The organism is Natrinema sp. 74 (assembly GCF_046097095.1).
Lineage (GTDB): Archaea > Halobacteriota > Halobacteria > Halobacteriales > Natrialbaceae > Natrinema.
Genome location: NZ_CP175698.1, coordinates 224,506 through 447,283, shown reverse-complemented (window position 1 = coordinate 447,283; position 222,778 = coordinate 224,506). Strand labels below are relative to the sequence as shown.

Sequence of the window (222,778 nt, the reverse complement as noted above, 5' to 3'; positions counted from 1 at the left end):
GCCTCGAGGTAGAGCGTCTCCTTCTCGACTTCCTGGGTCTCGAACTCGGGCTCGGCGTCCTCGTCGGGCTCGACGGGGACTTCTTCCTCGACTTCGTCCGTCTCGATCCAGAGTTCGGGTTCCATCCCGAGGAACATCTCGAACAGGCCGGCGGCCTGCTGCTCGCGGTCGTCGACCTCGTCGAGAACCGTGTACTCGTACTCGACGTCGTCGCCCGCGAGCGGGTGATTGAAGTCGACCCGGGCGCGGCCGCCGATGATCGTGCTGATGTACCCCTGCTGGCCGTCGATCTGGACGTTCGCACCGGGGTAGCGGTCGTCCTCGTCGATCTTCTCGGCGCTGACGGTCTGGACATCGTCGGGGTCGTACTCGCCGAAGGCGTCCGCAGCGGGGACAGTCACCGTACCAGAGTCGCCGGACTCGGAGCCGACGATGGCGTCCTCGACGGCATCGAAGATGTGGCCCTCGCCCAGCACGATCGTTCGTGGCTTGAACTCCTGGCCCTGCTCGTCGACGCCCTCCTCCTCGGCGACCTCGGGGTCGGTCGTGTCGACCAGCTGTTCGTCCTCGACGGTGTAGGCGGTGTACTCGATTTCGACGAAATCGCCTTCCTGCAGCCCCTCGGCTGCTGCGGCGTTGTCGTCCTCGACTTCTTCGTCGACGTCATCGGCCTGCTCCTCGAGCTCGGCCTCCTGATCCTCGGTCATACGTTGTACGTCCCGCCGTCCGCATTTAAGGGCGACGCTTTGCGGCCGGGAGCGACTGATTCTTACGATCGCCGTTCGTTCCTCCGGACATGTACGAGGTCGAAGTGAAGGTTTCCGCCGATCTCAAGGCCGTCTGCGATCGGCTCGCAGCCCTCGAGGCGAGGTCTCTCGGACGCGTCGTGCAGATCGACACCTACTACGACGCGCCCCACCGCGAGTTCCCCGAGACGGACGAGGCGCTGCGGATCCGCGAGGAACGACCCGCCGACGGGGCCGACGAGACGCGGATCACCTACAAGGGGCCGCTCGTCGACGATGAGTCCAAGACCCGCCAAGAGATCGAGACCGCCGTTCGGGACGGCGAGAAATTCGACTCGATCCTCACGAACCTCGGCTTCGAGCCGGCCGCGACGGTTCGCAAGGAGCGCGACCGCTACTCGCTCGAGGGATACACCGTCACGCTCGACGCGGTCGACGATGTTGGCGAATACGTCGAGGTCGAGACCGAAGTCGCAGACGAGGCGGCCCTCGAATCCGCCCGCGACGGCGCGTACGACGTCCTCGAGTCCCTCGGACTCGATCCGGACGATCAGATTCGGACGTCTTATCTCGGACTACTGCTCGCGTCCTGACGATCTCGCGCTGTCGACTGGCTCGCTCGTTCCCGTCTCGGGCGAAGATGACTCCTCCCTGATGTATAACTCACGGCAGTTATGATGTGGCTCCCGAATCATATCCGCAAGTTATAGAACCTCGCTCCGTCTAGGGCCGCCAATGAGCGAGCGGAACATCCGAATCGAGTCCGTCGATCGCCAGGCGGTCGAGGACCAGGACGTCGAAATCGTCGAGCGAAAGGGGATCGGCCACCCCGACTCCATCTGTGACGGGATCGCTGAGAGCGTCGCCGGGGCGCTCGCACGCGAGTATATAGATCGCGTCGGCGAAGTGCTGCACTTCAACACCGACGAGACGCAACTCGTCGCGGGCGAGGCCGCGCCCGCCTTCGGCGGCGGCGAGGTCGTCGACCCCATCTATCTCCTGATCGTCGGTCGCGCGACCAAACACTACGAGGGCCAGACCATCCCCGCCGAAACCATCGCGCTGCGAGCAGCCCGCGAGTACCTCGAGTCCGAGATTCCCCAGCTAACCGTCGGCGAGGACATCGTCGTCGACGTGAAACTCGGCGAGGGCAGCGGCGACCTACAGGAAGTCTTCGGGGAAGACGACGAAGCGTCCGATACGGACGCCCCGGAATCGGCGGGCGGCGACGAGCCGTCCGGCCCGGTCAGCGTCCCGATGGCAAACGACACCAGCTTCGGCGTCGGCCACGCGCCCCTGACCGAGACCGAGGAGATCGTCCTCGAGACCGAACGCCGGCTCAACGGCGAGTACGCCGACGAAAATCCGGCGCTGGGTCCGGACGTCAAGATCATGGGCAAGCGCGAGGGCGACACAATCGACGTCACCGTCGCCGCGGCGATGGTCGACGAGTACATCCCGAACATGGACGGCTACGTCGAGGCCGTCGAATCCGTCCGCGAGTTCGTCGACGGCGTCGCGCGCGATCTCACCGACCGCGAGGTCAACGTGTACGTCAACACGGCCGACGACTACGAGGAGGGATCGATCTATCTGACCGTCACCGGCACCTCCGCCGAGCAAGGCGACGACGGCTCCGTCGGCCGGGGCAACCGCGCTAATGGGCTCATCACGCCCAACCGCTCGATGTCGATGGAAGCGACCAGCGGCAAGAACCCGGTCAATCACATCGGCAAAATCTACAACCTGCTCTCGACGGAGATCGCCGAGGAGGTCGTGGACGAGGTCGACGGCATCCGCGACCTGCGCGTGCGACTCCTCTCCCAGATCGGCCGGCCGATCGACCGACCCCACGTCGCCGACGTGCAGATCGTCACCGACGACGGCGTCGCGGTTTCGGACGTTCGCGCCGACGTAGAGCCGATCGTCGACCGGGAACTCGCCGACGTGACCGAGATCACCCGCAGCGTGATCGAAGGCGACCTCTCGACGTTCTGACTTGTAGCGCTCGATCGACAATCGTTGTTCTTCCGAACGCTAATTATTTCATATATCAAAAATAATAGCGGATGAGCTCGGAAGAGTCAATCGACAGTGGCGATCGCGCTCGAGACGGCGTTGATCCCGCTTCGGTGTTGTTTCAGACGATTCCCGGCGGTTTGGGTCTATTCATCGGATCTAGATCGGTGAACCAGTTCACTCTCGATACGAAACGGATATCCGCCAGCAAGCGACGGAAATAGTAGATCCGGCAGAGGGATTGCGTACCGTCACGTTTCTTGCCGTAGCAGTTCTCGGTCGAAACAGTATTCGAGAGCGATCACTGGTGTCACGTTCATTCGGTAGTTCGAACCGCGTCGTCTACGCCGTCGTCGCGAGCACCTTCTTCGTCGGCTTCGGCGGCGGCGTCGTCTTTCCGATCCTGCCGAATCTCGGCGAGGTGCTGGGCATCTCGGCGTTCATGGTCGGCGTCATCCTCTCGGCGAACCGCTGGACACGGTTGTTCGCGAACGGCCCGGCCGGAGTGCTGGTCGACCGGATCGGGACCCGAACGCCGTTCGTGGCGGGGCTGGCGATCGAGGGGGTTGCGACGGCGGGTTACGTGGTCGCGATCACCTCCTCGGTCCCCGAGTTCTGGTTCGTCCTCGCGCGGGTCTGCTGGGGCGTCGGCAGCGCGCTCGTGTTCGCGACGGCCTACACGATCACCGCCGACGTCAGCGAAGCCGCCTCGAGAGGGACGAGCATGGGAATCGTCAGGGCCGGGATCACGTTCGGCTTCCCCGCCGGCATGGTGCTGGGCGGGATCGTCAGCGAGGTCTACAGCAACGTCGCCGCGTTCGTCCTCGCGGCCGCCTTCGCCGGTCTCGCAAGTATCATCGCGTACTTCATCGTCCCCGAGACGCACGTCGAGAGCCCCGACACGTCGGTCAAGCCGTGGGACCTCGAGACGACCCTCCCTGCGCTGACCGTCGGGCTGGTTAACTTCGGGCTCTACTTCGCGTACTTCGGCGTCCTCTTCTCGACGCTCGTGTTGTACCTCGAGGTCGAATCGATGACGCTCGCGCTCGAGTTTGCGGGGCTGGGCATCGACTACGGCGAGCAGGGAACCTCCGGGCTACTGATGGCCGCCTCGGCGCTGTCGGGCGCGTTCTTTACGATCCTCGGCGGAAAGATCAGCGACGGCGTCGGCGCTCGCGTCCCCGTTTTGCTCGTCTTCCTCGTGACGAGCTGTGCCGGCTTTGCCGTCCTCACGCTCGCACCGTCACTCGCCACGGTCGTCCTCGGCTGCGTCCTGATCGGCGCGGGTCAGGGAGGGGTCGGCGGCCCGCTGACCGCGCTGCTCGCCGATCTCACGCCCGAAGACCGGATGGGGCGGGCGATGGGAACCAACAACGTCTTCGGCGACGTGGGCGGTGCCATCGGCCCACTTATCTCGTTGCCCTTCGCCAACGCGGCCGGGTTCGATACGCTGTACGCGATCAGCGCCGTCATCCCGCTGCTGGCCGGTGGCGTCCTCGTCGCCGGCATCTACACCTACACCGGCAGCCTGAGCCCGACGGTTGACGAGTCGATCGTCTGAACGCGGGGCGTCCCGACGACCGTCGACTCCTCGGGCTGCTCAAGACCGATACCAACCTCGCAACCCCCTTATAGCTCCGACCATCTACCACTTGCCATGCATCCCCCGGGAGCCGACACCGTCCTCGTCCGTCACGGGGACGTCAACACCAAGAGCAACACCGTCAAGCGGTACATGGAGGGGCTCCTCGTCGAGAATCTCGAGGCCATCCTCGCCGATCGGTCGATCCCCGGCGAAGTCGAACGCCGGTGGAACCGGCCGCTGATCCACACGAGCGAGCGCGCCGTCGAGGACGCGACCGCGGCCGCGACCGATACCTTCGGCGTCGTCTCTGCCAGCCCCGCGCTGACGGTCAGCACCGAGAAAGAACGGATCCTCGAGGCGCTTTCCGAGACTTCCCGCGAACACTACGACGGCGGGACGTTCGCGGTCGACGCCCGCCGGGCCGACAAGACCCTGCCCTACGACAGCGAGGACCTGGCCCGCGAGGCCGGAAGCGCGATCTGGGAGGCCGTCGAGGACGAGTTCGAGCCCGAAGTCGATCTCGACAACCCCGACCTCACCTTCGGCGTCGAAGTTCGAGAGGATCTGGCGCTTCTCTACCTCGAGACGGTCTCCGGGCCGGGCGGGCTCCCGCTTGGCTCCCAGGAGCCGGTGATCGCGCTGGTCAGCGGCGGGATCGACTCGCCGGTCGCGGCCTACGAACTGATGAAACGCGGGAGCCCCATCATGCCCGCCTACGTCGATCTCGGCGACTACGGCGGGATCGACCACGAGGCGCGCGCGATGGAGACCGTTCGGCTCCTCTCGAACTACGCCCCCAATTTCGACATGCAGGTCTATCGGATCCCCGGCGGCGAGACGGTCGACCTGCTCGTCCGGGAGATGGAACAGGGCCGAATGCTCTCGCTGCGCCGCTTTTTCTACCGCGCGGCCGAGACGCTGGCCGAGCGCGTCGACGCCAACGGCATCGTCACCGGCGAGGCCGCGGGCCAGAAGTCCAGCCAGACCGTCCGGAACCTCAGTGTCACCAGCTGCGCGGCCCGACTGCCGATCCACCGCCCGCTGCTGACTCGAGACAAACAGGAGATCGTCGCGAAAGCCCGCGAGATCGGCACCTTCACTGACTCGACGATCGACGCCGGCTGTAACCGCGTCACCCCCGACCGCGTCGAAACTAATGCCCGCCTCGAGCCCCTACTAGCCGCCGAGCCCGACGATTTGCTCGAGCGGGCAGAGGAAGCCGCGAGGAACGCGGACCTGGTCGAGCCCTGAGACGGAACGCCGGCTCTTGCTTCTCCGCGCTGCTTGTAGCCAGCTCAGCCAGCCACCGCCGGGTGGGACTTTCGTCGTCTCGAAAACAGACGAGCTATTCACGAACGCCACGCACGGAAGGCGAAACCGACATTACGAGACCGCCCGCACCATATCGTAGTGACCCGCGTCTGTCTCATCGGCGAAGACGAGAGCGATCTCCAATACGAACTGCTCTCCCGGGAGACCGCCCGCGAGGCGCTGGCGACCTACGATCTCGAGCGGCCGTTCGACAACTCGCTCGCGCTCCGGACGGTCAGCGTCGGTGCCGCCGTCTCGCTGCTGAACGACTTGAACTGGTATCTCACCCGGTTCGTCGACGAAGCACTCGTTCAGGAACCCAGCGTCAGCGACGCAGAGTGGCTCTCGCGGTCACTGGCCGAACAGCTCCGAAACGGCGCAGTTGAACCCGCGGAGACGGCCGAATACTGCAAAATTTACGGCCTCGAGCGAGTCGACGCGGGACTCGAGGAGGCCGAAACGGACGAACGGGGGCCGGATGGCGATGGCGAACCCGCCGAGACGGCGGACGACGCCGACTCGAGTGAGGCCAACCGAACGGGGGCGACTGGCCCGACCGATCGGCTCGTCGAACCGCTGTACGTCCGTCGGACCGACGGCGACCTGCCCGAATACGATCTCCGGGACGTCGAGGACACTCTCGTCGTCCGGCTGACCGAAGCCGAGCACGCCCCGTAACGCCGCGGTCAAGAATCGTCCGCCGCACTTTCGTTGCCGCTACTCGCCGATGACCCATCGCCCGCGCTCGCCGACGCGCTCTCGCTTGCGATCCCGATTCCGTGTTCCTGCCCGTCGCTATCGACGATCGACGCGGACACTCGCGTCAGCCGCTCCGAATCGAACGTCGCTCGGACGAGCCGGCCAGCGGTCACGATCTGACCCGTACAGACCTCGTTCGCGCCGCTGGTGTCGCGGACCGCGGCGTCGAGGACGAGCTCGTCGTCGTCCTCGCTCTCGTCGCCGTCGTCGATATCGATCTCATCGAGCACCAGTTCGTAACATGGGTTCGGCGCGCCGGCCTCGAGCGCGACGATGACTGACGTTTCGAAGTCGGTCTCGTCGACGAATCCGGCGAGCGGCTCCGACTGAAGGGATCGCTCACTGAGCCACTCGTTCGCGTCGCCCGCCTCGAGCAACAGCGCCGCGTCGGGCGAGGATGATTGCTCGGAGTGGTGGAACGACTGCGTGTCGTAGCTCGCCAATCCGTCTGGCAGGTCGTCATCGACCGCGTTCTCGTTCAGTGACTGATTACCGTCGGTCTGATTCCCGTCACCGTTACCGCCGTCACCGTTACCGCTGTCACCGTTCGCTGCACTATTGGTATCGTCGGCGAGACAGCCGGCCGAGAGCGCGATCATCGATGCGGTACCACACAGCAGGCTCCGTCTAGAGGAACGTGTCATCGTACTCGAGCGAACGAACGGGTAGGTAAAGGGAATTCGGCTAGGTGAAAGAGCTCTTTTCGCCGGGTTCGTGTTCGACCCGACGGCGGTCAGTCGAACAGGCCAGTCGAGAGGTACCGCTCGCCTCTGTCCCAGAAGACGGTGACCACGAGCGGGCAGTCGTCGGCTCGGCCGCCGTCGGTTTCGGGAGCGGCCGGCTCGCCGGCGTCGTCGAAGGCCGTCGAGACCTCCGGACACTCGAGGCTGGGATCGGCGATCTCGCGGGCAACCCGCTGGGAGACCAGGCTCGTCGCGCCGCTGGATTGGCCGACGAGGACGCCCTCTTCGCGCGCGAGGCGGCGACACTCGTCCTCGGCGTTCTCGAGTTCGACCGTCTCGACGCGGTCGATCAGATCGACGTCGAGGTTATCGCTGACGAAGCCGGGACCCATCCCCTGGAACTCGTCCTGGCCGGACTCGCCGGTCGAGAGGACGGCGTTTTTGGCCGGCTCGACCGCGACGATGTCCATGTCGGGGAACGCCTCGCGGAGGCGGCGACCGGTGCCCGAGAGCGTCCCGCCGGTGCCAACGCCGGCGACGAAGGCGTCGATCTCGCGGTCGCCGACCTGCGCTATAATCTCCTCGCCGGTCGTCTTGTAGTGAGCCTCAGGGTTCGCGGGATTCTCGAACTGGCCGAGCTGGATCGCACCTTTGGCCGCGATCTCGTCGGCGCGATCACGGGCGGCCGACATGTCGCCGTCGACCAACTCGAGGTCGGCCCCGTAGGCGGCCATAACCTGCCGTCGTTCTTTCGATTTGTCTGACGGCATGACGATCGTCAGATCGTAGCCGCGGGCGGCGGCGACGAGCGCGAGGCCGATCCCGGTATTGCCGCTTGTCGGCTCGACGAGCCGGTCGCCGGGTTCGATCCGGCCGTCGCGCTCGGCGGCCCGGATCATCTCGCGAGCGGGCCGGTCCTTGGCCGAACCGCCGGGGTTGAACGATTCGATCTTCGCGGCGACCGTCACGCCCTCCGGCGAATCGACCTGGACGAGCGGCGAGCCGATGGTGTCCAGAATGCTCCCTTTCATTGACCCGGCATACGGATTCAAGACGTAAACCCGTGCTGGACTTAGGCAGTACGTGCCGGCTAGTCCTCTAATCGATCACCGCGGAAACGCTCTCTCGAAGGGCCTCGAACAACCGGAAAGTCCCGCCCGGCGGTGGCCAGTCAGGCGAGTGCGAGCACCGGCGGAGGGCCGCCCCGAGCGAAGCCGCTGCCCGAAACACCGCGGTTAAGCCCGCCGAGACGTAAGGCGTGCGTATGAGTCTCGAGACCATGCGGCCAAACCCCACGTGGGACGCGGCGTCCTACGAGGAGGCGGTCGACACGCTCGCGGCGCACAGCGACGAACTGACCTACAAGATCTGGGGCGGCGACTGGTGCAAGGACTGTCGCGCCCTGCTGCCCGACTTCGGTGCGGCGCTCGAGGCCGCCGAGGTCCCCGACGAGCGCATCGAGGAGTTCGCCCTCGATCAGGACAAGGAAGGCCCCGGCATCGAGGAGTACGACATCGAGTACATCCCGACGATCGTGGTCGAGCGCACACCTGCCGGAGCGGACGAAGGCGAGGAGATCACCCGGTTCGTCGAGGAGGAAGCCGTGCCGCCGGCCGTCTGGCTCGCCGACGAGATCGAGGCGGAACTATCGTAGCTCCCCCTTCTCGACGTTAAAACGGCGCGTCGTCCGACTCTCCGCCACCGTCTTCGCGAGCAACGTTCTCGCCCAGCCACTCGAGCGCCTCGTCGGCGTCGTGGGTCGGCGGCGAACACGTCCGATCGCGACAGACGTACAGCGTCGGCTCGCCGTCCCGGGCTTTGCGGCCCGCCCAGATCGGTGGCGCGTCCTCGAGTGCCAACCGATCGAGCCAGTCCTCGAGGCCGTCCTCGGTCGGCGGCCGCAATGCAAACAGCCGATCGGGGGCGTACCGCGACGCGAACCGGTCGCGCCACGTCTCGGGGAGATTGTCGGCGGCCACCGTCACCTCGAGCGCGCCCGATTCGAGGCGGTCGGCCGCGATGCAGAGCGTGGCGTGCTCGAGGGCGTTGGCCTCGAGTTTGTTCGCGTGGGTCTCGAGGACGGTCGTGGCGATTTCCCCGAACTCCTCGGTTGCGAATTCGTCGAGCGCGAGCAGCGTCTCGACCGCGACGCCGGCCGCGGAGGGCGTCGACTGGTCGCTCAGTTCCTGCGGGCGGGTCACGAGCGATTCGCCGCTCTCGGGGGTGAAGTACAGCGTCCCGCGGTCGGCGTCCCAGAATTCGGCCTCGATGACGCGGGCCAACTCGAGTGCGAACGCGAGGTGGTCGACCTCGCCGGTGGCCTGATAGCAATCGAGCGCTCCGCGCGCGAGAAAGGCGTAGTCCTCGAGGTAGCCGTCGACCTTGACATCCCCGTCTTTATAGCGTCGCGACAGCCGCCGTTCGTCGTCGTCCCAGAGCCGTTCTCGCACGAACCCGAGCGCGTCGACGGCCGTCTCGGCGTAGCCGTCCTCGCCGAGGACCAGCGCCGCCTCGGCGTACGTCGAGATCAGCAGCCCGTTCCAGCCCGCGAGGATCTTCTCGTCGCGGTTCGGTCGGGGACGCTCCTCGCGAGCCTCGAACAGCCGCTGGCGGGCTGAGTCGAGACGTTTCAGAATCTCGCTGCCCTCGAGATCGAACTCGCCGGCGAGTTCCGAAATCTTGACGACGCGGTTTGGTTGGTTTTGCCCCTCGAAGTTGCCCGCCTCGCTGATATCGTAGCGCCGGCAGAAGAGGGCGGCATCCGTCTCGTCCTCTAAGATCTCGTGGACCTCTGCGGGCGTCCAGACGTAGAACGCGCCCTCCTCGCGCTCGCCGGTCTCGGGCGACTCGCTTTGAGCGTCGAGCGTGCTAAAGAAGCCGCCCTCGTCGTGGGTCAGCTCCCGATCGACGAACGCGAGCGTCTCCTCGACCACTTCGGCGTAGCGGCCCTCGCCGGTTAGCTGGTAGCCGGCGAGGAACGCGCGTGGTATCTCGGCGTTGTCGTAGAGCATCTTCTCGAAGTGGGGGACCGTCCAGTCCCGGTCGACGCAGTAGCGGTGGAAGCCGCCGCCGACGTGGTCGTAGAGCCCGCCCGACGCCATCGCACCCAGGGTCTGCTCGAGCACGTCGAGATAGTCTTCCTCGCCGGTTCGGTCGTACGCGCGAGCGAGCACCCGGAGGCGCGAGGGCTGGGGGAACTTCTGGCCGGAGCCGAAGCCGCCGTACTCCCGGTCCGCGCTTCGCACGACCGCGTCAGCTGCCGTCTCGAGCACGTCGCTCGAGGGCGGCGCTCCGCCACCACCGGTTCCTGCGGCGTCGGGCGTCTCCTCGAGCCGATCTTTCGCCGCGTCGGTCCACTGCTGGGCGCGGTGTTCCATCTCCTCGCGGTCTTCCTCGCTCTCCCAGGAGTCGCTGATCCGCTCGAGCAGGTCGCGAAAGCCGGGCTGGCCGCGCTGTCCCTCCGGCGGGAAGTAGGTCCCGATGAAGAAGGGCTTGCCCTCGGGGGTGAGCCACGCCGAGAGCGGCCAGCCGCCCTGCCCCCGGACGAGCTGGCAGACGGTCATGTAGATGCTGTCGACGTCCGGGCGCTCCTCGCGGTCGACCTTGATCGGGACGAAGTTCTCGTTCAAGACTTCGGCGACGGCCTCGTCCTGGAAGCTCTCTTCTTCCATCACGTGACACCAGTGACACGCCGAGTAGCCGATCGAGAGGAAGATCGGCACGTCGCGCTCCTTCGCGGCCTCGAGCGCCGCCTCGTCCCAGGGCTGCCAGTTGACGGGGTTGTCTGCGTGCTGGCGCAGGTAGGGGCTCTCCTCGTCCTCGAGCCGGTTGCGCCGGGTCGGGTCGGTCATAGAATCGAGTACGGTCGAGAGCGGTAAAAGGTCGGCGTGCGACGCTCGAAACCACCTGTCGGCAGTGGTTGGTGCGACCGTCGGTTTCGTGGATCAACCGATCGCAGGCAGTGAGTGGCGCTGAACGAGAATGCTGAGAGGAGTCTACCGGAAGAGAAGGCTTCACGCCGGTCGTCCGGTCATCTGATTGTCCGATCGTCCGGCCGTCTATTATAGTGAGGAGTGCGTCACGGCCGTGCGTACTCCACGAACGCAAACCCGTCGCGCTCGTCTCGAGCCGTCTCCGTCCACGCCTCGCGGTCCCAGTCGGGGAAGGTGGTGTCGCCGTCGGGTTCGTCGTGAACTTCAGTCACGACCAGCCGGTCGACCGCGGGCAGGAACTGCTCGTAGACGGTCGCGCCGCCCGCGACGAAGATTCGATCGACGTCGTCGTGGTTCTCCCGCGCGGCCGTGTTCGCCGCCTCGACTGCTTCCTCGAGCCCGTGGGCCACGACGGCTCCCTCCGGCGTCTCGAGATCCCGACTCGTCAGGACCACCGTCGTTCGCCCGGGGAGCGGTTCGCCCAGCGTCTCGAGAATGCCCTCGTAGGTCACCCGGCCCATGATGACGGGGTGATCCATCGTGGCCTCCTTGAAGTGCTGCAGGTCCGCGGGGATATGCCAGGGCATCTCGCCGTCCGTCCCGATGACGCCGTTGTCGGCGACGGCGACGATGCCGACGAGTTCGCGGTCGGTCTCGAGTTCCGGCGGTGTGGCCGCCGTCGCGTCTCGGTCCTCGTCCGCGCTCATTCGGCCACCGCGAACTCGATGCCGTCGTGGGACTTGTAGTCGCGAAGCTCGACGTCCTCGTAGGAGAGTTCGTCGATCGAAACGTCGGCCACCTCGAGCGTCGGTCGCTCGAGCGGTTCTCGCGAGAGTTGCTCGAGCAGCCCGGGGACGTGATCGAGGCGCTCGTCGCCCTCGGCCTCGGCGGGCGCTTCGGACTCGAGCCACGCCTTGACGTCGAGGTAGTCTGCGCGCTCGTCGGCCTCGGCCAGTCTGGACTGGAGCGCCTCGAGATTGTCGGCGTACCAGTCGCCGCGTGCGCCGCGACCGCAGTAGACGTGGGCATCGACGACGGTGTGGGCGAAGGTGCCGGGCTCGAACCCGGTCTGCTGGGCGATGACCTTCGTCAGGAGCGCGTAAGCCGCGATGTTAAACGGAATCCCGAGTGCGGTGTCGCCCGATCGCTGCGTCAGATGGCAGTTCAGTCGGTCGCCTTGCACGTTGAAGACGAAGCTGTAGTGGCAAGGCGGCAGCGTCGAGACGGCGGCGTTCGCGGGGTGCCAGGCGTTGACCACCAGTCGGCGCGAGTTCGGCGACTCGGAGAGCGTGTCGATTACGTACTGCAGTTGGTCGAACGTCTGTCGTCCGTCGGCCTCTTCAGTGACCCACCGGTGGGCGGCGTCGGGCCAGGACTCCCCCTCGAGTCGCGCGTCGTCGTCGGGAACCGGGAACCGCCGCCAGAACCGGCCGTAGGCCGTATCGAGTCGCCCCTCGTCGTCGGCCCAGGCGTCCCAGATCTTGGTCTCCTCGCGGAGCTGGCGGATGTGTTCCTCGCCGGAGAGATACCAGCAGACTTCGTGGAGCATCGAGTTCCAGCGGTAGCCGTCCATCTCTTTGGTCGTGAGCAGCGGATACCCCTCCCGCAGATCGACCTCGTAGTGTTCGCTGAACGACGAAATCGTGTCGACGCCGGTCCGGTTGGGCTTGTGCGTGCCTTCCGAGAGGACCGTGTCGACGAGCTCGAGGTACTGTCGCATTGATCGGAAGCTTCCGACCGTGCGAAGTTATCGGTATCGGTCCCAGGTCCGCGTTTCGAGACATGGACTCGCCACTGCCCGTCTCTGAGACCGGCCGAACGAACCGGTCGTCGCGCTCTTGCGAACTGTAAAGCCGGGTGCGGGTTTTAGTGGGCGGGGCGCTAGCATTTGAGTCGTGCTCGAGGCGCTCGCCCCTGACGAGCGAGTGAACGCCGCCGTCGGGTGGCTACTGACGGGTGTCGTGGCCCTCGACGGCGTCAAAAACGCGGTGGGGGCCCTGCCGCTCTGGGGCGGCTTCGAACTGATCATCGTGGCCGTCACAGCGGGACCGGCGCTCGTGACGCGTGATTGGACGGCGATGGTTCCCTGGCCGCTGCTGTCAGTCGCCGCGGTCGCCGTGATCGCCGGCGCGGGCGGCGTCTCGTTCGAAACCGTCGCGTATCTGGCCGTCGCGACGCTCGCGCTGGTCATCGTCGTCGAACTCGAGGCGTTTTCGTCGGTCGATCTGAGCCGTCGGTTCGCCGTCTTCTTCGGGGTCTTACTGACGATGGCGCTGCAGGCGCTCTGGACCGTCGTGCAGTTCTACTCGGATCGGTGGCTCGGGACGGAGTATCTGCGAACGCAGACCGAGCTTCAGTGGGACTTCGTCATCGTCACCGCCGTGGGACTGGCGCTGGGCGTGCTCTTCAGGTGGTATTTCAGCCGATTCGAGCTGGCCGGGACCGTCAGTCATCGAACGACGAACGGATCGGGATCAGCATGACGTTCAGTGAGATGATGGAGCTGTCGGAATCTCAGGAGCGAACCGTCGTTCGGGGGTTGCAACTCACGCTCGTCGTCATTTTGGGCTACGGGCTCGTGACGGGCCAGTTCGGTATCTTCGGAACGGCGGGACTGGCGCTCGCGATCACGCTACTGCCGGCGCTGTTGCGCCGGGAGTACGGCTACTCGATGGACGCCGGCCTCGTTCTCTGGATCACCGTCGCCGTGAACCTCCACACCGTCGGGGTGCTCGGTCCGTACCGACAGTATCAGTGGTATGACGAGATCGCCCACACTGTTTCGGCGTCGATCGTCGCGGGACTGGGCTACGCGGCCTTTCGCGCGTTTGAACTTCACTCCGACGAGATGGACGTCCCGTCGACGTTTCGGGCCGCGTTCATCGTCGTCTTCGTCCTCGCGATGGGCGTCTTCTGGGAGGTCCTCGAGTTCGCTCTCGGAGGCGTGGCAGTCACCGTCTACGGAATCGACGACATCGTCACCGATCTGGTGTTCAACGCGGTCGGCGGGTTGATCGTGGCGATCTGGGGGGCCGGTCACGTCGACGGCCTCGTGGAATTCTTTCAGGAACGGCTCCGATCCGGCACCGATGGCTGAGCGGCGGTCACAAACTCCCGTCACGGCCGCGGTCGCCCGTAGCTCCCGGACGGCTGCAAAATCTTGCACCGGGACTATCCACCGACGGAGCGAAATCAGACGCGACCCGAGAAGGGCAACTGATTCAGTATGAGAGATACGGCACGTTCCGAGACGAGACGCCGGTTCGTCCGGGCTGGCGCGACGGCTGCGAGCGCCCTCGCGATCGGACTGCCCGGAACGGGGTCGGCTCAGAACAGGAACACGACGACACGGCAGTCGGAGGGCGATGACAGTAACGGACAGGGCGACACGAGATTCAAAGAGGTGATCGCCACTCGCGAGACGTTTTTCTCCGGCGCGATCTTCAGGATCGTTTCGCCGCCGCTCGAGAACGCCCCCGTGGTGCAGAACCCGGAGGCAGTGCGAAACTACGAGGTCCGCGTTATCGAGTACTTCAACACGAACGAAGAGGGATACATCTTCGTTCCGCCGAACGTACAGGTCCAGCAGGGGAACGTCTACGTCTTCGACGATCTGCTGTCGGACAGGACGGAGCGGGAGGTTCCGTCACCTGGCCTCATCCAGGTGGAGTTCCGGCCGCTCGAACGGTCTGATCTCCCCTTCGAGCTCGACGAGAACGAAGACTTCGAGATTCTGGAGAACGGAGGCGGTGAGGCGGCCGTCCGTCCCGACGACTTCTACTCGAGCGCGCTGTTCGAGATCACCTCGGGGGCACAGGGGTGGGTTCCACAGGACGTCGAGCAGAGCGGCCTGTTCACCGCGTACAACACCGTTCACGCAAGATACCTGGGTACGAACCAGCGGTTCCTCCTCTTCGCGCAAGAGGGCGCACAGACGGACACGGGACGGCTGTACGTGATGCGCGACGAATCCGAAATCTTCGATCCCGCGGGGAATCTCGTGGCCGCCGAGTACAGCCTCGTCGACGAGGAGAGCCTCACCTTCGACGACGACTTCCTCCGCCGCAGCACCGACTGATACGGTCTGCTGTAACTGTTTACCGGTGTGCCCCAGAAGTAGTGCCGCTACTGGCCGGACGACGGACACTCCCCGTTCGTCCGCTGGTATCCGTTTCCGCCTCGGTCTGCGGTGTCGGCCGGTTCGGAGCGGTCGCTCGAGCGAGGGACCGTAGTACCCACGAGCATGCATACTTCCATCCGAGAAAAGAGCAACGCTTACAGGTTCGTGCGTTCCGCTATCGATCATGCGAGAGAACGTGCTGCTGGTCGGGGGCGGCGGCCGCGAACACGCCATCGCCCGCGCGCTTGCGGACAGCGAGGCCGACCTCTACGCCTGTGCCGGCAACAAAAACCCCGGTATCGCCCGCATCGCGACCGGGTTCGAGACGCTCGAGACGACCGATCCAGAGGCCGTCGTCGACTACGCCGAAGACGTCGGCGCGACGATCGCCGTCATCGGCCCCGAAGCGCCGCTGGAGGTCGGGGTCGCCGACGCGCTCGAGGCGGCGGGAATCTACGCCTTCGGGCCGAAAGAGGACGACGCCCGCATCGAGACGGACAAGGCCTTCCAGCGCCAGTTCATGGAGGAACACGACATCCCGGGCTGTCCCGATTTCGAGACCTTCGACGACATGGAGGCCGCCTGCGACTTCATCGACGAGTACGATGGTGACCTCGCGATCAAGCCCGCCGGCCTCACCGGCGGGAAGGGCGTCAAGGTCATCGGCGATCAGGTGACCGCCGAAGAGGGCAAGGAGTACATCCGCGACGCGGACTACGACCAGATCGTCCTCGAGGAGCGGCTCATCGGCGAGGAGTTCACCGTGCAGGCGTTCGTCGCCAACGGCGAGTTCCGGACTGCCCCCGCGGTCCAGGACCACAAGCGCGCCTACGAGGGAGACGAGGGTCCAAACACGGGCGGCATGGGCAGCTACTCCGACGCGACGAACGAACTGCCCTTTATGACCGCCGCGGACTACGACGACGCCGTCTCGATCATCGAGGCCACCGTCGACGCCCTCGAGGACTATCGGGGTATCCTCTACGGCCAGTTCATGCTGACCGAGACCGGCCCCCGCGTCGTCGAGTTCAACGCCCGCTTCGGCGACCCCGAGGCGATGAACACGCTGCCGGTGCTCGAGACGGATTTCCTCGAGATACTCACCGCCGCCCGCGACGGCGAGGCCCCGCCGGAACTCGACTTTGCCTCCCAGGCGACGGTCTGTAAGTACGCCGTTCCCGAGGGGTACCCGACGGACCCCGAGGCCGGCGCGAAGGTGCAGGTCGACGAGGAGAGCGCCGGCGATGCCCTGCTGTACTACGCCAGTGTGGACGAACGCGACGACGGCATCTACACGACCACGTCTCGGTCGTTCGCGCTGGTCGGCGTCGCCGACTCGATCGACGAGGCCGAGGAGATGGCCGAGGACGCGCTCGCCGTTGCCGGCGAGGAGGGGCTGCACGTCCGTCACGACATCGGAAAGGCGGACCTCGTCCAGCGCCGGATCGACCACGTGAACGAACTTCGCGGCGACTGAACGATCCCAGCACTCTCGCGGGCCAGAACGGGCTATTCGAACGGACTGTCTGCCGTTGTAATCCGGCTCACATCGTCGACGGCATCGAATCCATCGTCGAACGAATAGAGATACTCGAGTTCTTGTCGTTGCATCGAGGCCGCGATCACGGCGTCCGTTAGCGATAACGGCTCGTATTTTCGGAACAACGACCGACCGGCATCGATGTCGCGTTTCGGCGTGTGGACGATTTCGAATCCGCTACTTTCGAGAATCGCATCGAGCGTCCGGACGGCGACTTCGTGCGTACTCCGTGCTTGGAGGTAATTGATGACCTCCTCGAGAACGTCGGTCAACACGTATGCAGTCGGGAGAGAACCGCTATCGAATCCCTTCGAAATAGCGGCCGCTCGCTCGTGGTTTTGGTCTCTCGATAGCCGTGCCCCGATGATGACGTTCGCATCGACGACGGCGCGGGCCATCAGTAGTCCCCAGCGACGAGATCGTGATCCTCGGCTGCGTTCGTTTCCTCACCGATGTCGACCGGCTCGAGTTCGGCAAACGCACCGTAGCGTTGCGTAACGACTTCGACCGAAAGCGTTCCGTCTTCGTCGACGCGCCAGCGAATTTTGTCACCAGCTTCGATACCGAGTTCGCGACGGATCGCCGCCGGAACCGTTACGGAATAACTGTCGTTTACCGTCGTTTCGTCCTCGACCCGATGAGACATGCTCAAAGCTAACCGGCCCTGAGTAAAATAATTTGCCTCCAAATTTCTGGCGTGGACCGCGGACACGAGCAACGAGACGAGAGTCAGGTCGAATCCCGAACGTCTTCGACCGCCTCGAGCAACACTTCGACCCCCAGTTCGATCTCCCGTTCGGTCACGTCAAGCGGCGGGAGCAGTCGCAGCGTCTTGTAGCCACAGCCGAGCGTCAGCAGCCCGCGATTGAACGCGCCCTCGAGCACCGCGTCCCGACGCGCCTTCGTATCGAACTCGACGCCGAGCATCAGTCCCCGACCGCGGACGTCGATCACGCCGGGCGCGTCGCCGTCTTCGGCGGCGTCCGCGAGCCGCGTCCGGAGCTGGCGGCCGCGCTCGCGGACGGTCGCAAGCAGGTTCTCCTCGTGGATGACGTCGATCGTAATGACGCCCGACATGGCGGCCATGAGGTCGCCGGCACCCCACGTCGAGGAGAGACGACCGCGCTCAGCGGGAAAGACGTCCGACCGCGAGATCGTCGCGCCGACGCGCAGTCCCTTCCCGCTCGCGATGACGTCCGGCGTGAGGTCGAGGTGGTCGACGGCCCAGAACTCGCCCGTCCGGCCCACGCCCGACTGGATCTCGTCCGCGACGATTCGGAGGCCGTACGCCTCGCGCAGCGCCTCGAGGTCGCGGGCGAACGCGGGGTGGGCGACCCGGTAGCCGCCTTCACCCTGAATCGGCTCGAGGATCAGATAGGCAACCTCGTCTGGGTCGATCACGCCCTGCTCGGGGTGGAGCGCGTCGGCGACGACGTTGCCGCCGGGGCCGTCGGTCAGCCAGCGGGTCTCGTAGGCCTCGTCGGTCGAGGGATAGGAGACGCTGACGACGCCCGGAATCTCGGGGTATCCGCTGCGGTGGACGGCCTTCGAGCGGTTGAGCGAGAGCGCCCCCAGCGTCCGGCCGTGGAAGGCTCCGTCGAAGGTGAACGCGCGGTGGCCGCCCGCGGCGTAGCAGATCTTGATGGCGTTCTCGACGGCCTCCGCCCCGGAGTTCGAGAGGAAGACCTGATCCATGTCGTACTGGTCGGTCACCGCGATCAGCCGATCCATCAGCTGCGTGGGGCCGGGAAACTCGGGGTCGTCCGGCGGGCCGCCGCCGCTGACGTAAAAGTCCTGGCCGGCGATCTTTCCCGGATCGACGGGATCGAACGCGCGGAGCCGCTCGCGGACAGCGGGGTTGTTGTAGCCCAGCGGCGCGGCCGCGACGTGACTCGTGAAATCCAGCAAGACGTTGCCGTCGACGTCGGTACAGAACGGGCCGATCGCCTCGCCACCGGCATCCCAGACGAACTCGTAGACGTACGTACTCGGCGCGGCAAACCGGTGATGGTAGGCGGCCCATTCGCGCGCTCGCTCGCCGGGAAGCTCGTCGACCCGAGGCTCGGCCGTTGCTCGGTCCATACGATGGGTTCGACCGTCTCCGGTAAAGTTACTGACCGCTATACGACGACGACCACCGACGCTACCGCGCCGCCGACGAGCAGAACCGTGCTATAGGCCGCGACCCGGTTGCGGAATCCGGTGTCGCTCGAGGTCGCCGCTAACAGCGCCTTGACGACGATGCTCGAGACCGTCGCGAGCAAAATCGCCAGCGTCGCTTCCGCCGGTCCCAGTTGCCCGCCGCGATAGAGGACGACCGCCGAGGTGGTCGCGCCGGCGCTCGAGACGAAGCCGCTGGCGACCGCCGTCGCGTAGAAACCAAGCGTCCCGAACCAGGTCTCGGCCAGCGACCCGAAGACGAGGACGACGAGGAAGACGGCCCCGAACGCGAGCGCGTTGCGCAACGAGAACGGGCTCTCGAGTTCCATCGGGCCGGACTCGCTCCAGTCGGCGGTGAGCGCGGCGACGGCGAACGCGAGGACGATGACCGCGCCGAGCGGGGCGATCGCCTCGACGAGGATGCCGGAGCCGTTGCCGGCGGTGAAGCCGACCGCGATCGCGAGGTTCCGGGCGGCCATGGCGGCGTTTGCGAGTAGGATCGCGGCGACGGCGTAGGAGGCGGCCTCCGGACGCTGATCGACGTGATCGAGCATCGTCCCGACGACGGCCGTCGAGGAGGCCAGCCCGCCGAAGAAGCCGGTGATCGCGATGCCGCGCCCGCCGTAGGTCGAGACGATCGCGTAGTTGGCGATGCCGATGCCCGCGACGGCGACGACCATCAGCCAGATGACCTGCGGCTCGAGCGGGATCGAAATTCCGGCGAACTCGACGGTTGTCTCGGCTGGCAAGAGCGGGTAGATGACGAATGCGAGGATGGCGAATTCGCTCGTCGACCGCATCTCTTCGTGGGAGAGCCCCCACGCGAACTCGTGGAGTTCGCGCTTCAGGACGAGCAACAGCGACGAGAGGACGGCGACGGTCACCCCCTCGAGAATGAAGCCGACGGTAACCAGAATGCCGACCCCGTAGGCGACGAGCATCGACACGGAGGTCGTCAGCGAGAGCCCGGCGTCGTCCTCGCTCATGAGGCCCTGCACTGCGAGTAACACACCCTGTACGATCACGAGCACACCGCCGAGTACCAGCAGGCTCTCGCCGATCACGGTGTCCGATTCCGTGACCAGAACGGTGAAAACGGAGGCGAGCAGACTGATGAGCGAGAACGTCCGAATGCCGGCTGACTTCTGTGACCACTCGCGCTCGAGGCCGAGAAACATCCCCAGCGCACCCGCAAGCGCCATCCTGACGACCGTTTCCTCGAGCGGCGCATCGGCGACCTGCAACACGACCTCGTTCACCCACGGAGGTTCACTGTGGCCGCATATAAGCGGCCCGCCGGCGGCGACGCTGGCGAGCCGTCACGTATCACCGCGAAGAGCGGGGCGACCGAGAGCGGAACGAAGGGACACCACAGAGACTGTCCGAAGCGGAACGATCACCGAGCCGAGCGACCGTACTACAGGTCGACGTACTGAGACTCCCACTCGCGGCGCGCCTCGAGTTCGCGTCGGCCGCGGCGGGTGAGCGTGTAGAAGTTCGTCCGACGGTCACGTTGTCCTTTCTCGACCAATCCCTTGTCGACGAGGGTGTCGAGGTTCGGATAGAGCCGACCGTGGTGGATCTCCTTTTCGTAGTATTCTTCGAGTTCCTCTTTGATCGCCAGTCCGTGTGGTTCCTCCTCGCCAGCGATGACGTAGAGTAAGTCCCGCTGGAATCCTGTCAGGTCGTACATTGGGAAAGTACCAATCTCACTTACTGTCGAATTTTAATAAGGCTATCGGGTTGTTTCGACCGAAAGAGGGGTATTACCAGTGAAGCTACTCATTTCGCGCGTGCGGGACCCATAACACCGGTGACTGATTATCCGGCGGACCTCACATAATGAGCTGTTCATGTTTACAGTTCAGCTATTTCGTTTCGGGACGATTATATAGCGCGGCCGACTTCACTTCCCGTCTCATTGAGGTCAGCGTGGCAGGCACCGACACTCGCGAGCAGTAATTGTTCGAAACAGGAAAGCAAATCGCGTGGCCAAAAATGCCACGCGATCGCTTGCCGCCCTGAATTGGTCCCCGCTGACGCTTCGGCCCTCCAAGCGAAGCGTCACGTGGAAGATTTCGCCGTGAGAACTTAAATGTAACGACAATGCGACGCCCGCGAGCGTGACGGCCGCGCGCCGATCAGATGTGCTCTTCCTCGAGCACCCAACCGAGCGCGCGCTTGTAGTAGGTGAACATCTCTCTGACGCCCTCGTGGCGCATCTCGTCGCTCTCGAGGTTCTCTTTGAGGAACTCGTACTGCTCGCGGATTTCGTCTTCGTCGCGCATACCCCACACTATCGACCGAGACGGGAAAAAAGTCGTCACGCAGCGACGCGAGTCGGTCGTGAGCGCCTCGAGTCGGTCGTGAGCGTCTCGAGTCGGCATCGGATGCCGACTGTTTCGCTTGGGAATGACTCGGTTTCCGCCGCGAAACGGAGTGCGGATCGGGATTACGATATGGCCTGCAGTTGCCGCCCGTTAATCACCAATTGAACGACCGCCGGGGACCGATGATCGTCATCGGCGCTGTCCGATCGACCAGCCCGCCCACCGCGGCTGCCACACCGTTCGGTGAGGCGCGTTCGCGCCGCGGCGGCCGGTCGGAGACGGCCGGTGCCCGAGTGGGGTCCGGTGGGACTTTTTGCCTCCCGGCCGTAGCCGCCTCCATGAAGATCCGGGGTGAGCGCGAGTGCCGGGAGTGTGGGACGCACTGGTCGTACTACGAGACGGGAAGCGTCGGGTGTCCGGCCTGCGGGAGCCTCCGGAGCGTCGGCGTCGACGAGCGCACCGAACACACCGATCTCCGAGTGGCGTTCGATCTCACCCCCGTCCGGAACGCGATCGACGAGATCGAGACCGACGATCTCGCCGAACGCGCCCGCGACCGCTGTCGCGAATACGTCCGCCGGCGCGGGTTCGTCAACGCCGGCACTCTCCGCGAGCTCGACGACACCTACCTCGCCGCGACCGAACTCCTCCACGTCGCCGACATCGTCGCCCGCGAAATTCGGCTCGAGGACCGCGAGGAGCTCTACTTCCTCGAACTGTTACGCGACGCCGACGGGGGCGACCGCCCGCCCGTCGAGGATGTTCCCCAACCGCTACGAGCGGCCCGGGGACTTGCTTACGCCAACGCGGTCCGCGAGTACCGCCGCGACGTTCGCACCTGGGCCGAGGACCGCGACCTGACCGCCAGCGAACGAAAGACCCTCGAGACGCTCGGCGAACACGTCAAACGCGTTCGGATGCTCGACGGGGACGTGAAGCCGCGGATCGCAGAACGGCTCGTCGAAGCGACGCGAGACCTCGCGAACGGCCTGCGCGGCGACGAATTCGCGCTCTCGCGAGCCCAGGAGCGACTGGACGACCTCGGATAGCGTTTGAGGTCCGTATCGGTTCGCGTCGATCCGTTCTCGCTCGCGCGCTCTCGGCGACCGCGTCCGTCGATTCCTGTCCAACGTTCGCGTGACACAGCCGTCATTGATGAACAAATGTGTCAGCTTCTGTTCTGAGCTGGACAACCGTCCCAAATCTTATCATATATATGCCAGCGGACGGCAATGACCAAACTGAACGGAGTGGCCCCGATTTCGCGTCGTCGGGACGGCCTACGCGGCGGCCGTGAGACCGACGAGGTGATCGCACGGGACCTTCGAATCACCGGGGCCGTCCGCCAATTCGACTATGTCACACGGACCATCGAAAGAACGCACGGAGCCGAGCGACGGTCGTACAGCGAGGGAGCAAACGCCGGATACCGGCCCGAGTCCCTACGTTCCCGCGGGGAGAAGCGTCGCGGAACTCACGATCAAAGCGGTCCTAATTGGGCTCGCGCTCAACGTCGTCATGCTGACCGCGAACATGTACCTCGGCATGCGTTCAGGAATGACGATCAGCGCCTCGATCCCGGCCGCAGTCATCAGCATGGGTGTTTTCTACGGACTGCGCCGGGTTGGTATCGGCGGGACGATCCTCGAGAACAATATCGTCCAGACGATGACCTCCGCCGGCGAAGCGCTGGCGGCCGGCATCATCTTCACGATCGCCGGCGTCACGTTCCTCGGGCAGCCCATCGACATCGCCGGAACCGCCGCGGTCGCGGTGCTTGGCGGCCTGCTCGGCGTCCTCTTTATGATCCCGATGCGCCGCTATCTCATCGTCGACAAACACGAGGAGCTCCCCTATCCGGAAGGCACCGCGTGCGCCGACGTGCTCGAGGCCGGCTCGCGAGGCGACGAGGGCGTGAAACTCATCTCGTTTGGCTTTCTCGTGAGCTTCGTCTACATGTGGCTGGCCAACGGGATGGCCGCGTTCAAGACGACGATCCAGACCGCGTTCTCGGCGGGAGAAACCGATGGATTCGCCATCGGCGGCGATTTCACGCCCGCTCTGATCGGCGTCGGCTACATCATCGGCCCGCGAATCGCCGGCTACGTGTTCGGCGGCGGATTGATCGCCTGGATGATGCTGATTCCGCTGCTCATCACGGGCGGGTTCGTCCCCGAGTCGGCCGCCGACGCGGCGCTGATGGCGCAAGCCGAAGGCGTCTGGGACGCGTACATCCGCTATGTCGGCGCTGGCGCGATGATCGTCGGCGGGTTCTACGCCATCGTCTCGATGCGCGGGACGATCGTCGACGCGCTGAGCACCGCCGGCGCGGAACTCCGTGATTCCGCGACGGCCACGACCGAGTCGCGAAAGCGTACCCAGCGCGACCTCCCGATGAAGGTCGTCGGCGGCGGCGCGGCCCTGGTGACGCTCGCGATCGTCGCCATACCGCAGGTTCAGGTCGGGTTGCTAGGCGGGGTCATCGCCGTTGTCGCTGCGTTCCTCTTCGTCGCCGTCTCGGCGTACCTCGTCGGGGTCGTCGGGAGTTCCTCGAATCCCGTCTCCGGGATGGCCGTGGCGACGATCCTGATCACCGCCCTGGCGATGAAATCGACCGGCGTGACCGATCCCGTCGCCGTGCTCGTGACGGCCTCGGTCGTCGCCATCGCTGCGGCGGTCGCCGGCGACACCTCCCAGGACCTAAAGACCGGCTACCTCCTCGGTGCGACCCCTCGCAAACAGCAACTCGCGCAGGTGATCGGGATCGCCATCTCCGCGCTGTTTGCCGGCTGGGTGTTGTACTTCTTCCACCAGGCGTACGGGATCGGCAGCGAGACCATTCCCGCGCCCCAGGCCGACATGATGGCGCTCATCTCCGAGGGCGTGCTCACGGGCACCGCTCAGTGGGGGATGATCCTCATCGGAGCCGTCTTTGCGTTCGTCCTGATCCTCATGGACATCCCCGTGTTGCCCTTCGCGGTTGGAATCTACCTCCCGATCACGCTCTCGACGCCAATCTTCCTCGGCGGCCTGCTCCGTGGCGGCATCGACAAATACGTCGCACGCAAGGACGACGAGGAAGGCACGCTCGCGGAGCACGTCACCTCTCGAGGGCGGATCGTCGCGGCCGGGCTGATCACCGGTGAGGCGATCATGGGGATCGTCATCGGTGCGCTATACATCACCGGGACCGGCGCGGAGAGCGGCGCACCGTTCCCGCTCGGACTCTCCGGTGGGACGCAGGCGACCCTCGGGGTCGTGGCCGTCGTCGCGCTCGTCGGCCTCTTCGTGGCCAGCGTGCTCTGGAACGCTCCCGACGTGGCCGACCGATGACCTCGCACGGGCCGGCGGCGATCCCGAAGCGGGTCGCCGAGGACTGGCGGGAGACGACCGTCGATGGCGACTCGAGGGTGACGATCGTCTGGACGAAGTCCCCGCGAAACCGGCTCGACGCGTTCCTGTTCGACTGCTTCGGTACGAGCCGAGAGCGCGAACTCACACTCGATCCCGTCGGGACCACCGTCTGGCGACACTGCGACGGCGACCACACCGTCGCCGAGATCGCGTCGGTCGTCGCCGATGCCCACGACGCCGAGCGCGTCGGGCCGGTCGACGAAACGCTCGCTCACTTCCTCATGCAACTCGAGGAGCGCGGACTGCTCCGGTTCGACGAGTAATCCGGCTCGTTCATTAGACGACGTCTCTCCGTCTGTCTCGAGGGAGAACGAGGATGTCATTCGGCACACTACTGCGAGATGCGAACGGACGGACGGCTCAGGGCAGCTCCACGTCGATGTCTGTTTGCAGACTCGCGGCTTTGACCGTGTTGTAGAGCAACATCGCGCGCGTCATGGGACCGACGCCGCCGGGAACGGGTGTGATCGCGCTGGCTTTCGCCTCGGCGCTCTCGTACTCGACGTCGCCGACGAGTTCGTAGCCCTTGTCGTTGTCCGCGTCGACGCGGTTGACGCCCACGTCGATGACGACCGTGTCCTCGGAGAGCATCGAGCCGTCGACGAGTTCGGGGACGCCGACCGCCGCGACGACGATATCGGCGCTGCGGGTCTGTTCGGCGAGGTCCTCGGTCCGTGAGTGACAGACCGTCACCGTCGCGTTGCCGTCGTCGGCTTTCTGAATCAAGAGGTTCGCGAGGGGCTTGCCGACGATGTCCGAGCGACCGACGATCGTCACGTCCTTCCCTTCGGTGTCGATCTCGGCAGACTCGAGCAGCTTCTGCACTCCGTGGGGCGTGCAGGGACGGAAGCGGGCGTCGCCGGCGACGAGGCGGCCGACGTTCTCGGGGTGGAAGCCGTCGACGTCCTTCGCGGGGTCAACCCGGCGGATCACGTCGCGGTAGTCGACGTGGTCCGGGACCGGAGCCTGCACGATGTAGCCGTGGACGTCGTCGTTCTCGTTGAGATCGGCGATGGCGTCGTATAGGTCCTCGGGCGGCGCGTCGCCGTCGACGTCAACGTGGTGACTCTCGATGCCGACTTCCTCGCAGTCGCGCTGTTTCATGTTCACGTAGGTCTGGCTCGCCGGGTCGTCGCCCATGAGAACCGTCGCCAAGCCCGGACGTGCACCCGCGTCGGCGAGCGTCTCGATCGCGTCCGTCAGGTCATCGCGAATCTCGCTCGCGACCGCGTTGCCGTCGATGATCTCGGTCATTACTTGAGTGGGCGGCCGCGAGGCTCATTAATCCCCGGATTCGTGCTCAGAACAGTCGCCACTGGACATGAAATATACACGTCCGTGGATACCTCGCCTCAGGGCCGGTCCTCGAGGTACGACCGAATCGCGTCGTCGACCGGCCCCGGGTCCTCGATCGAACGCTCCATCCCCGGCGCGGCGACGTCCCACTCGGTGGTGTCCTGTGCGTCGGTGACGACCAGCGTGTACTCGTCTTCGAGCCCCTCGTACTCGGTCGTCGCCGCGATGTCGATCAGCGCCCGGGCCTGGAGTTCGTGGACCGCCTGCACAGCCGCAAGCGCCTCCGAGTCGGTCTCGACGCCCTCCGCCTCGAGTTCCGGCCCGAGTCGCTCCGTCCACACATCTTCGGGGAGCATGCAGACGGCTCGTGAGTCGACCGATAGCGGCGGGACACCGGCGACGTGCTCGCCGGTCCCGATGAGATCGGAGCGCTCGACGGCCTCGAGGAGCCCGATGACATTGGTCTCGTCGGCGTCGCGCTCGGCGAGGACGGTCTCGAGCACGGCGGGATCGATCGGGGCGTCCATCGTCTCGGGTCGGGGCGTCGGGTCGCCGCGACCTTCGTGTTCGATGACCTCCTCGGCGACGGGATCGCTATCGCTGCCGACGTCCGGCAGTGACTCGGCGCGGTAGGCCTCCCCATCGTCGAACCGAATCGGGATCAGGCCGATCGTCTCGCCGGACGTGATCGCGTCGAACAGCAACGGTCGATTCGCGTCGTAGCCCTCGAGCGCGATTCCCAGCCCCTGTGGCGGCTCGGCGCGAACCAGCGTGTCGGGGATGGGCGCGACGGTCTCGCCGTTTTCCTCGCGGAGCTCGCGCGGATACGGCGCGTCGGCGGTGGCCGCGTCCTCGATCCCGCTGCACACGAGCATCGGTTGCTCCTCGTGCTGATCGATATCCCAGTCGACGTGGCCGCCGCGAGTCACGTTCAGATACTCGGTCACGGGCGTCACCACGACGGCCAACTCCGAGGCCGCGGTCTCGTCGGTCTCCCGGAGCTCGAGCAACCGGTCGTCGTCGAGAACGGTCCCGGTCGGACGCGTAGACATGGGCGGCGGTACGGCGAGCCCGAGCAAAAGGCGCGTGCCGGCGAGTGACAGGCGACGGTGCAAGCGCTCGGAAAGCGAATCGAGCGCTGAGTCGAAGCGTACGTTCTTCCCGTCCGCGCTCTACGAAACGACCATGGCTTCGAGATCGACGACGCACGATTCGGTTCCCTCCCTCTCGCCGGTCGTCGGTTTCGGTCTCGCCGTGGCGATTACGCTAGCTGCGGTGATCGCTATCGGCTTGCTCGCGGTCGTCGTAGTCGGCTAGGAACAACCTCGTGATACTCGAGGCCGCACGCGACCGTTCCGAACGGCCGCCGACCGCGATGGAGAAAGACGAACGGGTCGGTGATCAGATCCGACGGAACGCGTCGAACCGACCGCCTGCTCCCTTACTCGTACAGCGGGTTCTCGTCGCACAGCGTCGCGACGTCTTCGCGGACCGCCTCGATGACCGCCGCATCGTCGGGGCTGTCGACGACGCGGGCGATCAGATCGCCGACTTCGCGACAGTCGTCCTCGTCGAAGCCGCGGGTGGTCAGCGCCGGTGTACCGGCGCGGATGCCACTGGGGTTAAACGGCGAGCGCGTCTCGCCGGGCACCGTGTTCCCGTTGAGGACGATACCGGCCTCCTCGAGCGCGTCCTCGGCGTCGCCGCCGGTCGTATCGGGGTGGCTCTCCCGGAGGTCGACGAGCACGAGGTGGTTGTCGGTGCCACCGGAGACGAGCGAGAAACCGTTTTCCGACAGGGACTCGCCGAGCGCCCGCGCGTTCGCGACGGTCTGTTCGGCGTAGTCTTCGAACTCGGGCTTGAGGGCCTCCTTGAAGCCGACGGCCTTGCCGGCGACGTTGTGCATGAGTGGGCCGCCCTGCCCGCCGGGGAAGACGGCGGCGTCGATGTCGTCGGCGTACTCCTCGTCGCACATGACGATGCCGCCCCGACCCGAGCGGATGGTCTTGTGGGTCGAGCCGGTGACGAAGTCGGCGACGCCGACCGGCGAGGGGTGGACGCCCGCCGCGACGAGCCCGGTGATGTGGGCGATGTCCGCGAGGTGGAGCGCGTCCACGTCGTCGGCGACGGCCTGAATGCGCTCCCACTCGATCTCGCGCGGGTACGCGGAGTACCCCGAGACGACGATGTCGGGATCGAACTCGGCGGCGTGCTCCGCGAGGGCCTCGTAGTCGAGATAGCCCGTTTCGGGGTCGACCTCGTACTGCTCGACCTCGTAGAGCTGGCCGGTGAAGTTCGCCGGGTGGCCGTGGCTCAGATGGCCGCCGTGGTTGAGATCGAGCGAGAGGATCTTATCACCGGGCTCGAGCATCGCGAAGTAAACGGCTTGGTTGGCCTGGGTGCCCGAGTGGGGCTGGACGTTGACGTGTTCCGCGCCGAACAGCTCCGTCGCGCGGTCGATCGCGAGTTCCTCGACCTCGTCAGCGTACTCACAGCCGCCGTAGTAGCGCTCGCCGGGGTAGCCCTCCGCGTACTTGTTCGTCAGGGCGCTCCCCTGTGCGTCGAGGACGGCCTCGCTGACGTGGTTTTCGCTGGCGATCATCTGCAGCGTCTCCCGCTGGCGGTCTACCTCGCCCTCGAGGGCGTCGGCGACGGCGGGATCGACCTCACGAACCTGGTCGTGGTTCATACTCGAAATGCGGTCTGGCGGCCGCATAAGTGTACCCGTCCTCGGCAAGTCGGGCCACTATCGCCGGCGGTTCGACGCGGCCCGGTGGGGTAACACGATCGGCGATCACTCCCCGATACAACTAACTTGCCGGAGTGACATTCATCTAACCGAATGATTGAGTGGGCGGTAGACGACGACACCCTCCACGTCACCGATGCCGATAACGCTGAGCTGACGGTCACAGGTGACGAATTCGTTGTCGACGGGTCCGGCGTCGACATCCCGCGTCCGGTCGACGATACGATCGTCACGACGGCCACCGAGCTTCGATTTCCACACGCGGTCGTCTACGCGTTCTCGCTCGGACTCGAGGACCAGTACGAACTCGACCCCAACGGCGAGCCCCTTTCGCTGTCGCCCGGAGAGTACGTCGTCGACATCGATACCGAGATCAAGTCGTATCTCCGATTTTCCGGTTCGGCGCGGATCGAAAAGACTGACGGCTACGAGGAAATCGTGGTGTCCTTTCCGAACCGAACGCGCGTCATCCTCGGACTTCGCTGCCGTCACGAATTGCCCGCAGGAACGATCACCGTTCCCGACTCGCCGTCGGCCGTCGCCGACGCCATCACCCACATGGCCGCCTCGCACAAGACGGACAGCCCCGACCGGTCGTATCCGACGCTTCGGGGCCATCCGTCCCTGATCGAACACGGCGACGAACTCGAGATTCCGGACTCCGTTCGCTCTGACACCCCCGGTCACGGGATCGAGCTAGTCGTCCCACCCGACTATGAATCGCTGTTCGTGACCGCACCGCTTGCGTACTATCTACAGGCAACCGTCCGGACGACGGACGAGCGATTCGGACGCCGAGCCGGATCGCGGAGCGATGAGCCCCGGCCCCGCCTCCGGCTCCCGGAACACGCGATCGAGGAGCCCCTCTCGTCGATGCCCGACCTGGAACGCGATGTCGAGCGGCTGCTCCGGAAAACGTTCTTCCTCGACTGTCTGGTCCGCAACGCCGGGCCGTACGGAACGACCCTCTCGGAACTCAGCCTGCTCGAGGCGCTTGGCCTCGACGCCGACGTGCTCTATGAGGCGTCGCCACAGGACCGACTCGCGGCCTACCTCGACGTGCCGTACGCGGCGATCAAACACCGGCTCCCGGACTGGCACCTCTCGTCCTACGTCACGCCGGCCTACGACAGCGTCGAGACGCTCCCGTTCCTGCTCGACCGACTGAGCATGGTCTATACGCCGCGAACGTCCGACCTCGAGGGCAAGGAACTGGTCGAGCGCTCGCTGGAGGACTTCTACCGTCACGGCGACCCTGAACCCGAGCCCGTGACCGGGACCGGGCGCGCTGCGGGCGTCGACCGCGCGACTGGACAGATCGCCTCTGTCGACATCGTCAAACCGGATCTCCAAGGCGGGCGAACGCACGGCTGGCTCGCCGACGGTGTCCCGATCGACGTCTTCAAATCCGCTCCGACAGCCTACCACAACCGCCTCGCGTTCCTCGAGCAGGCGAGCGACTCGACGTCGATCTGTGTCGTTCTCAACGATCCCGAGATGGCCGGCGAGCACGACCACGTTGCCGAGATCTACCGCCAGCGCTCCGAGGAACTGACGTTGGATCTCACCGTCGAGGAGTCGATCGGAACCGCCGAACTCGCCCGCGTGTTCGAGACCGACCACGATTTCGTCCACTACATCGGTCACTGCGAAACCGACGGGCTATGTTGTCCCGACGGAACGCTCGCTGCCTCGAGTCTCGACCGCTGTAACGTCCAGACGTTCTTCCTCAACGCCTGCGGTTCCTTCTACGAAGGGATGAACCTGATCGAGAAAGGCAGTGTCGCGGGCGCGGTCACATTCACGAAGGTCTTGAACGACCACGCGGTCAAGGTCGGGTCGACGTTCGCTAAACTGCTCGTTCATGGCTTCAGCATCGAACGTGCGATGGGCCTCGCGCGCAGACGGATCATGATGGGGAAAGATTACGCCGTCGTCGGCGACGGCACGCACTCGCTGACCCAGGCCGAGAGCCGCCTTCCGACGACCGCGACGCTCGAGGAACTCGACGAGGGCGGAGACGAACGACGGTTCCTGCTGACGCTCGATTGCTTTTCGACGCGCGTAAGCGGCTCGTACTACTTTCCTCACACCGAGCACAACGAGCACGCCTACCTCTGTGGGAACGAATCGAGCTTTACGCTGTCGGAGTCGGAGTTGGCCACGATGCTCAAGGAGACGGAAGCGTCCGTGATCTACGACGGCGACATTTACTGGTCGAAAGAACTCTGGTCGCGATTCGACCGCTAACCGATTTCAGGGTCCGCCGTACGTGCTCACTCGTTTGGCTTGCACCGCGAACCGCCGTGTCGGGCGGTCGAGCGCCACCCCGATCCGTGCGCTGTCGACCAATTCGCGAACGACCCACCGCAGTCGGGTACATCGAACACCCATACGATACTGTAATAACACGTTTCCGTTATATACCTATTGTTAGTATTCATACATGATCTCAGCGAGCGACCGACGCGATGGATCCGCCGCGACTCAATTTCCGATAGGAATATCTTTCAGCGGCGTCGATTTCGTCGGTAAACTAACGAGTTACAGGACAAAAATCACCGGTTCGGCTGGCAGACCAGATGTTCTGCTGTGCAAACGGCCACCAAAATTAAGTATGGCGGCTTCGATTACTTCTGTATACACATGGCTTCGAATTTACTCAATCATCAGATTGACGATATACTCGAGTCCGTGCTCGAGGATGCAAGTGGCGACGTGTACATGGTCAACCCGTCTCGGGATGCCATCGAGGAGTTCGTTTCCGTCGCTACCGCGTTCGACGGCGACCTCCCCTCGGTTCACATGCTCGCCGACGAACGAACTCTCAAAGACGTGATGGACGACTTCATCATCGCCTCGAACGCTGCCGACCTCATCAGCGAGGGCGCACTGGCGCTGCGAACGCTCGCCGAGGCTCCCGAGAACTCGCTTTTGATCACCGAGAACCGCGTCGTCGCCGTCGTCCACGCTGGCGACCGCGTCGGCGGGCTCATCACCGACGACGAGAGCTTCGTCGACGACACCTACGACACCTACGCGGCCCGCTGGGAGGACGCCTCCCAGTTCAACCTCCGGACGCCCCCGATCACGGACGTTCGCGAGACCCTTTCCGAGGAGATCAGCCCCGAAGCCGAGGACGACTTCACCGCAATCCTCGGCTCGCTGGAGACCGCCCGCGGCGACGGCGACGGGCTCGACGAGGTCACCATCTCGCTTTTGGTCGCAGCCAAAAACGAGGCCCTGCTGTACGATATCAGCAAATGGGGCGAGGACGTCGGGATCGCCTCCAAGGCCACGTTCTCCCGAACGAAGACCAAGCTCGAGGATATGGGCCTGATCGACACCGAGAAGGTCCCGATCGACGTCGGCCGCCCGCGCCTGCGTCTCAAGATCGGCGACGAGCGCCTCAGCGAGGCCGACAACGGCCAGCTCGCGACAGTGGCGCAGTCGATTCTCAACTAACAACCTTTTACGCTGCGTTCTGGCGGACTGACGACAGCGTAGCTGTCGCACAGTCCGCTGTCACTCGGTAAAAGGTTGATCAAAAGCATTCCTCCTTCCGTTCTGACTCGCATCGCGAGTCTCCACATCAGTCGTCGGCCCGCTCGCTCCCTGACTCGCGGCCGTCGGCCGCTCGTCTTACCGCGGCGCTACGCGCCGCGCATTCGGTCGCTCGCGGTCAGTGACGGTGGGCCGCCTGCCCTCCCCCGGGTCGTGCGTCCTCACGTTCGTTCGGACGCACTCCCGGCCACGTGATTCTGCACGTACTTCGATCGCGAATTGAGAGTCAATTCCGGAGGACAAGCGGTCGGCAGATACATATCCACCGTGTATGTAGTGTCGTCTCAGTGTAACGATGGAGTCCTGGAAGCTCTATGTCGTCGGCCTCGGACTGGGACTGGTCGGAACTCTCGTGACCGTCGTCAGCCTCGCACTGGCTGGGTTCGTGACCAGCAGCGTTATCGGGCTGGGAGCGGCGTTCACCTTCGCGGTCAGTCTCACCAATGTCTCTAGAACGGATTCGGATCGAGACCATTTGTTGATCTACCGCGTCGGCAACTGGGTCGGTGCCGTCATCGTGATCGCTATCGGTCTCCTGATGTTCACAGTCGGAATCGTGTCGTTCAGGACGTTCGTGTAACGCTCCTCGCGTCATCAGCTGACGCAACGTCGTCACTCTCGTTTGGCACGACTTTCAGTGAAGGCGTGGAACTGACGCTCACTCCATCGAAACGGAATCCCGTATTCGGTCGGTCGCCGCATGGCGCAAACCCCAAGTCGCCGCCGTCCGACGCCTCGAGTATGTACGAGGCCGTCCACGCCCGTCCCGACGGAGAGAGCACGGTCGCCAGACTCGCGAAAACGGCGGCCGACTACGGCTTCGAGGGCGTGGTCGTGCGCAACCGGTCGGACGCTCGCGCGGAGTACGACCCCAACCGAATCCGCAAGGAGTACGGGATCGATGTCGTCGAGGGCGTCGAGATTCGCGCCGACGACCAGCAGCAAGCGAGCGGTGCGGTCGGAAACTTCCGGACCTCGCGGACGATCGTCGGGATACACGGCGGGACGGCGGCGCTGAACCGCTTCGCCGTCGAGCAGGCGAAAGTCGATGTGCTCGCCCACCCGATGGCCGGTGACGGCGACGTAAATCACGTCCTCGCGAAAGCCGCCCTCGAGAACGGCGTTCGCCTCGAGTTCGACCTTTCGAGGGTGCTCCGGACGAGCGGCGGCCGACGAGTCCGACAGATTCAGTCGCTGCGGAAACTGCGAGAGCTCGTCACCCACTACGACGCGCCTTACGTCGTGAGTGCGGCCCCGCCCTCGCACCTCGAGTTGCGGGCACCCCGCGAACTGAAGGCGGTGGGCGAGCAGATCGGCTTTTCGGCGGCGTTCATCGAGGCGGGGCTCGCGGAGTGGGGCCGGCTGGCCGAGCGAAATCGGCACGTACAGTCCGAGTCGTTCATTGAGCCGGGGGTCGAACGGGGCAGATATGAAGAGGAGCCTTGAGGAGCACGCCGCCCGGTTCGACGAGGTAGCCGCCGAATACGACGATTCGATGTCCGACGAGTACCGCGCCTGCGCGAATCTGGTCGTCGAACACGCCGCGCCCGCACCCGACGACACCGAATCGACGGAGTCGACTCGAGCCCGCACTCGCTCCGCTCGCGCGGACGTCGTCCTCGACCTCGGTACCGGAACGGGCGCGATCGCCCTCGCGCTCGCTCCCGACGCGGGCCGCGTCGTCGGCCGCGACATCAGCGAGGGAATGCTCACTGAGGCGGAGCGGAAAGCCGACGAGGCGGGGTTTTCGAACCTCGAGTTCGGCGAGGGAACATTCCGGGAGCCAAACTACGACGGACCGGTCGATATCGTCACCTCGAACTTCGCCATGCACCACCTCTCGGACGCGGAAAAGCGAGCGGCGATCTCGGTCATCGCCGACCTCGAGCCGCGGAAGTTCGTCCTCGGGGACGTCATGTTCTTCGGCGAACCGGACCCCGACGAGCCGTTCTATTCGCCCGACGTCGACGATCCGGCGACCGTCGGGGTGCTCGCGGACGCCTTCACCGACGCGGGGTTCTCGTTGACGGCCGTCGAACGGGTTCACGACCAGGTCGGCGTACTCGTCGCGGAACAGCGGCCAACGAGCGCCGAGTAAAATGAAACACCTCCCGAAACACCTCCGGCCGCGCTGGCGATACCTCGCCATCGAACTCGAGACGTGGCCCGACGAGCGGATCGGCCGGCGGTCGTTCCAGCGCGACCTGTGGTACGCCGGTCAGAACCTGCTCGGCGATCCGGGCAGCGCCGACGCCGACCTGACCGTCATGCGGTTTTCGTTTAGCGACGGTACCGGCGAGGCGATCGTCAGAGCCCGACGCGACGAAACCAGGCCTGCCCGTGCCGCATTGGCCTGTATCGACGAAATCGACGGTGCTCCGGTCGGAATCCGCGTCCGCGGTATCAGTGGTACGATCCGTGCCGCTGAAGAAAACTATTTAGGACGCCGCGGGCAAGATTCCGAAGAGAGAAACGTCGTGTTCGGGAACGAGGAGCGAGTCGCCGTCCTCCGGGACAGCGTAGGGGACGTCCGGCTCGATGAGGCGTTCGCGGGCGCGACAGACCTCGATTACGATTTAGCGTGATACTATGCAGGGACAAGCCCAACAGCAGGCGTACGACCGTGGCATCACGATCTTCTCGCCGGACGGCCGACTCTACCAGGTCGAGTACGCTCGCGAGGCGGTCAAGCGAGGCACGGCCAGTATCGGCGTTCGAACGGCAGACGGCGTGGTGCTTGCCGTCGACAAACGAGTCCCCTCCCCGCTGCTCGAGGACTCGAGCGTCGAGAAGATCCACAAGGCCGACGACCACGTCGGCATCGCCAGCGCGGGCCACGTCGCCGACGCCCGCCAGCTGATCGACTTCGCGCGCCGCCAGACGCAGGTCAATCAGCTTCGCTACGGCGAGCCGATCGGCGTCGAGACGCTGACCAAGGAAGTCACAGACCACATCCAGCAGTACACTCAGGTCGGCGGCGCGCGCCCGTTCGGCGTCGCGTTGATCGTCGGCGGCATCGACAACGGCGAGCCCCGTCTCTTCGAGACCGATCCGTCCGGCACGCCCTACGAGTGGAAGGCGCTGGCCGTCGGTGCCGACCGCGGCGAACTCCAGAACTACCTCGAGGAGAACTACGACGACGAGGCCGACTTAGACGGCGGCATCCAGCTTGCCCTCGACGCGCTCGCGTCGGTCAACGACGGCTCCCTGCTCCCCAGCGAAGTAGGGCTGGCGACGGTCGACGTCGAGACCGAGAGCTTCGAGCAGTTCGACCGCGACCGGATCGAGTCCTACCTCGAGGAGAACGACCTCCTCGACACCGGCGAGGACGAAGACAGCGACGAGTAATCGAGCCGACGCTTCCACCGGTCGCGTTTTCCCGGCCGCCACCGCCTGAGCAACCGGTCCATCCGCCGAGAGACGTGCGAGAGACGCCGCCAGCCTCCGGCGCGCCTGCGCGGACCACACCGCGGTCAGTCGCGTCATCGGCCCGCTCGTCGGGAAACACTCTTTAAATTGGCGAGGGAACCGTGAGATATGATTTCGCTCGACGAGGCGGTGACGGCGCGACTCGAGTCACACGGGGCGCGCTTCGAGGTGCTCGTAGACCCGGACGCGGCACTGGCGATCAAACGCGACGAGTTCGACGGCGATCTGGAGGACGTGATCGCCGCCGAGGACGTCTTCGAGGACGCCTCCAGAGGGGACCGGCCGGCCGAAGACGACCTCGAGACGGTCTTCGACACGACGGAGCCCCTCGAAATCATCCCCGAGGTCATCAAACAGGGGGAGATCCAGATCACGGCCGACCAGCGCCGCGAGATGCAAGAGCAAAAACGCAAACAGCTGATTGACACCATCACGCGCAACGCGGTCAACCCGCAGATGGACAACGCACCCCATCCGCCCGAGCGGATCGAGAACGCATTAGAGGAGGCCGGGTTCACCGTCGATCCGATGGAACCAGTCCAGCAACAGGTCGACGACGCACTGGACGCGCTCCGGCCGGTGATTCCGATCCGATTCGAGGAAGTCACCGTCGCCGTCAACGTCCCGGCCGAGTACGCCGGCAGCGCCCAGGCCCAGATCAGACAGTTCGGCGACTTAGAGCGCGAAGAGTGGCAAAACGACGGCTCGTGGATCGGCGTGCTGACGTTTCCCGCGGGGCTGCAAAACGAGTTCTACGACGTGGTCAACGAACACACTAGCGGCGAGGCCGAGACGGAGATCATCAAAGACAAAGACGACCTGAAAACGCGGTAGCGGACCGCTCGAGCGGCCGACTTAGCCGCGCAGTTATCCGCGTTTGAAGCCGACCAGGAAGCCGCCGGAGAAGCCAGCACCGATCGACAGCGTCGAAAGGACCGACTGCAGCCAGTGGACGTCGACGTTCTGGGCGCGCTGTTGGGTTTGCAAGAGCCCCGCCGACAGCCGGTTCCAGTCGACCGTGATGATGCCCTGTGACTCGAGGTAGCGAAAGACCATCAGTTGGACGCCGACCATGATCGCGACGAGCTTTGCGATCTTCTTCGCGGCGAAACCCATGACCCCGCCGATAGCCGCACCGCCACCGAACTCGAGGCCGAGCCCCGTCGGATCGATATCTATCATTGTCCGTCCCCATTCGAGTCGGTTCCTATGACTGTTGTGGTAAGCCGAGTAGCCCCTCTGGGTCTCGAAACTCGCGGCCTGTCGACCGTCGGCTGACTCGAGTAGCCACCGAACGGATCGAACGACGGCGTCGGGCGCGGGATTCAAGACGGTCGGTCACGTACGATCGACGATGAGTAACGTGCGTCCAACGGAGGTGTCCGACCGGCATCGTTAGCGTGTCCGGGTTCGCGCGGCGGTGTCCGCGATGTCTCTGCGACCGATGCGTGCGAGCGGCGGGTCGCAGGATCGACGAGCGACGGCACTATGACGTGCGCAATCGGCCACGCCCGGGACACACACAGCCACCTGCATGAATACGATCATCGTCAAACGCGTCGATTCGGGGGCGGCAGACACGAGCGAGATTCGTGACCTGGCCCGTGCGGCGGGGTACACCGTCGTCGGTGAGGTTACGCAGTCCAGACGGGCCGATCCGGCCCTCCAGATCGGCGAGGGGAAAGCCGAGGAACTGGCCGCGTTCGTCGGGGAAACCGACGCCACGACCGTCATCTTCGACAACCGGCTCGGCCCCTACCAGACGTACAATCTCGGACAGCTCCTGCCGGAGGGCGTCGAGGTCATCGACCGGTTCACGCTCATTCTCGAGATTTTCGGCCAGCGCGCTCAGACCCGCAAAGCACAGCTCCAGGTCGAACTGGCGGAACTCCGGTACGAACTCCCGCGCGCCGAAGCGAAGACAAGCCTGGCCAAGCGCGAGGAACATCCCGGGTTCATGGGGCTGGGCGAGTACGACGAGAGCCGCGAACGGGACATCAAAGACCAGATCAGCCGGATCAAAGACGAACTCGAGCAGATCGAGCAGACCGAACAGCAGCGCCGGGAGCGCCGTCGCGATTCGGGCTTCGATCTGGTCGCGCTGGCGGGCTATACCAACGCGGGCAAGTCGACGCTGCTGCGCCGGCTCGCCGCCGACCTCGAGGTCGACGAGAACGAGGATCTCCATCCGGATCTGGACACGACGGCCGAGTCCCGGGACAAACTGTTCACGACGCTCGGGACGACGACCCGACGCGCCGCCCTCGAGCCGCGGGACGTGCTGGTGACCGACACCGTCGGCTTCATCAGCGACCTGCCCCACTGGCTGGTCGAGTCGTTCAAGTCGACGCTGGACTCGGTCTACCGGGCCGACCTCGTCTTGCTCGTCGTCGACGTCAGCGAGCCCGTCGACGAGATTCACGAGAAGCTCGTGACCTGTCACGATACCCTCTACGAGCGCAACGAGGCCCCGATCGTGACCGTCCTGAACAAGATCGACAAAGTCGACGACGAGGAACTCGCCGAGAAACGCGAGGCCCTCTCGTCGCTCGCGCCGAACCCGGTCACCGTAAGCGCCGAGGAGGGCCTCAACGTGGATCGGCTGCTCGAGCGCATCGATCTCGAACTCCCCGACTGGGAGCGCGAGCGGTTGATGCTCCCGATGACCGACAACACGATGAGCGTCGTCTCGTGGCTCCACGACAACGCACACGTCGAGAACGTCGACTACGGCGATGAGGATGTCGTCGTCTCCTTCGAAGCGCGTCCAGCGGTGGTCTCGCAGGCTCGTTCGCGTGCGAGCGATCTGCGGACAGCCGCGGCGGAATCGGCGTAACTACGGCCGGAGTCAGACACCGTTTACCCCTCAACGTCGCCGGACTGCCCCCGGCCCGAGATCGGATGATTGGGCGCACGAAGTTTTACGAAGTACCGGTAGAGCGGGAAGGTGAGGTCCTCTGCCAGGCCCCGAACGGTCGTTTCGCCCGCGTAGACGATCACGGGAACGCCGGCGTCCTCTGCGAGGTCGATGACCCGATCCGGTGTGCTCCCGAAGATCCACTGTCGGAGGCGGCGCGTCCGCGACGCGCCGATCACGAGGATACCGCCATTCTCGGCGGCGGTCGTCACGAGTCCCTCGGCGACCGAGTCGGCGGTGACGTTCTGTACCTCGACCGAGTCCGTCGCCGAGATAGCGTTCAGCGCGAGTTCGGGCGTTTCCGCGGTTCCGGCTTCGCCGGTCGGACTGACGTTGATAACGTTGATCGTCGAGCCGTCCGCGGCGAGTTCGTTGACGAACGGAAGCAGTGCTTTGTGGTGGGGACCGCCACCTGCCCCGACGTTGACGGTGGCCGGAACCCCCGGTTCCGTCCTGACGAATCCGTTGGAGAACAGCACGTCGCAGGGCGCGTCGAACTCCACGCGCTGCGTGATATCGGCGCTTTCCTCCGGATACCCCATGAGGATCAGATCGACCTGCTTGTCTCTGGCCGTCTGGACGATGCTGAACCCGACGTCGCGAGAGATCTGCCCCTCGACGGTGTAATCGGCGTCGATGTCGGTTTCCACGAGCGTGTCGCCGATTCGGGACGCGCGCTCCTCGGCGGTGTCGACGACGACCTCGCTCGGCGTCTGGTCGGGTATGTGCGTGACGGTGACGACCCGGACGACTGGATCGCTCGCGTACAGATTCCCGATCATCGCCGCCAGTTGGACGTACGTCGGTGCCCTGCTCGGCCGACGGACGGGGACGAGGAGCTGGAATCGATCCGCGTTCTCGGTCGCCGACGTATCATCGCTGGCTGCCTCGGCCGGCTCAGTGTCGGCGGTGGAGCCGCCACCGCTGACCGTCGATTGGGCGGCCATCTCGTCGGGTGAGTACGGTGAGACGATCCGCTCGAACAACTCTTCGGTCTCCGGAGCACCACCCCAAATAAGGTACGCGCCGATCAATGCGGTGATCAAGAGCGTGCCGACGATGACGCCGATAGTCGGCAGGCTCGTGATAAGTCCTATGTTTGCCGCGATTCCGATGATCGGTAGCAGCGGCACTAACGGGACCTTAAGCGGACGATCGATGTCGGGGAAGCGCCGCCGTGAGACGATCAGCGCGACGTTGACCACCGACAGCGGTGCCAGCAGGTTGAACGTCGCGAAGCCGGTCAGCGCCTCGAGTCCCAGCCCGATACCGGCAATCCCGCCCTCGGCGGGAAAGAGCATAATGAAGGCGACGATGAGAGCGACGATGGTCCCGGTGACGGTCACGACGCTCCAGAACGGCGTGCCGTAGGAGGGGTGAATGCGAGAGAACCGCCGCGGTGCTTGGCCCTGTCTCCCCATCAGCGAACCGATGCTGCTGGCCGCGAGGACGCTCGCGTTCGACGCGCTGATCATGCTGAAGATCGCCCCCGCGACGATCAGCGCCATCCCGATACTGCCGAGGAACGCGTTTGCGACGCTTCCCATCGCGGTCTCCCCCTCCTTCGCGATGACTTCGGCCGGAATCGGCGCGTTGACCATCGCGATAATGACGAACGCGTAGAGGATCGTGACGGCGACGATGCTCGCCGCGATGGCCCGGGGGACCGTCTTCCGCGGCTCGATGATTTCGCCGGCACTGGCCGCGATCGCAGAGAAGCCGAAGAAGGTAATGAACGCGAGCGCGGCGATCGAGATTATGCCGCCGATGTCGGTCGATATCTCCGCCGTGAACGTACCGATCGTCGCCGACGGTGCCTTGTACGCGAACGCGCCGCCGATGAACGCGATGAGGACGGCGACCTTCGCACCGCTGACAACCACCTGGAACGTCCCGCTCTCTTCGGTCCCTTGCGCGTTGAGCGCTCCCAGCAGCACGGCCGCCAGCACGCCGATCGACCCGTGCGGGATCGGCCAGCCGTGGGGGACGACGAACTCGAGGAACCACTCGTCCATCGTCGCGAGATAGAACGCGGTCGTTCCGGTGTACCCTAAAAACAGCGACGCGCCGACGGCATACTCGAGGAGGTCGCGATCGAAGGTTCGCGAACTGAACAGATATCCCCCGCCGTTTTCGGCGTAGATCGAGGCGAACTCAGAGTAGGAGGCCGCCGTGATCCCCGCAATGAGTGCCGCGATGACGAACGCGATCACCGCGCTACTGCCGATGGCGGCCACTGCGGTCCCGGACAGTGAGAAGATTCCAGCCGCGATCATCGTCCCCAGACCCAGCGCGAATGCCACCCAGAAACCGAGCGTACGGGTGTGTTCGACCATACATTGCGTTGGAGAAGGAATTGGGTAAACGTTCAGACGGAACACGCAACCCGCGGTGAATAGCAGAGAGTCTATCGCTGCTAGTGACCGGTCCGTCAGACGGATCGATTCCGATCAGATCGGTCGCTTCCCAACCCAATGTTATAAACGGGTGACTCGAGTCCCGTAGGATATGGAACGTGTTGCGATCATCGGCGCCTCGATGACCCAGTTCGGGCAACGCGAGGGAGCGTGGATACTGGACCTCCTCGCGGAGGCCGGGATCGAGTGTCTCGCGGACGCGGGCGTCGACGCCGACGACGTCGAGCACCTGTACGTCTCGAACATGGCCAGCGGCGAGTTCGAGGGACAGACGGGCGTGCCGAACGCGTTAGCACACGACCTGAACGCGATGCCGGCGTACACCCAGCGCGTCGACCAGACAAGTTCCAGCGGCGGCGCGGGGATCTTCGCCGCGTGGCAGTCGGTGGCAAGCGGGGCCAGCGACATGACGCTGCTCGTCGGCGGCGAGAAGATGACGCACAAAACGACCGGCGAGGCGACCGACGTCATCGCGTCGCTGACCCACCCCGCCGAGTACAAACACGGCGTCACGCTGCCCTCGTTTGCCGGGCTCACCGCGCGCCACTACTTGGAGCGCTTCGACGCGCCCCGCGAAAGTCTCGCGAAGGTTGCGGTCAAGAATCACGCAAACGGCGTCGACAATCCCAACGCCCAGTTCCGGAAAGAAGTCGATCTCGAGACGGTCCTCGAGTCGCCGATAGTGGCGGACCCGTTGCGGCTGTACGATTTCTGTCCGATCACGGATGGCTCGGCGGCGCTCATGCTCTGTCCCGAGTCCGTCGCCGCGGAGTATACGGACGAGTATGTCGTCATTTCGGGCATCGACGGCGCGACCGACACCCACGTCGTCCACGAGCGCGCGGACCCGACCGTGATGGACGGCGTCGTCAAGAGCGGCGAGGGAGCCTACGAGATGAGCGGCCTCGAGCCCGACGATATCGACGTGGCCGAACTCCACGATATGTTCACCATCCTCGAGTTTTTGCAGATGGAAGGGCTGGGCTTTGCCGACCAGGGCGAGGCCTGGCACCTCCTCGAGGAGGGATATACGGAGCGCGACGGCGAGTTGCCGATCAACACCTCCGGCGGGCTCAAATCGAAAGGGCACCCGCTCGGAGCTAGCGGCGTCGCTCAGGGCGTCGAGATCTACGAACAACTCGTCGGCGAGGCTGGCCCCCGACAGGTTGACGCCGATGTCGGGCTGTGCTGTAACGTCGGCGGCTTCGGCAACTGCGTCATCACCACCATCATGGAGGCTGCACAATGAGCATGGACGCGACCCGATACGAGGACGGCACGATCAGTTATCCCGGCCACCCCCGCGGCCCCAACGGCGCAAAACCGGCCGAAACGATCGATCTCAGCGAGTACACCGCCGAAATCGTCACCTGGACGACCAGTACCGCGACCCCGCCCGGCGTCCGCGAACCCAACCACCTCGCGATCGTCGAGTTCGACGTCAAGGGGGAGACGGTTCGCGCGATCGGCCAACTGACCACCGGCGATATCGAAACCGGCGACGAGGTCCAGCCCGTCCACGTCGACGAACTCCGCGATCCCGATGCCGGCATCCGAGACCCCGACAGTCAAGCGTGGGACGGCTACCGGTTCGAGCCGGTTTAGATACTTCCGTCTTCGTCATCACCGTTTTCGACATCGTCAGCCGCGGCTCCGGCGTCCGTATCGCCACGGCCACTGCCATCCCCATCGCCGTCGACACCCTCTCCGTCGGCGCTCGCGCTCGAGTCGTCGTCCTCATCCTCGTCGGCCCCGTACCGATCGCGCAACGTCTCGAGTTCGGCGTCGACGTCGACGGTCGACTCGGAGTCGTCGCTGGCCGAATCGGACGCCGCGTCTGTGCCCTCCTCGGCGTCGCTCAGCGATCCGTCGTCAATGTCGATTCGAACTCCGCTGTCCGGTTCCGTCCGATCGGCATCCGCCGTCCCCGTCTCTGATTCAGCAGCGTCTCTAAGACGCTGATCGACGTCGTCGCGGAGGTCGCGCGCCTGTTCGAGCAGGTCGCGCGCCTGTTCGTCGGCTGGCAGTCCGCCCTCCGAGGCGGCCCGCTGGAGGTCCGCCAACACAGTATCGAGCTGTGAGAGCGTCGTCCGGCGGAGTTCGCTCGCGCGCTCGCTCGTCGCCTCGGCGGCCGCCGTCGTGCGGTCTCGGGCTTCCTGCCCGCCGCGGACGACACGGAGGCTCTGCTGGAACGCCTCGAGCGCGCGGACGCTGGCCTCGAGGGCGGCCAGAGCGGCGGGCAGCGCGACCTCGTCGGTGAACCGAAGCAGCTCTTGCGGCGTGGGCGGTCGAAGCGGCGGCCGCCGGCGCGGGCGCGACTCCTCGAGTTCCGCTCGGAGGTCGTCGATCGTTCGCGTAAGTTCGCGAATCGCATCGACGAGTTCGTCGTCGTGGTCGGCCATACATGGCCTACGGCCGCCGGGATGAAAAGCCGGCCGATCGTGTCACTCACGCGTCTCGAGCGTCAATTCCCGATGCCGCTCAGCCACAATTTTTATTGTAAGACCGGGAGTCCGGCCAAACAGAATGGGAGACGAGCGGCAGGGGTTCGTGCCGGACGATACGGCGTTCGCACGAGCACTCGAGACGCTCAAACGTGACGGCAGCAATATCTTGCTCGTCGGCTCGGTGTCGGCGGACGTTCACGAGGCCGCCTGTCGGCAGCTACTGGGTGCGACGGAACGACACTCCCGATATCGACTGTTCGTGACGGATACGAACGACCGGGCGGCCTGTGGCGCGACCGCGGACGCTACGTCCGAGCGGGTCCGCACCATCAGGTACTCGACTGCCGGAACGGGGTCGGCCGAGCAACCGGAAGCCGACAGCGGCCCGCCGTCGCCCGGAACGCTCGGAATTCGGATCGTCGAAACCATCGACGAACTCGCCGAAACAGCCGGCGGATTCGAGCCGTCGGAGCTTCGCGTCTGTGTCGATTCGCTGCTTCCGCTCCTCGACGACCACGACGCAGAGACCGTCTTTCGCTTACTGCACGTAGCGACGGCGCGCGTCGACAAGGCTCGCGGTATGGGCCACTACCACGTGCCGCTCGAACCAGACCACGACGTGGTCAATCTCCTCGAACCGATGTTCGATGCGATAGTCACGGTTCGGTCTCGTGATGGGGCCGCCGAACAGCGGTGGTACCTCCGCGAGGCGGACACGACATCCGGCTGGCTCGAATTGTAAGTCGCCGAGCGCCGATTTCCTATATGAAAAGAAACACATACGCAGTCATGAGTCTATACGCGCTGTGAGACCTCCTTTCAGAACGCAGTGTGAGACCGTCTACTGACGGTGTGCCTCCAGTAATATCGGTGTTACGGCACAAGGTCTATATATCGAACGACCTATCCGTTCATAGAGTAGCATACATGGTCGAAGCCACTACTGAGCTTCTCGGCGGAGCCGCTGTTACCGTTTTCCTCGCACTCCTCTTCTTTGGCGTCGTGGTCCTCTGGGACGTGGCCCTCGCCCTGCGAAGCGTCGGCGATAAAATCGACAAGCTCGAGGACAACATCGACGACGATCTGACTGATATCGCCCACAGTTTAGACGGCATGTCGAACACCGGCGGCGGCGGGACACAACTGCACCTAAACGGTGGTGGGACGATCAGTTCCGGTCCGAACGCAAGCGGCCCTCAACAGTCCCAGCAATCGCAGCAATCCAGCCAACAGCAGGGACCGGCCGCACAACGGGCCGCGACCGACCCGGCTGCGGCCGGCGGCGTCGGTCCCCAGCCCCAGTCACAGCCTCACCAGCCCGAGCAGGGACCACGGGCGGCGCGTCGGGAGCGAGAGACGGATGACACGACCGACAATACTGACGAAGCACCGGAACCGGACGAGTCGGTTGACGAGACGGATGACGGGAGCCCTGACGAATCGGCTGCCGACGAGGAACCGGCCGACGAACCGGAGGCCGAGCCAGATGGCGATGTCGCCGAAGCCGCCGACCCGTCGCACCCGCGAGCCGACGCCAACCGCGGTCGGTTCATCACGTCGCCAGACCGAACGGCCTGGTACGCTACGCCGCTGGATCGAGCGGCCATCGCGGCGGCGCGACCTGAAATCGCGGGCGAACTCCCCGCCGGCACGGACGACGAGGTCGACGAGTCCGAGGTGATCGCGGCCGGACCGGTCGGCTCGAGCGAAGCGGTCCCAGACGACGAGACCGACGCCGACGCAGCGGTCGACGCGACAGTTGACGAATCGGCCGGCACGGACACAGACGCAGATGCGGCGAGCGCCGACGAGGCGGACGACGGCGATGACGACGGTGACGAGTCGACCGCCGAGGACGGACTCGAGGACGACGGCGATGACGGCGATAATGGTGAGATCCCGACCTCGCCGGACGAGGTCGACGTGCTGTCGTTCGACGAGGGAGCCGACGCCAGCGGGGCCGCGGAGTCAGACGCCGGGAGCGGCGATACCGAGGCCGACGCACCGATCGATGAGGGAGCTGTCGAACCGATGGACGACACCGGGTCCACCGCGGATAGTGGAGCGGGCCAGTCCGACGTTCCCGACCTCACCGACGGATCGACCGAGCCGGCACCGGCCGGCGACGAGCCGACCGCCACGGCGGAGACAGATGCCGACGCGGACGAGTCGGCCGGGGCGACCGGCTCCGAGTCTGAGGACGCGAACGCGTCCGACGCGCCGCCCGCCGACGAACTCGGCGACCTCTCGTTCGACGATCCCGGCGAGTTCGAACCCGAGGACGAAGACGTGACCGTCAAGGAGGCCGTCGACACCATGAACGAGGACGCGCCCGCCCCGGAGCTCTCGAGCCATCGGTTCGACGTGACGGCAGAAGAGATCGACGGCGGCGGTGCAACGTTAACCTTCGAGTTCGACACCGAGACGGTCGATATCACCGGCTCGACGGAGCGATTGCTCACGTATCAGATGCAGAGCTTCGCCGATCGGGAGTCGGCACCGGACGGAGACGTGACGATCGGACGGGACCGAATCGTGATCGAAATTTTCGACTCGGACGGCACCGCCATCCAGCAGTGGGGCGAGGCGGCCGTGGACATCATCGATCGGACGCTGTATCTCTCGGATAACAGTAGCTGAGCCGCCGACACCGCTATCGTATCCAGCTCTCGTTTTCTGCGTTCGAGTCGGCCGCGAACGGGCCCCGATCCACACGTTTTTACTCGCCCCGCGCTCCCTCACTGATAATGCGAATCGAGAACAGCTTCATTCCCGTCCACGGGGTCGGGGAAGCCACCGAACGACGCCTCTGGGAGAACGGCGTCACCCACTGGGACGAGTTCGACGGCAGCGTCGTCGGCTCGACGTTGGCCGGCCGGATCGAGACGTTCATCGACGAGGGCCGGACCCACTTAGAGCGCGGCGACATCTCCGTCTTCACCGAGGCGCTGCCGGCCGCGAGCCGCTGGCGGTGCTACGAGAACGTCAGTGACGAGGCCTGCTTTCTGGACATCGAGACGACCGGCCTCAGCGCCGATCAGAACGACGTGACGACCGTCAGCTGCCACCGCGGCGGCGAGACCGAGACGTTCGTCAAGGACCGCGATCTGACGCGTGACCGCCTCGCACGCGAACTCGAGGAGTCGGCCCTGCTCGTTACGTTCAACGGGCAGCGCTTCGACGTGCCGTTCCTCGAGACCTGTTTCGACCTCGAGATCGACCTCCCGCACGTCGATCTCATGTATCCCTGCAAGAAGCTCGGCCTCGACGGCGGGCTGAAGGCCATCGAGCGGGACCTCGGTATCGATCGCGGGACGCCGGATATCAGCGGCCGCGACGCGGTCCGTCTCTGGCACGAGTACGAGTCCGGCGACGACGCGGCCCTCGAGACGCTCGTGGAGTACAACCGCGCCGACACGGCCAACTTGGAGCCGCTGATGGAGACCGTCACGGATCGACTCCACGAAGATGTCTTCGCGTCCGTGACTGCCGGAGAGTAACTCGTTTTCGACCTCCTCGAGCGCGACCGCGCGGCGATGCCGACGAGCAGGTGTTTACCGTGGCCGCTTCGTACACGTTCGCATGTCCGACTACGACTACGAGACCGCCGTCGACGTTCGGCTCCGCGATATCGACTTCATGGGCCACGTCAACAACGCGACCTACGCGACCTATCTCGAGCAGGCCCGTAACGATTACTTCCGTGACGTGCTCGGCGTCTCGTTGGTCGAGACCGACACCGTCCTCGTGAGCCTCGAACTCGAATACACAATGCCCATCGAGGCCGGCGACGATGTCACCGTCGCGATTCGCGTCGACGAGTTGGGGACCTCGAGTATCCCAATGACCTGCGAGATCCGTGCAAACGGCGAGCAGGCGGCGACGGCACGGACCGTGCAGGTCCTCGCAGATCCCGACGGGGACGGGTCGCAACCGCTTCCGTCGGACTGGCGGACGCGGATCGAGCGACAGGGCACATAGCCGTCGCGGCCGCTACGGCAGCCCGTAGCGTAGAGCGTTTTCTGACCGATCGATCTTACTCTGGGTCGGAGACGGTCACGTCGCCGTCGCTCGTAACGACGACCTGGTAGCCACAGAAGGGGAATTCGACGCGGCCGGTCGGTCGCTTTCGGCCGTTTTCGCGGGGTTCGAAGAGCGAATCGAGAGCTTCGGGATTGATGACCTCATAGAGCGCCTGATACTCCGGGGGTTCGACCTCCAGCGGATCGATGCCTTCCCGTTCGGCGACGGCAGCGATGACCTCGAAACTGATAGACTGACTGGTTGTCGCATCCGAGCGATCGACTGAGAGTAGCATTGGCCGCACTCTTTCTTCGATCCGGTATAAATCCTCTGCCCTCAACCAGCGATTGTCCCTCAATACTGATACCTAATGTACATATTTGACCTACGACGCTATTATTGGGAATTGTTTTTTATAAAATTAAATTTCGTTCTCAAATTTTGGAACGGTTCAAGCGCCGACAGTCGGCGGACAATCAGCGGTTGGAAGTCGGTGGTCGAAACGTGGCCGGAAACGAAACCGTTCACAGCAACCGGTATCTGTTCGGGGAGAGACGCTGAACGGTCTCCGCAGAGACGTACGCGCCATAATCCCTCTCGAGCGGGCGAGCAAAGATCGCGACGTCCTCGCGGACGACCACTCCGCCGCGTGCCGCGACTTCACGCGCGCCCGATTCGAAGAATTGGGCCTCGATGTCGGGCCGGCACCGGGACTGAAATCGAGCAGCGGCGTCGCGACGTCCGTCGGTAGCAGGAGTTCAGCGGCCAACGGGTCCGACACAGACGATCGCGAGGTGTCGTTCGGTGAATCGGGCGGCGTGCGAGCGACGGCGGTTCCTGACGACCGGGGCATTTGAGACGAACATGTTCGTGACGAAGCGTTTGATCGCGCGCCTCGTATCCGTCACGAATCGATGGACCCGAATTACGCCACGACCGCCGACCGTTCTCCGGAGACGATGGCCGACCGAGACGGCAAACCAACCACCGTGACCGTTCGCTGTACCGGCCACGTCCGCGACGCCGTCGGTACCCACGAACTCGAGTTCTCCTTTGAGGGAACTACGCTCCGGGCGTTCCTCGAGGCGTTCTTCGACGAGTACGACCTCGAGGACATGCTCATCGCGGAGACCGAAGCCGACGCGACCCACAGCGGCTGGGCACCGGTGCCCGACGACCTCCCCGGTACCTGGCGCAAAAACCCCGAGGGTGAGCAGACCCGACCGTACGCGCGAGTTTGTATCAACGGCCGGTTCAACGAACACCGCGGCGGGTTCGAGGCGAAGCTGGAAGACGGCGACCGCGTGGCGCTGATCTACCCGTTCATGTTCTGCTGTTGACCGAGTCGTCGATCAGCGTGGGGACGGCAGTCGCGTGACACGCGTCCACGTCGGTAAGGGTGGCCGGCGCGGCCCTTGCATGTGTGGGCCGGAGGGGTATCCAGTCCGGAGCGCTACGGCTGCGTGTGAGCACAGAAACTCGTTCCACGGACGACCCGGTCACGTGCAGAGTTTGCGGGACGGAAAACGAGACCTTCTACACCTACTGTCGACACTGTCTCGGGCACCTGCCGGCGCGCCCGGACGCGTGAGATCGGCAGGCCGTAGACGTTACTCGAGGACGACCAGCGTATCGCCCATGTCGACGCTCTCGCCTTCCTCGACGGCGATCTGCGTGACGGTGCCGCCCTGCGAGGCGACGATGTCGTTTTCCATCTTCATGGCCTCGAGGACGACCAGTACGTCGCCGGCCGCGACCTCGTCGCCTTCTTCGACTTCCACGCCGAGGATCGTCCCCTGCATCTCGGCATCGACGGTCTCGCCCTCGCCTTGAATGTCGGCACCGCCGCCGCTGTCGCCGCCCGCAGGCTCGGGTCGGCTGGCCTGTGCGCCGCCGGCGTCGACATCACCGGTCGGGATCGCTGGCGCGCCGCGTTCCTCGAGTTCGACCTCGAAGCGCTTGCCGTTGACTTCGACCGTGAACTCGCGTTCGACGGACTCCTCGTCGTCTTCACTGCCCCCGTCACCGGTGTCGCCGCCCCATTGCTCCTGAGCCTCCTCGATGCGGGTCTCGTCGAGGTCCTCGTCTAAGTACTTCGTCGTGTGCGTACTCTGGACGAACTCCTCGTCGGTGAGCATCAGTCGGTGGAACGGGATAATCGTCGGAATGCCCTCGATATCGTATTCGCGGAGGGCGCGCAGCGAGCGCTCGATACACTCATCGCGGTCCTCGCCCCAGACCACGAGTTTGGCGATCATCGAGTCGTAGTCGGTGACGAGCTCGTCGCCCTGCCGAAGCGCGTCGTCGAGTCGAACGCCGATTCCGCCCGGCGGGTCGTAGGTCTCGAGCGTTCCCCCGGTCGCGGGCGCGAAGTCGTTGGCCGCGTTCTCGGCGTTGATGCGGAACTCCATCGCGTGGCCGTCGATTTCGACGTCGTCCTGGTCGAAGTCGACTTCCTCGCCGGCGGCCACCTTGATCTGGCGCTTGACGATGTCGAGACCGGTGATCGCCTCGGTCACCGTGTGCTCGACCTGAATCCGCGTATTGACCTCGAGGAAGTAGAAGTTCGCGTCGGGGCCGAGTGGCCCATCGCGGCCGGGCTCTTCCTCAACGAGGAACTCGACGGTGCCGGCGTTGGTGTAGTCGGCGGCCGCGACGCCCCGGCGGGCGGCCTCGCCGATCTTCTCGCGGAGTTCGTCGGTCAGCGCCGCCGAGGGTCCCTCCTCGATGACCTTCTGGTGGCGACGCTGGAGCGAACAGTCACGTTCGCCGAGATGGCGGACGTTGCCGTGCTCGTCTGCGAGAATCTGGACCTCGATGTGACGGGGCTGCTCCAAGTAGCGCTCGAGGTAGACCGAATCGTTGTCGAAGTAGGCCTCGCCCTCGCGCTGGGCGCTCTCGAGTTGGTCTTCGACCTCGCTTTCGTCCCAGACGACCTTCATCCCGCGGCCGCCACCGCCGCCCTCCGCCTTGATGGCGATCGGGTAGCCGTGTTTCTCGCCGAACGCCGTGACCTCCTCGGGGTCGGTGACGGGGTCGGTCGTCCCGGGGACGATCGGCACGTCGGCCTCGTTCATGATCGTTCGGGCTTTGGTCTTCTCGCCGAGCGACTCCATCGCCGAACTGGACGGGCCGATCCACGTGATTCCCTCGACGTCTTCGACCTTACTCGCGAATTCGGCGTTCTCGGCGAGGAAGCCGTAGCCGGGGTGGATCGCGTCGGCGTCGGCCTTCCGCGCGGCCTCGATGACGGCTTCGTGGTCGAGATAGGAGTCGGCCGCGCGCGCCGGTCCGACGTTGTACGCCTCGTCGGCGTAGCGAACGTGTCCCGAGTCCGTGTCGGCCTCGGAATAGATGGCGACGGTTCCGATGTTCAACTCTTCGCACGCCCGCATGACGCGGACGGCGATCTCCCCGCGGTTCGCCACGAGAACCTTCCTGAACATTCCTGTGGGAACCGTCGTGAGGGGCCTACCTTACTTTTTCGCAACGGGTCGGGTGAGGTGATATCTATACGAACTGGCAACCCAGAACCGAGTACGTGGTGTGGTATTCATGGCCAAGGATTATGTAGTGTGACACCCTCAAATACACGATGCTCGGTTCAGTGCCCGGCCCCCTACAACTACGAGCCCTGCTCGAGGATCCCCTCTCGCTCATCGGCGTCGTCGGCTTCCTTCTCGTGGTAATCACCGTCTGGCAAATGGTCGAGATCGTCGATGCCTACAACAAGGCCGCGCTCACCGTGTTTGGCGAGTACCGCAAACTGCTCGAGCCGGGGCTGAACATCGTCCCGCCGTTCGTCTCGCGGATCTATACGTTCGACATGCGGACCCAGACGATCGACGTGCCGTCTCAGGAGGCGATCACGCGGGACAACTCGCCGGTAACCGCCGACGCCGTCGTCTATATCCGAGTGATGAACGCCAGACGTGCCTTCCTCGAGGTCGAAGATTACCAGCGGGCGGTCTCGAATCTCGCACAGACGACGCTGCGCGCCGTCATCGGCGATATGGAACTCGACGATACGCTCAGCCGGCGCGAGATGATCAATGGGCGGATTCGCGAAGAACTCGACGAGCCCACCGACGAGTGGGGTATCCGCGTCGAATCGGTCGAAGTCCGGGAAGTCACTCCCTCGCAGGGCGTCAAAGGCGCGATGGAAGAACAGACTTCAGCCGAGCGCCGTCGTCGCGCGATGATCCTCGAAGCCCAGGGAGAACGCCGCAGCGCCGTCGAGAAAGCAGAAGGTGACAAACAGAGCGAGATCATTCGCGCGCAAGGTGAAAAGCAAAGCCAGATCTTAGAGGCACAGGGTGACGCGATTTCGACCGTGCTGCGTGCGCGCTCCGCGGAATCGATGGGCGAACGCGCGGTCATCGACAGAGGGATGGAGACCCTCGCCGAGATCGGGCAGGGCGACTCGACAACGTTCGTCATGCCCCAGGAACTCACTTCGCTGGTCGGCCGCTACGGCACGCACCTCTCCGGAAGTGACGTCAAAAGCGACGGCGCGGACCTCGAGAGCCGCGAGTTCGACGCGGAAACGCGCGAACTAATCGGACTGGACGACATCGCCGAGATCATCGGCGAAATCGACCGGGAAGCCGACATGGACGTCGAAGCGATGGAACGGGAAGCGAAGGCCATCAAGGAGGGGGAGGACATCGAGCCGTCGTCCGACAAACCCGTCGACTCGTCGGAACCGGCTGACGGTACTAAACTGGCCCACGACTCCGATTCGGAGTAGTGCGAACCGCTGGCCGCCGGCACACGAACATCGGCGACCGGACACAAACGGTGACGAGACGGCTTAGAACCGCTCCGTTCGGCCCGCAGCCGACCACGCGTCGGTCGGTGCCTCGCGCGGGACGCGAACGGTCCGGTGTTGCTGTGCACGCACACGGCCGGCGAACGCCCAGCGCTTGGTATCCCACGTCTCGTCGCCGCCGGCCGCCGCGGCAGCGGCCGCGAGCGCCCGATCGTGGAGGTGTGCACCGATAGCGGCCGCGATGGCCGCCGCTTCCTCGTCGTCGGCGTCATCGGGCAAGTCGAGGGCGACGTCTCCGGGGAGAGCCGCCTCGAGTCCGGTCGACTCGCCGTCGGCGGCCACCTCGTCCATCTCCGGGGACACGGCCGCACCGTCTGTTGCGGGCTGTTGCTGTGAGTTCATGTGATTACAGCGGAATGTTGCCGTGTTTCTTGTCCGGGTTGGACTCGCGCTTGGACTCGAGCATCTCGAGATCCTGGATCAGCCGCGGGCGCGTCTCCGTGGGGATGATCACGTCGTCGAGGAAGCCCTTGTCGGTAGCAGTGTAGGGATTGGCGAACTCCTCGCGGTACTCTTCGATGAGTTCGTCACGGAGCTCATCGGGGTTGTCGGCCTCCTCGAGTTCTTCACGGTAGAGGATGTTGACCGCGCCCTGAGGGCCCATGACGGCGATCTCGGCAGTCGGCCAGGCGTAGTTGACGTCCGCGCCGAGGTTCTTCGAGGCCATGACGCAGTAGGCACCGCCGTAGGCCTTGCGCGTGATGACAGTGAGGAGCGGGACGGTCGCCTCGGCGTAAGCGTACAGCAACTTTGCGCCGTGACGGATGATCCCGCGGTGTTCCTGATCGGTGCCGGGCATGTAGCCGGGGACGTCGACGAACGTGACGATCGGGATGTTAAAGGAGTCACAGAAGCGGACGAACCGCGAGGCTTTCATCGAGGCGTCGACGGTCAGCGTGCCGGCGTTGACGCGGGGCTGGTTGGCGACGAGGCCGACCGAGCGCCCGTCGAGGCGGCCGAAGCCGACGACGATGTTCTGGGCGAAGTTGTCTCCGACCTCGAAAAAGGAGCCCTCGTCGACGACCGAATCGATGACGTCGGTCATGTCGTAGGGCTTTTGCGGGCTTGGCGGGACGATCTCTTTGAGTTGCTCGTCGCGCCGGTCGGGGTCGTCCCACGGCTCGACACGCGGTGGGTCTTCGACGTTGTTCTGGGGCAGATAGGAGAGGAGCCGCTTGATGTCATCTAACGCCTGCTCTTCGCTCTCGCAGGCGAACTGGGCGACGCCGGTCTTGTTGGCGTGGGTCATCGCCCCGCCGAGTTCCTCGTGGGAGACTTCCTCACCGGTAACGGTCTTGGTGACGCCGGGGCCGGTGATGTACATGTGACTGGTGTCTTTGACCATGAAGATGAAGTCCGTGATCGCCGGGGAGTAGACGGCCCCGCCGGCACACGGCCCCATCGTCGCCGAAATTTGGGGGACGACGCCGCTGGCCTCCTGATTCCGGCGGAAGATTTCGGTGTAACCGGCGAGGCTCTTGACGCCCTCTTGGATACGGGCACCGGCCGAGTCGTTGAGCCCGATAACCGGTGCGCCAACTTCCATGGCCATGTCCATGACTTTACAGACCTTCTCGGCGAAGACCTCGCCGAGCGAGCCGCCGAAGACGGTGAAATCGTGGGCGAAGACGAACGTGGTTCGGCCGTTGACCTCGCCGTAGCCCGTGACGACGCCGTCGCCGGGAATCTGCTTCTCCTCCATCCCGAACTGACTCGTCTGATGGGTCCGGAGCTGGTCGAACTCTGTGAACGTCCCATCGTCGAGGAAGTAGTCGATCCGCTCGCGGGCGGTCATCTTCCCCTTGTCGTGTTGCTTCTCGATCCGTGCCTCACCCCCACCCTTGCGTGCCTCTTCGCGGAGTTCCTCGAGTTCGTCGATGCGGTCTTCCATCGTCATGCTGGGAACACCCCTACTGCGCTCATACGCCGTTGTGCGAGGACCAATTGCAAAAGGATTCCGTAACTCCTTCACGATTAATAACTGAGCACGTGACGAACGACAGAATCGCCACGAAAAGTTATATAGGGGAGCTTTTTTAAGAGGCAGGCATGGCACAGCGAGAATCATGGGCAACGAGAACAGGGTTCATCCTAGCTGCGGTCGGTAGCGCAGTCGGATTAGGAAACATCTGGCGGTTCCCGTACCAGGTCGGTGAATACGGAGGTGCGGCGTTTCTCGTCGTGTATCTCCTCTTGGTCGCCTTCGTCGGCTTCCCGGTCATGCTGGCCGAGTTTACGATCGGGCGGTACACCAAGCGAAATCCAGTCGGTGCGCTCAACGAGATCGGGCGAGGTATCGGGTCAAAGATCGGATGGGTATTCGTCGCCGCAGGGTTCGTCATTCTGTCGTACTACAGCGTCGTCGCCGGATGGATCCTTCAGTACATCGTCATCGGCCTCCAAGGAAACTACGCCGCCGGCGGTGCTGGCGTACAGTTCGGAGCGACCACCGGCGGGCTGACGTCGGTGCTCACACACGCGCTCTTCATGGGTGCCGTCATCGGAATCGTCGCGTTCGGTATCCGCGACGGGATCGAACTCTCCGTCAAGTTGATGGTCCCCGCGATCATCGCGCTTCTGATCGGGCTGGCCGTCTACGCCGGGACGCTCTCCGGTGCCAGCGAGGCGTACGCGTACTATCTCTCGCCCGAACTGGGAACGATCGCATCGAATTGGACCGAAATCCTCCCCGCGGCGGCCGCACAGGCGTTCTTCACGCTGTCATTGGGGATGGGCGTGATGATCACCTACGCCTCCTATCTCGGAGAGGACCGCAACCTCGCCAAGGACGGCCTCATCATCGTCGGATTCGACACGCTGATCGCGTTCACCGCCGGTCTGGTCGCCTTCCCCATTCTCTTCACCGCCAATCTGACAGAGACCACGGACGGGCCGGGCTTTATTTTCGTCAGCCTCTCGGAGGCGTTCAGTAGCGTCCCGTTCGGCGGGCTCCTCGGTGCTGTCTTCTTCGCAACCGTCGCGATCGCCGCCCTCTCGAGTGCAATCAGCATCATGGAAGTCGTCGTCTCGTACCTGATCGACGAACACGATATCGGCCGCGTGCCGGCGGTGTCGGCCCTCGGAATCGCGATTTTCCTCGTCGGCGTTCCCGTGGCCTACGACCAGTCGTCGGGACTGGTCTGGCTTACCGTGTACGACGGACTGGCCAATCAGATCCTGCTCATCCTCGGGGGCCTACTGTTGGCGCTTTTCGTCGGCTGGTTCAAGCCCGATCTCGGACTCGAGGAGATCAACAAAGGGTTCCGAAACCTCGGGGCGAAGGGGGAGATCTGGATCTGGGCCCTTCGGATTCCGGTTATCGTCTTGCTGCTCGTCGTCCTCTGGTATAACGGAACCTCGGTCTACGGCAGCCTCGCGGGCATCTTCGGCTAACCGCGAAGATCGCTCGCTCTACACAGCCGCGATTCTGCTCACAAATACCGCCCGCGCCGATCGGACGTCACCCGCAGCGACACCCCTCGAGCGTGGTGGCCACTGTGACCGACGGAGTCACGCCTCCCCGTAGACCGGCACAGCCGCGCCGCTCGTCACCGCCGCCCCGTCGCTACAGAGGAAGGCCAACACGTCCGCGATCTCGAGCGGGTCGACCCACTCGTCGTGATCAGCGTCGGGCATCATCTTGCGGTTCATCGGCGTGTCGATCACGCTGGGCATGACGCAGTTGGCCCGCACGGTGCCGCGGTTCTCCTCGGCGAGCGTCTCTGTCAGCAGTCGGATGCCGGCCTTCGTGATGCGGTACGGGCCGTCGCCCTCGCCGCCCTCGAGCGCAGAGCGCGCGCTGATGCTGACGATCGATCCCGCCGACTCCTGGAGGTGGGGCAAGGCGTGTTTCGAGGCGAGGAAGGCCGTCTTCAGGTTGACGTTCAACAGGAGTTCGAACTCCGCGAGATCGGTGTCCTCGACGTGGTCGCCGCCGCGCCACGTCCCCGCGATGTTCAGCAGGTGGTCGATTCGGCCGTGCTCGTCGGCGACCGTGTCCATCAGGTCGGCCACGTCGTCCTCGTCGGTCAGGTCGGCCTCGTAAAACGCGAGTGCGGACTCGTCGGCCGGATCGCGCTCGAGTTGGCTGTCCGCGTCGTCGGGCGCGACCACGTCGACGGCACAGACCGTCGCGCCAACCTCGCGGAAGCGATCGACGGCGGCGCTGCCGAGTGCCCCGCTCGCACCGGTAATCACCGCGACGGTTCCGTCGAAGTCAACGTCGAAGTCGGTCCGCGCTGCCATACGCTACTGTGTGCGACCCGTTCGCATCAAAGGCAGGGGTGGCAGCGGTCGCCGCGACGACGCGCCGGCTACAGGGCGGCCGTCGGTAACACGGCTCGTCTGAACCAGAAGTCGGCGACAGCCGTGACAAGTTCGTCGTATCCCGCTTCGTCCGTCGGCTTCGAGAGATACGCGTTCGCCGCGAGGTCGTAGCTCTCGGAGACATCCTCGACACTCGCCGAGCGGGTCAATACGAGGATCGGAAGTCGTTCGAGCACCTGATCCTCCCGATCCTCAGAAATCGCCTCGAGTAGCTCGAGACCGTTCATTCGCGGTATCTCGAGGTCCAGTAAGACGAGATCCGGCAGCGACGACGGGTCGTCGGCGCGGTCGGTCAGCAGCGCCAGCGCGTCCGTTCCGTCGGCGGCGACATCGATCGAGATATCGAGGTTCAACTCGGCGAACGAATCGCGAAGCCGGTGAACGTCGTCTGCATTATCTTCGACGAGAAGCACATCGGCCGAATCGTCGGGGTCATCGCTCATCTGTCTATCACGACGGAGATATGGTCGTCATTCTCGGATTCCCAGAGAGGGCGGTTAAGCATATTCACTATACGATTTGGAACGCACGGCCAAGGGTCAGTCACCGACGGTCGTCACGGAAACCGTCCGCGTTCGCGGCCCGTCGCACTCGACGAGCAGCACCGATTGCCACGTCCCCAACGCCAGGTTCCCGTCTTCGATCGGGATCGTCACATCCGGGCCGACGAGGGTCGCCCGCAGGTGCGAATCGGCGTTTCCGTCCAGATCGTCGTGTGCGTGCCCCTCGTCGGGGACGCGATCGCGGAGGAACGACTCGAGGTCGCCGCGCAATCTCGGTTCGTTCTCCTGAACGACCAGCCCGGCCGTCGTGTGCTCGACGAACGCCGTACAGGTACCTGACTCGCGGTCGTCGGGAACGGCCGCGGCGACGCGATCGGTCACGTCGACGGTCGTCAGTCGTGACTCGGTTTCGACGGTAAACGTCATGGCGTGACTTACGAGTGCGCCGGATACGAAAGTTGCTCAAGCGCCCGATCAGCGCGGTCGCGGACGGTCAGAGCCGAATCTCCGCTCGAGAGGGCCGCAAGTCGGGCCGCCGCCGCGTCCACGTGCCCGTTACCGAGCGCGGCACAGGCGTTCGCGCGGACGTGCGCGTGGTCGTCCGCAAGTAACTCGACCAGCGCCGCTCGAACGGGGTCGACCGCGGCGCGGCGTGCGGCGGCGACGCGGGCGATCGTGATCGCGGTGATAGCACGGGTATCCGGATCGTCGCAGGAAAGCGCTGCCTCGAGGTCGCTACAGATCGACGCGACCGCGTCGGGAGCGCGGTCGGCGACATTGCTGAGACAGCCCAGCGCGTCGTAGCGCAGGGCGTCGTCGTCGTGAGCGACGAGTTCGGCCGCGTAATCGACAAACTCGAGCGAGGACATGTCCGCGTCCGATCGCGCCAGTCGGCCGAGCGCCCGGAGCGCCGGCCTGCCGTTATCGACCGGATTCGCCGCCAGCGCGTCGGTCAAGACCGGTACCGTCGGCTCGATGGCGGCCGGATGCGCCTGCGAAACGCGAGCCAGCGTCCGCAGTCCCCACCGGTCGTAGCCGCGGCGCTGTGCCAGTACGTCGGCGATCGCTGCGGTGTGATCGGCGACGGCGTCCGGCCGCTCGGTCGCGACGGCGGCGAGACAGCGAAGGAGTTCCCGCGTCACCGGCCGTTCGGCGCGCTCCGTCGCGACGGCCACGATCGCGTCGACCGACGGTGCCACGTCGTTTGGCGCTTCGTCCGCGAGATCGGCGAGGCAGGCGGCGACCGGCTCCCGAAAGTCGAGGTCGGGTCGCTCGAGCAGCGCGCGGAGTTTCGGGACGGTCGGCACGCACGCTGCCGGTCGGTCCTGTTCGTCAATCACGGTTCGAATCTGACGGACCGCGCCGCGTTGGTCCGACGGTGCAGTACTGTCGAGTTGTGCGAGGACCGACGGCAGATCGAACCCGGTCGCCCCCCGACGCCGGCGCTCGACGGCCTCTCCCCTCTCCCCATCCATCGTGTCCTGCATCGGAGATTGACGGCAAAAGCGTTCTGGCCAACACCCTCCGTTGGCGTCGACCTATCGCTCGGCGGCCGGCGGAGAGGGGCTCGCCCTACGCAAGCCACTCGTCGGGCTTGGTGTCGTAATCCACGTCGTCAGCCGCGAGATGGTCGACTTCCTCCCACGGCACGTCCTCGATCGTCACCGTCTCGCCGTCGTACCGGATGAGTTTGCCCCGCTCTTCGGGTTCGGGCTCGCGGTTGCGCCGTTTCGCAACCTCGATGTCGTGCTCGTCGACCTCCTTGACGATCGTCAGCAGGTTCACCGGTCGGCCCCACAGCTCGAAGACGCGTTTGAGCGTCTCCTTGGCCTGTCCGAGATCGAGCATAACGCCGTTGTACTGGTGACCAAGCAGCAACTCGTTGGCGTTGTTGTAGTTGCCGTCGTAGACCGCGATCGTCGGCTTCCCAAAGTTGGTAAACTGCAGGAGAAGCTTCTTCTTGACGTCCGCTGCGGCGTCGCTGGCGACGTGGAACTGGCCAGTCGCCTGCGAGTGCTCGTAGGTGAAGTAATTGTTCTCCGTGATGAACTCCTGAGTCAGAAACTCGTCCAAGAACGTCACGTCGTTGTGACTCTCCCGAACGTCGAACATTCGGTCCCAGCCGGCCGCAAAGTCGACGTCCGCGAGCGCCTCTTCGACCGACGAGTACCGCGCGTCGTCGAACAGATACCGGCCGATCCGCTCGAGTTCGTTCTGGTTGACCCGCGAGAGGAACCCGCGGTGCTGGCGCTTGACCAGCGAGTAGTGCCGGCGGGCCAGCCCCTCGTAAGTCAGTACCTTCCAGGGGTATTTCGACACGTCGGGCTCGCCGTCGCGAGCCCGCTCGAGCGCGTCGCGGTCGACCCATTCGTCGGGCACGTCTTCGAGCGCGTCGAGCGTCTCGGGCGTGATCGTCTCGATCGCCGTCGGCGGCTCGAGCGTCTCGAGGACCTCGTCGACGTCGACGACGTCAGTGAAGTTGCGCCAGGAGACGCCCTCGACGCGAAGCAGGTGCTCGAGGACCTCCCGGCGGTTGGTCGTGTTCTCGACGTACTCCCAGAGTTCCATCCCGAGGCTGTAGGGGTTGAGTCCGCCGGAGGCCAGTACCTTCGCCATGTGGTCGGCGTAGTTCAGGAACTCGTCGTCACCGGCGAAGCTCTCGTCGGTCATCATCGTCGACTCCCAGTAGGCGGCCCATCCCTCGTTCATCACCTTCGTCATCTTCTGGGCGGCGAAGTAGTAGGCTTCCGCGCGCATCATATCGAGGATGTCGCGTTGCCACTCCTCCATCTCGACGCCGCGGCCAGCGTCCTCGTCGTACTGCTTGCCGTGTTCGCGGACGAACGCCAGCACGTCTTTCTGGGGCTCCTCGGGGAAGTTCGCCGCGATGTCTTCGCCCTCGAGTTTCTCGACCCACTCCTCGTTGAAGACCTCGCCTTTGACCTCCTCGGAGAGGTCGAGGTCGTCGAGTTTCTCGGCGAGGTCCTCGTCGATCGCTTCGCCGGCCGGCCCGTCGACGTCGAGGCGGCGGCTGAACACCTGATGCTGATCGATGTTGTCCTCAAGCGAGAGGCAGTGGTCGATCCACTTCTCGACCTCGGCGCGATCGATCTCGGGGTCGGACATGTACTCGTCGATCGCCCGCGCGTGGCGCTCTAACATGGCCGCGGCGTTGACTTGCCCCTCGTCGGCCTGCCCGCGGGTGAACATGCCGAACCACTCGTTGTTCGCGAAGAAATCGGAGTGAGCCTCGACGTGGGTGATGACTGCCTTCTGGTCGGCGACCGTGTTCGACTCCTGTAAGAAGGCGTGGGCCGGATTGTCGTTGTTGACGATCTCGAAGGCCTTTCCGCCGCCGTACTGGCCCTGCTTTTGCTGTTTGTCGTACTGCATCCCCCACCGCCAGTGGGGATAGCGACTCTGGAACCCACCGTAGGCGATGAGTTCGTTCATCTCGTCGTAGTCGATGATCCAGTACTTCACCGGGTAGGGCTCGAGACCGAGCGTCTCGGCGAGGTTCCGAGCCTCGTCGACCGGTTCCTCGAGGTCGCTGGCGATCGCCTGTTTGCGGAAGCGGTCCGCGTTGGAGTTGCGTTTACTCATGAAAACCACCGGTTTTCGTGGGTTCGATGCGCGCTTTGCGTGCATCGGTCCTCGCGCGAGCGTGAGGACCGAAGCGAACGCCGTTCGCTTCGTTACTCATCTTGCTCACTCTCCGTCGAGAGGATGTCGTAGATCGCGTCGGTCACGTCCGACTCGCCGTTGACGTACGCGACCGCGACATCGTCGGCATCGGTGCCGAAGTGGCGCTCGAGTTCCTCGGCGTGGGTCGCGTTGATCGCGTTGCCGCTGGGCTGGGTCTCCACGTAGGCGTGGAGGTTTGCCGGGATCGTCTCCATCAGCGGGATCACGCGCTCGCCGGTGTCGTTGCTCGAGTTCTCGGAGTCGCCCGCGGCGAAGACGTAGCGGTTCCAGTCGCTCCACGGGTACTCCTCTAACAGCTGGGCGGCGAGTTCGTACGCGCTCGAGATCTTGGTACCGCCGCCGCTGCGGATGCCGAAGAACTCGTCGCGCTCGACCTCCCAGGCGTCGGCGTCGTGGGCGATGTAGACGAACTCGGCGTTGTCGTACTTGCCCTGCAGGTACCAGTCCAGCGGGGTGAACGTGCGCTCGACGAGTTCGCGCTTCTTCTCGCGCATCGAGCCGGAGACGTCGCGGATGTTGACGACCACGACGTTCTTCTCTTTTTCCTCGATGATCTCGGGGTGGCGGTAGCGCTCGTCTTCTCGGCGGAAGGGGACGTGGTCGATCCCCTCGCGGCGGATCTTCTGTTGTACGTCTTCACGCTCGACGTTGTTCTCGACCTCCTCGATCGAGGCCCATTTGCCCCGTTCTTCGTCCGGGACGTCCGCGTACGCTTCTTCGATCCAGGCCATCGACACTGGGAGGTTCTCGCCGCGGGCCCACTCGAAGACGTCGCGCGGTTCGATCCCCTCGACTTTGCACAGCTCGCGGAGGAACTTCTCGTCGAAGTCCATCGCGAGTTTGCGCTTTAACCCCTCCTTGAACATCCGCTCGAAGTCGAGCGTGCTGTTCGGGCCGGTCCGCGTGAGGTCGGTAAAGGGCCCTTCCTTCTCCTCGACGACCTTCTTGCCCTTCGGATCGAGATCGAGCCCGAGTTCCTCGTCGAGTTCCTCGGCGAACTCCTCGGGGTCCATCTCGTAGTACTCGTGTTCGCCGCCCTCCTCGCCGGGCTCGCCGTCCTCGCCGTCGTCGTCGCCCGGCTGGGGCTGTGGCTGCCCGACCGGCTGGCCGGCGTCGGGCGTCCCGTCTTCGCCCTGGCCGACCCCGCCTTGGTCACGCTGGTCGTACTCGAACTCCGGCAGCGAGACGATCTTGACGGGGATGTTGATCTCGCCCGGCCGGCTCTGGCCGAGGTCGCCGTACTGGATGAAGTCCGCGAGGTCTTCGCGGCGTTCCTCGCCGACTTCGCGGAATCGCTCGAGGTCGTCTCTCAGTCCCATCTGTAGCTCACCTGTCCCATGACGTGTCTGCTGGTTAGCTCGGCCGACGCCTCGGTGTAGCCGAAGAGGTTCACCATCGTTTCGATGGTGTCGTCTTTGACCGCGGCCGTCTCGGTCCCGCTCGGCGGGTCGTCCCACTGCCGTGGGTCGAAGTCCTCGAAGGTCCGCTCGACGTCGTCCCAGTCGTGGCTCTCGAGTACCGACTTGATCACGGGGATCGCGGTGAGGTCGACGTCTTCGACCGAGAAGTCCTCGTTGCGGTGCTCCCACGCGTGGCGGTTCAGCGACGTGATCACCTTCTCGCGCCGGAAGTTTCGGACGCTCTCGCGGGGAAGGTTCCCCTCGTACTCACCCTCGGAGAACCGGCCGAGGTGTTCGACCTCGAACAGCTTCATCTTCAGCGGGTCGGGCTCGACGCGCTCGCCGCGGTCGTTATACAGCGGTTCGTCGGTCTCCCAGGCGTAGACGTGCTCGACGTATTCGGCGACGGTCTCCTCGTCGACGCGCTTGTCGTGCATGATAGCCTCGATGACGTCTGACTCCTGCTGGTCGTAGATGTAGTTCTTCACGGGGACGACGCGATTCTCGAACTCAGAGCGCTCGCCCGTCGAAAACACCGGCGCGTCGGCTAGCCCTTCGACCATCGCGTTCAACACGTCGCGGGGCATGACCACGTCCTCGACCGCCAGCTCGGCGTGGTGGCGGTCCCGATCGGTCTGGAGCAGTTCGGCGAGCGTATCCCGCGTGTACGTCACCGGGACGCCGTGGTCGCCGTCGTTGCTGTCGCCGTCGAAGTCGAACTCCTCTTTTTCGCGGCGGGTGTCGCCCTCTTGGAGGTAGCCCTGATCGTAGATCAGCGCCTTGTCCACGAGGTCGAGCCCGTTCGGGAGGTGCTCCTCGTCTAACCGCGTCACGACCGCGTACAGCGCAGCGGCCTCGATCGCGTGGGGCGCAAACTCCTGGACCCGTGTCTCGCCGTCGCGGTCTTTGACCGTCACCGTCACCGGTGCGCGGATCCGCTCGGCGAGTTCGTCGTAGGTCGTGGCCTCCCAGACCGCCGTCTCGTTGGTCAGTTCACGCCGGATGAGCTCCGTCTCGAGGCTCAGGTTCGTCAGGTAGCCAAAGCGGTGCTTGTCGAGCCGGCGCTTCAGCGCTTTCAGCGGGTCCATTCCGTTGCGATCGGAGTGCTGATTGAGCTGAGCCTCGAGGTCGGGGTTCGAGATGATCAGCAGCTGGCTGTCGACGTCCATCCCGATTCCCTTGTCCAGCTTCACCGACTGCTCGTCGGGGACGTTCAGCAGCTTCTGGAGGAGGTCGGCGTGCTGGGCCGCATCCTCGACGATCGTGAGGACACCGTTGCCCTGCGAGAGGACGCCGTCGTAGCTAAACGCCTGCGGGTTCTTCCGCCCGCGGGAATCGAGTTCCTGGAGCATGCCGTGCATCCACGAGCCGACGAGGCGCTCCTTCGGCGGGCCGTCGTCCTCCGAGTGGAGGACGCCCACGCCCTGGCCGACGTCGACGACGTAGTTCTTCACGCGGAGGTGGGTCTCGTCGGTGATCGCCGAGAATAGCGCGTCCTCGCCCTCCCGACGGTAGCGTTCCTCCAGGAAGTCGTAGGCCTCCCGGGAGAACGGGTCGAGCGCTGCGTCGACCCGGACGGGGACGTGATCGTCGAGTCCGTCGTTGAGCTCCGCGAGCAGGTCCTCGCGGACGTCCTCGGGGAACACCGACAGCGGGTGGGCCTGCACGGGGCTCTCGTACCAGTTCTGGTCGTCGCCTGCCGTGGCGTCGCCGCCGTAGCTCAGCCCGCGATCGCTGGCGTCGGCCGTCGTAATGTTCCACTCGACGGTGTACCGGCGGCCTTCGGGCGTCTTGGAGTACTCTCGTAGCCCGTTGACCAGACAGCGCTTGAGTTCCGATTTGCCCGTCGCGGTCGGTCCCTCGAACCAGATGATCTTCTCGTCTTTCGCCCGACCCGCGGCGATCGATCGCAGGTCGTCGACGAACCCGTTTAACACCTCGGTGTTGCCGAGGATGGCGTGCTCGCCGTCGTTGTGCGGGTCGTCGAAGAAGCGATAGCGCTCCTTCTCCTCGCCTTCCTCGACCACCGTGCGGGTGCCGGCAGCCTCGATCGCCTCGAGCAGGTACTTCGAGGCGTGGGAGGCGACGGTCGGGTTCTCGAAGATCCGATCGACGTAGGCGGCGAGGTCCATCGGCTCCTCGTAGGTCTCCTCGAGCGCCCGATCGGCCTCGGTGACGTAGTCGTCGCCGGTCATATTAGTCGACCTCGCTCATGTCAGTCTTCCATCTCGGCTTTGGCCACCTCGGCGCCGGCGAACTCGAGCACCTCCTTTGCGCCGCCCTCGGAGTAGCCCTGTTCGATCAGCGCGTCGATCCACGCGGAGCGCTCGTCGTCGTCGAACTCGTTTGCAGACACCAGCGCCGAGAAGTTGATGTTGTGTTTCTTGTCTTCCCAGAGCTTGCGCTCTAAGGCGCGGCGCAGGCGTTCGTTGTCCTGCGGGTTGAACGCCTCGCCCTCGCGGGCGCGACGGCTGACCCAGTTCGAGACCTCCTGGCGGAAGTCCTCCTTGCGGTCCTCGGGGATGTCGAGTTTCTCCTCGACGGAGCGCAGGAACGTCTCGTCGGGCTCTTGCTCGCGACCGGTGAGTTCGTCCTCGATGGTATCGTCGTCGATGTAGGCCATGACGTGGTCCATGTACTTCTCGCCCTGGCGCTGGATCTCGTCGATGTCGTAGGCCAGCGCGTGGCGCACGTCCTCGATGGCCCGCTCTTTGTACTCCTCGCGGACCGTCTCGAGGTAGCGGTAGTACTTCTCGAAGTTGTCCTCCGGGATGGAGCCGTGGTGCTCTAAGTTCTCCTCGAAGAAGTTGAACACCGTCAGCGGCGAGAGGAAGCCGCGCTGTCGGTGTTTCGAGTCCATAATGGCCTCGGCGATCTCGTCGCCGATAAAGCGCGGCGAGACGCCGATCATGCCCTCGCCGATCTCGGCTTTGGCCTCGGCCTCGTCGCGGAGTTTCTTGATGTCGATGTCGTCGCCCTCGTCGATCTCGCCGTTGTACGCCTTGGCCTTCGAGAGCAGCCCGACGGTTTCGGTGTCGGGCTCTTCGATGCGCGTGAGGACGCCAAACAGCCCCGCCATCTCGAGGGTGTGGGGCTCGACGTTGATGTCGGGGACGTCGGCGTTGGAAAGCATCTTGTCGTAGATGCTGGCCTCGTCCTCGTAGGAGAGGACGTACGGGAAGTCGATCCGCTTGGTGCGGTCGTTGAAGGCCTCCATCTTCTCGTCGCCCTTCTTGTCCTTGTACTCGGGCATGTTGGTGCGGCCCACGATCACCTGGTCGATGTCGATCCGGGGGTTGTTCTTGGGCTTGATCGTCTGCTCCTGGGTCGCATGGAGGAAGTCGTAGAGGAACTCGCGCTGGAGTTTGAGCAGCTCTTCGCCGGAGAAGATGCCGCGGTTCGCGTTACAGAAGGCTCCGGAATAGTCGAACGCACGCGGGTCGCTCTCGCCGTAGATCGCGATCTTCGAGTAGTTGACGTCGCCGGTCAGTTCGGTCTCGTCCTGATTCTTCTTGTCCTTCGGCTCGAAGGTCTCGAGGCCCTGGCGCTTGTTCTCGTCGGCGACAAAGCGGATGATCTCGACGTGGTTCTCTAAGACCTGCTGGAGGTCGTCGTCGTAGTAGGCCAGCAGTCTGTCCATGTAGAACTCGCTTTCGGGATCCAGCGACTGCTCGTTCTGGATCGTGTAGGGTGCGTCGAGGTTCTCGTTGAGATCGTCGATCACGCGCTGGCGCTGCTCTAAGGGCAACAAGACGAGCGGGTCCTGGTTCATCGGAGATCGGACGGTGTCGTCGGCCGGGTCCTGATCTTGGATGACGTCACAGAGGTTGATCCAGCGGAAGGTGTACATCCGCCCGTCGTCGCGGAGCGTGTAGTCCTCGAAGTACTGCCGAACCTGCTTGTCGAAGTGGGACTTCCCGGAGCCGACGGGACCGAGCAGGAGCTTGATCCGGCGTTCGGGGCCGAGCCGCCTGGCACCAGACTTCACCTTGTTGACGAACTCGTGGATCGACTGGTGGATCACCTTCCCGTAGAAGGTGTTCTCGCCGTCGCCAAGGGGATCCTCGCTGGCGAGTTGGTACTCGACCATCCCCTCGGTCTCGTCGTAGGTGGTGCCGTAGTAGTCGAACATGTCCGCGACGCGCTGGTGGGCGTTGCGGGCCACCTTCGGGTCCTCGTACACCTCCTCTAAGTACCAGTCGAAGGACTTGGTCTCCCGCAGGTCTGCGGGCATCGATTCCTTGTAATCCGTACTGAGCTGCTCGAGTGTCTCGATGTCACCGGTCATGGTATCGTTGGTGGGTTCCCCCGTCTGCGGTCGTCCGTCGCACGGAGCGAAAGCGGCCGTCGTTCGACCGACCGTAGCGTCTTGAAGCCGAACCGTCGGGATCCGTCGCCTCGCATCACTCGTCGCGACCGCGTCGTAGTCGTCAGGCTCCTCGAGCGAGCGCCCGGGAGCGTGACCCTTTCGCGGGCGGCGTCTATGAGACGAGTCATGTGTCATCCATCACCACTCTCCGTTGCGCGATGACCGCTCGCAGTCTCGAGCAACGGTGCGCCGGGGACGGACGCGGAGTGGATCGGTCCGGCAAACGGATACCGATAGTATTTAATGAGTGAGTAATCCAGCTACTTAGCCTTAGCCCCAAAAGGTATTTGGTGGGACTTCATTTCAGGCAAATACTGCAATAACTCTATAGCGATACTCGCTACCACACCCCACATTCGGACGAGTACGAGATAAGTCGACGGCCTGCAGTGGCTACGTCGACTCGCGCGCGCCGTGCCGTCGCTCGCGCGACGGTGCAGTGAACGAACCAGATCGGTTCGGTATCGACTCCGCGTGCGTCCTCTCGACTGCGCGACCGCGACGACGAGGATATAGGGGCTCCGATCCTATCCCCATCTATGTCGGACTCGGACGCGGACGGCGCACTGGACCGCTCGAGACTACCGGACAGCTGGAACGTCTGGAGTCGAGGCGAAGACGGGCGACTCGTTCTCGCCTACCGGCCCGACGTCTTCGACGCCGCGGCGTTCCCCGCTCCTTGCCTGCCGACGCTGTATCTCACTCACGGCAAGCGAACTCGCCGCCCCGGACTCAATCCGGCCGACACCGCCGACTCCGCGGACTGGTTCGTCACGCTCTATCTCGAGCCGGACGTCTCGCTGAACGAGACACTACGATACCCGACCCGCGAGGCGGCCCTCGAGCGAACGGTCTCCCTCGCGCGTGAGTTTGACGCCGGGGACGTCGACTACCGAGCGCTATACCAAGTTCCTCGCGAAGAGTACTTCGAACGACTCGACGAGCTCACCGGTGACGATACTACAGCGTGACGCCGCCACACTCGGCGCGCTGGACGGTCCGTCTGGGACGTGACGCTTAACCGCCAGTGGCGAGTATCGGTTCGTATGTCGACCGTTACGCTCATCGGCTCCCGGCTGGCCGAACCGGGAACCGAGTTCGTCTACGAGGGCGAAGCCGACGCCTGCGCCGGCTGTCCCTACCGCAGTCAGTGTCTCAACCTCTCTCCCGGTACGAAGTACCGCGTCACGTCCGTCCGTGAGAACGCACAGACGCTCGAGTGTGCCATGCACGACGGCGGCGTCCGTGCCGTCGAAGTCGAACCCGCAACCGTACGCGCAAACATCACGTCGAAGGGTGCCTTCGCGGGCAGCAAGACGAGCCTCCCCGGCCCCTGCCCGTACGTCGAGTGCCCGAGCCACGAGTACTGCGAGCCGGACGGCGTCGAGTTCGACGAGGAATATCGTATTCAAAAGATCGTCGGCGACCCGCCACACGACGTCTGTCACCTCGACCGCTCGCTCGAGGTCGTCGAACTCGAGACCGACGACTGACCCCGTCCTCGCCTTCCAGTTTGCGCTCTCGCTCTGTAACCACTCGTCCGTCGTTCGGCCGCGACACTGAAATAGGGTGTTTACGAACTATGTAGTAACTCTCCGTCGATGATACTACCGGCCGCGAGCGGTGATTACCGTGCGAACGAAGGGGGATCGACTTCGAAGATGGGTGGGGGTGGCGAGCCGTGACACTACAATCGGTCCCGGTCGTCGACCGCGTCACCGACGCGTTCTTCGCGCTCGACACTGGCTTTCGGTTCACCTACCTCAACGACCGCGCCGAGACGCTGCTCGAACGCGACCGCGAGGAACTGATCGGCCGTGTCATGTGGGATGAGTTCCCACAGACCGTCGAGACGCAGTTCCCCGACGGGTTCCACCGCGCGATGGACGAGCAAGTGCCGGTTTCCTTCGAGATCTACCACACTCGCCTCGAGACCTGGTTCGAAGCGCGGGCCTACCCCTCGGAGAGCGGGCTCACGGTCTACATGCGCGATGTTACCGAGCGACGCGCCCAGGAGACGACGCTGGCCCAGCACGCGGCCGTCGTTGAGGCGGTCCGCGACGCCGTCGTCACGCTCGATCGCAACCGCGAGATCGTCACCGTCAACGGCGCGACCGAGTCGATCCTCGACGTGGATCGATCGGCGCTCGTCGGTGACCACGTCGAGACGCTCACCGAACTGGCCGGCATCGCCGACGAGGACGCCGTCGAGATCGGCCGGGCGATCACCGACGTCGATATCGGCACCGCCGCCCGCTGTCAGCTCGAGTTACCCTACACCGGTCCGGACGGCGACGACCGGATGGGGGAGTTCCGGTTCGTCCCGATCGAGGACGACGTCGCGACCGTCGCCGTCGTCGTCCGGGACGTCACGGACCGCCACGAATACGACCGCGTCGTCACCTCGCTGCACGAGGTCACCCGGTGGTTGCTGGAGTCCGACGACCCAGAAGAGATCTGTGCGATCGCCGTCCATGCGGGGAGCGACTTACTCGACCTCCCCATCAGCGGCGTCTGGCTGCTCGAGGAGGAACAGGGCTACCTCGAGCCGGTCGCCGGCACTGCCGGCGCACACGACGAGTTCGGCGGCCTACCGCGGTTCAATCCCGGCGAAGGGCTCGTCTGGGACGTCTTCGAGGCCGGCGAGATCGAACTGTTCGACGACCTCGAGACGGTCGACGGCCTCTACAATCGGAACACGCCGCTTCGCTCGGAGATCATCGCACCGATCGGTGCCCATGGCGTGCTCATGACCGGCTCGTTCGCTCCGGACTGGTTCGACGAGACAGACGTCGACCTCATCTCGACGCTGGTCGAAAACACGCGGGCCGCGCTCGATCGAGCCGAGCGCGAGCGGGTCCTCAAGGATCGAACCGCCGACCTCGAGCGCCAGACCGAGCGGCTCGAGGCCGTCGCCGAGGTGCTTTCGAGCGACCTGCAACGCCAACTCGACGTCGTCGCCGACGCGCTCGAGGACGACGTCGCCGACAAGTGGGAGTTCCCGCTCGCGGAGGACACCGTCGAGACGACTCTCGACCGAGCCGAACGGCTCGTCGACGACGTTCGGGAATTCGCCCGTAACGCGACGGCCGTTGGCACTCGAAACCGGCTCCGTCTCGAGTCGGCTATCGAGGACGCCGTCGCCGAATCGGACGTCGACGACGGAAACGTCATCATCGACGCCGCGGCCACACTCCGGGCCGATCCCGACCGGTTCGTCCACCTCCTCGAGACGGCCTTCGACAGCGCCGCCGCACGAGCCGAGGGCGACGTGACGATCCAGATCGGCCTCGTCGGGTTCGACGATGGCGATAGTCGCGGCTTCTTCCTGCTCGACGACGCCGCCGAGATTCCGCCGACCGCCCACGATCGCGTCCTCGACCCGACCGCGGACGACGACACCGCGATCGACGGACTCGGGCTCGCACTCGTCCGCGCCATCGGCGAGGCCCACGGCTGGGACTGTACGGTCACGAACGGTGCCAACGGCGGGACGCGAATCGAAATCCGGGGCGTGACGACGCTCGAGGAGCGCCTCAAGGAGCCGACCTAGTCCGAAATGACGGACTCTCCGGCCATATCCTGACAGAGCTGTCGATAGCCGTCCCGTTCGAGGAGTTCCTTCATCGTATCGTCGACCCGGACGCGGAGGACGGCCAGTCGATCCTTGAGTTCGGCGTACTCCTGACTAGAGCGGCGTTCGGCCTCGGTCTTCTGGTCGTCCAACAGCGCTTTCTTCGAAGCGAGCGCGAAGAACTCCTGTAACTGCTCGTCGTATGTCGACCGTAACACTAGCTGGTCGATGATCGCGACCAGTTCGTCCTTCGAGACGGGTTTGACGAGATAGTCGTCGAACCCCATCTCGATGATGTCGAAGTCCGGTTCGACCGCCGTCACCATCCCAACCCGACAGTCGAGTTGCCGTTCTCGAATCGTATCGAGGACGGTGTCGCCCGAGAGGCCGGGCATCCGTCGGTCCAGCAGGACGATATCGGTCTCCTCGTCGATGGCCTCGAGCGCTTCGTTGCCGTCGTAGGCGGTCTCGACGTGGCACTCTTCGGCGAGCCACGCCGTATAGAGGTTCGCGAGGTCGGGCTCGTCTTCGACGATCAGAACGGACGGGGTATCGGTGGGCATCGAGGGTCCTCCTGTACGATCGACTCGTTGGACGAGTTGTACCGAATGCATATCAATATACCGGACAATCTAGCGACACCGGCTGGCTGGTTTCGATCGGTCGACGGTTCCGTCGCAGAGATCACGGGACGGTTTCGATCGCGGTCACGCTCGAGCGGGCCGTTACTCGAGGTCGCGTTCGATCGTCGCGCGGCGGTCGCGGATCGCAGCCGCGTTGATTTCGATCGTCCGGCCACCGAGCTCGATCGTGAGCCGTCCGTCGTCGGTCGCGGCCCCGAGTTCGACGACCGGCGCGACGCCGTCGAACGCTTCGCGGACGGCCGCGACCGACTCGGTCTGGATCAGCGCACGGCCGGGCTGTTCGTGGAACAGCGCGCCCGCGGGATCATCGTCCGGAATCGAGACCGCGAGGCCGGCCTCGTCGGTGACCATCTCGGCCAACGAGACGGCGAGTCCGCCGTGGCTGATGTCGTGGACGGCCAGCGTGGTATCGTCGTCGGCGACGGTCGCGAGCGCTTCGATCAGAGCCGCGGGGTCGTCTGGCAGTTCCGGGAACCGGTCGCTGCCGTCGAACTGCGCGAGGTACTCGGAGCCGCCGAGTCGAGCGTCACCGGCCTCGAGTCCCAGATCGCCGACGAGCACGAGATCGCCTTCGGGTTCGACCGACAGCGGCGGCGCGTCGTACCCCTCCTTTGCGCCAACCATCGCGAGCGTCGGCGTCGGCGGAATCGGCCCCGCGACGGAGTCGTTGTACAGCGAGACGTTGCCGCCGACGACCGGCGTCGATAGCATCTCGCACATCTCCGCGAGGCCGTCGACGATCCCGGTGAAGCCGCCGTAGACGTCAGGCTTCTCCGGGTTCCCGCCGTTGAGGCAGTCGACCGCGGCAAGCGGCGTCGCGCCCTTAGCCGCGATGTTCGTCGCGTTCTCGAGGGCGATCGCGCGAGCACCCTCTCGGGGAGCGGCGTCGGTCCAGTTCGGCGCGGCACCCGAGGAGATCGCGAGCCCTTGTCCGCTCTCGCGGCTATCGCCGCTCGAGTTATCCGCGGAACGTGGCTCCGCGCTCGCCTCACGAACGGCGATAACGGCCGCGTCGTCGCCCGGACCGACGCTCGTTCGCACGCCGACTTCGTGGTCGTACTGGCGGTAGACCCACCGTTTCGAGGCCGTGTTCGGGCTCGAGACCACGGCGTCGAACGCTTCCTCGAGGTCGACATCGGGTAACTCTGTCTGCGGCTCGGGCAGCGGCTCGGTCTCGAGGTCGTTCATCGGCGCGCCCTCGCCGAGGAAGTACGCGTCGACGTCGACGACGGTCTCTCCATTGAAGGTACAGACGTAGTTGCCGTCGGTGACCTCGCCGATGACCGAACAGCTGAGATCGAACCGCTCGGCGATTTCGCGGACGCGCTCAACGTTGTCGGGCTCGACCTCGTAGCACATCCGCTCTTGAGACTCGGCGAGCAGGATCTCCATGGCGTTCATGTTCGGTTCGCGCTGGTGGACCCGCTCGAGGTCGATCTCTGCACCGAGGTCTCCCTTGGCGACCAGCTCGCTCGAGGCCCCGCCGAGACCGGCAGCACCGAGGTCGCGGGCCGATTCGAGCAGGCCCTCGTCGACGAGGGTCTCGTTGGCTTCGATGAGCAGCTTCTCGGCGTAGGGATCGCCGACCTGAACCGCGGGCCGGTCTTCGGTCTCGGCGTCCTCCGCCAGATCCTCGCTGGCGAAGCTCGCGCCGCCGAGCCCGTCGCGACCGGTGGCGTTCCCGACGAGGACGAGTTTGTTGCCCGGTTCCTGGGCTTCGGCGGTGACGAGGCGCTCCTCGTTCGTCAGACCGACGCAGGCGACGTTGACCAACGGATTGCCCTCGTAGTCGGGGTGGAAGTCGACGCTGCCGGCAACCGTCGGGACGCCGATGCAGTTGCCGTAGTGGCTGATCCCCTCGACGACGCCCTCGAAGAGGTATTTCGAGTGCTCGCGGTCGAACTCGCCGAAGTACAGGGAATCCGCGAGCGCGATCGGGTACGCGCCCATCGAGAGCGTGTCCCGGACGATACCGCCGACGCCGGTCGCCGCGCCGTCGAACGGGTCCACGTAGGAGGGGTGGTTGTGGCTCTCGATCCCCATCGTGATGTACGTGCTCCCGGTCCCGTCTTCGCTCTCGCTGTCGGGAAGCGCGACGACCGCCGCGTCGTCGCCCGGTCCGACGACGACGTGCTCGCCCTCGCTATCGAACGCCGACAGCAGCGGTCGCGAGGAGCGGTACGCGCAGTGTTCGCTCCAGAGGTTCTCGAACAGCGCCGCCTCCGCCCGGGTCGGCTCCCGCTCGAGCTCCGAGACGACGAGTTCGCGGTCCGAATCGGCAAGACTCATTCACCTAGGTGATGAAAGCCGGCCGGTAAATGGGTTTCTATATGCACGTTCGTGCATCAGACGGGCGGTCGGACGGGCCGAAATCAATCCGCCACCGACTCGAGTCACGGCGATGATGGGACCGGCTCTGCGAGGATCGAGCCGTTTTTGATCAGGCCACCAAAACGTACGCTCGTGCTGTCGGTCGAACTCCACACGCACTCGTCGCTGTCCTACGACGGCCGCGACCCGGTCGAGCTCATCTTAGAGCAGGCCGAAGCCGTCGGTCTCGACGCGATCGCGGTCACGGACCACGACGAGATCGATGCGAGCCTCGAGGCCGTCGAGCGCGCCCCCGACTACGGCCTAATCGGCATTCCGGGGATGGAGATCTCGAGCAAGGCCGGCCACGTCCTCGGGCTGGGGCTCGAGGAGGCCGTCCCGCCCGGACTCTCCTTCGAATCGACGCTCGAGGCGATCCACGAGCAAGACGGACTGGCGGTGATCCCTCATCCGTTTCAGGAGTCTCGACACGGCGTGATGGCCCGGGTTTCGCGCGAAGAGCTCGCGCAGGGCGACGCGATCGAGGTCTACAACTCCCGACTCTTTACCGGGCGAGCGAACCGGCAGGCCGAGCGCTACGCGCGCTCACGAGAGTTACCGATGACCGCCGGCAGCGACGCCCACATCAGCGAGATGGTCGGCCAGGCGGTCACCCGCGTCGACGCCGACGAGCGCACGGCCGCTGCGATCCTCGAGGCGATCGCCGACGGCCGGACGACCGTGGAGGGAAAGCGAACGCCGTGGCGCATCAGCGTCCGGCAGTTCGCCGGCGGCGTCACGCGACGACTGAGCCACGTTTTTAAACTGTTCCGATGACCTCGAGACACCACTCATGACCGACGCGACGCTACGCGGTGCCGAACCGGCGACCGTTCGCGACGCACTCGATCGGGGCGACCCGCTGCCTGGAACGGCCGGCTTCGCGGGCGAACTCGACGGCCGCCTCGTTCGAGATGTCCTCGGACGCGTGCCGCTGTTCGTCGACGACGCGAGTCCCGACTGGGCGTTCGAGCCGTCCACGCTCGCGGAGCCACGGCTGGTTCCGGCCGGCACGACCGCGCCGGTCGACGATCCCGTTTCCGGACGAGAGTCACGCTGGACGCTGCCTGAGCCGGAGCCGGAACCGGACCGAGACGACGCACTCGAGGCCCTCGAGCACGCCATCGAGACGGCGGCCGAGACCGTTCGACGAGACAGTCGAGAGATCGCCGTCGCGTTCTCCGGCGGCGTCGACTCTGCGCTGGTCGCCGAACTGCTCGACGCGCCGCTGTACGTCGTCGGCTTTCCCGACAGCCACGACGTCGCGGCCGCGCGGACCGCCGCCGACGCAATGGGCCGCGATTTGACCGTGATCGAGCTCGAGCCGGCCGATTTAGAGCGGGCCGTCCCCGAGGTAGCGCGGGCGACCGGCCGGACGAACGCGATGGACGTCCAGATCGCGTTGCCGCTGTATCTGGTCGGCGAGCGCGTCGCGGCAGACGGCTTCGACGCGCTCGCGGTCGGGCAGGGCGCGGACGAACTGTTCGGCGGCTACGAGAAGGTCGTCCGCCTCGATCACCGCGTCGAGGCCGAGACGGTTCGGGGAGCCGTCCGCGAACAGATAGCCAGCCTCGCCGAGCAACTCCCGCGGGACGTGCTGACGATCGGGGCGACGGACCTCGAGCCGGTCGCGCCGTTCCTCCACGACGCCGTGGTCGAGGCCGCGTTGCGCTTGCCGGACGACTTACTGGCCGACGAGGACGAACGGAAACGCGGCTTTCGGCGAGTCGCGGCCCGTCACCTGCCGGGCGAGGTCGCCGAGCGGGACAAGAAGGCGGTCCAGTACGGCAGCCTCGTCGCCCGCGAACTCGACCGGCTCGCTCGTCAGGCCGGCTACAAGCGCCGGATGGACGACCACGTCTCGACGTATATCGAGTCGCTGCTCGCGGACGGAACGCAATGAACTGATTTTCGGACGATCCGCCTGCGCCCGCTCAGGAGGGCATCGGACAGAGGCTCGCGGTGAAGACCACCGTCTCGTCGGTTTCGTTTCGCGCGCCGTGAGCGACGCCGCGCTCGTGGTGGATGACGCCGGGCGCGTCGACCTGCTCGCGCTCGTCGCCCTGAATCACGGTCACCGTCCCCTCGAGGACGTGAAAGACGTTCGTGCTCGTCGCGTGTTCGTGGGCCTCGAGTTCCGCGCCGGGGCCGAGGGCGAACGCTTTCACGAGGGCGTCGTCGGTGACGACCAGCTCTGCGGTTTCGATCTCGCCGTCGCCCGGCTCGAGGTCGGAGGTCGTGTCGGCATAGTTGTCGAGCATACGCGTCAGTTCGACGGCCGACACCAAAACGGCAGGGGCGGACGAGAACGGGAGAGAATAGAGGCGACAGACAGTGGACAGACCGGCCGATCAGTCTTCCGTCTCGGTCGGCAGCTTGTTCGCCGGTTCGTGCTCGACGTTCTTGGAGACGGTTCGGCGGTTCATCTCGCCGATCCGGTCGGCGACCTCGCCGACGACGTCCTCGAGAGACTCCTGGACCTCGCTGTCGTCGTTCTTGACGAGCGCGCCCATGCTGCCGTCGGCCCCGAAGTCAGGATGGATCGGGATCCGACCCAGCAGCGGCACGTCGTATTTGTCGACGATAGTGTCAGCGCCCCCGGTGCCGAACAGCCCGTGCTGGTCGCCACAGGACGGACAGACGAAGGAGCTCATGTTCTCGACGACGCCCAGCACCGACGTGTCGTGCTTGTTGAACATCTGGATCCCCTTGCGTGTGTCGTCTAAGGCCATCTCCTGGGGCGTCGTGACGACGACCGATCCAGTCACGGGCATTGACTGCAGCAGGTTCAGCGTCGCGTCGCCGGTCCCCGGCGGCAGGTCGACGATGAGGTAGTCGAGGCGGCCCCACTCGACGCCCTCGAGGAACTTCATCATGAACTTGTTGACCATCGGCCCTCGAAGGATGGCGGGGTCGTCTTCGTCTTCCATCATCATCCCCATGCTGATGATGCGGACGCCATCCGAGCGGGGCGGGACGATCTCCTCGTTGGGCGTGACGCCGGGATCACTCTCCGGCGGGAGGATCTGGGGCACGTTCGGTCCGTGAATGTCGGCGTCGAGCAGGCCCACCATCGCACCGCGCTTTTGAAGGCCGGCGGCGAGGTTGGCCGCGACCGTCGTCTTGCCGACACCGCCCTTCCCGGAGGAGACGGCAATGACGTTTCGGACGCGGGGGAGGACCTCGTCGTCGAAGCCATGTTCCTCGTCGACGTGAGCTCGCAGGTCGGGCTCGAGACCGGACTCTTCGATGACGTCGCGAATGCGGTTGCCGAGCTCGAGCTCGGAGGGTGCATACGGAGTGTTGAACGCGAGCGAGATCCGGGCCGTCTCGTCGTCGATCGTAACGTCGTTGATCAGTCCCAGCGAGACGATGTCCTCGCCGATGTCGGGATCCTCGATGCCCTCGAGTTTAATTTCGAGTTCGTGTTCTGTGATGCTCATAGTGGCTGTGTGCTAGCCGAATGGAGGGTACGGAACGGGATACGTGTGATGGTTCGAGATTCGAACGATACGACTCGAGGTTTGTTGTGAAAAATGAAAATCGGCGTTTCGATAATCGGCTGCGATACGGCGCGGTTACGGCGGGCCGACGCTACTGATCGGCTCCGGCGGACCGCCATAGAAGACGACACCGATCAGGACGGTCAGGACGAACATCCCAACCCACATTGACGTCGTCAGACCGACGAGGTACCCGACGCCGAGGAGTCCGGTCTTCGTGTCGCGGGGTTCACCGAGGAACCAGGCCGCGAGCATGATGTAGACCGGCACCAGGATGATGGCGAAGATGACGTAGGTCCCCTCGTTGGCGAAGCCGGTGAGGCCCTTCGTCCCGTCGTAGCCGTGGTACAGGAGCGTCGAGAGGATCGTTTGTGTGGTGCTCATGCTTCCACCTCCGTTTCAGTGGTTTCGTGGCTGTGCTCGTGGTCGCCACGCAGGTGTTCGATCGCGTGAAGCTCAACCACTGGGACGAGCTTCGAGAGGTTGAGGAATAAAAGTGCGACCAGCGCAGTCGTGCCGACGAGCGACAGTAGTTCGATCGCGCTCGGGAAGTACTCCCCGGGCGTCGCGGCGTAGATGTTGAACAGGGGGTCCATGAACCCTTCGACGACGAAGAGCACCTTCTCGGTCAGCGTCCCCGCGAGGATCGCACCGCTGGCGACGAGTGCCCGCTTCTTACTGAACAGGGACGGACGGATACCCTGCACGAAGATGTACACGAGCGTGAGGAAGATCATCGTCATCGCGATCTGATAGAGCGGGTTGCCAAGTTTCGCCTCAGCGGCGTGTGCATTGGCCAGCGGGCCGAGATAGACGCCGTTGAGGACGAACTGGAGCTGGAACCAGAGGAACAGCAGGGTGAAGAACCCGAGCCACAGGAGCAGCCCGCGGAAGATGTCATCCGTGATGATGTGGTCCCAGTTGTAGGCACGGCGGAACGAGTAGGAGATGATGATCACGCCACTGATCGCCGACATCAGCGCGATACTGAGGAACATCGGGCCCTGAATGCCGCCCGTCCAGGCGGGCATCGCCGGAAGTAGGGCGAACAGCCACGGAATGACACCGCCGTGAAGCAAGAGCGGGGCCATGATGATGACTGCTGCTGCGAGCCACCAGACCATCCGATCGATGACCTCGTCTTCCGCCTTGGTGTAGCCGATCGTCATGATCTTGTAGATCGGCTCGAAGTGATCGGGAAGATCGTCTCGCAGTCGGTTGATGTCGTAGCGCAGCGTCAGCCCGAGATAGGTCGCCGACAGCACGAAGTAGGCCGTGATGACGGTCACGTCCCACACCAGCGGCGAGTTGTTAACCGTAATGTGATAGTGGCCGATGACGCTCGTGACCATCCGGTCCGGTCGACCCATGTGGACCAGAATGTAGAAGCCGGCGGCCGAGAGGCCACCGATGGTCGTCATCTCTGCGATCCGGGCGATCGGCATGTATCGATCCATGCCGAGCAGGCGGACGGCAGCCGAGAGGATGATCCCCCCGTGGGCGACGCCGACCCACCAGATGAACGCGCCGATATACAGCCCCCAGGTCGCACCGCCACCGGAGCCCCAGTCACCGAGACCGGTGACGACGAGCCCTTTCTTGAGCTGATAGGCCCAGGCGATGAGGAAGGCCACGAGGCCCAGGGCCGCGATACCGTAGACGATGAAGTACTTCTTCGTGAGCGAGTTGATCGGACGGAGGATGTCCTCCTCGGACGGCGTCTTCGTGCTCATGGCTGCCACCCGACGGTCTCGTCATCGATAACCGTCTGGCGCTTGTCGACGATACCCTCTAGTTCCTCGTACGCAGTCGGCCCTTCGACCTGTTCGGCCTCCGGTCCGGGTTCCTGGCCGAGGTACGTGACGTTCGGGTGCGTCCCGACGTCCTCGAGCAGCTTGAACGAGCTGGGGTCGCCGGCGTACTGCTCGAGTTGGAACTGTGCGTCCTGCTGGCTTCCCTCGCCGAGTTGCAGTTCGTCGAGCGCCGCCTCGCTCTCGAGGTTGACGTACTGTTCGATCGCCTCGACGGAGGCGAGCACCTCCTGTTGCTGTCGGAGAATGCTGTTGTTCTCTTCGTTGCCGGGCTTGAGACCCTCGCTGACGATCTCGATCGCTTTCATGACCCCGAGCACGCCCTCGTCGAACGAGCCGTTGCTCTCGCTGTCGATCTTCTCGATCGCGGACTCGACATCGTCGTCCTGACTGAGCGTGCTGTTGACCAGATCCGGCGACGGCGCGGATTTGGTGCTTTCGGTGCCGTTGGTCAGGTGTACAACTGCGCGGCTCTTGGCCGGGTGATCGCGGTGCTGGGACGCATCACTCTTCTTGTCGTTGACGTTACCGAACTGAATCGCGTTCGGCGGACAGGCCTCTTCGCACGCCGTCGTCCCGACCTTGTCTTCGCCCATCTTGCCGTCTTGCATAGTGGGACAGAAGACGCACTTACTCATCGCGCCGCGGGGAGCACGGGCGTCGACCCAGCGCTGGCCGTACTCGTATTTGGCCTCAGTGACGGTTTCCGGATCGGCGTCGTCGGGGATTCGGTCCGATTTCTCCGGGATGTTCTCGTACGCCACGTCGGGGTCGTCCCACTGGAAGTAGTTGACGCCGTAGGGACAGGCAACCTGGCAGTACCGGCAGCCGATACAGACGTCGTAGTCGGTCAGCACCAACCCGTCCTTGTCGCGGGTGTGCCGGGCCGTCGTCGGACAGACCTTCTCACAGGGGGCGTCCGTGCAGTGCTGGCACGGTCGAACGAGCATATTGAAGTCGCTCCCCATGTTGAAGTCGGTGTAGACACCGGATCCGCCCCCGGAACTGTTGCCACCGGAGCCGCCGTGTCCCCCGGAGCCGCCGTGCCCGCCGGAGGAGTGGAGTTCGTCCTCCCAGGCCATGACGTACATCCAGTTGACTCCCTTGTCCAGTTGGTTCTCGTCAGTACAGGCCTGCATACAGGAGAGGCACCCGTCACAGCGCTCGAGGTCGATCGTCATCCCCCACTGAGTATCGGGCTTCTCTTTCGTCTCCGTATGCGAGCTGGATTCGGCGGACATGGGGTTTTCGGGGCCCTCAGCGACGGTCCCGAACGCACCCATTCCGACGGCCGCCGCGCCGACGCCCATCTTTTTCATCGCTTCGCGGCGACTCTCGTCGCCGTCGCCGTCGAAGGCGTCGAGCATGCGGGAGACCGTCCCTTTGGTCTCCTCCTGGGCGGCCTCGTAGGCCTCTTTGGTCGGGCGCTCGTCCTCGCCGAACTCCTCCATCACGTCCTCGTGATAGCGGTCGTGGAATTCGGCCTCGGAGAGCTCGCCCTTGGTGACTCGCATCGCGTCCTGGGCCATCTCCATACCGAGTTCGCTGTCGTACTCGGTATCGTCGAGCATCGACTCGAGTTCGTCTTCCCACTCCGCACCGAGCGGGTGGAATGATTCGTCGTCCGTACTCATTAGATCAGAACACCTCTGAATATGACACTGGTGTCATGCCGGAGGTACTCGACGGCATGCACTTGAAATCGTTCATTTGTGGATCCTCATTCCCCCCCTCACAACCGAACGCGGATGAAGGATAGAGCCGATTTCCAGCGCGTGAGAATCGATGCGAACGTGTTCGCTAGTATAAGTAGAGCAGTCCGCCAGATAGCGACTCTGGTGACCGGTCCGGCGACCGACGGAGTCGGCGAGAGCGCCGCTCGCTTATTCGCATTACGAGTACCGTCAGTAGCGACCTACTTGAAGGAACGGCCCGCTATCGACGGGATCGACGCCGGCCGATCTACGCGACGGGTGAACGATGGTGTGGCGACATCCCGAAGCAGTCGTCGACCGAGACGAGCAACAGCGGCCTCGCTTAGGGACTTGCAAGCCGCTCCTCGAGCGACTCCTCGCCACTGGCATCGGGTAGTTCTTCGACAAACCGCTTGACGATCGCCTCTTCGGCCCGATGGAGCGTCTCGCTGCAGGTCGACTTGGCGATATCGAGGTGGCCGGCCAGTTCGGTCAACGAACAACGACGCGGGGTATCGTAATAGCCCTCCTCGACGGCGGCGGTGATAACCTCGAGCTGGCGCTCCGAGAGTAACTGGCTCTCGTGGAGGCGTTCGCGGACGTGGTCGATCCGGTACTGTAGCCCGAAGTGCTCGAGTTGTTCGGCGAGTTCGGCCAGCCGCTCGCGGGAGCCGGTAACCTCGATGGTCGCTTCGCCGTCTCGAACCTCGACCGGGAGTTCGATCGGCATCCCTGAGTCGCGAGAAGAGAACAACAGAAGCGGTGTGGTGGTCTCGAAGTGGACCGTCGCTTCGTCGTCGCTCCACTGGGCGAGCGAGAGTTCGGTGATCTGGGGGTGGTCGTCCATCGCGTCGACGACCTCGGGGACCTCGGGACCGGTGATTCGGACGAGGGCGAAGCCGGATTCGGCGTCGGGCACGGCCGCGAGCACCCGGAAGGTCGCCTCCGGATACGCCGTCGACACTTGCTGGATCCAGATCGATTCGGGCATCGTGAGGGTGAGGGTCGCGTGAGCCATACGAGCGTGTTCCGATCGAATCTACATACGGGTGGCGACGAATATGTTCGTCGAATTCCAGCACTGTGGGAATACCGTCCTCGAGGACGGCGGAGATCGGGAGCGTCGACGCGGATGGGGCGAGTCCCACGGGAGATTACGGCTCGCCGAGGTGCTCGAGCAACGAGTCGGACAGCCACTCGGGTGCCTCGTGGGGCACCCAGTGGCTCACCTCGGGCAGTACCTCGAGCCGGGTGGTCTGACAAAACATCGCGCTGTCGACCGCCAGCGAGGGAAGCAGCGCCGTGTCGGCCTCACCCCAGACGACGAGGGTTGGCGCATCGATCCGAGCAGTCGACTGCTGCGGAGGATATCGGGCGGCCGCTCGATACCAGTTGAGCATGCCAGTGATTGCGCCGTCCCGACTCCAGGCGCGACGGTAGCGAGCCACGTCCGCATCGGAGAAGGTCCCCGGCGCGGCCGTCTCTCGAAGTGCTCGCTCGAGGACGCGATAGTCGTGGTACCGGCAGACGACCTCGGGAAGCCACGGCAGCTGAAACCAGGCGACATACCAGCTCCGGCGCAGCTGTTCGGGGCTCGCGACGAGCTGTCGCAGGTAGGCGGTCGGGTGCGGCGCATTGACGACGGCGAGCCGATCGACGCGCTCGGGGAATCGACGCGCGAGGTCCCAGGCGACCATCCCGCCCCAGTCGTGGCCGACGACGTGTGCGCGGTCATGGCCTTCGGACGCGATCAGGTCGACGACGTCCCGCGAGAGTTCGCGGGTTCGATACGCGCCGACTCCGTCCGGCTTCTCGCTACGGTTGTACCCCCGTTGATCGGGAACGAGCACGCGGTAACCGGCCGCGACGAGCGGCTCGAGTTGCGCTCGCCACCCGTACCAGAACTCGGGAAAGCCGTGTAACAAGACGACTAGCGGGGCCGCCTCGTCGCCGGCCGCGACGACGTGTAGTCGGACGCCGTTGACGGTCCGTTCGGTCGACGCGGCGTCGATCCCAGACGGAAGTAGCGGCCGGCCGGTCTCACTCGTGGTCGTCGGTTCCGACTGCCGGGTCATGTCGGTCGCTTCCGTTGCGGGCAGGTATCGGTTCGGTCGGTTCGGAAGCCGCGACTCACGTCCAGACGCGTAGGCAATCGGTCGAGCAGAAGTGGAGGTCGACCTGCTTGCCGTCACCGGGGTCGACGTGGGTCGTCAGGGTATACGCGACGTCGTCGGACTGGCAGTTGTCGCAGTTCATATGCGACCGATTCACGACGGTACTTTTGACTATGCCCTCGTTAGCCGATCGGGGCGGCGGTTAGTGACGTATTGGGACTGAGTAATATCGTCTTGAGGGGGCGGTTCCGAAGCGATATCGGGTGCGATCTGCCGGTACGGCAGCGGCGAGACGAGTGGGTGGCCGTCTCAAACCGAGGTCTGTTCTTCGGCCTCGAGCAGCTCCTTGTAGCGGTTGCGGATGGTGACCTCGGAGATGCTGGCGACCTCGCCAACCTCGTTCTGGGTGACCTTCTCGTTGGTCAGCAGGGCGGCGGCGTACACCGCTGCGGCCGCGAGGCCGACCGGCGACTTCCCGCTGTGAGCACCCGTCTCCTTGGCCGTCGACAGGAGAGCGCGAGCACGACGCTCGGTCTCGTCGGAGAGGTCGAGCTCGCTGGCGAACCGAGGCACGTAGTGCTCTGGATCGGCCGGCTGAACCTCGAGGCCGAGCTCTCGGATTACGTAGCGATAAGTCCGGGCGACTTCGTCTTTCTCGACGCGGGAGACGGCCGAAATCTCGTCGAGGCTACGCGGAGTGTCGGCCTGACGAGCGGCGGCGTACAGCGACGCCGTCGCGACGCCCTCGATCGACCGGCCAGGCAAGAGATCATCCTCGAGTGCGCGTCGGTAGATCACGCTAGCCGTTTCGCGGACGTTCTCGGGGAGGCCGAGCGCGGAGGCCATTCGATCGATCTCACCCAGCGCCTGCTTGAGGTTGCGTTCCTTCGAGTCGCGGGTACGGAACCGCTCGTTCCACTTTCGCAGCCGTTGCATCTTCTGACGCTGGCGGGAGTTCAGGGACCGACCGTAGGCGTCCTTGTTCTGCCAGCCGATGTTCGTCGAGAGCCCCTGGTCGTGCATCATGTTCGTGGTAGGTGCACCGACGCGGGACTTTTCGTCTTTCTCGGCGGCGTCGAACGCACGCCATTCGGGACCGCGGTCGATCTCGTCTTCCTCGACGACGAGACCGCAGTCCTCACAGACCGTCTCGGCGTGCTCGGCATCGGAGACCAGCCGGCCGCCACACTCTGGGCACTGCTCGCGCTCGGCTGCGGTCTCGGTTGCCGTCTCGGACTCGGCCTGACATCGCTCCTCGCTCTGCGTTCGGATGGTGGAGTCTGTCATTGTCAGCGCAACAGGGGGACCTATCGCTGGAAAACGCTTCTCTCGCGGCTCATTGTGGACCGAGATCACTTGGGAGTTGCGGTCGTTTCAGGGCGTGGCGTCGTACACTCCCGCGATCGGCGGTGAAGCGGCGGTCGCTGGCCGTGCCAGCGGTATCGAAACCCTTACTCTCCGGTGGCCGGTGCGAACACGTATGAGCGACGACGCCGTCAGTCCCGAGGAGGTCCGCCATGTCGCGGAGCTGGCCCGCGTCGACCTTGACGACGACGAGGTCGACCGGTTCACCGGGCAGTTCACGGACATCCTCGAGTACTTCGAGACGTTAGACGAGGTGCCGGAAGTCGACCGCGAGGCCGACCTCGCGAACGTGATGCGGCCGGACGAGGAACGGCCCTCGCTCGAGCGCGCGGAGGCGCTCCGGAACGCGCCGGAAACCGAGGACGGCTACTTCAAAGGGCCGAACGTCTCCTGATCATGTCGGACAACATTTTCATCACCGAAGAACGGATCGAAGGCGCAGCCGACGGCCCGCTTTCGGGCACGACCGTCGCAGTCAAGGACAACATCTCCACCGAGGGCGTCCGGACGACCTGCGGCTCGAAGATGCTCGCCGAGTACGTCCCGCCCTACGACGCGACAGTCGTTGAACGCCTGAAAGAGGCCGGCGCAACCATCGTCGGGAAGGCCAATATGGACGAGTTCGGAATGGGAACGACCACCGAGACATCTTACTTCGGCTCCACGGACAACCCGGCCGCGCCCGGCCACGTTCCCGGCGGCTCCTCGGGCGGTTCGGCGGCCGCCGTCGCCGCGGGCGAGGCCGACCTCGCGCTCGGCTCCGACACCGGCGGCTCGGTCCGCTGTCCGGCCGCCTTCTGTGGCGTCGTCGGCATCAAGCCCACCTACGGCCTCGTCTCGCGGTACGGCCTCGTCGCCTACGGCAACAGTTTAGAGCAGATCGGTCCCTTCGGCGAGACCGTCGAGGACGCGGCCGAACTGCTCGACGTGATCGCCGGCAGCGACGACCGGGACGCGACCACGCACGAGACGCCGTTGGAAGACGGCGAGCGCTACGCCGACGCCGCAACCGGCGACGTCGACGGACTCTCTATCGGCGTCCCCACCGAGTTGCTCGAGGGAGCCGACGAGGGCGTCGTCGAGACGTTCTGGGCGGCGTTGGACGAGCTCGAGGCCCGGGGTGCGGAGTACCACGAGGTCTCACTGCCGTCGGTCGAACACGCCGTCGAGGCCTACTACGTGATCGCGATGTCGGAGGCCTCCTCGAACCTCGCGCGGTTCGACGGCGTCCGCTACGGCCAGTCGGGCGGCTACGATGGCAACTGGAACGAGGCGTTCGCCCGGGCCCGTGAGGAGGGCTTCGGCGACGAGGTCAAGCGCCGCATCCTGCTGGGAACCTACGCGCTCTCGGCGGGCTATCACGACAAGTACTACAAGAAGGCTCAGGATGCCCGCGCGTGGGTCAAGCAGGACTTTGACGAGGCGCTCTCGGAGGCCGACGTGCTCGCCAGCCCGACGATGCCGGTGCCGCCGTTCGAACTCGGCGAGAGTCTCGACGATCCGCTCCAGCTCTATCTCGCCGACGCGAACACCGTGCCGGTCAACCTCGCGGATCTACCCGCGATTTCGGTGCCAGCAGGCGAGACCGACGGTCTCCCCGTTGGGCTCCAACTCGTCGGCCCCGCCTTCGGCGAAGCGGACCTGATTCGGGCCGCGAGCGCGCTCCCCTGACGCTCGTTTGACGACGGATACATTTTTATACGCACCTGACAACAGTGCCCATACCGAACGCGTAGCTCGGGACGACTCTCATGAATATCGCACAGGATCAAGCAGTCGAATTCGACGAATTCTCGAGGGCGTGTGACCTCGTCGAGGCGTATTTCGATGAGACGATCGACGACGTCGCGTTGCACGCCCCGGTGTCGCGTCGGCAGCTCATCGCCGTCCTCGCTCGTGCCCAGCTTTCAGGCCGCCAGCTCGCGATCGACGGGCTGACAGAGAAAGGCGAGGTTGTCTACCAGTCGAACTCGGAGACGTTGCTCTGGCTCGACGGCGGTTTCTGGACCGATATGCGCGGTCGCCACCACCTAAAGCCCGACGAGGGTCGGGCCGCGCGCGAAGTCCACCGACGGCTCATCGAAGCCATCGACGGCGACGTTTCGTACTACAACCGCGAACGCGATCCGTTCGTTCTCATCGAGCGGTTCGATCCCTACGAATAGCTCGCATCGTCAACCCGTCGGCGGGGCCGACGGTGCGTCCGTCCGTCACCACGCGAGCGACCAATCAGAGCGTCGAGAGCCGTGGCGTATTCATGTCCGTCGCTTTTCTATCAGTAAGCGGATATTAGAGATGTGCCCGTCGCTCCCGACCCTGAAGAGATATTCGACCGAGCGATCGAGGAAGGCGACCGACGGCTCGAGCAGTCGCTGCTCGAACTCGTCTCGACGAGTTTCATCGCGGGGTTCACAATCGTCTTCGGTATCGCCGCGCTGGGCGTCGTCGACGCGTTGGTCGAACCGCAGTTCGGCGTCGTCGCGCATATCGCGGGGGCGCTCGCGTTCGGCGTCGGCGTCGTTTTTCTGGTCGTCGGGCGAACGGAACTGTTCAACGAGAATTTCTTCGATCCGGCCGCGACAGCGGCCGATCGGGACGGATCGTGGCTGCTCGGGCCGCTCCTCCGGCTGTGGACCGTTACGTTCGTGTTCAACCTCGTCGGCGGGTTTCTCTTCGCGCTCGTTTTCGCCGTCGACGGCGTCCTGCCGCCGGGGACGGAACACGCGCTGGGTCGAACCGCCGAGGAGATCGTCCATCGTCCGAGGCGAGCGATGTTCGCGAGCGCTATCGTCGGCGGCGCACTCGTGAGCATGCTATCGTTTCTGTTAGAAGGCGTCGATACCGTCGGCAGTCGTATCACGCTGGCCTACATCGTCGGCTTCCTGTTAGCACTTGGCCCCTTCGACCACGTGATCGTCACCGCGATTCACGTCTTCTTCGGGATGCTCTTTGACCCCCGGATCACGTACGGGACGCTGCTCGAGACGATCGCGATCGCGACCGCGGGGAATTTCGTCGGCGGGCTGGGACTGGTGACGCTCACTCACGTCGCCCAGGTGCGGGGTGCACGGAAATCGGACGACGGGGACGAATCGTGACCAAGCGCCGTGAAAAACCGGCTATTCCTCGTACGCGAGGTTCATGATCCACTGCGAGAAGGCATCGCTGTTGGGATCGACCTCCTCCTCGCCGATAAACGGCGAGAGCATGTCGCCGGCCATCAGAAGGGTGAAATCGAGGTCGCGGGCCGTCGGTGCGATGTAGTAGGTGTTGTGTCCGTCGTAAATCGTCTCCTCCCGGTCGACGAGTTCTTTCTCGACGAGGGACTCGACGATCCGGCTGCCCTTTCGCGAGGAGACGTCCAGTTCCTTCCAGAAGTCGCTCTGGTGGATGCCGCCGGACTCGCGGACGAGTTCGAGGCCGGCGCGCTCGTCCTCGGTGAGCTCGGCTTCGGCCGCGGAGACGCTCACGGCGACCACCTCTCCGTGCGCATCGCGACAGGCAGGAGTGCGTCCATATCCATACAAGACGGTGCGAGCCGCTTAAATGTGCCCTTCCCCGTCGACCGCCGACTCGTCGCCCGCGGCCCTGTCAGCAGCGTCGACCCCGGAACCGGTTTCGGTCTCGGCTTCGGCCTCGGCTGTGACCGCCACCGGCTCGTAGTCCGTCCGACAGGGTGGTCCCGGCGCGAAGGCGTAGCGTCTCGTTTCGGGACCGAGCGCGATCAGCGACGACGACCGAGTGCCGAACCCGTCTCGGTGGATGCAGACGCCGTACTCGTGATCGCCGAGGATGTCGCCCGCCCGCTCGAGCCACTCCGTTGCCGACTCGTCGGGGTTCGCCGCGAGCGTCTCGCGGACCGCTCTTGCGTTCGCCGCCTGTTCCCGACCGGCGTCCGGCCGGATCGGCGGCACGTCGACCGCGTCGTCGACCGCGACGTTGACCACGACGTGGACGCCGGGATCGAACTCGGTCCGGGAGAGCGACCCGTCCCACGCGTAGCAGAACGCGTCCGCCGTGTCGGCGATGACGAGATAGAAGCCGTCGTAGTTGTCGGCGTCGACCGCGTCCTCGACGATCATCGCCGCGTCGGCGGCGGACCGCGCCTCGAGCGCGTCGGCGACGAGCAGTCCCCGCGAGCGCTCGCCGGCGAGGTCGGCGTCGGTCCACTTGTTCGTGAGTCCGACGAAGACGCCGTGCTCGTTGTATCCGATCCACGTCCCACCGGCCGCGGCGTCGCGAGGGGCGACGATCAGCGGCTCGTCGCCGAAGGCCGCGGGCGGCGTCGACTCCCGTCCGAGCGCCTCGTCGCGGTTGGCGGCGACCGCGACCGGCGCATCGTCGAACACCTGCCAGGCGAGGGTGAGCGTACACACGGCTCGCTGTAGGCACGCCAGCGTCTTAACTTCCGCTCTGGCGGAATCCGCATTCGGTCCCCCGTCGTGACTGCTCGACGAGGTATGAGAACGTCTCTGTATCGGGGTTCGAGGCAAAGGGTACTTGAGGACCTAGCTGCGGATTGGAGACAGAGTTGATGGTGACTCGCAACCCTGCGAGTGACGGCAGTGCGCGCTCGAACAACTGCTCCGGAGATGGCCGTATCGGGGGGATCGAACGATGAACATAGCGAGGCTCTTCGGCCTTGAGGAGGCGTCGCGAGCGGAACGAGCGCTCTTCGTCGTGACGATGGGCGTGATGCTCTCGCTCGGCGCAGTCGGCTTTCTGCGCCCGTCTGCACTGAGCAGCGCGCTCACTGGGGCGAAAAGCTGGATACTTACCTACTTCGGTTGGTGGTTCATCCTGCTCGGATTCATCCTGCTCGTCACCGTCTTCGCGTTCACGCTATCGCGGTACGGGCGACTCCGCATCGGGGGCCCCGACGCCGAACCTGAGTTCAACCTGTTCTCGTGGCTATCGATGGTGTTTACCGTCGGCTTCGGTGCCTCGGTTCTCATCTGGGGCGTCGCGGAGCCGGCGTCGATCGTCCAGCATCCGCCGCCGGACCCGGCACCAGTACAGGGAGCGTCCGTCGAATCGCTGGCGCTTGCGTTCATGTTCATCCACGAGGTGTTCCCGGGGCTGGCGATGTGGTATCTCCCCGTCGCGATCGCCTTCGGGATCGTGGTCTATACGGACGGCGTCGGCGATTACAAGATCAGCTCGCTGCTCGCCGGTGTCATTGACGAAGATCGAATCCCCGGCCTCTACTGGCTGGTCGATTTGGCCGCGCTCATCGCCACGATCGGTGGCATCTCGACGACGCTCGGGTTCAGCGCACAGACGATGTCGGCGATTCTCGGGCGCGTATTCGGACTCGACGCGGCAATCCTGACGTACGCGGTGTTCGCCCTCATCGGCGTCGTCTTCCTCGGCGACGTCTGGCTCGGTCTCCGGAAGGGCATTCGCAACGCGGCCCGCGCGACGGTGGTGCTCATCGGCATCGCGATGGCCCTGCTCGTGGCGGTCGGCCCGACCAAGTACATGCTCGAACTGAGTCTGGACGCGACGGGCGTCTGGCTCAGCAATCTATTCCGGCTGACGCTGTATACGGCGCCGGAGTCCAGCGGCAACTGGGCGGCCAACTGGACCGGCTTCTGGTGGGCCTGGTGGGCCGCCTGGAGCATCTTCGTCGGGAGCTTCGTCGCTCGCGTCTCGAAGGGGCGGACCATCCGAGAGATGTTCGCCGTGCTCGTCGTGGTCCCGACACTCTTCACTTGGATCCAGCACGGCCTCATCGGCGGCTGGGTGCTCGCACCGGGCTATCAGGAACCGGTCGCCGAGGCGATGGCCGCGTCCGGCAATCCCGCGGCAATCGCGAAAGCGCTCCAGATCACGCCGTTTGGGACGGTGCTCGCGGTGTTGTTCGTCTTCATCATCGCCGGCTACATCATCACTTCGCTCGACTCGGCGGTGTTCATGATCTCGGCGATCACGCTCGGCGACGAAAATCCGAACCCGCGAAACCGCGCGTGGTGGGGCGCGCTGCTGGCGCTGTTCGGGATGATGTCGCTCAAACTCGAGGAGTTCAGCGCCATCGAGTCGCTCTCGGTGACGATGGCGCTCCCGTTCTCGCTGTTCCTCTTGCTCGTCCTGTACGGGAGCTACGTCGTCGCCCGGGACTACGTCCGCGAGAACGACGACGACGAACCGTCCAAACCGGATCCCCAACCCCCTCGCCCGCAGCCGGCTACCCGAAGCGTCAGCGACGACGATTAACGACGCCGAGGGGCGGCCTGATTCGGACTGATGATCGACCTCACGTCGAGTCGGTCACGTCGATACCGTCCTCGAGCAGGCGCTCGTAGACCGCCTCTCGGTCGACGGTTCCTGACGCCGTCCGCGGAAGTTCGTCGGCGACTCCGATCGTCTTCGGTTGCTTGAAGCCGGCGAGCCGATCGTCGCAGTGGGCGAGCAGCGAGCGGGGCTCGAGCCGACCGTCAGAATCGGTCCCAGAACCGGGAACGACCAGCGCCGCGACGCGCTCGCCCCACTCCGCGTCTTCGAGACCGACGACCGCCGCGTCCTCGACGCGAGGATGCGATCGGAGGGCCGCGATCACCTCGCCGGGATCGACGTTCTCGCCGCCGGTGACGATGCGGTCGCTGCGGCGGTTGAGGATCCACAGCCGACCATCTGCGTCGCGGAAGCCGATATCGCCCGTGTGCAGTCCCCGGTCGCCGAACGCCGCTTCGGTATGTCCGTCGTCGAGGTAGCCCGGCGTCACCGTCGGCCCCGAGACGACGAGTTCACCCTGCTCGCCGGGCTCGAGCGCCTTTCCGGTCTCGTCGACGACGGAGACATCGGTGAACAGCAGCGGCTGTCCGACCGTTCCCTCGTGGGCGTCGACCTCGTCTGGCGTCGCGGTCGCGATCTGAGACGCCGTCTCGGTCATGCCGTAAGTCGGGGAGACCGGCACGCCGTGCTCCCGGCAGCGCTCGAGCAGTTCGTCCGAGGCCGGCGCGCCGCCGAGCAGGACGAACCGCAGCGCGTCGGCGGGTTCCCAGCCGGCCTCGAGTAGCCGCTTACACATCGTCGGGACGAGCGAGACGCCGGTGATGTCGTACTCGGCAAGCACCCGTGCAGTCGACTCGGCGTCGAACTCGCGCTGGATCACGACTGGGGTTCCGTAGAGCACGGATCGAAGGACGGGAGCGAGCCCGCCCATGTGGTACATCGGGAGACAGCAGAGCCACCGATCCTCGGAACTCACGCCGAGTCGGAACGCGGAGGCGGTCGCGCTCGCGACGAGGTTGCCGACCGTCAGCCGGACGCCCTTCGGCTCGCCGGACGTGCCGGAGGTGAACATGATCAGCTGGGTATCGTCGCGCTCGAGTGCGACCGGCTCGACCGCTCGAGACCGGGTGTCAGAGCCCGATTCGGAGTCAGACGAGCTGTTTGCGGCCGACTGAAACGCTTCCGAGACGCGATCGCGGTGTGGCTCGTCGACCGAGTATACGTCGATCGGCCGAGGGGCTGCCTCGTCTGCAAGCGCGAGCGCGTCCGCCTCGGTAGTCCGCTCGCAGACGACCGCGGGAAGGTCGGTGCGCTCGACCGTCGCGGCGAGTTCGCCGACGGTCTCGCGGACGTTCAGCGGAACGACGGTCGTCCCGGTCCGCATCGCGGCGAAAAAGAGGGTCGCGAAAGCCGGCCGGGTATCCATCAGGACGCCGATCCGCTCGCCGCCGGCTCCCTCTCGCCCGTCGAGGACGGACGCGAGACCCGCCGCGGCGCGGTCGACCCGACGGTCGAGGTCGCGGACGGTCCACTCGGTCTCCGTGGCGACGTCGATCAGCGCCGTCCGGTCGGGCGTCGCCGCGACGCGGTGGGCGACGAGGTCGCGCGTCGGCCAGTCGATCGCTCCGGTCATCGCTCCGCCCACACGTCAGAGACGCCGAGTCCTTTCGCCTGCGGGACGACCGCCGACCCCTTTTCGAGCAACACTGGATCTCGCCCGAGATCCGTCGCGAGGAGATTGCCGGTCGCGAGCCCGCAGGCCGGTACGTTCGGAATCGCCGCCGCGAGGTGGACCGCGCCGGTGCGGGCGACGACACCGTCGATCGTCGTCGTCACCAGCGGCGCGACCTCGAGTTCGGTCAGCCAGGCAGCGACCTTGCGAGCGACGTCGATCCCGCCTAGGGCCATCGGTTTGAGGACAACGACGTCCGCCGCGCCGGCCTCGCAGATCGCGTCGACGCCGTGCTCGAGCAGCCCCTCGTCGAGGGCGATGTCGACCCCCTGGCTCTGAGCCCGGAGATCGGCGTGGCCCTCGAGTGCGCCCGCAGGCAGCGGCTGCTCGAGGATCGAGACGCCGTGGTCGGCAAAGCCCTCGAGCGCGGACTCGGCCTCCTCGTAGGTCCACGCCTCGTTGGCGTCGACCCGGAGTTCGATGCCGGGGCCGACCGCCTCGCGGACGCGCCGGACGCGCTCGACGTCCTCTTCGACGCTCCGGAGGCCGACTTTCAGCTTGCAGCAGTCGAAGCCGCGAGTGACGGCCGTGCGCGCTTCTGCGACCGTGTCGGTGGTCGAGCCATCGCTGATCGTCGCGTTGACCGGCACGCGGCCGACCATCGGCCCCTGCCCGAGGTAGCGGTACAGCGGCGTCGCATCGCGGGTCGCCTGCAAGTCCGCCAGCGCGAGCGCCAGCGCGTGTCTGGCCGCGACCTGGCGATCGACGGCCTCGAGCGCCTCGCTCGGCCCACCTGCCTCGATCGCGTCCCGGGCGCGCTCGAGGGCCGCCTCGCAGTCCTCGCGAGATTCCGTCCACCCCGGCAGCGGCGTTGCCTCGCCGTAGCCGACGACGTCGTCGTGAGATCCGGCCGCGCCCGCGGCCGTCTCGTCGACCAGCCGAACGAGGAAGCCGTCGCGAGACTCGATCGTCCCGTCGGCCGTCTCGAGGGGCTCGTCGAGGGCGAGCGAGAACGACCGGTACTCGAGGGAGAGGTCGTCGGTCGCGTTCATAGCACCACCAGCCCGCCGGCGAAACAGAGGGCGTAGATCGCGATCAGCTTTCCAGTTTGTTCGAGCGCGGGATTGAGCGCGTCGCCGTCCGTCCGCGTACAGACCGTCCGCGCGACCATCGCGGCGTAGGGGAGGGTACCGAGCGGGAGCAAGACGCCGGGGCCGAACCCCGCGCCGAGCCAGAACCAGACGGGGACGACGTAGGCGAGTGCGAGCACGGACACGTACTCGATGCGGCTCGCCCGATAGCCGAGTCGGACCGCGAGCGTGCGTTTACCGGCCTCGGCGTCGGTCTCTTTGTCACGGACGTTGTTCACGACGAGGATGGCCGTCGAGAGCCCGGCAATAGGGAGGCTCGCGGCGATCGCCTCGCGCGTGACCGTTCCCGCCGGGATCGTCGTCGAGAGCGGCTCCGCGAGGGCGGCCGCCGCCTGGACGTAGTAGGTCCCGGTCACGGCGACGAGCCCGAAGAAGACGAACACGAAGAGGTCTCCCAACCCGTGATACCCCAGCGGATAGGGGCCACCGGTGTAGGCCCACCCACAGAAGACACTCACGAGCCCGACGATCAGGATCGGGACGCCCCCGACGTAGACGAGGTAGCTCCCGGTCAAGATCGCCAGGGCGAACGTCGCCAGCGTCGCGAGTTTGACCTGCTCGGGCGAGATGAGCCCCGACTGGGTAACTCGAGTGAAGCCCTCGCGGTCGTCGGTGTCGGCCCCCTTGACCGCGTCGTAGTAGTCGTTCGCGAAATTCGTCCCGATCTGAATCAACGCCGCACCCACGAACGCCATCACCGCCGGCAATGGCGCGAACACCCCCTCGTGGACCGCAAGCCCCGTCCCCACGATCACCGGAGCCGCGGCCGCGGGCAAGGTCTGTGGGCGGGCCGCCATCAGCCACGCCTTCGTCCGTGAGATTTCGACCTCGGCCGAACTCATGGCTCGAGTGTCCCACTCGAGAGAGTGTCAACGTTGGCATTGCGAGTCGCACGTCCGGCCCGCGAGGGACGACGACGGTCAGCGCCCCGCGTCGAACACGTCCGGAACCGCCAACTCGAGCGGCTCCATCTCGAAAAATGCCGTCTCATACCCCTGGTGGCGGGCCGTCTGCGGCGGCGATTCGACGACGATCCGCACCGAATCGCCGGCGCGAACGTCTGCGAGCGCCAGCCCGTAGTGGAAGCCAAGGTCACCGTCGAGAGTCGCCTCGAGCCCTCGATTTGCCATCGTCGTCCCGTCGCGAGAGACGACCGCGCGCAGCGACGTGTTCGGCAGCGGAACGCGGTTGTACGGCGTCCGCGGCGCGACGAGCAGGTACCGGTCGTCGGCGTCTGCTCGTCGCGATCCGGGCTCGAGTAGCGTGACGACGAACGTCGCGTCGCCGCTGGTTGGCAGTCCGTCCGTCGATCCGGAGTTCACACCGGTTGGCACGCTCGACTCGACTAGCTGGGTCCCGGGGTAGTCCTCGGCCGGTGGCAGCGCGGAATACGGGATTCCAGCGGTCGGGTTCCCGTCGCCGTCCGGCCCATCGCCGCCGGCTCGCCCCTCGCGGCCGAGCATCGGCTCGAGCGCGCCCCGCTTTCCCCAGCGCTCGCGCTCGAGGAGATCGATGCCCTCGACGACGGCCTCGCGAAACGCCGCGTCGTAGGTGAACTCGAACGTCGCGGTCGCGCGCTCGGCGAACCGACCCGCCAACGAGCCGGTTCGCCGCGTCCGAATCGGTGGGAGCTCGATCTCGGCGGTGTAGGTGCCGTCGGCCGGGAGCACGACGTTGTCGCCGAAGTGAAGCCCCATCTCCTGGGAGAGCATGGGCCACAGCGATCGCGAGGTGACCCGAGCGCCGCCGGCTGCCCGCTCGAGCGTCACGCGAGGGCTACTCGTGGGGAGCACCGTGTCCGTCTCCGGATCCCAGACGGTGCACATCAGGTGGACGCCACGGCCCGCTGCGGGCTCGACGGGCTGGCGCTCTGCCCCGGTGACGAGCCAGAACGGATGCGGGTACGTGAGCATCGGTGCCAGCCGGTAGTCCCCGGCATCGACCGGCTCGAGGACGCGCATCGACTTGTGGTGGCCGGGGAGGTAGACCGCCTGCGGCGGGTTCTCGACCCGAGGAATGGCCGGCGTTCCCGTGACGGTCCCACCGCTTCCGGCTTCGTCATCGTCGTTCTCGGTCTCGTTGCGCTCGCCGCTCGGAGCGGCACAACCGGCGAGGGCTATCGCGCTCGAGAGCGCGGTCGTCCGCCGGAGGAGGGTCCGTCGCTTCACGCTTCTCTCTCGTGATCTGTGTTCACTCTCGGTCGGGATGTATCGATCGGTCGGGTGCTCAGCGATCCCCGTCTTCGGTAGCGGTTCGGGTCATAACTTGATCGATCTGTTCCTCGGTGAGCGGTACGTGTATCCAGATATCGAGTCGTCGCAGCCGAGAAATCGGTGAGACACCGCCGAAACTGCAAGATTGATGAGATAGCAAAACCACAGCGAACGCGACTGTGGGCCGATTTCGACGTCGCTACTTCGTCAGTAGTGCCACGGGAAGTCGTCGAAGTCCGGCTCGCGGCCCTCGACGAAGGCGTCCCGTCCCTCCTTTGCCTCATCGGTCATGTAGCCGAGCCGCGTCGCCTCGCCGGCGAACACCTGCTGGCCGATCATGCCGTCGTCGGTCATGTTGAACGCGTACTTGAGCATCCGCATCGCCGTCGGGCTCTTCGAGTTGATGCGCTCGCCCCACTCGAGGGCGGTCTCCTCTAACTCCTCGTGTGGCACCGCCTCGTTGACCATACCCATCTCCGCGGCCTCCGCGGCGTCGTAGGTCTTCCCGAGGAAGAACACCTCGCGGGCCTTCTTCTGGCCGATCTGTTTGGCGAGATAGGCCGAGCCGAAGCCGGCGTCGTAGCTGGCCACGTCGGGGTCGGTCTGGAGAAACTTCGCGTGCCCTTCGCTCGCGAGGGTGAGATCGCAGACGACGTGCAGCGAGTGACCGCCGCCGACGGCCCAGCCCGGTACCACGCAGACAACAACCTTCGGAATGTGGCGGATCAGCCGCTGTACCTCGAGGATGTGGAGTCGCCCCTGCTCTGACGCACGCTCCTCATCTCCTTCGTACTGGTACCCGTCCTCGCCCCGGATCGTCTGATCACCGCCGGAACAGAACGCCCAGCCGCCGTCCTTCTGCGAGGGGCCGTTCCCCGTCAGCAGGATACAGCCCACGTCGGTCTGGCGCTTGGCGTGGTCCAAGGCGTCGTACAGTTCGTCGACCGTTCCTGGCCGAAAGGCGTTGCGCACGTCTGGCCGGTCGAACGCGATGCGGACCGTCCCGGAGTCGACCGCTCGGTGGTACGTGATGTCCCTGAACTCGTCGTTCAGTGCAGCAGGTTCCCACTGTTCGGGGTCGAAGAGTTCCGATACCATTTGCTCGAGTGTCGTCCGCGGCGGCAGAAATAGATTCGCGTCTCGAATCGGGCCGAAGCCGGTGGCGGTCGAACGCTACTCCGGACCGCTCCGTCGCAGTCGGCCGAAATCCGCGATTTCGCTCGTCAGATTCGCTCGCCGCCCCATCATTCCAGCCATTTTTATATAGCTGATTTCGGTTTATCTGTCGGACGTGCGCTTCAGTCGTGTGCACATGGACCAATCGGTTCGGCTGTCAGACCATTGCAATGATAGTCTAGCCCGAGTGATTTTTCACCCGTCCGGACAACCGCCTACGCGATGGGCGAGACGTACTACGACGTACTCGAGGTCGGCCCGGATGCGAGCCGGGACGAGATCGAGTCGGCCTACCGCGACCGCGTCCTCGAGACGCACCCGGATCACTCCGACGCCCCCGACGCTGCCGAGCGGTTCAAGCGCGTCACAACCGCGAAGTCGGTCCTCACTGACGGCGCGGAACGAGCTCGCTACGATCGACTCGGCCACGAGACGTACGTGGACCTCGCCCAGGGAACGACGTTCGGCGGCGACTCGAGCGACGGCGATGAGACGGACGCGTCGACTTCGACGACCGCGGAGACGGACGCGGCCGACTCGAACGCGGCCGACTCCGGAACCGACGGACGGTCGGCCGAAGCCACCGATCGGACGCGCGAGCAGGCTCGGCAGGCGCGAGGCGGAACCGCGACCGACGGTGCCGACCGCGGGCAGAGTCACCACGCTCGCCAGCGCGCACGACGACAGCACCAACGGAAACGGCGACGGGCGGCGGGCGAGTGGCCGTTCGACGGCGATCGGGTCGCCGGTCACGGGCGGTCGGGCACGCAGACGGCGACCGACGAATCCGACGGTTCGGACGGGGAGACAAGCGACGGATTCCAGTACTCCGTCCACGACTGGGACGGCGATGTCGACCTCGAATGGGAGGGCGCGCCGATCGATCGGACAACTGCGGTCACGGTCGCGGCCGTGGCCTTCTGCTATCCGCTGTTCGTCGCCGCGAGCCTCACACCGATGTTTTCGATTCCCGTCAAGGCCGCCGTCGCCGCGTGTACGCTCGCACTGATCGGTTACTTGCTCACGATGCCGCGGCTCGCGATGGCGGTGTTCGGTGCGTGGAGCGTCCTCTTCCCGGCCGCAATCGTCGGCTTCCCGCTCGTCGAGCCGGCGTTCCTGTCGGGGATGCTCGCGATCGCTTTTGCCTGGGTACCGCTTGGCTACGCCGTCGCGCTGTGGTGGGCACTCCGTCCGTGACGAAGCCCGCTACGAACCGTCCGTCGGATCGGTAGCGAGGGTCGCGGCGACCGCGTCCGTGACTCGGTCCTCGAGTTCCCCCCGCCGACGATGGCTCACGGCCGAGTCGAATTCGACGGCAAGAACCTGCGTTCCGGCCTGCTCGAGTGAGCGCCGGTACGCGTCGTCGAACTCGGCCGGCGCGACGGACTCGAACTCGAGGTCGTAAAACGATGCGAGGTCGTCGAACTCGAGGCCGTGGGGCGTCTTGAACTGGTCCGTAAACGGGGGATCGAACTCCTCGATCGGGAGCTCGTGAAAGATACCGCCGCCGTCGTTGTCAAGCAGGACGATCGTTGCATCGATATCGCAGCGAGTGACGGCGAGCAGCCCGTTCGAGTCGTGGTAGAACGCCAGATCACCGGTCACCAGCACGAGCGGGTCGTCGGTCGCGCTGCCGGCTCCGAGCGCCGTGCTCGCGATGCCGTCGATGCCGCTCGCGCCGCGGTTCGCGAGGACGGTAAGGGCGGCCGCTCGTGGCCGTCCGAACCGGTCGGCGTCTCGGATCGGCATGCTGTTCGAGACGAACACCGTCGCCGGGTCCGGCGCGTTCGAGACCACCGACGCGAGGATCGCCCCTTCGAACGGCTCCGACTCGAGCGCGTCCGCTGTGACGGCCTCGTCGCTGATCGTCCAGTGGCGGCGCTCGGCTGCGTCGAACCGGACGCGCCACTCGTCGTCGGTCGTCGGTCGCGGGTTCACCCCGCGATCACCGCCCGCGTCGCCGTCTTCGAGTGCCTCGAGCAACCCGTCGACGACGGTTCCGGGCTCGGCCGCCAGCAGGTCGGTCGCGGTGAACGTCGCCTCGCGCCACGCGCCCGCGGGGTCGATCAGAAACTGCCGGGCGTCGGCGTCACGAAGCCAGTGGCGGAGCGGCTTCGACGTGGGAGAGGCACCGAACCGGAGGACGGCGTCCGGGTGCGGTAGCTCGGAGACGTAGGCGTCGTAGCCGCCGTAAATCGACTGCGGCGCTTCGGCGTCCGCTCTCTCTTGGCCGACGTGCGGCCCGAACCGCAGCCCCGAGAGCGGGTCCGCGAGGACCGGCGCGCCCAGTCGATCGGCGAGGTCGGTCACTGCCGCCGGCTCGAGCGTCGACAGTGCTTCTGGATCCGCAGGACCGGCGACGATCAGCGGCCGATCCGCGGTCTCGAGCGCCCGCAAGAGCGTTCGGTGCTCGCCGTCGGCGAGCGTTCGCGTCCCGCCGGTCGTTTCGACGAACGGCCCCGCTCGCCCTCGTGCGGCCGTCGTCTCGGCGAACGAGTCGGGCACGTCACCGGGCACCTCGATCGGCTCGAGGGGCTTGCGGAACGGACAGTTGAGGTGTACCGGACCGGGTGGAACGCCGGTCGTTTCCGACAGCGCTCGAGTCGCGGTCGTCCGCAGACTTCGCACCTTTCGCTCGTCGGGCTCCGGTTCGGGCAGGTCGGCGTCCCATCGCACCGCGTCGCCGTAGAGTGTGACCTGATCGACGGTCTGGTTCGCACCACTATCGCGGAGTTCGGGCGGTCGATCAGCGGTGAGAACCAACAGCGGTACGCGGGCCCGGTCGGCCTCCATCACGGCCGGGTGGAAGTTCGCCGCGGCCGTGCCGGAGGTACAGACCAGCGCCGTCGGCTCGCCAGTCCGGCGGGCGCGACCGAGCGCGAAGTAGGCCGCGGAGCGCTCGTCTAAGTGCGAGTAGACATCGATTTCGGAGTGGTCGGCGAACGCGACCGTCAGCGGCGTCGACCGGCTGCCGGGTGCGATACAGACGGCCTCGAGGCCGCTTTTTGCGAGTTCGTCGGCGAGGACGCGCCCCCAGAGGGTCGCGCGGTTCGGTGCAGTCATCGATGGTGGTGCTATTGCAGTTCGTCCAAAATCGGCCGGAATTTTAGCTGTACTTCGTCCCACTCCGCCTCAGGATCGCTGTCGGCGACGATCCCGTTGCCCGCGAAAAGCGTCACCGCTCCGTCGGTCGCGACGCCGGAACGGAGCGCGACCGCGAATTCGCCGTCGCCGGCGGCGTCGAACCAGCCCACCGGCGCGGCATACCAGCCGCGGTCAAATGGCTCCGTCTCGCGGATCGTTTCCCACGCGGCGGCCGGCGGAACGCCGCCGACCGCGGGCGTCGGGTGGAGTGCCTCGACGATCTCGAGGACGTGACGGTCGTCCTCGAGCGTCGCCTCGATCGGCGTCTGTAGGTGCTGGATGGTCGCCAGCCGGCGGATCGTCCGCTCGCTGACGGTGAGGTCGCGAGCGAACGGGGCCAGTTGCTCACGAATGGCGTCGACGACGAGTCCGTGTTCGTGTCCGAACTTCGCGTCGGCTCGCATCCGCTCGGCGTACGCCTCGTCCTCGTCGGGGGTCTCCCCGCGCGCTATCGATCCGGCGAGCGCCTCCGTTTCGACCCGGTCACCGCGTTTCGACACCAGTCGCTCGGGGGGCGCACCGAAGAACGTTCCGTCGACCTCGTGATCCACCAGAAATCGATAACAGTTCGGATACCGGCGTCCCAGCCGCTCAAGCGTCGCCGGTACGTCGACCGCTCCGTCGAGGTCGACCGACAGCGCCTGTGCCAGGACGACCTTCGTCAAGCGACCGGTGGCGATCCGCTCGAGTGCGGCCTCGACCTGTTCGGTCCACTCCGCGGGCAACGTAGAGCGCGTCGTCGACTCGATGCCGGGGCGCGCATCGTTCGCTTGTCCCCGCGATCCGCCCGTCAGTCGCTCCTGCCAGCGCTCGAGGCCGTCCTCGGCCTCGTCGTCTCCCTCCCCAAGGACCGTCATCCACGTTTCGTCGTCGGTCCGACTGACCAGAACCTGCGGGACGACGAACGACGCAGCGTGAACCCCCGTCCACGGCGGTCCCGGCTCGTGGTCGTCGTAGAACGAAAATCCACCGAACGCCCGCGGGCGAGCGTCGGGCGGACCGTCGTGTGCGATCCCATCGAACAATCGGCTCGCTTGCGTTCGAATCCGATCGAACCGGTCGGGACCGTCCGCCCGAAACCGGGCGGCGACGCCCCGGCCGACGATCTCGAGGCCGCTGGGTGCGACCCACTGGACGCGCGGCACCGCGTCGTCTTCAAAAAGTGCACCGACGGAGACGTCCTCAAGCTCGCGACTGCGACTGACAAGCTCGGCGGGTCGGTCCGCCGAGTCCGCACCGCCCGCAAGCCGACTCTCGCCCGACGATCGATCCATCGACCGCACGTCAGGACCGCCACGCCTTCAGCCTAACTATTCGCCGAACGAACCGTTAGCTGTACCGCTCTTCCTCCCACGGGTTCGCCGTCTGTGAATAGCCGCGTCGCTCCCAGTATCCCCGCTCGGGGTCGGTGAGGAACTCGACGCCGTCGACCCACTTCGCACCCTTGTAGGCGTATTTGTGCGGCGTAACCACCCGGAGCGGACCGCCGTGATCGTCGGGCAGCGGATTGCCGTCGAACTCGTAGGTGAACAGGACCTCCTCGCGCATGCAGTCCTCGAGCGGGAGATCGGTCGTGTAGCCGTCCAGCGCGGAGAACATGACGTGGACGGCGTCGTCGTGGACGCCGGCGCGCTCGGCGAGTTCGGGGAAGGAGACGCCGGTGAACTCGCAGTCGAACTTGCTCCAGCCGGTCACGCAATGGAAGTCCTGGCGCTGGGTGACGCTGGGGAGGTCGCGGAACTCGTCCCACGAGAACGTCAGCTCCTCGTCGACCGCGCCGGTGACGGTGAACTCCCACGTCTCCGGATCCCAGGGTGGCGTCCCGCTCTTCGAGAGGACCGGAAACGCCGAGGTTTCACGCTGCCCCGGCGGTAATCGCTCATCGCCGAACTCGCGATAGAGGTCTGTCACGTCCGTTGGATCCATACGCGTTCCTCCGTGCCGATCACCGTAGGTGTGACGCCATCGTCCAACGGTACCGGCAAGTTGGCGACCGCTCGCCGCCGGCAGTACGCGTTCGCGCGAGGAAAGATGGAATTAGGGCGACTCAACCGGGGTCGAAACGGTCAGCTCCGTTGTGTATCGGGTTGTTTCCATTGAAACCCTCGCCACCCCTTAGTACAGTCTCCCCGACTATTCTCGTTGCATGGCGAGCAGACAACAGCTGACGGAACGAGAGATGTCCGGACAGGAACCAGAAGAGATCGGCGAGGAGGCGATGGGTCCCGCGTTCGTCGCATCGGCCGCCTCGGTCGGACTCGCGCTGTACTACTACTTTATGCGCGACGAACGCCAACTCGGGACGTTCATCGGCCTCTGGCCCCCGACGATCCTCGCGTTCGCAAGTTACTTCAACCAACGGAGGATGAGAAAGCAACTCGACACGCTGACCCAGCCCGGAACCACGTTGCGAAACGCGTTCGACTCGGTGATGGGCAACCGCTAAACGACCTCCCGCCTCGACGAGCCGCCCCCTCGAGTCCCACACGGCGTTTCGGCCTTCGATTTTCGTCCGAGAGACACCCATTCGTTTCGAGACGCGAGATCGTTCGGTGAACTCGTTGGGTCCCCGTCAAACCTAAATACCCCCTCGCCGAAAGCCGAATCAGATGCCGAAAGTAGAGATCACCATACCGGAGCACCTCGAGATGCAGATCGCCCAGATGGTCGAGCGCGGCGAGTTCGTCAACCGCGAAGAGGCGATCGAGGATCTCCTGTCGACGGGGATCAAGGCCTACAAGACCAGCGGACCGATGGACGAAGAGGAGGGAGCGACCGGTGGCGGGACCGGCCTCGAAGATGACGGAATGATGGGCCACGACGACGAGTACGTCTTCTAACTCACACGCCGACTGTCAGAAGCGGGATTCCGAAGGCAACCGCAGCACCGACGACGGCGACGGTGCCGCCGATCACGACTTCTCGAGCCGAGAACTCGCTCATCGGTGCGGTCGTGCGCGCTGCCTCGAGATCGTGACCGACGTCGGCTCCCGTGTCGTCACCGGCGGCGGTTTCGGTGTTGTCTGCCATACTCGTTCGTTTTCGGCACCGACACTTAACACCACCTACACCGGGCCGATTGCGGGGCCGCCGACGCCGGGCGCGACGACATAGCCAGCCCGATCCAGACGCCTTTACTACCCGCGGCGCGAATCCCTCGATAGCAACCACATGGTATTGACCAAGCGAGTCATCCCGTGTATCGACGTAGATTTAGACGAGGACGGGAACCCGGCGGTCTACACCGGCGTCAATTTCGAGGATCTGAAATACACCGGCGATCCGGTCGAAATGGCCAAGGCGTACAATGAGGCCGGGGCCGACGAGTTCGTCTTTCTGGATATCACCGCCTCCGCAGACGGCCGCGAGACGATGCTCAACGTGGTCGAACGCGTCGCCGACGAAATTTTCATTCCGCTCACCGTCGGCGGCGGCATTCGCACCACCGAGGACATTAAAGAGACGCTACGCGCCGGCGCGGACAAGGTCTCGATCACCACCGGCGCGCTCGAGCGCCCCGAACTGATCAACGACGGCGCGACGGCCTTCGGCAGCCAGTGCATTGTCATCAGCGTCGACGCCAGACGGCGCTTCGACGAACAGGGGGAACACTACGTCGAGGTAGACGGCGAGTCCTGCTGGTTCGAGTGCACGAAAAAGGGCGGCCGCGAGGGGACCGGCATCGACGTCCTCGAGTGGGCCGCCGAGGCCGAGGCCCGCGGTGCTGGCGAACTGTTCGTCAACTCGATCGACAAGGACGGGACGAAAGACGGCTACGACCTCCCGTTGACGGAGGCCGTCTGTGACACCGTCGACACGCCGGTCATCGCCTCGTCGGGCTGTGGCGGTCCCGAGGACATGTACGACGTGTTCACCGAGGCCGGTGCCGACGCCGGCCTCGCGGCCTCGATCTTCCACTTCGACGAGTACTCGATCGAGGAGACGAAAGCGTACCTCGACGAGCACGACGTGCCGGTCCGTCTCTGACGCTGTGGGCGTGCTCTCGCTTCGTCTCCCGTAACCGTCCGTCGAGCGGCTTTCTTCGCTCACCCGATATGTTTATTTGCGTGTGGACGAGCCGTTCGTTCAGTGAAGTGGAGGTGTACGTGGTGTGGGAAACCACACGAAGAAAACGATCCGCCCTGCGATTCCTGCGGGCACAACGCCTTCGAGGAGGCGATCGTTCGAGTGGACGAGAGGGAAGAAGGCGAGCGCGAGTCGGCAGACCCTGACCCCGGCAACGCCGGATCGGACATCGTCTGGGCCTGTCCGGATTGCGGCCGCGAGCACGTCCGTAACTCGCCGCCGTGTTCTCGCTGTGGGAGCCCGCTGCTCGAGAAGACCGAGCGAACGTACGAAGACGTCGACCGCGACCTAGACACGCCGAGCTGGTTCGAGGTCGCCAAACCATATCTACCGGTCGTCGCCGGGCGTCGCCCTCGTCATCGCGTTGGTGGCGACGGGAGTCGTCTCCGTCCCGACCCTGTCCAGATCGGAGTCGACATCGCCCGCACCACCAGATGCGCCCGGTACGGGGACCGAAGCGGCCGGAATCGATCTCGAGGCGACCGAGGAGTTGGTCCACGACCGTCTCGAGCGCGATCGCCGACATTCGCGGAGTAACGATCCCAGTCTCGCGGCATACGCGGAGTACTACAACCGCGCGTATCTGGCGATCGAGTACGACGACGCGAACGTCGAGGCGGTCTCGCTGAACGACTTCGGACTCGAGTGTCACGGGACGCTCCAGGAGGGCCGAATTCCATCGACGCTCTCGCTGTCGAACTACGATGACGAAGCGGCGCTCGCCGACGGCGTCGCCGACCGCCTGCAGAGCCGCGGTGTCGACACCGGCTCGGAGTACGACATCGAGGGATTGGACCTCCACGTCGTCGACGGCACGGTCTATGTGTTCTACGCAGCGTGTTAGGCGTCACTCACACGGTCGCGAACGCCAGGCGGAAAGAGAAGGGGCGATCGCTCCGCGGGTCGGGCGCAGTTACGCGGCCGCTTCGAACGCGTCCTGGAAATCGTACGCCTTCTCGCGGACGTCGACCGCGGCTCCCTCGAGCGCCTCGAGTGGATCCGCGCCCTCGGTCTTGATCGTCAGGATGGGCTCGGTCTGGCCGCCCGACTGTTCGGGATTGACGTCGTAGGTAGCCGCGCTGACGTCGTCGTGCTCGAGCAGCGCGCCCTTGAGCACGTTCATGAACGTGTGGTCCTCGCCGGCGATTTCGATGGAGAGTTCGGTCTCGGTGCTCTCGGTGACCCGCAGTTCCATACCGTCGTCTCCGTTCGTCGACCGCTTGTACCTTTCGAAGCCGGCGCTCGCCACCCGTCGAACCGCGGCCGCCCCGCGCCCTCGTGACTCGAGCAGCGCCGAGTGAAGGCAAACCACTATACGGCCCCGTTCGAACCACGGGACATGCGCGTCTTCGCGGGCCTGCTGACGGTCGTCGTCGCCGCGACGTTGGTGGGATCGATCGCGATCGTCAGTCTGCTTCACCGGTCGAATCGGCGCTGGCGCGAAGTACTCCGAGAGCGGTTCGTCTACGGCGTCCCGTGGGGGTCGCTCGTCGTGATTGCGTTCGTCCTCTGTGTCTATCTGTTCGTTCAGAGCGGGTTCACGGCCTTCGACGACCCGGTGACGATTCCCTTCCGCTCGTGGTCATATTTCTACCCGCTCGGGATGATAACGGCGGCGTTTTCCCATGCTGGACCCGGTCATCTCATCGGTAACCTCGCCGGAACGATCGTCGTCGCACCGCTGGCCGAGTACGCCTGGGGCCACTATCCCGACGAACGCGGCTCTCAGCGCACAGATTCGTGGCGAACCGATCCGCGAGTCCGGGCGTTCGTGTCCTTTCCGCTGGCCGTCATCGTCGTCGGTCTGGTGACGAGCGCGTTCGCACTCGGCCCCGTAATCGGCTTCTCCGGCGTCGTCTTCGCCCTCGCCGGCTTCGCCCTCGTCCACTACCCGATCGTCACGATCATCGGGGTGCTCGGCGTCCAGAGCGTCGTCTTGCGGCTCTATTACGCACTGCAGGCTCCGATTCGCATCTACGTCGCACAACCGAGTCCGCCGTCAGCGCCCTCCTGGGCCGGCATCGCGATCCAGGGGCACGCCCTCGGGCTCTTTCTCGGTTTCGTCCTCGGAATCGTCCTCCTCGAGCGGCGGAACGCGCGCCCGAATCCGTTTTGGCTCTGGCTGGCCGTTCTCCTGTTCGGATTCTCGAAGGAACTCTGGGCGATCTACTGGTACGGGGCCGACAACTCGTATATCCTGTTTCAGGGCCCCGGCATCGCTATCGTCTCGGTGCTCGCCCTCGTTGTCACGCTCTCGATGACCGCCTCCGAGAAGCCGCTCGTTCCCCGGCGGCTGAAACGACGACTCCCCGAATCGATTCGAACGACGGAGGCGGAGCCCGACGGCGGAAATCGGCCGTCGCCCGACCGGGCGCTCGAGTTAGCGAGCACCAGGGGCGAAGACGACGGCACCGCCGTTGCGACTCGGCTCGGTCGTATTCGCGAAATCGCCGAGGGAGCACAGCGACGCGCTCGTGAGTCGACGCTGACATCAACGTTGACCCGCCGAGGAACCGCGTTCCTGGCGGTCGTCGGGATCCTCGCACTCCTCGCCGGCCTAGCCGTTCCCACGAACTTCCTCGTCGTCGACGACGCGACCGCATCGACCGAGGCCGCCGTCGAGATCGAGGACTACACCGTCGAATACGTCGAGGGCGTCCCGAATCAATTCGTCACCGGCATCGGCATCGAAGCCATCGAGAGCGACGCCGGCCTCGAGTCAAGCGGGGTGATCGTCGCCAACGAGGAGCGCGAAATCTGGATCGAGGCGGTCAGTGCCCAGCGCCTCGCGTTCACGGGCGAGGAGACGGTCTACGTCGGCGGTCCCGGCTGGCGGGAAGCGGTCCACGTCGAGCGCACTGGCTGGACGCCAGTCGGCAATGATACCGTCTATCAGGTCTGGCTCTGGGAGGACGGCGCGGACCGCGAACTCGCGTACGAATCTAACGCGTCGCCGGCCGAGATGCGGATCGCCGGGCGAAACGTGACGATCCGTTCCGAGGAAGGCGACTTCGTCCTCGACGTGACCGCGGGCGGGACCGACACTGTCGCGACTGCACCCATCCCGGCCGAAAACGAAACGACGGCGGCCGGAGGGCTCGTCTTCGAACGCCGAAATGGGACGATCTACGCGGCCGCCGACGGGACGCGGGTCGCGATCGCGAGCAAGGAGACGTACGACGGCTACTGACCTCCCGTTTTCACCGTCGGCTGGACGAGCGTGGCGACCCGAGTTACACCCTAACCCGCTTGAGGGGTCGCGTACGGCCGACGACCGTCTCGCTTCGTTACGGCGGCCGGCCGCTCCACTCGATTCGGAAAGCTTCGGCCGCGAGCGTCGCTTGTGCCTCGGTGTGGAAATCGAACCGGTTCGGGAGCGGAAACTCGGCGCGGAACGCGTGGGTGACGTCGCCGCCCGCGTCCGACGCGAACGACTCGACGAACTCCTGACTGCCCTCGTTGTGGATCGTATAGGAGACGGCGGCGATCTCGCTCGCCGTCTCGAGAAACCGGCGGTCGGCGTGGCGGTTCCCGCGCTGTGCGCCAAACGGCGGATTCGAAAGGACGGTCGCGTCGGTGCGCGAAAACGGATGTCGTGTGACATCGCCTCGAAGCCACTCGAGGGCGTGCTCGCAATCGTCTGCAGCGACCGCCGTCCGTTCGTTGCGCCGAGCCACCGCGAGCGCCCCATCGTCGACGTCGATTCCCGCTACGCGTTCGGCACCGGACAGCGACGCCCCGATCGCCAGCATGCCGGTTCCCGTCCCGAGATCGATGACCTGCCTCTCGAGATCGCCCTGCAGCCGCGCTAAATGACAGAGGTGAGCGGCCAGCTCCGGTGGCGTTAGATACTGCTCGAGTTCCGCGGCCGGTTTCGCAAAATCGTCGAGTGACTCGAGTCGACGCGCGAGTGTTCGACGCGAGAGACCGGCCATCTCAGCCGTCGACGTCGATCGGGCCCTCGAGGTCGAACGCGAGCCCCTCGCGGTCCGCGCGCTCGGCGCAGGCCGACAGCGCGGGCCGAACCGGTTCGGGATCTGCGACGTCGTCGACGGTGACGGTCACGGTTCCGACGCCGAGGAAAGCGGCGGCGCGGACGTACCCTCGGATCCGGTCAACCTCTTCCTGTGTCGCGAGCGAACAGTCGTCGTCGAAGCAGGCGTTGACGGTCAACTCGGCTGGAACGAGCTCTTCTGCAGTTAGCTCCGCTTTGAGTTCGCGGAGATACCCGGGAGCGGTCGACTCGAGTGCGGCCGCCTCGAGACAGACAGGCGTTGCGTCGGCCGGCTGACAGCGCTGGATCGCGGACTCGGGAGACGACATCGTACTCACTGTCGGCCAATACATGGCTTGCATACAAAAAGGTTGTCGAATTCGCAGTAGTAATACAATCGGCCGAGACGATGTCACTCGGACGGAGGACCCGTAAACGTGTTCGTCAGCACACGTTCGTTTTCGGACGGCAAACGTACTCTCGAGTCGACACGTTCGAATAGAGTTAAGGACACCCCGGCGAAGTTACAGGTATGGACGAGTGTCCACGGTGTGGGGGGGCGGTCGAGGAACTCTCGCTCGGTGACGTGTCGACGGTCACGTGCTCGCGCTGTGGGTTCGCCGATATCCCCGTCGAACACCAGCCGACCGGGGAGGACGTCGAGTCCTGGCGAGACGCGTTCAATCGGTTTTACGAGCAGTCGGCCGACCGCTGACTCCCGAGCCGCCGCTTTCGGTGCTCAGGTGGGTCGACCGAAAAATCGACTCCGCAGCGCCGCTCGATTACTCGCTTGCGGCCGCCGCTTCTGCTTCGTCGTCGTCCTGATCGTGATCGACGTCCTCGTCGGAGCGGGCCGCCACGAGCCCACCGCGTGCGACGCTATACAGCGGTTCGTTCGCGTGCGTGACGCCGCTGATCGAGAACGGAATGTTCGCTTCCTCCAAATGGTCGCGGAACAGCGCCTCGAAGCCGCTCGGACTCGAGGTACCACCGGTGACGACGACTGGGACGTCGAGTCCCTCTTCGACGTCTTCATCGTCGACCTCTTTGACGATGTTCTCGATGACGTAATCGAGCAGATTCTCGTAGTAGATCGAGAGCGCACCCTCGACGCCGCCGACGTCGGTCGTGAAGTCGAGTTCGAAGTCGTCCTCCTTGATGGAGGTGACCTTGTCGACGGGCGTCCCGGTCGCGCGGGCGGCCTGTTCGTCGACCCAGTCGCCACCGCGGGCGACGGAGAACTTCATGACGGGCACCGCGTAGTAAGACAGGCAGACGTTCGTCATCCCGGCACCGAAGGAGATGCCAAGGCCGGTGAAGTTGTTGTCCGCGAGCTCGGAGTAGATGACGGACATCCCCTCGTTGATCGGTTCGGAGTCATACCCCATGTCGTCGAGGAAGGACTCGATCGTCTTTTGGTGGTACAGCGTCGAGAGATCCGAGTCGATCGGGTCCGCGGGGGATGAGAAGTACAGTTTCTCGTCGGGATAGGCGGGCTCGCCGACGACCTGCTCGATGATGAGCTTCATCATCGGGATCGCGCTCTGCTCGTCGTTCGAGAGGATCCCGTGTTTCATCGGCCGCCGTGTCTCCTTGTTGAAGATGTTCGCGAAGTTCAACGCGTCGTCGCCGACGACGTAGACCTTGTCGTCTTTGCGAATATGGAGAACTTCGCTTCGCGAGAGCATCTGCTCGGCCATGTCCGAGTATTCGATCTCTACGAAGGAGTTGCGCTGTTGCACGAAAACCGTGTCGTTCCCATCCTGCTGTGCTGACAGGATGTTCATCGTTCCAACGTCTAGGCCTTTGGCCATGTGTGGCCAAGGCCACCGACGGATTATAAATCTATGTGCGTTGATTACTCTCTCAAACCAGGGAAAGCAATTCGTATTTCAACCGTCAACCGACGTTTAATTCCGGCTCAGAACGTTTCGAACGCGTTTAAGCAAACTCGACAGCGGATTCGTCACCGTCGCGGCGACGCCCTCGTCGTCGGCCGTTGCCGAATCCTCCGCGCGCTGCTGTTCGCGGAGTTCCTTCAGTTTCGCCGTTTGGTTGTCGACGGTCGCGCTCGAGGTGGTTGTCTTCGTTTCACCGCCTTTTAAGCCCTTGAGACCGGCGACCTGCGAGTCGACGCCCGTCGACCGCGTCGTGGTCGTGCCGACGTCGGTGTCGACGCTGACGTCGTCGAAGTCGTCTTGGGAGAAATTCAGTCGTTTGTGTTCGGTCTTTTGGACACCTCCCCAGGAGAGTTCGACGTCCTCCATTGCCTCGTCGATGTCTCGCTGGACGTCCTCGTCGGTGAGTTCGGGTTCATCGTCGGTCTCGTCGCCGGTCGCGACCGCGTCGGCCTGCTGTGCCATATCGAGATAGTGGGCGATCAGTGCTGCACCGGTCGAGGCGGTGATACCGGCGAGCCCGACGGCGTACACCGCGACCACCTGGACGGTGTAATCGTTACCGTACCCGTTCCAGTGATCGGGATAGACGAAGAGGAACCCGGCGACTGCGGCGACTGTGACCGCGACGCCGCCGACCGACGCGTACATCATCCGCCGTTCCGACGGGAGGAGCGTGACGATCCCAAGCATCACGACGGGAAGCGCGATCATCTCGAGTGCATACGCGGGACCGACCCACGCGAAGTATCCGGGAGATCGAGCGTCGAACGTGTTGCCCCACAGGAACAACAGGAGTCCGACGATCGCCAACCCGATTCCGCCGAGGAACAGCCCGAACCCGACGTAGACGTCGGTTCGGTCCTCCGGTTCACCGATGTATCGACGATAGAGGTCGAAGAGATAGCCGTCTGCGGCCTGTTCCGCTACCATTGACACCCCGTTTAGGCTCCAGTACTATGACTGTTGGGACGGAAAAAGAACCGTCCCCGTCCTACGTCGTCCGCTCCTACTCGGTTTGAACTGCTCCGTCGTACCGAAATGTGTGCGCTACTGCGATGGAACCTGTCGACGCGATAGGCGAACCCCCTCGTGACGGACTCGGTCAAACGTGTGAACGAAACTGAAGTATTCCATAATTTGATGTCGATCGAATCGATACGTGATACCATCACGAATTATGGCTGGTAACACGACCGTCGTTCTCGTCGCAACCACCGACCCTGACGCGGTAACCGAGTGCTGCTCCTCGCTCACCGAGCGCTATCGCGTACAGACGACGACAGACGGCGACGAGGCCCTCGAACGGCTCGACGACGCCGACGTGGTGCTGGTCGATAGCGATCTCCGGACGGAGTCGGGAACCGTGGTCGCCACCGAAATTGATCGTCTCGCGCGGCCGCACGCGACCGCGGTACTCAGGAGCGCCGACCAGGAGTTCGAGAGCCGGCACGGAACAGACATCCCCGGCGACCGTCTCGTCAAACCCGTCAACGAGAACGACCTCCGCGAGACGGTCGATCGGCTAGCGCGACGAGTCCGATACGATGCGCTGATGGACGAATGCGCTACGTTGGCCGCCAAACGCGGCGAACTCGAGTCACACGCGCACGCGAACGATTCCGACGAGGAGTACGCGGCCGTACAGCGGCGACTCGCGGAGCTGTTCGACGAGCTAGACGAGGTGGTGGCGACGTTCGACGGCGATGACTTTCGGGCGGCATTTACCGCGTGTAACTTCGCCGCCGGCACCGGGACACAGCAGGTCGAACGGTTCTCTTGACGACGGTTCGAGAAGCGCCGCCGTTATACGTGCGTGGCCGTAACAGAGGCTAATGAGCCAGGAGCCGGAGTACAGCGAGGGCGACCTTAGGAACACCGGAATGCGTCTCAAACACGATCGCGAATGGGATTACGAACTCGAGCAGATCGTCGAGGCGATCGAAGAACGTGACGCGACGAAGGTCGGACTGCAGTTTCCCGAGGGGTTGAAGCGACGCGGTCCGTCCGTCGCCGACGACCTGCGGGAGTTGGCCGACGATGACGTGACGTTCATGCTGTCGGGCCAACCCTGCTATGGAGCCTGCGACCTCGATACGTACCTGATGAAACGCACCGACGTGTTCGTCCACTTCGGCCATTCGCCGATGAAGGACACGGACAAGGTGATCTACGTCCCGCTGTTCTCGAACGTCGAAGTCACGCCAATCATGGAGGAAGCCCTCGAGACCCTCGAGCCGCCCGAGGAGACCGAGGGTGTCGGCCTCGTCACGACGGCCCAACACATGAATCGCTACGAGGAGATGACCGAGTACCTAGAGGAGCGAGGATACGAGGTCCATAGCCGCCGCGGCGACGACCGGCTGACTCACGAGGGACAGGTCCTCGGCTGCAACTACGCGAGCGCAGACGTGCCCGCAGAGCAGGTGCTCTACGTCGGCGGTGGGAAGTTCCACCCGCTCGGGCTGGCGATGGAACACCCCGACAAACACGTCGTCATCGCGGACCCGGTCAACAACGTCGTCACCGTCGCGGACACGGAGAAGTTCATGAAGCAGCGCTACGGTGCGATCCACCGCGCGATGGACGCCGAGAAGTGGGGCGTCATCTTCTGTACCAAGATCGGACAGGGGCGCTGGGAGACTGCCCAGAAGATCCTCGACGATAACGACGATGCCTATCTCATCACGATGGACGAGGTGACGCCGGACCGTCTGCGGAACTTCGATATGGACGCGTTCGTCAACACCGGCTGTCCGCGGATCACGACCGACGACGGGCCGCAGTTCCACAAGCCAATGCTCACGCCCGGCGAGTACCGGATCGCCGTCGGCGACGAACCGCTCGACAGTCTCTCGTTCGACACGTTCCACGGAACGTGGTAGCGCGAGACGCTGCAATCCGGTGACGGTCTCGGTGTCTTGCCATCGGATTCTACACGGTGCGGTATAGACACGAGGCGCAACCTCGCCCCGTCTTGCCGAACGAACGGGGGGTACCACCGGCATAGTTGGTGTCTGATGGCCGAAAAATTCTGTTGTGAGTTTTCCACACCGAATTCGAACGACGGGGTGACCGACTGACACGTGAGAACGGAGCGGTTCCCTCGCTTCACGTAACGGAGGACATCGATCGGCCTCCGAGAACGTCACAGTGAATTTCACGAATGGGCTCTAAGAGGGTGAGATCGATACTACGTTCAACATATCTTTGGTATATATTGGCGAATTTGGTGGTAAATAACCGTAACAGAGCACTGAAACCAAACCTGTTTGGAGCAGTCCTTTTGGCTGATAGCCCCCGACCAGTATTCGATGACTAACTCAGGCACGAGCGAATTCACGGCCGATGTTCGCGACGAGTTCTTCCGCGCTCTCGGCGACGCACACCGGCGCGCCGTCCTTCGACTCGTTCACGACCGGTCCCCGCGCGCCGTCGAGAAAGCGGATCTTGCGTTCCAATATGCGGCGGTAATATCTGATAAACGACTCGCCGCGGTGACCGAGGACGACCGGCAGCGGGCGCTCGTCGACCTCCACCACCGACAGCTCCCGTACTTGACGGATGTGGGGCTGCTCGAGCAGACGGACGACGGAGAGATTTCGCTGGCCGCTCACCGGGCGTTCGATATCCCCGGACTCGAAACCGCCGTCTCGGCCGGCCAGGTCGAGGAAGCGGACGACCTCGACCGCCTCTTCGAGGCGCTGGCCGACGAGCGCCGCCGGACGGTCCTCTCGGTGCTCGAGAATCAATATCATCCGATCGCGACGGAAACGCTCGCTCGCGATGTCGCCGCCCAAGAGGGCGATACGACCGAACGCGAGGTCTCGGACGACCGCGTCGAGGAGGTACAGGCCTCGCTCGTGCACGTCCACCTGCCGATGTTAAACGAGGCCACGCTCGTTAGTTACGACGCGACGACGGGTCAGGCCTCCTATGAGGGTCATCCCGCCGTTCGCACGGAGTGGCTCCAGCCCATCGACGGGGCGACGGTGACTGACGCCGAAACGGCCGCAGAGATCGAGGACGGAGCGGCCGTTCGCACGCTCGAGGGCCGTGAGCCGATCATCGCGACCGGTCGGTCGCTCTGTGAGCGGGCGGACGACGAACTGTTCTTGCTGTTTACGACGACCGGCCTGCTCGAGGAGGGTTGTTTCCGTCGACTGGAGGACGCGGTCGATCGCGGCGTCGATGTCTATCTCGGATCGCGCGATCCGCGCGTTCGGGACCTCGTTCGCGATCGCGTTCCCGGCGCCGTCGTCTGGGAGCCCCAGCGAGACTGGCTCGACCTGCCGCCGGCCGGCGAGTCCGTGGGACGGCTCGTGTTCGCCGACCGGGAAGCGGTCATGCTCGGCACCATCGGGCAGCCGTCGTCGAACGACGACGGGCCCGTCGAAACGGCCGTCGCGGGGACCGGCTCACAGAACGGACTCGTCGTGCTGATGCGACAGCTACTCGGCTCGCGCCTCGAGCGCCTCGAGCACCCCGAGCGTCGGCGAGAAGACACGCACGTGCCGTTCCCGCTCTGATCGTGGCCGTTCCCTGTATGCTGTCTCCTTCTCTCTCGGACTGAACGCGCCTCGTCGTCGCCTCGCTGTCCTGCGATCGGCACTTCGACCCGTCAGCGAAGACGATAACACTTACACGGCCGGTCCGCGCATCCACGCACATGATTCACAGCGACTGGGACGACTGGCTCGTCAACGATGTCGCGGACGCGAATCCGGACGGCGTGGCGGTCTGGTATCTCGGCTGTAACGGCTTCATCGTCAAGGGCAACGACGGAACGACGATCCACATCGATCCGTACCTCGGCCTGGGCGATCCGCCGCGGACGATCCGGATGATTCCCGTGCCGTTCGATCCCGCCGACGTCGACGAGGCCGACGCCGTCTTCGTGACACACGAACACACAGACCACGTCCACGGGCCGAGTCAGGCTCCGATCCTCGAGAACACGGGTGCGACGTTCTACGGGCCGGACGCCAGCATCGCGGTCGCTCGCGACGAAGAGACGTGGACCGAAAAGTGGGACGTGACCGGAGATCAACTCCGCGAGGTCACCGAGGGCGACACCCTCGAGATCGGTGAGTTCACGGTCCACGTCGAGCCGGCGAACGACCCCGACGCGACCCACCCCGTGAGCTACGTGTTCGAACACGAAGCCGGCACGTTCTTCCACGGCGGAGACACGAAACCGAGCGACGAATTCGAGCGGCTCGGCGACGAGTACGAGATCGACCTCGCGGCGCTGGCGTTCGGGACCGTCGGGCAGATTCCCGACAAGCAGACCCGTGAGCCAAAACGAACGCGCTGGTACAACGACGAGAACCAGATCGTCGAGTGCGCCGCCGCCCTCGAGTGCGAGCGGCTCCTGCCGAGCCACTGGGACATGTGGAAGGGGCTCACCGCCGACCCGACAGTGTTACACCACCACGCCACGAGCTTCGAGCATCCGCAGCGGCTCGAACTCGTCGAGATTGGCGATCGAGTCGAGCTGTAAACCGGTCGTCGTTCGGATATAAGTCCGTCCGCACGATTTATAGTAATGGTATGGTAACGTTGGTCTCATATGAGTAGCACCGCCGACACGGACGACGTGGTCGAGGTCAGTATCGACGGGATCGCCGTCAGAAAATCGTTCGCAGCGGACGAGTTTCCCGTCCCTGCGATCCGATTCGAGATCGAATCGGACCGCGACGCCCCGGTCACGTTTCAGCTCTCGGAAGATATCCCTGCCTCGTTCCCGATGGACAAAGTCGGGTTTCACCCGGACTATCACAGCGACGACTGGACGGCGTTTCAAGACAACCACGTCGAGTTCACCGCCACGCTCGAACCCAACGAGCGCCTCGAAACGGTCTACGGCATCCAACTCGACGACGAAAGCCGAGCCGCGGAGTTCCTCACCGAACCGACGATCGTCGAGCACGGCGCTGGCGACGACGGCGAGTCGGAAGCCGACGAGGTCGACGACGAGGTCATCGGCAGTATCGTCTCCGAGGACCGCAATCGCCCCGTCAAGGACATGATTTCCGGCGAGTCCGACTCGGTCCCCGGACTCGAGGACGGGGAATCGGCCGACGGCACAGACTCATCTCAGCGCGACGAATCCGAGGAGGCACCGACCGCGGCCGCCGACACGCCGGACGATTCCGGCGGACTCGATCTCGACCTCGGCGATATCGATCCCGATCCGGTCGACGACGCGGCTGACGCGGCCGACGCGGCGGCCGATGACGGCGAGGACGGCGCGCCGGACATTGATCTGGGTTTTGAGGAAGAGGAAATTCCGGGGTCCGAGACGGACGAGAGTTCGATCGACACGGCCGACGAGGGGGCCGACGACGAGCCAAGCGTCGAACTTGATCTCGATACTGGCGCAGCCGATTCGGCGGCCGGCGCAGAGACAGCAGCTGACGACCTCGACGACGAAGCGACTGCGACCGACGATACGGCGACCGAGTCCGGACCCGAGATCGACCTCGGTCTCGACGAGTCGGCCGCCGACGCTGACGGCGATCTGACCGTCGATACCGATACGGCCGAGACCGAAGGGACTACCGGCGACGCTGACAGCGAACCGAGCGTAGCGGAGTCCGACGAATCCGGAGCAGAGACGGGACTCGACGAGTCAGGAACGGAACCGGAATCGCCGTCGGCGGAGCCGACCACCGCGGCAGCCGCCGACGCGCCGGCCGATGAGACGGGACAGGACGAAACGGCTTCCGAGCCGACTGAACCCGCTGCCGACGGCGCGACCGACGAGACCAGCGCAGAGCCCGACCCGGACGAGGCGGACGCGGCGTCCGACACGGCCGGTGTCGAGCCGACCGCAGCGGCAGCGACGAGCACCGCTCCCGCGTTTGACGGCTCGATCGCAGCCCGTCTCGCGACCGAGATCCGAGACGGAACCGTCGACGACGAGGACCTCGAGGCCGTCCGAGCCGAACTCGACCTCGAGCCGTCCAGTCCCGACATCGCGAAAGTCGAACACCTCCAGTCTCGCGTCGAGGAACTCGCTGCCTACACCGACGCCATCGAGACGTTCCTTGAGGAGAACGGCACCGGCGCACAGCTCCTCGAAGAGTTACAAGACGAACTCGGCACCCTCGAGGACGAACTCGCGTCCGTAGACGACCGACTCGACGAGACGGACTCGCGAGTCGACGATCTCGAGAGTGACGTCGACGACCTCAGCGACTGGAACGCCGACCTCGAGGCCGATATCGACGCCGTCGACGAGGATGTCGAAGGGGTTGCGGGCGATCTCGAGGGCGTCGAGGACGATGTGGCAGGCCTCGAAGACGACGTCGGAGCGGTCGAGGATGACGTTGCAGGTCTCGAAGGCGACATCGAGAACGTCGAAGACGATGTTGAAGCGGTCGAGGACGACGTTGCAGGCCTCGAAGACGACATCGAGGACGTCGAGGACGACTTAGCGAACGTTCGCAGCGACGTGACAGAGATTCAGCAGTGGCGCGACCAGCTCGGGTCGATGTTCTCCGAATAGGGCGGCCACCGTTCTCGATGGCGAGACGGTTTCGACCACGACGACCGTTCCTGAAACACAACTCGTTTATCCGCCGCCAGTCGAGAACCGAGCGATGGGCGAGACGATACCGATCGCTGTACCACGGAAGGGGCGGCCGCTCGAGTCGGTGCTCGACCGGCTTGCAGAGCGCCTCGACGTTCCCGACCTCGCGGACGACATTACGTCGACACTCCGCCACGAGAAGGCGCTCACGAAAGGAACGATCGACGCCGACGAGGCGGACGTCTACCATCGTCTCGCAGACTACAGCACCGTCGACGACCCGACCGAGCCCGAATACACGCTGCTTCGCGATGACCGCGCCGGAAAACCGCGACGGATCGTTTTCGACAGCGTCACGGTTCCACTCGACGGTGTCGAGGCCACACCGAACGATGCTGCGGTGCAACTCGTCGGCCGCGAGGAACCCTTCCGCGCGCTTCGCACCCACGAGTTCGCGCTCGGCTTCGACAGCGCCGACCTGGTCTTAGAGGAAGTCGTCGAGTTGCGACCGGAGCCACTCGGGCGGATCGCCGACGTGAACGCGCGGATCGATCCGTCCGACACCGACGTGCAGGTTGTCACCGGCCTCGGCGACACCGTCTACCACACGTTGCTGGCCACGCCTGAGGTCACTCCGTCGGCGGAATCGATCGATCGTGACTTCCTCGAAAACTACGAGGGCTCGCTCTGTATCGAACCGAGATACGAGCGACTCGTGCAGGCAGTGCTGGGAACGCGGACGCTCGACGGGATCGATTTCCGGTACCCCAAAGAGGGCCGCGAAGAAGAGGCAGCCATCGCCGACGCAGGGCTGGGCGTCTATCTGACCGTCACCGGCTCGACCGCCCGCGATCACGGCCTCTTGCTCGGCGAACGGCTGTTCCCCAGCGAGACGGTGTTGCTCGAGAACGCCGCCGAGACGACCGCGACCGTCGATCTCGTTCGTTCGCTGTTGAACGGCGGCGATCTCGAGACGGCACTCGCAGTCGATCGATAACAGCCCTCGTACTAAAGGACGGTCGGACGTCACGTCGCAGCCGCGAGCGAGCGCTCGAGGAACGGTGAGTTAATATAGCGATATATGATTTAGAAGGTAGGTTCTCGACACCCGTAGTAAGAACAATGGCCAAAAATTCCTCTGTTAGAGAAGGAAACAAAGAAGCGACTACTAGTCTATCCGGCATATTCTGGCGTTTGAACGGTCCAGAGGTCGATAGTGGCGCTTATTCGGTAACGGTGTAGATACAGTCGAGATAGGTCTCCCGGACGCGGTCGCCCCAGTTGTGCGTGTACGTATCGATCACGTCGCCGGCGACATCACCGCGGAGGTACTGCACGATCCCTCGATCGCCCGTCCGATCTCGGAGATGCGTGGTGAAGAAGTGCCGGAAGTAGTGGGGCGTGACGTTCTCCTGGGTCCCGCCGCCGGTCCGGTACCAGCCACGGTCCCGAGCGTGTTTTTCGACGATATAGCGCACGTCCGACGGCGTCAGCCGCTCGCCCCACGAATCGCCGGTGTCGAGAAAGAGCGGCCGTGCCGACGATACCGCGTCCGGACGGATCGCCAGCCACTCGAGCAACACCTGCCGAAGCTCCCCATCGACCGGGACGACGGTGTCGCGTTTTCGCTTGTTTGAGGCCGTCCGCTCCTCGCCGTTGACGGTCGTCCCGCGAGCTGGCTCGGACGAGACGAACAGCGACGAGGGTCGGCGCTCGAGCCCGACGCGGGGCGTCCACTTCAGGTCGATCTCGGGCGTCTCGAGGTGGAGGTCGCGCAGATCGAGATTACAAAGTTCGCCGACGCGCATCCCCGTCTTCAACAGGGTGACGACGACGGCTCGCTCGAGGGGATGGCCGATATCGGCGACGAACGACCGCATCTCGCCGACCGAGATGTCGCGTCTGGTCGGATTCGTATCGATCGATTCGGACATCTCCTCCATGACCAGCGCCATGGGATTGTCGTCGAAGACGCCGACGCGGGTCATGTAGTCGTAGAATCGGTTGAGATACGACGCGTAGGAGGCGATCGTGCTGTCCTCGAACTCGCCGCGTAGCGAGTGAATCCAGGCCATACACTCGCGACGCTCGGCGGTTCCGACGGCGTCGACCCCGAAGCGCTCGGCGACGAACGCCTCGAATTGACGGAGGACGCGCTCGTAGGCCTCGAGCGTTCGTTCGCTCTTGCCGTGATACCGCTGGTCGTCGAGAAAGTACGCGATTGGATCGTCGACGTCCGCCGGCGTGGCGGCTCCGGGCTCAGTCGCCATCGCCGCCTCCGTCGACCGTGGTGTACCCGCCGTGGCGACCGCTGTATCGAATTCGGTTATCCGCCTGTAGTCGCTCGAGGGTCGCGTCCAGTCGCGACTCGATGTCGTCCGAGACCGTCTCGAGGAGTTCGTCCCACGAGTAGGTGTCAGCCGACAATAGCTTGAGGACCCGTGTCTCGAGGTCGTTACCCCCGGGGTCTGGGTCCGAAGAATCGGGTTCCGTCGTGTCGGGTTCGAATCCTTTTCGACCGGCTTGCACCATCGTCCGGACGAACTCGCTCTGGCTCATCTCGAGGTCATCGGCGTGAGATTGCCACTCGGACTTCTGGTAGGCCGGCACGTACGTTTTAACAGATTTTCGAGATGTGTCCGCCGAGTCACCCATGTCTCGTTCATAAGACGCGATGATCTTCAGTCTTTCCATCATTCGATCTAAGTATATTTATCTTATCTAGTGTACCAAAATTGGCGCGCAAGACGGTGTCTTGAATTTAGATTAAGCCAGTTACTGGGACATAGTTCCGGATATTAGATTTACCAGTATGGGCCTACTGTTTGGGATATCTGTCCGGGAGAGGGAGCCGCTTCGATCGAAGTAACGCGGGTTCGAACGCACTCGGTATCCTTCGCTCACTGACTCGTTCAGCGAACACGGCTGGGGGTGAGCGTATCGGCGTCGGTTATTACCTTTCAATGTCGGTCGGTTAGGGAGACCGTCGCAGTAGGGTTGAGTGCGACATCGTCGTCCTAGCGAGTATCCGAATGACGAACGTCACCCACGTGGTCGCGTTTCTCGCACGTTGTTGAGCCACTCTCTCGAGTGGCCGTCGTGCCACGGCGGCCGATCTCGGGATTGATCCGTCCGGCGCTACGCCGACCGCTGTCGACACTAGCGGCTCCCATGTTGGGGCCGACTACTGCCGTCGGTTCCGATTCAGTGAGAGCGAGAACAACCGTCGTGCATGCTCACGGTCTGGTCCTCTATACAGGTGATAGTCTATTCCGACAGACTGGTTCAAAGGCCTTACAGATAGTCTGAGAGAATATTCGTGCTGTATTAATCCGAGGGTGCCGTGAGGCCGGTAACATCGTCTGCGAACCAGTCTGAAGAATTCGTCATACCTTCTACAGCTGTCGATCGTGACCGATCTGCGGTAACTACCCTGCAAGCCGAACGCAGTATCGACGTCGGCTACCGAACTAATAAACTTCATTTCGATATACAGAGGTGTCGGACAGAGCGATCGAAAACACCAGTTCCGAGTCAGGGTTCGCTGTCGTCGGCCGTTCCATCGTCGGCCGTCTCGTTCGAATCCTCCACCCACTGACCGCTCGTTCCCTGTCGCTTTCGCACGCGAAGCCGTTCCTGCAGTCGTGCTTCGATTTCGGCCTGTAGCTCGAGCCCCCGTTCAGCGTCGATATCGTACGCTGTCGCGGCCCGACCGAAAAACGAGGCGGAACTGGCGGTGTCGGCCGTCACGCTGGCGAGGCTTCGGCGGCGCTGGAAGATCGTCGCCTCGTGGAGGACGGCCTGCACCCGGTAGTGCGGAACGACCTTCGTCGTTCGCCGCCAGAATCCCATTCGAGTGAGGAAGTACCGATCGCCGACGCGAAACCCCCGGTTCGTCCACTTGAGGTGTGCAGCGATGGGGGCGAAGACCGCGAGGGCGGCGACGACGTACCACCGCCGGACGAACGGCACGTACCGCGCGATCAGGTACGCGACGGCGACGAGGGCGGTGACGACCAGCAGGTAGCGGACTGCGTAGCGTTCTCGGGCGCGACGGGGCGGCGACTCGAGGTCGACCGGTCCGAACGGTTCGATCGCCCGTGCAAGTGCGGCCACCCGATCGGCAGCGGCGAGCGGAATGGCGGACTCCGTCCCGCGGGAGCCGGACTGGCCGGGTGCGTAGCCGGCCGTCTCGACGCTCAGGGCAGCGTAGCCGAACCAGCGGTAGGGGATCGATTCGGAGATAGTCAGCACCTGGACCTTCTCGAGAGGGATCGTCCCGCTGTAGCGCTGCAGGAGGCCGCGCTCGTAGTAGAGTTCGTCGTCGGCGCGGGTGAGCCGGAAGCCGTAGTACCGCGAGAACGTCAGGGCGGCGCTTAGCACCCAGGCGGCGAGCGCGAAGAGCAAGAGTCCCCAGACGAGCGCGACCACCCCCGTTTCGGGCCCCGGGAGGGCCTCGAGACGGTCGGCGGGAACCAGCATCGTTGGATCGAGGCCGCTGGCAAAGGAGAGCGCGATCCCGCCTAATACGCTGGCCCCCGGATCGATGGTGAAGACGCTCAGGATCGCGAGCTCCCGGGGCTGTATCTCGAACAGGACCTCCTCGTCCTCGACGGTCCTCGGTTCGCGTTCAGTAGGGTGATCCGCGCGTCCGGCCTCGAGCGCGTCGGCGGTACGTTCCTCGTCGTCCCTCTCGGCGGTTGCACCGCGTCGCAGTTGCCGTCTGAGGCGGCGGGCCTCGTCCTCACCGACGTATCGGAGGCTGACTTCGGTCTCACCGCCGCCGGCGGTTTCGATGTGGACTGCGGCAATGCCGAGGACCCGTTCGACGACGTTCTGTCTAACGTCGACGTTCTGGATCCGTCCGAGGGGGAGTTCGCGGTCACGGCGTGATATCACGCCGGAGGTGACGTCGAACGTGTCCGCAGTGAGTTCGTACCGGAACCGCTGGTAGTAGGCGAACTCGTAGACGATGCCCGTGACAATTCCGACGGCGACGAGGCCGAACACCGAGAGCAGGTTCATCCCGTTACCGCCGGGTGAGACGACGACGCCGATGACGAAGAATACGAACCCGGTGTTGAGACTGCGCGAGAGCGATCGGACGGCGACCGAGGCAGGGTGGAGTTGCTTCATACCGCGTCTTCACCCGCGCTCTCGATCGCGAGTCGGCGCAGCGACTCCTGAAGATCCTCTGCGCGCGTCGGCGTCAGCCCGGGGATCGCCACGTCCGAACTCCGGGAGCCGGCCGTGTAGACGACCACCGTCGAGAGGCCGACGGTCCGCTCGAGTGGCGAACGCCGGGAGTCGACGTGTTGAACCCGAACGTAGGGGACGACCGTCCGGACCCGGGTGAAGACGCCGCGTTTGATGTAGAGGTCGTCGTCGCGGAGAGCAAACCGCCAGACGCCGTAGCGCCGCCAGGCGACGAAGACGCGAAGGACTGCGACCGAGACGGCGAGTGCAACCGCGGCCGGGATGAGCCTCCCCGGAGCGGGATTGGGGAGTTCGGTTCTGGTGATTGCGATCGCCGCGCCCACGATGATCCCGCCGAGGATCGCGGCTCGGACGATCGCGAGGAGGAGCCAGACGATCCGCACTCGCGGAGTGAGCCGTTCCATACAGATCGTGACGGAACAAACGAGATTAAAGGGTTGGAAAGCGGGGCCGGTCGTGACAGTGAGAGGACGGTCGCACGCGGTGTCGAGCGGTGTCGGTCGTTTCGACCGCGCGAATCCAGACGGATCACACGGGTAGTGACGGCCATGGCAGCGGCCGACCTCGTCGGCGCAAACACCGAACACGGTTCGAACGCCGTTCCTGAGCCGAAATCGGCGGCGTACATTCCCGAGTGAACGGTCGGGACTCTCGACGACGGCCGGTCGAGAGCCGGAGAAGCAAGGCCGTCGATATCGAGACGAGTCGGGAAGCGAAAAGCGGGGCGAGTCGTCAGTGGGTCGTGGCGCGGACGTCTTCGACGCGATAGAGGTCCTCTTTGAGACCGTCACCGTCGCAGTCCGCGTTCGGACACTCGTAGTGCCAGCCGTCTTGGGTCGCCGTCCCCTCTCGGAATCGCTCCCCGCATACCTGACAGAAGAGTTGTCCCTTTTTGCACGTGTCTCGGTGTAACTCGAGGGCGAGCTCGGTCTGGAACGACTGGTTGCAGTTACGACAGGTGTGCATGTTTCGTCTGACGCGAGCCTCCATCAAAACTGCTTGGGTTCTTTTATTCCGCCGGATTCGCATCCGGTTCGGCGTCACTACCCCGATTTACTGGCGACCGGCCGGCAAAAAAGAATGGGCGGAATCCGTGTTTACTCGGACTCGTGTATTCCGTGTGTTGGTAGATCGCACAGACAGCGGTGTCCGGTATACTATCGCCCGAATTCGCTTCACCGCTGTGTGACGGTTCCGTAATGGTCGGATATCGCCGTCCGTCCATTGGTTTCCCCACTAATTTGTGTCCGCAGAGCGAACGGATGGGGTAATGGATACGCTCGTCATCGCCGGTCGACTGATCGCAGGCGTTCTGCTTATTCTGGCGAACGGCTTCTTCGTCGCCATCGAGTTCGGGTTGACCCGGGCGCGGCAGTTCACCGAAGAGGAGTTCGTCGGCGGCGACCCCGCCCTCGAGCGGGCCTGGATGATGACCGACGAGCTCGAGATCTATCTCACCACGTGCCAAGTCGGGATCACGGCCTCGAGTATCGCCGTCGGAATCGTCGCCGAGCCGGCGCTGGCTGCCATCTTTGAGCCGTTCTTCGCGAACACGGTGTTGGCGACGATCGGCGGCGGAGCCGTCCTCGCGTTTCTGATCATCAACCTCGTCCACCTGACGCACGGCGAGCAGACGCCGACGTACCTCGGCGTCGAGCGATCGCGGATGGTCTGTCGGTACGGCGCGGCGCCGCTGTACTGGTTCAACCGGCTCATCTCTCCGCTCATCTGGATCGGCGACGGCGTCGCGAAGTGGACGCTCAAACTGTTCGGGATCGAGATGACCGGCGCGTGGCTCGAGACCGAAGAGGACGTCATCGAGTCCCGCGCCGACCTCCGGAACAAGCTTGGATCGGTGCTCGAGGAGGGAGAGTTACCGGAGGAACGGCGCGAAGAGATCATGAACGCGTTCCAGATCGGCGAGCAGTCCATCAGCGAACTGATGGTGCCACCCGAGGAGATCGTCACGCTGTCGACCGAAGACGGCCCCGAGGAGAACTTTCGGAAGATGGAGGACCGACCGCAGACGCGGTATCCGCTCGTCGGTGACGAACTGACCGATTTTCGTGGGATCGTCTATACCCCGATCTTCGTCCGTCACCGCGAAGAATTGGCCGAGGGCGATATCGACTTCGAGGAACTCGCGGCCCCGCCGATGACGCTCTCGCCCGACGCGGACGTCAGCGACGCGGTCGATCAGTTCCAAGCCGAGAATCAGGAACTCGCGCTCGTGATCGAAGACGGCGAGGTCGTCGGCCTCGTCACCGTGACAGACCTGCTCGAGGCCGTGATGGGCGACATCGAGGATCCGCTCGATCAGGAGCAGGTCGAGATGGCCGATCGGTAACGGGATCGGGCCACGAACCAACCACAGGGCCGCGAAAACGGACCCTCCGTGTTGATCGCGCGGCCCTGAGCAAGTCGGCTCTCTGACTGCATACCGGCACTATTAGAGCGTCGCTGTAGTCAACACTGGCCCTGAAGCGGTGTTCAGTATAGGGAATACAGTTATCGGGGCAAGATTCTGTTCCGCTGGCTGTTGTCAAGAGTGAGCTGCTGAATGCGGAGGGCATATGACTCGGCCCTGGGAATGTCCTAATATGGAGTTGCCTCCTTTTGAATTAGAACGGTGGCTCGACGAATACGAATCGGACGCTGACCTGATGCTCGCTGAAAGTGGCGTTCGAAGTCTTCCCGCCGACCGATTCGATTTCGACGTAGGTGAACTCGGCTACGTCATTCCGACCGATGGCTCTCCAGCGTTTCGCACTGAGATCGCCGAGCGCTACGACCGTGACTCCGAAGAGGTGGTTCTCACATGTGGAACGCAAGAGGCCGACTACCTCACGTTCATGGCACTCCTGAACGAGGGGGATCACAGCGTCGTTGTCTCACCGACCTATCAGTCACTTGCGAGCGTGCCCGCCGCTATCGGCGACGTGACCGAAGTCCGAACCGAACCCCCGGAATGGGAACTTTCCGTCGATGCTGTAGCGGAGGCGATGCGTCCAGAGACTCGGGTAGTCGTCCTTACGAATCCGAGCAATCCGACGGGTAAATATCTCGAGCCTGGGACGATACAAGCGCTGTACGACCTCGTAGAAGAAAACGACGCGTACCTCCTCGTTGACGAGGTGTATCGAATGCTGGCCGACGACCCGCACGCCTCGGCTGCGTCGCTCGGGCAGCGAGCGATTTCGACCGCTGGCGTCTCGAAGTCGTACGGTCTTGCCGGTGCGCGTCTCGGCTGGGTTGTCGCAGACAAGGAACTCGCAGACACAGTGCGGAAATGGAAAGACTACACGACGATTTCACCACCGATTCTCGGTCAGCACATTGCTCGACAGGCGCTCGGCGAGCAAGAGACCGATATACTTGCGGCAAACCGTGCTCATGCGAAGTCGAACCGAGACCGCGTCGCCGAGTTCGTTGAGCGCCACGATCTCGACTGGTTCGAGCCGACAGGCGTAAACGGCTTTCCGACGGTTCCTGACGGGTTTGAGGACGGAACGGAGTTCTGTCGGTCGCTGTTCGAGGCCGAGAGCGTCGTCCTCGCACCCGGCGATGTCTTCGGATATCCGAACCGGTTCCGAATCGGGTTCGGTCTCCATACCAACGAACTTGTGGAGGGTCTCGAGCGGGTCGGGCGGCACATCGAAACCCACAGTTGATGAGGTTCACCCGGAGTTCATAATCGATCTACGCGCTGTGTATCTCACACAGTTAACAAAATATATTAGAAACGATGGAGCGTCTGGTGATCAATAGGCGTGTTCCACGTACCGATTTGGGCAACTCAGACTCGAGACCGTGACCGAATACCGAAACAGTACCACTGGCTACCGTTGTGAGAGCCGTCGGCGACTCAGTCGTCCTGCCCGAGGATGCCGCGCTCGGTCATCTTCCGGGGATCGAGCACCTCGTCGGCCTCGTCCTCGTCTAAGTAGCCCTTCTCGAGGACGACTTCGCGGACGGTCTTGTCCTCCTTGAGCGCGGTCTTGGCGACCTCGCTGGCCTTGTCGTAGCCGATGTGGACGTTCAGCGAGGTGGCCATCGCCATCGACTGCTCGACGCGCGCTTCGCAGTACTCCTCGTTGGCCTCGAGTTTGCGGACGAACCGCTCGCCGAAGACCTGGCTGGCGTTCGCGATGAGTTGGGCCGACTCGAGGAAGTTGTGGGCCAGGACGGGCTTGTAGAGGTTGAGGTCGATCTGGCCCTCGGCCGCGCCGGCGGAGACGGCGGCGTCGTTGCCGACGACCTGCTTGTGGACCTGGTTGACCGCCTCGGCGACGACCGGGTTGATCTTACCGGGCATGATCGAGGAGCCGGGCTGGTTCTCGGGCTGTTCGATCTCGCCGAGGCCGTTACGGGGGCCGGAGGCGAGCAGGCGGAGGTCGTTGGCGATCTTGTTCAGCGAGCCGGCCACCGTGCGAAGCGCGCCGTGCGCTTCGGACATCGCGTCATGGGCGGCCTGGGCCTCGAAGTGGTTGTCGGCCTCGCGGAACTGGACCCCGGTCTCTTTCGTGATGTACTCCGCGGCGCGGCCGGGGAACTCCTCGTGAGTGTTCAGCCCAGTCCCGGTCGCAGTGCCACCCAGCGCGAGTTCGCCGAGGTGGTTCCGGACCGTGTCGACGCGGGCCAGTCCCTTCTCGACTTGCGTGCGGTAGCCGCCGAACTCCTGACCGAGCGTGACCGGCGTCGCGTCCTGAAGGTGGGTACGGCCGGTCTTGACGACGTCGTCGAACTCCTCCTCTTTCTCCTCTAAGGCTTCGCGGAGGGTATCGAGTGCCGGGATGACGTCCTTCTCGACGGCCTCGAGCGAGGCGACGTGCATCGCGGTCGGAATCACGTCGTTCGAGGACTGGCCGTAGTTGACGTGGTCGTTGGGGTGGACGACGCGGTCACCGATCTCGCTGCCCATGAGTTCGGCGGCGCGGTTGGCGATGACCTCGTTTGCGTTCATATTCGACGACGTACCGGAGCCGGTCTGGAAGATGTCGACGGGGAACTGGTCGTCGTGCTCGCCGGCGATGACCTCGTCGGCGGCCTCGATGATCGCCTCGGCGACGTCCTCGTCGACGAGTTCGAGGTCGCGGTTGGCCTGTGCAGCGGCCTTCTTGACGACGCCCAGCCCGCGAATGAAGCGACGACTGAACGTAATTCCCGAGATCGGGAAGTTCTGGATTGCGCGCTGGGTCTGGGCACCCCAGTAGGCATCCGCGGGCACCTGCATCTCGCCTAAGCTGTCCTCCTCGATTCGGTAGTCGTCGTCTGCCATACGCGGAGCGTCGGGACCGGTCAGGTAAAATCCACCGAAAGCCCGATATCGTCCGCTCGAGCGCGCTCACGCAGGCTCGACTGAAGCCGTTCTCGACCGGTGCCGTGGATCTCGCGGGCCGTCTCGAGGTCGACGTCGTAGATCGTCGGCGACCCCCACGCGAAGGTGCGCGAACTGGCGGTGTCGACGGCCAGAGAGGCGAGTCCGAGCCGGCGCTGAAAGATCGATCGTCGCGTCGAGACCGTCTGAATTCGGTAGTAGGGGATGACGGTCGTCCGGCGCTTCCAGAAGCCGCTCCGAATCACGAGGTGGTCGTCGCCGACGAAGTAGCCGAGATTGGCGTACTTCAGCTGGGCCGCGGGCGGGACCGCAACGAAGGCGACGGCGGTGAGATACCAGCGGTCGAACGTCGACACCTGTGCGAGGGCGAACGCGGCGGCGACGATCACGGCCGCGATGATCGTGTACCGGCCGAGATACCGGCGGCGGGCCGGTGCCGGCGGACTGCGAAACTGGGGCGTCTCGACGCCGGTCACGTTCTCGGCGAACCGGTAGACGCGGTCGGCCCCGGCCATCGGGACGGCCGACTGGCTGCCGCTACCGTTGTCGGGGCCGTAACCCGCGGTCTCGACCCAGAGACCGGCGTAGCCGGCCAGCCGCTGGAGCGGGTTCTCGGTGACCGAGACCGACTGGACCTTCTCGGCGGGGATCGAGCCGCTGAAGCGCTGGACCAGCCCGCGTTCGTAGACGAAGTCGTCGCCCGCTCGGCCGAGCTGGAAGCCGTAGTAGTTCGCGACGGTGTAGATCGCACTCGCGACGTAGGTGGCGGCCGTCCACTGAACGGCGGTGGTCGCGGCTAAAACGAGGAGTTGGCCGACGGCGGCACCGTCGATCGCCTCCGGGCCGCCGAAGGGCTCGGCGGCCACTAGGAGGAACTCGGGAACCGCTCCCGAGCCCGTGTCGGCTCCGCCGACGAAGAACAACAGTGCGATCGGAAACACCGCTGCTCCCCACCGGAACGAAGTCAGGGCGTAGACGAGCAGTTCGCGGACCTCGAGTTCGAATAGGCGGATCGGGGCGGCCTCGTCTCGAGAGGCCTCTCGTCGCGCCGTCTCGCCGGCGTCGGCGGCCGAGTCGGACGCGGTGGTGGACGTCCGTTCGTCGCCCTCTGTCTCGGCGTCTCTCTTCGCCGTTAGCCGTCGGATCTCCGATCGAAGGCGCTCGGCTTCGTCCTCGCTGACGTAGTTCAGCGTGGCCTCGGTCTGGCCGCCGCCGGCGGTCTCGATCGAGACGACGGCGAGCCCGAGGAGCCGCTGGAAGACGCTCTGGGAGACGTCAACGTTCTGGATGCGCCGATAGGGGATCTCGCGGGAACGCCGGGAGAAGACGCCCGAGGTCACGTCGAAGGTGCTCGAAGTGGCCTCGTACGTAAACCGGTAGTAGTACGCGACACCGTAGGCGACGCCGACGACGAGGCCGATCGGGGCCAGCACGAACAATATGTCGACGGCAGAGTCGGTTCCAACGCCAACGATACTTGCGATTCCTGTGAGGAAGACCGGCATCGAAAACCCGGTGACGCCGCGCTGGAGAGCGAGCGTTACCGCGCTAAACGGGTGTAAGCGGTTCATGCTAGACGGCGTCCTCGGCTTCGCTCTCGACGGCCAGTTCGCGAAGCGTGTCCTGCAGGCTCCGCGCCCGGTCGGGCGTCAGGCCCGGAATGCGAACGTCGGCGTTCCGGGAACCGGCCGTGTAAACCACGACGCTCGAGAGGCCGAGCACCCGCTCGATCGGGCCGAACTGGGTGTCGACGTGCTGGACGCGGACGAACGGGACGGCGGTCTCGACGAAGGTGACGACGCCGCGCTCCAGATAGAGGGCGTCGTCCTGCAGTTCGAACCGCCAGACCCGATACAGCCGAACGGCGTAGCCGGCACCGAGGAGCAATCCAAGTGCGACGACGCCGACGATTACCGGCATCGGAACAGCTACCTGCCACTGGTCGACGGCGGCGAGGACGACGCCGAGGACGATCGCGGCGAGCGCCCCGCGCGCGATCCAGAGCAGCCTGATGCGTGGATGGAGGGACTCCATACGCATAACGTGTCAATACTGATGGATAAAGCTACGGTTCGGTGAGGATGGCTCGCTCGAGACGAGGCTACCGTCCATTGGTGACATTTAACACACTCTCGGACGAATCGCTCAGGGATGACATCTGACCACCCTAGTACCGACCAGTGGGAGCACGTCGAAATCAGTCGCGACGGTCACGTCGGCCAGATTGCGCTCTCCAGACCCGAGGCGATGAATACGTTCAGCACCGGCCTCGCACGAGATCTCGACGACGCACTCCACGCGTTTGACGAGGCGTCCGAGGTCCGAGCGATCGTCGTCCACGGGGCGGGCGAGACCTTCTCGGCCGGGATCGACCTCTCCGAACACGGCGATTACGGGACCGAGGCGGAATACGAGGAGTGGGTGATGCGGATGGAGGAGCCGTTTCACACCCTGACTGAGATACGAACCCCCGTGATCACCGCGGCTCACGGCCACGCGGCCGCCAACGGAATCGGGCTCGTCGCGGCCTGTGACCTCGCCGTGGCCGCGGAGGGGACCCAGTTCGGCGCGACGGCACCTAAAGTCGGCCTATTCTGTATGGGACCGGCCGTACCGCTGACGACGACCCTCACCAGAAAGCGGTGTCTCGAATTGCTTCTGACCGGAGACCTGATCGACGCTGAGACGGCCCTTGAGTGGGGGCTGCTCAACCGCGTCGTCCCCGAGGGCGAGCACCTCGAGGCGGCCGAGACCCTCGCCGAAACGATCGCATCGAAGAGCCCGATGGCGATCCAATCGGGCAAGGAAACGTTCTACGAGATGGTCGAGATGGAGTACGACGAGGCGCTCGACTATTCGAACGGACGGTTCGCGGCCCTCTGTGTGACCGACGACGCGAACGAGGGCATCGCGGCCTTCCTCGAGGGCGATCCCCTCGCGGCCGACGAGTGGCCGGACCAGTGAGCTACTGATCGGCCTCGAGGTCGTCGTACTCCGCGGGCGTGTACGTCGACAGCTCGAGGGCGTGGATGTCGGTCGTCATGTGCTCGCCGAGGCTGTCGTACACCTGCTGGTGTTGCTGGACCAGCGGCAGGTCCTCGAAGACTGGCGAGACGACCGTGGCGGCGAGATGGTCCTCGTCGTGTTCGTCTCGGGCGTGCGTGACCGTTGCCTCGGCGTCTTCGAGGTTCGACTCGATGAGTTCCTCGACGGCTGCTGGCTTCATATGCGAGGAATACGCCGCTCGCGGCAAAAGCACCGCGGTCTCGGCAGGGGTTGTCGAAGCGTCGCTACTGGGAACGACGGTGCCCGTTCAGAACGGAACGTCGTCCGGCACGTCCGGTCCCGACGCGCTCTCCTCGGCCAGCCCGTCGAAGCCGGTGCTGACGGACACGTGGTCGATCGCGTCGATCTCGGCCGGCAGGCGCTGGCGGATCGCCTGGGTCGTCATCGAACTGACGCCACAGCCGTTGCACGCACCGCTCAGGTTGATCGCGACGCGGCGCTCCTCGAGGTCGAGATCGGTGATCGAGGAGTCGCCGCCGTGCAGTTCGATCTGCGGGAAGTTTCGCCGGAGGAACAGCGATACCGCATCGCGGACGGCGTCTTCGGGGGACTGCTCGGACTCGGACTCGCTCATACCAGGGACCAGGATCTGGAACGGTATATACTGTCGGTCGAGCCGGTTCCGCCTCGAGGCGGCGCGAACGGATTTCGCCGCGAGCCGTCGCCGACGTTTCGAGCCGTCCCGCATCAGTGCCGACCGGATGACGGCGACTTTATGCCGGCTCGAGACGCGCGCTTTGGCTATGTCACTGGCAGCCGAGACGCGCCGAGCGGTCGACCGGCACTCGTTCCTCCGGACCGCGCTGCGGGCCGGCGTCGTCAACTATACCGCCGCCGCTCGCTATCTCGATATCGACGGTGAGCCCGACGCGGTCGCGACGGCGCTGCGCCGGTATGCAGACGAGTTACCGGCCTACGAGACCGACTCTCGAGCGGTTCGAATTCGAATGGAAAGCGGGATCGGCCCGCTCGAGGGCAGCGAGGACGGGGCGGACGTTAGAGGCGCGACCGAAGACGCGCTCGTCACCGTCGGCGGCGCAGCGTTCGGTCCCGACAGTGGCGACCGGACGGCAATCGTCGCGACCGGCGACGTGGAAACGGCTGCGCTCGCCGACGTGCTCGCGCGACTCTCGATCGAGGGGCTTTCGCCGAACGCAGCGGCTGTTGCAGACGGGACGATGGTGGTCGTGGTCGACCGACGCGAGGGGGCGAACGCACTTCGGCTGATCGAGGCAGCGCTCGAGTGCGTCGGCACACGGGACGGCTGACGGGACACGTCACGGCTCGAACGGCAGCGCGTCCAGTAGGTCTTCGTTCTGGTAATCGAGGTGGTCGAGGCGGGGCCCCAGTAGCTCGCGAACGAAAACGACCAGGGGGTTGTCCGCACCGTCACAGACGATCGCTCGCTCTATCATTCCGTCGGCAGCCGTCTCGTCGAGTAGAGCGATCATAAGCTTCTCGCGGTCCGTGAACACGAGCCGGCCGACGGTCGGTCGTTGGCCGGTATCGTTCAGCCAGTCGAGTTGTGGCTCCCAGACCGTCGCCTCCGGCAACTGGGTTCGCGCGAGTTCGCGGACCGTCGAATCGTGGGTCCCCATCGACACTGCGACGCCGCGTCCGATCGCGTCGCGGACACTTTGAATGCACGCTTCTTCGAAGAGATCGGGACTGACGTACATACAGAACAGTTCCTCGTCGGCCTCGTCGACGAGATACCGGCCGTATTCGACCACGTCTTCGCGGTCCTCGAGTATGCCGACGGTGTCGTCGGTCGCGGCCGTTCCGGCTTCGAAACACGAGAGCAGTTCGTCGATCATCTCGAGTTCCAGCCATTCGGCGCTGACCGACGGATACGTTTCGTACGACACGACGTTCGTCTCGGGGTCGTAGTTGATGAGCCCGACCTCGTCGAGTCGCGGTAATTCCTTGTGGTGCAGCGACAGCGTCACTCGCTGGCGGTCGATGTCGGCGGTCCCGAACGCATCGCTCTCGGCGAGTCGTTCGGCGAGTTCAGTGACGGCGAGCGATCGCGCAGCGTCGTTGAGGATCGACAGAATGGCCCGATTTCGACGCTCGGCGATGAGACGGATCACCCGGTCCTCGTGGGAGTCCATACGGGTCTGTTCCGGAATCGCGCACTTAATTGCTAGGGACCAGCCGATTAGTTCAGTTTCGTCCACCGAACCGATCAGCCGATACCGTCCGGGTCAGGCGACCGACGGTCTCGTTCACCGCCGAGCCAGACGGCGTCGCGGGTTGGCACGTACTCGATCCGTCGGCAAGGACGGAAAAGAGGTTCTGACGAACCCGTCCGACTCGCAGTACGCGGGCGAACGCGGCGCTCGAGCGCCATCACATCGTTTAACTTTCGTCCGGGCGAAGCGAGCGTACTCATAATGACCCTGCACGTGACGAACACGTTGACGGGCGAGAAAGAGCCGTTCGAGCCGCAGGACCCCGAGAACGTTCTCCTGTACTACTGCGGCCTGACGGTCTCTGACCCGCCCCATCTGGGCCACGCGCGGTCGTGGGTTCACGTCGACGTCATGCACCGCTGGCTCGAGCACCTCGGCTACGACGTGCGTCACGTCGAGAACTTCACCGACGTCAACGAGAAGATCGTCGCCCGCGTCGGCGAAGACGACCTCGGCGACAGCGAGAGCGAGGTCGCCGAGAGCTACGTTCAGCGGACGATCGAGGACATGCGCTCGCTGAACCTCCGCCGGGCGGAGGTCTACCCCCGCGTCTCCGAGCACGTTCCGGAGATCATCGACCTCGTGGAGACCTTACTCGAGAAAGGCTACGCCTACGAGTCGAACGGCTCGGTCTACTTCGACGTGACCGGCTTCGACGACTACGGCAAACTCTCGAATCAGGAACTCGACGAGATCGAATCACAGGGCGACCCCGACGAGCGCTCCGAGAAGCGCAACTCGGCCGACTTCGCACTCTGGAAGGCCGGCGGCGTCGATCCCGAGGCCATCGAAGAGCACCGCCACGAGGGCGCTGTGCCCGCCGATGAGGCCTGCGAGACGGCCCTCACGTGGGACTCGCCGTGGGGCGAGGGCCGGCCCGGCTGGCACATCGAGTGCTCGGCGATGAGCATGACCCACCTCGGCGAGACCCTCGACATCCACGTCGGCGGCCGCGATCTGGTCTTTCCCCACCACGAAAACGAGATCGCCCAGTCCGAAGCCGCGACGGACCACGAGTTCGCGACGTACTGGCTCCACTGCGAACTGTTCCAGATGGACGACGAGAAGATGTCCTCGAGTCTGGGCAACTTCGTCACGGTCGACGAAGCGGTCGATCGCTGGGGGACGAATATCGTGCGGACGTTCCTCACGGCCGGCTCGTACAACAGCAAACAGCTCTACTCCGACGAGACGATCGCCGAGGCCGAGGAGCGCTGGGATCGCTTAGAACGGGGCTACGAGGCGGCCGTCGAGGCGCTCGACTCGCCCGCCGCGAGTTCGAAGGCCGACGACGGGAGGCTCCGCGACGAAGTCGACGGCGCGCGCGAGGCGTTCGCGACCGCGATGAACGACGACTTCAATACCCGAGAAGCGCAGTCCGCGCTGCTGTCGGTCGTCACGGCGGTCAACCGCCACCTCGAGTCGGTCGACGCCAACACCGAGGGCGACGCCGACGAGGGGAGCGACGATAGCCCGGCGAGCTACGATTATCGGGGCCTCCGACGGGCCGTCGAGACCCTCGAGGAATTGGGCGGCGTACTCGGTCTCTCCTTTACGGGCGACACGACCGGCACCGCGGCGCTTGCGGGCGACGTAGTCGATCTCCTTCTCGAGGTGCGCGAGCGCGAGCGAGCGGCGGGCAACTACGAGCGCGCCGACGAGTTGCGCGACGAGCTCGCGGCGCTCGGCATCGAAGTGCAAGACACGGACGACGGGGCGACCTATCGGCTGCCGTCGAGCGAGTGAGCGGCGAGCGAACGCCGTCGCGCGTCTCCGTGGTCACGGCCGTGACGGCCGGCTCCGAGTATCGGAGGACCAGAGAACGGGTTGAGACAGAACGGATCGAGACGGAACACAACGGAGCGTCGATCGACCGGGCTCAGAGCCCGATCGCGCTGGCGACCGAGAGCCCGCTGGCGAGTGCGCCGAGCAGATACCCACCGATCGCGCCCCCGTTGAGTAACGGCAACCCGGCGTGTGCGCGACCCTCGAGGACCATGCGCATCAGGACAAGGAGGCCGACGATCGTCCCGAGCAACGCGCCGAGCGCGGGCAGGTTCAACGCGAGCATCGGGACCGCGATCGTTCCGACGTCGAGGAACGAGGCCGCGCTAGCGACGAGCACCGTCGGAATAACGGCGTCGCCCAGGCCGACGAACAGGGCATCCCGGTCGAACGCGTCAGAACTCGAGTCGTCCTCGTCGCTATCTGCGGCGGTCTCCGCGTTCGCAGCGGCGCTCGCGTCGGTACTACCGTCGGTTTCGCCGGCCGGCCGGCCGCCGTCGTTCTCGAGTACGTCCTCGGTGCTGCCGGCTGCGAGGTAGGAGTAGGAGAGCGTCGTCGGAATGACGAAGACGACGGGGATCTTGAGGTCCATCACGCCTTCCGCGAGGTCGAGCATGTGTTCGGTGCCATAGACGCTGATGGCGTCGTAGACGGCCAACACCGAGAGCAACAGCAGGGCCGGCAGGAGGCCGAAGCTGATCCCGAACATGGCGGCCGCACCGGCACCCATCAACACCCCGGCACTGTCGATGACGTACCACTCGGGATAGAGCAACAGCGCGGCTCCGACGGCCAGCGAAGCGGCGATCGTGAGGCCGCTCGCAACGCCGTCCGAGACGAACGGCGAGACCAGCGGCGGCACGAGTTCGGCGAAGACGTACCACGATATCATCACGCTGACGCCGACGAGGAGGAGTCTGATGAGCGAATCGAGGTCGTATTTGAACGCCGCGAGCATGAGCCCGGTCGCGACGAGCATGAGCCCGACGTAGAGGAAACTGTTAGCCGGATTCTGTGGGTTCTCGACGGCCTGTCGGCCGGATTCGTCGAAGGGTTCGACCAGCGCCAGTGAACCGAGCTGGACGCCGAGAAACAGCAGTACCGTCAATCCCACGGCGGCAAGGACCCGAGTCCGGTCGTTCATAACGCGGCGTTTGCACCCCGCTCCTATTGGTTTTTCCACTCCGACCTGAAAGCGAAGATTTCGGCCGTTTCGCGCCGAGGCATCGCAGATGACGGGAGCGCTATCGCGCGTACAGCGTCGACCCGACCAGCGACGGCAGATGCACGCCGTCGTCCGGCGTCACCGCCAGATACGGCCGCGAAACGGGCCCGAAGACGTCGACGACGCGGCCCACCTCCTCAAGGGAGTCGTCGAGGACCGGCGTCCCGATCTCGTCGCGGTGGACGTCGATAGCGTCCGCGCCGCCGTCGTCACCCGCGCTATCGCCGTCCGCCTCGTCCGCGCGTAAGACGGCGAGTCCCTGTGCGGTACGTACGACCGCGCCGACCCGGCGCATCTCACTCGCGCATCGCGACGACGTACGCCGCGACGGCTTGTACGAGGTCGTTTTTCGACGAGTCGTCGGCCCCGCGAACGACGACTCGGCCGCGGTCGGCCCAGTGCTCTCGCGAGTAGGCCTTGTCCCGCTCGATCGTGGCGTCGTACCCGATCTGCTGGACGGCCTTCGCGATCTCGTCGACCGTCGGTTCCTCGACCGCCAGGTCCTCCGACACGCGTCGGCCCTCGGCCCTCGAGAGGGTCGCATCGAGATAGGCGGGCCAGATGACGTTCTCGACCATGCGTTTTCCTGAGTGGTCATGCGAGTAAACGCTTTTCAAAGCGAGACGGTGGCTCGAACGAAATGGCGGCTAGCGAAAGTTCGGCTTGAGGCTATCGTCGGCGGGCGACGAAACCGGTGGCGGCCAGCAAGGCGACGGTAGCCGCGGGAACACTGAATCCGGGGATGGCGTTCTCGGTGCTGCTGTCATCGGCCGATTCGTTGCTCGTCGAATTACCCTCGTCGCTGTACGTCTCGTCGACGGCCTCGAGGTCGGCTTCGATCTCGGCGTACACCTCGGGGTGAACCTGCTTGACAATTTCCTCGATTGCGTAGACCACGTTCGGTCCAGGCTGGCTCATCGCGTTGTCATTGACGGCGACCGTGTTACCTTCCTGCATGGCCGTCGTCGCCTGTAGGCTGTCCGCCATCGGTGGCGAGGTCCACTGTTCCTTATCGGGGTAGATGATCCATTTCGGATCTTCGTTGACGATGACTTCCGTATTCATCTGTACCCAGCTGGTTTGGCCAGTCGACGCGGCGAGGTTCGTGAGTCCCGCCGTGGTGAGCACGTCGTGCTGGAACGTCTTCGATCCGAAGGTCGAACCGCCCGGACCGCTCGCGTAGTACGCAAGCGGTTTCGACTCATTTTCGAGCGCGTTCTCGAAGACCTCGAGTCGCTCGTTCATCCACTGGATCGTCTCTTCGGCCCCCGCGCAGTGGCCCATCACCTCGCCGGTCACGCGGACATTTTCGCGAACGTCGTCGAACGAGTTCGCGGTATCGAGGACGACGACCGTGATGCCGGCGTTCTCGAGCGTGTCGAGGAGATCCTGATTGTACATGGCGATGTTCGCGGCGAGGACGACATCCGGATTCAGCGAGACGATCTTCTCGGCGACGGGCGTAACGCCGTCGTCCGTGGTGATGTCGGTTCGGTCACCGGCCTCGAGCGACTCGGTGTACTTGCTGACTGGCATCCCGACGACTTTCCCCTCGGCACCGATCGAATAGGCGAGTTGTGCATCGCCCGGATAGAGCGTCACGACGGACTGGGGTTCGCTCTCGATCGTGACGTTCTCACCGGTCGCGTCAGAGATCGTAAGCGGATACTCACACTGGGCGGCCGACTCCTGTACAGTGGTCCCCGTCGCAGCGCCCGCGGTGACTGCTGCGGGACCGATCGCAGAAACGGCCAGTAAAACGGCTAACAAAACGGTCAATTGCGTTCGCATTGTATGGCGACGTGCACCCTACTTCAACAAATACTTGGCTACTACAAGCGAGGTTGAGGATATGGACCGACCGGTCCGGACAGCGGTGTGGTCGACGGGCCTCGGGGTACTGCTCGTCACCGTCGTCGTGGGAAGCGCCGCGCTCGGACCGGTCCGAATCGAACCCCTGACGGTCGCGATGGCGATCCTGAACGCGATCGCCGTCCCGTCGGGCCTCGAGCTCGGAACCAGGACCCTGCCGGTACTCGGCTGGTCCGTTCCGGTTCCCGGCCTTGAGTACGCGTCCGTCTTCTCGTTTGAGGTTCCACAGACACACCAGTACATCGTAACGCAGATGCGACTTCCTCGTATCGTCCTCGCGGCGACGGTTGGCTTCGCGCTCGCCGCCGCGGGGACGGTGATGCAGGGATTCTTCCGGAATCCGCTCGCCGATCCCTCGATCATCGGCGTCTCGTCCGGTGCCGCGGCCGGCGCAGTCGCGGCGATCGCCTTTCCCGCGCTCGTCCCATTCGATAGCCTCCACCTCGCCGCGTTCGTCGGCGCACTTGTGACCGCGTTTTTCGTCTACGCGATCGCCACCGAGGGCGGCCACACTCCGGTTGCGACGCTGTTACTCGCGGGAGTCGCTATCCAGGCGTTTCTCGGTGCCATGATCTCGTACATGCTCATCCATAGCGGCGACGGACTGAGAGCGGCGATCGTCTGGCTGATGGGGAGTCTGCGAGATAAGGGATGGAGCGACGTTGAGTTCGCGCTTCCCGTCGCTCTCCTCGGCGTGCTCGTGTTGGGTGCATACGCACGCGAACTCAACGTGCTCTTGCTCGGCGAGGAGGACGCACGCCACCTCGGCGTCGAAGTCGAGCGAACCAAGCTGCTGTTGCTCGCGTTGGCGAGCATCGTCACCGCCGCCGGCGTCGCCGTCACCGGCGTTATCGGCTTCGTTGGCCTCGTCGTCCCCCATATCATGCGGCTGCTGGTCGGCCCGGACCACCGCGTTCTGTTTCCGACGAGCGCCCTCGCAGGTGCCTCCTTTCTGGTCGTCACCGACACGCTCGCGCGGTGGCCGGCCGGGCCGACCGAAGTTCCCGTCGGCATCGTCACCGCGGCGCTCGGCGCACCGTTCTTCCTGTTCCTGCTGACCCGTCGGGAGGTACACGCCGTATGACCGAGTTCGACCGAGACGGCGACCGAACCGACGACAGTGCCGATACCGAGGATCGATCGAGCCCCGATCCGGCGACGATCACCGTCACCGACTGCTCGCTCGCGTTCGGCGATCTCGAGGTGCTCGAGGGAATTTCGCTCACCGTCGATCCCGGCGAGTTCGTCGGGATCGTCGGCCCCAACGGGGCCGGGAAGACGACTCTGCTTCGGCTTATCAGCGGGGCGCTCGAGCCCGATTCGGGGATGGTGACGATCGACGGGGTCGACGTACACGACGTCTCCTCGAAACGCTCGAGCCGGCTCGTCTCGGTCGTCCCCCAGGACACGACGCTGTCGTTTTCGTTCCCGGTTCGGGACGTGGTCGAGATGGGGCGACACCCCCACCGCTCGCGGTTCTCGTCGCCGACGTCCGAGGACCGGAACGCGGTCGAGCGCGCCGTAGAACGGACTCGCACCGCCGAACTGGCTGACCGGCCGATCGACGAGGTCAGCGGCGGCCAGCGCCAGCGGGTCGTCCTCGCGCGGGCGATCGCTCAGGAGACGCCGGTCATGCTGCTCGACGAGCCGACGGCGAGCCTCGACGTGAACCATCAGGTCGAAACGCTCGAGTTGGTCCGCGAGCTGGTCGACGAGGGCCGGACCGTGGTCGCGGCGATCCACGACCTCGATCTGGCGGCGCGGTACTGCGATCGGCTGGTGATGCTTTCCGGCGGGCGGGTCGCCGAGGACGGCGCGCCGTCGACGGTGTTGACCAGCGAGACGCTCGCCGCCTCCTTCGACGCGAACGCGGTGGTCACGCCGAACCCGGTGACCGGTGCCGAGACGGTGACCGCGCTGGCGGACGCCCGCGGGCACGAGCGGGAGTCGCTGCCAGAGCGGGTTCACGTGCTGGGAACCGGAGCCGCCGCTGCCGGCGTCGTCGCCAGACTCGAGGCCGCGGGGGTCGAGGTGACGCTCGGCCCGGTCTCGAGCGGCGACGCCGCGGCCGAGACGGCCCGGTCGCTCGGCGTCGAGGCGATCGAAGTCGACCCGTTTGCGCGGCGTTCCGCCGAGGATCGAGCCGAGGGAGCGCGGCTGATTCGCGAGGCCGACGTGACCGTGCTGGCCGATCTCGTCCTCGGTGCGGACGACCAGCCCATGCTGGACGCGCTCGAGGCGATGGACGCGCTGGCCGTCGTCGAGACGCGGCCGTTGGCGGAGCGCAACTTCGCTGGATCGGCCGCTCGAACGCGCTACGACGCGTGTCGAACGCGAGCGGTAGAGGCGACGCCGGAAACGGTACTCGAAGCGGTCGCCGCGGCGGATGCGAACCGCTCGCGGTCACGGTCGGCGACCGAGTCGGTCGACGCCGACGACTGACCGCGCTCGAGGTGGCGAGAACCCCGGGCACCGCATCCGCCGCGGGCGACCCGGACTGGACGGTTTTTTACCCCTCCGCCTCCGAGTGGCCGCCAATGACCGAGTACGATTACGAGGCCCTCGGACTCGTCGCCGGGCTGGAGATCCACCAGCAACTCGATACGGCGACGAAGCTGTTCTGTCAGTGTCCGACCGAACTCCGCGAGCCCGAGGAGTCGGTGCGCTCGTTCACCCGGTATCTCCACCCTACCCGGAGCGAACTGGGCGAACTCGACGACGCCGCCGTCGAAGAGAGCATGGTCGAACGCGAGTTCGAGTACCTCGCCTACGATACGACCTGTCTCGTCGAGGAGGACGACGAGCCACCCCACGAGTTGGACGACGAGGCGCTCGAGACGGCTCTCGAGGTCGCCCAGTTGATGGATATGAGCCCCGTCGATCAGGCCCACGTGATGCGCAAAATCGTCGTCGACGGCTCGAACACGACGGGCTTCCAGCGCTCGTCGCTGATCGCCACCGACGGCGAGATCGAGACGGCCGACGGCCCGGTCGGGATCGAGGATCTGCTCTTGGAGGAGGAGAGCGCCCAGCGCGTCGAGGAGACAGACGACGGGGTCCGTTACAGCCTCGATCGACTGGGGATTCCGCTGGTCGAAATCGGCACCAGTCCCGACATCTCGACGCCCGAACAGGCCCTCGAGGCGGCCGAGCGGATCGGGATGCTGCTTCGCTCGACGGGCAAGGTCAAGCGCGGCCTGGGGACGATCCGCCAGGACGTCAACGTCTCCATCGAAGAGGGCGCACGCGTCGAGATCAAGGGCGTCCAGAGTCTCGACGACATCGACGACATCGTCCGCAACGAGGTGGCCCGGCAGGTCGAACTCGTCGAGATTCGAGACGAACTCGTCGAGCGCGAGGCCTCGGTCGGCGAGGTACGGGACGTGACCGAGGTCTTCGCGGACACCGACAGCGGCGTCATCGGCGGCGCGCTCAGTTCGGGCGGCTCCGTGATGGCCGTTCCGCTGTACGGCTTCGACGGCCTCGTGGGTCGAGAGATTGCCCCCGATCGCCGGCTGGGAACCGAGTTTTCCGATCACGCGAAACGCCACGGCGCGGGCGGGATCTTCCACACCGACGAACTGCCGGCCTACGGGGTCACGGAGGCGGAAGTTGCGGAGTTGCGAGATGCAGTCGGTGCGGAGTCCGAGGACGCCGTCGCCATCGTCGCCGCCGACACCGACATCGCGGAGACGGCGATCGACGCCGTGGCCGAGCGCGCGGGAACCGCGCTCGAGGGCGTCCCCGAAGAGACCCGCGGCGCGAACGACGACGGGACGACCCGCTATCTGCGGCCGCTACCCGGTGCGGCGCGGATGTACCCCGAGACGGACGTGCCGCCCGTCGAACCGGATCCGAGCGAGGTCCCCGAACCCGAGTTGCTGACCGAGAAGGTCGAGCGCTATCAGGACGAGTACGACCTCGGCGAGGGACTGGCCGAGCAGGTCGCCTACGGCGAATACATGCCACTATTCGAGGACGTGGTCGCCGACGGCGTCTCTGCGAGCGACGCGAGCGGAGGCTCGTCGGACCCGTCCGGCGGCGTCGATCCGACGCTCGCGGCGACGACGCTCGAGTCGACGCTGACCGAACTCCGGCGCGACGACGTGCCGGTCGATACGCTGACCGACGAGCACCTGATGGATGTCCTCGAGCTGGTCGAGGACGGCGACGTACCGAACGAGGGCGTGCCGGATCTCCTGACGGCCCTCGCGACGGACCCTGATCGAACCGCCGAGGAGGCGGCCGAGGAGGCCGGCCTCGGCGGGGCCGACGAGGAGGAGGTCCGCGAGGCCGTCGTCGAGGTCGTCGAGCGCAACGAAGCGCAAGTCGAAGACGAGGGCATGCAGGCCTTCTCGGGGCTCATGGGCGAGTGCATGGGCGCGCTACGTGGGAAGGCCGACGGCGACCTCGTGAGCGAACTCCTCCGCGAGGAGATCCAGAAACGAGCCTGATCGTCGCAGTCGAGAGCCGTCCTCGATTGCCGGTCGTGATTCGAATCGCCTGAGGACCGTTCGTCTTCCGCGGCGGACAGTCACTCAGCGCGGGTAGATACGGCTATCTGCGCCGTCGAAAACCTTTATCACCACGAGCGTTGCCCGGTCACGTGACCAATGACCGAAACGACCGACACCGACACAGCGGCGCTTACAGCGGTTTGCCACGTTCGCGCACCGCTCTTGCTCGAGCCCGTCGACGAGCAAATCGAGACTCTGCAGGTCTGCGAGGACGAGGGTGCGGTCGACGAGCTGCTGTTACGGAGTTGGCCCAAGGAGGTCGCGCTCTCCGAGGAAAGTCCCTACCAGGAGGTCATCGAGCAGTACGAGCGGTTCGAGGCGTGGGCCAACGAGCGCGACGTGAGCGTTCGCCCGCCGTTCCGCGAGCGCTCGACGACGTCGCAGGTGACCGGGACGACCCGAGAACGGCTCGTGACACCGTTGCTATGTCTCGAGCTCTACGCCGACGACGAACTGCTCGGCGTCTTTCCCCATACGAACGAGGCGACCGACGAGACGTACACGACCGACGACGCGATCGCCACGCTCCGCACCGGCGAGGTACCGGCCCCGCTCGGGTCGCCCAGCACGACCGCCGACGTCGACGAATCGTCGACGCCGAACACCTGTCCGGACTGCGGCGGCGCGCTGGTCGATGGCCAGGGGCTGTTCGCCTGTGGTGACTGCGGTTGGCTCGGGACGGTGTCCAACGCCGGCCAGTACCGGTCTCGTTCGGAAACGACGGTCGACGAGCCCGAAGCGTCGCGGACGAACACGCAGTAACCGTCTCCGGCGAGTACTCGCCTGCGTCTGTCGAACCCGTTCGGCGTCCGGTCGAGGAGCTACTCCGTGGCGAAACTTCCGCCGTACTTTGCGTCGACGCTGATTGTCGACCCGTCGCGTGCGAACGCCACCGTGTCGGCGTCCGCGTCTCCCCCCAGCGAGGACTTGAGGCGAGCGCGATCGACAAGGTCCGCGGTATTGTAGGTAACGACGGCCTGTGCCGTCGCGGTACCCCCCGAAACCCCAAGATGCTGGTGGACACCGCGTGCGCCCTCGAACGCGCCGAAGGCGAACTGGAGCCCCTCACTATCGCTCGCCTGATCGTTCGAAAGGGTCTCCGATGCAAACTGCTCGTTGGCGGTGTACAGACAACAGGCGATCCCGCCGTTCTTGCCGGCGCGAAGGAGGCGCTCGAAGTCGTCGTCGGCCTCGTGTTTCGGCTGTCGGTCGCCGGCCGCCGTCGCGACCGTCCGCTCGACTGCGGCGACCGGATCGAACGACGAATCGCTTCCGTTCGGGTAGGAGTACGCGAACACGTTGTCCGTCACGCCGACGATCTCGTCGCTACCGTCGTCGGCGTAGACCGCGTAGGCGTCCCCCTCGGACTCGAGGGTGTAGCCCGCGTCCTCGAGGTCGGCCGCGAGCGCGTCGCGGTCGTACGAGCCGACGAGCGCGTAGACGCCGTCCGCATAGACGAACTGCTCCTCACCGTCCGCCGTCTCGTTGTTGCCGTTGTACGCGTCGAACCCGGCCGAAGAGCCGAGCAGCCGAAGTCCGAACGCAGCGAGCAGTGCGACGACGACCGGGTTGCCCACGAGCGGGTCCGTCGGCTCCTGACCCGATTCCGCGCCCTCGTCTTGCAACAGCGTGTACATCGTCTCAACACCGATCGCGCCGTAGAAATACGACGAGCCATCGGTCGTCGGCAGTATCGAGGCGTACGACGGGAGGTCGCCCTCGAGCGAGGAGTCTGAACCGCTCGCGTCGTCACCGCCATCGGTGCCGTTGCCGTCGTCGGTTCCGTCGGACGTGTCCGAACAGCCGGCTAGAAACGCCATGCTCGCTCCCAGCATCCCCAGCGCTGTCCGTCGGCGAAAGTCGGTCATCTCGTGGTGCTGGAGACTGCGGCCATATGATCGTGGCGGCCTCGTGATGGGTCGCCGACACCCCGTCCCCGTCGCGACCGCCGACATCACGGCGTGGGGTCTAGGCACACAATCCGAACCGAGCCTCGAGCCGGCGACGGAGGTCGGTGGGCGGGACGGGTAGCACCTTACTTCTCGGCCGGCCGCTCGGTTGCGCGCCGGAGCAGTCCCAGCAGCGTGTTCGCCTCCCGTTCGGTTAAATCAGCCCGGCCGAACACCCGTCGGAGCATCCGCATCGTCTTCTCGCGTTTCTCGTCGGGGTGGTTGAGCTCCGTGAGAAGGGCAGCCCACTGATCGTAGAGCCGGTCGATCGTGGGTTCGGGGGCGCGAACGCGCTGGAGATCGGGTAACTGCGTCTCACCGCCGAGCGTGAGGTCACGGAGTTCGTAGAGGGTGACGGTGGCGGCCTGTCCGAGGTTGAGGACGGGATAGTCGGCGCTGGCCGGAATCGAGCAGATCTCGTCGATCCGAGCGAGTTCCTCGTTCGTCAGTCCCACGCGCTCGCGGCCGAACACGAGCGCGGTCGGTGCCTCGACGGTCGGCAGCCGGTCGGCCAGGTCGGCGGGCGTCGAATACGGAAAGCGCATGTGGCTGCGGTCGTCCTCGTTCGTCACGGCCGTACAGCCGATCGTGTGATAGGTTTCGACGAGATGATCGAACTCGATCTCCTCGGCGTTTGGCAGCACGTCCTCTCGAGCGTGGCCGGCGAAGCCGTACGCCTCGCCGTCTGGATCGAGTGCCGGCGGATCGACGAGCAACAGGTCCTCGAAGCCGAAGTTCTTCATCGCTCGAGCGATCGTGCCGACGTTACCCGGCGACTGAGCATCGACGACGGCGACGGCCGGCGGCGTCCGGCCGCTTGCGGAGTCGGCCTCGGACGAACCGTCGGCGGTATCGGAGTCGGTCATCGGTACTCGGGTAGGGGAGACGCGGTGGAGGGGAGTCTCGTGTCGATTCGGACGGTCTCAGTAGTAGTGGTGATCGGCGGTGTGACGGACACCGTGACGATACGTGCGTTCATGGCCGAAGTACCGAACGGGAACGCAAAAAGAAGCACGTTCGCCGATGCGATGCTTCGATGGAAGTGAGTCTACGTTCTCATCCGTTCTCGTTTTCATCCACTTTCTCATCCGCTCTCGTTCTCTCTCCTTCTCTCTTAGACTATTCTAGTATTTTCTAGTTCTAGAACTAGATTCTAGAACGAAGTCTAAAACGAGGATTCTCGATCGCGACGACGTACCTTCGAGGAGAACGCCGAGTGCGAACGTGGTCGAATCGCGGCGAGTCTCGAAGTGCGGAAAATCCCAGATTCGAGGAGGTGCAGGCGGTTCGTCGACCGCTTGACGATCGATACGGTCCGATTTCGTCGGATGTCGGTTACCTGCGAAACTCGTGTGAGAGGGACACACCCCCTTCGCGTTTGTAAGCCCGAATGCGGGTGGGGGTACTGTTTGGGAACACACCAGTATCGCGGATGAAAATATGGCGAGTAATCGAGGCTGTTCTCCGAAATTCGCCGATCGGACTCACCCACCACCCCCGTTTCGCCGTTACAAACGCGAGGGGGGTGTGTGTCCCGACTCGCTTTCTTCGAATCGCGATCTCTCGCCTCTCGACCCCTATACACCCGAAATTCACGGCTTCGATCGTCGAGTGTGCCTCGAGTCCGGACGCGATAGCGTCCCGGCGATTCCGGACCGTCCACATCGATGCCTCGTTCGGGACAAGACGGAAGTGATTTACATCCGCGATGGGGGTGTCCGTCCCGATTCCACCGTCCGTCGTAGTTAGAAGCGCGAGGGCGGCGGTACGGCGACTACTCGGCTATGATGCCGTGACTCCGGACTCGAGCGTCTCTGGCGTCACATTTACATCCGCGATCGATCTCCACAGGTTTATTTCAGTCCGGTTGGAAGGGACGGAGTACCGCAATGTCCGCCAACGACGATCGAGACCCGCTCTTTCGGTACGACGATCCGGTCTTCGCCGATGAGCGCCTGCTCGAGATCACGCACCTGCCCGGCCCGGACCGGATCGTCGGTCGTGACGAGCAGATGCAACGGGTTGCGGACGCCCTGAATCCGGCGATCTTCGGGAGCGAGCCCAACCACCTGTTCATCTTCGGAAAGACCGGCACCGGTAAATCGCTCATCTCGCGGTCGGTCACGCAGCGCGTGATCACCGAAGCGCAACACGACGACGTCACCGTCAAGTACGCCTTTATCGACTGCGGCGAACAGAACACGGAGGCGTCGATCGTCAAGACGATCGCTCAGATCGTCAACGAACCCGACATGAGCGGCGTCACCGTCCCCGACCGCGGCCTCGGCACCGGCGACTACTACAAACGTCTCTGGCAGGCCGTCGACCACTGCACCGACGTCACCATCGTCATCTTAGACGAGATCGATATGCTCGAGGACGACGAGGTCCTCCGGAAGTTGTCGCGCGCGGGCGAGAACCGCCGTATTTCCGACTCGAGTATCGGCATCATCGGCATCTCGAACAAGATCGACTTCCCCGACCACCTCTCCGAGCGCGTCAAGTCGAGTCTCTCGCGTGACGAACTCGTCTTCTCGCCGTACGACGCCAACCAGCTCGTCGAGATTTTGGAGAAACGTCGCGACGCCTTCCACGACGGGGTGCTCTCAGACGACGTGATCCCGCTGACGGCCGCGCTCGCCGCCCAGGAACACGGTGACGCGCGCAAGGCGATCGACATCCTCCGGAACGCCGGGCGCATCGCCAAGAAGCGAAACGACACTCGGGTCACTGCAGATCACGTCCGCGACGCCAAAGAGAAGACCGAGGCCGACCGCTTCAACGAACTGATCGAGGGCTCGCCCCAGCAGGCCAAAGCGATCCTCTACTCGCTGACGCTGCTGACCGAGAACAGTTCGGAAAAGGAGTTTCCGACGAAGATCATCTACAACCAGTACAAGGAAGTCGCCCGCCGGCTCGACTTCGACGTGCTCTCCGAGCGCCGGGTCCAAGAGATCCTCCAGGAACAGAACTTCCTCAACGTGATCCAGTCCGAGCGCGAGGGACGAGGACGCGGCCGCGGCGCACACGCGAAACACCGCCTGCTCGAGAACCCCTCGATCGTCAAGAAGGTGCTCCTGCGAGACTCGCGGCTGGCAGTGCTCGAAGACGACGAGTAACGCGCTCGCTCAGCCGGCACCGTTGCGCTCGCTCGGCCGACATCGTTTGCCGACTCGCGCCGCTCGGGCTCGCCGGAACCACGATGCCTTTTTGCTTCGGTTCCTCAGACGGCGTATGAACAGCGTCGACGCCGCCGGTCTGGGGATCGGTGACGACTACCCGCCCCGAATCATGGGCGTGCTAAACGTCAGCGAGGAATCGCCCTACGATCCGAGCGTCTACGACGACCCCGGCGAGGCGGCCCGCTACGTCGACGAGGAACTGATCGGCGAGGGGGCCGACATCGTCGATATCGGCCTCGAGTCGGCCAACAAGCGCTTCGACGTGCTCTCGGCAGAGGAGGAACTCGACCGACTCCACGTGGCGCTCGAGACCATCGAGAGCGTCTCCGGCGACGCGATCTTTTCCATTGAAACGCGGTATGCGACCGTCGCCGACGAGGCGCTTTCACGGGGATTCGACATGGTCAACGACATTTGCGGCTTCGCCGACCCGGCGATGCCGACCGTCTGCGAGGATCACGACGCCGCGGTCGCGAAGATGGCGAGCCCGCCCGACCTCGAGCGGCCGGGTGCCGTCGAGGAGACCGACTGGGCGAGCCAGAAATCGCCGGCGTGGGCCGAACGTGCGGACTACGTCGAGCAGGTCTACGAGGCGCTGAAACAGAACGGACTGACCGACAAGACGATCGTCGATCCCGCCTTTGGCGGCTGGAGCGAGGCCCAGACGCTCGCGGACGACCGCGAGACGTTCCGACGGCTTCGGGAGTTCCGCGCGCTCGGCCGGCCGATGCTGGTCTCGATCAATCGCAAGAACTTCCTCGGCGCGATCGCGGACCGCGAGACCGACAAGCGGCTGCCGGTCAGCCTCGCAGCGACCTCGATGGCAGTCGAGCGCGGCGCACACGTTATCCGAACCCACGACGTAGCCGAGACGCGCGACGCGGCCCTGATCGGATCGGCGTTCACCGAGCGCGCGAGCGCGAGCGCGGACGGCGTCACGATCTCGCAACTCGACGTCACCTCGAGTCGCGAGTTCCGCGCCCAGCTTCGAGAGCGTGGCATCGACCCCGCGTTCGCCGACGACTGGCAGGCCCAACTGCTCGAGATCGAGGGCCTCGACGGTGACGCGAGCGAGCGGCTGACGTCGCTTGCGGCCGAACACGGCGCGGTCGTCCAACGCGCGTCCAACGGGCGGCTTCTATTGATGGGGTCGACGACGGCCGTTTCCGACGTTTCAGACCGTCTTTCCGAAGAAGACGGCGTCCTCAGTAATTTCGGAGCAAAGCTGTCAGGGGTACTGCGTTAAGAGAAAACTTATACCGGATGCTTCGAAAGGAGGGAGTGGACGCCGGGCGGCCTCCCGGGTAGGGGTACTTTGGAGGCGACCCCCGGCCCACAACACGGAATTATTGTGGCACTACGTTGCCCAGTGACGACTCGGTTCGAAAGCCGTCTGACGGGTCCGACCGCTCCGCTCGAGACCGAGGCCCTACACGAGCGCCTCCATCGAACCGGAGCACCTGTCGAATCGAAGCGCCCGTCGAACCGAGACCGAAGGCACAAGCGACTCCCACGCCGAGTCCGGAGCATGGAGTTCGACGAGTGGGAGCCAGTTTATGAAGCGATTCTGCGTGACTTCGGCTACGACCGTGCCGGCGACGAGCGGGGGCGTGACCGCCTCGCTGCGCTCCTCGAGTCGTCGTTCGATCCAGCCGATTGCTCGGCCATCCGTGACGCGACCGTCGCCGTGGCGGGTGCCGGCCCGTCGTTAGAGACCGCATCCGAACTCGAGCGAGCGCGCGACGCCGACCTCGTCATCGCCGCATCGACTGCCGTCGACACCCTGGCAGCGCACGATATCGCCGTCGACTGCATGGTGACGGACCTCGATAAGAACCCCGAGACCGTCGAGGACCTCACTGCGGCGGGCGTTCCGGTCGCAGTTCACGCCCACGGCGACAACCTCGAAGCGATCCGCGCGGTCGTTCCGAACTGCGACCACCGGTACGTCCTGCCGACGACGCAAGCTGAACCGACGGAACGGGTCCGCAATTTCGGCGGCTTCACCGACGGCGATCGGGCCGCGTTCCTGGCAGACCACTTCGGCGCAGGCCGACTCGCGTTCGTCGGCTGGGACTTTGATGATTCGTCGGTCGGGCCGGCAAAAGCCCGCAAACTCGAGTGGGCCGAGCGGCTCCTCGCCTGGCTCGAGTCGCGCCGCGACGAGCACTTCGCCGTGCTCGACGGCCGCCGGGATGCGATCGAGGCCGACGCGCTCCCGCTCGGGTAGCAGCCGACCGGTCTCGTCGCCTCGCCACCCCGATCCAAGACCGCCGAGAACGCTTTTTAAGCCGACTACTCCGAAGCAAGACCAGTTCGTGGCGCGGTAACTGGTGTCTGTGAGTTCCGTTCCGTCCGGCGATGTCCCGTCAGCGCGCGACTCACTCGCCGAATTCGGAACAACAGTTAAGGCGAACAGATCACCACGGTAGGACGTGGATCAACGGATCATCGTCACGACCCCGTTTTTCGTCTATCTGGCGCTTTGCGGACTGTTCGGGCTCGCCCAGTCGACGGTGGGTGCCCCGCTGACGCAGGGCCAGCCGGCGTTTCTCGCCGTCGTCGGCCTCCTCGGCCCGTTGGTCGGCATCGGACTGATCTGGGCGCGAAACTACGCCTACGGCTCTCCAGTGCTGGTTTCGACGATGCTCACGACCGCCTGGTTCGTCACGTACTTCTTTTTCATCCACGATAACCCGGGGAACGTGTTCGCGGTCGCCGGCGACGGCGCGACCGCGTACCTGACCGCGACGGGTGGACTGATCGCGGGTTCGCTGTTGACCGCCGCCGGCGGCTGCTGGCTGTGGTACCGCGAGAGCGCCGGCTTCCGGGCTGCAATCGAACGGCTGATCGAGTCGTCCGACGCGTAACACCGGCGTTCGATCCGCGCGGATTGCTGACGTCTCCCACCCTTTCGGCGTTCGAACCCGTCTCTCGACCGTAATCGTTGACTGGCACCGCCGGGACCTCCGGACGAGGTACCGAGACCTGGGGAGCGACCTCGTGATCGCTGAGGGGGAAGCAAGCAGTATCGTCCCTGAGTCGCCGCGGCCGACGACGCCGAGTGGGTCGGCTGGAACGACGATTACAGCGGCCTCGCACAGGAGCGTGATCGAGACGTTCGAGCGAGCGCGCGGCGAGTCAGCGTGAGTGAACGTGTTTCGACGGTATCAAAAACACCAGTAATTAGGCTTCGGAGACCGTATTACGGCCGTTCATCAGCCTCCAATAGTTGCCATCACCCTTATCTGCCGGACTCTCCAATACACTAGTATGTCCTCCCCGGACAAACTGTCGTCGCCCGATGGCGAGGTACCGCCGACTCAAGCCATCATCGAGGCGATCGCCGCACACGAGGGCGTCGACGTTACCGAGGTCGAGCCCCCGGCGTATGACCCGCTGTTTACCGTCGTCAATCCGGAAGCGCTCGATAAACTGTTTCGGACCACCGCCAGCACGACCAGCGACACGGTGGTTCGGCTCGAGTACGAGGGGTACGAGGTCGTCGTTCGGGCGGGCGGCAACGTGGTCGTCCGCGAGCGGTCCCGCGACGACTCCGTCGACGGACCCGACCCTATCGAGGAGTAGCCGCGTCGGGGCTCACTCGGCCCAGTACGCCTCACCGGGCTGGGTCTCGAAGACCGCCCGCTCGAGCAGGTCGATCGCCTTCTCGAGGCCCTCTCGAGAGCTGGTCAGCGAGTCCTCGTGCTCGATGCTCAACGCGCCGTCGTAGTCGACCATCCGGAGCGTCGAGACGATGTCTTTCCAGTGTGCCTCGCCGTGGCCGTACCCCACGGAGCGAAAGAGCCACGAGCGGTTGGGCTCGTCGCTGTACGGCGTCGTGTCCAGTACGCCCTTCTCGCGAGCCTGCGCGTCGTAGATCCGGGTATCCTTGGCGTGGACGTGGTGGATCGCGTCGCGCTCGCCCAGGTACCGAATCGCGTCGGCGATCGTGATCCCCTGCCAGTAGAGGTGCGACGGGTCGACGTTCGCGCCGATTCTGTCGCCGGTCTCCTCGCGCAGCCGTGCCATCCCGTGGGGCTCGTAGACGAGCATGTTCGGGTGCATCTCGATCGCCACGTCGACCTCGTGTTCGGCGGCGTGGTCGGCGATCTCGCCCCAGTACTCGACCGCCTGCTCCCACTGGTATTCGAGGGCCTCGGCGTGTTGGGGCGGCCAGGGAGCGGTGATCCAGTTCGGCGTCTCGTCGTTCGGACTCCCCGCGGGGAGCCCCGAGAAGCAGGTGACGGCGTCGACCTCGAGCTGGCCGGCCAGCCGGATCGCTTCGCGGAGTTCGGTGTCGGCCTCCGCGGCGCGCTCGTCGTCGGGATGCAGGGGGTTGTTGTGGGTCGCGAGCGCGCTGATCCGCATGTCGTACTCCTCGAGCAGGTCGCGGAGATCGGCCTGTTCGCTCTCGTCGTCTATATACTCGGATCGAGTGAGATGGTCCTGTCCCGGATGGCCGCCGACGCCAGGTTCGATCGCACCGACGCCGAGATCGTCGAGGTAGGGGAGCGCGCTCTCGAGCGGTTCGTCGGCCAGCGGCGGGGTGTGAACGCCGATATCCATGCGGGCAGCGACCACGGGCGGGAAAATAAAATGGGTGCCGGCAACGGGTGGCGGGACCGTGGCGGCCGCCGCTCGACGCCGCCGCGGCGCGTGGCCGGTTAGTCCCTGATCGTCAGCACGCCGTCGTTAACGGTTACGTCCGTCGCATCGGCCGGGACGTCGAACTCGTATTGCCGCCCGTCGACGGCGACGATCGCCGTTTCTCCGACGACGTCGACCGAGGGCTCGCCGGCGATCGGACCGAAGTCGACGGCGATGACGCTCTCGTCTTCGTACTCTCGGTTGCTGATCGTGATGTCGTTTTGATCGCCGGCAACGTCTCGCAGTTCGGGTGGCGTTTCCATGCGCGAGGCTAGGTGGCTCCCCACTGTAAACGTCGTGCACGACACTGCCCCGTCGGGCGCAGCGGCCGCGAGCGCGTTCATCCGTCGATCTCGATCGTTCCGCCCTCCTCGCTCGAGCGATAGATCGCGTCGATCACGCGCTGGACCGTGAGTGCCTCTTCGACGGTGCTTCCGCCGTCTTTCGTTCCGAGGATGCGGTCGAAAAATGCCCGCTGTTCGTCCGTGTGGGTGTCGTTCTGGCGCGTCTCGATGGTCGTATCCTCGAGGTGGTCGGGACCGACCTTGCTCGCCGAGTAGACGGACAGATCCCCCTCGAGGAGGTCGAACCGGGCGGCCGCGTCGGTGCCGCGGGCGACGAACTCGTGGGTCGCTGGGCGGTTGGTCGCCCACGCAACCTCGAGAGAGATCGTCCGATTGCCGGCACAGCGGATGAAGGCGCTGGCGGAGTCGTCGACGTCGAACCCCTCCGGCCCCGCATCATCGGCCCACATGTCGAGGTAGGCGTACTCGTCGCTGGAGCCGAACTCGCTGCGAGCGACGCCGTTTACCTCCGTCACTTCGGGGTAGCCGAGGAGGTACAGCGCGAGGTCGATCGCGTGGACACCGAGGTCGATGAGCGCGCCGCCGCCGGCGATGTGCTGGCGCGTAAACCACGAGCCCCGCCCCGGAATGCCGCGTCGTCGGACGTAGTTCGCTTCGATGTGTGAGATGGTGCCGAGAGTCCCCTGATCGATCCGGTTTTTCACGATTCGGACGGTATTGGCGAATCGGTTGTTGAACCCCACCATGGCGTATCCGTCCGACGCCGCCGCTGCCTCGGCGATCCGTTCGGCGCTATCGATCGAGTGGCCCAGTGGCTTCTCGAGTAAGACGTCGAGGTCCCGCTCGAAGGCGTCGACTGCGTACTCCTCGTGGTACTTGTTAGGCGTCGTGATGATGACGGCGTCGACGGTGTCGTACAGTTCGCGGTGGTCGTCGTAGACGTCAACATCGTACCGTCTGGCGAAGCGTGTCCGCGCCTCGGCGGCGACGTCCATCCCGCCAACGAGCGCCACGCCGAGATCGACGAGGCGCTCGGCGTGATACTGGCCGATGTTTCCCAGACCAACGATGCCAGTTTCGATGTCGGAGTGATCGATTGTCATTTCCCTGTAATTCCAGACCCGTGCGCGTTCGTCTCGTTTCAGTCCGATACACTCATAGACGCTATATCTAATCCTTCGGCTCGAGCAACTTTGCTCCGTCGCCAAACCGTGATGACTGTTCGTCGAGACGGACCATCTTCGTTACGTGAGAACGCGAGACGGCGGGCTCGAGTGCCGACGATGTGGTTCATTCCGCTTCCGTCGGCGTCGTTCCGGGTTCCGGCCCCGAGAGATCGGTCACGCCGTGGACGAGCGCCTCGCCGGTGGCCGTATCGAAGAGGTGAATCTTCGACCGGTCGAGGACGACGTCGACGTCCTGGTTCGCCGCGATCTCCGTGTCGGGCGTGACGCTCATCAGCAACTGATCGGACGAGGTAGCAGGGTCTTGCTCCATCGACCCGCCCGCGGCCTCGGAGAGCAACAGATAGACGAACACCTCGTCGCCCATCGGCTCGAGGACGTCGGTACGCGCGCCGATCCGATCCGTCGGAGCGGCGAGGGTCTCGGCCGACGTGGCAAGGTGGACGTCCTCCGGTCTGACGCCGAGAGTCACCGCGTCGCCGACCCCTCTCTCCGGCATGCGTGCCGGATCGAGGTCAACGGTGAAGTTCGCCGTCTCGAGGCCGTTCTCCGTGAGTTCGCCCTCGGCGAAGTTCATCGAGGGCGAGCCGATGAAGCCGGCGACGAACAGGTTCGCGGGCTCATTATAACAGACGAGCGGCGGCGCGAGCTGCTGGAGCCGACCGGCGTTCAGGACGGCGATCCGATTCGACATCGTCATCGCTTCGGCCTGATCGTGGGTGACGTAGATGATCGTCGTGTCCAGTTCGCGGTGCAGCCGCTGGAGTTCCGTCCGCATGTGGACGCGCAGTTTCGCGTCTAAGTTCGCCAGCGGCTCGTCCATCAGGAAGACGTCCGGGTTGCGCACGATCGCCCGAGCGATCGCGACCCGCTGTCGCTGGCCGCCCGATAACTCGTCGGGCATCCGATCTAACATCCCCTCGAGTTGCACGACGCTGGCGGCCTCCTCGACGCGGCGGCGGATCTCCTCGTCGTCGTACTTCCGGAGGCGCAACCCGAACGAGATGTTCTCGTAGACGTCCATGTGAGGAAACAGCGCGATGTTCTGGAAGACCATCGCGACGCCCCGGTCTTTAGGGGCGAGGTTCGTCACGTCGTCGTCGCCGATGTAGATGCGGCCCTCGGTGGGCTGGGTCAATCCGGCGACGGTCTCCATCGTTGTCGACTTTCCACAGCCGGAGGGGCCGACGAAGGTGACGAACTCGCCGTCTTCGATTACCATGCTCACGTCGTCGACCGCAGTGATGTTTTCGTAGCGTTTCGTCACGTTCTCGAGTCGTACTCGTGCCATTGTTTCACTCCTTGAGCGCGCCCGCGGTGAGTCCGCTGACGATCTTTTCCTGTGCGATGACCACGAGGATCGTGACGGGGATCACCCCGATGATGCTCGCCGCGGCCATGAGGTTGTACAACACCTGATACTGTCCCTGATAGGCGAGGATGCCGTCGAGGAGCGGGGCCCAGTTCTCGGGCTGGCCGTCCGTCATCAGAAACGAGAAGAAGAATTCGTTGTAGACCGCGATGAAGGTCAACACGCCCGCGGTCGCGACGCCGGGAGCCGATAGCGGGATGATGACCCGGAACAGCGCGCCCAGCCGGGTCGTCCCCTCGACTCGAGCCGCGTCTTCGAGTCCGTCGGGGATCTGGGCGTAGAACGTCGTGAGGATGAAGATCGCCAGCGGCATGAAGATCGCCGACAGCGGCGTCACCAGCGCGAAGGGCGTATTGTAGAGAGTGCCGTCGCCCGTGATCGGCCGTAGGATCGCAAAGGAGGTGTTAAAGAGATCGTTCAGCGGGATGAAAAAGGCCGCCGGCGGGAAAAACGAGATGATCAGCACCAGTAGCATCAGCGGCGTCCGGCCGGGGAACTCGAGGCGGCCGAAGGCATAGCCGGCGAGGCTGGCGACGACCAGCACGACGACCGTCGAGGCGAGCGCGATCACGAAGCTGTTGAACATGTAGACGTGGAAGGGAATGACCTGAAACACCTCGATGAACGCGCCCGGATTGAAGCCGTTGGGCGTGAAGACGATGTTCTCGAGTTGTCCCTCCGGCGTCAGCGCGACCATCAAGAGCCAGTAGAAGGGAAACAGCGTGGTAAAGAGAAAGAAGATCGCGGCGACGTAGAACAGCGCGCGGTAGACTCGGCCGGGGTTGGAGATCGAGTCCGAAACCCACTGCTGGAGCGGTCCCCGGTCGAGTTCCGCTTCTTGGTCGTCGGTGAGGACCGCACCGCCGTCCGGCCGGTGGGCGGTCGGCTGAGGCGCGGTTGTCTTGCCGCGTGGGGCCGCGCGTTCGGTTCGGTCGCTCGTCGGTTCGGCTTCGGTCTCCGTGGGGTCGGTATCGTCGGTCATCAGGTGACACCTCCTTCGGTATCGCGGAAGAGAACGAGGTACAGCGCGATGATCAGGCCGATCACGAGCGCCGTCGAGAAGGCGACCGCGGCCGCGGTCGCGTAGATGCGGGTCCCGCCGAACATCGCCTCGACGACGAGACAGCTCAGCGACGGAACGGTCGTACAGCCGGCGGTCGACTCGATCAGCCCGAAGACCCGCATCGCGTCCATGGTTCGGAACAGCATCGCGACCAGCAACGCCGGCATCACGAGCGGCAGCGTGATCAGCTTGAACCGCTGCCACGGCGACGCGCCGGCCACGCGCGCGACGTCGTACAGGCTCCGATCGACGCTCTGGAGCCCCGCGAGGATCAGCAAGGCCATGAACGCCGACGACTTCCAGATGTCGGCCACGAGGATGATGATGAAGGCGTCCTGGCTGTTGGCCAGCGGCGTCCCGCTGAAGATCCCCAGACTCTGCATCAGGTCCGAGCCGAAACCGACCGTCGGCTGGAACAGCAGGAAGAAGATCATCCCCTGGATGACGATCGGCACGGCCCACGGGAGGATGATCGCCACGCGGACCCAGCGCCGCCCCGTGAACTCCTGGTCGAGCACGTAGGCCTGGCCGAAGCCGATCACCGTCTCGAGGGTGACGCTGACGATCGCGAACGCGAGCGTGACGAACAGCGCCTGCTGGAAGAACGGCGTGCCGAGTTCGACGAATGGGAACGACGATGACAGCCCCACGTCGAGGAACTGGCGGGCCAACCGCGCGTTCCCGGTGAGGATATCGACGTAGTTCCCGAGGCCGACGAACTGCCCCAGTGGATCCAATCCTCGCGTCTGGTTGGCTCGTAGCGACATAACGAACGTCCGGATCATCGGGTAGAACGCGATCAGCGTCAGCAAGGCGAAAGCCGGCACCAACAGCAGGTACGCGTAGGCCGCTTCGCTCAGGTTCTCCATCCAGTTCATCACGGCGTTGCCGGTCCGCTCGCGGTCCCGACCGCGTCCGGTCTCGCCGCCGGTCACCGTCCCGCCGTCGGTCAGCGCGCCGTCGGCGGCCGTCGGTTCACTGTCCGTTGCCGTCCCGTCGCCGGTCGCCGTCTCGTCGCCGGTTTTAGTTACCATTTCGCACCTCCGATTCGCTCTGCTCGAGTTCGTTCGCGAGATCGTTCATCGCCGCTTCGGGCGGTTGCGCGCCGCGATACGCCGCGTTCACGGCCTGGAAGATGAGCGCGGACTGTTCCGGCCAGAGGTCGGTCGCCGGCCGCGGGATCGCGTTCTCGCTGGCCGACTGGACCACGTCGGCGTAACGAGCGACGGGACCGACGTCGTCGGGACTGGCCTCCGCGACTAGATCGAGGTTCGGCGGGAGAAAGCCGCCGAGTCGGAAGACGGTGAGCATGACCTCCCTGTTGGCGAACGCCTCGAGGACCTGCAGCGCCTCCTCCTGGCGGTTCGAGAACGGGCTCACGGCGAGGTTCCAGCCGCCAAGCGCCGCGGCGGTGCCGCCGACATCCTGATACTGGGCCTCCTGTCTGGAGACCGCGTACGGCCGGGTCATCACGCCGAGGCTCTCGCCGAATGCCTCTTCGGTGCCCGTCTCTGCGATGGCGTACGACCAGTTGCGATTCGAGACCGCGTCTCCGTCGGCGAACGGAGCGAGCGACTGCTGTTCGGTCCACTGGACGATCGCCGACGGACAGATCTGGGGGTAGCCGTCCATGGTGTTTTCCGTCTCGCCCTCGATGAACGAGCGCATCATCCGGATCGCGTCGATGACTCGCTTGCCGTCGACGGTGATCGGCCGGTCGCCGGCGGTAAACAGGTTGTTTACTCCGCCGAAGTACGCCCCGCCCCAGGTCGTCATTACCTCGTTGAACGTACAACAGGAGAGCCCCTCGTAGGCGGCCGCCTGCGTCGTGAGTCCGTAGGAGAGCCCCGCCTGCTCTCGCGCGTCGCGGACCGCGTTCGCGAACGTCTCCCAGCGCGGCGGATTCGTCCCCCAGCCGCTCGTGTCGTAACCGGCGTCCTCGATGAAGTCCCGTCGGTAGAGGGTAAAGCCGAGGTCCGGAAACAGGGGCAGGGCGTGGAGATCTCCGGTTTGTGGATGACGCGCCGTCTCGAGGATCGCCTCGAGGTAGTTGTCGTTGACGTACCGGAGGGTGTCTTCCGGGAACCGTTCGGTCAGGTTGACCGTCTGCTTCCGGAGGATGAACGGGACCGTCCAGCCGCTGTCCATCATGTGGATGTCCGGCGGGGCGCGTCCCGCCTCGAGCGCCGATTGGGTGGTCTGCATCCGCTGGGCGGAGTTACTGACGACGGTCTGGACCTCGACGCGAATGTCTTCGTCGAGGCCGGCGTCCCAGAGCGCCTGCTGGATCGACGGGCCGTCGCCCTCGCTGTGCATGATCCCCGCGACGTCGGAGGCGGCGGTCATCACCACCGTTCCCGGTTTCCGACCTCGACCGAGACAGCCGGTGACGGCGACGGCTCCGGCGGCGGCCGACACTGATGCGGTCTTCAGGAACGATCGACGCCGTAGGCGGGATCGGTCCAGATGACCGGCGGTAGCACGTCCCATGACCAGTGATCGGTCCACGGTATGGGACTTAGTTGTTAGTAATAAATATTGTAATAAAGGATGACTGTCGAGATTCCGTGTCAGTTACGGTGGGATTGTGATCGGGCGAACGATCGCTGGTCGCCGCCGTCGATGTCGCGGTCGGCGATGTCGAGTCATAACCGCCTATTGCGACCGCCCAGCGACAGGTGCCAGCTAACGACCCGCGGCCAACGGCGGAACGGGGTTCGGACGGCACGTGCTCACCAGCTCCACCATGGCATCGACGACCGAGCGTTCGATCGTTCAGTCGTCCTCGAGCACCGGCGGTTCGTTCCGACCGATGTGGATCTCGTGGGCCTCGACGTCCTCCAGAGCGGCGACGCGGCCGCCGACGGAGAGCTCTTCTCCCTCCGCGGTTTCGATCGTGAGGCTGGCGACCTCTTCGCTGACCTCGAAGGAGACGTCGAGGATGCGCCCGCGGACGACCCGCTGGCCCCCGACCTCGACGTCCCGGCCCTCGATGGTGGCGTAGAACTCGCCGCCCTCGTCGAGAAGATCTTTCACGCAGCGGCGGATAGAGGCGTATTTCCGGGGGTACGACTGTGCGGTATCGTCCTCACCGAGAACTCGCTCGGCGGTCGTCCAGAGGACGGTCCCGAAGAACCCGGAGATGAGAAAACCAAGTGACGATCGATTGAAGATGACGCCGTATCGGTCCTGATCGTCGCGCAGGGCGTCCTGCGTCGCGTAGACCGAGTAGTTGCCGTCGGCGACGGCGATGACCGGCGTCGTGATCCCCCGCCGGGCGCGGGCAGTCGAGGCGATCTCCCCGTAGGCGAACTCGGCAGGATCGGGGGCTTCACTCGCCGGAGTCACGATCAGGTCGACGCTCACGCCGGCCTCGACGGCCGCGCGGAGTTCCGCTTCGAACCGGGTCAGCAGATCAGGCGTCAGCGAGAGCGAGAGTTCGAACTCCGCATCGTCGATGACCTCCTCTAAGTAGCGCAGGATTGTCGACCGCGATTTCACGAGGGAGACGGCCTCGGTATCGCGGGCCGGCGCGGTGTAACGAGCCTCGAGTTCCTGGATCATCTGTTCGAACGAGCTCTGGACGTCGCCGAAGGCCTCCGAGGGATCGATCGCGACGACCTTCATCGGACGAGATTCGCGCAACTCGACCAGATTTCGGTCGCTGAGGCTGCGAACGGTGTCGTATACCCGCGGCTGGGGAATCTCAGTTCGGTCCGCGATCTCGCTCGCCGTGAGCTGGCCCTGCTCGAGGACGGTGAGGTAGGCGTCGATCTCGTATTCGCCGAGATTGAATCGCTCACCGACGCGCTCGACCGTCGAGCGCAGTTCGTCTGGTGCCATACACTGCCCTACGATCCCAGCGACTAAATGATTTATTATACATCGAGTAGCACGCATTTTCGAAATCGGGTTAGTAGCCGGTCGCTCCACGGAGCGGGGGTCAGAACGCTTAACCACAGTGGGCCGGAGTGTGTTGGCATGCGCGGGGTCTCGCAGGCCGACAAGAGCGCTACTCAGCGCGTTGCGGCCGAGTGGATTCAGGACATGCCCTCCAGAGATGTACTGCTCGAGCGCACTGCGGCCGAGTGGATTCAGCAGAGATTCCCCGGAAACGTACCGCTCGACGTGGTCAAAGCTGCGCTCGCGCTCATCGTCCTCGCCGCCGGCTGGTACCTCTCGCAACTCGTCGTCCGGCTCGTCGGGCGGGCGGTGGCACGTCGGATCGAGCGGCCGAGCGTCACCCGGACCGTGCTACGCGGTGTCAGGCTCACCGTGCTCCTCTGGGCGGCCACCGTCGCCGCCGGCATCGTCGGCGTCGGTGACACCCAGATCCTCCTGTCGGTGACCGTCATCTCGGCCGTGATCGCGATCGTCCTCGCACCGCTGGTCGGTAGCCTGATCAACGGTCTCTACGTGCTCGCCGACCGTCCCTACGAGATCGGCGATATGATCGAAGTTACCGACGCCGGCCACCGCGGCTTCGTCGAGGACATCACGATCCGCTACACCAAGATCTTCACCCTCCAGAACTCCTTTATCGTCATCCCGAACTCCGAGATTCACGCGCGCGACGTCATCAATTACTCCGCGGAGGACGAGCGCACGCGCATCTCGGTCGGCTTCGGGATCACCTACGAGTGCGATCTTGAGGCGGCTTGCCAGGCCGCAGAACGGGCCGCTCGAGGCGTCGACGACGTCATTTCCGGCGGCCCGGACATCCGAATTGGCAGCGCCCGATACGCCGCGGCACCGAACTGCATCATCCGGGAGTACGGCGATCACGGTATCATCCTCGATCTCTACTTCTGGATGAAACACCCATACAAGCAGGCCGTCGTCCGATCGGCGGTCCAGCGAGCGATCGGCGAGCGCTTCGCGGACCTCGACGTGGAGTTCGCCTACCCACACCACCACCACGTCTTCGACGAGACCAGTGGCGTCGCGCGACTGGCCGTCGACGATTCCGGCTTCGAACGGACGACCGCGGACGCCGCTGCCGACCCGTCCGATCCCGCGGAACCGAGCGAGCCGGGCGAAAGTCCCGCCGATCCGGCGGATCAGTGACGACTCGCGTCGGTCGGCTACGCGGCTCACAGACGACTCGCTTGCAGACCGTTGTACGGTGAGTACTCGTTCCGTTCTCGTCGGCCGGATCAGCAGGGTGATTTATACCAGCCCCGGTCTAATTCGAAACTCAGTCGACAGATGTACGACGACATCCTCATTCCCACCGACGGAAGCGACACGATCTCCGAGACCCTCGCCCACGGGCTGCCGATCGCCGCGAACGACGACGCGACGGTCCACACGCTGTACGTCGTCGACAGCCGCGTCACCGCCGCTGCCGGCGAGGGGACCAGCACCGACCTCGAGCGATCGCTCCGAGACGAAGGCCAGCAGGCGGTCGCCGACGTCGAAGAGCGAGCGACGGCCGACGGCCTCGAGACCGTCGGTGAGGTGCAGACGGGGACACCGGCCAAGACGATCCTCGAGTACGCGGACGAGCAGGGGATCGACCTGATCGTTATCGGGACGCGAGGCAAGAGTCCGCGAGAGAAGGTGACGTCGCTGGGCAGCGTCTCGGAACGGGTGGTAGACAATGCTTCGATCCCCGTACTTGTCGTCCGCAACGCGGGCGAGGCCGAGTAACGACGCCCAGTACCGGTGACCGTCGGGACCGATCAGCGCCGCTGGTCGAGCGGTCCGTTCTCATGCGTCGGTCCGTCAGACTACACCTGTGCGCCTTCGACGGTGATGACCTCGCAGTCGAGGTGGCTCCGCAGGTAGCGGTCGATGTCCGGATTGTCGGTAAACCGCTGGAAGATTCGTCGAAGCCGACTCGCCTGTTTGCTTCCGATGACGACCGCGTCGGCTCCCTCTGCGGCGACTTCGTCCAGGATCGACTCCTCGACCAGAAACCCCGTTCGGACGACGTACCGGGCGCTCTCGAGCGGTCCGAACGCGCGCTCGACGGCGTTTTTCAGATCGATTCGGGTCACTTTCTTCCCGTTTTGATAGAGGTCGACGTGCAAGACGGTCAGCGACGCGTCCCGCTCGCGGGCGACCTCGATCGCCTGCTCGAGCGTTCGTCTCGAGTGTTTTGACAACGGATAACGAACGGGAACCACGACCAGCGACATTAGACGACCGAACGATTTCCGCCCGGGTAAACCTTTCAGTACGGACAGTCCTCATTGCGAACCTATCTCATACAGGTGCCGACGGCCCTCGGTGCCGCCGACGGTCGATCGGTCGCTCGCGGCGGCGAAACCGACGCGGAAAGACAGTCATTTACCGCGAGCACCGGTAGGGATGGACATGCAAACCTGGTCGACCGACGACGGCGACACCGTCTACATTTCGGAGACGGACGGCGACACGGGATCGAAGGGACCGTTTCTGGTCTCCTACGAATCGCCCGACCGAGAGCGACGGTACGGCTGGTTCTGTACGAACTGTGAGAGCCTCGATAACGCAATGGACGCGATGGGCCGGATCAAGTGCAACCGGTGTGGGAACTTTCGCAAGCCGACCGAGTGGGACGCCGCCCACGAGTGAGCCGTGTTGGATCGGCCGGCACGCGATAAGACGGCTAGCGGAGGCTACAAACGGGTAATAGCGGTTTACCGATCGAAACGTTCTCTCGGTAGGACGCGGCTACACCGAGTCATGGAATCAGTCACGGACTAGCGGGCCGTGGCCGCTTTTTCTGGGTACGTACTAACGTTTATGGTGGATGCCGACATAGGTGGTAGTGAATGGGTCCTGTTAACATGCGACTCGTCGAGCAGGCCAGGTCGATCTTCGCAGAGTTGGGGTACACCGTCGAAGGCAACGGCCCCGAGTTTCGCGCCGAGCGGGCGTGGAAAGTCGTCCACGTGAACACCGTACTCGAGACGGGCGAGCTTCCGTCACCGTCGTCGGGTCAGTTCCACTGCTTCGTTGCTGAACCCGACGACGCGGACGAACTCGAGCGCCGACTCGAGAACGCCGAGCCAAACTACGAGTGGGCGATCATCGTCGTCGACGGGGAAGACTATCAGGTCGAGCGAGCACCTCCAGGACCGCGAGCAACGGCGTAACGGAGTGGCAAAAAGCGGTATCGGGTTATTTTTCGAGCGCGTTGCGCGTCGCAGTCACGCCCGCGCCGGGATCGACGGCCGCACCCATCGACTCGAGGACGTCGCCCAGCGCCGTCACGACGTAGATCACGTTCTCGGGTCGCGCGGAGTGACCCATGCAGCCGATCCGGAAGATCTCGCCGGCCAGATCGCCGAGGCCGCCGGCGATCTCGAGGTCGTATTGCTCGATCAGGGCGTCACAGACCTCGCCGTCGTCGATCCCGTCGGGGACGCGGACGGCGTTCAGACTCGGCAGCCAGTACTCATCAGGGGCGTTCATCTCGAGGCCCATCGCCTCGACGCCGGCTTTCAGCGCGCCGGCCAGCCGCTCGTGGCGGTCCCACCGTTCTTCGATGCCCTCCTCGGCGACCAGGCGCAGGGCCTCCCGGAGCGCATAGACGTTCGTGATCGGCGCGGTGTGGTGGTACGAGCGGTCGTCGCCCCAGTAGCCCTCGAGCAGGGAGAGATCGAGGTACCACGAGCGCGGTTCTGCTTCGCGCGAGAGGACCTTGTCCATGGCCTCGTCCGAAAGCGTCAGCGGGCTCGCACCCGGTGGACAGGAGAGACACTTCTGCGGCCCCGAGTACGCGACGTCGATGTCCCACTCGTCGACGCGGAGTTCGACGCCGCCCAGCGAGGTGACGCTGTCGGCGATCACGAGCGCGTCGTGGTCGTGGGCCGCGGCGGTGAGTTCGGGCACGTCGGGCTGTCGGACGCCGGTGCTCGTCTCGGCGTGAACGAACCCGAAGACGTCGGGATCGTGTTCGGCCAGCGCGTCCGCGACATCATCGGGCTCGAGGGGCTCGCCCCACGGTGCGTCGACTTCGACGACCTCGCCGCCTGCACGTTCCGCCATCGAGGCCATCCGGCCGCCGAAGTAGCCGTTCGTCGGGACGAGCATCGTGTCACCGGGCTCGACGACGTTGCCGATCGCGGCCTCCATCGCGGCGGAACCGGTCCCCGAGACCGGGATGGTCCACTGGTTGTCCGTCCGGAACGTGTACCGCAACAGTTCTTGGACGTCGTCCATGATCTCGATGAACGACGGATCGAGGTGGCCGACGAGGGGCGTACTCATCGCCCGGAGGACGCGCGGGTTCACGTCGCTCGGTCCCGGTCCCATCAGCGTTCGATCCGGCGGTGTGAGTTCGCCAACGTCCGGCGCTCGAGCCGTCTCGGTCGGCGGTTCCTGAGCCATGGGCGTGTGCTCACTTGCCACCCGCAAAGATGTACCGACAGCGGCGAACCACCCACGGCCCATCGGGCTCGGCGGCCGATCGTCTCGGATTCGAACGACGGCTGTGGGACTAGTGGTGGTCGTTGCTACCTGCTCACACACCTGCGAGTAGCTTAAGACGCCGACTCTCGTACTCGACCTGTCGTGTTCATCGGTCACGCCCTCTTCGCGTTCGCCGTCGCGGCGCTGGTCGCCGAGCGACGCGGCTGGAACGCCCATCGGGCGCTCCTCGTCGGCGTCATCGCGGGCCTGTTCGCCGCGATTCCTGATATCGACGTGGCGTACGCCGTTGTCGGTCTCGCGGACGCCGCGAGCGGATCGGTCGGCGCACCGACGGCGTTCTGGAACGCGAGCCGCGCCGTCCACCGTTCGGTCACGCACTCGCTGGTCGTCGGCGCGGTCGCAGCGCCGGCGTTCGGACTGGCGGCCGTCCGCGCCCGTAACGAGCGTGCACAGCTCGCTCGAGGACTCGCCGGCGGACTCCTTGCAGCGCTCGTGGTCGTCGCGTTCGTCGCCGGTGGGTCGCTGGCTGCGCTCGTCACGGTGTTGTTCGTCGGCAGCGGCGTCGCCGTCGCACGCGTGACTGCCAAGTGGACGACCCTCCCAGCGTCGACGGTCGGCATCGCGGCGCTCTGGGGTCTCTGGTCGCACCCGTGGGGCGACCTCGTCACCGGCTCACCACCCGATCTGCTCTTTCCCATCGGCCCGCCGGTCCTCGAGTCGCGCATTGTCCTCCACCCGGATCCGACGCTGCACTTGCTCGGCGCGTTCGCGATCGAACTCGCCGCCATCGCGTTCGCGCTCGTGGCGATCTGCCGACTCACCGATCGATCGATCCTCGGCTCCGTCGACCGGCGGGCCGCCGTCGGTGCGGCCTACGGGATCGCCGCGCTCGCCGTGACGCCGCCGACGCTCGAGGTCTCCTACCACTTCGTCTTCTCCATCCTCGGCGTCGGGCTCGTCTGCGGGGCCGTTCGCGGCGCGCCATCGTCGGGGTTCGGCCGTCTCTGGTACGCGACGCCGTCGGCCGACGCGGTTCTCGAGGCTGCGGTGACGGCCGTGACCGCGGTGACGGTCGCACTCGCCGCGTACGCGGCCATCTACCTACTGCTCGTCGTTCCCACGTAAACGGCCTCGACGGGGACATCGAGGGCCATCGTGGGCCATCGCAGCGACGTTTCAACCAGCGACGACATACGTTTTTGTGAGAACAGTTAGTACGAACCACTGTGTCAGAGACTACGCTCGAGGGGCTGATTACCGACGGCCGCACTAACGCGGTGGTCGCGTGGGTGCTGACCACCGCGATCGGCATGATCGGCCTCGTCGAACTGCTAACGGGCGGCGTTCTGTGGGCGACGTTCGCGACGACGCTCGTGGCGTTGGCGGTGCTTCCGCCGGTCACCTTCCGCTCGCCGCAGGCGATGCTTCCCTGGGAGGTGCTGCTATTGGCCGCGCTCCCGGTCCTGGGGATGGCGATCGGTGCCGACCGATTGACCGGCCACTTCGCCGCGTACCTGTCGGTCGCGGCCATCGCGCTCGTCCTCGCCGTCGAACTCCAGTCGTTCACGCCCGTGCGGATGACGGCCGGCTTCGCCGTCGTCCTCGTCGTCGTCGGAACGATGGCCGCGGCGGGACTATGGGCGGTACTCCGGTGGAGCGCGTGGAAAACGCTCGGCGTGCCGTTCACGGCCGACCACGATGCGGTGATGTGGGAGTTCGTCTACTCCGCCGTTGCCGGCATCGGTGCAGGGACCATCTTCGAACTCTACTTCAGACGCCTCGCATCGCCCGGCCAGCGGCTGCCCGAGGAGGTCACACTGACCGCGGAGGTGGACGATGCGCGGTCGCGATAGCCAGCTCGCCTCCCCGCAGCGCCAGCGTCAGCTCACCTATCTCATGGAGCTCGGTCTGGTCGGCATGCTGTTCGTCGGTGTCGACCGCGGTAACGGCGGAATCGTGATCAACACCGGCGTTGCGCTGGCCGTCACCCAGCTTCCCCCGCTCCTCGAGCGCGACTACGAGATTCCGATGGACCCGCGACTCACGCTGTGGATCACCACCGCCGTCTTCCTCCACGCGTTCGGTACCGTTGGACTGCCGGGGTCGACACGCACTCTCTACACCGATATCTGGTGGTGGGACCACATGACCCACGCGCTGTCGGCATCGCTGGTCGCCGGTGTGGGGTACGCCACCGTCCGCGCGTTCGATGAACACGCCGAGGGGGTCCACCTCCCGCCGAAATTCATCTCGGTGTTTATCCTGCTGTTCGTCATCGCCTTCGGCGTCCTCTGGGAAATCCTCGAGTTCGCCATCTCGCTGTCGGCCGAGGCGCTGGGAACGCGGCCCGTCCTCACGCAGTATGGCCTCGGCGATACGATGCTCGACTTCATCTTCAATTCCATCGGTGCGATCGTCGTCGCGATATGGGGCGGAGCTTATCTCACCGACGTCTCGGGAGCGATCCGCAGACGCCTCGAGTCGCGGGCCGACTGATTTGCCGCGTTCAGCGGACCAGTGCCAGTCGGGTCAATACAGTAACAAATTTCATGTATCAGATGTTCGGTCCCCCTATGGCCGCCAGACCGACCACGCTTCAGCTACGAATGGTCGCTGTCCTCTTCGGACTCTTGTTCGTCACGGCCATGTTACTCGTCGGCGTCTGGGCCGTCTTCTACGGCGTGCTTTCGCTTTTCGGAATCGGATTCGCCACCCGGATCGCGATCGTGAGTACCGCCGTCACGCTGCTGGCTATCGGCTGGCTCGAGTACAGACAGCTCGAGACGATCGGGCGACTCGCTGACGCCCACCCGGTCGACCGAGAGACGGCCCCGGAGCTCTACCGGACGACGACGCGCGTCGCCGCGCAACTCGACGTGCCCGTACCGACGATCGCCGTCTCGGAGCGCGATGCGCCCGAAGCCCTGGCCGTCGGATTCCACCCTGATTCGGTTTCCCTCATCCTCTCGCTTGGCACGATCAACGCGCTCGACGATCGCGAACTCGAGTCGGTGATCGCACACGAACTCGCCCACGTGAAAAACCGGGATGCGATGGTCGTGACGATCGTTTCACTGCCGGTCGTCCTCGCTGATGGGCTCCGATCGCGGATCGAACGGCTGGACGATCCGGGACCGCTTGGGATCGTTACCCTCCCACTCGGCATCTTGTCGAGCGTGGTATGGGTTGTCGGGCGAACGCTCACCGCCCGCTTCTCTCGCGCCAGAGAACGAGCGGCCGATCGAGCGGCCGCGGCGGTGACCGGTTCGCCCGCCGCCCTCGCCAGCGCGCTCGAGCAACTCGATCGGGAAATCGCCGACACGCCGACTCGCGATCTTCGCGAAGCGTCGGGGGTCTCTTCGCTGTCGGTACTCCCGCTCGAACCGAAGGCACTCGAGAAGATCATGCTCGGACCCGAGGGCGATATCGAGCCTTCCTACTGGTGGCTCAGGACACGGTTCCACCGCCTCAAGCGGTATCTCTTCGACACGCACCCGCCGACGGTGGACCGAATCGAATCGCTGGCGGCACTCGAACGCGACGGATAGCCGGCCGCTGTCGGTGCAACCGACGGCCAGTTTTACGTCGCCGTGTGGCGTAGTGCATCCGGCCATGGTCTTCAAGAAAATCACGCTCATCGGTACCAGCCCCGAGAGCTTCGATGCCGCCGCCGACGACGCCATCGACCGCGCCGAAGCGACCCTCGAGAACGTCCACTGGATCGAGGTCGACGAACTCGGCGTCGAGATCGCCAGCGCCGAGGATCGCGAGTACCAGGCCGAAGTCACCGTCGCATTCGAACTCGAGGAGTAAGCTGACCGCGACGCCCGCGGCTCTCACGGCCGTCTCGCTTTTCCGATCGGACCGTCGAATAGCCCCGCTATCGGCGCGAAAGCAGGAGAACGCAAGCGCGGTACGAGACGGTGCCGGACGACCGGACGGTGGTTACGTTCGGAACGATTCGCCACAGCCGCACTCGCTGACGACGTTCGGGTTGTCCACGTGGAACCCTTCGGACTGCAGCCCGTTCTCGTAGTCGAGGACGCTCCCCTCGATGTATTTCAGGCTCGCCGGATCGACGAACACGCGCAGCTCGTGGTGTTCGTAGATCGTGTCGTCCTCGTCCGGCGCATCGTCGAATCGCATGCCATAGGAGAGGCCGGCACAGCCGCCCTGCTGGACGAACAGGCGGAGACCGGCTTCCCCCGCGTCGAGACCCTCGCCCTCGAGCAAGGAGAGTGCCTGTTCGGCCGCGTCCTCGGTCACCTCAATCTCCGGTCGTGCGTCGGCCGATCCGCCGTCCATACTGTCCGTGCTCATACGAGCACCTTTCGGCGCGACGGTGTTAACTGTGACGCCATTCGAACACGGACGGGTCAGCCGAAGTCGGGACGTTCCGTTTCGGTAGCCGATCCCGGTCGTTAGCAGTTCGATCGCCGCCGGAACGATCGGTAGTAGGTCCCGAACTGTCGCTCGTCGTTTCGCGAGAGCTCGATGTCGTGTTCCGCCAGCAACTCGAGCATCCGTTCTAACTCACAGCCGTACCACATCGAGAGGAGCCGCACGTTCTTCTGTGCGTAGTCGTAGTTGCGCTCGAGGACACGCCCGTCCGTCGGATCGACACGCGGTTCCATCTCGTCTCTCCTTCCGTCCTCCAGCTACGTAAAACCAGTTTACGGTTCGATAACGTATGACCGCCGCCGAACAATATGATATTACCGTCCGCTATGGATCATCCTCCTCGTCGAGTCGGCAGCGAACGCTCTCGGCGTGGGCCTCGAGTCCCTCGGCGTCGGCGAGGGTTGTGATCGTCTCGCCTAAGTCGGCCAATCCTTTGCTCGAGAGGCGCTGGACCGTCGTCGACCGGAGGAACGTCTCGACGGAGAGTCCGCCGGTTACACGCGCGCCGCCGTTGGTCGGCAGGACGTGGTTGGTACCGCTGGCGTAGTCCCCGGCCGCGACGGGGGTGTTCGGCCCGAGGAAGACGCTGCCCGCGCTGTCGATTCGGTCGACGATCGATTCGTCGTCACCGGCGATGACCGAGAGGTGCTCGGGGGCGTACTCCTCCGTAAAGAGGATGGCCTCGCTCATCGAGCGGGCAAGCAGGACCCCGCTTGCGTCGTTTGCAAGCGCATCGCGGATCACGTCTTCGCGCTCGCGTTCGCTCGCCTGCTCGTCGACCGCGTCGGCCACGGCGTCGGCGGTCGCTTCGTCGTCGGTGACGGCGACGACCGAGGCGTTGGGGTCGTGTTCGGCCTGTGCGACGAGTTCGGCGGCGACCAGTTCGGGGGCTGCGCTCCCGTCGGCGACCACGACGACCTCGCTCGGCCCCGCGAGGAAGTCGATTTCGACGTCGCCGCGGACCGCGGCCTTGGCCGCGGTCACCCACTTGTTCCCCGGGCCGACGATCTTCTGGACGCGGTCGATCGTCTCCGTCCCGTAGGCCAGCCCCGCGATCGCCTGCGCGCCGCCGACGCTGTAGACGACGTCCGCGCCCGCGGCGTCGATGGCCGCCAGCGTGACGGGATTTAACTCCTCGGCCGGCGGCGTGACGACCGCGACGTGCTCGACGCCGGCGACGACCGCCGGGACGATCCCCATGATCGCACTCGAGGGGTAGGCCGCCGAGCCGCCGGGGACGTAGACGCCGACGCGCTCGAGGGGCCGAAAGCGCCGCCCCAACGTGCGCCCGTCGCCGAACTCACGCCGCCAGTCCTCCGGACGTTGAGCCTCGTGGAACTCGCGGACGTTCGCCACAGCGGTCTCGATTGCTTCCCGGATCTCGTCGTCTATCTCGTCGGAGGCCCGTTCGCAGGCGTCGGTAATTTCTATGTTGCCGAGTTCGACGCCGTCGAAGTCGCTCGTAAAGTCGCGGACGGCGACGTCGCCCTCCTCGCGGACCCGGTCGACGATCCCGCGAACGTCATCCTCGACGGCCTCGATGCCGGCGTCGCGTTCGAAGAAGGCCGTGCGGTCGGTCGGCCCAAGGTCGGCGATCGCCTGCACGTCGATTGTCATGACTTCGGATTCGAGCGGCGGGCGAAAAACGGTTTCCTTCCAGGTGGGTTCAGGCGTCCGGGTTCTCCACGTTCCAGATCCCCACTGCGTCGAGCGTCGCCCTGACGAACAGATAGACGAGGAGGCCGAAACCGACGAGCGCGAACGGTGCCTGCAGGAGGTTCGAAATCCCGACCTCGAGGAAGATCCGACTGAGCCCGCGAACGACGAAGCTCACGATCACCAGTCCGAACGCGATGAGCGCGAGTTTGACGAATCCCGATCGGTCCATATCTCCTCCTACGGGCACTATCGCTAAACGATGTCGGTTGTTCCCATCGCTTCCCGCGTCTGCGTCGACGGCTCGAGTTCCGCGTCTCTCTCGAGTGCCGTCACTGTACGTCGGCGCTTGCGGCGCGGCCGATGGCGTAGACGGCCACCGACCCGAACGTCAGCGCGAGTCCGACGAGGACGGCCAGCGCGGGGACGAGCGTGTTCCACATCCCCTCGAACCGCGTGATCTCGATGACCGTCATCGTATCCTCCCCGAGCATCACCGCGCGAGCAGCATCGACGCCGTAGGTGATCGGGTTAAACGTCGCGACCGTCTGGATCCACTCCGGCAGCGCCGGCAGCGGCAGGAACGCACTCGAGACGAATAGCAGGGGCAGTTGCAACAGGTTTGCCCCGATGATCGTCGACTCCTCGTCTCGAGTCACGACCGCTAACACATTCGAGAACGCGGTGAACCAGACCGAGAAGATGACGCAGATGCCCGCGATCGCAACAGCGCCCGCCAGTCCCGTCTCGATCTCGGCGCCGAGCAGGACACCAAGTCCTAGCACGATCGTCACCTGAGCGACGATGCGGACGACCTCGGCCAGCGTCTTCCCCAGGAAAACGGCGGTCCGGTTCATCGGGCTGACCAGAATCTTCTCGAACATGCCAGTCTCGATGTCGTTGACCAGTCCGATACCCGAGGTCGCGGCCGCGACCAGCGCCACCTGGATCACGATCGCCGGGACGAGGTACGTTTCGTAGGTGATTCCCGGCAATGCACCCGTCGCTACGCCGCCGAACACCTGCGTGAACAACACGAGGAAGATGATCGGCTGAACCAGCGAGACGACGAGGACGAACGGGTTTCGGACGGATTTGATCGTCCACCGGACGAACGTGACTCGCACGTCGCTCGCGAATCCACCGCCGTGGCGGTCAACGTTCGGCGTACTCATCGGTCTCTCCCCGTTCGGCCGGTTTCGTTTCCGTCGCCATCGGTGTCACCACCGTCGCCGATCGGCTCCGACCGCGTGGTGTCGGCCGCCGTCGGCTCTCCTTCGGCACCTCCCGTCATGTCTGGGGTCTCGTCGGTCACGGCGAGGAATACGTCGTCGAGCGTCGGCGCCCGAACGTCGAACCCGACCACGTCGATGCCGGCGTCACGGAGCGCCACCAATAGATCTGTTCCGCGCGTCCGCGCGTCGCGAGCGGTCACTTCGATTCCCGACTCCGTCCGCTCAACCGTCGCGCCTTCCGCGAACAGTTCCTCGTCGCGAGCGACCGTCGCCGCCCGATCACTCGCGTCGGGATCGGCCAATTCGACGCCGAGAATCTCGCCGCCGACGCGGCGTTTCAACCCGGCGGGCGACCCTTCGGCGACGACCCGCCCGCGCTGGATCACGGATAGCCGGTCGCACAGCTGATCTGCCTCCTCCAAGTACTGTGTCGTCAGCAAGACGGTCGTTCCCTCGTCGTTGATTCGACGGAAGTACTCCCAGAGGCGATTTCGCGCGGCCGGATCGAGCCCGGTCGTCGGCTCATCGAGGAACACCAGTTGCGGCCGGTGGACCAGCGCGGTCGCCGCGTCGAGGCGCTTTTTCATCCCGCCCGAGAAATCGTCGGCGACCTTGTCCGCCACGTCGGTCAGTTCGACGAGCTCGAGCAATTCGTCGATCCGGTCGGTCCGATCCGCTTTCGGCACTCCGTAGGCGTCACAGGCGAACCGGAGGTTCTCGTGGGCCGTCAGCTCAGGATCGATACTCGTCTCCTGGGCCATGTAACCGACCGTCGCGCGTACGCTGTGTGGGTCGGCGATCGCGTCGATCCCGTTGACCTCCACCGAGCCACCCGTCGGTCGCAACAGCGTCACCAGCGTCTTGATCACCGTCGTCTTCCCCGCGCCGTTCGGGCCGAGGAAACCGAAGAACTCCCCCTCGTCGACGAGCAGGTCGACGCCGCGAACCGCTTCGGTCCCGTCCGCGTACGTCACCGCCACGTTCCGGGCCTCGATTGCGTAGTCGGTCACAGTCGTCTTTAGGCGACCAGCGGGATATAGCTGCGAGTTCAAACCAGATTCATTCTTTCGCGATTCGAATCATCGGTGCTCGTCCCTCCTCGACCGATCTGCGGTCGCGTCTGGCCCGTGTGTACAAGTGGTCCCGGAACGGAGCCGGCTCCGGCCCGATCGGTTCGTACTCGAGACGGTCGCGGAGTACTCACACAGTCTCCCGGATCGGCCGGCGTTCGAACGCGAACACACCGTCGTCACGCACGCTCGTTCGCGATACTCCCACAGCTTGGCCGTCGTCTGTCGGAACCGATCGATGTACGCGACTCGTACCATCCCTTTCTCGGGCCCGAACCGGCTATCGATGACGTTTCGGTTCGTTCCGCTCTGCGAGAATACGCGGTCGCGCTCGTCCGGCACGGCAGGCGCTGTATAACTATTCCGCGTCCACCGCACCTCCGACTCATGTGGCCATGGGAACACGCGATTGTCGGCTACCTTGCCTATTCGGTGTGCTGTCACCTCGTCTTTCGCGACTCACCCAGCGGACTCGAGGCGTTCACCGTCGTGCTGGCGTCGACCCTTCCGGACCTGATCGACAAACCCCTCGCATGGGAGTTCGGTGTCTTCGACGCGGGGTACGCCATCGGCCACTCGGTGTTTTTCCTCGTCCCGCTCTCGATCACTGTCGGAACCGTCACGGCCATGGCCGGCCGTCCGCGGACCGGTCTCGCCTTCACCGTCGGCTCGTTGCTGCATCCCCCCGCCGATCTCCTCTACTCCTACGTTAGCCAGGGTATCGTCCAGTTCGAGCTCATGCTCTGGCCGGTCGAGACCGTCGCGGGACGCCCGCCCAGCCGAGGGTTCCTCGAGTCGTTCGAAACGCTGTTCGGACGCTATCTATCGACGCTCCTCGCAGGAGATGTCTCGACATACGTCTGGACTCAGTTCGGGCTAGCGGCGTTCGCCTTCTCGCTCTGGCTCTATGACGGCGCGCCGGTGCTCCGACAGTGCCTGCTCGGCGGTAAACGGCTCCTCTCGGAACTGAACGGCTCGCGATCGAATCGATGACCCATCTCGACCTCGAGTCCGAGAGCGACTTGAGCAGCCGTTGGCTCGTATCGATCCTCGGTCGGGGACTCGCCGGCGTCGCGTTTCTGACCTGCCGTCCCCACCTCAAAACCGATTGCCGTTACGATCTCGGCAACCGGCGGCAAGAACGATCCGTTCACCGCCCGGACCGACTTCGCTCGCGACCAGTACCGCCAGTAAGCAACGGTACGCGTAACGTGAGCGCGCTCGATCGTCTTCGAGATATTCCAGCCGCTACCCGATTACGCCAAGTGATGACTGTCTCCGGGATCGGCCCCGGTGATTCATATCGAGGGACGTATCGCTCGAGACTAAAGCGGTCGCGCGCCTCGAGGGCAGAGCCGGAATCTGGCCCTCCAGATCCTGATAGTGAACGAACGGCTGTGTCACTACCACTCTTTGGCGGAGAGTAATACTTCTTTTCCGGTCGCAGACCCCTCGCACAGTTGAATGCCAACGGTGGCCAATGCAGGGTCGAGACGACGCCCTTATGTATGGACCGGGGCTTCGATACTAATGCGAACGACGTGGCGCACGCCGCCACGTTCCCTCCGGCCGTTCCCCGGCACGGAGGTAGGAAACTATCCGTTCCCTCGTCACGATCCCGGTTCGTCCGTGGATCGTCTCGAGGGGTGTTCGGATCGATCGCGTCTGACGCCAAATATCGGTGTCTCAGTACGATGCCCTTATATACTCTGGGCGCGTACTTCAGAACACGCGAAAGTCCTCGCTGGATGCGATTTCCAGCAAAGGAACGATCCGATGCCCTTAAGTGTACGAGGACATTCGGATAGGAACGTGACGGCGACTCGCTCACTGCGAGCCGCCATCTCGGACGGTGTGAGGTTCGAAGGGGTTATATACTCCCGATGGCCTACAAACACGTCCGAAGGAAATGAGGATCTCACCCCTGCGGTCCGCCGTACAGATGGGATCTGATGTTAGCCTTGGTAGTTCGGTGACGCCCGACCGGTCATCGCGACCGACTGCGTGTCACCGAACGTGGACCATAGCAAAGTGTGAGTGTGTACCTACATTCACCGCCAACCTCCCCGGCTCTGCCGGGGAAGAGCATTCCGGTTGATCCTGCCGGAGGTCATTGCTATTGGAGTCCGATTTAGCCATGCTAGTTGCACGAGCTTAGACTCGTAGCAGATAGCTCAGTAACACGTGGCCAAACTACCCTATGGATCCGAATAACCTCGGGAAACTGAGGCTAATTCGGAATACCGTTCACAGCCTGGAACTGGCGTGAACGCGAAACGCTCCGGCGCCATAGGATGTGGCTGCGGCCGATTAGGTAGACGGTGGGGTAACGGCCCACCGTGCCCATAATCGGTACGGGTTGTGAGAGCAAGAGCCCGGAGACGGAATCTGAGACAAGATTCCGGGCCCTACGGGGCGCAGCAGGCGCGAAACCTTTACACTGCACGCGAGTGCGATAAGGGGACTCCAAGTGCGAGGGCATATAGTCCTCGCTTTTCACGACCGTAAGGTGGTCGTAGAATAAGTGCTGGGCAAGACCGGTGCCAGCCGCCGCGGTAATACCGGCAGCACAAGTGATGACCGCTCTTATTGGGCCTAAAGCGTCCGTAGCTGGCCACGCAAGTCCATCGGGAAATCCGCGCGCTCAACGCGCGGGCGTCCGGTAGAAACTGCGTGGCTTGGGACCGGAAGATCCAGAGGGTACGTCCGGGGTAGGAGTGAAATCCCGTAATCCTGGACGGACCACCGGTGGCGAAAGCGCTCTGGAAAGACGGATCCGACGGTGAGGGACGAAAGCTCGGGTCACGAACCGGATTAGATACCCGGGTAGTCCGAGCTGTAAACGATGTCTGCTAGGTGTGGCACTGGCTACGAGCCAGTGCTGTGCCGTAGGGAAGCCGTGAAGCAGACCGCCTGGGAAGTACGTCCGCAAGGATGAAACTTAAAGGAATTGGCGGGGGAGCACTACAACCGGAGGAGCCTGCGGTTTAATTGGACTCAACGCCGGACATCTCACCAGCATCGACAATGTGCTGTGAAGGTCAGGTTGATGACCTTACTGGAGCCATTGAGAGGAGGTGCATGGCCGCCGTCAGCTCGTACCGTGAGGCGTCCTGTTAAGTCAGGCAACGAGCGAGACCCGCACTCCTAATTGCCAGCAACACCCTTGTGGTGGTTGGGTACATTAGGAGGACTGCCAGTGCCAAACTGGAGGAAGGAACGGGCAACGGTAGGTCAGTATGCCCCGAATGTGCTGGGCGACACGCGGGCTACAATGGCCAAGACAGTGGGATGCAACCCCGAAAGGGGACGCTAATCTCCGAAACTTGGTCGTAGTTCGGATTGAGGACTGAAACCCGTCCTCATGAAGCTGGATTCGGTAGTAATCGCCGTTCAGAAGACGGCGGTGAATACGTCCCTGCTCCTTGCACACACCGCCCGTCAAAGCACCCGAGTGGGGTCCGGATGAGGCCGGCGCAACGTCGGTCGAATCTGGGCTCCGCAAGGGGGCTTAAGTCGTAACAAGGTAGCCGTAGGGGAATCTGCGGCTGGATCACCTCCACAGACCGGGACTGGGGCGACGCCCCAGCCCACCACCGTCCACGTTCGGTCGACCGCACTCGTCCGACCGGCCGATCGGGCACCTTTGAACTACCAAGGCTAACACTTCACTCCCTGCCCGCCATCCGGCGGGCGTGGGCCCATAGCTCAGTGGTAGAGTGCCTCCTTTGCAAGGAGGATGCCCAGGGTTCGAATCCCTGTGGGTCCATCACTCGGAGGAAATCACGGATCGTGCCCCTTAAGTGGGTCAGGGTCCGAGGATTGAATCCGAACGAAAACCGATGCACCACCCCGTGCAAACGTGGGTGGGAAGGGTTAATGCACGCTTGGCAGTCTCCAAGCGCTGCAAATGAGACCGTGTGTACGTGTAGTCCAGGCGTCCACTGGACCCGTTCCCGGGTCACTACGTAGTTGCACCTCGTGCAACTGCCGATCCGATGAACGTGGCTACTGTGCCAGCTGGTGGATCGCTCGGCTTGAGAGCTGAAGAAGGACGTGCCAAGCTGCGATAAGCCTATGGGAGCCGCACGGAGGCGAAGAACATAGGATCTCCGAATGGGAATCCCCACCGCAATTGCTTCGCGCAATGGGGAACGTCGGGAATTGAAACATCTTAGTACCGACAGGAAAAGAAAGCAAACGCGATGTCGTTAGTATTGGCGAAAGAACGCGATACAGTCCAAACCGAAGCCTTCACGGGCAATGTGGTGTTCGGACTGACTCTCAGCAACAGAACGGTTACGCGAAGTCTCCTGGAACGGAGCACGAAACAGGGTGATAGTCCCGTACCGTACCCAAGTACGTTGTGCGTCAGCTCCAGAGTAGCGGGGGTTGGATATCCCTCGTGAATCTCGCGGGCATCGACCGCGAAGACTAAACACTCCTCAAGACCGATAGCGAACAAGTAGCGTGAGCGAACGCTGAAAAGCACCCCACGAAGGGAGGTGCAATAGGGCGTGAAATCAGTTGGCGATTGAGCGACGGGGCTTACAAGGTCCTCTCCAAAACGACCGTAGCGCGAGCTACTAGTAGAACGGTGAGGAAGCCGAAGTTCCGTCGTACGTTTTGAAAAACGAACCAGGGAGTGTGCCTGTTTGACGAGTCTAACTCGATCATCGAGGAAGGCGTAGGGAAACCGACATGGCCGCAGTGCTTTGCATGAGGGCCGCCGTGTTCAAGCGCGGGGAGTCAAACGGGTACAACCCGAAACCGGACGATCTACGCAAGGGCAAGGTGAAGCGTGCCGAAAGGCACGTGGAGGCCTGTTAGAGTTGGTGTCCTACAATACCCTCTCGTGACCTTTGTGTAGGGGTGAAAGGCCCATCGAGTCCGGAAACAGCTGGTTCCAACCGAAAGATGTCGAAGCATCACCTCTGCCGAGGTAGTTCGTGAGGTAGAGCGACGGATTGGGGGACCGCACTCCGAGAGGAGTGCGCCCCCCTGTCCAACTCCAAACTTACGAACGCCGTTTGACGCAGGGAGTTCGGTGCGCGGGGTAAGCCTGTGTACCGTGAGGGAGACAACCCAGAGCTGGGTTAAGGTCCCCAAGTGTGGATTAAGTGCGATCGAAGGTGGTCTCAAGCCCTAGACAGCCGGGAGGTGAGCTTAGAAGCAGCTACCCTCTAAGAAAAGCGTAACAGCTTACCGGCCGAGGTTTGAGGCGCCCAAAATGATCGGGGCTCAAATCCACCACCGAGACCTAGCGGCATCCGTCAAAGGATGATCCTGTAGGTTGGCGTTCTGTTCGGATGGAAGCACGGGCGAGAGCTCGTGTGGACCGTTCAGTAACGAAAATCCTGGTCATAGTAGCAGCGTTAGTCGGGTTAGAACCCCGACGGCCGAACGAGTAAGGGTTCCTCAGCAATGCTGATCAGCTGAGGGTTAGCCGGTCCTAAGTCTGCCCGTAAGTCGAAGCAGACAACAGGGAAATAGGTTAATATTCCTATGCCAGTGTGCACTCAAAGCCGACGCTTTGGGGCCGCCTCTACCGGGCTTTCGCCCGGTCGAACAGTCGAAGCTCGTGGAAGCCGTAATGGCACGAAGCGATCGAATGGCTGGATAGCGCAAGAGAGGTCAACCTAGAGCCCGTGAAAAGGCAAGCACACTGTCCGTACCGAGATCCGACACAGGTACTCGTGGCGGCGAAAGCCAAGGTCTGTCGGGAGTAACCGACGTTAGGGAATTCGGCAAGTTAGTCCCGTACGTTCGCAATAAGGGATGCCTGCCTCGCGAAGAGGCAGGTCGCAGTGACTCGGACGCTCCGACTGTCTAGTAACAACATAGGTGACCGCAAATCCGCAAGGACTCGTACGGTCACTGAATCCTGCCCAGTGCAGGTATCTGAACACCCCGTACAAGGGGACGAAGGACCTGTTAACGGCGGGGGTAACTATGACCCTCTTAAGGTAGCGTAGTACCTTGCCGCTTCAGTAGCGGCTTGCATGAATGGATCAACGAGAGCGTCACTGTCCCAACGTTGGGCCCGGTGAACTGTACGTTCCAGTGCGGAGTCTGGAGACCCCCAAGGGGAAGCGAAGACCCTATAGAGCTTTACTGCAGGCTGTCACTGAGACGTGGTCGCCATTGTGCAGCATAGGTAGGAGCCGTTACACAGGTACCCGCGCTAGCGGGCCACCGAGGCAGCATTGAAATACTACCCGATGGTGACTGCGACTCTCACTCCTGGCGGAGGACACTGGTAGCCGGGCAGTTTGACTGGGGCGGTACGCGCCTGAAAAGATATCGGGCGCGCCCCAAGATTTCCTCACCCGTGTCGGAGACGCGGGAAAGAGCGCAAGAGCATAAGGAAGTCTGACAGTGTCCGGCACAACGACGGACGCTGACGCGAAAGCGTGGTCTAGCGAACCAATCAGCCTGCTTGATGCGGGCGATTGCTGACAGAAAAGCTACCTTAGGGATAACAGAGTCGTCACTCGCAAGAGCACATATCGACCGAGTGGCTTGCTACCTCGATGTCGGTTCCCTCCATCCTGCCCGTGCAGAAGCGGGCAAGGGTGAGGTTGTTCGCCTATTAAAGGAGGTCGTGAGCTGGGTTTAGACCGTCGTGAGACAGGTCGGCTGCTATCTATTGGGGGTGTAACGGTATCTGACGGGAACGTTCGTATAGTACGAGAGGAACTACGAATGGGTGCCACTGGTGTACCAGCTGTTCGAGAGAGCACGTGCTGGGCAGCCACGCACCACGGGGTAAGAGCTGAACGCATCTAAGCTCGAAACCCACCTGAAAAAGAGATACCATCGAGATCACTCGTAGAAGACGAGTTCAATAGACTCGGGGTGTACGCGCCAAGGCAACGAGGCGTTGAGCCCGCGAGCACTAACCGATCGAGCCACACACTCATACACTACATCGCATTGGATCCGTGACGCGAGAACGGGTCCGGACGCAAACTGGACTACACATACACTACGGTCAACACACCACCGATATTGGCATGATCGCGGTTCGATTCCGTGAATCGGCGTTAAGGCGGCCATAGCGGCAGGGTTCCTCCCGTACCCATCCCGAACACGGAAGATAAGCCTGTCTGCGTTACGGCCAGTACTGGAGTGCGCGAGCCTCTGGGAACCCCGTTTCGCCGCCATCCACTCATACTTCATTCCACATTACCCCCATAGCACCGCTGCCCGGTGTTATGGGGGTTTTCTGCATTTGTGCGCTGACAATACACCGCTCGAGAAATGTCCGTATACACAACACCCCTTCACTACCGCACCAAATATTTTTGGAACGGGGCTTATCCTGTTACCTCTGGAAAGCTGAGCTATGGATACAGGGGTAGACGTGTCCGATCTCGATGCTATTTACGGAGTACTGTCCGATTCACATCGGAGGTACGTTCTGTACTATTTTCTCGAGAACGAACGCGCTAATATCGACACGTTGGCTTTGCAACTCGCCGCGTGGAAACACGACAAAGCGCTTAAGTCCGTCTTGGAAGACGAGAAAGAAGCAATTACGTTAGCGCTCCTTCATAAGCATCTCCCTCAGTTAGCGGAACACGGGTTTGTTACGTTCGACCAACGAAGCGGCGACGTTGTCGTCGGGACTAATTTTCACGTCGTCCGCCCGACCGTCGAACATGCGCGAGAGGTCGAAGAAACGGATTCCATCGTCGGTAACGCAACCGAGTCGTTCCTTTACAGCAATCCGTTAGCGGAATCGACGAACAACGATCACTAGTCGCCGACAGCTCAGGGAAGTCTTAGTAGAACTGAAACGATTCATACTGATCGTGACGCTGTCGTGCGATCAGGCGTGCAATGACGTTCAGTTGCTACTATAGCTCGGAGCGAGGAGTGTAGTTCTCGACGATGATACGAGATTGGGAGTAGACCGGCAGCCCACGGGCTCTCGAGGAGGTGATATCGCCCGGAACACTAACGTCCAACCTCATCCTGTGGCGGCGTGCCGCGTCGGTTGGCTAACCCTCGTGCCGGGCGGGGGAACGAACGGTCCCCAGAGGCTACTGTCGCGTGCCCGGGTTCGCCGTGCTGTCATCGCACCCAAACGGGTAGGCTCGGACGGGGACTAAAGGCACGCAGTTCGTCTACGGTCGTCGGTCGTTTAACTCTTCTACTCTCTCCGTCAGTGCGGTTCAACTGGGTTGTGGCGTCTCGGTGACGGTGCCTTCGTTCTCCGAGAGCCACTGCTCGTAGGTGTCGGGCTCGAGGACGACGATTTCGCCCTCCATCCACGAGTGGCCGGCGCCGCAGAATTCAGCACAGACGACATTGTAGCGCCCCGGTTCGTAGACGATGGTCCGGGCGCGAGTGTAGCGGCCGGGGAAGGCGTCCTGTTTGACGCCGAGAGCGGGCACGAAGAGCGAGTGGATGACGTCTTCGCTCGTGAGCCAGATGGTCACGCTCTCGTTAGCGGGGATGACGATCTCGTCTTCGGTCGTGATGTTTGCCCCGGGGTATGATGCCTGCCACTCCCACTGGTACCCGGTAACGTGTACTTCCCGGTCGTCGGTTTCGGGAAGGTCTGCGAACGAGTCGAGTTCCTGCTGGCCGTGGTCGATATCGGCCGACTGTGACGGTGAAACGTAGGGGTTGATGAGGACGTTGTAGCCAGAGAGGCCGACGAATAGCAGGATGATTGCCGTTGCCGCTGTCCAGGTAATCTCGAGGGCGGGGTCCTCCGTGGTCGGCTGTGGATCGTCATTGTTGTGGAACTTGACGGCCGCGTAGACCAAGATGAGTAGGACGAACAGGGTAAGCGGAAGAGCGACGTAGAGCAACTGGTACTCGAGGCCGTCGATGAGTTCGCGGTTCGCCGACTGTGCCGCGACCGAGCCGGGGAGCGCGAGGAGGCTCAAAAGGACTACAACGGAGAGCGTCTCGATTGTGCGCCGACGGTGACCCATTAGCAGGGATTCGAGGGCCGTGTTGATATACGGCAGCCACGGATCGTTGAAGTGTCACGCGTTCGTACCGGTTTTAGGGACCGCATTCCCGTAGAAGACGTATTAGAACGGATGACAATCAGCGCGTCGTCAGTTGATCTTTATTGGGGCTGGTGGTGAGACCATCGCTATGCACGGCGATGAGCGGTGCGGTCGATCGAAAGGAGGTGGGAAAAAGCGATGAACCGCGCACTCGTCGAGGTCACGCTTTTCGTTCTCGTGACCATCAGCTGTCTGGTGACGGTAGCGATTGCGCGACGGTTGCGTGCCGATCCGTCGCCGGACGGCGGCTATGCCGCGGGCCGCGACCGGCGGTTCGGTCTCGCCGATGCGAAGGCGGCCGCTGTTCGGTGGACGACAACGACGAACCACCGAGAGATCGGCCTGCTCTACATCGCGTTCGGAACTGTCGCGGCGCTTTGGGGTGGGATCGACGCGATGATGATGCGGACGCATCTGCTGACGCCGGAGGCGAACCTCTGGACGGAGCAGACGTACAACGAACTGTTCACGATGCATGGGCTGACGATGCTGATCTTCTTCGTCACGCCGGTGTTTTTCGGGGTCGGAAACTATTTCCTCCCGCTGTTAATTGGGGCCGACGACATGGCGTTTCCGCGGCTTAACGCCGTCGGATTCTGGATGTTGCCGCCGTCTCTGTTGCTCGCCCGATTGGGAATCGTCGCCGAGGTGACGGCGAAGGTCCTCGCGCTGGTGGTGCCTGCCGACTGGCTGACGGCGTTGTTCGCGTTACGCGAGCCAGCGATCGGCTGGTATCTGTATCCACCCTTGTCGCTGGCACCGAACCCGCAGACGAACTTTTTACTGCTCGGGCTCCACCTGAGTGGCATCGCTACCACGATCGGTGCGATCAACTTCGTCACGACGGTGATTTACGAGCGCGACGAGTCGATCGGCTGGGCGAATCTCGACATTTTCTCGTGGAACATGCTGATCACCAGCGCGATCGTCATCTTCGCGTTTCCGTTGCTCGGAACCGCCGTGCTCATGCTGTTGTTCGACCGGAACTTCGGCACGACGTTCTTTGCGGTGGAGGGCGGTGGGCCGATCCTCTGGCAGCACCTCTTTTGGTTCTGGGGCCATCCGGAGGTATACATCATCTTCTTGCCCGCGACGGGACTGATGAGTCTTATTTTGCCGAAGTTCGTCGGTCGCAAGCTGTTCGGGTTCAAGTTTATCGTCTACTCGACGATCGCGATCGGTGTCCTCTCCTTTAGCGTCTGGGCCCATCACATGTTCGTGACCGGCGTCGATCCGCGCGTTCGAGTGAGTTTCATGGCGACATCGGTCGCGATCGCTGTCCCAAGCGCGATCAAGGTGTTCAACTGGATCACCACGATGTGGAACGGTGACGTCAGGCTCGCCGCACCGACGATCCTCTGTGTCGGCTCGATCGGCCTGTTCATCGTCGGCGGCGTCACTGGTATCTTCCTCGCGGTGATCCCCGTCGACATCATGTACCACGGCACCTATTACGTCGTCGGTCACTTCCACCTCATCCTCATGGGAATCATTCCACTGATGATGTTCGCGGCGAGTTACTACTGGTATCCCCTTCTTACCGGTCGAATGTACGACCGTCGGCTCGCGCTCTTCCAGTCGTCGCTGCTGGTCTCTGGCTCCGCGTTGACGTTCATGACGCTGATGGCGCTTGGCTTCCTCGAGCACCCCCGCCGGTGGGCGACGTATCCGCCGCGGTATTCGACGCTGCACGTCATCGCGACCGTCGGCGCGTTCATTATCGGTCTCAGCGTCTTGATGTGGCTGTATAACATGCTTTGGTCGTATTTCCAGGGAACGCCGGTCGAGACCGCCGACCCCTGGAGCCTGAAAGCGACCGAGCAGTTCACACCGGAATGGCAGTGGTTCGAGGATCGACTCGAGCGCGAACGCGGAATCCCACCGAGCGAACCGGACGAGGTCCGGGCATCGTACGTTCCCGCACGCGAGGAGCGGCCGCCGTCGCTCTACGGTCGAATTGAACCGGTCGCCCGCACCGTCGCGAACGACGCGGGCGCGGGCGCGACCGGCGGGTTCGTCGGAACGATGCTCATGTCGGGCGTGTTCTTCGCGGCGGTGGTGTTGGGCGTGTTCGACCTCGAGTCGTTCGCGAACCTCGCGACGCTCCTCGGGCTGCCCGAGAGCGTCGCTCTCGGCTACGCGCTCTTTCTCGTCGGCGGGATGACGGTCTGGTCGCTGTTGTTCCTCTCGCTGGGCGAATATCTGCCGGGCGAGCTCACGCTCGTTACGGGGCTGTGGTACGCGACCGTGATCGCCTCTGGATTCGCGATCGCGTTCTACAGTGGTCAGTCCGGCCTCGAGCTGGTCGCGTACCTCGTTTTCGTCCTGATCGCACACTGGCTCTACGGGCTTGGCCTCGCGGGAACGATCACGTATCTCGGCGGCCGCCAGCGCCGTCCGTCGACGGGGGAGACCGAGTAACGATGAGCGACGACGATGCGCCTCCGGAGCCGGCCGATCCGCCAGCGACGGACGAGACGGGGCCGACCGAGCCGACGGCCGAGTCGGAATCGCTGGTGTTGACCTACGCCGCGCCGTTTCTCGGCGTCCTCCTGATCGCCGCCGGACTGCCACTCTCGATCATCGGTGGGTACGTCGTCGTCCAGAACAGCGTCGGGCTCTGTGGCGACCCGGCGATCACGGCGACGCCGGTCGACGAGTACGACGACGTTCCAGCGACCGTCGGGGAACTCCCCGCCGAGGAGCTTACGGCCGCCGAACGGCGAGCGCTCGAGGAAGCGATCGAGAGCCCGCTTCGGGAGGGGACGATCGACGGCGATATCGAGAACGGGGAGGCGCTGTTCGACGGTGTCGTCATCCCGTACGAGGGGCAACGCTACTATGTCCAGATCACGTCACGGAACTCCTGTCTCGCGGCCGAGCCATTGCTGTTCCCGATCGGCGGGATTGCGATTCTCGTGGGGATCGCCGGCGTGTTGACGCCGCCGATCTATCGGAAGATGGCCGGTTTCGAAGAGCGGATGCGAGGTGATCGGGAGTAGTCCGCCGGTGCGTTGATTCGGTGCCGACGCTAGTCGCCGCCGGCGTTCGGCTCGTCGTGGGTCATCTCGTCCGGGTCGGGTGCGACGACTTCGCCGTCGCCTGGCTGTTGGGCGGCGTAGGAGAACTGGCCCTTGCCGTCAGGGGAGTCGCCCTGCGTCCACGGCATCTCGGGATCGGGCTGCTCCTCGCGCCGGGTCGACATGAACGTGTAGTTGTACTCTTGGTTTTCCTCCTTTTGGGGGAAGCTCGCGGGGACAGGGACCGGATCGTCGAGGGTTTCCAGCGCCTGAAGCCACTGGTTTTGGTGCATCGTGTCGCGGGCGATCAGGTAGGAGAGCATGTCCTTCATACCGGGGTCGTCGGTGTACTCCCAGAGGCGAGTCGCGAGGGTGCGCCCAGTCGATTCGGCCATCACGTTCGCATAGAGGTCGCCGGCGAGGTTGCCCGACGCGACGATGTAGTTACCGGTGAAGGGGACCCCGTTGCTGTCGACTGGCATCGCCGACTGGCCGGACGAGAGGAACTGCCGCGGCCCTTGTGCGGTCATCGCCTCGGCCGTCTCCGTGGTCTCTTGGACTTCGTCGCGCATGCTCTTGGACGAGCCGCGGAGATTTTTCGTGACGGCCGACGCGAGCATTTCGATGTGGCCGAGTTCCTCGGCTGCGGTTTCCATCAGTAGATTTCGGTACTCCGTGTGCTGTTCCGGCACCGCCCAGGCCTGAAACATGTACTGGAGGGCGACGCGCATTTCTCCCTCTTGGCCGCCGATCGCTTGTTGCAGGAGTTTCGCGAAGTGCGGATCCGGCTCTTCGACGGTGACCTCGTATTGAAGCGCTGGTTCTTGGAAGAACATCTACGGATTCCTGCCGGTAGCCAGCGGTATAAACCACTGTTACGACCGGATTTGAACGTTTCACGGGCTGGTAATTGTCGGTCATGACTCTCTCTATGAAATCGAAGAACTCGCCTCGGACGCCGCTCGGTTGACGCGCTTGTGACTGCGAGTCGCCGACGCCCCGGATGCTTGAGACCGATCCCGATCCGGACGAGCCATCGGGAACGCGGTTAGGCCCCATGGCCGCTCTCATACCGTCACCGTCGCGCCGACGTAGAGGACGGCCACGAGGAAGAGCCACACGGCGTCGACGAAGTGCCAGTACAGCGAGACGGTCGCGACGGACGTGTCCCGTTCCGGGCCGTACTGTCCCTGAATCGCTCGCCAGCAGAGGACGGCAATCCCGCCGACGCCAAGCGTGACATGGAGGCCGTGGAGGCCGGTCAGCCCGAAGAAGGCGCTGCCGAAGATACCGCTCGTGAGGGTGAACCCCTCCGCGGTGACGAACTCGTAGTACTCGTAGGCCTGCCCGGCGAGGAAGACGGCCCCGAGCGCGAGGGTCGTCCCGAGCAGTCCGAGGAAGCGCCGCCGGTCGTCGGACTCGAGGGCCTCGTGTGCGAAGTGGAAGGTGACGCTGCTGGTGACCAGTAGCGCGGTGTTGATCGCGACGAGCGAACCGAGCAGCGGCGGCAATTCTTCGGGCGGCCACGTCCCGACTCTGACGAAGAAGTAGTAGACAAACAGCGCGCCGAACGTCGAGACGTCGGTGGCGAGAAAGAGCAGCGTCGTCGAGACGTACGACTGCCGTGATTTGGGGGCGCCCTGCGCGTCGCGAGCGGGTGCTAGAAACGCCTGCTCGACCCAGCCCGCGATCCCGGTCAGCAGGACGATCGTCCCGACGACGGCGAGGGCAACCCCGATCACCGGCGGGACGATGTCCGTCACTCGCCCGAAGATGTAGCCGCCGAACCCGATGTAGAGCCCGCCGGCTCCGACGGCGGCGATCAGCGGCCAGCGACTCCGGTGGTGGTCGTGGTCGTCGTGATCGCCTCGTCCGCGGTGGTCACCGTACTCTTCGGGTGCCTGCCCTTCGGGAACCCGGCGGCTCGCGCCGTCCCCCGCGCGTTCGCGCTCGCTGGACGGCTCCCCGGATGCGCCAGCGTCCATACTCTCGATCCCACGTCGAGCCGGAAAAAGGATCGCCGCTCGAGCGCCGTTATGGAGCCGCTACACCCCGGATCAGTAGAAGTACTCGTCTTCCGAGAGTTGGACGTAGCGATCGTCGCGGTACGTGTACTTCTTGCGTTTGTACAGCGCGAGGATTTTCGCGGCGTCGATGCCGGCGGTGTAGCGCCGGTCGATCAGGACGTTGTCGGCACTGTTGCCCTGCATGTCGTTGACGGTGTCGAACGCCCAGTCCCAATCGTCGGGGCCGTACTCGTCGACGATGTCCGCAAAGGAGACGTTGCGCAGGATCTCGTCGCCGATCGCGTCCTTCCAGATGTCGTTGTAGTTCTCGAGCGAGTCCGTGCCGGCGAGGCGGCCGGCGATCTTCCCGGTGCGGACGGCGACGTGGTAGCCGCCTTCGTGGAAGGCCGAGGTGGTCCCCATCGCGCCGCCGGCGACGGCGATGTTCGCGCCGACCGGTGAGTCGATCGGCCGCGTCGAGGAGATCGGGTAGGTTTCCGTCCCCTTGGACTTCCCGCGGTCCTCGACGCGCGGGATGTCCGTTTCGATATCGTACTCGTCGCCGTACTCTTGCTCGAGCAGACGACGGATGTATTCCGCCCCGGAGGGGATCTTCTCGTCGTCGGGCCGCAGAAGCTTGTAGCCGCCGGGATTCTCGACGTCTTCGAGGTCCATCCCGATCGGCATCGTCAGTCCGACGCGGGCGACCGTGCCGTCGTTCGGGAAGACCCACGGATAGGCGGTCTCGCCGGGCATGTACCCCCACCAGAACGTGAGGGTGTCCTCGAACTCGGCGAACAGCTCTTCGGGGAACTCCCGATACTCCTGATAGGCGATGTGGTTGGCTTCCGGCGGCGAGAGGTAGTCGGAGACGCTCCGGCCGGGTGCGGTGAACTGGTCGAGCGCCTCGAGCGTGACCCGGCGCTGCGGGCCGTCGGCGAGGACGACGTACTGGGCCTCGACGTGATCGCCGTTTGCGAGCGTCACGGTGTGTGTCGGCCCTTTTGAACTCGACGCGCGGAGGTCGGTCTCGAGGGTTTTGACGCCGGTGCCGACGCGCAAGTCAGCGCCCGCTTCGGCGGCGCGTTCGTAGAGCCAGTCGTCCATGCGCGCGCGGTGGAAGGTGTAACCGAACTTCGGATAGGTTGATTCGATCCCGGTCGTCCGCAACTCGACGGCGCTATTCGGGCCGACGAACTCTGTCCCCTCGAGTTCTCGGAGGATGACATCGTCGGGGATCTCCCGATAGTCGAACCCCATGATATCGATCCAGTAGTCGAGCATCCCTGCCGCGTCGGTCGAGTCCGGTCCCAGCTCCTCGCGGTCCTCTCGGGGTACCCCCTGCTCGAAGAGGACCGTCTCGGCGCCGTGTGCGGCGGCCTGTTCGGCCGCGGACGCACCGGCGGGGCCGCCGCCGACGATCGCGACGTCTACGCGTTCCATACGCCGTTGAGACTCATTGGGAAGTTATAAAAACTGCGAGGCGGGTTTCTGGTCGCCTCGGCGAAGTCCGCCGGCGGTCGGTCGCTGGGCAACCGACCGAGTGCCGCGAGACGAACGCTTTTGAGCGCACTGGACGACGCCACTGACATGACCGACGCCGACGCGCCGGACGTGCTCGTCCTCCGGAAAGGAACTCACGGAACGTCGATCGAACGGTATGTCGACGCGATCCGCGATCGCCTCCCCGATCACACCGTCGCCCTCGCGCGGACGCCCGCCGAGGAGCGCGAGGTGATCCGAGATGCGACGTTCGTCACGGGGATGACCCTCGAGGAAGAACTCCTCGAGAACGCCGAGAACCTCTCGGTCTTTGCATGTGCCTACGCGGGGACCGGTCACCTCCCGCTTGCGGAACTCGAGGAACGCGGCGTCGCGGTGACCAACGCTTCGGGCGTCCACGGGCCGAATATCGGCGAGCACGTGCTGGGCGCGATCCTGCGGTTCACTCGCCGGTTCCACGTCGGCGCGCGCCGCCAGCGCCGCCGCGAGTGGCGACATTACAAGGCCCACGAGCTACAGGGGTCGACGGTGACCGTCGTCGGACTGGGCGCGATCGGCGAGGCGGTCTGTGAGCGCCTTGAGCCGTTCGGCGTCGAGACGATCGGCGTGCGCTACACTCCCGCAAAGGGCGGGCCGACGGACGAGGTGGTCGGCTTCGAGGACGAGGCGTTCGACGACGCGCTCGCGCGGACGGACTACCTCGTGCTCGCCTGTCCGCTCACGGAGACGACGCGAGGGCTGATCGACCGCGATGCGTTCGTTACGATGGACCCCGAGGCGGTGCTGATCAACGTCGCCCGCGGGCCGGTCGTCGACACCGACGCGCTCATCGCCGCGCTGCGCTCGAACTGGATTCGCGGCGCGTCGCTGGACGTGACTGATCCCGAACCGCTGCCCGAGGACAACCCGCTCTGGACGCTCGAGAACGTCCAGATCACGCCCCACAACGCCGGCCACACGCCGAAGTACTACGACCGGCTGGCAGACATCGTCACCGAGAACCGCCGCCGGGTCGACGACGAGGGGACCGACGTGACTCTGCGGAACCAGGTGTTGCCCTGATCGGCCGTTCTCCGACCGACGCCGTCGCCGTCTGCCCGTCGCCTCGAGCCGTCTAACGCACCTTTTTCATCCCCTGCATCGAACTGCGCGTATGACACTTTCGTTCGGCGGAACGATTCTCGTCCCCGTCGCCGATCCGGACGACGGGGAGCGAACGGCGGTGGCGCTCGCGCCGCATCTCGAACCCTCGAGTGCGGTGCTCGTCGTCAACGTGATCGAGAAGGCCGGCGGCGCGCCCGACAAGGCCTCGGTCGAACAGCGCGAGGAGTACGCCCGGGAGATCTTCGAGCGCGCCCGCGGGCCACTCGAGGAACGCGCGGCCTCGGTCGAGACGGCGATCTTGTTCGGCACGGACGTCGTCGAGGCGATCACGAACGCGGCAAAAGAGCGAGGCGTCGACGCGGTCGTCTTCGAGCCACGCGGGGGCAACCGGTTCGCGGAACTGCTCTCAGGTGACGTGGCTCGGCGACTGGTCACGCGGGCGTCGGTGCCGGTCGTCGCGCTCCCTCGCGAGGAGTAAGACCGCAGTCGTCCGTCGTCGGAACGCCGATATTGGCCGCAACCGGTGACACCGTCACTAAAACCAGTGAATTTACATCAGTATAATGACGACTAGCGCGTATGACGCCCTCTACCGACTGTCGAGGATACGATCTGTCGATTATCGCCGGGACAGGACTGGCGCTGTTTGCGTACGCTGCCCACAGCGGAGCGGTCGCACTGGCGCTCGGTTGTCTCTGGATTGCGTTCGGGCTCTACCGATACGTACCCGAGGACGAACACGTGCTACAGGGGCTCGTCGGTCTGCTGGCGGTCATTCTCGGCGGCATGGCTCCGATATCGGTCCTCGTCGGGACGCCATTTGGAGCCTGGTTAGTCGGTACCAACCCGATACCGCTCGCAGTTGGCATCGCGATGCTCGTCGTTCTGTTCGCACTGGTTCTCCGGCGCGTCCTCCCGCCCGTCTTCGAATCGACTGACATCGTCGATCCGTCTGGTCGGTGACGTTCCCGTCGAATCTGCCGCCGAATCCTCGAACGGTCGTTACTCTCCGTCTGCGAGTTCGACGCGTCCCGTCTGATCGACCGTGACTCGATAGTCGCCGTAGTCGAACGTGACGTTTCCAACGGGTTGGCCCGCTCCCCCGGCGGACTGAAATAGCGAGTCCAGCGCCGACGGATCGATCACGTCGTACAGCGGTCCAAACTCGTCGGCGATTTCGAGTGCATCCAGATCCGACTCGGCCGCGATCGCTTCGATGACCGCTTCGGTGAGCGACTGCTCCGGTTCGGCTTGATAGGCCGATTCTCCGCCTCGCGGTCGAGACTCCTCGGCCAGCGTTTCGGTTTCCATACCCCTATTACCGGTTCGAGCGGGGAAATGATCCCCATTGGAGACCCAACGACTTAAGACGGGGTGCGTTTACCGATCGCGTTCCGCCGAATTCGCCTACCCTACCGGCATCGGGCGGTCATCGTCCGTTAGAGATAGCCGTTTTCGAGCAGCAGTTCGCCGTTTAGCACGCTCGCGCCCGCGGCACCGCGGATCGTGTTATGAGCGAGGCAGTTGTACTGTAGGCCGAAGGGAGTCTCCTGTAGTCCGCCCGCGGCGATGGCCATCCCGTCGCCGAGCGTGCGGTCCATCCGCGGCTGCGGGCGGTCGGGGTCCTCGAAGACGTGAATGAGCGGGTCAGGTGAGGAGCGCAGATCCAGCGAGGAGTACTCGCGCATGGTCTCGGCGGCCTCTTCGGGGCTGGGCTCCTCCTCGGTCTCGACCCAGACGTTCTCGAGGTGGCCGTCGATCGTCGGGATGCGGTTACAGGAGGCCGAGACGGCCATGCCGTTGTGCGACAGTTCCGCGCCGTCGAAGTCACCGAGCAGTTTCCGGGATTCGGTCTCGAGTTTGTCTTCCTCGCTGCCGATGTAGGGGATGGCGTTGTCGATAATTTCCATCGAGGAGACGCCGTCGTAGCCTGCGCCCGAGACGGCCTGCAGCGTCGAGACGTGGACCTTCTCGAGGCCGTACTCTGCCAGCGCCGCGAGCGTGGGGACGAAGGTGATCGTCGAGCAGTTGGGATTCTTGATCATCGCGCCGTCCCAGCCGCGTTCGTCGCGCTGGACCTCGAGCAGGTCGAGGTGGTCGGCGTTGACCTCCGGGATGACGAGCGGGATGTCGTCGTCCATGCGGCCGTTCGAGGAGTTTGAGGAGACGACGTAGCCCGCCTCGCAAAACGGCGGCTCGACCTCCGCGCCGACGCTCGAGGGGAGCGACGAGAACAGGAGGTCGACATCGTCGGGGACCTCGTCGGGGTCGGTCGCCGTGACGGTGGTGTCGGCGACGTCGTCCGGGATGGGGCTGTCGACGCGCCACTTTGCGGCCTGTCGATACGTCTTGCCGGCGCTTGCCTCGCTGGCGGTCAGTGCAGCAATCTCGAAGTCCGGATGGGGATCGAGCAGCTGAATTAGTCGCTGTCCGACTGCGCCGGTCGCACCGAGCACGCCTACTCGTACTGCCATTTTTCGCCACTCCGAGTCGTGTCCGCAAAACCGTTTGGGTTTTCGGTAGCGCGTGTCACTGAGCGGATGCACCGCGTCGGCGCAGGGACAGCGCCCGGATAGAAGCTATTAAGAAACGGGAGCGGCACCTAGCGACCGATGCACTACCGACAGGACCGACGCGAGGCCGCCGGCCGGAGGTGGACCCAATGACGAGTTCGACCACGAGTACGAGCAACCGGGGACTGCTCGAGACGCGATTCAGTATCGGTGCGACGGCTCTGGCGGTCGTCGCGGTGTTGTTGGCCGTCGCCTTCGCCTGGTTGGGCTACACCGACGGCGTGTTGCCGGTAGTCGGCTACCAGTTGAACATCTTGACGGGAATGATCGGCATGCTGTTCGGATGGGGTATCGCACTCGTCGCGTTCGTTGCCGCGACCTACATGGAGCCCGGCTTCGGCGAGTAACGGTTTTCTCCTGCTATCGCCCGTCGACTGTCCGCGATCGATGCGATGGTAGTTGGCCGCTCGATACTGTCGAGAGCTACGGCTCACCGTCGGCCGACGGTTGGCGAGGAATAGAACTCCGAGTTACGCGGGAACTTCAGCGCCTTTCTTCCGAGTGACGTAGCCCGCAATGCGGTTGCGGACGCCCTTCGAGTCGACGTTGGTGAGTTTCTCGACGCTCTCTTTGTTCTGTTCGAAATCGGTCGTGAACGCCTCCGGATACCGCTCCAGGAGGAGATTCCCGGTCTTCTTGACGTAGGCCGGCTTGATTGCCATGTCGGTCCGTTCTCCGAGCGCGCCCTAAAGCCATTCGTTCTGCCGCGGCGACCCGTCGCGTTGACGACCGCCACCGGCGGCCTCGGGCACTTTCCACGTCCTGCGTTCACCACGTCGAGTGTTCGCGGACGCGCTCGAGCGCCTCGCGTTCGCGTGGTCCGCCGGCGCGCTCGACGACCGCGGCGCAGTCCGCCAGTCGGTCGCGGAGGTCGGCCTCGTCGTAATCGGCCACCTCGAGTCGCGAGGCGGCGACGGTCGCCTCGACGACGGCTCCGAATCCGCGGTCGATCGTCGGGATCGTCTCTCGCACGACAGACGACTCGACGGGGCGGAGTGCCCACGCTTCCCAGTCGGTCTCGCCCTCGGTTCCCGCGTCGATTCGCTCGACGGTCACGCGCGCCCAGGCGGCCGCCGACTCGAGGATCGGCTCTTCGCTCTCGACGATGGAAAGCGCGGCGTCGGCGACGGCGACCGGATCGTCGACGAACTGAACGTAACCCTCTCCCTGCCGGTGGAAATTCCGTCGGGTTCGGGTGTTTCCCCACGTCCGCGCGGTGACGGGATCGCCGGCGTGCAGGCCCAGCGCGGCGGCGTTCCACAGGTCGTTGGGACCCAGTGTCGTCACGATCGATTCGGTGACACCGGACACCGAGACGGGCCATTCGGCGGGTCCGTCACGTCGCGTTTCGTCCGTCTGTCGATCGTCGGTCATCGCTCGATCGCCTCGTGCTCGAGCGCGATGAACAGTCCGGCCGCGGTGATGTCGGCCGTCGTTCCCGGGTTGATCCCGCGAGCGACGAGGTCGTCCGCGAAGGCCTCGACGGCCTCTCGATTTGTCTCGAGGACGTCGTCCGCGACCAGCGCCGCAGCGCGTTCGGTCACCTCGCGGGCGACATCATCGTCGTGGCGCGTCGCGACGAGCGTGTCGGGTCGCTCCGCGAGCAGGGAGAGAAAGACCGCCGCGGTCCGTTCCGATATTGGCCCGTCGGCGTCGGCGAGCCGCTCGGCCGCCGTAAACGACCGTTCGAACCCCTGTACCCACTCGCGGGCGACGTCGTCGCCCGGGACGCTCCGCTCCATGATCTCGAGCAGCGTCAGGCCGCGTTCCTCGACGGCCGAAACCGCGTCTGAGCCGCGGCGCACGTCCAGCGCCGCCATGTCTTCGGGCGGATCGCCGACGCCGACGTCGACGTGGTCGAACGCGCGGTAGAACGCCGCCGCGTCGTCGACGGTCGTCTCGCGGACGACGCTCTCGGCGACGGCTTGTGAAAGATCCTCTCGGGCGGCCCGGACGAGCGGGACGAGCAACAGCAGCGCCCCGAACTGGGTGTTGCCGCCCTCCTGGGCGGCCATTCCTTCGACTGCTCGCTCGAAGGCGGGGCCGACCGGGGATCCGTCGCCCGCCAGTTCGAGCCCCTCGCGGGCACCCACTGCACCGACGAGGAAGTGTTCGAACCGCAGGTCAGACAGGTCACGATGGCGGTCGACGTTTCCCGGTTTGGGAGTGCCGGCGACCTCGAGCAGCAGCGCCAGTTCCGCGTTCGCGTCCGGCGATCGCATATCGATCGTTGCGTGCCGCGACGGCTTAGGGGTAGGGATTGTCGGTCGCCGCGTTCGCGCGGTTCGGCCGGATCCCGCCCGTCGGCCGTCGGCAAGGCGTTCGCTGTCCAGTCGATTTAAGACGCAATCCGGAAACCATGTGGTATGGGCTACGATACCGCGACCAAGGCCGACGTTGACTCCGTCGTCCCCGAGGAGTGGGGCGGCATGTGGTTTCTGAGGGAGACACTCGAGACGGACGAGCTCGGTATCTCGGTGCTCGAACTCGAGCCCGACGGCAAGGGCAAGGAACACGACGAGACGAACACTGGCCAAGAGGAGGTCTACTACGTGGTCGCCGGGGCGGTCGAGATCGAACTGCCCGACGCCGACGAGACGGTGCGCCTCGAGACGGACGAGGCGATCCGACTCGATTCCGACGAGACGCGTCAGATTTTCAACCGCGGCGACGAGCGCGCGAAACTCGTACTGGTCGGCGCACCGTTGTAAGCGATTTGCGTCTTCCGAGCCATTCGCTCACGGTCTCAGCGACAGCCTCGCACGACGTCGCGCTGCGGTTCGTCGTGTGCTCACGGCTTCGCCGTCCGCATCTGCGAGGCGCTCGCACGGCTCGCGCTATCGCGTCGCCTCGAGCCCGAACTCTCGTTCGACCGCGTCGCGAACTCGCTCGAGCACTACGGGGTTGTCGCTGGGCCGACCGACGCTGACCGCGTCGGCCCCGTAGTCGACGTATTCGCGGACGGTCTCGGCGTCGCGGACGCCGTTGTTGGCGATCACGAACAGATCGGTGGCGTCGGCCACGTCGGCGATCACGGGCTCGGAGTCCATCGCATCGATGTGAACGAAGGCCGCGCCGGCGGCCTCGAGATCGCGAGCTAGTTCCGGAAGGTCGACGCCGGTGACTTCGGCGCGGACCTTCGCGCCGACGGTGACGCCCGTCTCGGCTGCCCGTTCGACGTAGTTCGTGAGTCGTTCGTGGTCTTTCAGGAGCGTCTCGCCGCAGCCGACGGCGCAGAGTTCGTCCTGACGGCAGTGGGCGTTGATCTCGAGGAAGGCGTCGCGATCCCGGCAGACGCGTGCGGCCTCGGCGATCGGCTCGACGGTGGCGCTTCGGACGTTGAACGCCGGCTGGAGAGGCACGTCTGTGAGCGCTGTAAGTTCGCGATCGACGAAGGCGATCGGGTCGTCGGGGAGGAACTCGGTCCGATCGCGCGCGACGAGATCGCGCGCGGCCGCTCTCGAGTCGGCGTCGAGGGCGATGCCGCCAAGGAACGCCGCCCCGGCGTAGTCAGCGCCGGCCCGCGCCCAGTCGGCGTCGGCCTCACCGCTGAGGCTGGCGAGGGCGAGCGGCGGCGCAAACGGTGTGTTCGAAGCCATATTAGCGCAGGTGATCGATCACGGCGTCGATCGCGCGGATCACGCGCGCGGCGTCCTCGCGGGAGTCGATCTCGATGTCCGTCCGGGCCGTCGGCCGGTCGAAGTCGGCGTCGTCGTTCTCGTCGATCACGAAGGCGTCGGCGAACGGATAGGCGGTGGCCAGCCCCTCGGTGCTGGGGTCGGCGTTGACGGCCTTCATGAGGTCGCCGGCGGGGCCGGAGAAGGCGTCGTCGCCGAGGAACGGCGAAACGGCGACCACAGTCGTCTGGGCCAGCGCGTCTGCGACGCCGGGCAGCGAGAGCATCGGCCCGATGCTCGTGACCGGGTTCGAGGGGCCGATGACGACGGTGTCGGACAGCGCTTCGAGGACGCCCGGTGCCGGTTCGGCCTTCGAGGAGCCGCGGAACTCGACGGTGTTGACGGTCGGCTCGCCGCGGTGGGCGACCCAGTACTCTTGAAAGTGCATGAGCCCCTGCTCCGTGTGGACGAGGCTGGCGACGGGGTCGTCGCTCATCGGGAGCAGGTCGATGGTCAGCCCGAACGCGCTGGCCAGTCGCTGGGTCGCCTCGCTCAACGTGTGCCCTTCGTCGAGGAGGCTCGTCCGCGTGATGTGGACGGCGCGGTCGCGGTCGCCGATCGTCATGAACTCGGCGATCCCGGAGAAGCGCCGCCAGTCGGCGAGTCGCCGCCCCTCGGTCTGGCGCTCCTCGGGCAGGTACTGTGGCCCCTCGGGAAGTCCCGCGGCCGAGGCGATGTCCTCCAGTGCCGAGTTCGTTCGATGCGTGTCGCCCTCGATACCCCACCACGTCTCTCGGTCGAGGATCCCACCACCCTGAAACAGCAGCGTATCGATATCCGGCGAGACGAAGAGTCCGCCGAGTTCGACGTCGTCGCCCGTGTTGGCCACGACTGTGGTCTCCTCCGGTGAGAACGCGGCCGCTGCCCCATCTAACAGCTTCGGCGTTCCGGTGCCCCCGGAGAGGAAGGTTACCATACGCACAACTCTCGAGCGAGGCTACTTAATCGCTTTCGGCCGCGCGAGGCGACCGGCCCCTTCAGGCATCGGTCGTTCGCGGCGGGACGTTCTGGGTCATCCGGAACAGGTTCTCCGGGTCGTATCTCGTCTTGATCTCGACCAGCCGGTCGTAGTTATCGCCGTAGAGCAGTTTCACGGGATCCTCGTTCAGCCCTGGGAAGTTGCCGTAGCGGCCAGCGGCAACCGGAAGCGCCTGCACGTCGGCGAACACTTCGCGGCCCCAGTCGACGTTCGCATCGTCGTCGTCGGCGTCTTCCCAGTTCGCTTCGACGGTGAGCATGTACGGCTTGTCCCGGTGCCAGAACGCGGTCGCGTCTCGCGCCACGTCCGCGACCGCGTCACCGAGGTGCCAGCAGTCGACCGTCGACAGCGCCGACGGGGCCGACTCGTTGTACCGGACAATGAGATCGAAGACCTCGTCGGTGAGCTCCTCGAGGAAGACCGACTTCCAGTAGTAGCGCAGTCCGTCCGGGTAGTCTTCGTCGAGCATCGACTGGAGGTCGACGTAGGCCATCGGCCCGCTCATGTCCGCGATGGGCGTCGCGACTTCGCGAAGCGGTTCGAAGACCTCGCCGTCGGTAGCCGACTCGCCGCGGGCGGAGCCGAGGAACGCGACCGCCGGTTCGCCCCACGTCTCCTCGGGGAACTCCTCGAGTTCGGGAACGTGGGCGGTAAAGGCGAGGACGCCCGCGTCTCGCGGTGCGGTCTCGGTCCACTCGCGGAAGGCCGAAAGCGCCGCGTCGGCGTCGTCGCCGTGGAACCAGACGAAGAACGCGTACACCTCTGGCCCGACCTCGTGGAGGGCGTACTCGAAGGCCGTGACGACGCCGAGGTTGCCCCCGCCGCCGCGGACCGCCCAGAACAGGTCTTCGTTTCGGTTTTCGCTGGCAGTGTGCACCTGGCCGTCTGCCGTCACGATGTCGACGCTGACTAGATTGTCCAGCGCCAGTCCGTACTCGCGGCTCAGATGGCCGTAGCCGCCGTTGAGCGTCAGTCCGGCGATCCCCGTTTGTGACACTGCGCCGAGAGCCGTCGCGAGTCCGAACAGCTGTGTTTCGCGGTCGACGTCACCAAGCGTCGCGCCGCCTTCGGCGCGGACGGTCCCTGACTCGCGGTCGACCCGGACGCCGTTCATCTCCGCGAGATCGACGACGAGTCCGCCGTCGCAGACGGCCGTCCCGGCGACGTTATGCCCGCCGCCACGCACCGCGAGCGGCAGGTCGTGCTCGCGGGCGAAGGTCACAGCCGCGACGACGTCGGCGGTGCCGTGACAGCGCGCGACGAGCGCCGGATACTTGTCGATCATTCCGTTCCAGATAGACCGAACCTCGTCGTACTCCTCGTCGGTCGGGATCACTACGTCGCCGCGAAATCCCCTGCGGAAGGACCGAACGTCGTCGCTGGGAAGGTCGTGGAACGCCGCTTCCCCGTCTACATTGTGTGCTGTCCCCATGGCACACGGTAGGCGGCCGGCAGAGATAAAATAGTTGTATATCTAACACGACGCTCAGTCGGGTAGATATGTCCGATTCCGCGTCGGTCGCTCACATTATGGGTGGACGAGTAACCGACAGACGGTTCCGGAGACCGCTATGAGCCGCGCACTGACGTGCCAGCTCTCGAGTCTCTCTCGTCTTTCGGAGCGACTCTACTTGGTACTTGAGTACACCTATATGCTCGAGCGAAACGTAGAGATATCGAGGGACAATGTCGGTGACTACCACACCCGTAGACGGCGGTGCAATAGACGGATTCAGCGAAGGGCTTCGCGGGGAGTTGCTTCGGCCGGCGGATCCGAACTACGACGAGGCTCGGTCCATCTGGAACGGGATGATCGACCGATATCCGGCGCTCATCGTTCGATCGAGGGGCGTTTCGGACGTGATCGACGCGGTGAATTTCGCTCGCGACCACGACCTGCCGCTCGCGGTGCGGGGCGGCGGGCACAACATCGCGGGGAACGCGGTCTGTGACGACGGACTGATGCTCGACCTCTCGGCGATGCGGTCGGTTCAGGTCGATCCGGAGGAGCGGACGGCTCGCGTCGAGCCGGGCGCGACGCTCGCGGACGTCGATCACGAGACGCAGGCGTTCGGACTGGCGACGCCGCTCGGGATCAACTCGACGACCGGCATCGCGGGGCTCACGCTCGGCGGCGGGTTCGGTTGGCTGACCCGGAAGTACGGCATGACGGTGGACAATCTACGCTCCGTCGACATCGTCACCGCGGACGGCGAACTGCGCCGCGCGAGCGAGGCGGAGAACCCCGATCTGTTCTGGGGTGTCCGCGGTGGCGGGGGCAACTTCGGCGTCGTCACGGCCTTCGAGTTCGCCCTCCACGAGGTTGGACCCGAGGTGCTCGCTGGTCCGGTCGTCTACAGCGACGCGGACGCACCGGCCGTTCTCCGACACGTTCGCGACTTCAACGAGGACGCGCCCGACGAGTCGGCCGTCTGGGTCGTTCTCCGTAACGCGCCGCCGCTCCCGTTTCTCCCGGCGGCGGTCCACGGCACCGGCGTCGTCATCGTCGTCGCGTTCTACGCGGGCGACGTGGCGGACGGGGAAGCGGTGCTGGCACCGATTCGGGAGTTCGGCGATCCCATTGCCGATGCCGTGGGCCCACACCGGTACGCGGCGTTCCAGCAGTCGTTCGACCCCCTCCTCACCGAGGGCGCTCGGAACTACTGGAAGTCGCACAACTTCGGCGATCTCTCCGACGAGGCCATCGACACCGCAATCGAATACGCGCGGACCCTCCCGTCGCCGCTGTCCGAGATCTTCTTTGGACAGGTCGGCGGTGCGATGGCGCGCGTTCCGTCGGACGCGACGGCGTACCCGCACCGCGACGCCGAATATGCGATGAACGTCCACACGCGGTGGGAAGACCCTGCGATGGACGACGAGTGCGTCGGCTGGGCGCGGGAGTTCTTCGACGCGATGGCACCGTACGCGACCGGCGGTGTCTACGTGAACTTCGTCAGCGAGCGCGAGGGCGAGGAGACCATCGCCTACGGCGATAACTACGGTCGATTGGCCGATCTCAAAGCGCGGTACGATCCGGAGAACCTGTTCCGGATGAACCAGAACGTCACGCCGGCTCCGGCTCGGTAATCCGTCTTTCGCTCACCGCGATGACGAGCGTCGCCGGACCGCTAATCGCCGATCCAGTCCGCGAAACTCCCCTCGAGCAAGGTCTCCGACTGCCGGGCCACGTACGTCTGTTGCATCCGCTCGATCGCGTCGGCGAAGTCTGCGCCGTCCTCGAGGGCCGCTCGGACCTGCTCGCGTTTCCAGCTCGCCGGCGTTACCTCCTGACGGACGCGCCGACGGAGCGGATAGAGGTACTTCGCGGCGTCTTCCTCGCTTAGCCCGCGGTTGGTCAGCCCGTCCTCGGCGTGGGCCAGCAGGTCCTCGTAGAGCGCGAGCCCGTCGGTCGTCTCCTTGCCGTCGTTGGTGATCCACGTCAGGTCGGCTGCGAGCCCGTCGACCATCGCGGCGTAGAAGTTCTCGCGAGCGAGCTGCCAGTCGAGTTCGAGGACGGGGTGCTCGAGGCGGGTAAGACTCTCCATCAGGCCGGCGACGGCGGCGAGGAAGGAGATCGAGTCGCGGACCGTCGGTTGGGCGGGGATCGGGCGAAACTCGATGCGGGCGTTGGCGGCCGAGCGAGTTGGGCCGCCGAAGACCGGACGGACCCACCGCCAGTAGGTGCCGTGTTTGCGGCTGAAGTGTGGGAACTGATCGTCGAAGCGCTCGCCGGAGCCGACCGGCATCGGGACGATCGTATTGTCGGCTGCGATCCGATCGATCGCCTCCTCGACGGTCTCGAGGTCGCGCGGGAACCGAACCTTTCCCTCCCCCGTGGTCGGGTCGTTGAGCACGGTCTCGAAGATGCTAATTCGGTGCTCCATCCAGCCGTCGCGGAGGATTTCCTCGGCACTCGCGTCCTCGTCGTAGAGGTCCGCGGGGAAAAACGGGGAGTTGACGCCGAGCGCGAGCAGCGGCCCCGCGATGCGCAGCGCGTAGTTGAAATAGTCGGGAAGGTCGGGCGCGTGGGGAACCTGATAGTGGGGCTGAATCGACGTGATGAGGCTCTCGGGCATGACCGTGTCGGCCGAAAGCGAGACGTGGGGCGCGTCGATACGCATCGCCGCGGATTCGGCCTGATCGGTGTTAGCCATCGCGTGGTAACGCGCGGAGTCGCTCATGTTCGTCGCGATGCGGACCGTGCGATCGGTCCCGTCCGGCGTGACCGTCGTCCGCTCGACGCTGTCAGTGAGGTACGTACTCGCCGCCTCGCCCTCGGGCGGGATCGTCCAGAGCCCATCGCTCACCAGCCGCATCCGCTCGGACTGGGTCACGTCCAGTGCCGTCTGCAGGCGCGCTTTGACCTCCGACTCCTGGGCGGCCAGCCCGGGAGCGTTCAGCGGCTGCGGGCTGGTCACCATCTCCGCGTTGTGCAGTCCGAGTTCCTTCTCGAAGCCGATCAGTTCGAGTAGCCGACGCGGAACCCGCCGGAGCGTACAGTCGTCGGCCTTGACGGCGTAGAACTCGTACTCGAGGCCGACGATCGCCTGCGGGTTGTCGAAGACTCCCTCCTCGACGGCGTCTTTGATCACCTCGGCGTCCGCCTCGGCCCGTTCGCGAAAGTCGACGGCGTCGACCGCCAACACGTCCGCGATCCGCGCGGCGAGTTCCTCCTCTGGCATACCTCCGAGTGAGTGGCCGATTGTCTTTAAAGCACGTCCCTCGAGCCCGGTGACGCGATCGGACTCAGAATCGTTTTACCCCCCGCGGCGATACTCCGACCCGATGGAGTTCGCCACGTTCGCCGACCGCGCCGGGACGATCGAAGCCGAGCCCGCCGACCTCGAGATCGTCGCCCACGTTCGGGACCTGCTCGCCGACGCCGGGAGCGACAGCGAGGGCCGACGGGCCCCGGAGGCTGCGGTGGAACCGCAGACCCTCGAGGTCGTCGCGCGGTTCGTTCAGGGACGGGTGTTTCCGGCCTGGGACTCGAGGACGCTCGATATCGGGCCGAGTGCGTGTTACGAGGGGATCGCCCGCGCGGCGGGGACGAACGTCGACGCCGACGACGTCGAGGAGCGCCTCGCGGAGATGGGTGAGATCGGCGACGTGGCGGCGAGCTACGAGTTCGGCGGGCAACAGGGGCTCGGCGCATTCACCGGCGGTGGGGACGCCAGCGCCGGCAGCGGTGGAAATGGCGGCGATCTCACCGTCCGCGAGGTCTACGACACGCTCGAGGAACTGGCGGCCGCCGAGGGTTCGGGCAGCCAGGACCGCAAGGTCGATCTGCTGTTCGGCCTGTTCAATCGCTGTGCGAGCGAGGAAGCCCGCTATCTCGCTCGGCTCGTTCTCTCGGAGATGCGCATCGGCGTCGGCGAGGGGACCGTCCGCGATGCGATCGCCGAGGCGTTCGATGTGCCCGGAGACCGGGTCGAACGCGCCCTTCAGGTTTCGAACGACTACGGGCAGGTCGCCCGGATCGCACAAGAGGACGGGGTCGACGGACTCGACGCGATGGACCTCGAGATCGGCCGGCCCGTCCAGGCGATGCTCGCGCAGGCGGGGACGGTCACCGACGCGCTCGAGGAGTGGGAGGAAGTCGGCGTCGAGTGGAAGTACGACGGGGCGCGAGTACAGCTGCACCACGTCCCCGGTGGTTCGGGCGCGACCGGCGAGTCGACGGCAGAGACGCGCGTCTTCTCGAGAAACATGGAGGACGTGACCGAGGCGCTCCCCGAAGTGGTCGAATTCGCAGAGCGGACGCTCGAGGAGCCCGCGATTCTCGACGGCGAGGTCGTCGCGGTCGACGACGACGGAACCCCGCTCCCGTTTCAGGAGGTTCTCAAACGGTTCCGGCGGAAACACGACGTGGCGAAGGCTCGCGAGGACGTGACGGTGCGGCCGGTTTTCTTCGACTGCCTCCACGCGGGCGGAGCGGACCTGCTCGAGGAGCCGCTGACGGCGCGTCACGATCGGCTGCGGTCGGTGCTTGTTGGATCGGATTCGGACGCGAGAGACGATGAAGATATCGAGGGCCTCTCGCTGCTCTGGCGGACCGATGATCCGGACGAGATCGAGTCGATCGACGCCGACGCTCTCGAGGCGGGCCACGAGGGGATCATGCTCAAGGATCCCGACTCGACGTACTCGCCCGGCCGGCGCGGGAAACACTGGCGCAAGCGCAAACCGGACGTGGAGACGATAGACTGCGTCGTGACCGGCGCGGAGTGGGGTGAGGGCCGGCGCGCGACGTTCCTCGGGACGTTCGAGCTGTCAATACGGGCCGGCGACGGCGAGTTGGAAACGGTCGGCAAGGTCGCGACCGGGATCACCGACGAGAAACTCGCGGAGCTGACCGAGTTGCTCGAGCCCCACATTGCCGCCGAGGAGGGGCAGGCGGTCGACCTCGAGCCCGCGGTCGTCTTCGAGGTCGGTTACGAGGAGATCCAATCCTCGCCGACGTACTCATCGGGCTACGCGCTCCGATTCCCGCGGTTCCAGGCCGTTCGGCCGGACAAGGGCCCCGAGGACGCGGACACGCTGGAACGACTCGAGCGATTACGAGGGTAACGAACGTCGAAAACCGAAGAGCAGCTGATTTCGACTCGAGAACGACGCAGACGGGTTTTCTGCTAGCGTGGACACAGGGAATTTCCACGTCCACCCCAGCCGATTCGCTCGGTCACGCCGTTCCCTCGCTTATCCCTCGCACGATGTCGTGCCGCGGTTCGTTAGTCACTCACCGCGACCCAGCGCGCGCCACAGCGCGGTGGACAGTCGGGCGCGAGCGACTGACCATATGTAAGCACCCTTAAGAGCCACGGGAAATAGGATTCGCGTATGCAACCGCGCGACCTGTCTGACCACGTCGCCTACGAGGCGGGTCGAGGCATCGAGGAGGTCGCCCGCGAACTCGACCGGGACCCCTCCGAATTCGTCAAGCTCGCCTCGAACGAGAACCCGCACGGGCCTTCGCCGGCCGCCGCCGTGGCCATCCGGGAGACGGCCGCGAGCGTGAGCTCCTACCCGAAGGCCGCCCACGCCGATCTGACGAGCGCCGTCGCCGACCGCTGGGAGGTAAGCGACGCGCAGGTCTGGCTGGCAAACGGCGGCGACGGGGCTATCGACTACCTCCACCGGGCGACCCTCGAGCCGGGCGACGACGTGCTCGTTCCGACACCAGGCTTTGCCTACTACGGAATGAGCTCCCGTTTCCACCACGGCGACGTTCGCGAGTACGACCTCTCGCGAGCCGACGACTTCGCCCAGACGGCCGACACCGTCCTCGAGGCCGACGACGGCGAGCGGGTGATCTGGATCACGAGCCCGCACAACCCGACCGGCTCGACGATGCCCCTCGAGGAAATCGAACGACTCGCCGAGGCGACCGACGAGGAGACGCTGCTTGTCGTCGACGAGGCCTACGGTGAGTTCGCCGACCGCGACAGCGCCGTCGCCCTGATCGAGGGCCGGAACGGCTTCGCGGCCCGCGACGACGTGGCCGTCCTGCGGACCTTCTCGAAGGCCTACGGGCTGGCCGGGATCCGGCTCGGCTACGCTGTCGTCCCCGAGGAGTGGGCCGACGCCTACACCCGTGTGAACACGCCGTTCGCGGCGAGCGAGCTCGCCTGCCGTGCGGGGCTGGCCGCCATCGAGGACGACGAACACGTCGCACGCACCGTCGAGACGGCCCGTGAGTCACGCGCATACATGCGCGAGCATATCGATGCGCACGTCTGGGACAGCGAGGGGAACTTCGTCCTCGTCGCCGTCGGCGACGCAACGGCCGTCGCCGAGGAGATGCAAGAACGGGGCGTCATCGTCCGCGACTGCTCGAGTTTCGGCCTCCCGGGCTGTCTCCGCATCACTTGCGGTACCGAGGCTGAGACCGAGCGCGCCGTCGAGACGCTCAACGCGGTGCTCGCCGATCTCGGCCTCGAGTCCGAACCGACGGACGAGGCCGACGATCCCGACGCGGAGGTGGCCGACCCGTGAGAATCGCCGTCACCGGCACCCCCGGCACGGGAAAGACGACCGCGACGGAACTGCTCGCATCGCGGCTGGCCGACCGAGCGGCCGACGCCGAGGGGGACGATCTACCGGCCGCCCTCGAGGTGATCCACCTCAATCGTGTCCTCGAGGACGAGGAACTGTACACCGCGGTCGACACGGACCGAGAGAGCAAGATTGCGGACCTCGACGCCTTGGACGAGTGGCTCGACGGCCGCGACGACGCGGTGATCGAATCGCACCTCGCCCACCACGTCGACGCCGACCGGGTCGCCGTGTTGCGCTGTCGACCCGACGACCTCGAGCGGCGACTGCGCGAGCGCGGCGAGACTGAGGCCAAAGCGAGGGAAAACGCCGAAAGCGAGGCGCTGGACGTGATCCTCTCGGAAGCCGTCGAGGAACACGGCCTCGAGTCGGTCTACGAGATCGACACGACCAATCGCGAGCCGGCGGCCGTGGCCGACGAACTCGCGGCGGTCGCGGCAGGCGAGCGCGAACCGAGCGCCGGCGAGGTCGACTTCATGGGGTATCTCGCGTGACGCTCGATAAATTCCGTCCCTACGTCTCGCGGTTCCTCGACCCGTTCGTCACCGGGTTCGACCGCGCCGGAATGACGCCCAACGGCGTGAGCGTGATCGCGTTCGGAATGGCGATCCTGGCCGCGGTGGCGTTCGCGCTGGGCGGGCTCGAGGACCCAGTGTGGTACGCCGTGGCGGCCGCACTCGTCTTCCTGAACGGCTGGCTCGACATCGTCGACGGCGCGCTCGCGCGCGAACAGGAGGTCGCCTCGGCCGGCGGCGACCTGTTAGACCACGTCCTCGACCGGTACGCCGACATCGTCGTCATCGCCGGGCTGGCCGCGGGCCTCGAGGACTATCTGCTTGGCTTCGCCGCGGTGACCGGGGTCGTAATGACCTCCTATCTCGGGACGCAGGCCCAGGCCGTCGGCCTCGACCGAGTCTACGGCGGGCTCGTCGGTCGCGCAGACCGGCTGGCGATCATCGGAATCGTCGGCGTTCTGGCCTACCCCTTCCCGGGAGAGATCCTCGCCGGATTCACGCTCGTCGGCTGGCTCCTGGTCTTCCTCGCGGTCGTCGGCCATCTGACCGCGCTCCAGCGCTTCTACTACTCTTGGGCTGCCCTCGAGTGAACGACGGTTCGCCCGCTCTCCGACGGTTTTTGCCGGTCGGGAGCGCGCCGCATGCTTTATCCCTCGCCGGGATATAGGACTGTACATGGTTCAGTGCGAGATGTGTGGCGCCGAGACGTCGTCCCCGAATACCATCAAAGTCGAGGGCGCCAAGCTCGACGTGTGTTCGAACTGTACCGACTTCGGTACGGAGGTCACACAGACCTCGAGCTCGAGCACTTCGACGAAGTACTCGACCGACTCGAGTTCCTCGTCCTCGAGCGGCGGCCAGTCGTCCGGCTCGAGCACGGGCTCTGCGAGTTCGGGCGGCTCGAGTCAACGCCGGCGTTCCGACATGTTCGACGACATGGAGGAGTTGGCGACCGATTATGACGACCGGGTCCGCAACGCCCGCGAGAGTACGGGCCTGAGCCAGTCCGATCTGGCAAACGAGCTCAACGAGAAGGCGAGCCTGATCCGCAAGATCGAGCGCGGTGATACCCTCCCGAGCGACCGCGTTCAGTCCAAACTCGAGAATTTCCTCGAAATCGACCTGAGTGCGGAAGGCAGTTCCGACGGTGACTCCGAGTGGTCCGGCGGCTCCTCGACGGGGAGCTACACGCTGGGCGACGTGGTCAAGCGAAAGGACTGACGGCCGCCCCGCAGTCGCCGTCACGGACTCGCAAACTATTTCTTTCGTGCGGGTGCGGATGTCGATATGTTCGTCCTCGTTAACCTGAAGACCTATCCGTGCGATCCGGTCGCCGTCGCGGAAGCCGTCCGCGACGTCGACGAGACAACCGACGCTCGCCTGGTCGTCGCACCGCAGGCGTCTCATCTCGAGCGCGTCGCCGAGACGGGTGCAGAAACGTGGGCCCAGCACGTCGGTCCGATCGAGCACGGGAGCAATACCGGACAGACACTGGCGGAGACCGTCGCCGAGGCGGGTGCAGACGGGACGCTGATCAACCACTCCGAGCGACGGCTGAAACTGGCCGACATCGACGGTGCCGTCCGAGCGGCCGACCGAGCCGACCTCGAGACGGTCGTCTGTGCAAACAATCCAGCCCAGATTGGCGCGGCAGCGGCGCTAGGGCCGGACGCGGTCGCCGTCGAACCGCCTGAACTCATCGGGACGGGAACGCCGGTCAGTCAGGCCGACCCCGATATCGTCGAGGACGCCGTCACCGCCGCCGAGCGCGTCGATTCCGACGTCTCGGTCCTCTGTGGTGCGGGTATCAGTAGCGGCGATGACGTCGTCGCTGCGGGCGACCTCGGTGCCGAAGGCGTGTTGCTCGCGAGTGGCGTCGCGAAGGCAGACGATCCGACAGCCGCGCTTGAGGATCTCGTCGCTCCCCTCTGACGCGACTCGGCGACGCTGTCCCCACCGGCAGACACACGCGGTGTGTTTGCCGACCGTCTTTTCTCGGTTCGCCTTGAACTGTGCGTATGGTCGATGATGGCTCCGGCGACGCCGAACCCGGGTCCGGCGAGCCGCCCGTCCCCGTCGCGCTCGAGAATCGGCTGATGGGCCACGGCGTCTACGTGACCGAGTTCCGATGGACGGACGGCTCGGCGGCCGACGAACCAAAAGCGAACGCGACGGCCGGTGACAGAGCCGGCGAGACGTCGATCGAAGACGGGGCCGGCATCGAACTCGCGTACGAAGTCATCGCCGACTCGCCGCGGGTCTCGAACGACGAGGTTGGTGCCGTCCTCCGGACGCTTCGGTCGATCGCGGACGAGCGGGCGTGGACGCCCGGCCGACTCGAGGCCACGTCGCTGTCGACCGACGGGGCGGTACGCGGTCGCTGGTACGTCAAACGCGACTGGTTCGACCGACTCGGGGCGGACCTCTCGGAGCTCGACGTTTCCGAGCGCGTGTTGCGGACGATCTCTGATCGTCCGTCCAAACCTGACACAGATTAAATACGTCCGAGAGGTAGATTAATAATGGTGCGATCACCTCGTTCGCATAGATGTCTTCATGACCGGAGAACAGGTGTACGTTTCCCACGCGCCAGGTGATCTCGATCTCGCACAGGATCTGTTCTCGACGGTCAAGAACTTCCCGTTTGGCGTTCATATCGCGCTCGAGGAGATCGAATCCGGACGTTCGCGCAAGCGACTCGAGGGGCGACTCGCCAACAGCGACGTCGTTGTCGCGGTGCTGACGGAGGCAGCGGTCGAGAACACGTGGATCAACCAGGAGATCGGATACGCGGTGGCCAAGGGAATTCCCGTCCTACCGTTGCGCGAGGAGGGGATCACCCACCGCGGGTTCGTCAGCGACGTCGAGGGTGTGACGATCGATCGGCACAACCTCTCGTTTACGATCTTCAATCTCCTCTGTCGGCTGCGAAGCGAACTCGCGCCGCTGGGGGCGCTGTCGGTACCGAACTGGTATATCCGCTTTCCCTGTACCGTCCCCGACTGCGGCCATCCGGTGACGCTCGAACTCGAGCAAGGACAGACGAAGCTCTGGAAACTCCACAGTCACGGCAAACTGCTTTCGACGTCATGTGAGGTCTGCGAATCGACGTATTACTTCCATCCGGGGACGATCGGTTTCGTCCGCCGCGAGGACGATGCCGGTCGTCAATCGGCGTCCCGGAGTCGGTCGTAGGCCTCGGTGACGAGTGCGAACGCCGATTGGCTACCGCTCTTGCGGTCCGGGTGGGCGCGTTTCACCTGTTCGTGATACGCCGTGCGGAGCTCGTCGTCGGTCGCGTTGGCATCGACGCCGAGCACCTCGCGAGCCCGCTGTTTTCGCATGGCGACCGCGGCGACGATGCCTCGCTCTTCGGCGTCCGCTTTACAGTCTGAGCACAGTCGCTCGGTGCGCTCGTCGATCGTGGTAACGTGATACAGTTCCTCGGAAACCCTGTTGCGACACTGCGTACAGCGGCCCTGCTCGTTCGCGTCGTCTTTGGGCGCACTGCCGGACCCGTCGGTCACATCCGAGTCGTCGGTTTCAGCGCCGCTACCGTCGGCCGAGTCGCGGCCCGGTGCCTCGGCCGCACACGACGGACAGCAACTCACGACGGTCCCGTCGTCGAGCACCACGTCCTCGAGGTCGGCTACGGGGACGGTGGTCGTACAGCCGTCGCATGTGTCACGGCGCTGATCGAGCGAGCCACCCTTTCGGGCGGCCGCTCTGGCGTGCGGTTCGCAGTCCGGACAGCAAACGATCCGTTCGCCGTCCGGCATGCGTATCGTCGCCGCGTCCTCGAGCGCAACCGTTCGGCCGCACCCGTCACAGCCGGGCCGGCGATCACCGACTACAGCCATCGTCCGTCGGTTCGGGGTCGTTCCGTATTAGTTCTTCCGCTGACAGTCGCGTCGACGGACAGGTCGCGCCGTGATCGACCGATCGGCAGTGCCGAGCGCATGGTCGGTGATTAGGATCGTCTTACTGGTCGGAGGTGCCGGCGTTCCGCGAGGATCGATTCGCGAACGGGGCCGATAACAAAGTGCCCGCCCGACGACCGAGCGGTCGTGCGAGGCGATCCTCGCACGTAGATGCGCTGTCCGTTGGACGGCACTCGGCGGCATCCGTCGCCGAGTTCCTCCTCTCCTGTCAGATTTCAGATGGTGGGTCCGAACCGGGACATCAATGGTCTCTCGGCCGTGAGGGTCGCGTATGGACACGGCAGTACGGACCGGCACCCGCGACGGCTCGGTCGGTCGAGAGCGGTTCGTGACCGCGATCGTCGACACCGTCCTCGTCATCGGATTGGTTCTCCTCGGGACCGTCGAGCACGGCGGAAATCCGCTCACCGAACCGCTGGCATCGCTCGAGACCGTCGCGCCCTTCGCGATCGGTTGGATCGCCGTCGCGTTGCTCGCGGGGTTGTATACGCGCGAGGAACTCGAGCCGGTGGTTGGCTACCGATGGCTGGCCGTCACCTGGATCGCGGCGGCGAACGTCGGACTTATGCTGCGCGCATCGTCGTTGTTCGAGGGCAGCGCGAACTGGCCGTTCCCGCTCGTGATCACCGGTTTTGGACTGCTCGTTTTGTTCGGCTGGCGCGTCGGCTACGCTCTGTTTCGGTCGGCGACAACGTAAGTCATCGCTGCTCGACGTTCCCGCAGAGACAGCCGAACGTGATCGATCTGTTATTATACCACCGGATCGAGAGATGATCGGGTAGCCGTCTTCACAGGGTTCAGAGAAGCGATATTGGACCGGCAGTCCGTACAACAGTCACGGGTGAACGCTAACATGACTTTGTACCGAGAGGTGGATAACCAACCCATAAGTTATGAGAATTATAGCAGGTGAATTCCCATTCAAAATGTATCTCCAACGGGACAATTATGGGAAACACTTATATACCTATTCATCATACTATAGGATAGATTATGACTGGATACTACGACATTGTTCTCGGCCTCATCCCAGTCGCACTGCTCGGTATCACTGCAGCCCTCACAGTCGTCGGACTGTCGCTGACTGCGGCGGTGCCGCTCGGTTCGCTGGTCGCGATAGCGATCATCGGGCACGCGATGTTCGTCAACACGCCTGCAGACGTCTCCGACGAGGCCCGGTCCGCGCGCCCCCCGCTGAACGCGGACTAATCTGCTCTTTCCCGTCTCTTTCCCCGCTTTCGATTCCTTTTCCCCGTTTCGCTCCGTGGTGTCTTCCATGACCGACACCCTGTTCGTGACGAGTGCGGACGTCGCAGACCTCGCAACGCCGGCCGAGTACGTCGATGCCGTCCGCGAGGGGTATCGCCAGCGCGGCAACGGCGCGCCGGCACAGCCGCGATCGAAGTTCTTCCGCGACGATCCCGAGGGAATGCTCACGACCTACGCCGCCGTCCTTCCCGAGACCGGTGCGATGGGCGGCTACATGTACAGCGCCGGGTTCGGTGCCACAGACGCCTGGTTCATGGCACCACTGTTCGACGCCGAGAGCGGCGCACCGCTTGCCCTGCTCGACGGTGCGAGCATGAATCCGCACAAAACCGGTGCCGCCGGTGCCGTCGCGGTCGACGAACTCGCCCGCGCCGACGCCGACACCCTCGCTGTCATCGGCAGCGGCGCGCAGGCACGCGGCCAACTGCGCGCGACCGCGACGGTCCGGGACTTCGCCGAGGTCCGCGTCTATTCGCCGACGCCCGAAAACCGCGAGTCCTTCGCCGCCGACTTCGACGAGTCGCTCGAGGCCTCGGTCCGTGCCGTCGACTCGAGTGCGGCCGCCCTCTCGGACGCGGACGTGGTGATCACCGCGACGCGAGCCAGCGAGCCGGTCTTTGACGGCGACGACTTAGCGCCCGGCACCCACGTCACCGCGATGGGCCAGTATTCCCCGGACAAACGCGAACTGGACGCGAAGACGATCGCGAACGCGACCTACGTCCCCGACCTGCGCGAGCGGGCGACGTTCGACGCCGGGTCGTTCATTCAGGCGCTCGAGGAGGGCGCGATCGACGAGGATCACGTCCACGCTGAACTGGGCGAGATCGTCGCCGGGAACGCGCCCGGACGGACGAGTGACGACGAGATCACGGTCTTCGACAGCGGCGGGACCGGGATCGAGACGGTCGCGGCTGGGTACCTGCTCTATGAGCGCGCAACGGAGGCGGGACGCGGGCAGACGATCGAGTTCGCGCCGGCAAGCGAAGCGCTTACCGGAGACTGAATCCTCGAGCGCGACGCGCTGGCGCTTCGGAGTCGCTCACGCGACCGTGGTCGCCCCGCCCAGCAGTCCCATCGTCACCACGAGTCGTCCGAGGCTCCCGATGAACGTGGCGGCGGCGAATTTCGGCAAATCTTCCTCGAGAACGGCGAAGGCGTAGATCGAGAGCGTATCGGGGAAGAAGGGAACGCACAGTGCGACCGCCAGGCCGGCGTATCCATACCGCTGGGCGAGCGACACCGTGTGTCGCTCCGACCACGCGATGATATCGAACCGGGAGCGGCGGAGCCGGCGGACGATCGGCCCCGCCTGTTTCGCCTCCTGTCCGAGATGGAACGCAAAGAGACTGCCGAGGGTTTTCCCCGTCGCGCTGACGCCCATGATAAGTCCGAAGTGAACCCAGATCGGGATTCCGAGATCGAGAGGGGTTGCGAGGACGATTTCGCTCGGACCGGGAAGCACGAACGCGATCAGGAATGAGTAGACGAAGACGATGCTTAGCCCGGGCCATCCTGTCGCACCGTTGATGACGACGTGTGCGCTCTCGAAGACGCGTGGCAGAAGCTCGAATCCGAGCGAGAGACCGACGACACCCCCGATTATCACATTTGAATATCCATATGAATGGCTGTAAGTACTTTTTGTTTCGACGTGATAATCGCCGTCGGAAGACGCAACCAGTGAGTTAGATCGAGACGCGACGAGATTCGGAGACGCGGCCGCAGTCACCTACTCGTTCGTAGGTCGAATCTTGAACCCGTACCGGGTGACGCCTTCCTGCGTGTAGATGCGGCGGATCGTCGTCTCGATTCGGTCGCCGACCTCGAAATCGGCGGGGTCCGCGTCGGTGCCCATCGCGGGGGCACTGACGGTCTCATCGCCGTTTGCTCGTTGCGTCTCCGACGCACCGCTCGTCTCGAGCGCGACGATCGCGGCCGCGTAGTCGCCCGATTTGGCCTGCTGTTCGGCGAACTCCGGCGGCGCGCCGCCCTGCGAGATCGTCGTGACGGCCTCGATCGACCCCTCGCCGGCGAGTTCGACGGGTTCGTACTCGGCGAGTGCGCCGCAGTCGTCGCAGGCCCCTTCCGGCGGGAACGAGAGCGCGCCACACTCCGAACACCGGCCGGCCTCGAGCCGGTAGCGCTGTGGAATCGAGCGCCGCCAGGATGGGACGCTGACGTAGGCTCCGCCGCCCGACGGCGGGCCGGAGGTCACGACGCCGCGCTGGCGCAGGTACTCGGCATAGGAAAGCGGGTCGTCACCCTCGAGCGCAGTTTTGGTCGGCACGTCGCCGTCGGCCTCAACGACGAAGGCGTCCGCGCCCGCGCCGCTGCCCTGGGAGACGGCGAGGATGGACTCGTAGCCGTCTGCGAGGGCTCGAGCGAGCGAAACCGGAACGCTCGCAGCGCCGAGGTCGCCCAGTTCGTGGACCGTCGCGGCGGCCTGGATCTCGTCGGTGCCGACGCCGGCCGCGCCCGCGGCGCGGTAGGGGAGCTTGCCGTCGGGGGCCTGGATCGCGGCCGCTTCGGGTTCGGGGTCGACCTCGAGGCCGGAGACAGCGCCGCCGATCGTCTCGGTGAACGCGCTGCGGTCGTACTGCGTGATGCCGAGTCCCTGGGTCTCGTCCTCGCCGGTGTTACGGAACCGCGTTCCGGGGTACGGTGCGGCGTACTCCGCGCGGTCGACGATTTCGCTCGGGCCGTCGCGCTCTATGACGAACGCCGCGGCCCCCGCGCCGGCGGCGTGGTCCACGCCGTCGTCGGGATCGCCCTTCAGCGCGTCGGCAGCGACGATGAGCGCGGTCGTCGCGTCGGCCTCGAGCGCGTCCTGACCGGCCCAGAGCGCGCGCGTCCCGGCCCGCGTGCTGCCGGTGAAGGTCTGTCTGGTCGTCGACGCCGAGAGGGCGAGCATCGCGCCCAGTCGCGCGGTCAAGTCCGCTTCGGCTTCCGGTGGCCGCGAGGCGGCGAACCCGAGCCAGTCGATCGAGGTAGGGTCGGTCTCGGTCGCCTCGAGCGCCCGCGTTGCGGCCTCGTAGGCCATCGTCAGGGCGTCCTCGTCGGCCGAGGGGACGGCCTTCTCGGTCACGCCGGCGGCGTGGAACTGGCCCCAGGCCTCCTCGAACGCTTCCGCGCTGATGCGGAACCGCGGCGCGTACGCGCCAACGCCGGTGATCGCGCTCATGCGTTCACCTCCTGCTCTTTCTCAAACACGTGAACGACGGCGGCACCACCGCTCCCGCCGACGTTGTGGGTCAGCCCGCGTGTGGGGTTCTCGACCTGTCGCTCGCCGGCCTTCCCGGTGAGCTGTTTGTATGCCTCGACGACCTGTCCGGCACCCGTCGCGCCGATGGGGTGGCCCTTCGACTTGAGGCCGCCGGAGGTGTTGACCGGGAGTTCGCCGCCGATCTCGGTCGCGCCGGAGTCGATGAGCTGGCCGGCTTCGCCCCTCTCACAGAAGCCGAGATCCTCGTAGGCCAGGAGTTCGGCGATGGCGAAGCAGTCGTGGACCTCCGCGAAGTCCAGGTCGTCGGGCGTCACGTCGGCCATCTCGTAGGCCTGTTCGCCGGCCCGCTGGCTCGCCGGGACGCCGGTGTAGGTGTCGCGCTGGAAGAGCCCGACGGTGTCGCTGCCCGCGCCGACGCCGGCCACGCGGATCGGGTCGTCCGTGTACTCGTCGACGACGTCCTCGCTGACGATCAGGGCACAGGCTGCGCCGTCGGACGTCGGACAGCAGTGATAGAGGTTCAGCGGGTCCGCGACGACCGGCGCGGACTGAGCGTCCTCGAGCGAGCACTCGAAGCCCAACTGGGCGTGGGGATTTTTCGCGCCGTTGGCGTGGTTCTTGACGGCGACCTGCGAGAGGTGTTCGCGCGTAGTGCCGTACTGTTCCATGTGGACGCTGGCCATCTGGGCGTAGACGCCGGAGAAGGTGGTTCCCGAGAGCCGCTCCCACTCGGTTTCGCCGGAGACGCCGAGCCAGTATTTCGTCGCGTCCGAGCTCATGTCGGACATGATCTCGAACCCGCCCGCGAGGACAACATCGGCCATCCCCGATTTAACGGCCTGAACGGCCTGCCGAACCGCAAAGCCGCTGGCCGCGCAGGCGTTCTCGACTCGCGTCGTCGGGACGCCGTCGAGGCCGACGTGCTCGGTCACCGCCGGCCCGGAAAGCCCGAGCTGGCGGCCGCCGACGCCGAGGTTGCCGACGAACGCCTCGTCGACGTCTTCGGCCTCGAGTCCCTTTGGGACGCTGTCGGTCGCCGCGTCGAACGCGGTCCGGAACAGCGACCGGTAGCTCTCCGAGGGGAACGCCCCGTAGTCTGACTGCCCCGCACCGACGAGATATGCGTCGCGCATACCCGCCGTTTGGGTGTCCAGATGAAATAAGTGTGCGTTCTCCGGTCGCGACACGTCTCAAATGGCTGAAAACGGCAGCGTCCGTCCTGTTCATCTTCGAACCAGTGTGGGGCAAAACCAACGCCGACCGGACCATGCTGCGTGGGCTTCTCGTCGAAATTCGGCGACCGTGGTGAGACGCGACGCGGGATTCAAGCGTCTCGTCGCCGTATCACCGGTATGTCCCGCGCGGACGAGCTCGTGTCTGTCCTCGAGGCGACCGAGTCGCTGGCGATCGTCTGTCACGACAACCCCGACCCGGACTGTCTCGCCAGCGCGCTCGCACTCGAGGCGATCGCGCTCGATCACGACGTCGGGGACGTGACGATCACGTACGGCGGCGACATTTCACACCAGCAGAACCGCGCGTTCGTCAACATGCTCGATATCGACCTCCGAACGCTTGCGGGGACCGACATCGACGAGTACGACCATATCGGATTCGTCGATCACACCCGACCGGGAGCGAACACCGAGGCTCCGGAGAGCGTCATCCCTGATATCGTCGTCGACCACCATCCTGGCGACTCGAGCGGTGCCACCTTCGAAGACGTGCGCACCGACTACGGTGCGACGGCGACGATTTTCGTTGAGTATCTTCGGGACCTCGAGGTCGAACCCACGACACGGCTCGCCTCCGCGTTGCTGTTTGCGCTCCACCGCGAACGGCTCGATTTCGTTCGCGAACCCACGCGACGCGAGTACGAGGCCGCGCTAGCGGTCTACCCCGACGCGGATCTCGAGATCCTCGAACAATTGTACGGCAGCGCGTTCACGCCGGGCACGCTCGACGCCATCGGCCGGGCGATCGCCAGCCGCGAACGTCGCGGCTCGGCGCTCGTCGCGAGCGTCGGGAAAACCAGCGAGACCGACGCGTTGCCCCAGGCGGCGGATTACCTGCTTAACCTCGAGGGCGTCGATACGGTTCTGGCGTACGGCATTATCGGCGATGCGATCCGCCTGAGCGGTCGCTCGATCGATCCACGAGTCAACATGGGAACAACGCTCGAATCGGCGTTCGACGAACTCGGCGCGGTCGGCGGGCACCACGACATGGGCGGCGGCCGGATCGAACTCGGCCTGTTCGCAGACGACGAAGGCGACGCCGAGGAACTGCTCGCGTTCGTCGGCAGCCGGCTCACTCATCGGTTCTTCGACGCGTTAAATCTCGACGAGTGAGGGCAGCAACCCGGCCACTCGAGCCGGGATTCACTCGATATCGATCGAGCGCGATTCATCGCTCGGTTCGATCTTCGGTAGCCGAACGGTCAACACGCCGTTGTTGACGCTGGCTCGGATCTCGTCGGCGTCGACCGGCTCCGGCAGCCGGACCTGTCGGCTGAACGATTGGGTCTTTCGCTCGCGCCGGATGTAGTTTTCCTCCTCGCCGCCGACTTCCTCGGTGTGCTCGCGATCGCCCGAGATGGCGAGGCTCTCCCCCGTGAGACGCAACTCAAGGTCGTCGCTCTCGTAGCCCGGTACGTCGGCGGTGACGACGAACTCGTCGCCCTCATCCGCGAGGTCGATGCTCGTCGCCGTGCCCCCAACCGAGAGGTCGAGTTGGCTCCGGTTGTCCATCTGCGTTTCCCACGACCGCGCCGCCGTCTCGAGCTGGCGGTTTAGCCGGTCGAGCAGTTCGTCGATGCCGTCGAACGGACCTGGTCGTCGTGACATGCGATCACCTCTCGTGAGTAGGCGGTCGACGGCGAAAAAAGCTACTCCCGTGTGCGACGACGGTCGCCCTCCTCGATATGTTCGTGTACAGACTTGCGGCAGAACCGACGGGTGGGCTGGTCGTTTTTAGGCTGCCGACCGTCGGTCCAAATATGACGGAAGCACTGTTCGTCGTCAGCGAGGAAGGTTACTGGGGAGAGGAATGCGTCGACCCCCTCGAGACGCTCTCGGATGCGGGTATCGAGGTCACGGTCGCGACGCCGTCGGGCGACCCGCCGGTCGTCGACGAGCGCTCGATAGACCCCGACGAGGTCGGCGAGGAGACCGCCGAACACGTCCGCGACGTCGCCGAGAACGACGAACGGCTAAACGATCCGATCCCAGTCGCACAGGCCGACGCCGACGGGTACGACGCCGTCGTCTTCCCCGGCGGCCACGGCACCGCATGGGACATCAATCAGGACAAACACGCCCGCGAACTCCTGCGAGACAGCGTCGAGGGCGACGGCAAGGCGCTGGTCGTCTGCCACGCCGTCGGCATACTCGGCTTCGCCCGCGACAGCCACGGCGCGTTCATCGTCAACGGCCGCGACGTGACCGGCTTCCCCAACGAATGGGAGGAGGGCATCGTCGACGAACAGGATCGGATGCCCGACGGCCGCAAGCTACCTTACTGGGTCGAAGACGAGGTGGAAACGGCCGGCGGTAACTGGGACGCCGAACTTGATTCCGAGACCAGCGTCACCGTCGACGGCGACCTGATCACCGCCCGCGGTCCGGGTTCCTCACACGCCGCGGCCGAGACCTTGCTCGAGGAACTCGGCGTCGAACTCGAGGCCTGATCGGCTTCGAGCCGCCGCGCTCCCTCTCGAGATCGGCCCTACGTTCGAGAACCGGACAACCGAATCAGTCCCTTTTTACACGCCGCCGGGGAATCACCAGTTATGAGCTTCGAGGAAGACGACCGCGTGGTCCTCCACGACGAGCACAGCGAGTTCGACGGCGAGACCGGCACCGTCTCTCAGACGATGGAGTCGATGTTCGGCGACGTCACCTACACCGTCAGCTTCGACGACGGCCAGGAGGCCGGCGTTCCCGAAGACGACCTCGAGGCGGCCGACGCAGACGAGGAGTAACCACCGCCCCGCCCGGGCCGGCCGCGCTCGCTCGAGCCGACAGCCGGTCCGTCACCACCGGGCCGATCGTACACCGATATTCGACCCGCAGATGCCACAGATTCCGCTTCACTACGTCGACTTACGGACGTTTTGCTACGCCACCGAGGACGAAAAGCGCGTCGAGGAGGCGCTGCGAACCTTCCTCCCCGACGGCGACGACGAGCCGTTCGAAATCGACCGCGCCGAGAGCGAGGGCCACTACGGCGATCGCATCCTCGTCCTCTCGGCTCGCGTCGAGAAGGCCGACGACGTTCGCCACGTCCTCTCGCGGCTGGCCGACCTCGAGTCCTTCGACGACCTGATCGATGAACTCGACGAGCGGGTCACCGAGAACACCGAACTGTTCTTGCGCCTCGACAAACAGGCCGCCTTCGAGGGCGATGTGCGCCTCGGTGACGGCATCACCTTCCGCGGGAAAGTCGAAGCGTACCCGGCGAAAAAGGAGCAGGCCGTCGCGAACGCCGAGGACGTCCTCGAGCGGTTACGCGATCGAAACTGACCGCACTCGCGCTCGAGAACACCGTTTTTCGCGTCCAGTTCCGACTCGCATGAGCTGGCCGAACGCGATCGTCCGGTTGCGAAGTGCTTTTGACTGACCGGTCAGTAAGAACTCGTAGATCCTTCTTGTATGACGGACGAGACGACCGACGATCTCATGGAGGCGACGTATCGCGCGCTCTGCAAACACGGCTACGCGGAGTTGACGATGCAGGATATCGCCGCCGAATCGACGAAGAGCAAAGGAACGCTCCACTACCACTTCGAGAGCAAGCAGGACCTCCTCGAGTCGTTTCTGGAGTATCTTCTGACCCAATTCGAGGAGCGGACCGAAACCGTGCCCGGCGAAACGCCGACCGAGAAACTCCACGAGTTCCTCGACGAACTGCTGACGCCGTCCGACGAGGACTCGGCCGAGGAGTTCCGAACGGCGATGCTCGAAATCAAGGCCCAATCGCCGTACAATGAGGCCTATCGGGAGCAGTTGAGCGAGTTCGATACCGCGTTGCACGAGCGGATCGCCGGCCTCATCGCGGACGGCATCGAGGCGGGTGAGTTACACGACGCTATCGAGCCCGACGAAACGGCGGACTTCCTCGTGACGCTGTTCCACGGCGCGCAAACGCGAGCGGCCGCGGTCGATCGGTCACCCGAACGGACGAAGCAGTACGTTCACGGGTATATCGACGACGCGCTTCGGGCTGACGACTCGAGCGGTGCGGGGTCGACGCGCCCGGACCGCGAGACGGAGGCCGACAGATGAGCCTGCTAGGCCGACTCATCGCGTGGGTTACGCGTCGCTTCGGCCGGCTCTCCGGGGCGTTCAAGGGCCCAGAGGAGTTCGATCTGACGGACGGCGACATCGCAAAGCCGCTGTTCTATCTCTCGTTGCCGATCATCGTGACGAACCTGCTGCAGACGGCCTACAATCTCATCGACACGTTCTGGCTCGGACAGTACAGTACCGAGGCGCTGGCGGCGATCGGCTTCGGATTCCCGATGGTGTTTCTGCTCATCTCGGTCGGAATGGGGCTGTCGGTCGCCGGGAGCGTCCTCGTCGCCCAGCACATCGGCGCAGACGAAGAGGAGGAAGCGGAGTACGCCGCCTCACAGACAGTGGCGCTGTCGCTGCTCGGCGCGTTACTTCTAGGGCTGGTCGGTTACGGCCTCGTAAACGAGTTGCTCGGCCTCCTTGGAGCGTCACAGGACGTCCTACCGCTGGCGACCGCCTACATGCAGGTCATCACGCTCGGAATGCCCTTCATGTTCGGCTTTTTCGTCTTTATCGCGCTGATGCGGGGCTACGGCGATACGATCACACCGATGCTCGTCATGTTCGGCTCGGTGTTGCTCAACGTCGTCCTCGACCCGTTCTTGATCTTCGGCTGGGGACCGTTCCCCGAACTCGGGATTCAGGGGGCGGCGATCGCGACCGTCTTCTCCCGTGCGCTCGCGCTCGTCGTGGGCCTCGCGATCATGTTCCGTGGAACGCGGGGCGTCCACATCCGTCTCGGACAGATGCGTCCCGATCTCTCGTTCGCGAAGAAGCTCGTCAGCATCGGGTTTCCGGCATCGATCGAGGGAATGGGTCGCGCGCTGTCGATCAACCTGCTGTTGGTGATCGTCGCCTTCTTCCCGGACACGGTCGTCGCCGCCTACTCGATCGGCACGCGCGTGTTCTCGGTGATCTTCCTCCCGGCGATCGCCGTCGCCCGCGGCGTCGAGACGATGACCGGCCAGAACATCGGCGCTGGTAACCCCGACCGTGCGAAGGCCGCCGCCGACTTCGCCGCCCGAACCACGTTCGTCGTCCTCGGGGCACTGGGCGTCATCGCATGGATCGGCGCACGGCCGATCACTGCGGTGTTCACCGACAATCCCGAGGTCGTCGACGTCGGCGTCACGTTCCTCCGGTACGTCGCACCGTCGTTCGGCTTCATCGGCGTGATGCGGGCCTACAACGGCAGCTTCCGCGGAACCGGGAAGACGCTCACCGCGGCCGCGATCGTCCTCGTCATCTACGGTCTCGTCCGACTCCCGATCGCCTACAGCCTCTCACAGACGACACTCGAGTACCGCGGCATCTGGCTCGCCTTCGCCGCCTCGAACGCAGTCGGTGCCGCCCTCGCGTACGGCTGGTATCGCAGAGGCACCTGGCGCGATGTCGACGTGACCGAGGGGCCGGCGGCCCCCGGACTTGGCGACGATATCGAGCCGAGCACCGACGACTGACCGGCCGCTCGACACGGCACTCGAGCCACCGGCGATCGCGACTCGAGCGGGGCGTTTTTGCCTCCCGCCCCGGAGGACTGTGGTATGTACGTATCCGTCGTGGCCGACGGTCCGGTCCGCGAGGCGGTCGTCGCCGCGTTCGACGATGTCGATATCGACGTTCGTGACGCCCAACCGGCGGAACTCGCCGACGCGCGCTTTGCCGTCGTCGGTGCCATCGCCGGCTCGGCGACGTTCGACCGGGCGAACGAGGCCGCACTCGAGGGCGGAACGCCGTGGATCGCCGTCGAGATCGGCGGCGTCGGCGGTTATCCGATCCCCGACGTCGACGCGGCCGTGACTGGCTTTGCGCCCGCCGCCGGTTGTTTCGACTGTCTGCGCGCCCGCGTCGCGTCGAATCTCGAGGAGCAAGGTGACGCCCCGCAGGCCGACCGTAGCGCGGCCAGGCTCGCCGGCGCGGTCGCCGGCCGGGAGTGCGTGCGCGTCCTCTCGGGCGACGAGCGGTCGATCATCGGAACGGTGCGCGAAGTACCCCACGCTCGGCGGCCGCTCGTCCCCGTTCCGGGCTGTGCGTGTGCCGACGCGGGCCGTGATTGGACGCTCGAGCGTGACGCCGAGACACTCGCCCTCGAGACGGCGGTCGAGCACGCAGAGCAAGCGATCGACGACCGCGTCGGCCCGATTTCGAGCATCGCCGAGGTGGAGTCGTTCCCGGCACCGTACTATCTGGCGACCGTGGCGGACACGACCGCCTACAGCGACGCGACCGCGCCACGACAGGCCGCCGGCGTCGCAGACGACTGGAACGCCGCGCTGATGAAAGCCGTCGGAGAGGGCCTCGAGCGCTACTGCGCCGGCGTCTACCGCGAGGACGAGTTCGTTCATGCGAGCGAGGCTGACCTCGAGAACGCCGTCGCGCCGACGGCTCTCGTCCGGCCGGACGATGCACTCGCCTACGACTCGAGCGACGAACACCGCTGGGTGCCCGGCGAGGACCTCGCGACCGGCGAGTCGACCTATCTGCCGGCCGCCGCGGTCCAGTTCCCCCAGCCCGGCGCGGAACTGGTCCCGGCGATCACGACCGGACTCGGGCTCGGCTCGTCGACGGTCGACGCCCTCGTATCGGGGCTGACCGAGACGATCGAGCGCGACGCGACGATGCTCGCGTGGTACTCGACGTTCGAACCGCTCGGTCTGTCAGTCGAGACCGACGCGTTCGACCGACTCGAGCGCCGTGCCGGAAGCGAAGGGCTGTCGGTGACGCCGCTGCTCGTCACGCAGGATATCGACGTGCCGGTCGTCGCCGTGGCCGTCCACCGCGACTCGGACGCGCTCGCCGGTGGAGAGATTTCGCCGACCGACGACGCGTGGCCTGCGTTCGCGGTCGGCTCTGCGGCCGGCCTCGACGCCGCGGCCGCGGCGACGTCGGCGCTCGAGGAGGCGCTCCAGAACTGGACGGAGCTTCGAAGCCTCGGCCCTGACGAGGCCGGCGACGCGGGGGGTGCGATCGGCGACTACGCCGCCTTCCCTGAACGTGCTCGGGACTTCGTCGCCGCCGATCGGACGGTGCCCGCGGCGAGCGTCGGCCCCGACCCCGTCCCGACGGGCGTCGATCGGCTCGAGGCGCTGTGTGAACGAACGATCGACGCGGGGCTGACGCCGTACGCGGCGCGACTGACGACGCGTGACGTCGAACGGATCGGTTTCGAGGCCGTGCGGGTCATCGTTCCGGGCGCGCAACCGCTGTTCACCGGCGAGCCGTTCTTCGGTGAGCGGGCGCGGACGGTCCCGGACGATCTCGGCTTTGAGCCGCGGCTCGAGCGGCCGTTCCATCCCTATCCCTGATCGGTCACGAAAAGTAGCGCTCAGGCGCCGTCGTTCGATTCGGTGCCGTTCGGCTCGGTGCCGTCCGCATCAGTATCGTTCTGGCCGATTCCGCCCGTTTCAGTGTCGCTCGGCTCAGGTCCGGCGGTCGGACCCGTCTCCTCACCGTTCCCGCGTTCGATATTCAGTATCAGACCGTCGTTCGTAATTCGGACGACCACGCGGCTCGTATTCGACGTGATCATTCCCTCCTTGACCGCGAGCCGCTCGCCTTCCCGTCCGAACTTCGTCGCGCGGAAGTGCTGTTTGGTCGCATCGAGATGTGGTGCTGTGGCCCGCTGGTCCGACGTGATGGTGTAGCTCTCCTTGTACGTCTGCCGGCCCCCGCTTGCGGCGTAGGCCTCGAGTCGGAGGTCGTAGTGCTGATCGGCCTCGTTGTAGAGTTCGACCGGTACCAGCCCTCGAAAACTCCCCTGATAGTGCTCCTGCAGCGCCTCGAGGCAGCCCGAGAGACTGACGACGGCTGTGACCCCGACAGATTGGAGTACCGTACGACGGTTCACATTCGGTGCTCGGTGTCGCACGACCGTAGGCGTTACTCTTCGATCGGCTCCCATTGGGTGAGAGCCACACCCACGGAATTTTTGCGTCGGGAGATGAACGCCAACGTATGGAGAAAGTCGCGATCGACAACGTCGATATCGAAGTTAACCCGATGAACGTCCACTCGGTCAGACGACCGATTTCGGACGCGCTCGGCTTTTCCGACTTCGCGATGAACTACTTCGAACTCGAGCCCGACGAGTCCTTTTCCGGCGGACTCCACACGCACCACGATCAGGAAGAAGTTTTCTACGTCCAAGAGGGAACCGCGACGTTCGAGACGAAAGACGGCG

215 protein-coding genes, 1 tRNA gene, 3 rRNA genes and 1 pseudogene (2 of these 220 running past the window's edge) are annotated in these 222,778 nt (G+C 64.8%); 111 read left to right on the top strand and 109 right to left on the bottom strand.

Annotated elements, in window-relative coordinates:
- Window positions 1-707, bottom strand: partial view of a peptidylprolyl isomerase gene (locus tag ACJ70B_RS02220; protein ID WP_408958785.1) — the 5' portion only. The gene continues 250 nt to the left of window position 1, outside the view; 707 of the gene's 957 nt are visible here — the first part of the coding sequence; its start codon is at window positions 705-707; its stop codon lies off the left edge, out of view.
- An 89-nt stretch (window positions 708-796) separates the two neighbouring features.
- Between ACJ70B_RS02220 and cyaB the strand changes: the two genes are divergently transcribed.
- From cyaB to ACJ70B_RS02195, 5 genes are all read left to right on the top strand, one after another.
- Entirely contained in the window at window positions 797-1,339 is a 543-nt protein-coding gene (gene cyaB, locus ACJ70B_RS02215) for a class IV adenylate cyclase (protein ID WP_408958784.1), read from the top strand.
- A gap of 142 nt (window positions 1,340-1,481) precedes the next feature.
- Window positions 1,482-2,744 carry a methionine adenosyltransferase gene (locus ACJ70B_RS02210; protein WP_408958783.1) on the top strand — a complete coding sequence of 421 codons (1,263 nt, stop codon included), beginning with the start codon at window positions 1,482-1,484 and terminating at the stop codon, window positions 2,742-2,744.
- Window positions 2,745-3,072: 328 nt separating this feature from the next.
- Window positions 3,073-4,326: an MFS transporter gene (locus ACJ70B_RS02205; RefSeq protein WP_408958782.1), complete on the top strand. Its 1,254-nt coding sequence runs from the start codon at window positions 3,073-3,075 to the stop codon at window positions 4,324-4,326.
- Window positions 4,327-4,422: 96 nt separating this feature from the next.
- The gene (locus ACJ70B_RS02200; protein ID WP_408958781.1) at window positions 4,423-5,601 is read left to right on the top strand and encodes a tRNA sulfurtransferase; all 1,179 of its coding nucleotides are present in this window, start codon (window positions 4,423-4,425) and stop codon (window positions 5,599-5,601) included.
- Window positions 5,602-5,760: 159 nt separating this feature from the next.
- Window positions 5,761-6,339, top strand: a complete 579-nt coding sequence (locus ACJ70B_RS02195; protein WP_408958780.1) for a DUF5804 family protein — start codon at window positions 5,761-5,763, stop codon at window positions 6,337-6,339.
- 8 nt (window positions 6,340-6,347) lie between these two features.
- On the opposite strand, the gene ACJ70B_RS02190 is transcribed toward ACJ70B_RS02195, so the two are convergent.
- Both ACJ70B_RS02190 and ACJ70B_RS02185 read right to left on the bottom strand, forming a co-directional pair.
- Window positions 6,348-7,064 carry a hypothetical protein gene (locus tag ACJ70B_RS02190; protein ID WP_408958779.1) on the bottom strand — a complete coding sequence of 239 codons (717 nt, stop codon included), beginning with the start codon at window positions 7,062-7,064 and terminating at the stop codon, window positions 6,348-6,350.
- 89 nt (window positions 7,065-7,153) lie between these two features.
- Window positions 7,154-8,134 (bottom strand): PLP-dependent cysteine synthase family protein, encoded by a 981-nt coding sequence (locus tag ACJ70B_RS02185; protein ID WP_408958778.1) that lies wholly within the window; start codon window positions 8,132-8,134, stop codon window positions 7,154-7,156.
- Window positions 8,135-8,367: 233 nt separating this feature from the next.
- Between ACJ70B_RS02185 and ACJ70B_RS02180 the strand changes: the two genes are divergently transcribed.
- Window positions 8,368-8,757, top strand: a complete 390-nt coding sequence (locus ACJ70B_RS02180; RefSeq protein ID WP_408958777.1) for a thioredoxin domain-containing protein — start codon at window positions 8,368-8,370, stop codon at window positions 8,755-8,757.
- 16 nt (window positions 8,758-8,773) lie between these two features.
- Here the strand turns inward: ACJ70B_RS02180 and ACJ70B_RS02175 are convergent, their stop codons facing one another.
- The 3 genes from ACJ70B_RS02175 to thyA all read right to left on the bottom strand — a co-directional run bounded on the left by ACJ70B_RS02175 (window position 8,774) and on the right by thyA (window position 12,755).
- Window positions 8,774-10,954, bottom strand: coding sequence for a thioredoxin domain-containing protein (locus ACJ70B_RS02175; protein WP_408958776.1), 2,181 nt, complete (start codon window positions 10,952-10,954; stop codon window positions 8,774-8,776).
- A 227-nt stretch (window positions 10,955-11,181) separates the two neighbouring features.
- The gene (locus ACJ70B_RS02170; RefSeq protein ID WP_408958775.1) at window positions 11,182-11,742 is read right to left on the bottom strand and encodes a dihydrofolate reductase; all 561 of its coding nucleotides are present in this window, start codon (window positions 11,740-11,742) and stop codon (window positions 11,182-11,184) included.
- Window positions 11,739-12,755 carry a thymidylate synthase gene (thyA, locus tag ACJ70B_RS02165; protein WP_408958774.1) on the bottom strand — a complete coding sequence of 339 codons (1,017 nt, stop codon included), beginning with the start codon at window positions 12,753-12,755 and terminating at the stop codon, window positions 11,739-11,741. Before thyA ends, ACJ70B_RS02170 begins: the two co-directional genes overlap by 4 nt.
- Window positions 12,756-12,930: 175 nt before the next feature.
- On the opposite strand from thyA, the gene ACJ70B_RS02160 reads away from it, so the two are divergent.
- The 4 genes from ACJ70B_RS02160 to purD all read left to right on the top strand — a co-directional run bounded on the left by ACJ70B_RS02160 (window position 12,931) and on the right by purD (window position 16,632).
- On the top strand, window positions 12,931-13,518 hold the full coding sequence (locus tag ACJ70B_RS02160) for a hypothetical protein (protein ID WP_408958773.1): 588 nt from the start codon (window positions 12,931-12,933) through the stop codon (window positions 13,516-13,518).
- Window positions 13,515-14,132: a hypothetical protein gene (locus ACJ70B_RS02155; protein WP_408958772.1), complete on the top strand. Its 618-nt coding sequence runs from the start codon at window positions 13,515-13,517 to the stop codon at window positions 14,130-14,132. Before ACJ70B_RS02160 ends, ACJ70B_RS02155 begins: the two co-directional genes overlap by 4 nt.
- A 129-nt stretch (window positions 14,133-14,261) precedes the next feature.
- On the top strand, window positions 14,262-15,113 hold the full coding sequence (locus ACJ70B_RS02150; RefSeq protein WP_408958771.1) for a hypothetical protein: 852 nt from the start codon (window positions 14,262-14,264) through the stop codon (window positions 15,111-15,113).
- 226 nt (window positions 15,114-15,339) lie between these two features.
- A complete protein-coding gene (purD, locus tag ACJ70B_RS02145) occupies window positions 15,340-16,632 on the top strand; it encodes a phosphoribosylamine--glycine ligase (RefSeq protein ID WP_408958770.1) in 1,293 nt (430 codons plus the stop codon).
- Between the two features lie 32 nt (window positions 16,633-16,664).
- Here the strand turns inward: purD and ACJ70B_RS02140 are convergent, their stop codons facing one another.
- The 6 genes from ACJ70B_RS02140 to ACJ70B_RS02115 form a co-directional block, all read right to left on the bottom strand.
- Window positions 16,665-17,093: a type II toxin-antitoxin system VapC family toxin gene (locus ACJ70B_RS02140; RefSeq protein ID WP_408958769.1), complete on the bottom strand. Its 429-nt coding sequence runs from the start codon at window positions 17,091-17,093 to the stop codon at window positions 16,665-16,667.
- Complete coding sequence (locus tag ACJ70B_RS02135; protein WP_408958768.1) at window positions 17,093-17,341, bottom strand: AbrB/MazE/SpoVT family DNA-binding domain-containing protein; 249 nt, start codon at window positions 17,339-17,341, stop codon at window positions 17,093-17,095. Before ACJ70B_RS02135 ends, ACJ70B_RS02140 begins: the two co-directional genes overlap by 1 nt.
- Window positions 17,342-17,424: 83 nt before the next feature.
- Window positions 17,425-18,777, bottom strand: a complete 1,353-nt coding sequence (locus ACJ70B_RS02130) for an aminotransferase class III-fold pyridoxal phosphate-dependent enzyme (RefSeq protein WP_408958767.1) — start codon at window positions 18,775-18,777, stop codon at window positions 17,425-17,427.
- 38 nt (window positions 18,778-18,815) lie between these two features.
- Window positions 18,816-20,114, bottom strand: a complete 1,299-nt coding sequence (locus tag ACJ70B_RS02125) for an MgtC/SapB family protein (RefSeq protein WP_408958766.1) — start codon at window positions 20,112-20,114, stop codon at window positions 18,816-18,818.
- Between the two features lie 158 nt (window positions 20,115-20,272).
- Window positions 20,273-20,548 (bottom strand): PadR family transcriptional regulator, encoded by a 276-nt coding sequence (locus ACJ70B_RS02120; protein ID WP_408958765.1) that lies wholly within the window; start codon window positions 20,546-20,548, stop codon window positions 20,273-20,275.
- Window positions 20,549-20,996: 448 nt separating this feature from the next.
- Window positions 20,997-21,143, bottom strand: a complete 147-nt coding sequence (locus tag ACJ70B_RS02115) for a hypothetical protein (RefSeq protein ID WP_408958764.1) — start codon at window positions 21,141-21,143, stop codon at window positions 20,997-20,999.
- Window positions 21,144-21,523: 380 nt separating this feature from the next.
- Between ACJ70B_RS02115 and ACJ70B_RS02110 the strand changes: the two genes are divergently transcribed.
- From ACJ70B_RS02110 to ACJ70B_RS02100, 3 genes are all read left to right on the top strand, one after another.
- Entirely contained in the window at window positions 21,524-22,234 is a 711-nt protein-coding gene (locus tag ACJ70B_RS02110) for a TFIIB-type zinc ribbon-containing protein (RefSeq protein WP_408958763.1), read from the top strand.
- A 307-nt stretch (window positions 22,235-22,541) separates the two neighbouring features.
- On the top strand, window positions 22,542-24,518 hold the full coding sequence (locus ACJ70B_RS02105; RefSeq protein WP_408958762.1) for an OPT family oligopeptide transporter: 1,977 nt from the start codon (window positions 22,542-22,544) through the stop codon (window positions 24,516-24,518).
- The gene (locus tag ACJ70B_RS02100) at window positions 24,515-24,862 is read left to right on the top strand and encodes a PqqD family protein (protein ID WP_408958761.1); all 348 of its coding nucleotides are present in this window, start codon (window positions 24,515-24,517) and stop codon (window positions 24,860-24,862) included. Before ACJ70B_RS02105 ends, ACJ70B_RS02100 begins: the two co-directional genes overlap by 4 nt.
- Window positions 24,863-24,959: 97 nt before the next feature.
- Here the strand turns inward: ACJ70B_RS02100 and ACJ70B_RS02095 are convergent, their stop codons facing one another.
- Together ACJ70B_RS02095 and ACJ70B_RS02090 are read right to left on the bottom strand one after the other, a co-directional pair.
- The gene (locus ACJ70B_RS02095) at window positions 24,960-25,853 is read right to left on the bottom strand and encodes a bifunctional methylenetetrahydrofolate dehydrogenase/methenyltetrahydrofolate cyclohydrolase (protein WP_408958760.1); all 894 of its coding nucleotides are present in this window, start codon (window positions 25,851-25,853) and stop codon (window positions 24,960-24,962) included.
- 98 nt (window positions 25,854-25,951) lie between these two features.
- On the bottom strand, window positions 25,952-26,947 hold the full coding sequence (locus ACJ70B_RS02090; RefSeq protein ID WP_408958759.1) for a hypothetical protein: 996 nt from the start codon (window positions 26,945-26,947) through the stop codon (window positions 25,952-25,954).
- Window positions 26,948-27,080: 133 nt separating this feature from the next.
- Between ACJ70B_RS02090 and ACJ70B_RS02085 the strand changes: the two genes are divergently transcribed.
- Complete coding sequence (locus ACJ70B_RS02085) at window positions 27,081-27,212, top strand: hypothetical protein (RefSeq protein WP_408958758.1); 132 nt, start codon at window positions 27,081-27,083, stop codon at window positions 27,210-27,212.
- A 124-nt stretch (window positions 27,213-27,336) separates the two neighbouring features.
- On the opposite strand, the gene glyA is transcribed toward ACJ70B_RS02085, so the two are convergent.
- On the bottom strand, window positions 27,337-28,584 hold the full coding sequence (gene glyA / locus ACJ70B_RS02080) for a serine hydroxymethyltransferase (protein WP_408958757.1): 1,248 nt from the start codon (window positions 28,582-28,584) through the stop codon (window positions 27,337-27,339).
- A 153-nt stretch (window positions 28,585-28,737) separates the two neighbouring features.
- On the opposite strand from glyA, the gene ACJ70B_RS02075 reads away from it, so the two are divergent.
- From ACJ70B_RS02075 to ACJ70B_RS02040, 8 genes are all read left to right on the top strand, one after another.
- Window positions 28,738-30,894, top strand: a complete 2,157-nt coding sequence (locus ACJ70B_RS02075; protein WP_408958756.1) for a hypothetical protein — start codon at window positions 28,738-28,740, stop codon at window positions 30,892-30,894.
- A 396-nt stretch (window positions 30,895-31,290) separates the two neighbouring features.
- Window positions 31,291-32,109: a transcriptional regulator TbsP gene (gene tbsP / locus ACJ70B_RS02070; RefSeq protein WP_408958755.1), complete on the top strand. Its 819-nt coding sequence runs from the start codon at window positions 31,291-31,293 to the stop codon at window positions 32,107-32,109.
- 394 nt (window positions 32,110-32,503) lie between these two features.
- Window positions 32,504-32,788 carry a hypothetical protein gene (locus ACJ70B_RS02065; protein ID WP_408958754.1) on the top strand — a complete coding sequence of 95 codons (285 nt, stop codon included), beginning with the start codon at window positions 32,504-32,506 and terminating at the stop codon, window positions 32,786-32,788.
- 161 nt (window positions 32,789-32,949) lie between these two features.
- Window positions 32,950-33,654 carry an RNase P subunit p30 family protein gene (locus tag ACJ70B_RS02060; RefSeq protein WP_408958753.1) on the top strand — a complete coding sequence of 235 codons (705 nt, stop codon included), beginning with the start codon at window positions 32,950-32,952 and terminating at the stop codon, window positions 33,652-33,654.
- A complete protein-coding gene (locus ACJ70B_RS02055) occupies window positions 33,638-34,306 on the top strand; it encodes a class I SAM-dependent methyltransferase (RefSeq protein WP_408958752.1) in 669 nt (222 codons plus the stop codon). Before ACJ70B_RS02060 ends, ACJ70B_RS02055 begins: the two co-directional genes overlap by 17 nt.
- A gap of 1 nt (window position 34,307) precedes the next feature.
- Window positions 34,308-34,793, top strand: coding sequence for an Rpp14/Pop5 family protein (locus ACJ70B_RS02050; protein ID WP_408958751.1), 486 nt, complete (start codon window positions 34,308-34,310; stop codon window positions 34,791-34,793).
- A 4-nt stretch (window positions 34,794-34,797) separates the two neighbouring features.
- Window positions 34,798-35,556: an archaeal proteasome endopeptidase complex subunit alpha gene (psmA, locus tag ACJ70B_RS02045; protein ID WP_408958750.1), complete on the top strand. Its 759-nt coding sequence runs from the start codon at window positions 34,798-34,800 to the stop codon at window positions 35,554-35,556.
- Window positions 35,557-35,745: 189 nt separating this feature from the next.
- Window positions 35,746-36,471, top strand: a complete 726-nt coding sequence (locus ACJ70B_RS02040) for a ribosome assembly factor SBDS (RefSeq protein ID WP_408958749.1) — start codon at window positions 35,746-35,748, stop codon at window positions 36,469-36,471.
- Between the two features lie 33 nt (window positions 36,472-36,504).
- Here the strand turns inward: ACJ70B_RS02040 and ACJ70B_RS02035 are convergent, their stop codons facing one another.
- The gene (locus ACJ70B_RS02035) at window positions 36,505-36,819 is read right to left on the bottom strand and encodes an FUN14 domain-containing protein (RefSeq protein ID WP_408958748.1); all 315 of its coding nucleotides are present in this window, start codon (window positions 36,817-36,819) and stop codon (window positions 36,505-36,507) included.
- Between the two features lie 352 nt (window positions 36,820-37,171).
- On the opposite strand from ACJ70B_RS02035, the gene hflX reads away from it, so the two are divergent.
- A complete protein-coding gene (hflX, locus tag ACJ70B_RS02030; protein WP_408958747.1) occupies window positions 37,172-38,473 on the top strand; it encodes a GTPase HflX in 1,302 nt (433 codons plus the stop codon).
- 23 nt (window positions 38,474-38,496) lie between these two features.
- On the opposite strand, the gene ACJ70B_RS02025 is transcribed toward hflX, so the two are convergent.
- Window positions 38,497-40,890, bottom strand: coding sequence for an amino acid permease (locus ACJ70B_RS02025; RefSeq protein ID WP_408958746.1), 2,394 nt, complete (start codon window positions 40,888-40,890; stop codon window positions 38,497-38,499).
- 172 nt (window positions 40,891-41,062) lie between these two features.
- Here ACJ70B_RS02025 and ACJ70B_RS02020 point away from each other — a divergent pair, with 172 nt between their 5' ends.
- Both ACJ70B_RS02020 and ACJ70B_RS02015 read left to right on the top strand, forming a co-directional pair.
- Window positions 41,063-42,220 (top strand): thiolase C-terminal domain-containing protein, encoded by a 1,158-nt coding sequence (locus ACJ70B_RS02020; protein WP_408958745.1) that lies wholly within the window; start codon window positions 41,063-41,065, stop codon window positions 42,218-42,220.
- Window positions 42,217-42,576, top strand: a complete 360-nt coding sequence (locus ACJ70B_RS02015) for a nucleic acid-binding protein (protein ID WP_408958744.1) — start codon at window positions 42,217-42,219, stop codon at window positions 42,574-42,576. The genes ACJ70B_RS02020 and ACJ70B_RS02015 overlap by 4 nt, the downstream gene beginning before the upstream one ends.
- Here ACJ70B_RS02015 and ACJ70B_RS02010 read toward each other — a convergent pair.
- Entirely contained in the window at window positions 42,573-43,373 is an 801-nt protein-coding gene (locus tag ACJ70B_RS02010) for a hypothetical protein (RefSeq protein ID WP_408958743.1), read from the bottom strand. The two genes, ACJ70B_RS02015 and ACJ70B_RS02010, sit on opposite strands and share 4 nt — an antisense overlap.
- Window positions 43,374-43,497: 124 nt before the next feature.
- Between ACJ70B_RS02010 and ACJ70B_RS02005 the strand changes: the two genes are divergently transcribed.
- The 4 genes from ACJ70B_RS02005 to ACJ70B_RS01990 all read left to right on the top strand — a co-directional run bounded on the left by ACJ70B_RS02005 (window position 43,498) and on the right by ACJ70B_RS01990 (window position 47,399).
- Complete coding sequence (locus ACJ70B_RS02005) at window positions 43,498-44,160, top strand: hypothetical protein (protein WP_408958742.1); 663 nt, start codon at window positions 43,498-43,500, stop codon at window positions 44,158-44,160.
- Window positions 44,161-44,345: 185 nt separating this feature from the next.
- Window positions 44,346-46,058, top strand: coding sequence for an AAA family ATPase (locus tag ACJ70B_RS02000; protein ID WP_408958741.1), 1,713 nt, complete (start codon window positions 44,346-44,348; stop codon window positions 46,056-46,058).
- Window positions 46,059-46,165: 107 nt separating this feature from the next.
- Entirely contained in the window at window positions 46,166-46,918 is a 753-nt protein-coding gene (locus tag ACJ70B_RS01995; RefSeq protein WP_408958740.1) for a ribonuclease H-like domain-containing protein, read from the top strand.
- A gap of 82 nt (window positions 46,919-47,000) precedes the next feature.
- Window positions 47,001-47,399, top strand: coding sequence for an acyl-CoA thioesterase (locus ACJ70B_RS01990; protein ID WP_408958739.1), 399 nt, complete (start codon window positions 47,001-47,003; stop codon window positions 47,397-47,399).
- A 55-nt stretch (window positions 47,400-47,454) separates the two neighbouring features.
- On the opposite strand, the gene ACJ70B_RS01985 is transcribed toward ACJ70B_RS01990, so the two are convergent.
- On the bottom strand, window positions 47,455-47,736 hold the full coding sequence (locus ACJ70B_RS01985; protein ID WP_408958738.1) for a HalOD1 output domain-containing protein: 282 nt from the start codon (window positions 47,734-47,736) through the stop codon (window positions 47,455-47,457).
- Window positions 47,737-48,400: 664 nt separating this feature from the next.
- Here ACJ70B_RS01985 and ACJ70B_RS01980 point away from each other — a divergent pair.
- Window positions 48,401-48,781, top strand: a complete 381-nt coding sequence (locus ACJ70B_RS01980; RefSeq protein WP_408960068.1) for a MoaD/ThiS family protein — start codon at window positions 48,401-48,403, stop codon at window positions 48,779-48,781.
- 270 nt (window positions 48,782-49,051) lie between these two features.
- Here ACJ70B_RS01980 and ACJ70B_RS01975 read toward each other — a convergent pair whose 3' ends face one another.
- Window positions 49,052-50,887: an acetyl-CoA carboxylase biotin carboxylase subunit gene (locus tag ACJ70B_RS01975; protein ID WP_408958737.1), complete on the bottom strand. Its 1,836-nt coding sequence runs from the start codon at window positions 50,885-50,887 to the stop codon at window positions 49,052-49,054.
- Window positions 50,888-51,036: 149 nt separating this feature from the next.
- Between ACJ70B_RS01975 and ACJ70B_RS01970 the strand changes: the two genes are divergently transcribed.
- Window positions 51,037-52,191, top strand: coding sequence for an SPFH domain-containing protein (locus tag ACJ70B_RS01970; RefSeq protein ID WP_408958736.1), 1,155 nt, complete (start codon window positions 51,037-51,039; stop codon window positions 52,189-52,191).
- A 63-nt stretch (window positions 52,192-52,254) separates the two neighbouring features.
- Here the strand turns inward: ACJ70B_RS01970 and ACJ70B_RS01965 are convergent, their stop codons facing one another.
- Together ACJ70B_RS01965 and ACJ70B_RS01960 are read right to left on the bottom strand one after the other, a co-directional pair.
- Window positions 52,255-52,614 (bottom strand): hypothetical protein, encoded by a 360-nt coding sequence (locus tag ACJ70B_RS01965; RefSeq protein ID WP_408958735.1) that lies wholly within the window; start codon window positions 52,612-52,614, stop codon window positions 52,255-52,257.
- 4 nt (window positions 52,615-52,618) lie between these two features.
- A complete protein-coding gene (locus tag ACJ70B_RS01960; protein WP_408960067.1) occupies window positions 52,619-54,163 on the bottom strand; it encodes an acyl-CoA carboxylase subunit beta in 1,545 nt (514 codons plus the stop codon).
- 158 nt (window positions 54,164-54,321) lie between these two features.
- Between ACJ70B_RS01960 and ACJ70B_RS01955 the strand changes: the two genes are divergently transcribed.
- Window positions 54,322-55,665, top strand: a complete 1,344-nt coding sequence (locus tag ACJ70B_RS01955; protein WP_408958734.1) for a sodium-dependent transporter — start codon at window positions 54,322-54,324, stop codon at window positions 55,663-55,665.
- A gap of 117 nt (window positions 55,666-55,782) precedes the next feature.
- Here ACJ70B_RS01955 and ACJ70B_RS01950 read toward each other — a convergent pair whose 3' ends face one another.
- The 8 genes from ACJ70B_RS01950 to ACJ70B_RS01915 all read right to left on the bottom strand — a co-directional run bounded on the left by ACJ70B_RS01950 (window position 55,783) and on the right by ACJ70B_RS01915 (window position 66,494).
- Window positions 55,783-56,517 (bottom strand): SDR family oxidoreductase, encoded by a 735-nt coding sequence (locus tag ACJ70B_RS01950; protein WP_408958733.1) that lies wholly within the window; start codon window positions 56,515-56,517, stop codon window positions 55,783-55,785.
- A gap of 68 nt (window positions 56,518-56,585) precedes the next feature.
- Complete coding sequence (locus tag ACJ70B_RS01945) at window positions 56,586-57,041, bottom strand: response regulator (protein ID WP_408958732.1); 456 nt, start codon at window positions 57,039-57,041, stop codon at window positions 56,586-56,588.
- 96 nt (window positions 57,042-57,137) lie between these two features.
- Window positions 57,138-57,527: a secondary thiamine-phosphate synthase enzyme YjbQ gene (locus tag ACJ70B_RS01940; RefSeq protein WP_408958731.1), complete on the bottom strand. Its 390-nt coding sequence runs from the start codon at window positions 57,525-57,527 to the stop codon at window positions 57,138-57,140.
- Window positions 57,528-57,535: 8 nt separating this feature from the next.
- Window positions 57,536-58,576, bottom strand: a complete 1,041-nt coding sequence (locus tag ACJ70B_RS01935) for a HEAT repeat domain-containing protein (protein WP_408958730.1) — start codon at window positions 58,574-58,576, stop codon at window positions 57,536-57,538.
- 97 nt (window positions 58,577-58,673) lie between these two features.
- Entirely contained in the window at window positions 58,674-60,704 is a 2,031-nt protein-coding gene (locus tag ACJ70B_RS01930; protein ID WP_408958729.1) for a SpoVR family protein, read from the bottom strand.
- 92 nt (window positions 60,705-60,796) lie between these two features.
- On the bottom strand, window positions 60,797-62,125 hold the full coding sequence (locus tag ACJ70B_RS01925; RefSeq protein WP_408958728.1) for a YeaH/YhbH family protein: 1,329 nt from the start codon (window positions 62,123-62,125) through the stop codon (window positions 60,797-60,799).
- On the bottom strand, window positions 62,116-64,401 hold the full coding sequence (locus ACJ70B_RS01920; RefSeq protein ID WP_408958727.1) for a PrkA family serine protein kinase: 2,286 nt from the start codon (window positions 64,399-64,401) through the stop codon (window positions 62,116-62,118). The genes ACJ70B_RS01925 and ACJ70B_RS01920 overlap by 10 nt, the downstream gene beginning before the upstream one ends.
- Before the next feature lie 20 nt (window positions 64,402-64,421).
- Window positions 64,422-66,494 carry a PrkA family serine protein kinase gene (locus ACJ70B_RS01915; protein ID WP_408958726.1) on the bottom strand — a complete coding sequence of 691 codons (2,073 nt, stop codon included), beginning with the start codon at window positions 66,492-66,494 and terminating at the stop codon, window positions 64,422-64,424.
- A 620-nt stretch (window positions 66,495-67,114) separates the two neighbouring features.
- On the opposite strand from ACJ70B_RS01915, the gene ACJ70B_RS01910 reads away from it, so the two are divergent.
- From ACJ70B_RS01910 to ACJ70B_RS01900, 3 genes are all read left to right on the top strand, one after another.
- Complete coding sequence (locus ACJ70B_RS01910) at window positions 67,115-67,546, top strand: DUF5820 family protein (RefSeq protein ID WP_408958725.1); 432 nt, start codon at window positions 67,115-67,117, stop codon at window positions 67,544-67,546.
- 75 nt (window positions 67,547-67,621) lie between these two features.
- Window positions 67,622-68,068 carry a UPF0179 family protein gene (locus ACJ70B_RS01905; protein WP_408958724.1) on the top strand — a complete coding sequence of 149 codons (447 nt, stop codon included), beginning with the start codon at window positions 67,622-67,624 and terminating at the stop codon, window positions 68,066-68,068.
- 188 nt (window positions 68,069-68,256) lie between these two features.
- Window positions 68,257-70,128 carry a PAS domain-containing protein gene (locus ACJ70B_RS01900; RefSeq protein ID WP_408958723.1) on the top strand — a complete coding sequence of 624 codons (1,872 nt, stop codon included), beginning with the start codon at window positions 68,257-68,259 and terminating at the stop codon, window positions 70,126-70,128.
- Here the strand turns inward: ACJ70B_RS01900 and ACJ70B_RS01895 are convergent.
- Complete coding sequence (locus ACJ70B_RS01895; RefSeq protein WP_408958722.1) at window positions 70,125-70,712, bottom strand: HalX domain-containing protein; 588 nt, start codon at window positions 70,710-70,712, stop codon at window positions 70,125-70,127. The two genes, ACJ70B_RS01900 and ACJ70B_RS01895, sit on opposite strands and share 4 nt — an antisense overlap.
- Window positions 70,713-70,874: 162 nt before the next feature.
- Window positions 70,875-73,082 carry a phosphoribosylformylglycinamidine synthase subunit PurL gene (gene purL / locus ACJ70B_RS01890; RefSeq protein ID WP_408958721.1) on the bottom strand — a complete coding sequence of 736 codons (2,208 nt, stop codon included), beginning with the start codon at window positions 73,080-73,082 and terminating at the stop codon, window positions 70,875-70,877.
- A 174-nt stretch (window positions 73,083-73,256) separates the two neighbouring features.
- On the opposite strand from purL, the gene ACJ70B_RS01885 reads away from it, so the two are divergent.
- Window positions 73,257-73,940, top strand: a complete 684-nt coding sequence (locus ACJ70B_RS01885) for a PHP domain-containing protein (protein ID WP_408958720.1) — start codon at window positions 73,257-73,259, stop codon at window positions 73,938-73,940.
- Window positions 73,941-73,956: 16 nt separating this feature from the next.
- Window positions 73,957-75,066 carry an asparagine synthase C-terminal domain-containing protein gene (locus ACJ70B_RS01880; protein WP_408958719.1) on the top strand — a complete coding sequence of 370 codons (1,110 nt, stop codon included), beginning with the start codon at window positions 73,957-73,959 and terminating at the stop codon, window positions 75,064-75,066.
- A gap of 31 nt (window positions 75,067-75,097) precedes the next feature.
- Here the strand turns inward: ACJ70B_RS01880 and ACJ70B_RS01875 are convergent, their stop codons facing one another.
- The 9 genes from ACJ70B_RS01875 to ACJ70B_RS01835 form a co-directional block, all read right to left on the bottom strand.
- Window positions 75,098-75,424 carry a cupin domain-containing protein gene (locus ACJ70B_RS01875; protein WP_408958718.1) on the bottom strand — a complete coding sequence of 109 codons (327 nt, stop codon included), beginning with the start codon at window positions 75,422-75,424 and terminating at the stop codon, window positions 75,098-75,100.
- Between the two features lie 90 nt (window positions 75,425-75,514).
- Complete coding sequence (locus ACJ70B_RS01870; RefSeq protein WP_408958717.1) at window positions 75,515-76,606, bottom strand: P-loop NTPase; 1,092 nt, start codon at window positions 76,604-76,606, stop codon at window positions 75,515-75,517.
- 135 nt (window positions 76,607-76,741) lie between these two features.
- Entirely contained in the window at window positions 76,742-77,050 is a 309-nt protein-coding gene (locus ACJ70B_RS01865; protein WP_408958716.1) for a hypothetical protein, read from the bottom strand.
- Window positions 77,047-78,399, bottom strand: a complete 1,353-nt coding sequence (nrfD, locus tag ACJ70B_RS01860; protein WP_408958715.1) for an NrfD/PsrC family molybdoenzyme membrane anchor subunit — start codon at window positions 78,397-78,399, stop codon at window positions 77,047-77,049. The genes ACJ70B_RS01865 and nrfD overlap by 4 nt, the downstream gene beginning before the upstream one ends.
- Entirely contained in the window at window positions 78,396-80,111 is a 1,716-nt protein-coding gene (locus tag ACJ70B_RS01855; protein ID WP_408958714.1) for a 4Fe-4S ferredoxin N-terminal domain-containing protein, read from the bottom strand. Before ACJ70B_RS01855 ends, nrfD begins: the two co-directional genes overlap by 4 nt.
- Window positions 80,112-80,514: 403 nt before the next feature.
- Window positions 80,515-81,189, bottom strand: coding sequence for a helix-turn-helix domain-containing protein (locus ACJ70B_RS01850; RefSeq protein ID WP_408958713.1), 675 nt, complete (start codon window positions 81,187-81,189; stop codon window positions 80,515-80,517).
- Between the two features lie 136 nt (window positions 81,190-81,325).
- On the bottom strand, window positions 81,326-82,246 hold the full coding sequence (locus tag ACJ70B_RS01845; protein WP_408958712.1) for an alpha/beta fold hydrolase: 921 nt from the start codon (window positions 82,244-82,246) through the stop codon (window positions 81,326-81,328).
- Between the two features lie 55 nt (window positions 82,247-82,301).
- Complete coding sequence (locus tag ACJ70B_RS01840; protein WP_408958711.1) at window positions 82,302-82,427, bottom strand: hypothetical protein; 126 nt, start codon at window positions 82,425-82,427, stop codon at window positions 82,302-82,304.
- A gap of 167 nt (window positions 82,428-82,594) precedes the next feature.
- A complete protein-coding gene (locus ACJ70B_RS01835) occupies window positions 82,595-83,572 on the bottom strand; it encodes a transcription initiation factor IIB (RefSeq protein WP_408958710.1) in 978 nt (325 codons plus the stop codon).
- 193 nt (window positions 83,573-83,765) lie between these two features.
- Between ACJ70B_RS01835 and gatC the strand changes: the two genes are divergently transcribed.
- From gatC to ACJ70B_RS01815, 4 genes are all read left to right on the top strand, one after another.
- A complete protein-coding gene (gatC, locus tag ACJ70B_RS01830) occupies window positions 83,766-84,044 on the top strand; it encodes an Asp-tRNA(Asn)/Glu-tRNA(Gln) amidotransferase subunit GatC (RefSeq protein WP_408958709.1) in 279 nt (92 codons plus the stop codon).
- 2 nt (window positions 84,045-84,046) lie between these two features.
- Entirely contained in the window at window positions 84,047-85,321 is a 1,275-nt protein-coding gene (gatA, locus tag ACJ70B_RS01825) for an Asp-tRNA(Asn)/Glu-tRNA(Gln) amidotransferase subunit GatA (RefSeq protein ID WP_408958708.1), read from the top strand.
- A gap of 80 nt (window positions 85,322-85,401) precedes the next feature.
- On the top strand, window positions 85,402-85,815 hold the full coding sequence (locus tag ACJ70B_RS01820; RefSeq protein ID WP_408958707.1) for a hypothetical protein: 414 nt from the start codon (window positions 85,402-85,404) through the stop codon (window positions 85,813-85,815).
- Between the two features lie 132 nt (window positions 85,816-85,947).
- Window positions 85,948-86,748, top strand: coding sequence for a formate/nitrite transporter family protein (locus tag ACJ70B_RS01815; RefSeq protein ID WP_408958706.1), 801 nt, complete (start codon window positions 85,948-85,950; stop codon window positions 86,746-86,748).
- Window positions 86,749-86,769: 21 nt separating this feature from the next.
- Here the strand turns inward: ACJ70B_RS01815 and ACJ70B_RS01810 are convergent, their stop codons facing one another.
- Entirely contained in the window at window positions 86,770-87,120 is a 351-nt protein-coding gene (locus ACJ70B_RS01810; protein WP_254763968.1) for a MarR family transcriptional regulator, read from the bottom strand.
- Window positions 87,121-87,192: 72 nt separating this feature from the next.
- The gene (locus ACJ70B_RS01805; protein WP_408958705.1) at window positions 87,193-88,026 is read right to left on the bottom strand and encodes an NRDE family protein; all 834 of its coding nucleotides are present in this window, start codon (window positions 88,024-88,026) and stop codon (window positions 87,193-87,195) included.
- 241 nt (window positions 88,027-88,267) lie between these two features.
- Here ACJ70B_RS01805 and ACJ70B_RS01800 point away from each other — a divergent pair, with 241 nt between their 5' ends.
- Window positions 88,268-89,866, top strand: coding sequence for a BCCT family transporter (locus tag ACJ70B_RS01800; RefSeq protein WP_408958704.1), 1,599 nt, complete (start codon window positions 88,268-88,270; stop codon window positions 89,864-89,866).
- A gap of 40 nt (window positions 89,867-89,906) precedes the next feature.
- Here the strand turns inward: ACJ70B_RS01800 and ACJ70B_RS01795 are convergent, their stop codons facing one another.
- The 5 genes from ACJ70B_RS01795 to ACJ70B_RS01775 all read right to left on the bottom strand — a co-directional run bounded on the left by ACJ70B_RS01795 (window position 89,907) and on the right by ACJ70B_RS01775 (window position 96,018).
- Window positions 89,907-91,517: a class I adenylate-forming enzyme family protein gene (locus ACJ70B_RS01795; RefSeq protein WP_408958703.1), complete on the bottom strand. Its 1,611-nt coding sequence runs from the start codon at window positions 91,515-91,517 to the stop codon at window positions 89,907-89,909.
- Window positions 91,514-92,608, bottom strand: coding sequence for a mandelate racemase/muconate lactonizing enzyme family protein (locus ACJ70B_RS01790; protein ID WP_408958702.1), 1,095 nt, complete (start codon window positions 92,606-92,608; stop codon window positions 91,514-91,516). The genes ACJ70B_RS01795 and ACJ70B_RS01790 overlap by 4 nt, the downstream gene beginning before the upstream one ends.
- Window positions 92,605-93,549, bottom strand: a complete 945-nt coding sequence (locus ACJ70B_RS01785; protein ID WP_408958701.1) for a 1,4-dihydroxy-2-naphthoate polyprenyltransferase — start codon at window positions 93,547-93,549, stop codon at window positions 92,605-92,607. The genes ACJ70B_RS01790 and ACJ70B_RS01785 overlap by 4 nt, the downstream gene beginning before the upstream one ends.
- Window positions 93,550-93,627: 78 nt before the next feature.
- Window positions 93,628-94,875: a hypothetical protein gene (locus ACJ70B_RS01780; RefSeq protein WP_408958700.1), complete on the bottom strand. Its 1,248-nt coding sequence runs from the start codon at window positions 94,873-94,875 to the stop codon at window positions 93,628-93,630.
- 252 nt (window positions 94,876-95,127) lie between these two features.
- Window positions 95,128-96,018: a 1,4-dihydroxy-2-naphthoyl-CoA synthase gene (locus tag ACJ70B_RS01775; RefSeq protein WP_408958699.1), complete on the bottom strand. Its 891-nt coding sequence runs from the start codon at window positions 96,016-96,018 to the stop codon at window positions 95,128-95,130.
- Window positions 96,019-96,318: 300 nt separating this feature from the next.
- Here ACJ70B_RS01775 and ACJ70B_RS01770 point away from each other — a divergent pair, with 300 nt between their 5' ends.
- Complete coding sequence (locus tag ACJ70B_RS01770) at window positions 96,319-97,293, top strand: DnaJ domain-containing protein (RefSeq protein WP_408958698.1); 975 nt, start codon at window positions 96,319-96,321, stop codon at window positions 97,291-97,293.
- Between the two features lie 9 nt (window positions 97,294-97,302).
- On the opposite strand, the gene menD is transcribed toward ACJ70B_RS01770, so the two are convergent.
- Genes menD through ACJ70B_RS01755 form a run of 3 tightly spaced genes read right to left on the bottom strand, consistent with a single transcriptional unit; the run spans window position 97,303 to window position 101,166 of the window.
- Window positions 97,303-99,159, bottom strand: a complete 1,857-nt coding sequence (gene menD / locus ACJ70B_RS01765; RefSeq protein WP_408958697.1) for a 2-succinyl-5-enolpyruvyl-6-hydroxy-3-cyclohexene-1-carboxylic-acid synthase — start codon at window positions 99,157-99,159, stop codon at window positions 97,303-97,305.
- An 11-nt stretch (window positions 99,160-99,170) separates the two neighbouring features.
- Entirely contained in the window at window positions 99,171-100,514 is a 1,344-nt protein-coding gene (locus ACJ70B_RS01760) for an isochorismate synthase MenF (RefSeq protein WP_408958696.1), read from the bottom strand.
- Between the two features lie 55 nt (window positions 100,515-100,569).
- On the bottom strand, window positions 100,570-101,166 hold the full coding sequence (locus ACJ70B_RS01755; RefSeq protein ID WP_408958695.1) for a sulfite oxidase-like oxidoreductase: 597 nt from the start codon (window positions 101,164-101,166) through the stop codon (window positions 100,570-100,572).
- 220 nt (window positions 101,167-101,386) lie between these two features.
- Between ACJ70B_RS01755 and ACJ70B_RS01750 the strand changes: the two genes are divergently transcribed.
- The gene (locus ACJ70B_RS01750) at window positions 101,387-101,686 is read left to right on the top strand and encodes a hypothetical protein (protein ID WP_408958694.1); all 300 of its coding nucleotides are present in this window, start codon (window positions 101,387-101,389) and stop codon (window positions 101,684-101,686) included.
- Between the two features lie 163 nt (window positions 101,687-101,849).
- On the top strand, window positions 101,850-102,080 hold the full coding sequence (locus ACJ70B_RS01745) for a ribbon-helix-helix domain-containing protein (RefSeq protein WP_007142632.1): 231 nt from the start codon (window positions 101,850-101,852) through the stop codon (window positions 102,078-102,080).
- A gap of 1 nt (window position 102,081) precedes the next feature.
- On the opposite strand, the gene ACJ70B_RS01740 is transcribed toward ACJ70B_RS01745, so the two are convergent.
- The gene (locus ACJ70B_RS01740; RefSeq protein WP_408958693.1) at window positions 102,082-102,270 is read right to left on the bottom strand and encodes a hypothetical protein; all 189 of its coding nucleotides are present in this window, start codon (window positions 102,268-102,270) and stop codon (window positions 102,082-102,084) included.
- Window positions 102,271-102,411: 141 nt separating this feature from the next.
- Between ACJ70B_RS01740 and hisF the strand changes: the two genes are divergently transcribed.
- Together hisF and ACJ70B_RS01730 are read left to right on the top strand one after the other, a co-directional pair.
- Entirely contained in the window at window positions 102,412-103,227 is an 816-nt protein-coding gene (gene hisF / locus ACJ70B_RS01735) for an imidazole glycerol phosphate synthase subunit HisF (protein WP_408958692.1), read from the top strand.
- 102 nt (window positions 103,228-103,329) lie between these two features.
- A pseudogene (locus ACJ70B_RS01730) lies at window positions 103,330-104,170 on the top strand (hypothetical protein).
- Window positions 104,171-104,239: 69 nt separating this feature from the next.
- Here the strand turns inward: ACJ70B_RS01730 and ACJ70B_RS01725 are convergent.
- The gene (locus tag ACJ70B_RS01725) at window positions 104,240-104,521 is read right to left on the bottom strand and encodes a DNA-directed RNA polymerase subunit L (RefSeq protein WP_408958691.1); all 282 of its coding nucleotides are present in this window, start codon (window positions 104,519-104,521) and stop codon (window positions 104,240-104,242) included.
- A 144-nt stretch (window positions 104,522-104,665) separates the two neighbouring features.
- Here ACJ70B_RS01725 and ACJ70B_RS01720 point away from each other — a divergent pair, with 144 nt between their 5' ends.
- On the top strand, window positions 104,666-106,516 hold the full coding sequence (locus tag ACJ70B_RS01720; RefSeq protein ID WP_408958690.1) for a rhomboid family intramembrane serine protease: 1,851 nt from the start codon (window positions 104,666-104,668) through the stop codon (window positions 106,514-106,516).
- Between the two features lie 97 nt (window positions 106,517-106,613).
- On the opposite strand, the gene ACJ70B_RS01715 is transcribed toward ACJ70B_RS01720, so the two are convergent.
- Together ACJ70B_RS01715 and ACJ70B_RS01710 are read right to left on the bottom strand one after the other, a co-directional pair.
- The gene (locus tag ACJ70B_RS01715) at window positions 106,614-107,261 is read right to left on the bottom strand and encodes an METTL5 family protein (RefSeq protein WP_408958689.1); all 648 of its coding nucleotides are present in this window, start codon (window positions 107,259-107,261) and stop codon (window positions 106,614-106,616) included.
- A gap of 1 nt (window position 107,262) precedes the next feature.
- Window positions 107,263-107,658 (bottom strand): hypothetical protein, encoded by a 396-nt coding sequence (locus tag ACJ70B_RS01710; RefSeq protein ID WP_408958688.1) that lies wholly within the window; start codon window positions 107,656-107,658, stop codon window positions 107,263-107,265.
- Between the two features lie 194 nt (window positions 107,659-107,852).
- On the opposite strand from ACJ70B_RS01710, the gene ACJ70B_RS01705 reads away from it, so the two are divergent.
- Complete coding sequence (locus tag ACJ70B_RS01705) at window positions 107,853-108,035, top strand: zinc finger domain-containing protein (RefSeq protein ID WP_408958687.1); 183 nt, start codon at window positions 107,853-107,855, stop codon at window positions 108,033-108,035.
- 67 nt (window positions 108,036-108,102) lie between these two features.
- Here ACJ70B_RS01705 and ACJ70B_RS01700 read toward each other — a convergent pair whose 3' ends face one another.
- Window positions 108,103-109,134: a hypothetical protein gene (locus tag ACJ70B_RS01700; RefSeq protein WP_408958686.1), complete on the bottom strand. Its 1,032-nt coding sequence runs from the start codon at window positions 109,132-109,134 to the stop codon at window positions 108,103-108,105.
- Window positions 109,135-109,230: 96 nt separating this feature from the next.
- Window positions 109,231-110,151, bottom strand: a complete 921-nt coding sequence (locus ACJ70B_RS01695) for a permease (protein WP_408958685.1) — start codon at window positions 110,149-110,151, stop codon at window positions 109,231-109,233.
- Window positions 110,152-110,398: 247 nt separating this feature from the next.
- Between ACJ70B_RS01695 and ACJ70B_RS01690 the strand changes: the two genes are divergently transcribed.
- The 6 genes from ACJ70B_RS01690 to ACJ70B_RS01665 all read left to right on the top strand — a co-directional run bounded on the left by ACJ70B_RS01690 (window position 110,399) and on the right by ACJ70B_RS01665 (window position 117,752).
- On the top strand, window positions 110,399-111,001 hold the full coding sequence (locus tag ACJ70B_RS01690; protein ID WP_408958684.1) for a HalX domain-containing protein: 603 nt from the start codon (window positions 110,399-110,401) through the stop codon (window positions 110,999-111,001).
- A 52-nt stretch (window positions 111,002-111,053) separates the two neighbouring features.
- Complete coding sequence (gene dph2, locus ACJ70B_RS01685) at window positions 111,054-112,103, top strand: diphthamide biosynthesis enzyme Dph2 (protein ID WP_408958683.1); 1,050 nt, start codon at window positions 111,054-111,056, stop codon at window positions 112,101-112,103.
- Window positions 112,104-112,532: 429 nt separating this feature from the next.
- Window positions 112,533-113,747, top strand: a complete 1,215-nt coding sequence (locus tag ACJ70B_RS01680; protein ID WP_408958682.1) for a hypothetical protein — start codon at window positions 112,533-112,535, stop codon at window positions 113,745-113,747.
- Between the two features lie 140 nt (window positions 113,748-113,887).
- Window positions 113,888-114,721, top strand: coding sequence for an MBL fold metallo-hydrolase (locus ACJ70B_RS01675; RefSeq protein WP_408958681.1), 834 nt, complete (start codon window positions 113,888-113,890; stop codon window positions 114,719-114,721).
- Between the two features lie 69 nt (window positions 114,722-114,790).
- On the top strand, window positions 114,791-116,731 hold the full coding sequence (locus ACJ70B_RS01670) for an AAA family ATPase (RefSeq protein ID WP_408958680.1): 1,941 nt from the start codon (window positions 114,791-114,793) through the stop codon (window positions 116,729-116,731).
- Between the two features lie 94 nt (window positions 116,732-116,825).
- Window positions 116,826-117,752 (top strand): hypothetical protein, encoded by a 927-nt coding sequence (locus ACJ70B_RS01665; RefSeq protein ID WP_408958679.1) that lies wholly within the window; start codon window positions 116,826-116,828, stop codon window positions 117,750-117,752.
- 226 nt (window positions 117,753-117,978) lie between these two features.
- On the opposite strand, the gene ACJ70B_RS01660 is transcribed toward ACJ70B_RS01665, so the two are convergent.
- From ACJ70B_RS01660 to ACJ70B_RS01640, 5 genes are all read right to left on the bottom strand, one after another.
- Window positions 117,979-119,025 (bottom strand): tyrosine-type recombinase/integrase, encoded by a 1,047-nt coding sequence (locus tag ACJ70B_RS01660; protein ID WP_408958678.1) that lies wholly within the window; start codon window positions 119,023-119,025, stop codon window positions 117,979-117,981.
- Window positions 119,015-119,410, bottom strand: coding sequence for a DUF5805 domain-containing protein (locus ACJ70B_RS01655; RefSeq protein WP_408958677.1), 396 nt, complete (start codon window positions 119,408-119,410; stop codon window positions 119,015-119,017). Before ACJ70B_RS01655 ends, ACJ70B_RS01660 begins: the two co-directional genes overlap by 11 nt.
- A gap of 879 nt (window positions 119,411-120,289) precedes the next feature.
- Window positions 120,290-121,891, bottom strand: coding sequence for a PH domain-containing protein (locus ACJ70B_RS01650; protein WP_408958676.1), 1,602 nt, complete (start codon window positions 121,889-121,891; stop codon window positions 120,290-120,292).
- Window positions 121,888-122,376, bottom strand: coding sequence for a PH domain-containing protein (locus ACJ70B_RS01645; RefSeq protein ID WP_408958675.1), 489 nt, complete (start codon window positions 122,374-122,376; stop codon window positions 121,888-121,890). The genes ACJ70B_RS01650 and ACJ70B_RS01645 overlap by 4 nt, the downstream gene beginning before the upstream one ends.
- Window positions 122,377-122,704: 328 nt before the next feature.
- A complete protein-coding gene (locus ACJ70B_RS01640; RefSeq protein WP_408958674.1) occupies window positions 122,705-122,938 on the bottom strand; it encodes an HVO_2901 family zinc finger protein in 234 nt (77 codons plus the stop codon).
- 304 nt (window positions 122,939-123,242) lie between these two features.
- On the opposite strand from ACJ70B_RS01640, the gene ACJ70B_RS01635 reads away from it, so the two are divergent.
- Together ACJ70B_RS01635 and ACJ70B_RS01630 are read left to right on the top strand one after the other, a co-directional pair.
- A complete protein-coding gene (locus ACJ70B_RS01635) occupies window positions 123,243-124,319 on the top strand; it encodes a CNNM domain-containing protein (RefSeq protein ID WP_408958673.1) in 1,077 nt (358 codons plus the stop codon).
- A 253-nt stretch (window positions 124,320-124,572) separates the two neighbouring features.
- Window positions 124,573-125,643, top strand: coding sequence for an aminotransferase class I/II-fold pyridoxal phosphate-dependent enzyme (locus ACJ70B_RS01630; protein ID WP_408958672.1), 1,071 nt, complete (start codon window positions 124,573-124,575; stop codon window positions 125,641-125,643).
- A 194-nt stretch (window positions 125,644-125,837) separates the two neighbouring features.
- Here the strand turns inward: ACJ70B_RS01630 and ACJ70B_RS01625 are convergent, their stop codons facing one another.
- Genes ACJ70B_RS01625 through ACJ70B_RS01615 form a run of 3 tightly spaced genes read right to left on the bottom strand, consistent with a single transcriptional unit; the run spans window position 125,838 to window position 129,344 of the window.
- A complete protein-coding gene (locus tag ACJ70B_RS01625; protein WP_408958671.1) occupies window positions 125,838-127,250 on the bottom strand; it encodes a class II fumarate hydratase in 1,413 nt (470 codons plus the stop codon).
- A 20-nt stretch (window positions 127,251-127,270) separates the two neighbouring features.
- Entirely contained in the window at window positions 127,271-128,881 is a 1,611-nt protein-coding gene (locus tag ACJ70B_RS01620; RefSeq protein ID WP_408958670.1) for a PH domain-containing protein, read from the bottom strand.
- Window position 128,882: 1 nt separating this feature from the next.
- Window positions 128,883-129,344 carry a PH domain-containing protein gene (locus ACJ70B_RS01615; protein ID WP_408958669.1) on the bottom strand — a complete coding sequence of 154 codons (462 nt, stop codon included), beginning with the start codon at window positions 129,342-129,344 and terminating at the stop codon, window positions 128,883-128,885.
- A gap of 117 nt (window positions 129,345-129,461) precedes the next feature.
- Here ACJ70B_RS01615 and ACJ70B_RS01610 point away from each other — a divergent pair, with 117 nt between their 5' ends.
- On the top strand, window positions 129,462-130,274 hold the full coding sequence (locus ACJ70B_RS01610) for an enoyl-CoA hydratase/isomerase family protein (RefSeq protein WP_408958668.1): 813 nt from the start codon (window positions 129,462-129,464) through the stop codon (window positions 130,272-130,274).
- Window position 130,275: 1 nt separating this feature from the next.
- Here ACJ70B_RS01610 and ACJ70B_RS01605 read toward each other — a convergent pair whose 3' ends face one another.
- A complete protein-coding gene (locus ACJ70B_RS01605) occupies window positions 130,276-130,536 on the bottom strand; it encodes a BolA family protein (RefSeq protein ID WP_408958667.1) in 261 nt (86 codons plus the stop codon).
- An 87-nt stretch (window positions 130,537-130,623) separates the two neighbouring features.
- Window positions 130,624-130,950: a NifU family protein gene (locus ACJ70B_RS01600; protein WP_408958666.1), complete on the bottom strand. Its 327-nt coding sequence runs from the start codon at window positions 130,948-130,950 to the stop codon at window positions 130,624-130,626.
- Between the two features lie 169 nt (window positions 130,951-131,119).
- On the opposite strand from ACJ70B_RS01600, the gene ACJ70B_RS01595 reads away from it, so the two are divergent.
- Entirely contained in the window at window positions 131,120-131,644 is a 525-nt protein-coding gene (locus ACJ70B_RS01595; protein WP_408958665.1) for a hypothetical protein, read from the top strand.
- A 9-nt stretch (window positions 131,645-131,653) separates the two neighbouring features.
- Here the strand turns inward: ACJ70B_RS01595 and ACJ70B_RS01590 are convergent, their stop codons facing one another.
- Window positions 131,654-132,490, bottom strand: a complete 837-nt coding sequence (locus tag ACJ70B_RS01590; protein ID WP_408958664.1) for an ArsR family transcriptional regulator — start codon at window positions 132,488-132,490, stop codon at window positions 131,654-131,656.
- 282 nt (window positions 132,491-132,772) lie between these two features.
- Between ACJ70B_RS01590 and cysS the strand changes: the two genes are divergently transcribed.
- Window positions 132,773-134,317 carry a cysteine--tRNA ligase gene (gene cysS / locus ACJ70B_RS01585; RefSeq protein WP_408958663.1) on the top strand — a complete coding sequence of 515 codons (1,545 nt, stop codon included), beginning with the start codon at window positions 132,773-132,775 and terminating at the stop codon, window positions 134,315-134,317.
- Between the two features lie 133 nt (window positions 134,318-134,450).
- Here the strand turns inward: cysS and ACJ70B_RS01580 are convergent, their stop codons facing one another.
- From ACJ70B_RS01580 to ACJ70B_RS01565, 4 genes are all read right to left on the bottom strand, one after another.
- A complete protein-coding gene (locus tag ACJ70B_RS01580) occupies window positions 134,451-135,500 on the bottom strand; it encodes a presenilin family intramembrane aspartyl protease PSH (protein ID WP_408958662.1) in 1,050 nt (349 codons plus the stop codon).
- 100 nt (window positions 135,501-135,600) lie between these two features.
- The gene (locus ACJ70B_RS01575) at window positions 135,601-135,876 is read right to left on the bottom strand and encodes an H/ACA ribonucleoprotein complex subunit GAR1 (RefSeq protein ID WP_408958661.1); all 276 of its coding nucleotides are present in this window, start codon (window positions 135,874-135,876) and stop codon (window positions 135,601-135,603) included.
- A 1-nt stretch (window position 135,877) separates the two neighbouring features.
- On the bottom strand, window positions 135,878-136,159 hold the full coding sequence (srp19, locus tag ACJ70B_RS01570) for a signal recognition particle subunit SRP19 (RefSeq protein ID WP_310908533.1): 282 nt from the start codon (window positions 136,157-136,159) through the stop codon (window positions 135,878-135,880).
- 91 nt (window positions 136,160-136,250) lie between these two features.
- Entirely contained in the window at window positions 136,251-137,372 is a 1,122-nt protein-coding gene (locus ACJ70B_RS01565; protein WP_408958660.1) for a PGF-CTERM-anchored ABC transporter substrate-binding protein, read from the bottom strand.
- Between the two features lie 61 nt (window positions 137,373-137,433).
- Here ACJ70B_RS01565 and btuC point away from each other — a divergent pair, with 61 nt between their 5' ends.
- The 4 genes from btuC to ACJ70B_RS01545 all read left to right on the top strand — a co-directional run bounded on the left by btuC (window position 137,434) and on the right by ACJ70B_RS01545 (window position 142,732).
- Window positions 137,434-138,537, top strand: a complete 1,104-nt coding sequence (btuC, locus tag ACJ70B_RS01560) for a vitamin B12 ABC transporter permease BtuC (protein WP_408958659.1) — start codon at window positions 137,434-137,436, stop codon at window positions 138,535-138,537.
- On the top strand, window positions 138,534-139,895 hold the full coding sequence (locus ACJ70B_RS01555) for a heme ABC transporter ATP-binding protein (RefSeq protein ID WP_408958658.1): 1,362 nt from the start codon (window positions 138,534-138,536) through the stop codon (window positions 139,893-139,895). The genes btuC and ACJ70B_RS01555 overlap by 4 nt, the downstream gene beginning before the upstream one ends.
- Window positions 139,896-139,990: 95 nt before the next feature.
- Window positions 139,991-141,907 carry a Glu-tRNA(Gln) amidotransferase subunit GatE gene (gene gatE / locus ACJ70B_RS01550; protein WP_408958657.1) on the top strand — a complete coding sequence of 639 codons (1,917 nt, stop codon included), beginning with the start codon at window positions 139,991-139,993 and terminating at the stop codon, window positions 141,905-141,907.
- A 159-nt stretch (window positions 141,908-142,066) separates the two neighbouring features.
- Complete coding sequence (locus ACJ70B_RS01545) at window positions 142,067-142,732, top strand: HTH domain-containing protein (protein ID WP_408958656.1); 666 nt, start codon at window positions 142,067-142,069, stop codon at window positions 142,730-142,732.
- A 59-nt stretch (window positions 142,733-142,791) separates the two neighbouring features.
- Here ACJ70B_RS01545 and ACJ70B_RS01540 read toward each other — a convergent pair whose 3' ends face one another.
- Window positions 142,792-143,838, bottom strand: coding sequence for a hypothetical protein (locus ACJ70B_RS01540; protein WP_408958655.1), 1,047 nt, complete (start codon window positions 143,836-143,838; stop codon window positions 142,792-142,794).
- A gap of 167 nt (window positions 143,839-144,005) precedes the next feature.
- A complete protein-coding gene (locus tag ACJ70B_RS01535) occupies window positions 144,006-144,785 on the bottom strand; it encodes an RNA methyltransferase (RefSeq protein ID WP_408958654.1) in 780 nt (259 codons plus the stop codon).
- 1,023 nt (window positions 144,786-145,808) lie between these two features.
- Between ACJ70B_RS01535 and ACJ70B_RS01530 the strand changes: the two genes are divergently transcribed.
- The 5 genes from ACJ70B_RS01530 to ACJ70B_RS01510 all read left to right on the top strand — a co-directional run bounded on the left by ACJ70B_RS01530 (window position 145,809) and on the right by ACJ70B_RS01510 (window position 150,689).
- Window positions 145,809-147,038: a Cdc6/Cdc18 family protein gene (locus tag ACJ70B_RS01530; RefSeq protein WP_408958653.1), complete on the top strand. Its 1,230-nt coding sequence runs from the start codon at window positions 145,809-145,811 to the stop codon at window positions 147,036-147,038.
- 115 nt (window positions 147,039-147,153) lie between these two features.
- The gene (gene folP / locus ACJ70B_RS01525) at window positions 147,154-148,347 is read left to right on the top strand and encodes a dihydropteroate synthase (RefSeq protein ID WP_408958652.1); all 1,194 of its coding nucleotides are present in this window, start codon (window positions 147,154-147,156) and stop codon (window positions 148,345-148,347) included.
- A gap of 282 nt (window positions 148,348-148,629) precedes the next feature.
- Entirely contained in the window at window positions 148,630-149,331 is a 702-nt protein-coding gene (locus ACJ70B_RS01520; RefSeq protein ID WP_408958651.1) for a 6-hydroxymethylpterin diphosphokinase MptE-like protein, read from the top strand.
- 205 nt (window positions 149,332-149,536) lie between these two features.
- On the top strand, window positions 149,537-149,971 hold the full coding sequence (locus tag ACJ70B_RS01515) for a hypothetical protein (protein ID WP_408958650.1): 435 nt from the start codon (window positions 149,537-149,539) through the stop codon (window positions 149,969-149,971).
- A gap of 403 nt (window positions 149,972-150,374) precedes the next feature.
- Window positions 150,375-150,689 (top strand): HalOD1 output domain-containing protein, encoded by a 315-nt coding sequence (locus ACJ70B_RS01510; protein WP_408958649.1) that lies wholly within the window; start codon window positions 150,375-150,377, stop codon window positions 150,687-150,689.
- Between the two features lie 12 nt (window positions 150,690-150,701).
- Here ACJ70B_RS01510 and ACJ70B_RS01505 read toward each other — a convergent pair whose 3' ends face one another.
- The 8 genes from ACJ70B_RS01505 to trmB all read right to left on the bottom strand — a co-directional run bounded on the left by ACJ70B_RS01505 (window position 150,702) and on the right by trmB (window position 159,518).
- Entirely contained in the window at window positions 150,702-151,670 is a 969-nt protein-coding gene (locus ACJ70B_RS01505) for a sugar phosphate isomerase/epimerase family protein (RefSeq protein ID WP_408958648.1), read from the bottom strand.
- 98 nt (window positions 151,671-151,768) lie between these two features.
- A complete protein-coding gene (locus tag ACJ70B_RS01500; RefSeq protein ID WP_408958647.1) occupies window positions 151,769-152,014 on the bottom strand; it encodes a hypothetical protein in 246 nt (81 codons plus the stop codon).
- A 77-nt stretch (window positions 152,015-152,091) separates the two neighbouring features.
- Window positions 152,092-153,201, bottom strand: coding sequence for a Gfo/Idh/MocA family oxidoreductase (locus tag ACJ70B_RS01495; RefSeq protein WP_408960066.1), 1,110 nt, complete (start codon window positions 153,199-153,201; stop codon window positions 152,092-152,094).
- 145 nt (window positions 153,202-153,346) lie between these two features.
- Window positions 153,347-154,531 (bottom strand): ABC transporter ATP-binding protein, encoded by a 1,185-nt coding sequence (locus ACJ70B_RS01490; protein ID WP_408958646.1) that lies wholly within the window; start codon window positions 154,529-154,531, stop codon window positions 153,347-153,349.
- Between the two features lie 4 nt (window positions 154,532-154,535).
- Window positions 154,536-155,594, bottom strand: a complete 1,059-nt coding sequence (locus tag ACJ70B_RS01485) for a carbohydrate ABC transporter permease (RefSeq protein ID WP_408958645.1) — start codon at window positions 155,592-155,594, stop codon at window positions 154,536-154,538.
- On the bottom strand, window positions 155,594-156,553 hold the full coding sequence (locus ACJ70B_RS01480; RefSeq protein ID WP_408960065.1) for a carbohydrate ABC transporter permease: 960 nt from the start codon (window positions 156,551-156,553) through the stop codon (window positions 155,594-155,596). The genes ACJ70B_RS01485 and ACJ70B_RS01480 overlap by 1 nt, the downstream gene beginning before the upstream one ends.
- Window positions 156,554-156,698: 145 nt before the next feature.
- On the bottom strand, window positions 156,699-158,165 hold the full coding sequence (locus ACJ70B_RS01475) for an extracellular solute-binding protein (RefSeq protein ID WP_408958644.1): 1,467 nt from the start codon (window positions 158,163-158,165) through the stop codon (window positions 156,699-156,701).
- Between the two features lie 285 nt (window positions 158,166-158,450).
- Entirely contained in the window at window positions 158,451-159,518 is a 1,068-nt protein-coding gene (gene trmB, locus ACJ70B_RS01470) for an HTH-type sugar sensing transcriptional regulator TrmB (RefSeq protein WP_408958643.1), read from the bottom strand.
- 204 nt (window positions 159,519-159,722) lie between these two features.
- Here trmB and ACJ70B_RS01465 point away from each other — a divergent pair, with 204 nt between their 5' ends.
- Together ACJ70B_RS01465 and ACJ70B_RS01460 are read left to right on the top strand one after the other, a co-directional pair.
- On the top strand, window positions 159,723-160,742 hold the full coding sequence (locus tag ACJ70B_RS01465; protein WP_408960064.1) for a mechanosensitive ion channel family protein: 1,020 nt from the start codon (window positions 159,723-159,725) through the stop codon (window positions 160,740-160,742).
- 141 nt (window positions 160,743-160,883) lie between these two features.
- Window positions 160,884-161,327 (top strand): universal stress protein, encoded by a 444-nt coding sequence (locus tag ACJ70B_RS01460; protein ID WP_408958642.1) that lies wholly within the window; start codon window positions 160,884-160,886, stop codon window positions 161,325-161,327.
- An 80-nt stretch (window positions 161,328-161,407) separates the two neighbouring features.
- On the opposite strand, the gene ACJ70B_RS01455 is transcribed toward ACJ70B_RS01460, so the two are convergent.
- Window positions 161,408-161,818: a universal stress protein gene (locus ACJ70B_RS01455; protein WP_408958641.1), complete on the bottom strand. Its 411-nt coding sequence runs from the start codon at window positions 161,816-161,818 to the stop codon at window positions 161,408-161,410.
- A gap of 178 nt (window positions 161,819-161,996) precedes the next feature.
- Here ACJ70B_RS01455 and ACJ70B_RS01450 point away from each other — a divergent pair, with 178 nt between their 5' ends.
- Complete coding sequence (locus tag ACJ70B_RS01450) at window positions 161,997-162,236, top strand: DUF5816 domain-containing protein (RefSeq protein WP_408958640.1); 240 nt, start codon at window positions 161,997-161,999, stop codon at window positions 162,234-162,236.
- Window positions 162,237-162,451: 215 nt separating this feature from the next.
- Window positions 162,452-162,760 (top strand): hypothetical protein, encoded by a 309-nt coding sequence (locus ACJ70B_RS01445; protein ID WP_408960063.1) that lies wholly within the window; start codon window positions 162,452-162,454, stop codon window positions 162,758-162,760.
- A 25-nt stretch (window positions 162,761-162,785) separates the two neighbouring features.
- Here ACJ70B_RS01445 and ACJ70B_RS01440 read toward each other — a convergent pair whose 3' ends face one another.
- Window positions 162,786-163,997, bottom strand: coding sequence for a pyridoxal-phosphate-dependent aminotransferase family protein (locus ACJ70B_RS01440; protein ID WP_408958639.1), 1,212 nt, complete (start codon window positions 163,995-163,997; stop codon window positions 162,786-162,788).
- A 183-nt stretch (window positions 163,998-164,180) separates the two neighbouring features.
- Between ACJ70B_RS01440 and ACJ70B_RS01435 the strand changes: the two genes are divergently transcribed.
- From ACJ70B_RS01435 to ACJ70B_RS01415, 5 genes are all read left to right on the top strand, one after another.
- The gene (locus ACJ70B_RS01435) at window positions 164,181-165,164 is read left to right on the top strand and encodes a metal-dependent hydrolase (protein WP_408958638.1); all 984 of its coding nucleotides are present in this window, start codon (window positions 164,181-164,183) and stop codon (window positions 165,162-165,164) included.
- A 101-nt stretch (window positions 165,165-165,265) separates the two neighbouring features.
- Window positions 165,266-165,892, top strand: coding sequence for a hypothetical protein (locus ACJ70B_RS01430; protein WP_408958637.1), 627 nt, complete (start codon window positions 165,266-165,268; stop codon window positions 165,890-165,892).
- The gene (locus ACJ70B_RS01425; protein ID WP_408958636.1) at window positions 165,876-166,535 is read left to right on the top strand and encodes a hypothetical protein; all 660 of its coding nucleotides are present in this window, start codon (window positions 165,876-165,878) and stop codon (window positions 166,533-166,535) included. The genes ACJ70B_RS01430 and ACJ70B_RS01425 overlap by 17 nt, the downstream gene beginning before the upstream one ends.
- A gap of 77 nt (window positions 166,536-166,612) precedes the next feature.
- The gene (locus ACJ70B_RS01420) at window positions 166,613-167,587 is read left to right on the top strand and encodes a M48 family metalloprotease (protein WP_408958635.1); all 975 of its coding nucleotides are present in this window, start codon (window positions 166,613-166,615) and stop codon (window positions 167,585-167,587) included.
- 64 nt (window positions 167,588-167,651) lie between these two features.
- Window positions 167,652-167,852, top strand: a complete 201-nt coding sequence (locus ACJ70B_RS01415; protein ID WP_408958634.1) for a dodecin — start codon at window positions 167,652-167,654, stop codon at window positions 167,850-167,852.
- 132 nt (window positions 167,853-167,984) lie between these two features.
- Here ACJ70B_RS01415 and ACJ70B_RS01410 read toward each other — a convergent pair whose 3' ends face one another.
- From ACJ70B_RS01410 to ACJ70B_RS01385, 6 genes are all read right to left on the bottom strand, one after another.
- Complete coding sequence (locus ACJ70B_RS01410) at window positions 167,985-168,359, bottom strand: HesB/IscA family protein (protein WP_408958633.1); 375 nt, start codon at window positions 168,357-168,359, stop codon at window positions 167,985-167,987.
- 101 nt (window positions 168,360-168,460) lie between these two features.
- A complete protein-coding gene (locus ACJ70B_RS01405) occupies window positions 168,461-168,673 on the bottom strand; it encodes a hypothetical protein (RefSeq protein ID WP_408958632.1) in 213 nt (70 codons plus the stop codon).
- A gap of 91 nt (window positions 168,674-168,764) precedes the next feature.
- Window positions 168,765-170,057: a histidinol dehydrogenase gene (gene hisD, locus ACJ70B_RS01400; protein WP_408958631.1), complete on the bottom strand. Its 1,293-nt coding sequence runs from the start codon at window positions 170,055-170,057 to the stop codon at window positions 168,765-168,767.
- 49 nt (window positions 170,058-170,106) lie between these two features.
- A complete protein-coding gene (locus tag ACJ70B_RS01395) occupies window positions 170,107-170,328 on the bottom strand; it encodes a hypothetical protein (protein ID WP_408958630.1) in 222 nt (73 codons plus the stop codon).
- Window positions 170,329-170,428: 100 nt separating this feature from the next.
- Window positions 170,429-171,271 carry an ABC transporter permease gene (locus tag ACJ70B_RS01390; protein WP_408958629.1) on the bottom strand — a complete coding sequence of 281 codons (843 nt, stop codon included), beginning with the start codon at window positions 171,269-171,271 and terminating at the stop codon, window positions 170,429-170,431.
- Window positions 171,268-172,341 carry an ATP-binding cassette domain-containing protein gene (locus tag ACJ70B_RS01385; protein ID WP_408958628.1) on the bottom strand — a complete coding sequence of 358 codons (1,074 nt, stop codon included), beginning with the start codon at window positions 172,339-172,341 and terminating at the stop codon, window positions 171,268-171,270. Before ACJ70B_RS01385 ends, ACJ70B_RS01390 begins: the two co-directional genes overlap by 4 nt.
- 447 nt (window positions 172,342-172,788) lie before the next feature.
- Here ACJ70B_RS01385 and ACJ70B_RS01380 point away from each other — a divergent pair, with 447 nt between their 5' ends.
- From ACJ70B_RS01380 to ACJ70B_RS01355, 6 genes are all read left to right on the top strand, one after another.
- Window positions 172,789-173,394 carry a metal-dependent hydrolase gene (locus ACJ70B_RS01380; RefSeq protein ID WP_408958627.1) on the top strand — a complete coding sequence of 202 codons (606 nt, stop codon included), beginning with the start codon at window positions 172,789-172,791 and terminating at the stop codon, window positions 173,392-173,394.
- A gap of 1,094 nt (window positions 173,395-174,488) precedes the next feature.
- Window positions 174,489-175,963 (top strand): 16S ribosomal RNA (locus tag ACJ70B_RS01375).
- Between the two features lie 135 nt (window positions 175,964-176,098).
- Window positions 176,099-176,170: transfer RNA gene (locus tag ACJ70B_RS01370), tRNA-Ala, on the top strand.
- A 230-nt stretch (window positions 176,171-176,400) separates the two neighbouring features.
- Window positions 176,401-179,321: ribosomal RNA gene (locus ACJ70B_RS01365) — 23S ribosomal RNA — on the top strand.
- Between the two features lie 127 nt (window positions 179,322-179,448).
- Window positions 179,449-179,570: ribosomal RNA gene (gene rrf / locus ACJ70B_RS01360) — 5S ribosomal RNA — on the top strand.
- The 16S, 23S and 5S rRNA genes sit together here with 1 tRNA gene alongside, the layout of an rRNA operon.
- Before the next feature lie 197 nt (window positions 179,571-179,767).
- Window positions 179,768-180,166 (top strand): hypothetical protein, encoded by a 399-nt coding sequence (locus tag ACJ70B_RS01355; protein ID WP_408958626.1) that lies wholly within the window; start codon window positions 179,768-179,770, stop codon window positions 180,164-180,166.
- Between the two features lie 415 nt (window positions 180,167-180,581).
- Here the strand turns inward: ACJ70B_RS01355 and coxB are convergent, their stop codons facing one another.
- Window positions 180,582-181,352, bottom strand: coding sequence for a cytochrome c oxidase subunit II (gene coxB / locus ACJ70B_RS01350; RefSeq protein ID WP_408958625.1), 771 nt, complete (start codon window positions 181,350-181,352; stop codon window positions 180,582-180,584).
- A 219-nt stretch (window positions 181,353-181,571) separates the two neighbouring features.
- Between coxB and ACJ70B_RS01345 the strand changes: the two genes are divergently transcribed.
- Both ACJ70B_RS01345 and ACJ70B_RS01340 read left to right on the top strand, forming a co-directional pair.
- Window positions 181,572-183,854, top strand: a complete 2,283-nt coding sequence (locus ACJ70B_RS01345; RefSeq protein WP_408958624.1) for a DUF6789 family protein — start codon at window positions 181,572-181,574, stop codon at window positions 183,852-183,854.
- A 2-nt stretch (window positions 183,855-183,856) separates the two neighbouring features.
- Window positions 183,857-184,435, top strand: a complete 579-nt coding sequence (locus ACJ70B_RS01340; protein ID WP_408958623.1) for a hypothetical protein — start codon at window positions 183,857-183,859, stop codon at window positions 184,433-184,435.
- A 29-nt stretch (window positions 184,436-184,464) separates the two neighbouring features.
- Here the strand turns inward: ACJ70B_RS01340 and ACJ70B_RS01335 are convergent, their stop codons facing one another.
- From ACJ70B_RS01335 to ACJ70B_RS01325, 3 genes are all read right to left on the bottom strand, one after another.
- Window positions 184,465-185,289 (bottom strand): manganese catalase family protein, encoded by an 825-nt coding sequence (locus ACJ70B_RS01335; RefSeq protein WP_408958622.1) that lies wholly within the window; start codon window positions 185,287-185,289, stop codon window positions 184,465-184,467.
- Window positions 185,290-185,520: 231 nt separating this feature from the next.
- Window positions 185,521-186,438: a heme-copper oxidase subunit III gene (locus tag ACJ70B_RS01330; RefSeq protein ID WP_408958621.1), complete on the bottom strand. Its 918-nt coding sequence runs from the start codon at window positions 186,436-186,438 to the stop codon at window positions 185,521-185,523.
- Window positions 186,439-186,510: 72 nt separating this feature from the next.
- Window positions 186,511-187,902 (bottom strand): NAD(P)/FAD-dependent oxidoreductase, encoded by a 1,392-nt coding sequence (locus tag ACJ70B_RS01325; RefSeq protein ID WP_408958620.1) that lies wholly within the window; start codon window positions 187,900-187,902, stop codon window positions 186,511-186,513.
- Window positions 187,903-188,049: 147 nt separating this feature from the next.
- On the opposite strand from ACJ70B_RS01325, the gene ACJ70B_RS01320 reads away from it, so the two are divergent.
- From ACJ70B_RS01320 to ACJ70B_RS01310, 3 genes are all read left to right on the top strand, one after another.
- Window positions 188,050-189,024, top strand: a complete 975-nt coding sequence (locus ACJ70B_RS01320; RefSeq protein WP_408958619.1) for a D-2-hydroxyacid dehydrogenase — start codon at window positions 188,050-188,052, stop codon at window positions 189,022-189,024.
- Between the two features lie 91 nt (window positions 189,025-189,115).
- Window positions 189,116-189,544, top strand: a complete 429-nt coding sequence (locus ACJ70B_RS01315; RefSeq protein WP_408958618.1) for a universal stress protein — start codon at window positions 189,116-189,118, stop codon at window positions 189,542-189,544.
- Between the two features lie 101 nt (window positions 189,545-189,645).
- Window positions 189,646-190,029, top strand: coding sequence for a hypothetical protein (locus ACJ70B_RS01310; RefSeq protein ID WP_408958617.1), 384 nt, complete (start codon window positions 189,646-189,648; stop codon window positions 190,027-190,029).
- Between the two features lie 39 nt (window positions 190,030-190,068).
- Here ACJ70B_RS01310 and ACJ70B_RS01305 read toward each other — a convergent pair whose 3' ends face one another.
- A complete protein-coding gene (locus ACJ70B_RS01305) occupies window positions 190,069-190,377 on the bottom strand; it encodes a HalOD1 output domain-containing protein (protein ID WP_408958616.1) in 309 nt (102 codons plus the stop codon).
- Between the two features lie 128 nt (window positions 190,378-190,505).
- Complete coding sequence (gene asd, locus ACJ70B_RS01300) at window positions 190,506-191,540, bottom strand: aspartate-semialdehyde dehydrogenase (protein WP_408958615.1); 1,035 nt, start codon at window positions 191,538-191,540, stop codon at window positions 190,506-190,508.
- Between the two features lie 188 nt (window positions 191,541-191,728).
- On the opposite strand from asd, the gene ACJ70B_RS01295 reads away from it, so the two are divergent.
- The gene (locus tag ACJ70B_RS01295; protein WP_408958614.1) at window positions 191,729-191,986 is read left to right on the top strand and encodes a hypothetical protein; all 258 of its coding nucleotides are present in this window, start codon (window positions 191,729-191,731) and stop codon (window positions 191,984-191,986) included.
- A 123-nt stretch (window positions 191,987-192,109) separates the two neighbouring features.
- On the opposite strand, the gene ACJ70B_RS01290 is transcribed toward ACJ70B_RS01295, so the two are convergent.
- The 3 genes from ACJ70B_RS01290 to ACJ70B_RS01280 all read right to left on the bottom strand — a co-directional run bounded on the left by ACJ70B_RS01290 (window position 192,110) and on the right by ACJ70B_RS01280 (window position 193,861).
- On the bottom strand, window positions 192,110-192,301 hold the full coding sequence (locus tag ACJ70B_RS01290; RefSeq protein ID WP_254523680.1) for a 30S ribosomal protein S17e: 192 nt from the start codon (window positions 192,299-192,301) through the stop codon (window positions 192,110-192,112).
- A gap of 106 nt (window positions 192,302-192,407) precedes the next feature.
- Window positions 192,408-193,013 carry a DUF447 domain-containing protein gene (locus tag ACJ70B_RS01285; RefSeq protein WP_408958613.1) on the bottom strand — a complete coding sequence of 202 codons (606 nt, stop codon included), beginning with the start codon at window positions 193,011-193,013 and terminating at the stop codon, window positions 192,408-192,410.
- The gene (locus ACJ70B_RS01280; RefSeq protein WP_408958612.1) at window positions 193,010-193,861 is read right to left on the bottom strand and encodes a triphosphoribosyl-dephospho-CoA synthase; all 852 of its coding nucleotides are present in this window, start codon (window positions 193,859-193,861) and stop codon (window positions 193,010-193,012) included. The genes ACJ70B_RS01285 and ACJ70B_RS01280 overlap by 4 nt, the downstream gene beginning before the upstream one ends.
- Before the next feature lie 144 nt (window positions 193,862-194,005).
- Between ACJ70B_RS01280 and ACJ70B_RS01275 the strand changes: the two genes are divergently transcribed.
- Window positions 194,006-194,350, top strand: a complete 345-nt coding sequence (locus ACJ70B_RS01275; protein WP_408958611.1) for a cupin domain-containing protein — start codon at window positions 194,006-194,008, stop codon at window positions 194,348-194,350.
- A gap of 126 nt (window positions 194,351-194,476) precedes the next feature.
- Here the strand turns inward: ACJ70B_RS01275 and ACJ70B_RS01270 are convergent, their stop codons facing one another.
- From ACJ70B_RS01270 to ACJ70B_RS01260, 3 genes are all read right to left on the bottom strand, one after another.
- Window positions 194,477-195,238: a tRNA-dihydrouridine synthase gene (locus ACJ70B_RS01270; protein WP_408958610.1), complete on the bottom strand. Its 762-nt coding sequence runs from the start codon at window positions 195,236-195,238 to the stop codon at window positions 194,477-194,479.
- Between the two features lies 1 nt (window position 195,239).
- The gene (gene cofD, locus ACJ70B_RS01265) at window positions 195,240-196,232 is read right to left on the bottom strand and encodes a 2-phospho-L-lactate transferase (protein WP_408958609.1); all 993 of its coding nucleotides are present in this window, start codon (window positions 196,230-196,232) and stop codon (window positions 195,240-195,242) included.
- A gap of 61 nt (window positions 196,233-196,293) precedes the next feature.
- Window positions 196,294-197,727, bottom strand: coding sequence for an FAD-binding oxidoreductase (locus tag ACJ70B_RS01260; protein WP_408958608.1), 1,434 nt, complete (start codon window positions 197,725-197,727; stop codon window positions 196,294-196,296).
- 254 nt (window positions 197,728-197,981) lie between these two features.
- Here ACJ70B_RS01260 and ACJ70B_RS01255 point away from each other — a divergent pair, with 254 nt between their 5' ends.
- A complete protein-coding gene (locus tag ACJ70B_RS01255) occupies window positions 197,982-199,385 on the top strand; it encodes an FAD-binding oxidoreductase (protein ID WP_408958607.1) in 1,404 nt (467 codons plus the stop codon).
- Between the two features lie 41 nt (window positions 199,386-199,426).
- Here the strand turns inward: ACJ70B_RS01255 and ACJ70B_RS01250 are convergent, their stop codons facing one another.
- Window positions 199,427-200,980, bottom strand: a complete 1,554-nt coding sequence (locus tag ACJ70B_RS01250; RefSeq protein WP_408958606.1) for a hypothetical protein — start codon at window positions 200,978-200,980, stop codon at window positions 199,427-199,429.
- Between the two features lie 103 nt (window positions 200,981-201,083).
- On the opposite strand from ACJ70B_RS01250, the gene ligA reads away from it, so the two are divergent.
- The 8 genes from ligA to ACJ70B_RS01210 all read left to right on the top strand — a co-directional run bounded on the left by ligA (window position 201,084) and on the right by ACJ70B_RS01210 (window position 208,063).
- Window positions 201,084-202,868 carry an ATP-dependent DNA ligase LigA gene (gene ligA / locus ACJ70B_RS01245; protein WP_408958605.1) on the top strand — a complete coding sequence of 595 codons (1,785 nt, stop codon included), beginning with the start codon at window positions 201,084-201,086 and terminating at the stop codon, window positions 202,866-202,868.
- Between the two features lie 270 nt (window positions 202,869-203,138).
- A complete protein-coding gene (gene hisC, locus ACJ70B_RS01240; protein WP_408958604.1) occupies window positions 203,139-204,293 on the top strand; it encodes a histidinol-phosphate transaminase in 1,155 nt (384 codons plus the stop codon).
- Window positions 204,290-204,847, top strand: a complete 558-nt coding sequence (locus ACJ70B_RS01235) for an adenylate kinase family protein (protein WP_408958603.1) — start codon at window positions 204,290-204,292, stop codon at window positions 204,845-204,847. Before hisC ends, ACJ70B_RS01235 begins: the two co-directional genes overlap by 4 nt.
- Window positions 204,844-205,458 (top strand): CDP-alcohol phosphatidyltransferase family protein, encoded by a 615-nt coding sequence (locus ACJ70B_RS01230; protein WP_408958602.1) that lies wholly within the window; start codon window positions 204,844-204,846, stop codon window positions 205,456-205,458. Before ACJ70B_RS01235 ends, ACJ70B_RS01230 begins: the two co-directional genes overlap by 4 nt.
- An 85-nt stretch (window positions 205,459-205,543) precedes the next feature.
- On the top strand, window positions 205,544-206,089 hold the full coding sequence (locus ACJ70B_RS01225) for a multiprotein bridging factor aMBF1 (RefSeq protein ID WP_408958601.1): 546 nt from the start codon (window positions 205,544-205,546) through the stop codon (window positions 206,087-206,089).
- 66 nt (window positions 206,090-206,155) lie between these two features.
- Window positions 206,156-206,800, top strand: a complete 645-nt coding sequence (gene tpiA / locus ACJ70B_RS01220) for a triose-phosphate isomerase (protein ID WP_408958600.1) — start codon at window positions 206,156-206,158, stop codon at window positions 206,798-206,800.
- Window positions 206,801-206,886: 86 nt separating this feature from the next.
- Entirely contained in the window at window positions 206,887-207,366 is a 480-nt protein-coding gene (locus ACJ70B_RS01215; RefSeq protein ID WP_408958599.1) for a hypothetical protein, read from the top strand.
- Between the two features lie 58 nt (window positions 207,367-207,424).
- Window positions 207,425-208,063 carry a toll/interleukin-1 receptor domain-containing protein gene (locus ACJ70B_RS01210; protein WP_408958598.1) on the top strand — a complete coding sequence of 213 codons (639 nt, stop codon included), beginning with the start codon at window positions 207,425-207,427 and terminating at the stop codon, window positions 208,061-208,063.
- Here ACJ70B_RS01210 and ACJ70B_RS01205 read toward each other — a convergent pair.
- Window positions 208,036-208,728, bottom strand: coding sequence for a J domain-containing protein (locus ACJ70B_RS01205; RefSeq protein WP_408958597.1), 693 nt, complete (start codon window positions 208,726-208,728; stop codon window positions 208,036-208,038). The two genes, ACJ70B_RS01210 and ACJ70B_RS01205, sit on opposite strands and share 28 nt — an antisense overlap.
- 352 nt (window positions 208,729-209,080) lie before the next feature.
- On the opposite strand from ACJ70B_RS01205, the gene ACJ70B_RS01200 reads away from it, so the two are divergent.
- The 3 genes from ACJ70B_RS01200 to ACJ70B_RS01190 all read left to right on the top strand — a co-directional run bounded on the left by ACJ70B_RS01200 (window position 209,081) and on the right by ACJ70B_RS01190 (window position 211,084).
- A complete protein-coding gene (locus ACJ70B_RS01200) occupies window positions 209,081-209,506 on the top strand; it encodes a DUF3054 domain-containing protein (protein ID WP_408958596.1) in 426 nt (141 codons plus the stop codon).
- Window positions 209,507-209,802: 296 nt separating this feature from the next.
- Window positions 209,803-210,018: a hypothetical protein gene (locus ACJ70B_RS01195; RefSeq protein WP_408958595.1), complete on the top strand. Its 216-nt coding sequence runs from the start codon at window positions 209,803-209,805 to the stop codon at window positions 210,016-210,018.
- A 67-nt stretch (window positions 210,019-210,085) separates the two neighbouring features.
- Window positions 210,086-211,084, top strand: coding sequence for an ornithine cyclodeaminase family protein (locus tag ACJ70B_RS01190; protein WP_408958594.1), 999 nt, complete (start codon window positions 210,086-210,088; stop codon window positions 211,082-211,084).
- Between the two features lie 36 nt (window positions 211,085-211,120).
- On the opposite strand, the gene ACJ70B_RS01185 is transcribed toward ACJ70B_RS01190, so the two are convergent.
- The 3 genes from ACJ70B_RS01185 to ACJ70B_RS01175 all read right to left on the bottom strand — a co-directional run bounded on the left by ACJ70B_RS01185 (window position 211,121) and on the right by ACJ70B_RS01175 (window position 214,437).
- Window positions 211,121-211,642, bottom strand: coding sequence for a YqaA family protein (locus ACJ70B_RS01185; RefSeq protein ID WP_408960140.1), 522 nt, complete (start codon window positions 211,640-211,642; stop codon window positions 211,121-211,123).
- 168 nt (window positions 211,643-211,810) lie between these two features.
- Complete coding sequence (locus ACJ70B_RS01180; RefSeq protein WP_408958593.1) at window positions 211,811-213,262, bottom strand: zinc ribbon domain-containing protein; 1,452 nt, start codon at window positions 213,260-213,262, stop codon at window positions 211,811-211,813.
- Window positions 213,259-214,437 carry a thiolase domain-containing protein gene (locus tag ACJ70B_RS01175; RefSeq protein WP_408958592.1) on the bottom strand — a complete coding sequence of 393 codons (1,179 nt, stop codon included), beginning with the start codon at window positions 214,435-214,437 and terminating at the stop codon, window positions 213,259-213,261. Before ACJ70B_RS01175 ends, ACJ70B_RS01180 begins: the two co-directional genes overlap by 4 nt.
- 219 nt (window positions 214,438-214,656) lie before the next feature.
- On the opposite strand from ACJ70B_RS01175, the gene ACJ70B_RS01170 reads away from it, so the two are divergent.
- Window positions 214,657-215,655: a DHH family phosphoesterase gene (locus ACJ70B_RS01170; RefSeq protein WP_408958591.1), complete on the top strand. Its 999-nt coding sequence runs from the start codon at window positions 214,657-214,659 to the stop codon at window positions 215,653-215,655.
- A gap of 30 nt (window positions 215,656-215,685) precedes the next feature.
- Here ACJ70B_RS01170 and ACJ70B_RS01165 read toward each other — a convergent pair whose 3' ends face one another.
- Complete coding sequence (locus tag ACJ70B_RS01165; protein WP_408958590.1) at window positions 215,686-216,150, bottom strand: Hsp20/alpha crystallin family protein; 465 nt, start codon at window positions 216,148-216,150, stop codon at window positions 215,686-215,688.
- A gap of 152 nt (window positions 216,151-216,302) precedes the next feature.
- Here ACJ70B_RS01165 and ACJ70B_RS01160 point away from each other — a divergent pair, with 152 nt between their 5' ends.
- The 6 genes from ACJ70B_RS01160 (at window position 216,303) to ACJ70B_RS01135 (ending at window position 221,903) form a co-directional block, all read left to right on the top strand.
- Window positions 216,303-216,992 carry a type 1 glutamine amidotransferase domain-containing protein gene (locus ACJ70B_RS01160; RefSeq protein WP_408958589.1) on the top strand — a complete coding sequence of 230 codons (690 nt, stop codon included), beginning with the start codon at window positions 216,303-216,305 and terminating at the stop codon, window positions 216,990-216,992.
- A 102-nt stretch (window positions 216,993-217,094) separates the two neighbouring features.
- Window positions 217,095-217,286 carry a DUF1918 domain-containing protein gene (locus tag ACJ70B_RS01155; protein ID WP_408958588.1) on the top strand — a complete coding sequence of 64 codons (192 nt, stop codon included), beginning with the start codon at window positions 217,095-217,097 and terminating at the stop codon, window positions 217,284-217,286.
- 91 nt (window positions 217,287-217,377) lie between these two features.
- On the top strand, window positions 217,378-217,827 hold the full coding sequence (locus ACJ70B_RS01150; RefSeq protein WP_408958587.1) for an RNA-binding protein: 450 nt from the start codon (window positions 217,378-217,380) through the stop codon (window positions 217,825-217,827).
- A 129-nt stretch (window positions 217,828-217,956) separates the two neighbouring features.
- Window positions 217,957-218,589 (top strand): TetR/AcrR family transcriptional regulator, encoded by a 633-nt coding sequence (locus ACJ70B_RS01145; RefSeq protein ID WP_408958586.1) that lies wholly within the window; start codon window positions 217,957-217,959, stop codon window positions 218,587-218,589.
- Window positions 218,586-220,058 (top strand): MATE family efflux transporter, encoded by a 1,473-nt coding sequence (locus tag ACJ70B_RS01140; protein ID WP_408958585.1) that lies wholly within the window; start codon window positions 218,586-218,588, stop codon window positions 220,056-220,058. The genes ACJ70B_RS01145 and ACJ70B_RS01140 overlap by 4 nt, the downstream gene beginning before the upstream one ends.
- 84 nt (window positions 220,059-220,142) lie before the next feature.
- Complete coding sequence (locus ACJ70B_RS01135) at window positions 220,143-221,903, top strand: YcaO-like family protein (protein WP_408958584.1); 1,761 nt, start codon at window positions 220,143-220,145, stop codon at window positions 221,901-221,903.
- Between the two features lie 20 nt (window positions 221,904-221,923).
- Here ACJ70B_RS01135 and ACJ70B_RS01130 read toward each other — a convergent pair whose 3' ends face one another.
- Window positions 221,924-222,445: a hypothetical protein gene (locus ACJ70B_RS01130; protein ID WP_408958583.1), complete on the bottom strand. Its 522-nt coding sequence runs from the start codon at window positions 222,443-222,445 to the stop codon at window positions 221,924-221,926.
- A gap of 107 nt (window positions 222,446-222,552) precedes the next feature.
- Here ACJ70B_RS01130 and ACJ70B_RS01125 point away from each other — a divergent pair, with 107 nt between their 5' ends.
- Window positions 222,553-222,778, top strand: partial view of a cupin domain-containing protein gene (locus ACJ70B_RS01125; protein ID WP_408958582.1) — the 5' portion only. Its footprint extends 251 nt past the window's final position; 226 of the gene's 477 nt are visible here — the first part of the coding sequence; it begins with the start codon at window positions 222,553-222,555; its stop codon lies off the right edge, out of view.

Bases quoted from the DNA above. Each gene is read 5' to 3' on its own strand.
- nrfD (WP_408958715.1), bottom strand. From the start codon at position 78,399: ATGAGCACGAAGACGCCGTCCGAGGAGGACATCCTCCGTCCGATCAAC.
- ACJ70B_RS01205 (WP_408958597.1), bottom strand. From the start codon at position 208,728: ATGGCTGTAGTCGGTGATCGCCGGCCCGGCTGTGACGGGTGCGGCCGA.
- ACJ70B_RS01750 (WP_408958694.1), top strand. From the start codon at position 101,387: ATGGCGAGCAGACAACAGCTGACGGAACGAGAGATGTCCGGACAGGAA.
- ACJ70B_RS01505 (WP_408958648.1), bottom strand. From the start codon at position 151,670: ATGGATATCGGCGTTCACACCCCGCCGCTGGCCGACGAACCGCTCGAG.
- folP (WP_408958652.1), top strand. From the start codon at position 147,154: ATGAACAGCGTCGACGCCGCCGGTCTGGGGATCGGTGACGACTACCCG.
- ACJ70B_RS01845 (WP_408958712.1), bottom strand. From the start codon at position 82,246: ATGACCCGGCAGTCGGAACCGACGACCACGAGTGAGACCGGCCGGCCG.
- ACJ70B_RS01590 (WP_408958664.1), bottom strand. From the start codon at position 132,490: ATGGACTCCCACGAGGACCGGGTGATCCGTCTCATCGCCGAGCGTCGA.
- ACJ70B_RS01945 (WP_408958732.1), bottom strand. From the start codon at position 57,041: ATGAGCGATGACCCCGACGATTCGGCCGATGTGCTTCTCGTCGAAGAT.
- ACJ70B_RS01510 (WP_408958649.1), top strand. From the start codon at position 150,375: ATGTCCTCCCCGGACAAACTGTCGTCGCCCGATGGCGAGGTACCGCCG.
- tbsP (WP_408958755.1), top strand. From the start codon at position 31,291: ATGGCTTCGAATTTACTCAATCATCAGATTGACGATATACTCGAGTCC.
- ACJ70B_RS01990 (WP_408958739.1), top strand. From the start codon at position 47,001: ATGTCCGACTACGACTACGAGACCGCCGTCGACGTTCGGCTCCGCGAT.
- ACJ70B_RS01420 (WP_408958635.1), top strand. From the start codon at position 166,613: ATGGCCGCCAGACCGACCACGCTTCAGCTACGAATGGTCGCTGTCCTC.
- ACJ70B_RS01580 (WP_408958662.1), bottom strand. From the start codon at position 135,500: ATGAACGACCGGACTCGGGTCCTTGCCGCCGTGGGATTGACGGTACTG.
- hflX (WP_408958747.1), top strand. From the start codon at position 37,172: ATGAATACGATCATCGTCAAACGCGTCGATTCGGGGGCGGCAGACACG.
- ACJ70B_RS01445 (WP_408960063.1), top strand. From the start codon at position 162,452: ATGCGACTCGTCGAGCAGGCCAGGTCGATCTTCGCAGAGTTGGGGTAC.
- menD (WP_408958697.1), bottom strand. From the start codon at position 99,159: ATGACTGCACCGAACCGCGCGACCCTCTGGGGGCGCGTCCTCGCCGAC.
- ACJ70B_RS01800 (WP_408958704.1), top strand. From the start codon at position 88,268: ATGAACATAGCGAGGCTCTTCGGCCTTGAGGAGGCGTCGCGAGCGGAA.
- hisD (WP_408958631.1), bottom strand. From the start codon at position 170,057: ATGACAATCGACGTGCAGGCGATCGCCGACCTTGGGCCGACCGACCGC.
- ACJ70B_RS01575 (WP_408958661.1), bottom strand. From the start codon at position 135,876: ATGCGCCGGGTCGGCGCGGTCGTACGTACCGCACAGGGACTCGCCGTC.
- ACJ70B_RS01145 (WP_408958586.1), top strand. From the start codon at position 217,957: ATGACGGACGAGACGACCGACGATCTCATGGAGGCGACGTATCGCGCG.
- ACJ70B_RS01535 (WP_408958654.1), bottom strand. From the start codon at position 144,785: ATGACCGACTCCGATACCGCCGACGGTTCGTCCGAGGCCGACTCCGCA.
- thyA (WP_408958774.1), bottom strand. From the start codon at position 12,755: ATGCGACAGTACCTCGAGCTCGTCGACACGGTCCTCTCGGAAGGCACG.
- ACJ70B_RS02000 (WP_408958741.1), top strand. From the start codon at position 44,346: ATGGTCGAAGCCACTACTGAGCTTCTCGGCGGAGCCGCTGTTACCGTT.
- ACJ70B_RS01615 (WP_408958669.1), bottom strand. From the start codon at position 129,344: ATGGAGTCCCTCCATCCACGCATCAGGCTGCTCTGGATCGCGCGCGGG.
- ACJ70B_RS01705 (WP_408958687.1), top strand. From the start codon at position 107,853: ATGGACGAGTGTCCACGGTGTGGGGGGGCGGTCGAGGAACTCTCGCTC.
- ACJ70B_RS01320 (WP_408958619.1), top strand. From the start codon at position 188,050: ATGACCGACGCCGACGCGCCGGACGTGCTCGTCCTCCGGAAAGGAACT.
- ACJ70B_RS02090 (WP_408958759.1), bottom strand. From the start codon at position 26,947: ATGTCTACGCGTCCGACCGGGACCGTTCTCGACGACGACCGGTTGCTC.
- ACJ70B_RS02005 (WP_408958742.1), top strand. From the start codon at position 43,498: ATGGGAGACGAGCGGCAGGGGTTCGTGCCGGACGATACGGCGTTCGCA.
- ACJ70B_RS01640 (WP_408958674.1), bottom strand. From the start codon at position 122,938: ATGCACACCTGTCGTAACTGCAACCAGTCGTTCCAGACCGAGCTCGCC.
- ACJ70B_RS02100 (WP_408958761.1), top strand. From the start codon at position 24,515: ATGACCTCGCACGGGCCGGCGGCGATCCCGAAGCGGGTCGCCGAGGAC.
- ACJ70B_RS01490 (WP_408958646.1), bottom strand. From the start codon at position 154,531: ATGGCACGAGTACGACTCGAGAACGTGACGAAACGCTACGAAAACATC.
- ACJ70B_RS01980 (WP_408960068.1), top strand. From the start codon at position 48,401: ATGGCCGACCGAGACGGCAAACCAACCACCGTGACCGTTCGCTGTACC.
- gatE (WP_408958657.1), top strand. From the start codon at position 139,991: ATGACCGAGTACGATTACGAGGCCCTCGGACTCGTCGCCGGGCTGGAG.
- ACJ70B_RS01870 (WP_408958717.1), bottom strand. From the start codon at position 76,606: ATGAGCATCACAGAACACGAACTCGAAATTAAACTCGAGGGCATCGAG.
- ACJ70B_RS01655 (WP_408958677.1), bottom strand. From the start codon at position 119,410: ATGGGTGACTCGGCGGACACATCTCGAAAATCTGTTAAAACGTACGTG.
- ACJ70B_RS01155 (WP_408958588.1), top strand. From the start codon at position 217,095: ATGAGCTTCGAGGAAGACGACCGCGTGGTCCTCCACGACGAGCACAGC.
- ACJ70B_RS01610 (WP_408958668.1), top strand. From the start codon at position 129,462: ATGACATCTGACCACCCTAGTACCGACCAGTGGGAGCACGTCGAAATC.
- ACJ70B_RS01600 (WP_408958666.1), bottom strand. From the start codon at position 130,950: ATGAGCGAGTCCGAGTCCGAGCAGTCCCCCGAAGACGCCGTCCGCGAT.
- ACJ70B_RS01390 (WP_408958629.1), bottom strand. From the start codon at position 171,271: ATGAGTACGCCGAACGTTGACCGCCACGGCGGTGGATTCGCGAGCGAC.
- ACJ70B_RS01835 (WP_408958710.1), bottom strand. From the start codon at position 83,572: ATGACAGACTCCACCATCCGAACGCAGAGCGAGGAGCGATGTCAGGCC.
- ACJ70B_RS01670 (WP_408958680.1), top strand. From the start codon at position 114,791: ATGAGTAGCACCGCCGACACGGACGACGTGGTCGAGGTCAGTATCGAC.
- ACJ70B_RS01170 (WP_408958591.1), top strand. From the start codon at position 214,657: ATGTCCCGCGCGGACGAGCTCGTGTCTGTCCTCGAGGCGACCGAGTCG.
- ACJ70B_RS01930 (WP_408958729.1), bottom strand. From the start codon at position 60,704: ATGAGTAAACGCAACTCCAACGCGGACCGCTTCCGCAAACAGGCGATC.
- ACJ70B_RS01380 (WP_408958627.1), top strand. From the start codon at position 172,789: ATGTGGCCATGGGAACACGCGATTGTCGGCTACCTTGCCTATTCGGTG.
- ACJ70B_RS01715 (WP_408958689.1), bottom strand. From the start codon at position 107,261: ATGGCCGGTCTCTCGCGTCGAACACTCGCGCGTCGACTCGAGTCACTC.
- ACJ70B_RS01995 (WP_408958740.1), top strand. From the start codon at position 46,166: ATGCGAATCGAGAACAGCTTCATTCCCGTCCACGGGGTCGGGGAAGCC.
- tpiA (WP_408958600.1), top strand. From the start codon at position 206,156: ATGTTCGTCCTCGTTAACCTGAAGACCTATCCGTGCGATCCGGTCGCC.
- ACJ70B_RS01450 (WP_408958640.1), top strand. From the start codon at position 161,997: ATGCAAACCTGGTCGACCGACGACGGCGACACCGTCTACATTTCGGAG.
- ACJ70B_RS01915 (WP_408958726.1), bottom strand. From the start codon at position 66,494: ATGACCGGTGACATCGAGACACTCGAGCAGCTCAGTACGGATTACAAG.
- ACJ70B_RS02115 (WP_408958764.1), bottom strand. From the start codon at position 21,143: ATGCGCGACGAAGACGAAATCCGCGAGCAGTACGAGTTCCTCAAAGAG.
- ACJ70B_RS01855 (WP_408958714.1), bottom strand. From the start codon at position 80,111: ATGAGTACGGACGACGAATCATTCCACCCGCTCGGTGCGGAGTGGGAA.
- ACJ70B_RS01665 (WP_408958679.1), top strand. From the start codon at position 116,826: ATGGGCGAGACGATACCGATCGCTGTACCACGGAAGGGGCGGCCGCTC.
- ACJ70B_RS01255 (WP_408958607.1), top strand. From the start codon at position 197,982: ATGTCGGTGACTACCACACCCGTAGACGGCGGTGCAATAGACGGATTC.
- ACJ70B_RS01960 (WP_408960067.1), bottom strand. From the start codon at position 54,163: ATGGAAGACCGCATCGACGAACTCGAGGAACTCCGCGAAGAGGCACGC.
- ACJ70B_RS01675 (WP_408958681.1), top strand. From the start codon at position 113,888: ATGATTCACAGCGACTGGGACGACTGGCTCGTCAACGATGTCGCGGAC.
- ACJ70B_RS02060 (WP_408958753.1), top strand. From the start codon at position 32,950: ATGTACGAGGCCGTCCACGCCCGTCCCGACGGAGAGAGCACGGTCGCC.
- ligA (WP_408958605.1), top strand. From the start codon at position 201,084: ATGGAGTTCGCCACGTTCGCCGACCGCGCCGGGACGATCGAAGCCGAG.
- ACJ70B_RS01280 (WP_408958612.1), bottom strand. From the start codon at position 193,861: ATGCGATCGCCGGACGCGAACGCGGAACTGGCGCTGCTGCTCGAGGTC.
- ACJ70B_RS01480 (WP_408960065.1), bottom strand. From the start codon at position 156,553: ATGAACTGGATGGAGAACCTGAGCGAAGCGGCCTACGCGTACCTGCTG.
- ACJ70B_RS01520 (WP_408958651.1), top strand. From the start codon at position 148,630: ATGGAGTTCGACGAGTGGGAGCCAGTTTATGAAGCGATTCTGCGTGAC.
- ACJ70B_RS01415 (WP_408958634.1), top strand. From the start codon at position 167,652: ATGGTCTTCAAGAAAATCACGCTCATCGGTACCAGCCCCGAGAGCTTC.
- hisC (WP_408958604.1), top strand. From the start codon at position 203,139: ATGCAACCGCGCGACCTGTCTGACCACGTCGCCTACGAGGCGGGTCGA.
- gatA (WP_408958708.1), top strand. From the start codon at position 84,047: ATGTCGGACAACATTTTCATCACCGAAGAACGGATCGAAGGCGCAGCC.
- ACJ70B_RS01975 (WP_408958737.1), bottom strand. From the start codon at position 50,887: ATGTTCAGGAAGGTTCTCGTGGCGAACCGCGGGGAGATCGCCGTCCGC.
- ACJ70B_RS02130 (WP_408958767.1), bottom strand. From the start codon at position 18,777: ATGGACCGAGCAACGGCCGAGCCTCGGGTCGACGAGCTTCCCGGCGAG.
- ACJ70B_RS01965 (WP_408958735.1), bottom strand. From the start codon at position 52,614: ATGAACTCACAGCAACAGCCCGCAACAGACGGTGCGGCCGTGTCCCCG.
- btuC (WP_408958659.1), top strand. From the start codon at position 137,434: ATGGACCGACCGGTCCGGACAGCGGTGTGGTCGACGGGCCTCGGGGTA.
- ACJ70B_RS01875 (WP_408958718.1), bottom strand. From the start codon at position 75,424: ATGCTCGACAACTATGCCGACACGACCTCCGACCTCGAGCCGGGCGAC.
- ACJ70B_RS02110 (WP_408958763.1), top strand. From the start codon at position 21,524: ATGAAGATCCGGGGTGAGCGCGAGTGCCGGGAGTGTGGGACGCACTGG.
- ACJ70B_RS01840 (WP_408958711.1), bottom strand. From the start codon at position 82,427: ATGAACTGCGACAACTGCCAGTCCGACGACGTCGCGTATACCCTGACG.
- glyA (WP_408958757.1), bottom strand. From the start codon at position 28,584: ATGAACCACGACCAGGTTCGTGAGGTCGATCCCGCCGTCGCCGACGCC.
- ACJ70B_RS01455 (WP_408958641.1), bottom strand. From the start codon at position 161,818: ATGTCGCTGGTCGTGGTTCCCGTTCGTTATCCGTTGTCAAAACACTCG.
- purD (WP_408958770.1), top strand. From the start codon at position 15,340: ATGCGAGAGAACGTGCTGCTGGTCGGGGGCGGCGGCCGCGAACACGCC.
- ACJ70B_RS02055 (WP_408958752.1), top strand. From the start codon at position 33,638: ATGAAGAGGAGCCTTGAGGAGCACGCCGCCCGGTTCGACGAGGTAGCC.
- ACJ70B_RS01210 (WP_408958598.1), top strand. From the start codon at position 207,425: ATGACCGGAGAACAGGTGTACGTTTCCCACGCGCCAGGTGATCTCGAT.
- ACJ70B_RS01295 (WP_408958614.1), top strand. From the start codon at position 191,729: ATGACGAGTTCGACCACGAGTACGAGCAACCGGGGACTGCTCGAGACG.
- ACJ70B_RS01260 (WP_408958608.1), bottom strand. From the start codon at position 197,727: ATGGGGACAGCACACAATGTAGACGGGGAAGCGGCGTTCCACGACCTT.
- ACJ70B_RS01955 (WP_408958734.1), top strand. From the start codon at position 54,322: ATGGCACAGCGAGAATCATGGGCAACGAGAACAGGGTTCATCCTAGCT.
- ACJ70B_RS01880 (WP_408958719.1), top strand. From the start codon at position 73,957: ATGACCGACGCGACGCTACGCGGTGCCGAACCGGCGACCGTTCGCGAC.
- ACJ70B_RS01215 (WP_408958599.1), top strand. From the start codon at position 206,887: ATGGTCGATGATGGCTCCGGCGACGCCGAACCCGGGTCCGGCGAGCCG.
- ACJ70B_RS02020 (WP_408958745.1), top strand. From the start codon at position 41,063: ATGGAACGTGTTGCGATCATCGGCGCCTCGATGACCCAGTTCGGGCAA.
- ACJ70B_RS01635 (WP_408958673.1), top strand. From the start codon at position 123,243: ATGGATACGCTCGTCATCGCCGGTCGACTGATCGCAGGCGTTCTGCTT.
- ACJ70B_RS01330 (WP_408958621.1), bottom strand. From the start codon at position 186,438: ATGGACGCTGGCGCATCCGGGGAGCCGTCCAGCGAGCGCGAACGCGCG.
- ACJ70B_RS01225 (WP_408958601.1), top strand. From the start codon at position 205,544: ATGGTTCAGTGCGAGATGTGTGGCGCCGAGACGTCGTCCCCGAATACC.
- ACJ70B_RS01595 (WP_408958665.1), top strand. From the start codon at position 131,120: ATGTCACTGGCAGCCGAGACGCGCCGAGCGGTCGACCGGCACTCGTTC.
- ACJ70B_RS02170 (WP_408958775.1), bottom strand. From the start codon at position 11,742: ATGAGCGCGGACGAGGACCGAGACGCGACGGCGGCCACACCGCCGGAA.
- ACJ70B_RS01795 (WP_408958703.1), bottom strand. From the start codon at position 91,517: ATGACCGGAGCGATCGACTGGCCGACGCGCGACCTCGTCGCCCACCGC.
- ACJ70B_RS01305 (WP_408958616.1), bottom strand. From the start codon at position 190,377: ATGGAAACCGAAACGCTGGCCGAGGAGTCTCGACCGCGAGGCGGAGAA.
- ACJ70B_RS01460 (WP_408958642.1), top strand. From the start codon at position 160,884: ATGTACGACGACATCCTCATTCCCACCGACGGAAGCGACACGATCTCC.
- ACJ70B_RS01485 (WP_408958645.1), bottom strand. From the start codon at position 155,594: ATGACCGACGATACCGACCCCACGGAGACCGAAGCCGAACCGACGAGC.
- ACJ70B_RS01315 (WP_408958618.1), top strand. From the start codon at position 189,116: ATGACACTTTCGTTCGGCGGAACGATTCTCGTCCCCGTCGCCGATCCG.
- ACJ70B_RS01745 (WP_007142632.1), top strand. From the start codon at position 101,850: ATGCCGAAAGTAGAGATCACCATACCGGAGCACCTCGAGATGCAGATC.
- ACJ70B_RS01625 (WP_408958671.1), bottom strand. From the start codon at position 127,250: ATGGCAGACGACGACTACCGAATCGAGGAGGACAGCTTAGGCGAGATG.
- ACJ70B_RS02135 (WP_408958768.1), bottom strand. From the start codon at position 17,341: ATGTCTCATCGGGTCGAGGACGAAACGACGGTAAACGACAGTTATTCC.
- ACJ70B_RS02105 (WP_408958762.1), top strand. From the start codon at position 22,542: ATGTCACACGGACCATCGAAAGAACGCACGGAGCCGAGCGACGGTCGT.
- ACJ70B_RS01530 (WP_408958653.1), top strand. From the start codon at position 145,809: ATGTCCGCCAACGACGATCGAGACCCGCTCTTTCGGTACGACGATCCG.
- ACJ70B_RS01950 (WP_408958733.1), bottom strand. From the start codon at position 56,517: ATGGCAGCGCGGACCGACTTCGACGTTGACTTCGACGGAACCGTCGCG.
- ACJ70B_RS01425 (WP_408958636.1), top strand. From the start codon at position 165,876: ATGCGCGGTCGCGATAGCCAGCTCGCCTCCCCGCAGCGCCAGCGTCAG.
- ACJ70B_RS01140 (WP_408958585.1), top strand. From the start codon at position 218,586: ATGAGCCTGCTAGGCCGACTCATCGCGTGGGTTACGCGTCGCTTCGGC.
- ACJ70B_RS02150 (WP_408958771.1), top strand. From the start codon at position 14,262: ATGAGAGATACGGCACGTTCCGAGACGAGACGCCGGTTCGTCCGGGCT.
- ACJ70B_RS01285 (WP_408958613.1), bottom strand. From the start codon at position 193,013: ATGACCGACGATCGACAGACGGACGAAACGCGACGTGACGGACCCGCC.
- dph2 (WP_408958683.1), top strand. From the start codon at position 111,054: ATGAGCCAGGAGCCGGAGTACAGCGAGGGCGACCTTAGGAACACCGGA.
- ACJ70B_RS01790 (WP_408958702.1), bottom strand. From the start codon at position 92,608: ATGAACGCGACCGACGACCTCTCCCTCGAGTACCGGTCGTTCTCGCTC.
- ACJ70B_RS01135 (WP_408958584.1), top strand. From the start codon at position 220,143: ATGTACGTATCCGTCGTGGCCGACGGTCCGGTCCGCGAGGCGGTCGTC.
- ACJ70B_RS01650 (WP_408958676.1), bottom strand. From the start codon at position 121,891: ATGAAGCAACTCCACCCTGCCTCGGTCGCCGTCCGATCGCTCTCGCGC.
- ACJ70B_RS01200 (WP_408958596.1), top strand. From the start codon at position 209,081: ATGGACACGGCAGTACGGACCGGCACCCGCGACGGCTCGGTCGGTCGA.
- ACJ70B_RS01755 (WP_408958695.1), bottom strand. From the start codon at position 101,166: ATGGATCCAACGGACGTGACAGACCTCTATCGCGAGTTCGGCGATGAG.
- ACJ70B_RS01335 (WP_408958622.1), bottom strand. From the start codon at position 185,289: ATGTTCTTCCAAGAACCAGCGCTTCAATACGAGGTCACCGTCGAAGAG.
- ACJ70B_RS01150 (WP_408958587.1), top strand. From the start codon at position 217,378: ATGCCACAGATTCCGCTTCACTACGTCGACTTACGGACGTTTTGCTAC.
- ACJ70B_RS02175 (WP_408958776.1), bottom strand. From the start codon at position 10,954: ATGACCGACCCGACCCGGCGCAACCGGCTCGAGGACGAGGAGAGCCCC.
- ACJ70B_RS02095 (WP_408958760.1), bottom strand. From the start codon at position 25,853: ATGACCGAGATCATCGACGGCAACGCGGTCGCGAGCGAGATTCGCGAT.
- psmA (WP_408958750.1), top strand. From the start codon at position 34,798: ATGCAGGGACAAGCCCAACAGCAGGCGTACGACCGTGGCATCACGATC.
- ACJ70B_RS01250 (WP_408958606.1), bottom strand. From the start codon at position 200,980: ATGCCAGAGGAGGAACTCGCCGCGCGGATCGCGGACGTGTTGGCGGTC.
- ACJ70B_RS01290 (WP_254523680.1), bottom strand. From the start codon at position 192,301: ATGGCAATCAAGCCGGCCTACGTCAAGAAGACCGGGAATCTCCTCCTG.
- purL (WP_408958721.1), bottom strand. From the start codon at position 73,082: ATGAGTCTTGCCGATTCGGACCGCGAACTCGTCGTCTCGGAGCTCGAG.
- ACJ70B_RS01905 (WP_408958724.1), top strand. From the start codon at position 67,622: ATGTCGACCGTTACGCTCATCGGCTCCCGGCTGGCCGAACCGGGAACC.
- ACJ70B_RS01345 (WP_408958624.1), top strand. From the start codon at position 181,572: ATGAACCGCGCACTCGTCGAGGTCACGCTTTTCGTTCTCGTGACCATC.
- ACJ70B_RS01395 (WP_408958630.1), bottom strand. From the start codon at position 170,328: ATGGACCGATCGGGATTCGTCAAACTCGCGCTCATCGCGTTCGGACTG.
- ACJ70B_RS02075 (WP_408958756.1), top strand. From the start codon at position 28,738: ATGATTGAGTGGGCGGTAGACGACGACACCCTCCACGTCACCGATGCC.
- ACJ70B_RS02210 (WP_408958783.1), top strand. From the start codon at position 1,482: ATGAGCGAGCGGAACATCCGAATCGAGTCCGTCGATCGCCAGGCGGTC.
- hisF (WP_408958692.1), top strand. From the start codon at position 102,412: ATGGTATTGACCAAGCGAGTCATCCCGTGTATCGACGTAGATTTAGAC.
- ACJ70B_RS02185 (WP_408958778.1), bottom strand. From the start codon at position 8,134: ATGAAAGGGAGCATTCTGGACACCATCGGCTCGCCGCTCGTCCAGGTC.
- ACJ70B_RS01325 (WP_408958620.1), bottom strand. From the start codon at position 187,902: ATGGAACGCGTAGACGTCGCGATCGTCGGCGGCGGCCCCGCCGGTGCG.
- ACJ70B_RS01620 (WP_408958670.1), bottom strand. From the start codon at position 128,881: ATGAACCGCTTACACCCGTTTAGCGCGGTAACGCTCGCTCTCCAGCGC.
- ACJ70B_RS01720 (WP_408958690.1), top strand. From the start codon at position 104,666: ATGCGCGTCTTCGCGGGCCTGCTGACGGTCGTCGTCGCCGCGACGTTG.
- trmB (WP_408958643.1), bottom strand. From the start codon at position 159,518: ATGGCACCAGACGAACTGCGCTCGACGGTCGAGCGCGTCGGTGAGCGA.
- ACJ70B_RS01545 (WP_408958656.1), top strand. From the start codon at position 142,067: ATGACCGAAACGACCGACACCGACACAGCGGCGCTTACAGCGGTTTGC.
- ACJ70B_RS01770 (WP_408958698.1), top strand. From the start codon at position 96,319: ATGGGCGAGACGTACTACGACGTACTCGAGGTCGGCCCGGATGCGAGC.
- cyaB (WP_408958784.1), top strand. From the start codon at position 797: ATGTACGAGGTCGAAGTGAAGGTTTCCGCCGATCTCAAGGCCGTCTGC.
- ACJ70B_RS01275 (WP_408958611.1), top strand. From the start codon at position 194,006: ATGGGCTACGATACCGCGACCAAGGCCGACGTTGACTCCGTCGTCCCC.
- ACJ70B_RS02015 (WP_408958744.1), top strand. From the start codon at position 42,217: ATGAGCATGGACGCGACCCGATACGAGGACGGCACGATCAGTTATCCC.
- ACJ70B_RS01925 (WP_408958728.1), bottom strand. From the start codon at position 62,125: ATGGGACTGAGAGACGACCTCGAGCGATTCCGCGAAGTCGGCGAGGAA.
- ACJ70B_RS02180 (WP_408958777.1), top strand. From the start codon at position 8,368: ATGAGTCTCGAGACCATGCGGCCAAACCCCACGTGGGACGCGGCGTCC.
- ACJ70B_RS01695 (WP_408958685.1), bottom strand. From the start codon at position 110,151: ATGGTAGCGGAACAGGCCGCAGACGGCTATCTCTTCGACCTCTATCGT.
- ACJ70B_RS01540 (WP_408958655.1), bottom strand. From the start codon at position 143,838: ATGACCGACTTTCGCCGACGGACAGCGCTGGGGATGCTGGGAGCGAGC.
- ACJ70B_RS01310 (WP_408958617.1), top strand. From the start codon at position 189,646: ATGACGCCCTCTACCGACTGTCGAGGATACGATCTGTCGATTATCGCC.
- ACJ70B_RS01440 (WP_408958639.1), bottom strand. From the start codon at position 163,997: ATGGCTCAGGAACCGCCGACCGAGACGGCTCGAGCGCCGGACGTTGGC.
- ACJ70B_RS01340 (WP_408958623.1), top strand. From the start codon at position 183,857: ATGAGCGACGACGATGCGCCTCCGGAGCCGGCCGATCCGCCAGCGACG.
- ACJ70B_RS01820 (WP_408958707.1), top strand. From the start codon at position 85,402: ATGAATATCGCACAGGATCAAGCAGTCGAATTCGACGAATTCTCGAGG.
- ACJ70B_RS01270 (WP_408958610.1), bottom strand. From the start codon at position 195,238: ATGGCTTCGAACACACCGTTTGCGCCGCCGCTCGCCCTCGCCAGCCTC.
- ACJ70B_RS02200 (WP_408958781.1), top strand. From the start codon at position 4,423: ATGCATCCCCCGGGAGCCGACACCGTCCTCGTCCGTCACGGGGACGTC.
- ACJ70B_RS01500 (WP_408958647.1), bottom strand. From the start codon at position 152,014: ATGGAAACGCCACCCGAACTGCGAGACGTTGCCGGCGATCAAAACGAC.
- ACJ70B_RS01660 (WP_408958678.1), bottom strand. From the start codon at position 119,025: ATGGCGACTGAGCCCGGAGCCGCCACGCCGGCGGACGTCGACGATCCA.
- ACJ70B_RS01605 (WP_408958667.1), bottom strand. From the start codon at position 130,536: ATGAAGCCAGCAGCCGTCGAGGAACTCATCGAGTCGAACCTCGAAGAC.
- ACJ70B_RS01165 (WP_408958590.1), bottom strand. From the start codon at position 216,150: ATGTCACGACGACCAGGTCCGTTCGACGGCATCGACGAACTGCTCGAC.
- ACJ70B_RS02120 (WP_408958765.1), bottom strand. From the start codon at position 20,548: ATGTACGACCTGACAGGATTCCAGCGGGACTTACTCTACGTCATCGCT.
- ACJ70B_RS02140 (WP_408958769.1), bottom strand. From the start codon at position 17,093: ATGGCCCGCGCCGTCGTCGATGCGAACGTCATCATCGGGGCACGGCTA.
- ACJ70B_RS01630 (WP_408958672.1), top strand. From the start codon at position 124,573: ATGGAGTTGCCTCCTTTTGAATTAGAACGGTGGCTCGACGAATACGAA.
- ACJ70B_RS01775 (WP_408958699.1), bottom strand. From the start codon at position 96,018: ATGGTATCGGAACTCTTCGACCCCGAACAGTGGGAACCTGCTGCACTG.
- coxB (WP_408958625.1), bottom strand. From the start codon at position 181,352: ATGGGTCACCGTCGGCGCACAATCGAGACGCTCTCCGTTGTAGTCCTT.
- ACJ70B_RS01740 (WP_408958693.1), bottom strand. From the start codon at position 102,270: ATGGCAGACAACACCGAAACCGCCGCCGGTGACGACACGGGAGCCGAC.
- gatC (WP_408958709.1), top strand. From the start codon at position 83,766: ATGAGCGACGACGCCGTCAGTCCCGAGGAGGTCCGCCATGTCGCGGAG.
- ACJ70B_RS01195 (WP_408958595.1), top strand. From the start codon at position 209,803: ATGACTGGATACTACGACATTGTTCTCGGCCTCATCCCAGTCGCACTG.
- ACJ70B_RS01920 (WP_408958727.1), bottom strand. From the start codon at position 64,401: ATGACCGGCGACGACTACGTCACCGAGGCCGATCGGGCGCTCGAGGAG.
- ACJ70B_RS01935 (WP_408958730.1), bottom strand. From the start codon at position 58,576: ATGGATGGGGAGAGGGGAGAGGCCGTCGAGCGCCGGCGTCGGGGGGCG.
- ACJ70B_RS01465 (WP_408960064.1), top strand. From the start codon at position 159,723: ATGCCCTCCAGAGATGTACTGCTCGAGCGCACTGCGGCCGAGTGGATT.
- ACJ70B_RS01725 (WP_408958691.1), bottom strand. From the start codon at position 104,521: ATGGAACTGCGGGTCACCGAGAGCACCGAGACCGAACTCTCCATCGAA.
- ACJ70B_RS01785 (WP_408958701.1), bottom strand. From the start codon at position 93,549: ATGAGTTCGGCCGAGGTCGAAATCTCACGGACGAAGGCGTGGCTGATG.
- ACJ70B_RS01475 (WP_408958644.1), bottom strand. From the start codon at position 158,165: ATGGGACGTGCTACCGCCGGTCATCTGGACCGATCCCGCCTACGGCGT.
- ACJ70B_RS01680 (WP_408958682.1), top strand. From the start codon at position 112,533: ATGACTAACTCAGGCACGAGCGAATTCACGGCCGATGTTCGCGACGAG.
- ACJ70B_RS01160 (WP_408958589.1), top strand. From the start codon at position 216,303: ATGACGGAAGCACTGTTCGTCGTCAGCGAGGAAGGTTACTGGGGAGAG.
- srp19 (WP_310908533.1), bottom strand. From the start codon at position 136,159: ATGGTCGAGAACGTCATCTGGCCCGCCTATCTCGATGCGACCCTCTCG.
- ACJ70B_RS01690 (WP_408958684.1), top strand. From the start codon at position 110,399: ATGGCTGGTAACACGACCGTCGTTCTCGTCGCAACCACCGACCCTGAC.
- ACJ70B_RS01190 (WP_408958594.1), top strand. From the start codon at position 210,086: ATGACCGACACCCTGTTCGTGACGAGTGCGGACGTCGCAGACCTCGCA.
- ACJ70B_RS01850 (WP_408958713.1), bottom strand. From the start codon at position 81,189: ATGGCTCACGCGACCCTCACCCTCACGATGCCCGAATCGATCTGGATC.
- cofD (WP_408958609.1), bottom strand. From the start codon at position 196,232: ATGGTAACCTTCCTCTCCGGGGGCACCGGAACGCCGAAGCTGTTAGAT.
- ACJ70B_RS02190 (WP_408958779.1), bottom strand. From the start codon at position 7,064: ATGACACGTTCCTCTAGACGGAGCCTGCTGTGTGGTACCGCATCGATG.
- asd (WP_408958615.1), bottom strand. From the start codon at position 191,540: ATGGCAGTACGAGTAGGCGTGCTCGGTGCGACCGGCGCAGTCGGACAG.
- ACJ70B_RS01180 (WP_408958593.1), bottom strand. From the start codon at position 213,262: ATGAGCGCGATCACCGGCGTTGGCGCGTACGCGCCGCGGTTCCGCATC.
- ACJ70B_RS01985 (WP_408958738.1), bottom strand. From the start codon at position 47,736: ATGCTACTCTCAGTCGATCGCTCGGATGCGACAACCAGTCAGTCTATC.
- ACJ70B_RS01555 (WP_408958658.1), top strand. From the start codon at position 138,534: ATGACCGAGTTCGACCGAGACGGCGACCGAACCGACGACAGTGCCGAT.
- ACJ70B_RS01700 (WP_408958686.1), bottom strand. From the start codon at position 109,134: ATGGCCAAAGGCCTAGACGTTGGAACGATGAACATCCTGTCAGCACAG.
- ACJ70B_RS01940 (WP_408958731.1), bottom strand. From the start codon at position 57,527: ATGACGTTTACCGTCGAAACCGAGTCACGACTGACGACCGTCGACGTG.
- ACJ70B_RS01895 (WP_408958722.1), bottom strand. From the start codon at position 70,712: ATGCCCACCGATACCCCGTCCGTTCTGATCGTCGAAGACGAGCCCGAC.
- ACJ70B_RS01760 (WP_408958696.1), bottom strand. From the start codon at position 100,514: ATGGATCGATCGTCGGGCGAGAGTCGGCTTGCGGGCGGTGCGGACTCG.
- ACJ70B_RS01970 (WP_408958736.1), top strand. From the start codon at position 51,037: ATGCTCGGTTCAGTGCCCGGCCCCCTACAACTACGAGCCCTGCTCGAG.
- ACJ70B_RS02010 (WP_408958743.1), bottom strand. From the start codon at position 43,373: ATGGCCGACCACGACGACGAACTCGTCGATGCGATTCGCGAACTTACG.
- ACJ70B_RS02050 (WP_408958751.1), top strand. From the start codon at position 34,308: ATGAAACACCTCCCGAAACACCTCCGGCCGCGCTGGCGATACCTCGCC.
- ACJ70B_RS01645 (WP_408958675.1), bottom strand. From the start codon at position 122,376: ATGGAACGGCTCACTCCGCGAGTGCGGATCGTCTGGCTCCTCCTCGCG.
- ACJ70B_RS02065 (WP_408958754.1), top strand. From the start codon at position 32,504: ATGGAGTCCTGGAAGCTCTATGTCGTCGGCCTCGGACTGGGACTGGTC.
- ACJ70B_RS01565 (WP_408958660.1), bottom strand. From the start codon at position 137,372: ATGCGAACGCAATTGACCGTTTTGTTAGCCGTTTTACTGGCCGTTTCT.
- ACJ70B_RS01865 (WP_408958716.1), bottom strand. From the start codon at position 77,050: ATGAGCACCACACAAACGATCCTCTCGACGCTCCTGTACCACGGCTAC.
- ACJ70B_RS02085 (WP_408958758.1), top strand. From the start codon at position 27,081: ATGGCTTCGAGATCGACGACGCACGATTCGGTTCCCTCCCTCTCGCCG.
- ACJ70B_RS02025 (WP_408958746.1), bottom strand. From the start codon at position 40,890: ATGGTCGAACACACCCGTACGCTCGGTTTCTGGGTGGCATTCGCGCTG.
- ACJ70B_RS01405 (WP_408958632.1), bottom strand. From the start codon at position 168,673: ATGGAACCGCGTGTCGATCCGACGGACGGGCGTGTCCTCGAGCGCAAC.
- ACJ70B_RS01175 (WP_408958592.1), bottom strand. From the start codon at position 214,437: ATGCGCGACGCATATCTCGTCGGTGCGGGGCAGTCAGACTACGGGGCG.
- ACJ70B_RS01410 (WP_408958633.1), bottom strand. From the start codon at position 168,359: ATGAGCACGGACAGTATGGACGGCGGATCGGCCGACGCACGACCGGAG.
- ACJ70B_RS02040 (WP_408958749.1), top strand. From the start codon at position 35,746: ATGATTTCGCTCGACGAGGCGGTGACGGCGCGACTCGAGTCACACGGG.
- ACJ70B_RS02035 (WP_408958748.1), bottom strand. From the start codon at position 36,819: ATGATAGATATCGATCCGACGGGGCTCGGCCTCGAGTTCGGTGGCGGT.
- ACJ70B_RS01910 (WP_408958725.1), top strand. From the start codon at position 67,115: ATGTCGGACTCGGACGCGGACGGCGCACTGGACCGCTCGAGACTACCG.
- ACJ70B_RS02155 (WP_408958772.1), top strand. From the start codon at position 13,515: ATGACGTTCAGTGAGATGATGGAGCTGTCGGAATCTCAGGAGCGAACC.
- cysS (WP_408958663.1), top strand. From the start codon at position 132,773: ATGACCCTGCACGTGACGAACACGTTGACGGGCGAGAAAGAGCCGTTC.